Origin of the sequence: Pseudomonas iranensis, assembly GCF_014268585.2 — a bacterium.
Taxonomy (GTDB): Bacteria; Pseudomonadota; Gammaproteobacteria; order Pseudomonadales; family Pseudomonadaceae; genus Aquipseudomonas; species Aquipseudomonas iranensis.
Window position 1 is genome coordinate 5307501 of sequence record NZ_CP077092.1, and the last position, 226884, is coordinate 5534384.

210 protein-coding genes and 4 tRNA genes (2 of these 214 running past the window's edge) are annotated in these 226884 nt (G+C 60.7%); 100 read left to right on the forward strand and 114 right to left on the reverse strand.

Annotated elements, in window-relative coordinates; genetic code table 11:
- The 6 genes from msrQ to HU724_RS23905 all read right to left on the reverse strand — a co-directional run.
- A protein-coding gene (gene msrQ, locus HU724_RS23880) for a protein-methionine-sulfoxide reductase heme-binding subunit MsrQ (RefSeq protein ID WP_186569353.1) crosses the window boundary here: on the reverse strand, positions 1-409 show its 5' portion. 215 nt of this gene lie to the left of the window's left edge; only the first 409 of its 624 coding nucleotides appear in the window; the start codon lies at positions 407-409; its stop codon lies off the left edge, out of view.
- A complete protein-coding gene (gene msrP / locus HU724_RS23885; protein WP_186569354.1) occupies positions 409-1422 on the reverse strand; it encodes a protein-methionine-sulfoxide reductase catalytic subunit MsrP in 1014 nt (337 codons plus the stop codon). The genes msrQ and msrP overlap by 1 nt, the downstream gene beginning before the upstream one ends.
- 63 nt (positions 1423-1485) lie before the next feature.
- Complete coding sequence (gene pssA, locus HU724_RS23890) at positions 1486-2343, reverse strand: CDP-diacylglycerol--serine O-phosphatidyltransferase (RefSeq protein WP_016773182.1); 858 nt, start codon at positions 2341-2343, stop codon at positions 1486-1488.
- A gap of 148 nt (positions 2344-2491) precedes the next feature.
- A complete protein-coding gene (gene ilvC / locus HU724_RS23895) occupies positions 2492-3508 on the reverse strand; it encodes a ketol-acid reductoisomerase (protein WP_003228216.1) in 1017 nt (338 codons plus the stop codon).
- A gap of 46 nt (positions 3509-3554) precedes the next feature.
- The gene (ilvN, locus tag HU724_RS23900; protein WP_003176102.1) at positions 3555-4046 is read right to left on the reverse strand and encodes an acetolactate synthase small subunit; all 492 of its coding nucleotides are present in this window, start codon (positions 4044-4046) and stop codon (positions 3555-3557) included.
- Positions 4047-4048: 2 nt separating this feature from the next.
- Positions 4049-5773 (reverse strand): acetolactate synthase 3 large subunit, encoded by a 1725-nt coding sequence (locus HU724_RS23905; protein WP_065616944.1) that lies wholly within the window; start codon positions 5771-5773, stop codon positions 4049-4051.
- A gap of 399 nt (positions 5774-6172) precedes the next feature.
- Between HU724_RS23905 and HU724_RS23910 the strand changes: the two genes are divergently transcribed.
- Positions 6173-6589 carry a DUF4124 domain-containing protein gene (locus tag HU724_RS23910; RefSeq protein ID WP_122506706.1) on the forward strand — a complete coding sequence of 139 codons (417 nt, stop codon included), beginning with the start codon at positions 6173-6175 and terminating at the stop codon, positions 6587-6589.
- A gap of 117 nt (positions 6590-6706) precedes the next feature.
- On the opposite strand, the gene HU724_RS23915 is transcribed toward HU724_RS23910, so the two are convergent.
- Genes HU724_RS23915 through mrcB form a run of 3 tightly spaced genes read right to left on the reverse strand, consistent with a single transcriptional unit; the run spans position 6707 to position 10132 of the window.
- Positions 6707-7042, reverse strand: a complete 336-nt coding sequence (locus tag HU724_RS23915) for a YqcC family protein (RefSeq protein ID WP_016773180.1) — start codon at positions 7040-7042, stop codon at positions 6707-6709.
- Positions 7042-7791, reverse strand: coding sequence for a tetratricopeptide repeat protein (locus HU724_RS23920; protein ID WP_016773179.1), 750 nt, complete (start codon positions 7789-7791; stop codon positions 7042-7044). The genes HU724_RS23915 and HU724_RS23920 overlap by 1 nt, the downstream gene beginning before the upstream one ends.
- A gap of 16 nt (positions 7792-7807) precedes the next feature.
- A complete protein-coding gene (gene mrcB, locus HU724_RS23925; RefSeq protein WP_186569355.1) occupies positions 7808-10132 on the reverse strand; it encodes a penicillin-binding protein 1B in 2325 nt (774 codons plus the stop codon).
- Between the two features lie 116 nt (positions 10133-10248).
- Between mrcB and HU724_RS23930 the strand changes: the two genes are divergently transcribed.
- From HU724_RS23930 to HU724_RS23945, 4 genes are all read left to right on the forward strand, one after another.
- Positions 10249-11805, forward strand: coding sequence for a bifunctional aminoglycoside phosphotransferase/ATP-binding protein (locus HU724_RS23930; RefSeq protein ID WP_186569356.1), 1557 nt, complete (start codon positions 10249-10251; stop codon positions 11803-11805).
- A gap of 91 nt (positions 11806-11896) precedes the next feature.
- Positions 11897-12241, forward strand: a complete 345-nt coding sequence (locus tag HU724_RS23935; protein ID WP_039761605.1) for a pentapeptide repeat-containing protein — start codon at positions 11897-11899, stop codon at positions 12239-12241.
- A gap of 289 nt (positions 12242-12530) precedes the next feature.
- Entirely contained in the window at positions 12531-12803 is a 273-nt protein-coding gene (locus HU724_RS23940) for a TfoX/Sxy family protein (protein ID WP_016773175.1), read from the forward strand.
- A 15-nt stretch (positions 12804-12818) separates the two neighbouring features.
- Positions 12819-13613 (forward strand): Crp/Fnr family transcriptional regulator, encoded by a 795-nt coding sequence (locus HU724_RS23945; protein ID WP_186569357.1) that lies wholly within the window; start codon positions 12819-12821, stop codon positions 13611-13613.
- A gap of 233 nt (positions 13614-13846) precedes the next feature.
- Here HU724_RS23945 and HU724_RS23950 read toward each other — a convergent pair whose 3' ends face one another.
- From HU724_RS23950 to HU724_RS23965, 4 genes are read right to left on the reverse strand one after another with little or no spacing between them, the layout of a single operon-like run.
- Entirely contained in the window at positions 13847-14695 is an 849-nt protein-coding gene (locus HU724_RS23950; protein WP_186569358.1) for a ChaN family lipoprotein, read from the reverse strand.
- Positions 14696-14714: 19 nt separating this feature from the next.
- Positions 14715-15485: a heme ABC transporter ATP-binding protein gene (locus tag HU724_RS23955; RefSeq protein WP_437180366.1), complete on the reverse strand. Its 771-nt coding sequence runs from the start codon at positions 15483-15485 to the stop codon at positions 14715-14717.
- Positions 15482-16465, reverse strand: coding sequence for a FecCD family ABC transporter permease (locus HU724_RS23960; RefSeq protein ID WP_186569400.1), 984 nt, complete (start codon positions 16463-16465; stop codon positions 15482-15484). The genes HU724_RS23955 and HU724_RS23960 overlap by 4 nt, the downstream gene beginning before the upstream one ends.
- Positions 16466-16515: 50 nt before the next feature.
- Positions 16516-17388: a heme/hemin ABC transporter substrate-binding protein gene (locus tag HU724_RS23965; protein WP_186569360.1), complete on the reverse strand. Its 873-nt coding sequence runs from the start codon at positions 17386-17388 to the stop codon at positions 16516-16518.
- Positions 17389-17552: 164 nt separating this feature from the next.
- Here HU724_RS23965 and HU724_RS23970 point away from each other — a divergent pair, with 164 nt between their 5' ends.
- Positions 17553-17870: a Rieske (2Fe-2S) protein gene (locus tag HU724_RS23970; RefSeq protein WP_073475450.1), complete on the forward strand. Its 318-nt coding sequence runs from the start codon at positions 17553-17555 to the stop codon at positions 17868-17870.
- On the opposite strand, the gene sfsA is transcribed toward HU724_RS23970, so the two are convergent.
- Positions 17867-18580 (reverse strand): DNA/RNA nuclease SfsA, encoded by a 714-nt coding sequence (gene sfsA, locus HU724_RS23975; RefSeq protein ID WP_024014329.1) that lies wholly within the window; start codon positions 18578-18580, stop codon positions 17867-17869. The two genes, HU724_RS23970 and sfsA, sit on opposite strands and share 4 nt — an antisense overlap.
- Positions 18580-19749 (reverse strand): pyridoxal phosphate-dependent aminotransferase, encoded by a 1170-nt coding sequence (locus HU724_RS23980; protein ID WP_071173620.1) that lies wholly within the window; start codon positions 19747-19749, stop codon positions 18580-18582. The genes sfsA and HU724_RS23980 overlap by 1 nt, the downstream gene beginning before the upstream one ends.
- 332 nt (positions 19750-20081) lie before the next feature.
- Here HU724_RS23980 and dksA point away from each other — a divergent pair, with 332 nt between their 5' ends.
- The 14 genes from dksA (at position 20082) to HU724_RS24050 (ending at position 39781) form a co-directional block, all read left to right on the forward strand.
- A complete protein-coding gene (gene dksA, locus HU724_RS23985) occupies positions 20082-20525 on the forward strand; it encodes an RNA polymerase-binding protein DksA (protein WP_016773167.1) in 444 nt (147 codons plus the stop codon).
- A gap of 211 nt (positions 20526-20736) precedes the next feature.
- The gene (gene gluQRS / locus HU724_RS23990; RefSeq protein WP_186569361.1) at positions 20737-21630 is read left to right on the forward strand and encodes a tRNA glutamyl-Q(34) synthetase GluQRS; all 894 of its coding nucleotides are present in this window, start codon (positions 20737-20739) and stop codon (positions 21628-21630) included.
- Positions 21631-21707: 77 nt separating this feature from the next.
- A complete protein-coding gene (locus HU724_RS23995; RefSeq protein WP_003176118.1) occupies positions 21708-21884 on the forward strand; it encodes a hypothetical protein in 177 nt (58 codons plus the stop codon).
- The gene (locus HU724_RS24000) at positions 21868-24822 is read left to right on the forward strand and encodes a sensor histidine kinase (RefSeq protein WP_024014332.1); all 2955 of its coding nucleotides are present in this window, start codon (positions 21868-21870) and stop codon (positions 24820-24822) included. Before HU724_RS23995 ends, HU724_RS24000 begins: the two co-directional genes overlap by 17 nt.
- A gap of 22 nt (positions 24823-24844) precedes the next feature.
- Entirely contained in the window at positions 24845-26281 is a 1437-nt protein-coding gene (locus tag HU724_RS24005) for a sigma-54-dependent transcriptional regulator (protein WP_039761623.1), read from the forward strand.
- A 734-nt stretch (positions 26282-27015) separates the two neighbouring features.
- Complete coding sequence (locus HU724_RS24010) at positions 27016-28416, forward strand: polynucleotide adenylyltransferase PcnB (RefSeq protein ID WP_016773164.1); 1401 nt, start codon at positions 27016-27018, stop codon at positions 28414-28416.
- Between the two features lie 3 nt (positions 28417-28419).
- Positions 28420-28905: a 2-amino-4-hydroxy-6-hydroxymethyldihydropteridine diphosphokinase gene (gene folK, locus HU724_RS24015; RefSeq protein ID WP_186569362.1), complete on the forward strand. Its 486-nt coding sequence runs from the start codon at positions 28420-28422 to the stop codon at positions 28903-28905.
- Between the two features lie 434 nt (positions 28906-29339).
- A complete protein-coding gene (panB, locus tag HU724_RS24020; protein WP_122750964.1) occupies positions 29340-30140 on the forward strand; it encodes a 3-methyl-2-oxobutanoate hydroxymethyltransferase in 801 nt (266 codons plus the stop codon).
- The gene (gene panC, locus HU724_RS24025; RefSeq protein WP_024014335.1) at positions 30137-30997 is read left to right on the forward strand and encodes a pantoate--beta-alanine ligase; all 861 of its coding nucleotides are present in this window, start codon (positions 30137-30139) and stop codon (positions 30995-30997) included. The genes panB and panC overlap by 4 nt, the downstream gene beginning before the upstream one ends.
- A gap of 359 nt (positions 30998-31356) precedes the next feature.
- Positions 31357-33021, forward strand: a complete 1665-nt coding sequence (gene pgi / locus HU724_RS24030) for a glucose-6-phosphate isomerase (protein WP_016773160.1) — start codon at positions 31357-31359, stop codon at positions 33019-33021.
- Positions 33022-33221: 200 nt separating this feature from the next.
- Positions 33222-35159, forward strand: a complete 1938-nt coding sequence (acs, locus tag HU724_RS24035) for an acetate--CoA ligase (protein WP_186569363.1) — start codon at positions 33222-33224, stop codon at positions 35157-35159.
- Positions 35160-35294: 135 nt separating this feature from the next.
- Complete coding sequence (locus HU724_RS24040) at positions 35295-36311, forward strand: class I SAM-dependent rRNA methyltransferase (RefSeq protein WP_186569364.1); 1017 nt, start codon at positions 35295-35297, stop codon at positions 36309-36311.
- A 222-nt stretch (positions 36312-36533) separates the two neighbouring features.
- Positions 36534-39485: a DUF748 domain-containing protein gene (locus tag HU724_RS24045; RefSeq protein ID WP_130902764.1), complete on the forward strand. Its 2952-nt coding sequence runs from the start codon at positions 36534-36536 to the stop codon at positions 39483-39485.
- The gene (locus tag HU724_RS24050; protein ID WP_186569365.1) at positions 39482-39781 is read left to right on the forward strand and encodes a DUF2845 domain-containing protein; all 300 of its coding nucleotides are present in this window, start codon (positions 39482-39484) and stop codon (positions 39779-39781) included. Before HU724_RS24045 ends, HU724_RS24050 begins: the two co-directional genes overlap by 4 nt.
- A 264-nt stretch (positions 39782-40045) precedes the next feature.
- On the opposite strand, the gene HU724_RS24055 is transcribed toward HU724_RS24050, so the two are convergent.
- Positions 40046-40399, reverse strand: coding sequence for a BON domain-containing protein (locus HU724_RS24055; RefSeq protein WP_016773155.1), 354 nt, complete (start codon positions 40397-40399; stop codon positions 40046-40048).
- A gap of 296 nt (positions 40400-40695) precedes the next feature.
- On the reverse strand, positions 40696-41133 hold the full coding sequence (locus HU724_RS24060) for a pilin (RefSeq protein WP_073475464.1): 438 nt from the start codon (positions 41131-41133) through the stop codon (positions 40696-40698).
- Between the two features lie 226 nt (positions 41134-41359).
- On the opposite strand from HU724_RS24060, the gene pilB reads away from it, so the two are divergent.
- From pilB to yacG, 5 genes are read left to right on the forward strand one after another with little or no spacing between them, the layout of a single operon-like run.
- The gene (gene pilB, locus HU724_RS24065; protein WP_110603179.1) at positions 41360-43060 is read left to right on the forward strand and encodes a type IV-A pilus assembly ATPase PilB; all 1701 of its coding nucleotides are present in this window, start codon (positions 41360-41362) and stop codon (positions 43058-43060) included.
- Between the two features lie 2 nt (positions 43061-43062).
- Positions 43063-44280, forward strand: coding sequence for a type II secretion system F family protein (locus HU724_RS24070; RefSeq protein ID WP_095181835.1), 1218 nt, complete (start codon positions 43063-43065; stop codon positions 44278-44280).
- 1 nt (position 44281) lies between these two features.
- On the forward strand, positions 44282-45154 hold the full coding sequence (locus HU724_RS24075) for a prepilin peptidase (RefSeq protein WP_186569366.1): 873 nt from the start codon (positions 44282-44284) through the stop codon (positions 45152-45154).
- Positions 45151-45774: a dephospho-CoA kinase gene (gene coaE, locus HU724_RS24080; protein ID WP_186569367.1), complete on the forward strand. Its 624-nt coding sequence runs from the start codon at positions 45151-45153 to the stop codon at positions 45772-45774. Before HU724_RS24075 ends, coaE begins: the two co-directional genes overlap by 4 nt.
- On the forward strand, positions 45771-45971 hold the full coding sequence (yacG, locus tag HU724_RS24085; protein ID WP_186569368.1) for a DNA gyrase inhibitor YacG: 201 nt from the start codon (positions 45771-45773) through the stop codon (positions 45969-45971). Before coaE ends, yacG begins: the two co-directional genes overlap by 4 nt.
- Positions 45972-45978: 7 nt before the next feature.
- Here the strand turns inward: yacG and HU724_RS24090 are convergent, their stop codons facing one another.
- Together HU724_RS24090 and HU724_RS24095 are read right to left on the reverse strand one after the other, a co-directional pair.
- Positions 45979-46194, reverse strand: coding sequence for a hypothetical protein (locus HU724_RS24090; RefSeq protein WP_186569369.1), 216 nt, complete (start codon positions 46192-46194; stop codon positions 45979-45981).
- Between the two features lie 65 nt (positions 46195-46259).
- The gene (locus tag HU724_RS24095) at positions 46260-46949 is read right to left on the reverse strand and encodes an energy-coupling factor ABC transporter permease (RefSeq protein ID WP_024014345.1); all 690 of its coding nucleotides are present in this window, start codon (positions 46947-46949) and stop codon (positions 46260-46262) included.
- 191 nt (positions 46950-47140) lie between these two features.
- On the opposite strand from HU724_RS24095, the gene HU724_RS24100 reads away from it, so the two are divergent.
- From HU724_RS24100 to HU724_RS24115, 4 genes are all read left to right on the forward strand, one after another.
- Positions 47141-47767: a DUF1780 domain-containing protein gene (locus HU724_RS24100; RefSeq protein ID WP_007909887.1), complete on the forward strand. Its 627-nt coding sequence runs from the start codon at positions 47141-47143 to the stop codon at positions 47765-47767.
- Positions 47764-48291, forward strand: a complete 528-nt coding sequence (locus HU724_RS24105; protein ID WP_056790453.1) for an MOSC domain-containing protein — start codon at positions 47764-47766, stop codon at positions 48289-48291. The genes HU724_RS24100 and HU724_RS24105 overlap by 4 nt, the downstream gene beginning before the upstream one ends.
- 51 nt (positions 48292-48342) lie before the next feature.
- Entirely contained in the window at positions 48343-48516 is a 174-nt protein-coding gene (locus HU724_RS24110) for a DUF3094 domain-containing protein (RefSeq protein ID WP_007909875.1), read from the forward strand.
- A 63-nt stretch (positions 48517-48579) separates the two neighbouring features.
- Positions 48580-49878, forward strand: a complete 1299-nt coding sequence (locus HU724_RS24115) for an NAD(P)/FAD-dependent oxidoreductase (protein WP_016773144.1) — start codon at positions 48580-48582, stop codon at positions 49876-49878.
- A gap of 156 nt (positions 49879-50034) precedes the next feature.
- Here the strand turns inward: HU724_RS24115 and HU724_RS24120 are convergent, their stop codons facing one another.
- From HU724_RS24120 to rluD, 8 genes are all read right to left on the reverse strand, one after another.
- Positions 50035-51660 (reverse strand): methyl-accepting chemotaxis protein, encoded by a 1626-nt coding sequence (locus HU724_RS24120; protein ID WP_186569370.1) that lies wholly within the window; start codon positions 51658-51660, stop codon positions 50035-50037.
- 161 nt (positions 51661-51821) lie between these two features.
- A tRNA-Pro gene (locus tag HU724_RS24125) sits at positions 51822-51898 on the reverse strand.
- A 97-nt stretch (positions 51899-51995) separates the two neighbouring features.
- Positions 51996-52071, reverse strand: a tRNA-Lys gene (locus tag HU724_RS24130).
- Positions 52072-52076: 5 nt separating this feature from the next.
- Positions 52077-52153: transfer RNA gene (locus tag HU724_RS24135), tRNA-Pro, on the reverse strand.
- Between the two features lie 9 nt (positions 52154-52162).
- Positions 52163-52238: transfer RNA gene (locus tag HU724_RS24140), tRNA-Asn, on the reverse strand.
- 297 nt (positions 52239-52535) lie between these two features.
- Positions 52536-55100, reverse strand: coding sequence for an ATP-dependent chaperone ClpB (clpB, locus tag HU724_RS24145; RefSeq protein ID WP_016773142.1), 2565 nt, complete (start codon positions 55098-55100; stop codon positions 52536-52538).
- A 130-nt stretch (positions 55101-55230) separates the two neighbouring features.
- Positions 55231-55953 (reverse strand): peptidoglycan editing factor PgeF, encoded by a 723-nt coding sequence (gene pgeF, locus HU724_RS24150; protein WP_186569371.1) that lies wholly within the window; start codon positions 55951-55953, stop codon positions 55231-55233.
- Entirely contained in the window at positions 55950-56912 is a 963-nt protein-coding gene (gene rluD, locus HU724_RS24155; RefSeq protein ID WP_042610487.1) for a 23S rRNA pseudouridine(1911/1915/1917) synthase RluD, read from the reverse strand. The genes pgeF and rluD overlap by 4 nt, the downstream gene beginning before the upstream one ends.
- 151 nt (positions 56913-57063) lie before the next feature.
- Here rluD and HU724_RS24160 point away from each other — a divergent pair, with 151 nt between their 5' ends.
- The 4 genes from HU724_RS24160 (at position 57064) to HU724_RS24175 (ending at position 61362) form a co-directional block, all read left to right on the forward strand.
- On the forward strand, positions 57064-58080 hold the full coding sequence (locus HU724_RS24160) for an outer membrane protein assembly factor BamD (protein ID WP_016773139.1): 1017 nt from the start codon (positions 57064-57066) through the stop codon (positions 58078-58080).
- Positions 58081-58206: 126 nt separating this feature from the next.
- Positions 58207-58440, forward strand: a complete 234-nt coding sequence (locus HU724_RS24165; protein ID WP_016773138.1) for a PP0621 family protein — start codon at positions 58207-58209, stop codon at positions 58438-58440.
- Positions 58430-60019, forward strand: a complete 1590-nt coding sequence (locus tag HU724_RS24170; protein ID WP_186569372.1) for a sensor histidine kinase — start codon at positions 58430-58432, stop codon at positions 60017-60019. The genes HU724_RS24165 and HU724_RS24170 overlap by 11 nt, the downstream gene beginning before the upstream one ends.
- Positions 60016-61362 (forward strand): sigma-54-dependent transcriptional regulator, encoded by a 1347-nt coding sequence (locus HU724_RS24175; protein ID WP_133339061.1) that lies wholly within the window; start codon positions 60016-60018, stop codon positions 61360-61362. The genes HU724_RS24170 and HU724_RS24175 overlap by 4 nt, the downstream gene beginning before the upstream one ends.
- Before the next feature lie 92 nt (positions 61363-61454).
- Here HU724_RS24175 and thiO read toward each other — a convergent pair whose 3' ends face one another.
- Genes thiO through HU724_RS24210 form a run of 7 tightly spaced genes read right to left on the reverse strand, consistent with a single transcriptional unit; the run spans position 61455 to position 68224 of the window.
- Entirely contained in the window at positions 61455-62555 is a 1101-nt protein-coding gene (thiO, locus tag HU724_RS24180) for a glycine oxidase ThiO (RefSeq protein WP_186569373.1), read from the reverse strand.
- A 56-nt stretch (positions 62556-62611) separates the two neighbouring features.
- On the reverse strand, positions 62612-63013 hold the full coding sequence (locus HU724_RS24185) for a type IV pilin protein (protein ID WP_186569374.1): 402 nt from the start codon (positions 63011-63013) through the stop codon (positions 62612-62614).
- Positions 63014-63028: 15 nt separating this feature from the next.
- Positions 63029-66118 (reverse strand): pilus assembly protein, encoded by a 3090-nt coding sequence (locus tag HU724_RS24190; RefSeq protein WP_186569375.1) that lies wholly within the window; start codon positions 66116-66118, stop codon positions 63029-63031.
- Complete coding sequence (locus tag HU724_RS24195; protein WP_186569376.1) at positions 66105-66584, reverse strand: pilus assembly PilX family protein; 480 nt, start codon at positions 66582-66584, stop codon at positions 66105-66107. The genes HU724_RS24190 and HU724_RS24195 overlap by 14 nt, the downstream gene beginning before the upstream one ends.
- Positions 66585-66594: 10 nt before the next feature.
- Positions 66595-67308, reverse strand: coding sequence for a PilW family protein (locus HU724_RS24200; RefSeq protein ID WP_186569377.1), 714 nt, complete (start codon positions 67306-67308; stop codon positions 66595-66597).
- On the reverse strand, positions 67305-67754 hold the full coding sequence (gene pilV / locus HU724_RS24205) for a type IV pilus modification protein PilV (RefSeq protein WP_016773132.1): 450 nt from the start codon (positions 67752-67754) through the stop codon (positions 67305-67307). Before pilV ends, HU724_RS24200 begins: the two co-directional genes overlap by 4 nt.
- Positions 67751-68224 (reverse strand): GspH/FimT family pseudopilin, encoded by a 474-nt coding sequence (locus HU724_RS24210; protein WP_186569378.1) that lies wholly within the window; start codon positions 68222-68224, stop codon positions 67751-67753. Before HU724_RS24210 ends, pilV begins: the two co-directional genes overlap by 4 nt.
- Positions 68225-68354: 130 nt before the next feature.
- On the opposite strand from HU724_RS24210, the gene HU724_RS24215 reads away from it, so the two are divergent.
- A complete protein-coding gene (locus HU724_RS24215; RefSeq protein WP_186569379.1) occupies positions 68355-68924 on the forward strand; it encodes a GspH/FimT family pseudopilin in 570 nt (189 codons plus the stop codon).
- Here HU724_RS24215 and ispH read toward each other — a convergent pair.
- From ispH to murJ, 6 genes are all read right to left on the reverse strand, one after another.
- On the reverse strand, positions 68881-69825 hold the full coding sequence (gene ispH / locus HU724_RS24220; protein ID WP_130902282.1) for a 4-hydroxy-3-methylbut-2-enyl diphosphate reductase: 945 nt from the start codon (positions 69823-69825) through the stop codon (positions 68881-68883). The genes HU724_RS24215 and ispH overlap by 44 nt on opposite strands.
- Positions 69826-70029: 204 nt before the next feature.
- Positions 70030-70482: an FKBP-type peptidyl-prolyl cis-trans isomerase gene (fkpB, locus tag HU724_RS24225; protein ID WP_186569380.1), complete on the reverse strand. Its 453-nt coding sequence runs from the start codon at positions 70480-70482 to the stop codon at positions 70030-70032.
- Positions 70475-70987, reverse strand: a complete 513-nt coding sequence (gene lspA / locus HU724_RS24230) for a signal peptidase II (RefSeq protein WP_122506674.1) — start codon at positions 70985-70987, stop codon at positions 70475-70477. Before lspA ends, fkpB begins: the two co-directional genes overlap by 8 nt.
- Positions 70980-73811 (reverse strand): isoleucine--tRNA ligase, encoded by a 2832-nt coding sequence (gene ileS, locus HU724_RS24235; protein WP_186569381.1) that lies wholly within the window; start codon positions 73809-73811, stop codon positions 70980-70982. The genes lspA and ileS overlap by 8 nt, the downstream gene beginning before the upstream one ends.
- A 13-nt stretch (positions 73812-73824) precedes the next feature.
- Entirely contained in the window at positions 73825-74763 is a 939-nt protein-coding gene (gene ribF, locus HU724_RS24240) for a bifunctional riboflavin kinase/FAD synthetase (RefSeq protein ID WP_016773125.1), read from the reverse strand.
- A gap of 129 nt (positions 74764-74892) precedes the next feature.
- A complete protein-coding gene (gene murJ, locus HU724_RS24245; protein WP_186569382.1) occupies positions 74893-76431 on the reverse strand; it encodes a murein biosynthesis integral membrane protein MurJ in 1539 nt (512 codons plus the stop codon).
- Positions 76432-76683: 252 nt separating this feature from the next.
- On the opposite strand from murJ, the gene rpsT reads away from it, so the two are divergent.
- Complete coding sequence (gene rpsT / locus HU724_RS24250; protein ID WP_003228351.1) at positions 76684-76956, forward strand: 30S ribosomal protein S20; 273 nt, start codon at positions 76684-76686, stop codon at positions 76954-76956.
- A gap of 184 nt (positions 76957-77140) precedes the next feature.
- Here rpsT and HU724_RS24255 read toward each other — a convergent pair whose 3' ends face one another.
- The 5 genes from HU724_RS24255 to rplU form a co-directional block, all read right to left on the reverse strand.
- The gene (locus HU724_RS24255) at positions 77141-77608 is read right to left on the reverse strand and encodes a CreA family protein (RefSeq protein WP_041477794.1); all 468 of its coding nucleotides are present in this window, start codon (positions 77606-77608) and stop codon (positions 77141-77143) included.
- Positions 77609-77618: 10 nt separating this feature from the next.
- Positions 77619-78737 (reverse strand): glutamate 5-kinase, encoded by a 1119-nt coding sequence (proB, locus tag HU724_RS24260; protein ID WP_039761700.1) that lies wholly within the window; start codon positions 78735-78737, stop codon positions 77619-77621.
- A gap of 137 nt (positions 78738-78874) precedes the next feature.
- Positions 78875-80098, reverse strand: coding sequence for an Obg family GTPase CgtA (gene cgtA, locus HU724_RS24265; RefSeq protein ID WP_016773122.1), 1224 nt, complete (start codon positions 80096-80098; stop codon positions 78875-78877).
- A 193-nt stretch (positions 80099-80291) separates the two neighbouring features.
- Positions 80292-80549: a 50S ribosomal protein L27 gene (rpmA, locus tag HU724_RS24270; RefSeq protein ID WP_016773121.1), complete on the reverse strand. Its 258-nt coding sequence runs from the start codon at positions 80547-80549 to the stop codon at positions 80292-80294.
- 35 nt (positions 80550-80584) lie between these two features.
- On the reverse strand, positions 80585-80896 hold the full coding sequence (rplU, locus tag HU724_RS24275; protein WP_007924746.1) for a 50S ribosomal protein L21: 312 nt from the start codon (positions 80894-80896) through the stop codon (positions 80585-80587).
- 241 nt (positions 80897-81137) lie between these two features.
- Between rplU and HU724_RS24280 the strand changes: the two genes are divergently transcribed.
- The 3 genes from HU724_RS24280 to HU724_RS24290 all read left to right on the forward strand — a co-directional run bounded on the left by HU724_RS24280 (position 81138) and on the right by HU724_RS24290 (position 83106).
- Positions 81138-82106: a polyprenyl synthetase family protein gene (locus HU724_RS24280; protein ID WP_016773120.1), complete on the forward strand. Its 969-nt coding sequence runs from the start codon at positions 81138-81140 to the stop codon at positions 82104-82106.
- Positions 82107-82302: 196 nt separating this feature from the next.
- A complete protein-coding gene (locus HU724_RS24285; protein WP_186569383.1) occupies positions 82303-82644 on the forward strand; it encodes a zinc ribbon domain-containing protein YjdM in 342 nt (113 codons plus the stop codon).
- Between the two features lie 204 nt (positions 82645-82848).
- On the forward strand, positions 82849-83106 hold the full coding sequence (locus tag HU724_RS24290; protein ID WP_016773118.1) for a PA4570 family protein: 258 nt from the start codon (positions 82849-82851) through the stop codon (positions 83104-83106).
- Between the two features lie 137 nt (positions 83107-83243).
- Here HU724_RS24290 and bamJ read toward each other — a convergent pair whose 3' ends face one another.
- The 3 genes from bamJ to HU724_RS24305 form a co-directional block, all read right to left on the reverse strand.
- A complete protein-coding gene (gene bamJ / locus HU724_RS24295) occupies positions 83244-83861 on the reverse strand; it encodes a BamJ family beta-barrel-assembly machinery protein (RefSeq protein WP_186569384.1) in 618 nt (205 codons plus the stop codon).
- Positions 83862-83981: 120 nt separating this feature from the next.
- Positions 83982-84287: a DUF6482 family protein gene (locus HU724_RS24300; RefSeq protein ID WP_024014365.1), complete on the reverse strand. Its 306-nt coding sequence runs from the start codon at positions 84285-84287 to the stop codon at positions 83982-83984.
- Between the two features lie 132 nt (positions 84288-84419).
- Entirely contained in the window at positions 84420-84908 is a 489-nt protein-coding gene (locus HU724_RS24305; protein ID WP_016773116.1) for a TIGR00645 family protein, read from the reverse strand.
- Positions 84909-85068: 160 nt separating this feature from the next.
- Here HU724_RS24305 and HU724_RS24310 point away from each other — a divergent pair, with 160 nt between their 5' ends.
- Positions 85069-86898 (forward strand): hypothetical protein, encoded by a 1830-nt coding sequence (locus HU724_RS24310; RefSeq protein WP_186569385.1) that lies wholly within the window; start codon positions 85069-85071, stop codon positions 86896-86898.
- On the opposite strand, the gene HU724_RS24315 is transcribed toward HU724_RS24310, so the two are convergent.
- Positions 86895-87215 (reverse strand): PA4575 family protein, encoded by a 321-nt coding sequence (locus HU724_RS24315; protein ID WP_016773114.1) that lies wholly within the window; start codon positions 87213-87215, stop codon positions 86895-86897. The two genes, HU724_RS24310 and HU724_RS24315, sit on opposite strands and share 4 nt — an antisense overlap.
- A gap of 324 nt (positions 87216-87539) precedes the next feature.
- Positions 87540-89978, reverse strand: a complete 2439-nt coding sequence (locus HU724_RS24320) for a Lon protease family protein (protein WP_024014367.1) — start codon at positions 89976-89978, stop codon at positions 87540-87542.
- Between the two features lie 302 nt (positions 89979-90280).
- On the opposite strand from HU724_RS24320, the gene HU724_RS24325 reads away from it, so the two are divergent.
- The 4 genes from HU724_RS24325 (at position 90281) to HU724_RS24340 (ending at position 93860) form a co-directional block, all read left to right on the forward strand.
- Positions 90281-90769: a DUF3015 domain-containing protein gene (locus HU724_RS24325; RefSeq protein ID WP_016773112.1), complete on the forward strand. Its 489-nt coding sequence runs from the start codon at positions 90281-90283 to the stop codon at positions 90767-90769.
- Positions 90770-90865: 96 nt separating this feature from the next.
- Positions 90866-92719 (forward strand): Lnb N-terminal periplasmic domain-containing protein, encoded by a 1854-nt coding sequence (locus HU724_RS24330; protein ID WP_186569386.1) that lies wholly within the window; start codon positions 90866-90868, stop codon positions 92717-92719.
- Positions 92720-92938: 219 nt separating this feature from the next.
- Entirely contained in the window at positions 92939-93295 is a 357-nt protein-coding gene (locus tag HU724_RS24335; protein ID WP_186569387.1) for a hypothetical protein, read from the forward strand.
- Between the two features lie 70 nt (positions 93296-93365).
- Positions 93366-93860 (forward strand): GreA/GreB family elongation factor, encoded by a 495-nt coding sequence (locus tag HU724_RS24340; RefSeq protein WP_186569388.1) that lies wholly within the window; start codon positions 93366-93368, stop codon positions 93858-93860.
- Here the strand turns inward: HU724_RS24340 and gdhA are convergent.
- A complete protein-coding gene (gdhA, locus tag HU724_RS24345) occupies positions 93857-95194 on the reverse strand; it encodes an NADP-specific glutamate dehydrogenase (RefSeq protein ID WP_186569389.1) in 1338 nt (445 codons plus the stop codon). The genes HU724_RS24340 and gdhA overlap by 4 nt on opposite strands.
- Positions 95195-95543: 349 nt before the next feature.
- Positions 95544-97208 (reverse strand): energy-dependent translational throttle protein EttA, encoded by a 1665-nt coding sequence (gene ettA, locus HU724_RS24350; protein ID WP_016773108.1) that lies wholly within the window; start codon positions 97206-97208, stop codon positions 95544-95546.
- A 287-nt stretch (positions 97209-97495) separates the two neighbouring features.
- Between ettA and morA the strand changes: the two genes are divergently transcribed.
- Together morA and glyA are read left to right on the forward strand one after the other, a co-directional pair.
- The gene (morA, locus tag HU724_RS24355) at positions 97496-101344 is read left to right on the forward strand and encodes a cyclic di-GMP receptor MorA (RefSeq protein WP_186569390.1); all 3849 of its coding nucleotides are present in this window, start codon (positions 97496-97498) and stop codon (positions 101342-101344) included.
- A gap of 231 nt (positions 101345-101575) precedes the next feature.
- Complete coding sequence (gene glyA, locus HU724_RS24360) at positions 101576-102829, forward strand: serine hydroxymethyltransferase (RefSeq protein ID WP_186569391.1); 1254 nt, start codon at positions 101576-101578, stop codon at positions 102827-102829.
- A 7-nt stretch (positions 102830-102836) separates the two neighbouring features.
- On the opposite strand, the gene HU724_RS24365 is transcribed toward glyA, so the two are convergent.
- Positions 102837-103013 carry a hypothetical protein gene (locus HU724_RS24365; RefSeq protein ID WP_186569401.1) on the reverse strand — a complete coding sequence of 59 codons (177 nt, stop codon included), beginning with the start codon at positions 103011-103013 and terminating at the stop codon, positions 102837-102839.
- Between the two features lie 149 nt (positions 103014-103162).
- Here HU724_RS24365 and HU724_RS24370 point away from each other — a divergent pair, with 149 nt between their 5' ends.
- From HU724_RS24370 to HU724_RS24380, 3 genes are read left to right on the forward strand one after another with little or no spacing between them, the layout of a single operon-like run.
- Positions 103163-104476, forward strand: a complete 1314-nt coding sequence (locus tag HU724_RS24370) for a C4-dicarboxylate transporter DctA (protein ID WP_110603140.1) — start codon at positions 103163-103165, stop codon at positions 104474-104476.
- 49 nt (positions 104477-104525) lie between these two features.
- Positions 104526-105230 (forward strand): FadR/GntR family transcriptional regulator, encoded by a 705-nt coding sequence (locus HU724_RS24375; protein WP_133339103.1) that lies wholly within the window; start codon positions 104526-104528, stop codon positions 105228-105230.
- 18 nt (positions 105231-105248) lie between these two features.
- Positions 105249-105953 (forward strand): GntR family transcriptional regulator, encoded by a 705-nt coding sequence (locus tag HU724_RS24380; protein WP_186569392.1) that lies wholly within the window; start codon positions 105249-105251, stop codon positions 105951-105953.
- Positions 105954-106066: 113 nt separating this feature from the next.
- Here the strand turns inward: HU724_RS24380 and yjiA are convergent, their stop codons facing one another.
- The 3 genes from yjiA to HU724_RS24395 all read right to left on the reverse strand — a co-directional run bounded on the left by yjiA (position 106067) and on the right by HU724_RS24395 (position 109476).
- Positions 106067-107044, reverse strand: coding sequence for a GTPase (gene yjiA, locus HU724_RS24385; protein ID WP_186569393.1), 978 nt, complete (start codon positions 107042-107044; stop codon positions 106067-106069).
- Between the two features lie 152 nt (positions 107045-107196).
- The gene (locus HU724_RS24390) at positions 107197-107394 is read right to left on the reverse strand and encodes a YbdD/YjiX family protein (protein ID WP_003228401.1); all 198 of its coding nucleotides are present in this window, start codon (positions 107392-107394) and stop codon (positions 107197-107199) included.
- A gap of 15 nt (positions 107395-107409) precedes the next feature.
- The gene (locus HU724_RS24395; RefSeq protein ID WP_016773099.1) at positions 107410-109476 is read right to left on the reverse strand and encodes a carbon starvation CstA family protein; all 2067 of its coding nucleotides are present in this window, start codon (positions 109474-109476) and stop codon (positions 107410-107412) included.
- A 159-nt stretch (positions 109477-109635) separates the two neighbouring features.
- Here HU724_RS24395 and HU724_RS24400 point away from each other — a divergent pair, with 159 nt between their 5' ends.
- Positions 109636-110004, forward strand: a complete 369-nt coding sequence (locus HU724_RS24400; protein ID WP_186569394.1) for a PilZ domain-containing protein — start codon at positions 109636-109638, stop codon at positions 110002-110004.
- 155 nt (positions 110005-110159) lie between these two features.
- Here the strand turns inward: HU724_RS24400 and radA are convergent, their stop codons facing one another.
- From radA to katB, 3 genes are read right to left on the reverse strand one after another with little or no spacing between them, the layout of a single operon-like run.
- Positions 110160-111527, reverse strand: a complete 1368-nt coding sequence (gene radA / locus HU724_RS24405) for a DNA repair protein RadA (protein ID WP_095181861.1) — start codon at positions 111525-111527, stop codon at positions 110160-110162.
- Positions 111528-111574: 47 nt separating this feature from the next.
- The gene (locus tag HU724_RS24410) at positions 111575-112120 is read right to left on the reverse strand and encodes an ankyrin repeat domain-containing protein (RefSeq protein WP_076564177.1); all 546 of its coding nucleotides are present in this window, start codon (positions 112118-112120) and stop codon (positions 111575-111577) included.
- Positions 112121-112177: 57 nt separating this feature from the next.
- Positions 112178-113719, reverse strand: a complete 1542-nt coding sequence (gene katB, locus HU724_RS24415) for a catalase KatB (protein ID WP_186569395.1) — start codon at positions 113717-113719, stop codon at positions 112178-112180.
- A gap of 285 nt (positions 113720-114004) precedes the next feature.
- Here katB and mscL point away from each other — a divergent pair, with 285 nt between their 5' ends.
- Positions 114005-114418, forward strand: coding sequence for a large-conductance mechanosensitive channel protein MscL (gene mscL, locus HU724_RS24420; RefSeq protein ID WP_186569396.1), 414 nt, complete (start codon positions 114005-114007; stop codon positions 114416-114418).
- A 45-nt stretch (positions 114419-114463) separates the two neighbouring features.
- On the opposite strand, the gene HU724_RS24425 is transcribed toward mscL, so the two are convergent.
- Positions 114464-115240 (reverse strand): ferredoxin--NADP reductase, encoded by a 777-nt coding sequence (locus HU724_RS24425; protein ID WP_186569397.1) that lies wholly within the window; start codon positions 115238-115240, stop codon positions 114464-114466.
- A gap of 311 nt (positions 115241-115551) precedes the next feature.
- Between HU724_RS24425 and HU724_RS24430 the strand changes: the two genes are divergently transcribed.
- The 3 genes from HU724_RS24430 (at position 115552) to HU724_RS24440 (ending at position 119094) form a co-directional block, all read left to right on the forward strand.
- Entirely contained in the window at positions 115552-116262 is a 711-nt protein-coding gene (locus HU724_RS24430; protein WP_186569398.1) for an autoinducer binding domain-containing protein, read from the forward strand.
- Between the two features lie 174 nt (positions 116263-116436).
- Positions 116437-117561 carry a methyltransferase gene (locus HU724_RS24435; protein ID WP_186569399.1) on the forward strand — a complete coding sequence of 375 codons (1125 nt, stop codon included), beginning with the start codon at positions 116437-116439 and terminating at the stop codon, positions 117559-117561.
- Between the two features lie 108 nt (positions 117562-117669).
- Positions 117670-119094 (forward strand): IS1182 family transposase, encoded by a 1425-nt coding sequence (locus tag HU724_RS24440; RefSeq protein ID WP_186569874.1) that lies wholly within the window; start codon positions 117670-117672, stop codon positions 119092-119094.
- Positions 119095-119239: 145 nt separating this feature from the next.
- Here the strand turns inward: HU724_RS24440 and HU724_RS24445 are convergent, their stop codons facing one another.
- From HU724_RS24445 to HU724_RS24455, 3 genes are all read right to left on the reverse strand, one after another.
- Complete coding sequence (locus HU724_RS24445; RefSeq protein ID WP_016773090.1) at positions 119240-119407, reverse strand: DUF2474 domain-containing protein; 168 nt, start codon at positions 119405-119407, stop codon at positions 119240-119242.
- 85 nt (positions 119408-119492) lie between these two features.
- Complete coding sequence (gene cydB, locus HU724_RS24450) at positions 119493-120500, reverse strand: cytochrome d ubiquinol oxidase subunit II (RefSeq protein ID WP_016773089.1); 1008 nt, start codon at positions 120498-120500, stop codon at positions 119493-119495.
- Positions 120501-120503: 3 nt separating this feature from the next.
- Positions 120504-121949: a cytochrome ubiquinol oxidase subunit I gene (locus tag HU724_RS24455; RefSeq protein WP_024014409.1), complete on the reverse strand. Its 1446-nt coding sequence runs from the start codon at positions 121947-121949 to the stop codon at positions 120504-120506.
- Between the two features lie 471 nt (positions 121950-122420).
- On the opposite strand from HU724_RS24455, the gene HU724_RS24460 reads away from it, so the two are divergent.
- Positions 122421-123656, forward strand: a complete 1236-nt coding sequence (locus HU724_RS24460; RefSeq protein WP_186568873.1) for an MFS transporter — start codon at positions 122421-122423, stop codon at positions 123654-123656.
- 5 nt (positions 123657-123661) lie between these two features.
- Here HU724_RS24460 and HU724_RS24465 read toward each other — a convergent pair whose 3' ends face one another.
- Both HU724_RS24465 and HU724_RS24470 read right to left on the reverse strand, forming a co-directional pair.
- Positions 123662-124213, reverse strand: coding sequence for a DJ-1 family glyoxalase III (locus tag HU724_RS24465; RefSeq protein ID WP_186568872.1), 552 nt, complete (start codon positions 124211-124213; stop codon positions 123662-123664).
- A 67-nt stretch (positions 124214-124280) separates the two neighbouring features.
- Positions 124281-124727, reverse strand: coding sequence for a DUF4879 domain-containing protein (locus tag HU724_RS24470; RefSeq protein ID WP_186568871.1), 447 nt, complete (start codon positions 124725-124727; stop codon positions 124281-124283).
- A gap of 220 nt (positions 124728-124947) precedes the next feature.
- On the opposite strand from HU724_RS24470, the gene HU724_RS24475 reads away from it, so the two are divergent.
- Positions 124948-126243 carry an NCS2 family permease gene (locus tag HU724_RS24475; RefSeq protein ID WP_016773083.1) on the forward strand — a complete coding sequence of 432 codons (1296 nt, stop codon included), beginning with the start codon at positions 124948-124950 and terminating at the stop codon, positions 126241-126243.
- On the forward strand, positions 126240-127319 hold the full coding sequence (trmA, locus tag HU724_RS24480; RefSeq protein ID WP_186568870.1) for a tRNA (uridine(54)-C5)-methyltransferase TrmA: 1080 nt from the start codon (positions 126240-126242) through the stop codon (positions 127317-127319). Before HU724_RS24475 ends, trmA begins: the two co-directional genes overlap by 4 nt.
- Before the next feature lie 54 nt (positions 127320-127373).
- On the opposite strand, the gene HU724_RS24485 is transcribed toward trmA, so the two are convergent.
- Both HU724_RS24485 and HU724_RS24490 read right to left on the reverse strand, forming a co-directional pair.
- A complete protein-coding gene (locus tag HU724_RS24485) occupies positions 127374-127820 on the reverse strand; it encodes a DUF2442 domain-containing protein (RefSeq protein WP_136494059.1) in 447 nt (148 codons plus the stop codon).
- Positions 127817-128245 (reverse strand): DUF4160 domain-containing protein, encoded by a 429-nt coding sequence (locus HU724_RS24490; protein ID WP_136494060.1) that lies wholly within the window; start codon positions 128243-128245, stop codon positions 127817-127819. Before HU724_RS24490 ends, HU724_RS24485 begins: the two co-directional genes overlap by 4 nt.
- 326 nt (positions 128246-128571) lie before the next feature.
- Between HU724_RS24490 and aroQ the strand changes: the two genes are divergently transcribed.
- Complete coding sequence (aroQ, locus tag HU724_RS24495; protein WP_016773081.1) at positions 128572-129012, forward strand: type II 3-dehydroquinate dehydratase; 441 nt, start codon at positions 128572-128574, stop codon at positions 129010-129012.
- A gap of 5 nt (positions 129013-129017) precedes the next feature.
- Complete coding sequence (locus HU724_RS24500) at positions 129018-129872, forward strand: shikimate dehydrogenase (protein ID WP_186568869.1); 855 nt, start codon at positions 129018-129020, stop codon at positions 129870-129872.
- A gap of 118 nt (positions 129873-129990) precedes the next feature.
- Here HU724_RS24500 and HU724_RS24505 read toward each other — a convergent pair whose 3' ends face one another.
- Both HU724_RS24505 and quiC read right to left on the reverse strand, forming a co-directional pair.
- The gene (locus HU724_RS24505; protein WP_024014415.1) at positions 129991-130668 is read right to left on the reverse strand and encodes a TetR/AcrR family transcriptional regulator; all 678 of its coding nucleotides are present in this window, start codon (positions 130666-130668) and stop codon (positions 129991-129993) included.
- A gap of 102 nt (positions 130669-130770) precedes the next feature.
- Positions 130771-132672, reverse strand: a complete 1902-nt coding sequence (quiC, locus tag HU724_RS24510; RefSeq protein WP_186568868.1) for a 3-dehydroshikimate dehydratase QuiC — start codon at positions 132670-132672, stop codon at positions 130771-130773.
- 361 nt (positions 132673-133033) lie between these two features.
- On the opposite strand from quiC, the gene HU724_RS24515 reads away from it, so the two are divergent.
- Entirely contained in the window at positions 133034-134371 is a 1338-nt protein-coding gene (locus HU724_RS24515) for an MFS transporter (RefSeq protein WP_186568867.1), read from the forward strand.
- Between the two features lie 131 nt (positions 134372-134502).
- On the opposite strand, the gene HU724_RS24520 is transcribed toward HU724_RS24515, so the two are convergent.
- On the reverse strand, positions 134503-135381 hold the full coding sequence (locus HU724_RS24520; RefSeq protein ID WP_016773077.1) for a DMT family transporter: 879 nt from the start codon (positions 135379-135381) through the stop codon (positions 134503-134505).
- A 390-nt stretch (positions 135382-135771) separates the two neighbouring features.
- On the opposite strand from HU724_RS24520, the gene ypfJ reads away from it, so the two are divergent.
- A complete protein-coding gene (gene ypfJ / locus HU724_RS24525) occupies positions 135772-136656 on the forward strand; it encodes a KPN_02809 family neutral zinc metallopeptidase (RefSeq protein ID WP_016773076.1) in 885 nt (294 codons plus the stop codon).
- Positions 136657-137610: an alpha/beta fold hydrolase gene (locus HU724_RS24530; protein ID WP_186568866.1), complete on the forward strand. Its 954-nt coding sequence runs from the start codon at positions 136657-136659 to the stop codon at positions 137608-137610.
- Between the two features lie 133 nt (positions 137611-137743).
- On the opposite strand, the gene HU724_RS24535 is transcribed toward HU724_RS24530, so the two are convergent.
- The 3 genes from HU724_RS24535 to HU724_RS24545 form a co-directional block, all read right to left on the reverse strand.
- Complete coding sequence (locus HU724_RS24535; RefSeq protein ID WP_122747545.1) at positions 137744-138337, reverse strand: HAD family hydrolase; 594 nt, start codon at positions 138335-138337, stop codon at positions 137744-137746.
- Complete coding sequence (gene tesB / locus HU724_RS24540) at positions 138334-139203, reverse strand: acyl-CoA thioesterase II (protein ID WP_016773073.1); 870 nt, start codon at positions 139201-139203, stop codon at positions 138334-138336. Before tesB ends, HU724_RS24535 begins: the two co-directional genes overlap by 4 nt.
- A gap of 111 nt (positions 139204-139314) precedes the next feature.
- Positions 139315-139884: a GNAT family N-acetyltransferase gene (locus HU724_RS24545; protein WP_110603105.1), complete on the reverse strand. Its 570-nt coding sequence runs from the start codon at positions 139882-139884 to the stop codon at positions 139315-139317.
- An 82-nt stretch (positions 139885-139966) separates the two neighbouring features.
- Between HU724_RS24545 and HU724_RS24550 the strand changes: the two genes are divergently transcribed.
- Together HU724_RS24550 and HU724_RS24555 are read left to right on the forward strand one after the other, a co-directional pair.
- Positions 139967-140887 (forward strand): histone deacetylase family protein, encoded by a 921-nt coding sequence (locus HU724_RS24550; RefSeq protein ID WP_024014421.1) that lies wholly within the window; start codon positions 139967-139969, stop codon positions 140885-140887.
- A gap of 293 nt (positions 140888-141180) precedes the next feature.
- Complete coding sequence (locus HU724_RS24555; protein ID WP_186568865.1) at positions 141181-142422, forward strand: TIGR03862 family flavoprotein; 1242 nt, start codon at positions 141181-141183, stop codon at positions 142420-142422.
- Positions 142423-142640: 218 nt separating this feature from the next.
- On the opposite strand, the gene rhlE1 is transcribed toward HU724_RS24555, so the two are convergent.
- The 5 genes from rhlE1 to HU724_RS24580 form a co-directional block, all read right to left on the reverse strand.
- Positions 142641-143981, reverse strand: a complete 1341-nt coding sequence (rhlE1, locus tag HU724_RS24560) for an RNA helicase RhlE1 (RefSeq protein ID WP_186568864.1) — start codon at positions 143979-143981, stop codon at positions 142641-142643.
- A gap of 52 nt (positions 143982-144033) precedes the next feature.
- Positions 144034-144969: a drug/metabolite exporter YedA gene (gene yedA, locus HU724_RS24565; RefSeq protein WP_186568863.1), complete on the reverse strand. Its 936-nt coding sequence runs from the start codon at positions 144967-144969 to the stop codon at positions 144034-144036.
- A gap of 310 nt (positions 144970-145279) precedes the next feature.
- A complete protein-coding gene (locus tag HU724_RS24570) occupies positions 145280-145885 on the reverse strand; it encodes a 3'-5' exonuclease (RefSeq protein ID WP_024014425.1) in 606 nt (201 codons plus the stop codon).
- 35 nt (positions 145886-145920) lie between these two features.
- On the reverse strand, positions 145921-146400 hold the full coding sequence (locus HU724_RS24575; RefSeq protein ID WP_056790604.1) for a LabA-like NYN domain-containing protein: 480 nt from the start codon (positions 146398-146400) through the stop codon (positions 145921-145923).
- Positions 146401-146635: 235 nt separating this feature from the next.
- Complete coding sequence (locus HU724_RS24580) at positions 146636-147397, reverse strand: DUF2076 domain-containing protein (protein WP_186568862.1); 762 nt, start codon at positions 147395-147397, stop codon at positions 146636-146638.
- A gap of 177 nt (positions 147398-147574) precedes the next feature.
- Between HU724_RS24580 and HU724_RS24585 the strand changes: the two genes are divergently transcribed.
- Together HU724_RS24585 and HU724_RS24590 are read left to right on the forward strand one after the other, a co-directional pair.
- A complete protein-coding gene (locus HU724_RS24585; protein WP_016773061.1) occupies positions 147575-148249 on the forward strand; it encodes a YciC family protein in 675 nt (224 codons plus the stop codon).
- Between the two features lie 75 nt (positions 148250-148324).
- A complete protein-coding gene (locus HU724_RS24590) occupies positions 148325-149404 on the forward strand; it encodes an endonuclease/exonuclease/phosphatase family protein (protein WP_186568861.1) in 1080 nt (359 codons plus the stop codon).
- Between the two features lie 11 nt (positions 149405-149415).
- Here HU724_RS24590 and HU724_RS24595 read toward each other — a convergent pair whose 3' ends face one another.
- The 3 genes from HU724_RS24595 to hrpB form a co-directional block, all read right to left on the reverse strand.
- A complete protein-coding gene (locus HU724_RS24595; protein WP_024014428.1) occupies positions 149416-149841 on the reverse strand; it encodes a hypothetical protein in 426 nt (141 codons plus the stop codon).
- A gap of 13 nt (positions 149842-149854) precedes the next feature.
- Positions 149855-150427 (reverse strand): hypothetical protein, encoded by a 573-nt coding sequence (locus HU724_RS24600; protein WP_024014429.1) that lies wholly within the window; start codon positions 150425-150427, stop codon positions 149855-149857.
- A gap of 129 nt (positions 150428-150556) precedes the next feature.
- The gene (gene hrpB / locus HU724_RS24605; RefSeq protein WP_186568860.1) at positions 150557-153076 is read right to left on the reverse strand and encodes an ATP-dependent helicase HrpB; all 2520 of its coding nucleotides are present in this window, start codon (positions 153074-153076) and stop codon (positions 150557-150559) included.
- A gap of 110 nt (positions 153077-153186) precedes the next feature.
- On the opposite strand from hrpB, the gene pmcY reads away from it, so the two are divergent.
- Entirely contained in the window at positions 153187-153621 is a 435-nt protein-coding gene (pmcY, locus tag HU724_RS24610; protein WP_186568859.1) for a periplasmic Zn2+ metallochaperone PmcY, read from the forward strand.
- A 13-nt stretch (positions 153622-153634) separates the two neighbouring features.
- Positions 153635-154543, forward strand: coding sequence for a cation diffusion facilitator family transporter (locus HU724_RS24615; protein WP_024014431.1), 909 nt, complete (start codon positions 153635-153637; stop codon positions 154541-154543).
- A 34-nt stretch (positions 154544-154577) separates the two neighbouring features.
- Here HU724_RS24615 and HU724_RS24620 read toward each other — a convergent pair whose 3' ends face one another.
- Complete coding sequence (locus tag HU724_RS24620; protein WP_186568858.1) at positions 154578-155513, reverse strand: DUF6515 family protein; 936 nt, start codon at positions 155511-155513, stop codon at positions 154578-154580.
- 451 nt (positions 155514-155964) lie between these two features.
- Here HU724_RS24620 and HU724_RS24625 point away from each other — a divergent pair, with 451 nt between their 5' ends.
- Positions 155965-156444 (forward strand): Lrp/AsnC family transcriptional regulator, encoded by a 480-nt coding sequence (locus HU724_RS24625; protein WP_007909658.1) that lies wholly within the window; start codon positions 155965-155967, stop codon positions 156442-156444.
- 294 nt (positions 156445-156738) lie between these two features.
- Positions 156739-156948 (forward strand): DUF2788 domain-containing protein, encoded by a 210-nt coding sequence (locus HU724_RS24630; protein ID WP_016773053.1) that lies wholly within the window; start codon positions 156739-156741, stop codon positions 156946-156948.
- Here the strand turns inward: HU724_RS24630 and HU724_RS24635 are convergent.
- The 4 genes from HU724_RS24635 to HU724_RS24650 form a co-directional block, all read right to left on the reverse strand.
- Positions 156943-157539 carry a pseudouridine synthase gene (locus HU724_RS24635; protein WP_186568874.1) on the reverse strand — a complete coding sequence of 199 codons (597 nt, stop codon included), beginning with the start codon at positions 157537-157539 and terminating at the stop codon, positions 156943-156945. The genes HU724_RS24630 and HU724_RS24635 overlap by 6 nt on opposite strands.
- Before the next feature lie 111 nt (positions 157540-157650).
- Positions 157651-159150 carry an AMP nucleosidase gene (amn, locus tag HU724_RS24640; protein ID WP_016773051.1) on the reverse strand — a complete coding sequence of 500 codons (1500 nt, stop codon included), beginning with the start codon at positions 159148-159150 and terminating at the stop codon, positions 157651-157653.
- Positions 159151-159333: 183 nt separating this feature from the next.
- On the reverse strand, positions 159334-160983 hold the full coding sequence (locus HU724_RS24645) for an acyl-CoA dehydrogenase family protein (protein WP_186568857.1): 1650 nt from the start codon (positions 160981-160983) through the stop codon (positions 159334-159336).
- Between the two features lie 95 nt (positions 160984-161078).
- On the reverse strand, positions 161079-163430 hold the full coding sequence (locus HU724_RS24650; RefSeq protein WP_186568856.1) for a hybrid sensor histidine kinase/response regulator: 2352 nt from the start codon (positions 163428-163430) through the stop codon (positions 161079-161081).
- A 301-nt stretch (positions 163431-163731) separates the two neighbouring features.
- Between HU724_RS24650 and HU724_RS24655 the strand changes: the two genes are divergently transcribed.
- From HU724_RS24655 to HU724_RS24670, 4 genes are all read left to right on the forward strand, one after another.
- Complete coding sequence (locus tag HU724_RS24655) at positions 163732-164529, forward strand: hydroxymethylpyrimidine/phosphomethylpyrimidine kinase (protein WP_007909650.1); 798 nt, start codon at positions 163732-163734, stop codon at positions 164527-164529.
- A gap of 18 nt (positions 164530-164547) precedes the next feature.
- Complete coding sequence (thiE, locus tag HU724_RS24660) at positions 164548-165171, forward strand: thiamine phosphate synthase (protein WP_186568855.1); 624 nt, start codon at positions 164548-164550, stop codon at positions 165169-165171.
- Positions 165172-165186: 15 nt separating this feature from the next.
- Positions 165187-166470 (forward strand): glutamate-1-semialdehyde 2,1-aminomutase, encoded by a 1284-nt coding sequence (gene hemL / locus HU724_RS24665; RefSeq protein ID WP_186568854.1) that lies wholly within the window; start codon positions 165187-165189, stop codon positions 166468-166470.
- Between the two features lie 224 nt (positions 166471-166694).
- Positions 166695-167249, forward strand: coding sequence for a tetratricopeptide repeat protein (locus tag HU724_RS24670; RefSeq protein ID WP_016773046.1), 555 nt, complete (start codon positions 166695-166697; stop codon positions 167247-167249).
- A 175-nt stretch (positions 167250-167424) separates the two neighbouring features.
- Here HU724_RS24670 and HU724_RS24675 read toward each other — a convergent pair whose 3' ends face one another.
- A complete protein-coding gene (locus HU724_RS24675; protein WP_016773045.1) occupies positions 167425-167754 on the reverse strand; it encodes a DUF1820 family protein in 330 nt (109 codons plus the stop codon).
- A gap of 132 nt (positions 167755-167886) precedes the next feature.
- Between HU724_RS24675 and miaB the strand changes: the two genes are divergently transcribed.
- From miaB to lnt, 5 genes are all read left to right on the forward strand, one after another.
- A complete protein-coding gene (gene miaB / locus HU724_RS24680; RefSeq protein WP_016773044.1) occupies positions 167887-169215 on the forward strand; it encodes a tRNA (N6-isopentenyl adenosine(37)-C2)-methylthiotransferase MiaB in 1329 nt (442 codons plus the stop codon).
- A gap of 214 nt (positions 169216-169429) precedes the next feature.
- Positions 169430-170422: a PhoH family protein gene (locus tag HU724_RS24685; protein WP_016773043.1), complete on the forward strand. Its 993-nt coding sequence runs from the start codon at positions 169430-169432 to the stop codon at positions 170420-170422.
- Complete coding sequence (gene ybeY / locus HU724_RS24690; RefSeq protein WP_186568853.1) at positions 170415-170909, forward strand: rRNA maturation RNase YbeY; 495 nt, start codon at positions 170415-170417, stop codon at positions 170907-170909. Before HU724_RS24685 ends, ybeY begins: the two co-directional genes overlap by 8 nt.
- Before the next feature lie 5 nt (positions 170910-170914).
- Positions 170915-171754: a CorC family transporter gene (locus tag HU724_RS24695; protein ID WP_007909641.1), complete on the forward strand. Its 840-nt coding sequence runs from the start codon at positions 170915-170917 to the stop codon at positions 171752-171754.
- A 14-nt stretch (positions 171755-171768) separates the two neighbouring features.
- Positions 171769-173292 (forward strand): apolipoprotein N-acyltransferase, encoded by a 1524-nt coding sequence (gene lnt, locus HU724_RS24700; RefSeq protein ID WP_186568852.1) that lies wholly within the window; start codon positions 171769-171771, stop codon positions 173290-173292.
- 115 nt (positions 173293-173407) lie between these two features.
- On the opposite strand, the gene HU724_RS24705 is transcribed toward lnt, so the two are convergent.
- Complete coding sequence (locus HU724_RS24705; RefSeq protein ID WP_186568851.1) at positions 173408-174169, reverse strand: YdcF family protein; 762 nt, start codon at positions 174167-174169, stop codon at positions 173408-173410.
- Positions 174170-174273: 104 nt separating this feature from the next.
- On the reverse strand, positions 174274-174597 hold the full coding sequence (locus HU724_RS24710) for a hypothetical protein (RefSeq protein ID WP_024014441.1): 324 nt from the start codon (positions 174595-174597) through the stop codon (positions 174274-174276).
- 255 nt (positions 174598-174852) lie between these two features.
- Here HU724_RS24710 and leuS point away from each other — a divergent pair, with 255 nt between their 5' ends.
- The 5 genes from leuS to HU724_RS24735 all read left to right on the forward strand — a co-directional run bounded on the left by leuS (position 174853) and on the right by HU724_RS24735 (position 180961).
- Positions 174853-177459, forward strand: a complete 2607-nt coding sequence (leuS, locus tag HU724_RS24715) for a leucine--tRNA ligase (RefSeq protein ID WP_133339176.1) — start codon at positions 174853-174855, stop codon at positions 177457-177459.
- Positions 177460-177547: 88 nt separating this feature from the next.
- Positions 177548-178153: an LPS-assembly lipoprotein LptE gene (locus tag HU724_RS24720; protein ID WP_186568850.1), complete on the forward strand. Its 606-nt coding sequence runs from the start codon at positions 177548-177550 to the stop codon at positions 178151-178153.
- A gap of 39 nt (positions 178154-178192) precedes the next feature.
- Complete coding sequence (holA, locus tag HU724_RS24725; RefSeq protein WP_186568849.1) at positions 178193-179230, forward strand: DNA polymerase III subunit delta; 1038 nt, start codon at positions 178193-178195, stop codon at positions 179228-179230.
- Positions 179231-179412: 182 nt separating this feature from the next.
- Positions 179413-179577, forward strand: a complete 165-nt coding sequence (gene arfA / locus HU724_RS24730; protein ID WP_016773035.1) for an alternative ribosome rescue factor ArfA — start codon at positions 179413-179415, stop codon at positions 179575-179577.
- A gap of 61 nt (positions 179578-179638) precedes the next feature.
- On the forward strand, positions 179639-180961 hold the full coding sequence (locus HU724_RS24735; RefSeq protein ID WP_186568848.1) for a lytic murein transglycosylase: 1323 nt from the start codon (positions 179639-179641) through the stop codon (positions 180959-180961).
- Positions 180962-181078: 117 nt separating this feature from the next.
- Here HU724_RS24735 and HU724_RS24740 read toward each other — a convergent pair whose 3' ends face one another.
- The 13 genes from HU724_RS24740 to HU724_RS24800 all read right to left on the reverse strand — a co-directional run bounded on the left by HU724_RS24740 (position 181079) and on the right by HU724_RS24800 (position 193805).
- Positions 181079-182029: a S66 peptidase family protein gene (locus tag HU724_RS24740; protein ID WP_186568847.1), complete on the reverse strand. Its 951-nt coding sequence runs from the start codon at positions 182027-182029 to the stop codon at positions 181079-181081.
- A gap of 313 nt (positions 182030-182342) precedes the next feature.
- Positions 182343-183341 carry a lipoyl synthase gene (gene lipA / locus HU724_RS24745; RefSeq protein ID WP_160768663.1) on the reverse strand — a complete coding sequence of 333 codons (999 nt, stop codon included), beginning with the start codon at positions 183339-183341 and terminating at the stop codon, positions 182343-182345.
- Positions 183342-183366: 25 nt separating this feature from the next.
- Complete coding sequence (gene lipB, locus HU724_RS24750) at positions 183367-184014, reverse strand: lipoyl(octanoyl) transferase LipB (RefSeq protein ID WP_071173697.1); 648 nt, start codon at positions 184012-184014, stop codon at positions 183367-183369.
- A complete protein-coding gene (locus HU724_RS24755) occupies positions 184014-184289 on the reverse strand; it encodes a DUF493 domain-containing protein (protein ID WP_024014446.1) in 276 nt (91 codons plus the stop codon). Before HU724_RS24755 ends, lipB begins: the two co-directional genes overlap by 1 nt.
- A gap of 86 nt (positions 184290-184375) precedes the next feature.
- Entirely contained in the window at positions 184376-185533 is a 1158-nt protein-coding gene (locus HU724_RS24760) for a D-alanyl-D-alanine carboxypeptidase family protein (RefSeq protein WP_016773028.1), read from the reverse strand.
- Between the two features lie 186 nt (positions 185534-185719).
- Entirely contained in the window at positions 185720-186730 is a 1011-nt protein-coding gene (locus HU724_RS24765) for a septal ring lytic transglycosylase RlpA family protein (protein WP_016773027.1), read from the reverse strand.
- The gene (gene mltB / locus HU724_RS24770) at positions 186730-187740 is read right to left on the reverse strand and encodes a lytic murein transglycosylase B (protein WP_186568846.1); all 1011 of its coding nucleotides are present in this window, start codon (positions 187738-187740) and stop codon (positions 186730-186732) included. Before mltB ends, HU724_RS24765 begins: the two co-directional genes overlap by 1 nt.
- A 17-nt stretch (positions 187741-187757) precedes the next feature.
- Positions 187758-188861, reverse strand: coding sequence for a rod shape-determining protein RodA (rodA, locus tag HU724_RS24775; protein ID WP_051600793.1), 1104 nt, complete (start codon positions 188859-188861; stop codon positions 187758-187760).
- A 31-nt stretch (positions 188862-188892) separates the two neighbouring features.
- Positions 188893-190788: a penicillin-binding protein 2 gene (gene mrdA, locus HU724_RS24780; protein ID WP_071173699.1), complete on the reverse strand. Its 1896-nt coding sequence runs from the start codon at positions 190786-190788 to the stop codon at positions 188893-188895.
- Between the two features lie 10 nt (positions 190789-190798).
- Positions 190799-191266 (reverse strand): 23S rRNA (pseudouridine(1915)-N(3))-methyltransferase RlmH, encoded by a 468-nt coding sequence (rlmH, locus tag HU724_RS24785; RefSeq protein ID WP_011063671.1) that lies wholly within the window; start codon positions 191264-191266, stop codon positions 190799-190801.
- A gap of 9 nt (positions 191267-191275) precedes the next feature.
- A complete protein-coding gene (gene rsfS, locus HU724_RS24790) occupies positions 191276-191770 on the reverse strand; it encodes a ribosome silencing factor (protein WP_016773024.1) in 495 nt (164 codons plus the stop codon).
- A gap of 72 nt (positions 191771-191842) precedes the next feature.
- On the reverse strand, positions 191843-192565 hold the full coding sequence (gene nadD / locus HU724_RS24795; protein ID WP_122506627.1) for a nicotinate-nucleotide adenylyltransferase: 723 nt from the start codon (positions 192563-192565) through the stop codon (positions 191843-191845).
- The gene (locus tag HU724_RS24800) at positions 192534-193805 is read right to left on the reverse strand and encodes a glutamate-5-semialdehyde dehydrogenase (protein ID WP_186568845.1); all 1272 of its coding nucleotides are present in this window, start codon (positions 193803-193805) and stop codon (positions 192534-192536) included. The genes nadD and HU724_RS24800 overlap by 32 nt, the downstream gene beginning before the upstream one ends.
- Before the next feature lie 177 nt (positions 193806-193982).
- On the opposite strand from HU724_RS24800, the gene HU724_RS24805 reads away from it, so the two are divergent.
- The 4 genes from HU724_RS24805 to HU724_RS24820 all read left to right on the forward strand — a co-directional run bounded on the left by HU724_RS24805 (position 193983) and on the right by HU724_RS24820 (position 202014).
- Positions 193983-194708 (forward strand): DNA-3-methyladenine glycosylase, encoded by a 726-nt coding sequence (locus HU724_RS24805; RefSeq protein WP_186568844.1) that lies wholly within the window; start codon positions 193983-193985, stop codon positions 194706-194708.
- Positions 194709-194862: 154 nt separating this feature from the next.
- On the forward strand, positions 194863-196179 hold the full coding sequence (locus HU724_RS24810; protein WP_186568843.1) for a bifunctional DedA family/phosphatase PAP2 family protein: 1317 nt from the start codon (positions 194863-194865) through the stop codon (positions 196177-196179).
- A 323-nt stretch (positions 196180-196502) separates the two neighbouring features.
- Complete coding sequence (locus HU724_RS24815; protein ID WP_186568842.1) at positions 196503-198461, forward strand: hypothetical protein; 1959 nt, start codon at positions 196503-196505, stop codon at positions 198459-198461.
- 67 nt (positions 198462-198528) lie between these two features.
- The gene (locus HU724_RS24820) at positions 198529-202014 is read left to right on the forward strand and encodes a calcium-binding protein (RefSeq protein WP_186568841.1); all 3486 of its coding nucleotides are present in this window, start codon (positions 198529-198531) and stop codon (positions 202012-202014) included.
- 168 nt (positions 202015-202182) lie between these two features.
- Here the strand turns inward: HU724_RS24820 and HU724_RS24825 are convergent, their stop codons facing one another.
- The 5 genes from HU724_RS24825 to HU724_RS24845 all read right to left on the reverse strand — a co-directional run bounded on the left by HU724_RS24825 (position 202183) and on the right by HU724_RS24845 (position 204840).
- Complete coding sequence (locus HU724_RS24825; protein WP_186568840.1) at positions 202183-202743, reverse strand: hypothetical protein; 561 nt, start codon at positions 202741-202743, stop codon at positions 202183-202185.
- Between the two features lie 72 nt (positions 202744-202815).
- A complete protein-coding gene (locus HU724_RS24830) occupies positions 202816-203046 on the reverse strand; it encodes a hypothetical protein (RefSeq protein ID WP_186568875.1) in 231 nt (76 codons plus the stop codon).
- A 114-nt stretch (positions 203047-203160) separates the two neighbouring features.
- The gene (locus tag HU724_RS24835; protein WP_186568839.1) at positions 203161-203751 is read right to left on the reverse strand and encodes an LON peptidase substrate-binding domain-containing protein; all 591 of its coding nucleotides are present in this window, start codon (positions 203749-203751) and stop codon (positions 203161-203163) included.
- A 10-nt stretch (positions 203752-203761) separates the two neighbouring features.
- Positions 203762-204478, reverse strand: a complete 717-nt coding sequence (locus tag HU724_RS24840) for an LrgB family protein (RefSeq protein ID WP_016773013.1) — start codon at positions 204476-204478, stop codon at positions 203762-203764.
- A complete protein-coding gene (locus HU724_RS24845; RefSeq protein ID WP_016773012.1) occupies positions 204478-204840 on the reverse strand; it encodes a CidA/LrgA family protein in 363 nt (120 codons plus the stop codon). Before HU724_RS24845 ends, HU724_RS24840 begins: the two co-directional genes overlap by 1 nt.
- A gap of 194 nt (positions 204841-205034) precedes the next feature.
- Here HU724_RS24845 and HU724_RS24850 point away from each other — a divergent pair, with 194 nt between their 5' ends.
- The 3 genes from HU724_RS24850 (at position 205035) to HU724_RS24860 (ending at position 207989) form a co-directional block, all read left to right on the forward strand.
- Positions 205035-205490 carry a MaoC family dehydratase gene (locus HU724_RS24850; protein ID WP_016773011.1) on the forward strand — a complete coding sequence of 152 codons (456 nt, stop codon included), beginning with the start codon at positions 205035-205037 and terminating at the stop codon, positions 205488-205490.
- A gap of 102 nt (positions 205491-205592) precedes the next feature.
- Positions 205593-207320, forward strand: coding sequence for a C13 family peptidase (locus HU724_RS24855; RefSeq protein ID WP_123443266.1), 1728 nt, complete (start codon positions 205593-205595; stop codon positions 207318-207320).
- Positions 207321-207347: 27 nt separating this feature from the next.
- Entirely contained in the window at positions 207348-207989 is a 642-nt protein-coding gene (locus tag HU724_RS24860) for an oxidoreductase (protein ID WP_016773010.1), read from the forward strand.
- 132 nt (positions 207990-208121) lie between these two features.
- On the opposite strand, the gene HU724_RS24865 is transcribed toward HU724_RS24860, so the two are convergent.
- The 4 genes from HU724_RS24865 to HU724_RS24880 all read right to left on the reverse strand — a co-directional run bounded on the left by HU724_RS24865 (position 208122) and on the right by HU724_RS24880 (position 212574).
- A complete protein-coding gene (locus HU724_RS24865; protein WP_186568838.1) occupies positions 208122-208406 on the reverse strand; it encodes a YceK/YidQ family lipoprotein in 285 nt (94 codons plus the stop codon).
- Positions 208399-209046 (reverse strand): flavin prenyltransferase UbiX, encoded by a 648-nt coding sequence (gene ubiX, locus HU724_RS24870; RefSeq protein WP_024014462.1) that lies wholly within the window; start codon positions 209044-209046, stop codon positions 208399-208401. Before ubiX ends, HU724_RS24865 begins: the two co-directional genes overlap by 8 nt.
- Positions 209043-210392, reverse strand: a complete 1350-nt coding sequence (gene mpl, locus HU724_RS24875; protein WP_016773007.1) for a UDP-N-acetylmuramate:L-alanyl-gamma-D-glutamyl-meso-diaminopimelate ligase — start codon at positions 210390-210392, stop codon at positions 209043-209045. Before mpl ends, ubiX begins: the two co-directional genes overlap by 4 nt.
- A gap of 268 nt (positions 210393-210660) precedes the next feature.
- The gene (locus HU724_RS24880) at positions 210661-212574 is read right to left on the reverse strand and encodes a sigma-54-dependent Fis family transcriptional regulator (RefSeq protein ID WP_186568837.1); all 1914 of its coding nucleotides are present in this window, start codon (positions 212572-212574) and stop codon (positions 210661-210663) included.
- 302 nt (positions 212575-212876) lie between these two features.
- Between HU724_RS24880 and exaC the strand changes: the two genes are divergently transcribed.
- The 10 genes from exaC (at position 212877) to HU724_RS24930 (ending at position 222868) form a co-directional block, all read left to right on the forward strand.
- Positions 212877-214397: an acetaldehyde dehydrogenase ExaC gene (exaC, locus tag HU724_RS24885; protein ID WP_186568836.1), complete on the forward strand. Its 1521-nt coding sequence runs from the start codon at positions 212877-212879 to the stop codon at positions 214395-214397.
- A gap of 172 nt (positions 214398-214569) precedes the next feature.
- A complete protein-coding gene (gene eat, locus HU724_RS24890) occupies positions 214570-216021 on the forward strand; it encodes an ethanolamine permease (RefSeq protein ID WP_024014466.1) in 1452 nt (483 codons plus the stop codon).
- Positions 216022-216073: 52 nt separating this feature from the next.
- Positions 216074-217468, forward strand: a complete 1395-nt coding sequence (locus HU724_RS24895) for an ethanolamine ammonia-lyase subunit EutB (protein ID WP_186568835.1) — start codon at positions 216074-216076, stop codon at positions 217466-217468.
- Positions 217469-217473: 5 nt separating this feature from the next.
- A complete protein-coding gene (gene eutC / locus HU724_RS24900) occupies positions 217474-218298 on the forward strand; it encodes an ethanolamine ammonia-lyase subunit EutC (RefSeq protein WP_016773003.1) in 825 nt (274 codons plus the stop codon).
- Between the two features lie 115 nt (positions 218299-218413).
- Positions 218414-218875 carry a GNAT family N-acetyltransferase gene (locus tag HU724_RS24905; RefSeq protein ID WP_016773002.1) on the forward strand — a complete coding sequence of 154 codons (462 nt, stop codon included), beginning with the start codon at positions 218414-218416 and terminating at the stop codon, positions 218873-218875.
- Between the two features lie 228 nt (positions 218876-219103).
- A complete protein-coding gene (locus HU724_RS24910; protein WP_186568834.1) occupies positions 219104-219754 on the forward strand; it encodes a DedA family protein in 651 nt (216 codons plus the stop codon).
- Between the two features lie 4 nt (positions 219755-219758).
- Entirely contained in the window at positions 219759-220571 is an 813-nt protein-coding gene (locus HU724_RS24915; protein ID WP_186568833.1) for a M90 family metallopeptidase, read from the forward strand.
- Positions 220572-220683: 112 nt separating this feature from the next.
- Positions 220684-221211: an inorganic diphosphatase gene (gene ppa, locus HU724_RS24920; protein WP_003205933.1), complete on the forward strand. Its 528-nt coding sequence runs from the start codon at positions 220684-220686 to the stop codon at positions 221209-221211.
- A 320-nt stretch (positions 221212-221531) separates the two neighbouring features.
- Positions 221532-222278, forward strand: a complete 747-nt coding sequence (locus HU724_RS24925) for a S24 family peptidase (RefSeq protein WP_038860948.1) — start codon at positions 221532-221534, stop codon at positions 222276-222278.
- Between the two features lie 419 nt (positions 222279-222697).
- Positions 222698-222868 (forward strand): hypothetical protein, encoded by a 171-nt coding sequence (locus tag HU724_RS24930; RefSeq protein ID WP_016772997.1) that lies wholly within the window; start codon positions 222698-222700, stop codon positions 222866-222868.
- A gap of 62 nt (positions 222869-222930) precedes the next feature.
- Here HU724_RS24930 and HU724_RS24935 read toward each other — a convergent pair whose 3' ends face one another.
- The 3 genes in view from HU724_RS24935 to HU724_RS24945 are tightly spaced (at most 3 nt apart) and all read right to left on the reverse strand, a layout consistent with a single transcriptional unit that may run on beyond the window.
- Positions 222931-223743, reverse strand: a complete 813-nt coding sequence (locus HU724_RS24935) for a YfaP family protein (RefSeq protein WP_130902611.1) — start codon at positions 223741-223743, stop codon at positions 222931-222933.
- A gap of 3 nt (positions 223744-223746) precedes the next feature.
- Positions 223747-225366, reverse strand: a complete 1620-nt coding sequence (locus HU724_RS24940) for a DUF2300 domain-containing protein (protein ID WP_186568832.1) — start codon at positions 225364-225366, stop codon at positions 223747-223749.
- A gap of 1 nt (position 225367) precedes the next feature.
- Positions 225368-226884 carry the 3' end of an alpha-2-macroglobulin family protein gene (locus HU724_RS24945; protein ID WP_186568831.1) on the reverse strand. It continues 3058 nt past the right edge of the window, so the window shows 1517 of its 4575 coding nt (coding positions 3059-4575); its start codon lies off the right edge, out of view; the stop codon is at positions 225368-225370.

Consider the following 226884-nt stretch of genomic DNA (forward strand, 5'->3'; position numbering starts at 1 on the left):
AACGACGCTGACTATAACGATTGGACGTCACCGCCAGTATCAGCAATCCGAGAAAGCCCAGCGCACCAACAATAATGTAAGGACGCTTGCGTAGCTCAACGCCCAACTGTGACCAATCGAACCCGAGGATAAACGCCATATAGCTGAACAGATGCAGCGTCACATAAGCAAAACACCAAAGCCCTAACTGCCGGCGCACTGCAATCCACCCCGCCCAGCCGCTCAGCTTTTGCAGGGGAGTCATGCTCAGGGTGATCAACAGCAACACCAGCGTGCCAAGCCCGAGACGATCAACCAGCACCTTGCCCGGATCAGGCCCGAGCAGATCGGCGAACGCTTGATAGAACCACAGCAATGGCCAGACCGCCGCAGCAATGAAAACGCCCACTCGCCAGAACGGATAACGCATCAGTAGTTCTTCCGCAGATCGAGCCCTGTATATAAAGAAGCGACTTCATCCGAGTAGCCGTTGAACATCTGGGTATCGCGCACATTCGGTTTGAACAGACTGTTCGGCAGGCGCCGCTCGCGGGCCTGGGTCCAGCGTGGATGGTCGACGGTAGGATTCACATTCGCGTAGAAGCCATATTCATCGGCAGCAATGCTTTGCCAGGTGGTCTTCGGCTGCTCACTGACCAGACTGATGCGCACAATGGACTTCACGCTTTTAAAGCCGTACTTCCATGGCACCACCAGACGCAATGGCGCGCCATTCTGGTTCGGCAGTTCACGGCCATACATGCCCACCGCCAGGATCGCCAAAGGATTCATCGCCTCATCGAGACGCAAACCTTCGACATACGGCCAGTCGATCAAGGCAAAACCGGAACGCTGGCCGGGCATACTCTTGGGATCCTGCAGGGTTTCGAAACGGATGTATTTGGCTTTGGAGGTCGGCTCGACCTGCTTGAGCAAGGCCGAGATGGGAAAGCCGATCCAGGGAATGACCATCGACCACGCCTCGACGCAGCGCAGACGATAGATACGTTCCTCCAGTTGATACGGCTTCATGAAGTCTTCCAGCGCATAACGCCCCGGCTTACCCACCTCCCCGTCAATCACCACGCTCCAGGGTTCGGTTTTCAGGTCGCCAGCGTTCCTCGCTGGATCCGCCTTACCGGTACCGAATTCATAAAAGTTGTTGTAGTTCGTCGCGTCTTTATAAGGCGTGATCGCCTCGTCCTTGACGTTGACCGCCCCCCATTGAGTAGAAGGAAGCTTTTCGGCAAACCAGGCCGGAGCCTTGCCGGATTCGACATCAGAGTAGCGAGGGGCATCAGCGGCACTGGCCCAGCGCGGCAGGCTGCTCACGGCAATACCGGCAGCAGTGGCGCCGAGCAATTGGCGACGGGAGAGATAAATGGCTTCAGGCGTGACATCCGACTCATGGCAGTCGGATGCTTTGGGGATCTTGATCAACATGACAACTCCGCAGCTTTGGAGGACAGGTGCACCCATAGACTGCGGAGTATGCGGGAAATTACATCACTCGGCGTTTTTGTGACGACGAAGACGCAACAGATATTGCACCGGACCGGACGCCGCATAGGCGAGGAACACCAGCAGCAGAATGCGCGGCGGATCACTGAACACGACAGCGAATACCAGCACCACCGCCAGGATCGCCACGAACGGCACGCGACCTTTGAGATCCAGCTCCTTGAAGCTGTTGTACTTGATGTTGCTGACCATCAGCATGCCGGCCGCCGCCACCATCAAGGCCACCAGGAACGACATCTTCGAACCCTGGATGCCGTAATCGCTGAACGCCCAGACAATACCGGCCACCACACCTGCCGCCGCCGGGCTGGCCAGACCGATGAAGTAGCGCTTGTCCGCCGTGCCGACCTGGGTGTTGAAACGCGCCAGACGCAACGCCGCACCCGCTACATATATGAAGGCGACCATCCAGCCGACCTTGCCCATATCACCCAGCGCCCAGCCAAAGGCCAGCAATGCCGGCGCGACGCCGAAGGCGACCATGTCCGACAGCGAGTCGTACTCGGCGCCGAAGGCACTTTGGGTATTGGTCATGCGTGCCACGCGACCATCGAGGCCATCGAGGACCATCGCGACGAAGATCGCGATCGCAGCGAAGGCGAAATACTTGCTCGCATTCACCGAGTCGCCGGCGCTCAACGCGGCCTGGGCGCTCATCGAGTTGATGATGGAATAGAAGCCTGCGAACAGGTTGGCAGTGGTGAACAGGTTCGGCAGCAGATAGATACCACGATGCCGGACTTTACGACCTTCAGCGTCGTGCCCTTCTTCGATGTGCTCATCGATGGGCAGCAGGCTTTCGGCGTCGGAAGCCTTGTTCGGCTCTTCGGGACGTTCGCTCATGGACATTACCTTGCAACGGTTTGGAAAAAATTCGACAGAGGCTTGAGGACGACAGTTCGGCCACAAACGATGCAGCTTTATACCAGAAGCACCGGCCCAAACGAAAAAACGCGGCCGAGGCCGCGTTTTTCGTACAAGGAACGACGACTCAGTTCTTGGCTTTGTCGACGATCTTGTTGGCACCGATCCACGGCATCATGGAGCGCAGTTGCTCGCCGATGATTTCGATGCCGTGAGCGGCGTTGTTACGACGCTTGGCGGTCATCGAAGGGTAGCCGGTTGCGCCTTCGCTGATGAACATTTTGGCGTATTCGCCGTCCTGAATACGTTTCAGGGCGTTGCGCATGGCCTGACGGGATTCGGCGTTGATCACTTCCGGGCCAGTCACGTACTCGCCGTATTCGGCGTTGTTGGAGATCGAGTAGTTCATGTTGGCGATACCGCCTTCGTACATGAGGTCAACGATCAGCTTCAGTTCGTGCAGGCACTCGAAGTAGGCCATTTCCGGCGCGTAGCCAGCTTCAACCAGAGTTTCGAAACCGGCTTTCACCAGTTCAACGGTACCGCCACACAGAACGGCTTGTTCGCCGAACAGGTCGGTTTCGGTCTCGTCCTTGAAGGTGGTTTCGATGATGCCGGTGCGACCGCCACCAACGCCAGCGGCGTAGGACAGCGCAACGTTCTTGGCGTTGCCCGAAGCGTCCTGGTAGATCGCGATCAGGTCAGGGATACCGCCGCCTTTGACGAACTCGGAACGCACGGTGTGGCCCGGGGCTTTCGGCGCGATCATGATCACGTCGAGGTCGGCACGCGGAACAACCTGGTTGTAGTGAATCGCGAAGCCGTGGGAGAAGGCCAGAGTGGCGCCTTTCTTGATGTTCGGCTCGATTTCGTTCTTGTACAGCGAGGACTGGAACTCGTCCGGGGTCAGGATCATGACCAGGTCGGCAGCGGCAACAGCGGAAGCAACGTCGGTCACTTTCAGGCCGTGAGCTTCGGCTTTGGCAACGGTGGCCGAACCTTTACGCAGACCGACGGTAACGTCGACACCGGAGTCTTTCAGGTTGCACGCTTGAGCGTGGCCCTGGGAGCCGTAACCGATGATGGCAACTTTCTTGCCCTGGATGATCGACAGGTCGCAGTCTTTATCGTAGAAAACTTTCATGAATTTCCCCTTATATCCGGCCATTCAGGCCATGCGCTAATTTGGTTTAGATGCTGAGTACTTTGTCGCCGCGAGCAATGCCGGTCACGCCGCTACGGACGGTCTCCAGAATCGATGCGGTGCCGATGGACTGAATGAAGCTGTCGAGCTTGTCGCTGGTACCGGTCAATTGAACGGTATACACGCTGGCGCTGACGTCGACGATCTGTCCACGGTAGATATCGGTGGTGCGTTTGATCTCGGCGCGCTGGGCGCCAGTGGCCTTGACCTTGACCAGCATCAGTTCACGCTCGATGTGAGCGCTTTCCGACAGGTCCACCAGCTTGACCACTTCGATCAGCTTGTTCAGGTTTTTGGTGATCTGCTCGATCACTTCATCGTGGCCCACAGTGGTCAGCGTCAGACGCGACAGGGTCGGGTCTTCGGTCGGGGCCACGGTCAGGCTTTCGATGTTGTAGTTGCGCTGCGAGAACAGGCCGACTACGCGAGACAGAGCGCCGGGTTCGTTTTCCAGAAGCAGGGAAATAATGTGCCGCATGATTAAGTACGCTCCGTCTTGCTCAGCCACATATCGCGCATGGAGCCGTCTTTGATCTGCATCGGGTAGACGTGCTCGCTGGTGTCGACTGCAACGTCGATGATCACCAGGCGATCCTTCATGGCGAAGGCTTCGGCCATCTTCGACTTCAAATCTTTCGATTCGGTGATGCGTACGCCAACGTGGCCGTAGGCTTCAGCCAGCTTGATGAAGTCGGGCAGCGATTCCATGTAGGAGTGCGAGTGACGGCTGCCGTAGCTCATGTCCTGCCACTGGCGAACCATGCCCAGCACACCGTTGTTGAGGATGACGATCTTCACCGGCAAGCCGTATTGCAGGCAGGTCGACAGCTCCTGGATGTTCATCTGGATACTGCCTTCGCCGGTGACGCAGGCAACGTCGTCGTCCGGGAAGCTCAGTTTGATGCCCATCGCGGCTGGCAGACCGAAGCCCATCGTGCCCAGACCACCGGAGTTGATCCAGCGGTTCGGCTTGTTGAACGTGTAGTACTGCGCGGCAAACATCTGGTGCTGACCAACGTCGGAGGTCACAAAGGCGTCGCCCTTGGTCACTTCGCAGAGGGTTTCGATCACGGTCTGCGGCTTGATCTGGCTGCCGTCGCCCTTTTCATAAGGGAACAGGCCGCGATCACCGCGCCATTCATCCACCTGCTTCCACCAGCTGGCTACGGACTCCTTGTTCGGGGTCTCGCCGATTTCCTTGAGAATCGCGACCATTTCGGTCAGGACGCTCTCGACCGGACCCACGATTGGCACGTCGGCCTTGATGGTCTTGGAAATCGACGCCGGGTCGATGTCGATATGGATGATCTTGGCGTTCGGGCAGAATTTCGCCGGGCCGTTGATCACCCGATCGTCGAAGCGTGCGCCCACTGCGAGGATCACGTCGGCATGGTGCATTGCCAGGTTCGCGGTGTAGCTGCCGTGCATGCCGAGCATGCCGATGAACTGACGGTCAGTGCCTGGGAAAGCGCCCAGACCCATCAACGTGTTGGTCACCGGCAGGTTGAGCATTTTCGCCAGTTCGGTCAGTTGCGCGGAGCCATTGCCGAGAATCACGCCGCCGCCGGAGTACAGCACCGGGCGCTTGGCCGCCAACAACATTTCGGCTGCTTTGCGGATCTGCCCGGAGTGACCGCGAACGGCCGGGCTGTAGGAGCGCAGCTTGGCTTTTTTCGGAAAAACGTATTCGAACTTTTCGGCCGGGTTGGTCATGTCTTTCGGGATGTCGACAACGACCGGGCCCGGACGACCGGATTGCGCCAGGTAGAAGGCCTTCTTCATGACTTCCGGGATTTCCGAAGCGTGCTTGATCATGAAGCTGTGCTTCACGATCGGCCGGGAGATACCGATCATGTCGGTTTCCTGGAACGCGTCGGTGCCGACCATGGTGCTTGGCACCTGACCGGAAATGATCACCATCGGAATCGAGTCCATATAGGCGGTGGCGATACCGGTGATGGCGTTTGTGGCGCCTGGACCGGAAGTCACCAATACCACGCCGGCTTTACCGGTGGCACGGGCGTAGCCGTCAGCCATATGGGTCGCCGCTTGTTCGTGACGAACCAGGATGTGGGTCACTTCCGGTTCTTTGAACAGGGCATCGTAAACATGCAGGAGAGCACCACCCGGGTACCCGTAGATATATTTGACGCCTTCGTCACGCAAAAAGCGGACGAGCATCTCACCGCCAGATAAAAGCTCCACGTTGTTCACCTCTAAAACGCCAGAATACCGTCCACAAAAAAGGGGCGGGTCTTAATAGGTTTACTTCTCGGCAGAGCATGAGCGACGGTGGTCGCCGACTACGTCAGCACTGACTGAGCAAGTATTGGGATCGTCCCAAGTGTTGCGGGCCTTTCCCACCCAGCGCGAGGTAACGCGTTGCGGGTGTAACAGGTCGGCGCGGATGTGCGCCTCATGATCTACCGAGTGGGTCTGCTTCTGGCAGTCCCTCTACAGCGGACTTTGGATTCTTCTGTTTCGCCCTCTGCAAGTCAAGTCGTCTGTGTGGTTAATTGTGGGTAAGCACATGAGAACGCAAGAAAAAACCTGAAAAGCGCTACTCTGTTAGCGTCAATTGCGCATTTTTGCCAAGGAATCAGCATGCGAACGCTCCTCCTCACTCTACTGATCGGCCTCAGCCCATGGTGCTCGGCCGCTCAAATCTACAAATGGGTCGATGCCCAAGGCGTCACGCATTTCGATGCGCAGCCTCCGCAGGGCCTACCGTCGACGACCGTACAGACACCCTCCTCGCCCGCGCCGAAAGCTGCGCCGATGCCGGGCGGCGGCGTCCTTGGCGATCAGAAAGCCATTGATGCCAAGGTGAAGAAACAGGTCGCCGAGCAGCAGGCGCAGCTCAAGGCCTTTTGCGAGCAGGCACGCACGAACCTGGCGCAACTGCAGAACAATCCGCGTTTGCGTGAGGAGGTCGAGGGGGATGTGCGCAGGCTCGACGATACACAGCGTCAGGAACGCATCGTCGAAGCGAAGAAGCAGATTAAGGAGAATTGTTCGTAATCGTTTCGAAGGATGTGTAGGAGCTGCCGAAGGCTGCGATCTTTTGACTTGCTGGAAGAGCAAGATCAAAAGATCGCAGCCTTCGGCAGCTCCTACAAAGCTCCTACACAACCGCGTTCAGCGAGATGCAGTGATCAGCAGGTCAAACTCTTTGAGCAGCACCTGCAACTGCCGATCCTTGCCACCGAGGTTGCGCTGGGCAAAGACCATTTCCGCCATTTCCTGAATGCCCGAGGCGTTCGGCAAGGGCAGATCCTGTTCGAGGATCATCTTCATGCGCGGCAGGAAGATCCATTGCAGCCATTGCTCGAAGTCCAGCGTGTCGACCGAAAACGGCTCGACACTGCTTAGCGCTTCGGCGGACGGCTCAACCTCATCCCACCAGCCCTGGGTGCGCAGCTCGCGTTCGATCAGCAATAGCTGATCGGCGATTTTCGGGAAACGCACGTCCATCACAGGGAAACCTTGGCCTTCTGACGGGCCAGCGCAGCACCGGCGGAATCGCCTTGTTTCTCACGGGACTGAGCGATGATTTCCCACAGGCTGGCTTGCAGATCCGGACGACCGTTGGCCATGGTCAGCGCACGACGGGCGAACTGTTCGGCTTGCGGCGCATCGCCCTGGGCCATGCGTACTTGCGCCAAACGGTAAAGCACTTGTGGCTCACGCGGGGCGACACGTTGCGCCCGCTCCAGGCTGGAAGAGGCACCGTTGAGGTCGCCACCGGCCTGTTGCTGTTGCGCGGTGGTCAGCAAGGCGAGTACCGGACCGTCCAGTTGCTCATCCGCCGACAGACCGCCGCCACTGCTGGCCGAAGGAATGCCACTTGGCGTCGACGGCATGCTGTAGCTGCCGGAGTTGATCGGCGCCGACTCAACCGCCGATGGGTTGTACGGCCCCGACGTGATACCGCCGGATGCAGGCCCCGGGACGATCGGCGAAGAGCTGATCGGTGTCGACACCGCCGCACCGCCGCCCGGCACCATCACCACTACGCCGGTATCGCCTTGCGGAATCGCCTGAGTCTGGCCCTGCACCGGGCGCTTGACCGTGGTCTGGCGGAAACCGCCATTGGCACCGATGCGTTCGCTGTTGGACACGGCCGTACCCGAATCCACTACCGGAATCGAACCACGCTGTACGGTGGAGCAGCCGCTGAGCAAAGCCACGGCGGTCACCGCTGGAATCAACCACTTGTTCACTTGAAACCCTCTTTGCTTAATTCATCCAGCCCTTGACCCAGTCCATCACCGATTCCGGCGAGGCAGGTGTTTCGCTTGCACACGCGGCGCCGGGTGGCGGCTCGCTGCCGCGAATATACGGCATCTGTACCGCGCCGGGGCAGTTGGCATCCGAACCCTGGCCGGTGCGCGAATCGACCCAGGCCTGCACGACGTTGTCCGGCTGCGGCATGTCCAGCGGCAGCGGATCGGCCTTGCGCATGAAACTGGTCCAGACCTGCAACGCACCGGTGGCCCCGGTGAACGGCGTCTTGCCGTTGTCATCGCGGCCGAGCCAGACCACCGCCAGCAGATCCTGACTGAAACCGGCGAACCAGCTGTCGCGCGAATCGTTACTGGTACCGGTCTTGCCCGCCAGTGTCAGGGTCTTGGGCAGCACGTTATAAACCGAACTGCCGGTACCTTCACGCATCACCCGCTGCATGGCGTTCTGGATCAGGTAAATCGAGGCCGGGTCGAAACGCTGTTCGATCTGGAACGGATAACGCTTGAGCGGCTCGCCCTCGGCGGTCAACACGCTGCGAATGCCGCGCATCGGCGTATTGAAACCACCGTTGGCCAACGTCTGGTACATGGTCGCCACTTCGATCGGCGTCATGCCGCCAGCACCGAGCAGCATCGACGGGAACGCCGGGAACTCACGAGTAACGCCCAGGCGACCCACGGTCTTGAGCACATTCGGCACACCGACTTCCAGGCCCAGACGCGAGGTCGACAGGTTGTAGGAATGCGCCAGGCCCTGATAGAGGAACACCGTACCGTGGGAGCGGCGATCGTAGTTCTGCGGTTTCCACACCTGACCGTTGGCGCCCTTGACCGACAGCGGATCGTCCGACAGCCAACTGGTCAGCGTGTACTGGCTCGGCTTCTCCAGTGCGGTCAGATACACCGCCGGTTTGATCAAAGAACCAATCGGGCGCACCGCATCCAGTGCACGGTTGAAGCCGGCATAACTGGCCTGACGGCTGCCGATCATCGCCTGGACTTCACCGGTTTCCGGGTTGGTCACGACCATCGCCGCTTCGACGTCATCAGAGCCCTTGCGCCCGGCCAGACGCTTGAAGGTGTCGTTGACCGAGGCTTCGGCTTTCATCTGCAGAATCGGGTCGAAACTGGTGAAGATGCGCAGGCCTTCTTCGGTCAAGTCTTCGTCGCGGTAGTCTTCGCGCAACTGACGTTTGACCAGATCGATAAAGCCCGGGAACGAGCTGTCGGCGAGCTTGCCGCGAGTCGTCACACCGAGCGGCATTTTCTTCGCCGCTTCGACCTGTTCCGAGGTCGCCACGCCTTGCTGCGCCAGCACGTCGAGGACCAGATTACGCCGCTCCAGCGCGCGCTCCGGGTTGCGACGCGGGTTGTAGTAGGACGGCCCCTTGACCATGCCGACCAGCAACGCCACTTGATGCAGTTTCAGCTCGGACAATGGCTGGCCGAAGAAGAACTGGCTGGCCAGACCGAAACCGTGCACCGCGCGCTGCCCGTCCTGGCCGACAAAGACTTCGTTGAGGTAGGCCTCAAGGATTTCCTTCTTGTCGTAATGCAGTTCGAGCAGCAACGCCATCATCGCTTCGGTGAGCTTGCGGGTCAGGCTGCGTTCGCTGGTCAGGTAGAAGTTCTTCACCAACTGCTGGGTCAGCGTACTGCCGCCCTGGGTCATCTTGCCGCCAGAGGTGTTGATCCACACCGCGCGGGCGATCGATTTCGGCGACACGCCCCAGTGACTATAGAAGTCGCGGTCTTCCACGGCGATCAGGGTTTCGAGCAGGTACGGCGGCACCTGATCAAGTTTGATCAGGATGCGGTCTTCGAGATTTTTCGGGTAAATGCCGCCGATCATCAGCGGCTCGAGGCGCACCACCGACAGCTTCGAGCCGTTGGTCGCGGAGAGTTCGGCGACGTAATCGCCGGAGAAGCGCACGCGCACCGGCTGCGGTTTTTCCAGGCCTTCATAGAACTGGAAGCCACGGGTGTTCAGGTCAACCGTATTGCCGCTGACGGCGGCGGCGCCGGGGCCATTGCTCACGGCTTCGCGGCGATAGCCGAGGGCATCGAGTTCGGTGAGGAAATCGTCCTTGCTGAGCTTCTGTCCGACGAACAGCTCGAGCGGGCGCGCGTACACCTTGGCCGGGATGGTCCAGCGCTTGCCGGAGAACTTCTCCTGCACCACGGCATCGAGATAAACGGCAAAGCCGGCCAGCACTACAAGGCCGACCAGGCTGAGTTTAATGGCCCAGCTCAACCATGGGCTGAGGCCCTTGGCTGGTGGTTTTTTCTTGGTACGGGGGGATCGGGATCGAGTCATGGCGGCGGATTATACGCACTTTATCGATCCTCAACAGGCACGCGCGGAGGTTTGCGTCAGGCGGGCAAGCAGCCATAATGGCCGCCTCGAATTCCCCCGTCTCTGAAGGATCGCCCGTGAGCCAGTCCCTGATCGCTGCCCTGCAAAACCCGGCCCTCTACCCGCATCCCGTCGAAGGGTTTCAGGTCATCGAAACCCACATTTCGTGGGTGATTCTCACCGGCCCCTTTGCCTATAAAGTGAAGAAGCCGGTGAATTTCGGCTTCCTCGACTTCACCAGCCTCGACGCACGTGCGCATTTCTGCGCTGAAGAGCTGCGCCTGAACCAGCGTCTGACCGCTGATTTGTATCTGGACGTGTTGCCGGTAACCGGCAGCGTCGAAGCACCACAACTGGGCGGCGAAGGCCCGGCTATCGAATACGTGCTGAAAATGCGCCAGTTCCCGCAGAGCGGCTTGCTCAGCACCCTGCAAGCCAATGGCGAGCTGACCACTCAGCACATCGATGCACTGGCCGAGCAGATCGCCCATTTCCATCTCAACGCCCCGAAAGTCCCGGCTGAACACGATGCTGGTACACCGGACAGCGTGATGGCGCCGGTCGCGCAAAACTTCGAGCAGATCCTGCCGTTCCTCAGCGACAAGAACGATTTGCTGCAACTTGAGGCATTGAAAGCCTGGGCCGAAAGCAGCTTCGAGCGCCTCAAGCCCCTGTTCGCCGAGCGCAAGGCGCAAGGTTTCACCCGTGAATGCCACGGCGACATTCACCTGGGCAACGCCACGGTCATCGACGGCAACGTGGTGATCTTCGACTGCATCGAGTTCAACGAGCCATTCCGTTTCACTGATGTCTGGGCCGACACCGGCTTTCTCGCCATGGACCTGGAAGACCGTGGTCTGAAGTCACTGGCACGTCGCCTCGTCAGCCAGTATCTGGAACTGACTGGCGACTATCAGGGCCTGGAAGTGCTGAACTTCTATAAAGCCTACCGCGCGCTGGTGCGGGCCAAGGTGGCATTGTTCAGCATGCCGGCCGACGCGACTGCGGTGCAGCGCGCCACCACCCTGCGCCAGTACCGCAACTACGCCAACCTGGCGGAAAGCTACAGCACCATTCCTTCGCGCTTCATGGCCATTACCCACGGTGTTTCCGCCGTCGGCAAGAGTCACGTGGCCATGCGTCTGGTCGAAGCGCTGGGCGCGATTCGCCTGCGTTCCGATGTCGAGCGCAAGCGCCTGTTCGGTGAGCAGACTGTTGCCAACGATGTGCAGGCCGGCATTTACAGCGCCGATGCCAGTACCGCGACCTACGCACGCCTGCATGAAATCGCCGAGGTGATCCTGCACGCCGGCTTCCCGGTAGTGATCGACGCGACTTACCTCAAGCGTGAGCAGCGCGACAACGCGGCGAAGATTGCCGAAGCTACTGGCACGCCGTTTTTGATCCTCGACTGCAACGCCCCGCAAGCGGTAATCGAGAGCTGGCTGGCGATGCGTCAGGCCGACCAGAAAGATCCGTCCGACGCCACCCTCGCCGTGATCGAAGCGCAACAGGCCAATCGCGAAGCGTTGACGCCGGAAGAAATCCTGCGCAGCAAACGCGTGCAGACCAATGAATCCGGCACGCTGGACACCGTAGTCGCGCAGATCCGTCAGCGTCTGCCGGGTCTGTAAAAAACTATTTCGGCCGTGAAGCCCTCGCTCGCTTCACGGCCGGCAAATAGTGGCACTATACTGGCGTCATAAAACCAACAGGTGATCTGACATGAGCCAGCCAAAACTGCTCGACACTCCGCTTTACGCCCTGCTGCACAAAGATGACGTCGCAGGCTTCAACAAGGAACGCCCACAAGATGGCCCGATCGACATGGTCGGCGGCGATTTCCGTGGCCTCGACCTGCGCGAGCTGAACGCCGACGGCGTGGATTTCCGCGATGCGTACTTCCGCTCCGCCGATCTGCGCGGCATCGACTTCCGCAAGGCTTCGCTCGAAGGCGCCAGCCTGGCCCATGCGCAGATTTCCGGGGCGTACTTTCCGCCGGAGCTGAGTGCTGACGAGATTCTGATGTCGATGAATTTCGGCACGCGGTTGCGCTATCGCACCCGCTGAAATCTGGAAATCTTCCTGACACCACGCCTTGCCTCTGTGGGAGCGAGCCTGCTCGCGAAGGCGTAGTGTCAGTTGATATCGATTGTGTCTGATACGCCCTCTTCGCGAGCAGGCTCGCTTGTACATTGCTAACCGCCTAACTCGCTTCCCTCTGCGTTCGCAGCCCCTTTACCGCCCTTTCTTAGAAGCTTTTGCGTCGAATCCGACCAAACAACCACGCTTTTCCTACTGATGGCTACACTGCTGAGAAGCTCGCCCACGCACCATTCGGCCGTCGCAAGGAGGCTTGATGAATGATGAACTGCAACACCTGAAAAATCTTGGCAAGACATCAGCGCAATGGCTGCATGCCGTGGGCATCCACAGCGCCTCGGACTTGCGTCGCCTCGGTGCAGTGGATGCCTACCGGGCCGTGCGTACTCGGGGGTTTCGCGCATCGAAGGTGTTGTTGTATGCGATCGAAGGCGCGTTGATGGACGTGCACTGGAACGATATCCCCGCCGAGCGCAAGGACGCCTTGAACAAACAGCTCGAAGCCATTTCCGCGCGCCACAAGAACTGAACAGGCGCTGACGCCATGTATTTACTGGGGGAACAATCGGCCCACGCCGACGCATTGATCAATCGCTTGCAGAGTCTTCCTGGGCAGTGGCTGCAGGATTTGTCGCCGTGCGCGCCGGTCATCGAGCTGGACGCTACGGACGATCTGTTTGCACAGGTGCCGAGCGATCAGTTGTTTCTGCTGAGCGAGGGCGTGGTACATGGCTGCATCGCGGGCCGTGCGCTGTTCTACTGGCAGGAAGGTGATCTGCTCGGCCTGCAACGTGGCGAGCAATGGAGCGACTGCCGCATTTGCAGCGACAGCGCTGTGCGCCTGGTGCCCTATGGGCGCGCTGAGGTTTTGCAGCATTTGTATGCCGACCCTGATCGAGCGGAGCAGTTGCTGAGCTATCTGCTCGGGCAAATGGCGCTGCTCGCCCACGCCGTGGCCGAGCTGAAACCTCGGGAGTTTCGCAGCACCAACGGCTTCAAACGCGTTGAGGCGGGCGCCGTGCTGATTCAACAGGGCGATGCAGCGGATCATGTCTTCGTGATTATCGACGGGCACGCCGAGGCATTTGTTGACGGGCACAAGGTCGGTGACGTGCCGAAGGACGAAATTTTCGGCGCCATGGCGTTGTTTACCGGCGAGCCGCGCAACGCCACGGTAGTCACGTCAGAGCCGAGCACGGTGATGTTGATTCCCGGTGATCAATTTTTGAGCATGACCCGCAGCAATCCGAAGATCGCCCATAGCCTGATTGAGGGCATGGCTCGACGCATCGGCCAGTTGAATCGCCAGATCACGCAGCTGACGACGCAGCGCACCTAGCGCAAAACCCTTTATTCACAGGGCCTGACCACTGCTCGCAAAACTAAATTACAGATTTGCAAAATCAGCGGTTGACGCGGTAATGAGAATCGCTATGATTATCACAACTGGTCGCGAGATCAGTCGATATTCTGAAAAGCCCTTGGTTCGGACTCTCAGATTATCTCCTCATCAGGCTAATCACGGTTATTTGACCCGGTTTTTTACCGGGTCTTTTTTTGCCTGTGGAAAAGTCATTTGGCGAACTGTTGTCGCATCTGCTCGCAGTAATCCGGCTTCGGCGTGGCCGGCGTGTACCAGACGTAATCGGCCATCGCCGCCGATACCGCAGCGCCCTGCTCGGCCAGCATCAATACGATCGGCGCCGTGCCAGCGCCGAGATCCGACAGATGCAGCGGCACGCCGACATCCTTGCGCGCATGCCATTCACCGGCCAGCAGAATCGAAGGCATCGGCGCCGCCAGCATGCGTTCGGCCATGCGTCGATCACGCTGTTGCTGAATTGCCAACATCGCCGGCATCTGTGATTCGGGCAGCAGGCCGCAGTGGGATTCACTGATTTGCCCAAGCAAAGTATTTTTAACCGAAAGCAAATTGCTGCGCGGACCGTTCAGAGTCGGTGCATTGCGGTAAAACGCGCGGATTTCGCTGTCATCGAGATTGGCCGCCAGCAGCGGATACGGCTGCGACAGGGCAAAGCGCACGATCGGCCCGTAAAGGTTCCAGTCCCAGCCCTCTTGCCAGGCCAATGCCGCGGGCAGGTCTGCCGGAACGGATTTCGACTGGCGTGCCGCATCGACTTTCGCTTGTTGAACCGGCGAGAGCATTTCCAGCAGCAGACTGCCTTGCGTTCGCTGCTCGCCGAGCTCCTGCAACAGCCACAATTGCGCAGCATGATGATCGGCGTTGTCGTGCTGCTCACCGATGATCAAACGCTCAGGCTCAGCCAGACGCGTCAGCAATTGCTGCGCCGTAAGTACCTCGCCGCTGCGCAGATCGCGGATATCAGCGCCCACCGGCGGAACCGCCACGTGCTGACACCCCGCGAGCAACACCAGCGCCAACAACCACAATCCACGCATGCGACACCTCGATGATTGATCAGCGGGCGATGATCAGCGGATGCCCACGCTCCGGGTGCGGCTGCACCAATACCTCCAGACCGAACACCGCTTTGAGCGTATCCGGACGCAGCACCTGCTGTGGAGTATCCAGCGCAACCGGGCGCCCCTCCTCCAGCAACAGCACACGATCACAATAGCGTGCCGCCAGATTCAGATCATGCAGGATCACCAGCACCGCCGCGCCACGATTGGCGAACTCGCGCACCGCCTGCAAGGTGGTGTGCTGATGCAGCGGATCGAGCATCGATGTCGGTTCGTCGAGCAATAAGCTTTGCCCGGCCTGGCCCGGCCAGAGTTGCGCCAGCACCCGCGCCAGATGCACGCGCTGACGCTCGCCACCGGACAACGCCAGATAGCTGCGCCCACTCAGGTGCCCGGCATCGGCGGCGGCCAGCGCTGCCGCGACGATTTCGTCATCACGTACGCGCCCGGTCTGGTACGGCAAACGGCCCATGCCGACGACCTCTTCCACGGCGAAGGCAAAGTCCAGCGTTGAAACCTGCGGCAACACCGCCAGTCGTTGTGCCCGCTGCGTTCCGCTCCAGTGGCTCAACGCCTGACCTTCGAGCGAGACATTGCCGTCACTGGCGGGCAACTCACCACACAATGCCCCAAGCAACGTGCTTTTGCCGGCGCCGTTCGGTCCCAGCACGCCAAGCACTTGACCGGGTTCGAGCCTGAGCGTGACTCCACTGAGTACAGCTTTGCGGCCACGGCGGACATGCAGATTGTGCGCAGACAGCATCAGGCACGCCCTCGCAGCAGCAGATAAAGAAAGAACGGCGCGCCGATAAACGCAGTAACAATGCCGATCGGCAACTCCGCCGGCGCCAGCGCCAGACGCGCCACCAGATCGGCGAGCAATAACAGGCTCGCACCGGCCAGCACCGAGGCTGGCAACAGAACTTTGTGATCCGGGCCGGCCAGCAGGCGCACCAGATGCGGCACCACCAGCCCGACAAAACCGATCAGGCCCGCCGCCGCCACCGCCGCGCCGACACCCAGCGCGGTGCAGAACACCAGTTCGCGCTTGAGCCGTTCGACATCGATGCCCAGATGACCGGCCTCGGATTCACCGAGCAACAAGGCATTCAATGCCTTGGCCCGACGCGGCAGCCACAGCGCCACGCCGATGGTGATGATCAGCAGTGGCCACAGCCGCGCGTAACTGGCGCCGTTGAGGCTGCCCAGGTTCCAGAAGGTCAGGGTGCGCAGCGTGGCGTCATCGGCCAGATAGGTGAACAGACCGACCGCCGAACTGGCCAGCGCCGTCAGCGCGATACCGGCCAGCAACATGGTCGCCACATGAGTCTGACCGTTGCGCCGGCCCAGCCGATAGACCAGCGCCGTCACCCCGAGTCCGCCAAGAAACGCACACACCGACAACAGATACGGCCCGAACCACTCCGGCAGGCCGTCAAAGAACGTGCCGCCGACAATCGCAATCGCCGCGCCGAGTGCCGCGCCACTGGACACCCCGACCAGTCCCGGGTCCGCCAGCGGATTACGAAACAGACCTTGCATCGCCACGCCGGACAGCGCCAGCACGCCGCCGACCGCCAAGCCGAGCAAGGTTCGCGGCAGGCGGATCTGGCCGAGAATCAGCTCAGCCTGCTCTAACCCTTGCGGCGCCAACGGCACGCCGATCAGACGCAGCGCCGCGCGCAAGGTATCGAACAGCGGCAGGCTCACCGGCCCCAATGCCAGCGACAGCCAGATCGTCAGCAGACACAGCAAGGTCAGGCCGATAAACAAGCCACGGGGTTTGACCAGTGTGGTCATTGGCCGCCCTTGGCCGGGTAGAAGCCATCAGTCAAGGTTTGCAAAGCAGCCGGCAACCGCGGCCCGAGACCGCCCACCAGCAGCGTCGGATCCAGCTCCATTACCCGCCCGCTCTTGGCAGCACGGCTGGAATTGAGGATCGGGTTTTCCTTTAACAATGCCGCTTTCGCGGTCTCGCCGGTCAGCGCACGGTCAGCGAACACCAGCACTTCGGGATCGAGGCTGGCGAGGGATTCGACAGAAAACGGTTTGTAGCCGCTATGCGTCGCAAGGTTGTGCCCGCCAGCCTGTTGCAGCAACCAATCGGCTGCGGTGTCCTTGCCGGCGATCAACGGCTTGCCGCCAGCGTGCCCGAGCAACAGCAACACGCCCGGAGCTTTCTGCGTGGTCTGCACTTGGGCAACGCGCGCTTTCTGCGCCTGGAGCTGCTGTTGATAACTCTGCAGCAGCTGCGCTGCCTGGCTTTGTGCGCCGAGCAACTGGCCCAGATGGGTGACATTCTTTTCCAGTGTCGGCAGATCAGGCTGGGCTGAAAACAACTCGACCTTGACCTGGGCCGCTTTGACTTGCGCCAGAACCGGCGGCGGGCCCATTTCTTCGGTACCGACCAGAATGTCCGGGCGCAGGCTCAAGATGCCTTCGGCCGACAGGCTGCGCTGATAACCGATACTCGGCAGCGCCTGCAACGATTCGGGATGTTGGCTGGTGGTGTCGACCCCGACCAGCTTCGACTCGCCGCCCAACGCGCTGACCCATTCCGACAGCGCACCGCCGGCGCTGACCCAGCGTTGCGGTAAATCCGCTGCGCTCGCCTGATGGCTGAGAAAAAGGCCGACGCACAGTACGGCAACGCGGGTTTTCAGGCGCATACGCAGCTTCCTTGAACAAGGTTTCCCGGGCATCGGCGCAGCGAGCCAAGTATCCTCGGCAACGGCCAGACTCCCTGTGGGAGAAGGTCGCCATTTGATAATTGTTTGCATTTGAACGTCAAGCTCGGACATATCCAGACACGAGCGGACATTTGAGGATAGCCATGAAGTTTCTCTGCGCCGGCAGTGAGCTGGCTGAAGGTGGCAGTCGCGGTTTCGTTATCGAAGGCAAAAAGCTTTTCGCCGTGCGTCGTGGCGGGCAGGTCTATGCCTATTTCAATCGCTGCCCGCATCGCGGCGTCGGGCTGGAATGGCAGCCCGACCAGTTTCTCGACCCAAGCAACAGCCTGATCCAGTGCGCCACCCATGGTGCACTGTTTTTGATCGAGGACGGCGAATGCGTCGCCGGACCCTGCGCCGGGCAGTCGCTCACGGCAATTGAATGCCGGGAAGATACACAAGGCGTGTGGGTCGACGTTTAACCGTTTAGCCGCACGTCGAGTCGGCGGTCGATGACCATTTCTTCGTGGTCAAGGCGCACACCGTAGGCCAACACCTCAACACCGCAGGCGACCGCTTCACGCAGCGCCTCGGCGTAAGCCCAATCGATTTCCTCGGCCGGGCGCACGGCATCGATGCCGGTGAGGTTCACGCAGTACAACTGCACCGCCCGAATGCCGTCGCGCGCCAGATGCGCCAGCTCGCGCAGATGTTTGGCGCCGCGCTGGGTCACCGCATCGGGAAACGCCGCCACCGCCGTGCCGTCGAAGCCGAGGGTGACGCTTTTGACTTCGACATACGCCGGGCCGCTGGGGTATTCGAGGCGGAAGTCGATGCGACTTTTTTCCTGTCCGTAGGCAACCTCACGCTTCAACGCGGTAAAGCCGTTCAACTCGGTGATCACGCCCGCCTGCAAGGCTTCTTCGACCAAGCCGTTGGCGCGCCCGGTGTTGACGCAAAACAGCCGGCCCTGCGGGGTTTCGCCAATTTCCCAAGTGCCGGGCAGTTTGCGTTTCGGGTCATTGGAGCGACTGAACCAGACCTGCCCGCCCTCGACCTGGCAATTGAGCATCGAACCGGTGTTGGGGCAGTGAATGGTCAGCAATTCGCCGCTAACGGTTTCGATATCGGCGAGAAAACGCTTATATCGGCGAATCAGCCGCGCTTCTTCCAGAGCAGGATAAAAGCGCATCAGCCTTGCCAGCTCTTCAAGCCGCGCGCAATGCGCTCAACCGCTTCCTGCAAACGTGCGAGGTTCTGTGTGTAAGCGAAACGCACGTGATGGCCGGCCTGATAACGACCGAAATCCAGTCCCGGTGTGAAGGCAACGTGCTCGGTTTCGAGGAAATGTCGGCAGAACGCGAAGGCATCACCGCCGAAACGGCTGATATCGGCGTACAGATAAAACGCGCCTTCCGGCTCAACGGCGATGTTGAAACCGAGTTCACGCAGCGCCGGCAGGAGGAAGTCGCGACGGCGCGCAAACTCGGCGCGGCGCTCTTCGAGAATCGCGATGGTGGCTGGCTCGAAACAGGCCAGCGCCGCGTACTGCGCCATGCTCGGCGCACTGATGTAGAGGTTCTGCGCGAGTTTTTCCAGCTCGCTGACCGCCGCGTCCGGCGCGACCAGCCAGCCCAGGCGCCAACCGGTCATGCCGAAATACTTGGAGAAACTGTTGAGGACAAAAGCGCTGTCATCAACTTCCAGCACACTGGCGGCATCAGTGCCGTAGGTCAGGCCGTGGTAGATCTCATCCACCACCAAGTGCCCGTGCCGTGCCTTGATCGCTGTGGATAATCCGCCCAGTTCATCGCGGGTCAGCAAAGTGCCCGTCGGGTTGGCCGGCGAAGCGACAAGGGCGCCGACACTGTCGTGATCCCAATGCCGCTCGACCAGATCCGGGGTCAGTTGGTAACGCACCTCCGGCCCGACCGGCACCAGTTGCGCCGCGCCTTCGACCAGCCGCAAGAAATGCCGATTGCACGGGTAGCCCGGGTCGGCGAGCAGCCAGTGTTTACCCGGATCGACCAACAGGGCACTGGCCAGCAACAGCGCGCCGGAGCCGCCCGGCGTGATCAGAATCCGCCGTGGGTCGATATTCAGGCCGTACCGCGATTGGTAGAAACCGGCGATCGCCTCGCGCAGTTCGGGAATGCCACGGGCGGCGGTGTAACGGGTCTTGCCGGCGCTCAACGCAGCTTGTCCGGCGCGGATGATCGGCTCGGCGGTGGTGAAGTCCGGCTCGCCGATTTCCAGATGGATCACGTCGTGGCCTTCGGCCTGCAATTCATTGGCCCGCGCCAGCAGCGCCATCACATGGAACGGTTCGATCGCACGACTGCGCGCACTGTAGGGGCCCATTGGAATGCCTTTGACGGAAAAAAGAGACGATTCTACCTGTCTGCCGGAACGAGCGAGAACCCGTGAAGGTCACAGCCTCAAGAACGCTGGACTGTAACGATCTGAACGTACGCTCCAGGATTGACTAAAATCAGTGATTGAACAGGTCTCCCTTCCCACAGACACGGCTTGTCAGACATCTGCAAGCGCCACCCGCCGGGGGCTCGACATCCGGGAGTAGCGCAGGCTGATTTGATCTGGTAAGTTCGCCCGCTTGCAGCCGCAGGGCCGGCAGGTGTCGGTGATGGAGCAATCCTGCGCAATGGATTACAAGAGTAGAGGCGGTCTATTTCATGTCCACCCAAGCAAAGCAACAGCAGAAAGACACGATCAGCGGCTTCGAACCTTATGTTTCGAAGGCGGGTGAAGAGTACATGGGCGCTCCAATGCGCGCGCACTTCACCAAGATCCTGAACAAGTGGAAACTGGACTTGATGCAGGAAGTCGACCGCACGGTTGATCACATGAAAGACGAAGCGGCCAATTTCCCTGACCCGGCCGACCGTGCCAGCCAGGAAGAAGAGTTCGCCCTCGAACTGCGCGCCCGCGACCGCGAGCGCAAGCTGATCAAGAAAATCGACAAGACGCTGCAACTGATCGAAGACGAAGAGTACGGCTGGTGCGAGTCCTGCGGCATCGAGATTGGCGTCAAGCGCCTCGAAGCCCGTCCGACAGCGGATCTGTGCATCGACTGCAAGACCCTGGCGGAAATCAAGGAAAAGCAGGTCGGCAAGTAATCTCGACCTGAACGAAAAACGGAGCGTGCGAACGCTCCGTTTTTGTTTCTGTGTTTTGCCCGCGGAACCTGCTTCTGCCTCTGTGGGAGCGAGCCTGCTCGCGAAAGCGTCCCTTCAGACAGCTCATTATTGACTGACACAGCGCTTTCGCGAGCAGGCTCGCTCCCACAGGGGTAACCTGCTTAAATTCTGAATAGCCTTTATCGCCTCCATGACTGCCAAATCCCCCGCCTACATCGGCCGCTTCGCCCCCACCCCCAGTGGCCACCTGCACTTCGGTTCGCTGGTCGCTGCGTTGGCGTCTTACCTCGACGCCCGCTCCGTCGGTGGGCGCTGGCTGGTGCGCATGGAAGATCTCGATCCGCCGCGCGAAGAGCCCGGTGCACAAGCGGCGATTCTCAAGGCGCTGGAAAGCTACGGTTTCGAATGGGACGGCGAAATGGTCCGCCAAAGCGATCGACACGCGGCTTATGCCGAAGTGCTCGATAGCTTGTTCAATCATGGCCTGGCCTACGCCTGCACCTGCTCGCGCAAACAACTGGAGCCCTATCACGGGATTTATCCGGGGTTTTGCCGCAATGCCGGACATGAACAGCACGACGCCGCGATCCGCCTGCGCGTGCCGGAGCTGGAATACCACTTCATTGATCGCGTGCAGGGCGAATACCGCCAGCACCTGGGCCGCGACGTAGGCGACTTCGTCATCCGTCGGCGCGATGGTCTCTACGCCTATCAACTCGCGGTGGTACTCGATGACGCCTGGCAAGGCATTACCGATATTGTGCGTGGCGCCGATCTGCTCGATTCGACGCCGCGTCAGCTGTACCTGCAAGAACTGCTCGGTCTGAAACAGCCGCGTTATCTGCACTTGCCGCTGATCACCCAGCCGGACGGCAACAAACTCGGCAAGTCCTACCGCTCGCCGCCGCTCGAAGCCGATCAGGCCACGCCGTTGCTGCTGCGGGCCTTGCGCGCGCTGGGGCAGAATCCCGGCACCGAACTGGCTCACGCTTCGCCGCGCGAACTGCTGGCCTGGGGCTGCGCGCACTGGGATGCCGAAAGGATCCCGCGCACACTGACCCTGCCCGAAGCGCAACTGCAATGACGACACTTGCAGTCGCGCGCCCATCCGTTACCATCGCCGCACGTTTTCGGGCACGCGCATAAAAAAGAGAGGCCGGGATGTACATCTATCGCTTGGTCCTGCTTCTGGTCGTCGGGATCTACCTGTTCTCCCCCGCCATCATGGATTGGTGGATCGACGCGACGGGCGCCTGGTATCGCCCTTATCTGCTCTGGCTGATCCTGATTGTCGTGACCTTCATCCTGCAGAGCCAAAAAGATGCCGATGAGCTTTAGCCTGACCCAGATGATCCTGATCAGCGCCGCGTACCTGGCGGCGTTGTTCGGCGTTGCCTGGGTCAGCGAACGGGGCATGATCCCGCGCGCGATCATTCGCCACCCGTTGACCTACACCCTGTCGCTGGGGGTTTACGCCAGTGCCTGGGCGTTCTACGGCACGGTGGGCCTGGCCTATCAGTACGGTTACGGCTTTCTGTCCAGTTATCTCGGCGTGTCCGGTGCATTCCTGCTGGCGCCGGTGCTGCTCTATCCGATCCTGAAGATCACCCGCACCTATCAACTGTCGTCGCTGGCCGATCTGTTTGCCTTCCGCTTTCGCAGTACCTGGGCCGGTGCGCTGACCACGATTTTCATGCTGATTGGCGTCTTGCCATTGCTTGCCTTGCAGATTCAGGCCGTGGCCGACTCGATCGGCATTCTCACCGGCGAACGTGTGCAGAGCCGCGTGGCGCTGGCGTTCTGTGCGCTGATCATTCTGTTCACGATTTTCTTCGGTTCCCGGCACATCGCCACGCGCGAGAAACATGAAGGGCTGGTGTTCGCGATTGCCTTCGAATCAATCATCAAACTGATCGCTCTCGGCGGCGTTGGCCTGTACGCGCTGTATGGTGTGTTCGACGGCCCGCAACAGCTCGAACTGTGGCTGCTGCAAAACCAGACCGCCCTCGCCGCCCTGCACACGCCGTTGCAGGAAGGTCCGTGGCGCACGCTGCTGCTGGTGTTCTTTGCCTCGGCGATCGTGATGCCGCACATGTATCACATGACCTTTACGGAAAACCTCAACCCGCGCTCGCTGGTCAGCGCCAGTTGGGGCCTGCCGTTGTTTCTGCTGTTGATGAGTCTTGCCGTACCGCTGATTCTCTGGGCCGGGCTGAAACTCGGCGCCACCACCGACCCGGAATATTTCACCCTCGGCATCGGCATTGCCGCCAACAGCAAACCGCTGGCTTTGCTCGCCTATGTCGGTGGCCTGTCCGCCGCCAGTGGCCTGATCATCGTCACCACCCTGGCCCTGTCGGGCATGGCGCTGAACCATCTGGTGCTGCCGCTTTATCAACCGCCGGCCGAAGGCAATATCTACCGCTGGCTGAAATGGACCCGTCGGGCGCTGATCGTGGCGATCATCATGGCCGGCTTCGGCTTCTACCTGATGCTCGGCGTCGAGCAGGATCTGGCCAACCTCGGCATCGTCGCGTTCGTGGCGACCCTGCAATTTCTGCCCGGGGTGTTGTCGGTGTTGTACTGGCCCACCGCCAACCGCCGCGGCTTCATTGCCGGTCTGCTGGCGGGGATCACGGTCTGGGTGGTGACCATGCTGCTGCCGCTGGTCGGCAATCTGCAGGGCTTCTATATCCCGCTGCTGAACATGATCTACGTGCTCGACGACACCAGTTGGCACATGGCGGCCATCGCCTCGCTGGCGGCCAACGTGCTGATGTTCACCCTGATCTCACTGTTCACCAACGCCAGCCCGGAAGAAGCCAGCGCCGCCGAAGCCTGTGCGGTGGATAACGTGCGGCGCCCGCAACGCCGCGAACTGCACGCCGCCTCGCCGCAGGAATTCGCCACGCAACTGGCCAAACCGCTCGGCGCCAAGGCTGCGCAGAAAGAAGTCGAGCAAGCGCTGCGCGACTTGTATCTGCCCTTCGATGAACGCCGGCCGTATGCCTTGCGCCGGTTGCGCGACCGCATTGAGGCCAACCTGTCCGGCCTGATGGGCCCGAGCGTTGCGCAGGATATGGTGGAAACCTTCCTGCCCTATAAGGCTGGCGGCGAAAACTACGTCACCGAAGACATTCACTTCATTGAAAGCCGTCTCGAGGATTACCACTCGCGCCTCACCGGCCTGGCCGCCGAGCTCGATGCCCTGCGCCGCTACCACCGCCAGACCTTGCAGGAACTGCCGATGGGCGTCTGCTCGCTGGCCAAGGATCAGGAGATCCTGATGTGGAACAAGGCGATGGAAGAGCTGACCGGCATCGCCGCACAGCGAGTGGTCGGTTCTCGCTTGAGCACCATCGCCAACCCGTGGAAAGAACTGCTGCAAGGCTTTATCAACCTGCCCGACGAGCATTTGCACAAACAGCATCTGGCCCTCGATGGTCAGACCCGCTGGCTGAATCTGCACAAAGCGGCAATCGACGAGCCGTTGGCCCCGGGTAACAGTGGCCTGGTGTTACTGGTCGAGGATCTGACCGAAACGCAGATGCTCGAAGATAAACTGGTGCATTCCGAACGGCTGGCCAGCATCGGTCGACTCGCAGCGGGTGTGGCCCACGAAATCGGCAACCCGATCACCGGCATCGCCTGCCTGGCGCAGAACCTGCGCGAAGAGCGCGAAGACGACGGCGAGCTGACGGAAATCAGTGGGCAGATTCTCGAGCAGACCAAACGCGTCTCGCGCATTGTCCAGTCGCTGATGAGCTTCGCCCATGCCGGCAGCCATCAGCACAACGACGAACCGGTGTGTCTGGCCGAAGTCGCGCAGGACGCCATTGGCCTGCTGGCGCTGAACCGGCGCAACTTCGAAGTGCAGTTCTACAACCTGTGTGATCCCGACCATTGGGTCGAAGGCGATCCGCAACGGCTTGCCCAGGTGCTGATCAATCTGCTCTCCAACGCCCGCGACGCCTCGCCGCCGCACAGTGCGGTACGGGTCAAGAGCGAAGCCGGCGAACACACGGTCGATCTGATCGTCGAAGACGAAGGCAGTGGCATTCCGTCGAGCATCATGGACCGATTGTTCGAACCTTTCTTCACCACCAAGGATCCTGGTGAAGGCACCGGTCTGGGCCTTGCACTGGTCTATTCCATCGTTGAAGAGCATTATGGACAAATCACCATCGACAGCCCGGCTGATGTACAAAGCCAACGCGGCACCCGTATCCGGGTGACCTTACCGCGTCATGTCGAAGCGACGTCCGCTGTGAACTGAGACCGTCGAGAGTATCGAATCAATGCCGCACATTTTGATCGTCGAAGACGAAACCATTATCCGCTCCGCCTTGCGCCGCCTGCTGGAACGCAACCAGTACCAGGTCAGCGAAGCCGGATCAGTGCAGGAAGCACAAGAACGCTTCACCATTCCTACGTTCGATCTGATCGTCAGCGACCTGCGCCTGCCGGGCGCTCCGGGCACCGAGCTGATCAAGCTCGGGCAAGGCACACCGGTGCTGATCATGACCAGTTACGCCAGCCTGCGCTCGGCGGTCGACTCGATGAAAATGGGCGCGGTCGATTACATCGCCAAGCCGTTCGACCACGATGAAATGCTCCAGGCGGTTGCGCGGATCCTGCGCGATCGCCAGTCGGCGCCGGCTGCCGGCGAAGCCACGGCGAGCAAGCCTGCCGCCGGCAATGGCAAAGCCGCTGTGGATAACAGCAATGGTGAAATTGGCATCATCGGCTCCTGCCCACCGATGCAGGACCTGTACAGCAAGATCCGCAAAGTCGCGCCAACCGATTCCAACGTGTTGATTCAGGGTGAGTCCGGTACCGGTAAAGAACTGGTGGCCCGTGCCCTGCACAATCTGTCGAAACGCGCCAAGGCGCCAATGATTTCGGTGAACTGTGCGGCGATTCCGGAAAGCCTGATCGAGTCCGAACTGTTCGGCCACGAGAAAGGCGCGTTCACCGGCGCCAGCGCCGGTCGCGCTGGTCTGGTCGAAGCGGCGGACGGCGGCACCTTGTTCCTCGATGAGATCGGCGAACTGCCCCTCGAAGCCCAGGCTCGCTTGCTGCGGGTTCTGCAGGAAGGCGAAATTCGCCGCGTAGGTTCGGTGCAGTCACAGAAAGTCGATGTGCGCCTGATCGCTGCAACTCACCGCGATCTGAAGAGCCTGGCGAAAATCGGTCAGTTCCGTGAAGACCTTTATTACCGTCTGCACGTGATTGCTCTGAAGCTGCCGCCGCTGCGCGAGCGTGGCGCCGACGTCAACGAAATCGCCAATGCCTTCCTCGCTCGCCAGAGCGCGCGGATCAATCGCACCGACCTGAAATTCGCCGCCGATGCCGAACAGGCGATCCGGCACTATTCCTGGCCGGGTAACGTGCGTGAGCTGGAAAACGCTGTCGAGCGCGCGGTGATTCTCAGCGAAAGCCCGGAGATCTCGGCCGACCTGCTGGGCATCGACATCGAGCTGAGCGATCTCGAAGACGACGAGTTCATCGGTCTGCCGCCGCAAACCGGCGGTAACGCCAGCAACAGCAGCCATGAGCCGACCGAGGATCTGTCGCTGGAGGATTACTTCCAGCACTTCGTCCTCGAGCATCAGGACCACATGACCGAGACCGAACTGGCACGCAAACTGGGCGTCAGCCGCAAATGCCTGTGGGAACGCCGCCAGCGTCTGGGCATTCCACGGCGCAAGACCGGAGTCGCCAGCGAGAGCTGAGCGTTACCCACCGCGTGCGCGGGTAACGCATGACAATGTGAAAAAACTGTTACCGCAGTCGATTCACGTAACAGAAGCCGGGGTTATCGGTAACGAAACCCCGGCTTTTTTTCGCCCCTGCAAAACGGTTATATCGACCTAACCCCTTGTTTTACTGGGCTTGGCAAAAGTTGGCACGCACCCTGCTATATGTTTGGTACAAGAACAATAACAAGCAATGCACAAGACAATAAAAATAAGACGAATCGACTCACGCACAATAAAAACAAGACGGCGAGAGGCGCAGCTAACTGATTCTTTTGGAGAGGCGTTGTATTTGGGGCTTGCCCCACGACCAGGCCGAGAACAACAAAAACTGTCCTAAGACAGAGCCTGTACTGGTTGGATCGACAGATCACTGCAATTCAGCGACCAAAGCAATCCGTTTGCTCTTGGCTCCCGATTGGGAGGGTCACGAAGGAAACACTTCGTGGCGAGGGCACTCAACAAAAACAAGAAGCCCGAATCAATAATAAAAAGAGCACGCAACTACTTCTTGGGGAGCTTCGGCTCCCCTTGTAGTTTCTCCCTTCCGTGAAATCCCCCTGCTTTCCCTCCTTCGACCCTTGCAGCTTGCGGCTTGCAGCTCATATCTGCTGCGTCCTACACCATCCCCCGACTAAATGCTAGAATCTGCGCCCATCATGCGGTCATTCATTTGGTATGGCCGAACATTCCTTCAAACAGTGCATCCCATGCTGAAGAAGCTGTTCCAGTCATTCCGAACTCCCGTGCGTCGTACGCAACACATCCGCAGTACCCCTGAAGTGCTCAACAGCGGCCAACATTCGCTGCAGAAAACGCAGTTCAGCCGCTATGCGGTGAATATCGTCGAACGCCTGCAAGGTGCCGGTTACCAGGCTTATCTGGTCGGTGGTTGCGTGCGTGACATGCTGCTGGGCATCACGCCCAAGGACTTCGACGTCGCCACCAGCGCCACCCCCGAGCAGGTGCGTGCCGAATTCCGCAATGCGCGGATCATCGGCCGCCGGTTCAAGCTGGTGCACATCCATTTCGGTCGCGAAATCATTGAAGTCGCGACCTTCCGCGCCAATCACCCGGTCAACGAAGACGACGAAGACAGCAACCAGTCTTCGCGCAACGAGAGCGGGCGCATTCTGCGCGACAACGTCTACGGCACCCTGGAAGAAGACGCGCAACGTCGCGACTTCACCATCAACGCCCTGTATTACGATCCGGTCAGTGAGCGCATTCTCGATTACGCCAATGGCGTGCACGACATCCGCAATCACCTGATCCGCCTGATCGGCGACCCCAAGCAGCGTTACCAGGAAGACCCGGTGCGCATGCTGCGGGCCGTGCGTTTCGCCGCCAAGCTCAACTTCGGCATCGAGAAGCACACCGTGCAGCCTATCCGCGAACTGGCGCCGATGCTGCGCGAGATACCGTCGGCGCGGCTGTTCGAAGAAGTGCTCAAGCTGTTCCTCTCCGGCCACGGCGCGATCACCTTCGAAATGCTGGTCGATCTGCAACTGTTCGCCCCGCTGTTCCCGGCCAGTGCCGAGGCGCTGGAATACAACCCGGAATACACGCACACGCTGATCAGCGAAGCGCTGACCAACACCGACCTGCGCATCAAGCAGAACAAACCGGTAACCCCGGCGTTCCTCTTTGCCGCCCTGCTCTGGCCTGCGCTGCCGGCGCGAGTGTTGCGTCTGCAGGAACGTGGCATGCCGCCGATTCCGGCGATGCAGGAAGCGGCTCATGAGCTGATCGCCGAACAGTGCCAGCGCATCGCGATTCCGAAGCGCTTCACCATGCCGATCCGCGAAATCTGGGACATGCAGGAACGCCTGCCACGGCGCAGTGGCAAACGCGCCGATCTGTTGCTGGACAACCCGCGCTTCCGTGCCGGTTACGATTTCCTCCTGCTGCGTGAAAGCGCCGGCGAGGAGACCGATGGCCTCGGCGAGTGGTGGACCGATTATCAGGACGCCAATGACAGCGAGCGTCGCGACATGATCCGCGACCTCAGCGGCAAGGGCGACGATGCCAGCGGCGCACCGCGCAAACGTCGCCGCAGCGGCGGTTCCAAGCGCAAGCGCGCCGGTGCTTCGAGCGCGACGGGCGAGTAAGCGATGGAACGCATCTACATCGGCCTGGGCAGCAACCTCGCTGACCCGGCCGACCAGTTGCGCAGCGCCATCGCGGCGCTGGGCCAATTGCCGCAGACACGTCTTGCCGGCGTGTCAGCCTTTTATCAAAGCGATTCGCTGCTGCCGGGCCAGCCGCGTTACACCAATGCCGTCGCCGCCCTCGACAGTTCGCTCGCACCGATCGAGCTGCTCGACGCTTTGCAAGCGATCGAAAACGCTCAGGGCCGCGAGCGTCTTGAGCGCTGGGGGCCTCGCACGCTGGATCTGGATATTCTGCTGTTCGGCGATCGCCTGATCGATGAGCCACGGCTGAAAGTGCCGCACTATCACATTCAGGAGCGGGCGTTTGTACTGTATCCGCTGGCTGAACTCGCGCCGCCAGATCTGCGTCTCGCTGATGGCCGCACGCTGACAGACCTGCTGGCCGCCTGCCCGTTCGTCGGCCTCGAACGCCTCTCCCAGTCCTGACAAAAATCTTCTGTGAAATGTGGTTGTGTGGCGAGGGGATTTATCCCCGTTGGGTCGCGGAGCGGCCCCATGTTGTGTACAGCTAGTTCAGATTTGGGCCTGCTTCGCAGTCCAACGGGGATAAATCCCCTCGCCACAGGTCACCTGCCAATCTCCAGTTTTTGTCAGACAAAAATCCCCGAATCAGCCACGCCGCGCCGCTGAATCGCATCAGTAACGCCGGTAACACCGCTCGCGTAACAATGCGGTAACACCCGCAATTGACTTCCTGTTGGCTCATCACGACTATAGGCGTCCCGCTGCCGCCAACCCGGCATGAACGGGCGCAATCCAGGCCTTTCAAAGCACGACACAAGACCGTGCGCCTGAGTAGATGAAGAATCACGCGCGTGACTCGCAGCAGTTTCCAGAGCGCCTGAACGAGGATTTTTTACATGCCAGCCATCACCCTGACCACGCTCCAGAGCCTCAAGCAGAAAGGTGAAAAAATCACCATGCTGACCTGCTATGACGCGACCTTCGCCCACGCCTGCAACGAGGCCGGTGTCGAAGTGCTGCTGGTCGGCGACTCCCTCGGCATGGTTCTGCAGGGTCATGACAGCACCCTGCCGGTGACCACGGCGGAAATGGCCTACCACGTCGCCAGCGTCAAGCGCGGCAATGGCGATGCCCTGATCCTCGCCGACCTGCCGTTCATGGCCAACGCCACCCTCGAACAGACCATGAACAACAGCGCCATGCTGATGCAGGCCGGCGCGCACATGGTCAAGGTCGAAGGTCAGCTGTGGCTGGCGGAGTCGATCCGTCTGCTCGCCGAACGTGGAGTGCCGGTGTGCGCGCACATGGGCCTGACCCCGCAAGCAGTGAACATTCTCGGTGGCTATAAAGTGCAGGGCCGCAATGAGAACCAGGCGCGGCAGATGCGTGCCGATGCGATCGCGCTGGAGCAGGCCGGTGCGGCCATGCTGTTGCTTGAGTGCGTGCCGAGCGAACTGGCGGCAGAAATCAGCCAGGCCGTGAGCATTCCGGTGATCGGTATCGGTGCCGGCAACGCCACCGACGGCCAGGTGCTGGTATTGCACGACATGCTCGGCCTGTCGATCACCGGCCGCGTACCCAAATTCGTCAAGAACTTCATGCAAGGTCAGGACAGCATCCAGTCCGCGCTGAAGGCTTACGTCAGCGAAGTCAAAGCCACCACGTTCCCCGGCATCGAACACGGATTCTCTGCATGAACACCGTCAAAACCGTACGCGAACTGCGCGCCGCCGTCGCCCGCGCGCGCAGTGAAGGCAAGCGCATCGGCTTCGTGCCGACCATGGGCAACCTGCACAGCGGCCACGTCGCACTGATCACCAAAGCTACCCAGCGAGTGGATTTCGTCGTCGCGAGTATTTTCGTCAACCCGCTGCAATTCGGCGCCGGCGAAGACCTCGACAAATACCCGCGCACCCTCGCCGCCGATCAGGAAAAGCTCCTCGAAGCCGGTTGCGACCTGCTGTTTGCGCCGACGGTTGAAGAGATGTACCCGGACGGCATGGCCGGACAAACCCGGGTCAGCGTGCCGCAATTGTCCGAAGGCCTGTGTGGCGCCAGCCGTCCGGGGCACTTCGAAGGTGTGGCGACGGTGGTCAGCAAGCTGTTCAACATGGTCCAGCCGGACCTGGCGATCTTCGGCCAGAAGGATTACCAGCAACTGGCGGTGATCCGCGCACTGGTGCACGACCTGAACATGCCGATCCAGATCATCGGCGAGCCGACCGTGCGTGCAGCGGACGGTCTGGCGCTGTCGTCGCGCAACGGCTTCCTCAATGAAGACCAGCGCGCCGTGGCACCGGTGGTGTATCGCGTGCTGAGCAGCATTGCCGAAGCAATCAAGCAAGGTGAGCGCGATTACCCGGCGCTGATCGCTGCGCAGTTGCAGGTGCTGGAAGCGGCGGGGCTGCGTCCGGATTATCTGGAAATCCGCCATGGCCTGACGTTGCGTCCGGCGACGGCGGAGGATCGCGATCTGGTGATTCTCGCGGCGGCGTTCCTCGGCACCACGCGTTTGATCGACAACCTGCACCTGAATCTCGATAGCCCGATTTAAGCAGCAACGAATTTCCCTGTGGGAGCGAGCCTGCTCGCCAAGGCGGTGTATCAGCGACTTATAAGTTGCCTGACACCACGCCTACGCGAGCAGGCTCGCTCCCACAGGTGTTTTCGGTGCATGCCGGTTGGGCGAAAGTCTTCCGGGCACCTCCGTTTGTCGGCCAGATTCCTCAACGGATGTTAAAAAAGTACAGGGATCTGGTCAGACAAAGTCAAGACAGAACGCAGCGCGAGGTTTACTGTATTCGCCCTGTGTCCAGATCTCGTGTCGACGCAGTTGATCCCATGCGCTAAAAACCCGTGGTTGATCTGTACCGTGTTCAAAAGGCCGTTCAAGTAAAAAGGAAAACCGCAGCGATGGCGTACTACCGCACTCCTCACGACGTTACCGCTCTGCCCGCCTGGCAAGCGTTGAAAGATCACCGCCAAGCCATGCAGGATTTCAGCATGCGCGAGGCCTTCAACGCCGATCCGCAGCGTTTCAATCAGTTCACCCTCAGTAGCTGCGGTCTGTTTCTCGACTATTCGAAGAATTTGATCAACGCCGAGACCCGCAACCTGCTCGTGGGCCTGGCCAATGAAGTCGATCTGAAGGGCGCGATCAAAGCGCTGTTCGACGGCGAAATCGTCAACGCCTCCGAAGGCCGCCCGGCACTGCACACCGCTCTGCGCCGCCCGGTCGGCGACAAGTTGTCGGTCAATGGCGTCAACGTGATGCCGGAAGTACACAAGGTGCTGAACCAGATCACCGATCTGGTCGGCCGCATCCACGATGGCTTGTGGCGTGGCTACACCGAGAAGCCGATCACTGACGTGGTCAATATCGGTATCGGTGGTTCGTTCCTCGGTCCTGAGCTGGTGTCCGAAGCACTGCTGTCCTACGCGCAGAAAGGCGTACGTTGCCACTATCTGGCAAACATCGACGGCAGCGAATTCCACGAGCTGACGCAGAAACTGCGCGCCGAAACCACGCTGTTCATCGTTTCGTCGAAGTCGTTCAACACCCTCGAAACCCTGAAGAACGCTCAGGCCGCACGCGCCTGGTACCTGGCGCAGGGCGGCTCGGAAGCCGAGCTGTATCGCCACTTCATCGCCGTATCGAGCAACAACGCCGCCGCTGTGGCCTTCGGTATCCGCGAAGAAAACATCTTCCCGATGTGGGACTGGGTCGGCGGGCGCTACTCGCTGTGGTCGGCGATCGGTTTGCCGATTGCCCTGGCCATCGGCATGTCCAACTTCAAGGAGCTGCTGTCCGGTGCCTACACCATGGACCAGCATTTCCAGACCGCGCCGTTCGAACAGAACATGCCAGTGCTGCTGGCGCTGCTCGGCGTGTGGTACGGCAACTTCTGGGGTGCGCAGAGCCACGCGATCCTGCCGTACGACCACTACCTGCGCAACATCACCAAGCACTTGCAACAGCTGGACATGGAGTCCAACGGCAAGAGCGTGCGCCAGGACGGCACCTCGGTGTCGACCGATACCGGCCCGGTGATCTGGGGCGGCGTCGGCTGCAACGGTCAGCACGCTTATCACCAGTTGCTGCACCAGGGCACCCAACTGATCCCGGCCGACTTCATCGTGCCGATCGTCAGCTTCAACCCGGTTTCCGACCACCACCAGTGGCTGTACGCCAACTGCCTGTCGCAGAGCCAGGCGCTCATGCTCGGCAAGACCCTGCCGGAAGCCGAAGCCGAACTGCGCGACAAAGGCATGGGCGAAGACGACGTGCGCAAACTTGCGCCGCACAAGGTGATCCCGGGCAATCGTCCGAGCAACACCCTGGTGGTCGAACGCATCAGCCCGCGTCGCCTCGGCGCCCTGGTTGCGATGTATGAGCACAAAGTGTTCGTACAAAGCGTGGTCTGGGGCATCAACGCCTTCGACCAGTGGGGTGTGGAACTGGGCAAGGAATTGGGCAAAGGCGTCTACAACCGTCTGGTCGGCAGCGACGAGACCGTGGCTGACGATGCCTCGACTCAGGGCCTGATCAACTACTTCCGCGGGCGTCATCGCGGCTGATAAAAGCCTTCGGGCACAACGCTGTTCCCCTGTGGGAGCGAGCCTGCTCGCGAAATCGGTGCGTCATTCAACACTGTGTTGACTGATCCGCCGCGTTCGCGAGCAGGCTCGCTCCCACAGTTGTTTTGGCGCATGACTTGAACCTGTGCAGCGCTCGGCGCATCTTTATTCGTGTCGCACCACAAGAATAAGGAACCGTCATGTTCGATATCAGCACGTTCCCCAAAGCCGATGCCGTGCGCCAGGCCGCTCAGTTGAGCCAGGACGAGTATCGGCGCCTGTACCGCGAATCGATTGAGCACCCCAGTGCCTTCTGGGCCGAGCAGGCCACGCGCTTCCTCGATTGGAGCACGCCGTGGCAGACCGTTCAGCGCTATGACCTGAAAACCGGTGAAGCCGCCTGGTTTGCCGGCGGCAAGCTCAACGTCAGTTACAACTGCATCGACCGTCACCTCAAGCTCCGTGGAGAGCAGACCGCCCTGCTCTGGGAAGGCGATGATCCTGCCGAATCGGCGCAGATCACTTACAACAAACTCCATCACCACGTCTGCCGTCTGGCCAACGTGCTGAAAAGCCGTGGCGTAAAGAAAGGCGACCGGGTGTGCATCTACATGCCGATGATCCCCGAAGCCGCCTACGCCATGCTCGCCTGCGCACGAATCGGCGCGATTCATTCGGTGGTGTTCGGCGGATTTTCCCCGGATTCCCTGCGTGATCGAATCCTCGACGCCGACTGCCGTACCGTGATCACGGCCGATGAAGGCGTGCGCGGCGGCCGCTTCGTGCCGCTGAAAAACAACGTCGACAAAGCCCTGCAGAGTTGCCCGAACGTCAGCACCGTGGTGGTGGTCGAGCGCACTCAGGGCCAGGTCGATTGGGTCGAAGGCCGTGACCTCTGGTATCACCAGGCCGTGCGCGAGGTCAGCGACGACTGCCCGCCGGAACCGATGGACGCTGAAGACCCGCTGTTCATCCTCTACACCTCCGGCAGCACCGGCAAACCCAAAGGCGTGCTGCACACCACCGGCGGCTACCTGCTGCAAGCAGCAATGACCTTCAAGTACGTGCTGGATTACCGCGACGGCGAAGTGTTCTGGTGCACCGCCGACGTCGGCTGGGTCACCGGCCACAGTTACATCGTCTACGGGCCGCTGGCCAACGGTGCGACCACACTGATGTTCGAAGGCGTGCCGAGCTACCCGAGCAGTTCGCGCTTCTGGCAGGTCATCGACAAGCACAAGGTGAACATTTTCTACACCGCACCCACCGCCCTGCGCGCGCTGATGCGCGAAGGCGCCGGACCGTTGAAGGAAACGTCGCGCGCCAGCCTCAGATTGCTCGGCAGCGTCGGTGAGCCGATCAATCCGGAAGCGTGGGAATGGTATTTCAATGCTGTCGGTGAACAGCGCTGCCCGATCGTCGACACCTGGTGGCAGACCGAAACCGGCGGCATCATGCTCAGCCCGCTGGTCAGCGCGCAGCGGATCAAACCGGGCTGCGCGACGCAACCGATGTTTGGCGTGCAACCGGTGTTGCTTGACGAAGTCGGCAAGGAAATCAAAGGCGCCGGCAGTGGCGTGCTGGCGATCAAATCCAGCTGGCCGGCGCAGATTCGCAGCGTCTACGGCGATCCGCAGCGGATGATCGACACCTACTTCAAACCCTACCCCGGCTATTACTTCACCGGCGACGGCGCCCGCCGCGACGAGGACGGCGATTACTGGATCACCGGACGCATCGACGACGTGATCAACGTCTCCGGCCACCGCATTGGCACCGCCGAAGTGGAAAGCGCCCTGGTGCTGCACGACAGCATCGCCGAGGCCGCCGTGGTCGGTTATCCCCACGATGTCAAAGGCCAGGGCATCTACGCGTTCGTCACGCCAATGAACGGCACCGAGGCCAACGAAGAGCTGAAGAAAGACCTGCTGGCGCATGTCAGCAAGGAGATCGGCAGCTTCGCCAAACCGGACCTGATCCAGTGGGCGCCGGCGCTGCCAAAGACCCGTTCGGGCAAGATCATGCGGCGGATTCTGCGCAAGATTGCCTGCAATGAGCTCGACAGTCTGGGCGATACTTCGACGCTGGCTGATCCGAGTGTGGTGCAGGACCTCGTTGATAAACGTTTGAATCAATAGATTCAAGAGCAGGCTCGCTGCCACAGGTGATCGCATTGCACATGTGGCAGCGAGCCTGCTCGCGAAGGCCATCACGCGATCACCCGGCAAACTGTTAAACTCCCGCGCCCCAATTCCCCTCAGCAAGGCGCCCGCATGTCTTCCTTGAATCAGGCGCTGCGCGCCGCCCTCGATCAACGCCAGGACCTGCTCGCTGCGCTGCACAGCCAGGGCACCGATTGCTATCGGCTGTTCCATGGCAGCCAGGAAGGTGCGGGCGGCCTGACCATCGACCGCTACGGCCCGCAACTGCTGGTGCAGAGTTTTCACCAGACGCTCGAACGTGATGATCTGCTGCAACTGCACGCCATGGTCAACCAGACGCTGGGCTTCGACAGCCTGCTGGTCTACAACGACCGCTCCCGTGGCAACTCGCGGATCGATCGCGAGGACAGCGTCTATAAAGCCGATGACGCCGCACTGGCCGATCTGGTCGGGCATGAATGGGGTCTGAACTACCGCGTGCGTGGGCGTCATGCCGGGCAGGATCCGCTGCTGTTCCTCGACCTGCGCAACACCCGTGGCTGGGTCAAGGATCACGCGCAAGGCAAAAGCGTGCTCAACCTGTTCGCTTACACCTGTGGCGTTGGCCTCAGTGCGGCGGCGGGCGGTGCGCGCGAGGTGTGCAACCTGGACTTTGCCGAGGGCAATCTGGCGGTCGGTCGGGAGAATGGTTTGCTCAATCCGCATCTGCCGGAGATGCAATTCATTCAGTCCGATTACTTTCCGGCAATCCGCCAGCTCGCTGGCCTGCCGATCAGTCAGCGGCGCGGGCAGAAGTTGCCGAGCTATCAGCGCATCGAACAGCGCCAATACGATCTGGTCCTGCTCGATCCGCCGGCGTGGGCCAAAAGCGCATTCGGCACCGTCGACCTGCTACGCGATTATCAGAGCCTGCTCAAACCGGCGCTGCTGACCACCGCCGACGATGGCGTGCTGATCTGCTGCAACAACCTGGCGAAAGTCAGCATGGACGACTGGCGCGAACAAGTGCTGCGCTGCGCCGAAAAAGCCGGCCGCCCGGTGCGCGAATGGAGCGTGATGACCCCGGGCGCCGACTTCCCCTCGCAGGACCAGCAGCCACCGTTGAAAACGCTGATCTTGCAGCTGTGATCCCTCCGGCATGAGCGATTACATTCCCCTGTGGGAGCGAGCCTGCTCGCGAAAGCGCAGTGTCAGTCGACTTGTTTTTCACTGAACCAGCGCATTCGCGAGCAGGCTCGCTCCCACAAGGGAGATCTGTTCCTACAGAAATTTCTGAACAATCCTGTCCCACATCAAGCACTTCGGAACCAGAATCGCGTGCCATACTCCAAGGCACTCCGATTCAGACAGATGAAGCCGCACATGCCCAAAGGATTGATTCGCGCGATTGGCGCACTGCTGACAGCCCTGGCCCTCTACAGCCTGCTGGGGTTTCTGATCCTGCCGGGCATTGCCTTGCGCGTGGCCAACCAGCAACTGGCCAACTACGCGACGGTGCCGGCGCATCTGCAGCGCATCGAACTCAACCCGTTCAGCCTGGAAGTTTCCCTGTGGGGCCTGGTCATCGGCGAGCCGGGCAAGGAGCAGGTCGGCTTCGATCGCCTCTATGCCAACCTGCAAATCGACAGCCTGTGGACCAAGGCCCTGCACCTGTCCGACATCGAACTGGACAAACCCAAAAGCGAAATCCTCTTCGCCAAGGACGGCAAGCTCAACCTGCTGGGCCTGTTCAACCTGCCGCCGAGCGAGCCGACACCCGCCGATCCCGACGCCAAGCCATTCCCGCTGCGTATCGACAACATCAAACTGGCCGGCGGCGTGGTGCATTTCGAGGATATGCGGCCCAGTGAGCCGATCGAATTTCTTTACGACGACCTCAGTTTCGAGCTGAAAAACCTCAGCACCCTGCCCGAGGACAGCGCCGACATGACCCTCGTCGCCATCGGCCCCGCTGGCGGGCGGATCGACTGGACCGGCAATTTCAGCCTGATCCCGTTCACCTCCGAAGGCACCCTGAAAGTCACCGATGGCCAGATGAAATCCTTCTGGCCCTACGTGCGTGACGCCGTGCCGCTGGTACTGGAAAACGGCGTGGTCAGCCTCAGCACCGAGTACAAACTCAACCTGTCAAAACAGACCGAACTGCTGCTGAACAACGTCGCGGTGAGCATTGCGCCGTTCGCCATCAAGGCTCCGGACGGACGTCCGCTGGCCAGGCTTGAACGCCTCGACGTCAGCGAAACCTCGCTCGACCTGGCCAAGCAGCAAGTGGTGGTCGGCAAGATCCGCAGCAACAAACTGGAAACCTGGGCGGCGCTGGAAGCCGACGGCCAGTTGGACTGGCAGAAGCTGTTCGCCAGCCAACCGTCGAAACCGGCGGCCAAAGCCGCTGCCGAACCTACGGATACACCGGCCGCCGCCGACTCGCCGAAACCTGAGCCAAGCGCCCCGAGCAAGCCATGGCAGGTGCTGGTCAAGGATGTGCAACTGCGCAACTACACGGTCCATCTCGCCGACCGCTCGGCGCAACCGGCGGTGGCGCTGGACATCACCCCGCTGAACGTGGACCTGCAGGATTTCGACAGCCTCAACGGCTCGCCTTTCAAGCTCAAGCTCGACAGCGGTCTGGGCAAGCAAGGCAAGATCAGCGCCGACGGTACGGTCAATCTGGCCCCGGTCAACGCACAGCTCAACGTGAAAACCGAGGACGTCGACCTGCGTGTCGCGCAGTCCTACATCAACCCGTTCATTCGCCTGGAACTGCGCAGCGGCATGCTCGGCAGTGACCTCAAGGTCAACCTGAAGAGCACCGAGCCACTGGCCCTCAGCGTCACCGGCCGCGCGCAGATTGATCAACTGCACACCCTCGATACGCTGAAGACCCGCGACTTCCTCAAATGGCAGCAAGTGGTGGTCGACGGCATCAATTATCAGCACGGCGACAGCCTGTCGATCGACAAGGTCAACCTGTTGCAGCCGTATGTGCGTTTCATGATCAACGACGATCGCACCACCAACGTCGACGACCTGCTGATCCCGCAACCGGCCGACAGCGGAGCAAAAAGCACCGCAGCCAAACCGGCCGGCAAGGACAAACCGCTGGGCATTCACATCGGTGCGATTGCGATCAACGACGGCTCGGCCAACTTTGCCGACTTCAGCCTGACGCCGAATTTCGCCACCGCCGTGCAGCAGCTCAACGGTCAGATCGGCACCATCGACAGCCGTCAGGCAAAACCGGCCAGCGTTGACATCAAAGGCAAGGTCGACCGTTATGCGCCGGTGACCATCAAGGGTGCGGTCAATCCGTTCGACCCGATGGCCAGCCTCGACATCGCCACCAGCTTCAAGCGCGTCGAACTGACGACCCTGACGCCCTACTCCGGCAAGTTCGCCGGCTACCGCATCCGCAAGGGCCGGCTCAACCTCGATCTGCACTACCTGATCACCAAGGGCCAACTGAAAGCCGAGAACAAAGTCGTCGTCGAGCAGCTGCAACTGGGCGAGAAGGTCGACAGCCCTGATGCAGTGAGTCTGCCGCTGAAACTGGCGATCGCCCTGCTCAAGGACGTCGACGGCAAGATCTCCATCGAATTACCGGTGACCGGCGACCTGAATAATCCACAGTTCAGCGTGATGCCGATCGTCTGGCAGACCCTTCGCAACCTGATCGTCAAAGCCGCCGCCGCGCCGTTCAAGATGATCGGCGGGCTGGTCAGTGGCGGCGGCTCCGAAGACCTCGGCACGGTGTCCTTCGCGCCGGGCTCCAGCGATCTGAGCAAAGACGCCGAAGCGGCGCTGGTGAAACTGTCGCAAGCGCTCAAGGAACGTCCGGCGCTGCGCCTGGAAATCGAAGGCACTGCCGCGAAGAGCAGTGATGGGCCACTGCTCGCCGAGCAACGTCTGGAACGCGAATACCAATACAACTACTACAAGATGCTCCAGCGCCGTGGCGACAAAGTCCCGGCCCAGGCCTCGCTGCTGCAAGTACCCGAAGGCGAGAAAGGCGCATTGCTCGAAGGGATTTACCGCACCCGCCTGAAAACCCAGCCACCGGCAGAATGGAAAGACCTGGGCAAGGAAGAACGCACGGCAAAAATGCGCCAAGGCGTGATCGCGTTCTGGAGCGGCAGCGAGGTGCTGTTGCGACAGTTGGGCCAGGATCGCGCCAGCACCATCAAGGATTACCTGGTCGACAAGGGCAAGCTGGAAGATGACCGCGTGTACTTCATCGACGCCAACCTCGGCGAGGCCGAAAGCGATGGCCGCGTGGTCACGCAAATGCACCTGGATGCAGAATGACCGTGCGTAACTGGCTGGCTGTGCTCGCTCTGACCTGCGCCGCCGGCCACGCGTCGGCTTCGGATACATTGCGCTGCGGCAGCCAGTTGATCAGCCTCGGCGACCGCGCCAGCGAGGTGCAGCAAAAATGCGGCGAGCCGGTCAGTCGCGACGTGCTCGGCTACAAGCGCAGTGCCAATCGCCGCGAAGAGTTTCAGGTCGAGGAATGGACCTACGGCCCGAACAACGGCATGTATCAATACCTGCGCTTCGAAGGCAATCGCCTGCGGCAGATCAACAGCAAACGCGGTAACTAAGCCTTACGAAATTCACCCTGTGGGAGCGAGCCTGCTCGCGAATACGGTCTGTCTACTGACGAACTTGTCGGCTGACACTACGCATTCGCGAGCAGGCTCGCTCCCACATTGGTATTGCCCAAAATAGAACAGGCCCCGACACAAGTGCCGGGGCCTGTAATGGTCACATCCGTGTGACCGTTCGCATGAACTCTAAAGTTGCGGCAGACGTATTGCTCGGCCCGTCTGTCGCGTCTTCTCCCGGTTCAGGCGAGAAGTCTTGCCTTACTCGGCTTTCAGGCCGTCAGCGGAGACCGCTTTAACGCCTTTGATTTTCTTGGCAATGCCTACGGCGACTTCTTTCTGCGACTCGGTTACCGCAGTGGTCGACGACAGGGAAACTACACCCTTGTTGGTTTCGACTTTGATGTCGGTGCCTGGAATGCCTTTTTCGGTAACCAGGTCAGCTTTGACCTTGGTGGTGATCCAGGTGTCGCTGGTATCTTGTTTCATTTCGGTAACTTCACCGGCAGCCAGAACCATCGGCGCTTGGGTAGCCTGAGCGGACTGGGCGAAAGCGCCACCAGCCATGGTCAGGGTCAGAGCGGTAGCAGCGGCAGTGATAGCGAACTTCTTCATACGAGTAACTCCTGTTTTTACTGGAAGTCTGCTGTAACGCTTGTCAGCAGGGTTACCGGAGATATTGCGAACGCTGTGCCAACTTTTTCTGGCATGCCAATTCGTTTAAAAACAACGAGTTACGAAAACAGGCTATTTTCGTTTTCATGCAAAATGCATGACTCGCCCAATCTTCGCATGCAAGTTGCGGTTTTCTGGAAAGTTCATAAGCTGCTGAAATTATTGGAGCTTTTGTGAAGTGTCGGGATATGAAAATGCCCCGCAGTGCGGGGCATTCTGATTATTCACCTTTGTGATTACGTACCGCTGGCCGTGCAACCGCGCGGAGAATAATCAGAGTTGACCGTCGTCGCACACGTCCAAACACCGGAGGTATTCCCCGTCGCCGCCCCGGAACGAGAAAGCGTAATGGTTTTACCTAACACCGGACCTGGTGCATTGAGCAGGGTACAGGTAAGCGTGCCTTCGCCAGTCGCGGCTGTGCCTGTAACTGCCAACGTACAGTTGGAGGTAGTAGTCGCACCATTGGCAACGTTGGCCAGAGTTGGAGCTGTGCCTTGATTGATCGTGTCCTCGAACGGCACTTTCAATGCACTAATCTCCGCCAACCCCGCCGTAACCTTCGACCGCGCCTGATACTTCGAATACTGAGGCAGGGCGATAGTCGCCAGAATGCCGATGATCGCCACGACGATCAGCAGCTCGATCAATGTGAAACCTTGTTGTTTTTTCATAGACACGCTCCATGCATGAGTCGAAATCTCATGATCTGAACAAGGCTCAGCACAGCCCATGCCAACGCCTTTCAGGCCCCGCCTGCTGGGCGCGCGCGATTTTCTGCGCCGTTTCCTACAACCCGCAACCGCACTATCTGACACTTTTTGTCACCTGCACCGGCCGTGTTTGGCGCTGTCACTTGACTAGGCTATAAGTCATGAACGGCAAGCGTGCGGAATCCCCATGAATGACATCGCTCTGAGCGGTCTGGCCAAGCAATTGGTCCAGGCCGAACTGCTCACGGAAACAAGTGCCCGGCAATCCTGGGCGCAGGCCCAGCGCAATCGCGTCTCGCTGGTCAATTACCTGGTACACAACAAACTGGTCAATAGCCGGCAAATTGCCGAGATCGCTTCCGAACATTTCGGCATGGCCCTGCTCGATCTCAGCTGCCTCGACAAGGAGACTCAGCCCAAGGGCCTGGTCAGTGAAAAACTGGTTCGTCAGCACTGCGCCCTGCCCTTGTGGCGGCGCGGCAACAAATTGTTCGTGGGCCTTTCCGACCCGAGCAATCAGCAGGCGATCAGCGACATCCAGTTCAGCACCGGCCTGAGCACCGAGGCGATTCTGGTCGAGGACGACAAGCTCAGCGACGCCATCGACAAGTTCTTCGACAGCCACGCCTCGGGTCTGGAAGAAATGGCCGATGTCGATCTCGACGGCCTCGACGTCGAGTCCATCGATGACAACAAACAGGACGTGATCGGCGGCCTCGATGCCGACGACGCCCCGGTCGTACGTTTTGTGCACAAGATGCTGCTCGATGCGATCAAGAGCGGCTCTTCCGACCTGCACTTCGAACCCTACGAAAAAAACTACCGGGTGCGCATGCGCACCGACGGCATGCTGCGCGAGGTGGCCAAGCCGCCGATCCAGTTGGCCGGGCGTATTGCCGCTCGCCTGAAGGTCATGGCCAGTCTGGATATTTCCGAACGACGCAAACCCCAGGACGGGCGGATCAAGATGCGCCTGTCGAAAAGCAAATCCATCGATTTTCGCGTCAACACCTTGCCGACCCTGTGGGGCGAAAAAGTGGTGATCCGGATTCTCGACCCGTCCAGTGCACAAATGGGCATCGACGCCTTGGGTTACGAAGCCGAGCAAAAGGCCTTGTACCTGGCCGCGCTGAAACAGCCGCAAGGGATGATTCTGGTCACTGGCCCCACCGGTTCCGGTAAAACCGTGTCGCTGTACACCGGGCTGAACATCCTCAACACCGTCGACATCAATATTTCCACCGCCGAAGACCCGGTGGAAATCAACATGGAAGGCATCAATCAGGTCAACGTCAATCCCCGCCAAGGGCTGGACTTTGCCCAGGCGCTGCGCTCGTTTCTGCGTCAAGACCCGGATGTGATCATGGTCGGCGAGATCCGCGATCTGGAAACCGCCGAGATCGCGATCAAGGCCGCGCAGACCGGCCACCTGGTGCTGTCGACCCTGCACACCAACAGCGCGGCGGAAACCCTCACGCGCCTGCACAACATGGGCATTCCCGGTTTCAACATTGCCACCTCGGTCAGCCTGATCATCGCCCAGCGTCTGGCGCGCAAATTGTGCGCGCACTGCAAGCGGCCGCTGGAAATCCCGCACGAAACCTTGCTCAAGGAAGGCTTCCCCGAGGAACGCATCGGCCATTTCACGATCTACGAGCCGGTCGGTTGCGATCACTGCAACGGCGGTTACAAAGGACGCGTGGGGATTTATGAAGTGGTAAAGAACACACCGGACCTGCAACGGTTGATCATGGCGGAAGGCAATTCGCTGGAAATCGACATTCAGATGCGCCGCGACGGCTTCGCCGATCTGCGCACTTCCGGGCTGCACAAGGCGATGCAAGGCATCACCAGCCTTGAGGAAATCAACCGGGTCACCAAGGATTGAACATGGCGGTCAAGGCAGCGAAAGTCAGCGTTTACGCCTGGGAAGGCACCGACCGCAAAGGCAGTAAAGTCAGCGGCGAGTTGAGCGGGCAGAACCCCGCACTGATCAAGGCGCAGCTGCGCAAACAGGGGATCAACCCGGGCAAGGTGCGCAAGAAGTCCGCCTCCCTGCTGACCTTGGGCAAACGCATCAAACCGCAGGACATCGCCTTGTTCACCCGGCAGATGGCGACCATGATGAAGGCCGGCGTGCCGCTATTGCAGTCCTTCGACATCATCGGTGAAGGCTTCGAAAACCCGGCCATGCGCAAACTGGTCGACGAGGTCAAACAGGAGGTCGCGGCCGGTAACAGCTTCGCCACGGCCCTGCGCAAGAAACCGCAATACTTCGACGAGTTGTACTGCAACCTGGTCGACGCCGGCGAACAGTCCGGTGCTCTCGACACGTTGCTCGAACGAGTGGCGACCTATAAGGAAAAAAGCGAAGCGCTCAAGGCCAAGATCAAGAAAGCCATGACTTACCCTACTGCAGTGGTGCTGGTGGCGGCGGTGGTGACCGGCATTCTGCTGGTCAAGGTGGTGCCGCAGTTCCAGTCGGTATTCTCCGGGTTCGGCGCCGAACTGCCGGGCTTCACCCTGATGATCATCAGCCTGTCGGAATTCATGCAGCAGTGGTGGTGGGCGATTCTTTTTGCGCTGGTGGCAGCGTTTTTCGGCACTCGCCACGCGTTGAAGACATCGCAGGCCCTGCGCGACCGCCGCGATGCCTGGCTGCTGAAGCTGCCGCTGGTAGGCACTTTGATGTACAAGTCCGCCGTCGCCCGTTTCGCCCGCACCCTGTCGACCACTTTCGCCGCCGGCGTGCCGTTGGTGGAGGCGCTGGATTCGGTGGCGGGCGCCACCGGCAACGTGGTGTTCAAGCGCGCGGTGCTGCGAGTTCGGCAAGACGTCTCGACCGGTATGCAATTGAATTTCTCGATGCGCAGCACCGGTGTGTTTCCCAATATGGCGGTGCAGATGACCGCCATTGGCGAGGAGTCCGGGGCACTGGATGACATGCTCGACAAGGTCGCCGGTTTTTATGAAGCCGAAGTCGATAACATGGTCGACAACCTCACCAGCCTGATGGAGCCGTTCATCATGGTGGTGCTGGGGGTCATCGTCGGTGGACTGGTGGTGGCCATGTACCTGCCGATCTTCCAACTCGGCTCAGCGATCTGACATGCCTATCGACGAACTGTTTGCCGTGTATCCGCTGGCCTTTGTGGTCAGCGCGCTGCTGCTCGGGCTGGTGGTCGGCAGCTTCCTCAATGTTGTGGTGTGGCGCCTGCCGAAAATGCTTGAGCGTGACTGGCGCCAGCAAGCCCATGATGTGCTCGGCCTGCCCAGCGAAACGCCCGTGCCGACCTACAACCTGATGCTGCCGCACTCCGCGTGCCCGCATTGCGGACATCGGATCCGCCCGTGGGAAAACATTCCGCTGCTCAGTTATCTGTGCCTGCTCGGGCGCTGCTCGGCTTGTTCGGCGCCGATCAGTAAACGTTACCCGCTGACCGAACTGGCCTGCGGCCTGCTCTCGGCATTCATCGCATGGCATCTGGGCTTCGGCTGGCCGGCGGGCTTGCTGATTTTGCTGACGTGGGGCTTGCTGGCGATGAGTCTGATCGACTGCGAACATCAGTTGCTGCCCGATGTGCTGGTGCTGCCGCTGCTGTGGCTGGGGCTGATCGTCAACAGCTTCGGCGTGTTCGTGGCGTTGCCCGATGCGTTGTGGGGCGCGGTGGCGGGTTATCTGGCGCTGTGGTCGGTGTTCTGGCTGTTCAAACTGCTCACCGGCAAGGACGGCATCGGTCACGGCGATTTCAAGCTGTTGGCCTTGCTTGGCGCTTGGGGTGGCTGGCAGATTCTGCCGCTGACGATTCTGTTGTCATCCTTGGTGGGAGCGATTTTGGGCGTCGTCATGCTGCGTCTGCGCGCCCAGGCAACCTCGACGCCGATCCCCTTCGGACCCTTTCTGGCAATTGCCGGCTGGATTGCCTTGCTCTGGGGTGGTCAAATAACCGACTTCTATTGGCAGTCTGTCGGTTTGAAATGAATACCCCTGTGGAAAAACCCTGGATCCTCGGCCTGACCGGCGGCATCGGCAGCGGCAAAAGCGCGGCGGCGCAGCACTTCATCGACCTCGGCGTGCACGTGGTGGATGCCGATCATGCGGCGCGCTGGGTAGTCGAACCGGGGCGTCCGGCGCTGGCGAAAATCGCCGAGCATTTCGGTTCCGGCGTGTTGCAGGCCGACGGCACACTGGACCGTGCCGCCCTGCGCAAACTGATTTTTGAAGACCCTGAACAGCGGCGTTGGCTAGAGGCGCTGTTGCATCCGTTGATCGGCGAAGAAATCGCTCATCACCTGGCGCAGGCAAAATCGCCTTACGCGATTCTGGTTTCACCGTTGCTGATCGAGTCCGGGCAATACGCGATGACCCAGCGCATTCTGGTCATCGATGCGCCGCAACCACTGCAGATCGAACGCACCTTGCAGCGTGACCAGACCAGCGAAGCGCAGGTGCAGGCGATCCTCAAGGCGCAATCGAGCCGTGAAGACCGCGTAAGCCGTGCCGACGACGTGATCGTCAACGACCGTGACCTTGCCTGGCTGCACAGCGAAGTCGAGCGTCTGCATCACTTTTATCTGACTTTATCCGGAGGCCAAGCATGAGCCAGATTCCAACCGTTGAATGCCCAACCTGCGGCGCCCCCGTCGAATTCACCCCGGCGAACAAATTCCGTCCGTTCTGCTCCGACCGCTGCAAACTGATCGACCTCGGCGCCTGGGCCTCGGAAGAGCACAAGATTCCGCTCGCCCCGGATGCCGAGGACGAGCTGTTTTCCGGCGATTTCGATCCGCGTCACTGATCGCTGATCAGGGCCGCATAAAGCAGTAGTCCTGACTGTCGTCGAGGTTCTCCGCGAGAAAGCGCAACTCGTCGGCCAGGTCTTCGGCATTGCGCACTGCCTTGCTCTGCTGCACCACGGCGCTGAGCAGGGCGCGCAAACTCAGGCCCGGGTCGAAGCCCACTTCCTGCGCCAGCTCCAGACTCTGCCGGGTTTCCTGCCGCGCCCATTCGTACACGCCCATGCCACTGCTCCTGAAGGGATTTGCGCGAGCATGAAATCTCTGCGGCCTGGCCGGTTTGATGTGGATCAAGACTTCGGATCGTCGTCCTTCCACGGCGCCGAAAGGTAACGGGTGCGGTTGAAGGTCTCCAGCCATTCCGGGCAGAACACCACCAACGCGCTGACAACCATGCCGTTGATAAAGGCCTCGGGAAACAGCAGCAACCACAGGTAACCGACGAAATCTTCCAGCCATTCCGGCATGGCGAAAAGGCCGTCGTACCACAGCAACGTCAGGCTCAGAATCAGGCACAACAGGCCTGACAACGCAGCGGCGAAGAAACCGGAACAGAAGATGTAAACGAATGGATTGCGTGGCTGCGCACGCTCGACCAGAATCGCCACGCATTCGGTGATCAGCACTGGCAGCAGAATCAGCAACGCGCCATTGACGCCGACCGCAGCCAGGTCCTGACGGCCCAAAAGCACCAGGCCAATCTGCGCAACCAGGCCGCCGACGATCGCCAGCGGCCAATCGAGCAGCAGCGTCACCGCGGTCATGCCGATGAAATGATAAGACACGCCGGTGTCGAAATCCCTGCGCACCAGCCACAGCAGAAACAGCGCGAACACCGTGCCGAACAGCAAGTGCTGCCGGCGACTGTCGCTGAACAGCTCGACCCATGGCGCACGCATGATCGCCCAGAGCAGCACCGGCAGATAAATCAGCCAGCCTAGCGTCAGGCTTGCCGAGGACAGCAGTTCGGCACCGATCATGATTCCCTCACCTGCTACTCGACACGCTTTTTTTGTAGGAGCTGCCGAAGGCTGCGATCTTTTGATCTTGTTTATAAAAGCAAAAGATCGCAGCCTTCGGCAGCTCCTACAAGGGCGCAATCGCGCGACGTTTATGTCTGAGCCGATGCAAAGCTATCTGCTTGTCGCATTTGGACGCTAAGCTTGGGCTTATGGATGATTCAGATTATTTACGCCTGCTGACCATCGCGGCCGAGCAGGCCAACGCGTTCCTGTCCAATGCCCGCAAATGGGAGCGTGAGCGTTGGGTCTGCCAGCGCCTGCTGCAAGGTCTGAACATCCCCTACCGCGCCGACGAATTCGCCCCGGCCGGTGAGCCGCCGGACGTACTGTTCCGCGATGCCAACTTCGAAGTTTTTTTCGTCCTCGATGAAGGCCGCCGTCTCAATGACGAGTGGCGCGACGAATTGCAGCGTCGGCGCAGCGCGTTTTCCCTGAGCCAACTGGTGCGCCGCGAAGCCAAGCCCAAACGCATCCCGGCCAATGAATTTCTCCTGCGTCTGGCGCCAACCCTGCGCAAGAAGGCGCACAACTACAAGGAACGCGGCATGGATCTGGGTGAACTGGACATCATCGCCTTCGCCAGCCTCAAGCGCGAAGTGCTCGATCTCAACAGTCATTTCCCGCCACCGACCGAATATCTGCGTCAGGGCTGGCGCTCGCTGTCGCTGGTCGGCCCGACATTCGCCCGCGTGTTGTTCGCCCACCCCGACGCACCGGACTTTCTGCGCAGCAACCTCGGCCGCAGCATTGTGTTCGACGTGGGTATCAGCCTGTGACGCCGCTGCAGCAGTTGATCGCTGAGGTTCCGCAAACCGGTCGTGTGCGCTGGATCGGCGTGCGTCCAGAGTCCCGTGGGCCGATGCTTGAGCTCGAGGCGGTCGAGGCGCGGCTGGAAGCCGGGCTCACCGGCGACCACGCCCGCCCGGGCGTTCGCAATGCGCGACAGGTGACGCTGATTCAGTGGGAGCACTTGGCGGTGATCAATGCATTGATGGGCCGTCCCGATGACGAGCCGGTCCGGCCTGAAGATCTGCGGCGCAATCTCGTTATAAGCGGAATCAATTTGTTTAGCCTGAAGGGGCGGCGCTTTCGCATCGGGCAAGCGATACTCGAAACCACTGGCTGGTGTCAGCCCTGCGCACGCTTGCAGAACAATCTCGGCCCGGGCACGTTTCAAGCCGTGCGCGGGCATGGCGGGATCACTGCCCGGGTGTTACAAAGCGGCATCATTCGCCTCGACGATAGCGTGTGCGTCGAACCGGTTCCGGACAGCGGCTACGCTGCGTTCAATCCGGGCTGAAAACCGCTGTAGCCTGTGCTCATTCAGTAACGTCTACCTGACGAGGCAAATATGACCAGCCGCCTGAACCCCGAAGACCAAAAGCATGTCGAAGAGTACCTGCAACTGTCCCAACACCGTGTCGAGCGCCGGCCTTTCCGGCCGTGGATGCTCCTGGTGCTGGTGCTGGCAGTGACCATTGGTCTGGGCCTGTTGAGCCGATTTATCAGTTACCTGACGTTATGAGCTGCCTTGCGCTCCCTCGGGTAACCGCACCGATTTCCTTTAAAAACCTTGCGAGTTATCCCTATGTCCCATCGTATTGTCATTGTCGGCGGCGGCGCCGGCGGTCTGGAGTTGGCTACCCGCCTGGGTAAGACTCTGGGCAAGCGCGGCACGGCCAGCGTGATGCTGGTCGACGCGAACCTGACCCACATCTGGAAACCGCTGCTGCACGAAGTGGCCGCCGGTTCCCTGAACTCCTCAGAAGACGAACTCAACTACGTCGCCCAAGCGAAATGGAACCACTTCGAGTTCCAGCTCGGGCGCATGAGCGGACTTGATCGCGCGCAGAAGAAAATCCAGTTGGCCGCGACCTATGACGAAAACGGCGTCGAGCTGGTGCCGGCGCGTGAAGTGGCTTATGACTCGCTGGTGATCAGCGTCGGCAGCACCACCAACGATTTCGGCACCCAGGGCGCCGCGCAGCATTGTCTGTTCCTCGATACGCGCAAACAGGCTGAGCGCTTCCACCAGCAATTGCTCAACCATTATCTGCGCGCCCACGCCGGGCAGACCGACGTGGTCGAGCAGATCAGCGTGGCCATCGTCGGCGCTGGCGCCACTGGCGTCGAACTGGCGGCAGAGCTGCACAACGCCGCCCATGAATTGGCCGCGTATGGTCTGGACCGGATCAAACCGGAAAACATGCACATCACGCTGATCGAAGCCGGCCCACGAGTGCTGCCTGCCCTGCCGGAGCGCATCAGCGGGCCGGTGCACAAGACCCTGGAGAAGCTCGGGGTCAATGTGATGACCAACGCAGCAGTCAGCGAAGTGACTGCCGACAGCCTGATCACCGCCGATGGCAACGAGATCAAGGCCAGCCTGAAGGTCTGGGCTGCCGGCATTCGCGCACCGGGTTTCCTCAAGGACATCGACGGTCTGGAGACCAACCGCATCAATCAGCTGCAAGTGCTGCCGACTCTGCAAACCACTCGCGACGAAAACATCTTTGCCTTCGGTGACTGCGCGGCGTGCCCTCAACCGGGCACTGATCGCAACGTGCCGCCGCGCGCACAAGCGGCGCACCAACAGGCGTCGCTGCTGGCCAAGTCGCTGAAACTGCGCATCGAAGGCAAGACCCTGCCGGAGTACAAGTACACCGACTACGGCTCGCTGATCTCGCTGTCGCGTTTTTCTGCTGTGGGTAACTTGATGGGTAACCTGACCGGCAGCGTGATGCTCGAAGGCTGGCTGGCGCGGATGTTCTATGTGTCGCTGTACCGCATGCACCAGATGGCACTGTACGGGCCGTTTCGCACGGCGATGCTGATGCTGGGGAGCAAGATTGGTCGTGGCACCGAACCGCGTCTGAAACTGCACTAAGGCGCCAACCTGTGGGAGCGAGCCTGCTCGCGAAAGCGGTGGGTCTGTCAACACTGTCGTTGAATGATCCGGCCCCTTCGCGAGCAGGCTCGCTCCCACATTTTTTCGTGCTGTTCTCAAATCAGTGGGCGAAGGCCTGCAATGAATCGCTGTTCATCAGAGCTGGAACCGCCGCACCATGCCCTGCAGCGCATTGGCCAGTTGCGACAGCTCATGGCTCGATGCGCTGGTCTGATCAGCCCCCGCAGCCGAACGCACCGACAGGTCGCGAATGTTCACCAGATTGCGATCCACTTCCCGCGCCACCTGCGCCTGCTCCTCGGCAGCGCTGGCGATTACCAGGTTGCGCTCGTGAATCTCGTGCACCGACGCCGTGATCGTCACCAGCGCCTCACCCGCCCGCTCTGCGAGAACCAGCGTGCTCGCCGCACGAGATGCGCTGGCCTGCATTGACTCCAGCGCCTGGCTCGAACCGCTGCGCATGCCTTGCACCATCTGTTCGATTTCCTGCGTCGATTGCTGGGTGCGATACGCCAGTGCGCGCACCTCGTCGGCCACCACCGCAAAGCCGCGACCGCTTTCGCCCGCACGTGCTGCCTCGATGGCAGCGTTGAGCGCCAGCAGATTGGTCTGCTCGGCGATGGCGCGAATCACGTCCAGAACCTTACCGATGTCTTGCGATTGTTTGGCCAGCGACTGCACCAGTTCACCGGTGTTCTGCACATCACTGGCCAGCGCATTGATCGCGCTGGCGGTTTCGCTGACGCGCTCCTGGCCCAATTGCGCCGACTGACTGGACTGGCGCGTGGCATCGGACGTCGACACCGCGTTGCGCGCGACCTCCTCCACCGCAGCGGTCATCTCGTTAACCGCAGTGGCGGCCTGTTCGATTTCGTTGTTCTGCTCTTGCAAGCCTTGGGTGCTGTCGACGGTAACGGCGCTCAGTTCATCCGCGGCGGTTGCCAGTTGCGTAGCTGAGCCGCTGATACCTTGCAGGGTCTCGCGCAGGTTCTGTTGCATCGTCGCCAAGGCCTTGAGCAAGCGGCTGACTTCGTCATTGCCATGGGTTTCGATCGGTCGGGTTAGATCGCCCTTGGCGACACTTTCAGCGGCATCCACGGCGCTGCTCAGCGGGCGCACGATACTGCGCGTGAGCAACATCGCCAGCGCCACCGTGGCCAGCGCTGCCAAGGCAATGAACAGAGTTACGATGGTGCGCGAGGTTTCATAATGCGCGGCGGACTTCTCGCTTTCGGCAGCGACCTGGCGGGCGAACAGATCGGCGAGATCATTGAGCTGTTTGCCGGAGCCGTCGACCACGGTCTTCATGTCCACCAGGAGCAATTTGGTCAGCTCGTCACGCTTGCCTTGCTCGGCAAGGGTGAATGACTGGGCAATGCCAGTGCGATAGGCGGCGAAGGTTTTCTTGAACTGGTCATACAGCTGCTGGCCTTCGGCAGTGTCGACCAGTTTGTCGTAGGCGGCGATCTTCTCGCTCAGCTCCTTGTCGCGGGTGTCCATCTGGCCACGGTAGGTGGCGATGTTGGCCGGATCCTGATCGAGCGCCATGCGCAGGGAGATAGTGCGGATGCGCAGCATCAGTTCACGGATCTCGTCGCCGCCACGGATGCTCGGCAACCAGCGGTTCTCCACCGCCACCTCACTGTCGCGAATGCTCGACATCTGCCCCAGCGCAAACACGCCGAGCAAGGCCACCAACACCGCGATCAGGGCAAAACCCAGGGCAGCCCGGGGAGCAATATTCAACTGACGAAGCAACATGACGAACGCCCTTATTCTTGTAATGGCCAGATCAAGGGGCGAAGCGTTGGCAGTCCCCTCGTGTTAGCGGGCTATCGGCAGGTTGTATGACGACTTGAAGGGATTCAGCTTTCGGCAGGCAAAAAAAATCCCCGTATCTTTCGATACGAGGATTTTCAATATGGTCGGGGTAAGGGGATTCGAACTCCTGACATCCTGCTCCCAAAGCAGGCGCGCTACCGGACTGCGCTATACCCCGGTAAAAAAAAGGCGACCTTTCAAAGATCGCCTTCTTCGATCAGCGCTTTTGGCCTCTGATCTTAAGATTCGATCCCAGCGCAAACTGGTTTCAAAAATGGTGGGTCGTGTGGGATTCGAACCTACGACCAATTGGTTAAAAGCCAACTGCTCTACCAACTGAGCTAACGACCCAAATATGGTCGGGGTAAGGGGATTCGAACTCCTGACATCCTGCTCCCAAAGCAGGCGCGCTACCGGACTGCGCTATACCCCGGTTTGAAATTGGCTCCGTGACCAGGACTCGAACCTGGGACCCAATGATTAACAGTCATTTGCTCTACCGACTGAGCTATCACGGAACTACATATTTCAATTTACAACGGTGAAGCTTTGTTGCATCTCGCCACCCGTTCGCATCGCTGCGTTCGTGTGTCTGAGGCGCGCTATTCTACAACCTAGAACACCTCTGTCAACCCCCTAAATTGCTTTCAAGTTAATGATTTGCAACTTATTTCAGATTCCAACCCGGTGGGTTGAAACGCTGCCGGTGACTGACTGCGGGGCGCACTTTACAAGCCTTTTCCTTTGAGTTCAACAGCCTGGCGAAAAAAAGGCCTCGCAATGCGAGGCCTTCCCGGTTTCATTGCCGCTGAGGCTTAGCCGAAAACGATTTCGTCGTTCTCGACCTTGCCGGTGGCGGTGTCGCCAGGCATGAAATGACCCGACAGGATCAACTGCGCCAGCGGGTTTTCGATCCAGCGCTGGATCGCCCGTTTCAAAGGACGTGCGCCATACACCGGGTCGTAACCAACGGCGATCAGCTTGTCCATCGCTTCCGGGCTCAGTTCCAGCTTCAGCTCGCGCTCGGCCAGACGGCTGCGCAGACGACCCAACTGGATCTCGGTAATCCCGGCGATCTGATCCCGCGCCAGCGGCTCGAAGATCACCACCTCGTCGACCCGGTTGATGAACTCCGGACGGAAGTGCGACGTCAGCGCGTCCATCACAGCAGCGCGCTGCGCCTCGCGATCACCGACCAGTTCCTGGATCTGCATCGACCCGAGGTTGGAGGTCATCACGATCACCGTGTTGCGGAAGTCCACCGTACGCCCGTGACTGTCGGTCAGCCGGCCATCCTCAAGCACTTGCAGAAGGATGTTGAACACATCCGGATGCGCCTTCTCGACTTCGTCCATCAGGATCACCGAGTACGGCTTGCGACGCACCGCTTCGGTCAGGTAACCGCCCTCTTCATAGCCGACGTAGCCCGGTGGCGCGCCGATCAGACGAGCCACGGAATGTTTCTCCATGAACTCGGACATGTCGATCCGAACCATCGCCTCCTCGGTATCGAAAAGGAATTCGGCCAAGGCCTTGCACAGCTCGGTTTTACCGACACCGGTAGGGCCGAGGAACATGAACGAGCCGCTCGGCCGATTCGGGTCGGACAACCCCGCGCGGGACCGCCGCACGGCGTTGGCCACAGCCACAACCGCTTCTTCCTGACCGATTACCCGTTTGTGCAACAGGCTCTCCATCTTCATCAGCTTGTCGCGCTCGCCTTCGAGCATCTTCGACACCGGGATGCCGGTCCACTTCGACACGACTTCGGCAATCTCTTCTTCAGTCACCTTGCTGCGCAGCAACTGGTTTTCGCTCTTGCCGTGCTGGTCGACCATTTGCAGGCTGCGTTCCAGGTCGGGGATCACCCCGTACTGCAACTCGGCCATGCGATTCAGGTCGCCTTTGCGCCGCGCGGCTTCCAGTTCCTGGCGCGACTGTTCGATCTTCTGCTGGATCTGCGCAGAACCCTGCACCTCGGCTTTTTCCGAGTTCCAGATTTCTTCCAGATCCGAGTACTCACGTTCGTGACGCTCGATTTCTTCCTGGAGTTTTTCCAGGCGTTTCTTCGCCGCGTCGTCGCTTTCTTTCTTCAGGGCCTGGGATTCCACCTTCAGCTGAATCAGGCGCCGCTCCAGACGATCGAGTACTTCCGGTTTGGAGTCGATCTCCATGCGGATACGGCTGGCGGCCTCGTCGATCAGGTCGATGGCCTTGTCCGGCAACTGCCGATCCGTGATGTAGCGATGGCTGAGTTTCGCCGCGGCAATGATCGCGCCGTCGGTGATCGCCACCTTGTGGTGAACCTCGTAACGCTCCTTGAGGCCACGCAGAATAGCGATGGTGTCTTCTTCGCTCGGCTCGTCCACCAGGACTTTCTGGAAACGCCGCTCGAGCGCCGCGTCCTTCTCTATATATTGGCGGTACTCGTTGAGCGTGGTCGCGCCGACGCAGTGCAACTCGCCGCGAGCCAGCGCAGGCTTGAGCATGTTGCCGGCGTCCATCGAGCCTTCGCCCTTACCGGCGCCGACCATGGTGTGCAGCTCGTCGATGAACAGAATGATCTGCCCTTCCTGCTTCGACAGTTCGTTGAGCAAGCCTTTGAGGCGCTCTTCGAATTCACCACGATATTTGGCGCCGGCAATCAACGCGCCCATGTCCAGCGACAGCAGGCGTTTGCCTTTGAGGCCGTCCGGCACTTCGCCGTTGATGATGCGCTGCGCCAGCCCTTCGGCGATCGCGGTTTTACCCACGCCAGGCTCACCGATCAGCACCGGGTTGTTCTTGGTGCGGCGTTGCAGAACCTGAATGGTGCGGCGGATCTCGTCGTCACGGCCGATCACGGGATCAAGCTTGCCGTCTTCGGCGCGCTTGGTCAGGTCGACGGTGTACTTGTCCAAGGCTTGACGCGACTCTTCGTGGTTGGCGTCATTTACCGCTTCGCCACCACGCAGGTTGTTGATCGCGTTTTCCAGGGCTTTTTTGCTCACGCCTTGGCCGAGCAGCAACTTGCCGAGCTTGCTGTTCTCGTCCATCGCGGCGAGCAGCACCAGCTCGCTGGAGATGAACTGGTCGCCCTTCTGCTGAGCCAGACGGTCAGCCTGATTGAGCAGGCGCGCCAGATCCTGCGACATGTTGACGTCGCCGGTCGGGTTCTGGATTTTCGGTAGTTGATCGAGCTCTTTGGTCAGCTCTTTACGCAAGCTGTTGACGTCGAAGCCTACCTGCATCAGCAGCGGCTTGATCGAACCGCCCTGCTGTTCAAGCATGGCCTGCATCAAGTGCGCCGGCTCGATGGCCGGATGATCGTGGCCAACCGCCAACGACTGGGCGTCGGACAGGGCCAACTGTAATTTACTGGTTAAACGGTCAATACGCATGGGTCACCTTCCTTTTGAGCAGGCCGGACCTAAGAAACCATCCTGAATAAAGAAACCTGCCAGATACCACTGTAGATGCGGTCGATTCTGGGAGATTCAAGCGTCGGAGAGTTGATGCAGATCAGAGAGTTTAGCGGGTGAGCCAAACAAGAGAGGCGAAACGACCGGTGCGCGACGCACGGCGATAGGAGAAGAAGCGCGGATCGGTCACGGTGCAGAAACCGCCACCATAAACAGCGGTAACACCGCGTTCAGCCAGACGCAGGCGCGCCAGCTGATAGATATCAGCCATGAACTTGCCGGCATTGTTGCTCGGTGCGAAGGCTGTCGCTGCTTCCGGCAACTGCTTGACGAAGACTTCGCGTACTTCCGCGCCGACTTCAAAGGCTTGCGGGCCAATCGCCGGACCGAGCCAGACCAGCACGTCTTCAGGTGCAACATCGAGGCTATCGAGGGTCGCTTCAAGCACACCCGCCGCCAGACCACGCCAACCGGCATGGGCCGCCGCTACGCGAGTGCCCGCACGATCGCAGAACAACGCCGGCAGGCAGTCCGCCGTCATCGCCGTGCAGGCAATGCCCGGCGTTGCCGTCCAACTGGCATCTGCCGTCGCAACGATGCCCGGATCAGCATGCGCAACGGTGATCCCGTGCACTTGCTGCAACCAGGCAGGCTGGATGGAGAAGTGCTCGGTCAGACGCCGACGGTTCTCGGCGACGGCTTCAGGACGATCATCGACGTGATCGCCCAGATTCAGGCTGTCGAACGGCGCCTCGCTGACACCACCCTCGCGGGTGGTGACACAGGCCCTGACGCTGGCCGGCGCAGGCCAGTCCGGCGTCAGCCAGTTCATCCGACGAAGGCCTCGCGATCCTGCTTGAGCAGGGTCAGCAGCCAGACGAAATCCTCCGGCAGCGGCGATTCCCAGCTCATGCGCTCACCGCTCGTCGGATGATCGAGTTCCAGGAAGCGCGCGTGCAGGGCCTGACGCGGGAAGTGCTTGAGCGATTCAACCATGGTCGGGTTGGCCGCTGGCGGAATGCGGAAGCGCCCGCCGTACGCCGGATCGCCGACCAACGGGAAGTTGATGTGCGCCATGTGCACGCGGATCTGGTGGGTCCGACCGGTTTCCAGCTTCACCCGCACATGAGTGTGGGAACGGAAACGCTCGAGCACGCGGTAATGGCTGACGGCAGGCTTGCCGCCTTCCATCACTGCCATGCGCTGGCGTTGCTGGCCGTGACGACCGATCGGCGCATTGATCTTGCCACCGGCGGTGACCACGCCAATGACGATGCACTCGTAGATACGGCTGACGCTGCGGCTCTGCAATTGTGCGACCAGCTTGGTCTGCGCCTGAATGGTCTTGGCCACCACCATCAGACCGGTGGTGTCCTTGTCCAGACGATGCACGATACCGGCGCGCGGGACATTGATGATGTCCGGCACATGGTGCAACAAAGCGTTGAGCAGGGTGCCATCGGCATGGCCGGCAGCCGGGTGCACCACCAGGCCCGCAGGCTTGTTGATCACCAGGATGTCGTCGTCTTCATAGACGATGTCGAGCTCGATGTCCTGGGCGATCCATTCGCCCTGAGCTTCCTGCTCGGCAGTCAGCTCAAGGATGGCACCGCCATGCACAATGTCGCGCGGGCGGATGACCGCCCCGTCCACAGTCAGGCGACCTTCTTTGATCCAGGCGGAAAGGCGCGAGCGTGAGTGCTCAGCGAAGAGTTGGGCGGCGACTTGATCGAGGCGTTGGCCGCCCAATTCGGACGGCACCTCTGCGCGAAGTTCAATTTTATCGGACATGCTCGGACTGGGCGTCGGCACAGCCTTTGGTTTCGGCTGCGCGCTTGTGGTTAAATACGGCGTCTTTTGCCCCGAGGCTTTTCAACGGGGCGCTCATCATAACAGGACGGCCCCGCCCAAGACAGCGGCCGTCATAGGGACGCAAGCCGCCATGCAAGTGAAACACCTGCTGCTGATCGCCATCCTCGCATTGACCGCTGCTTGCTCATCGAAGGAAGTCGTAGACGAAAACCTCAGCGAAGCCGAGCTGTATCAGCAGGCTCAGACTGATCTGGACAACAACAGCTACACCAGCGCCACAGCCAAGCTGAAGGCTCTGGAGTCGCGTTATCCGTTCGGTCGCTACGCCGATCAGGCTCAGCTGGAGTTGATCTACGCCAACTACAAGAACGCCGAGCCGGAAGCTGCAAAGTCTGCCGCCGAGCGTTTCATTCGTTTGCATCCGCAGCATCCGAACGTGGATTACGCGTACTACCTCAAGGGTCTGACTTCGTTCGACCAGGACGTCGGCCTGCTGGCGCGCTTCCTGCCGCTGGACATGACCAAGCGTGACCCGGGCGCCGCCCGCGACTCGTACAACGAGTTCGCGCAGCTGACCAGCCGCTACCCGAACAGCCGCTACGCGCCGGACGCCAAGCAGCGCATGATCTACCTGCGCAACCTGCTGGCGGCCTACGAGATCCACGTCGCTGACTACTACCTGACCCGTCAGGCTTATGTAGCCGCTGCCAACCGTGGCAAGTACGTCGTGGAAAACTTCCAGGAAACCCCATCGGTCGGCGACGGCCTGGCGGTGATGACCGAAGCCTACCAGCGTCTGCACCTCGACGATCTGGCCGCCACCAGCCTGGAAACCCTGAAGCTCAACTACCCGGATCACCCGAGCCTGCAAGATGGCCAGTTCGTGCCACGCGTAGCCGAGGCCGACAACCGTTCGTTCCTGAGCAAGGCAACTTTGGGCCTGATCGAATCGCGTCCACCGCTGCCGCCGGGCGAAACCCGCGCCAACCAGGACGTGCAGAAGCAGTTCCAGGACGCGAAAGATGCGATCCCGAACGAGCTCAAGCCTAAGGACGAAAACGGCGACGTGATCGAAGAGCCAGAGCCGGAATCCAGCGACACCGATCGCTCGTGGTTCAGCTACATGACCTTCGGCGTGTTCGACTGATCACACCGGCGGTACGAAAAAGGGAGATCTGCGGATCTCCCTTTTTTATTGCCGCGCTTTAATAGGCTGTGCGCTGATCGGGTCCTTGGCTAAACTGCCGGATCATCAGTCGAAAAGCCGCTCATCATGCTTCGTTTATTGTTCTGGATTGCCCTGATCTTCGCCGCCATCTGGCTCTGGCGCAAATTCAAGGCCCCCGCCTCGTCCACCCGATCGCCGCGCGAACAGGATGCGCCGCCGATGGTGCGCTGCGCCCACTGCGGCGTGCACCTGCCCCGCGACCGCGCGCTGGGCAACCAGCAACTGTGGTATTGCAGCCAGGCTCATCTGGAGCAAGGCCCGGGCGCCAGTGGTCGCTGAGGCCGCCAACGCCGACCAGAAACAGGCGCAGCGTCTGCTGCGCCTTTATCATCTGTACCGTTTAAGTGTCGGCATCACTCTGGTGCTGCTGATCTCCAGCAACATGGACAACCGCCTGCTGACGTCGGCCAACGACGACCTGCTGCGCGGCGGCAGCTGGCTGTACCTGATCATCAATATGCTGCTGGTGGTGTTCCTCGAAAACACCCGGCGCCCGGCGCAGTTGTTCACCCTGGCCCTTGTCGATGTGCTGCTGTTGTGCGGCCTGTTCTACGCGGCCGGCGGCGTGGCCAGTGCGCTGGGCAATCTGCTGGTGGTCTCGGTGGCGATCAGCAACACCCTGCTGCGCCGACGCATCGGCCTGCTGATTGCCGCCATCGCGGCGATCGGCATTGTCGGCCTGAGCTTTCTGCTGGGGCTCAGCCGCCCCTTGAGCGCCAACGCCTACTTGCAAGCCGGCACCCTCGGCGCGCTGTGCTTTGCCGCCTCGCTGCTGGTGCAAGGGTTGATTCGTCGCCTCGAAGTCAGCGAGACCCTGGCCGAACAGCGCGCCAGCGAGGTGGTCAGCCTGGAGGCGTTGAATGCGTTGATCCTGCAACGCATGCGCACCGGCATTCTGGTACTCGACGAACAACGCCGGGTGCAACTGGCCAATCACAGTGCGCAGAGTCTGCTCGGCCATAGTCACCTGCAAGGTCATTTGATCGATGAATATTCGCCAGCACTGGTCGAGCGCCTGCAACTGTGGCGCAACAACCCGACCCTGCGCCCGCAGAGCCTGAAAATCCCCGGCAATGGCCTTGAGCTGCAACCCAGCTTCATCGCCCTTGAGCAGAGTCCGAACCAGCAGACGCTGGTGTTTCTCGAAGACCTGGCGCAAATCACCCAACAGGCGCAGCAACTCAAGCTCGCTGCGCTCGGGCGTTTGACCGCCGGCATCTCCCATGAAATTCGCAATCCACTGGGCGCGATCAGTCATGCCGCGCAGCTGTTGGCCGAGTCCGAGGAACTCGATAGCGCAGATCGGCGTCTGACGCAGATTATTCAAGACCACTCCCAGCGCATGAACCGAGTCATCGAAAACGTCCTGCAACTGTCCCGCCGCCAGCAAAGCGCGCCGCAACGGCTGGACCTCAAGCCGTGGCTGGAAGACTTCGTCGGCGAAATCCGCGAGCAGGCCAACGAGCGCCAGCACATTCATCTGCGAATCAATTCCGGCGATTTCACCACGCTGATGGACCCCAACCAGTTGCGGCAGATTCTCGACAATCTGATCCGCAACGCCTGGCGTCACAGTGCGCAAATGCACGAGCAGGCCGACGTCTGGCTGGCACTGTTCGTCGACCCGGACAGTCAGTTGGCGGTGCTTGAGGTCCAAGACAACGGCCCCGGCGTGTCGGCCGATGAACAGGCGCATCTCTTTGAACCCTTCTTCACTACCAGCAGCCAGGGCACCGGTCTTGGCCTTTATCTGTCCCGTGAGCTGTGCGAAAGCAACCAGGCACGCCTAGACTTCAAATCACGCCAAGGCGGCGGCTGCTTTTGCATCACTTTTGCTCACGGACGGAAACAAAGTTGAATACAAGCCCACGGCAAAAAATTCTAATCGTCGACGACGAACCGGATATCCGCGAGCTCCTGGAAATCACCCTGGGACGGATGAAACTCGAAACCTTCAGCGCACGCAATCTGGGCGAAGCTCAGGCGCTGTTGCAGCGCGAGCACTTTGACCTGTGCCTGACCGACATGCGCCTGCCCGACGGCACCGGGCTGGAGCTGGTGCAACACATTCAGCAACGCGATCCACACCTGCCGGTGGCGATGATCACGGCGTACGGAAGCCTGGAAACTGCAATCAATGCGCTGAAGGCCGGGGCGTTCGACTTCCTCACCAAACCGGTGGAACTGCCGCGCTTGCGCGAACTGGTCAGCTCGGCGCTGCGCCTGCCGACAGCGGGCGGCTTGAGCACGGCAATCGAGCGACGCTTGCTGGGCGATTCGCCGCCGATGGCCAATCTGCGCAGGCAGATCGACAAGCTCGCACGCAGTCAGGCGCCGGTGTACATCAGTGGTGAATCCGGCAGCGGCAAAGAACTGGTCGCCCGCCTGATCCACGAACAAGGTCCGCGCGCCAGCCAGCCGTTTGTGCCGGTGAACTGCGGGGCGATTCCATCGGAGCTGATGGAAAGCGAGTTCTTCGGTCACCGCAAAGGCAGCTTTACCGGTGCCGTCGAAGACAAGCCGGGGCTGTTTCAAGCGGCCCATGGCGGCACTCTGTTTCTCGATGAAGTCGCCGATTTGCCACTGTCGATGCAAGTGAAACTGCTGCGGGCGATCCAGGAAAAAGCCGTGCGCAGCGTCGGCGGCCAGCAGGAAACTGTGGTCGACGTACGCATCCTTTGCGCCACGCACAAAGACCTTGAAGCCGAAGTTTCGGCCGAGCGTTTCCGCCAGGATCTGTATTACCGGCTCAACGTCATCGAACTGCGCGTGCCGTCCCTGCGCGAACGCCGCGACGACATCGAGGCGCTTGCCATGCACGTGCTCAAGCGCCTGGCCAAAGACACCGGACAACCCGAAGCGCGCCTGCACCCGCAAGCGCTGGAGGCGCTGAAGAACTATCGCTTTCCCGGCAATGTGCGCGAACTGGAGAATGTTCTGGAACGCGCGCACACCTTGTGTGAAAACCGCACGATCGAAGCGCAGGATCTGCGTTTGAGCGAAGGCAATTGCACGGCGGACGGGGCGATGGCCGATCTGACGCAGATCGACAATCTCGAGGATTATCTGGAGAGCGTCGAGCGCAAACTGATTTTGCAGGCGCTGGAGGAAACCCGCTGGAACCGCACGGCGGCGGCGCAGCGGTTGAGTCTGTCGTTTCGGTCGATGCGCTATCGGCTGAAGAAATTGGGCCTGGATTAAAGGCCCCTTCGCGAGCAGGCTCGCTCCCACATTTGGAATGAGTATTCCTGTGGGAGCGAGCCTGCTCGCGAAGGCGGTCTACCCGCCTCTGACTAAATCCGGCCCTCAGGCGCGTACGGCGCCGGATCAATAATCGGCGCCCGCCCCAGCATCACGTCAGCAAACAACTGACACGATGCCGGCGCCAGCACCAGCCCGTTGCGGTAATGCCCGCAGTTCAGCCACAACCCATCGAACCCGGGCACCCGGCCAATAAACGGAATGCCTTCCGGCGACCCCGGCCGCAGCCCCGCCCAGTGCCCGACCACTTCAGCATCCGCCAGCGCCGGCAACAATTCGATCGCCGAGGCCTTGAGGCTTTGCAGCGCTACATCGGTCGGGGTCTTGTCGTAACCTTCGTGCTCCAGCGTGCTGCCGACCAAAATATGACCGTCACGACGCGGGATCGCATATCGCCCCTTGGCCAGCACCATGCTCGGTAAAAAATCAGCCGCGCACTTATAAAGAATCATCTGGCCTTTGACCGGCTCGACCGGCAGCGACAGGTTCAGCGTCTTGAGCAGATCACCGCTCCACGCCCCCGCTGTCAGCACAATCTGGTCGCCGTTGATCACGCCCGTCGGAGCCTGCACGCCGACCACGCGCTCGCCCTCGCGGACGAAGCCACTGACTTCGCATTGTTCATGAATCGTCACGTTCGGCAGCGCCAGCAGCGCGGCTTTCAGCGATTTGACCAGCCGTGGATTGCGCACGTTGGCGACATCGGCCATGTAGATCGCTCGGCTGAAACCGCTGCCGAGCACCGGCACCGCGTCATGTGCCGCCGAGATATCCACAGCCCGCAGCGGCCGATTTTCCCGCTCGGCCCAGGCCAGGGCTGCGGTTTCATCGTCCAGATCCAGCCAATACAGGCCAGTGGTGTGCACCTCAGGATCAACCCCCGTGTCGGCAAACAAGCGCTGGCCGAGCTGTGGATAAAAGTCCTGCGACCAATGCGCCAGCGCGGTGACCGCCGGGCTGTAGCGCCACGGGTACAGCGGCGAAACGATACCGCCGCCGGCCCAGGACGACTCCTGGCCGACATTCGAGCGATCCAGCAGCACCACGCTGCGCACTTCGGAGGCGAGATTGTAGGCGGTGAGCAGGCCAATCACCCCGCCGCCGACAATCACCACTTGCTGTTGCCTGGTCATGTTTGATCCAACCGTAAAAAGACAGTGGGCGCAAAAGGCGCCCGAAAAAGAATGCGTCAGCGGCCCCAGCAATCCTTGGCGGTCACTCCGGTGGCCGCGTTGTTCATGCTTCGCACGCCGGTGTTGGTGAGGGTGAAATCTCCGCACTTGTCGGTGGCCATGGCCGAGCCGGTTTTACGCACCGCGGTCAGCACAAAGGTCTGGTCGGTCAGCGTCGGGGTGATGGTGTAGAAATCATTGCCCGTGCTCAGTCCGGTGACGCCGGTGTAGACATTGTTGCGGGTGTAGAAGCGTTCGAGGGTCTGCGCCTGCTCCGAGAGCAGCGAAACCACTTCGGCGCGACGGCCCTTCTTCACGTATTCGTTGTAGCTGGGAATGCTGATGGTGAGGATGATCCCGATAATCGCGATAACGATCATGATCTCGATCAGGGTAAAACCTCGGCTGGTTCTGCGCATGCCTCAAATTCTCGCTTACTGGATTTGTCGCCACATGATACGACGGCTGCCGCCGCCACCCTTCTCTACAATGGTGGTGATGACGCCACTGGTGTCGGTAACGTACTTTCCCGTACCACCGGCGGAAATGAAGTTCAGGGTCGGATTGCCGCCGGTGAATACCACGCCACTGGATATCGTGTCGTTGCTGTCGACCAAACGGTCGCCAGTGGTGTCGATCACGGCATAGTTGAGCATCTTACCGTTGAACGCATCGAGTTCGACCAACCTGCCCGTACCAAAGCTCGAACAAGGGTCGGTGGTATCGACGCTGGCGGTGGTAAAAACGATTCGCCCCAGCACAATGCTGGCCTGGTTGATCACGCGCTCGCCGGTCAGCACGTTGTTATACACCAGCGGCAGATACCAGCCTTTCTCTGCCGGATAGGTCGTTTCATTCTGGCTGGTGGTCAGAAACTGCCCGGAACTGCCGGAGAACGAGCCGGTAATCGCCTGCGCCTGCAAACTGCTGACGGTGATTTGGCCGGCCCCACCCTCTGCATCCCAGATTGAATAGAACGCCTGCAGATCCTTGTTGGTCTTGTCGGCAGTCTCGTTGAACTTGCCGGTGCCAAAGAACACTTGCTTGCCGCCCTGCGGATTATCCGCCAGCAGCGGTTGCGCAGTAATCGGCTGCGTTGCCCCACCCGGGGCGGTAAACAAAGGCTTGCCGGCAAACGCCACGCCCCAGCTTTCTGCCCCGGGTGCGCTCAAGTCGAATTTCCACATACGCCCCTTCAGGTCACCAGCGTAGGCAGCCTGCACCACGTTCGAGGAATTGACCCTGAGTTTTACCGAAGACAGACCGTTAGTGGTTTCCGTGCTGTCGATGACGATTTTCCTGATCAGCGAACCATCCATTGCATCCAGTACATACAACGCTGCAACCCCCGAATTGCTGCCGTAACCATTGGCGATGAATGTCGCCCAGCGACCATTGGCCAAGCGTGCCACTTCCGGACGCGCGTAGGCGTAACCCAGATCATTGAAAGCATTCGACGCATTTGCCGTAGCCGGCGCACTGACTTCCCACAGTGCCTTGATCACGTTGCCTGCCGAGGCATCGAACAGTTGCAGTCCGTAGAAGGTTTTGCCACCGGCCCCCGTTCCGCCAATGGCCAGCGTTCTCCAGGTGGTGCCGGCCTGCGCATCGAACACTCCGAGTTGACCGTCCACGAGAAACTTGTGGCTGACGCCGTTGACGTAATTGGTATCCGCAATCAGCCGCAACGAAGGCAGCACGCTGGAAGGCATGTAGGCATAACGGCGGGTGCCGTTCGCCGAATTGATCACGTTGACGAAACCGTCGTTGGCGTTCACCACCAGACTGGCATTCATGTTCGCAGCCTTGGTGGTCAGGTAGTTGGTGTAACTGCTGTCACCCGTCAGATCGGATGCGGACTTGTCTGATGGCGACGCGAGCACCAGCGGCGAATTGATGATGTCGCCCAGCAGCGCAGTGCGCACTTTGAGCCCGGTCCTGTTGGTCCCTTTGCTCCACTCCACCAGTTCAGTGCCGCTGATACCGGTGGGCAGGCCCTGATTCAGCGTGTTCTGCTGGGCTGGGGAAAAGCTGCCGAATGCCAGAGCAATGGGCGTATTGCTCAAGGTGTTCCATGACTGGAAAGTCGGCGCTGTAGCAGAGGGCACGATGGTGGTGTCGGTCGACCATTGCGCCGCCGAGGTATTTACCGTGCCGGTCGAGGTAAAGCCGAACGACCTGATCGTGCCGCGCCAATCCTTGGGATCGTAGGTTGTCTGGTAAAAACTGCTGCCACTGGTCAACGTACTGCTGCTGGCAACACCGGCACCACCGGAGCCGGCCTTGGAAGTGATATCGCTGAGTGCCGACGATAACGCCGCATTGAGCCCGGAGCTGTCGGTCGCCTGGTAATACCTGCCCTGCCCGTAACTGGCAGCGTCGGACAACATGTCGTTATCCGCCGCGAAACCCACGGTGTAGGTGTTCATGTCCTGCCGGGGAAAATCCACCGCGTTCCAGCTCTTGCCGGCGGCGTCGGTGCCGGTCGAGCGCATGTCGATGTCGAAGGCGAATTTGGCGATGTCATCCAGATACAGCGTGTCACCTTCGCCGTCACCGTTGAGGTTGTCGCCATCGTTATTCACGCCATCCCAGTTCGGTAAGCGACTGCCTCCCAGCGGATCGTTGGTCGGGAAGGTACGGTCATAGGTCGGCAAGCCATCGGTAATCACCACGCCGTAGTTTTTCTGGCAGCGGTATTGAATCGGACTGGTATAGGTCGCCGGTGTGCCGTTGTAGTAAGGCGCCAAGCCACGCATGTAGCGCGTGACTTCGTAATAGCTCTCGGCCAATGGCGTGTTGGCCACGGCGTTCAAGCCGTTGATCGATGAGATCAGCGCGTTGTAGTTGGTGTCTGCCTGGGCCTGGGTGACGCTGCCCGCGACGGGTGACAAATCGGTGATCGAGCGGGCGATGAAACCGCCGTTGCCCGGGTTGCTGCTGGTCGCCGGATTGAATGTCGACAGGCCCATGCGCAAGCTGCGGTTGCTGCTCACCAGTGCAGTGGAAACGTTGCGCGCGACGTTCATCCGGTAATCGTTGGGGATCGCCCCCGTGGTGAAGTCGCGGGTGCCGTTGCTGTTGGCGAGGCCGACTATGTAGGAAATGTAATCGGCGGAATACCGAGTGTTCTCATTGCCTACGGGGTCGGGCAGCTTGAGGCACAACGGCGCCACGCTGTTGTTGTAGAACGCGTAGGCGCCTCCCGAGCAGCCGGAGGTTGGCAGGCTCGATAGAAACACTGTGTCGCCAGTAATCTGCGGTGCATTGAGTGCAGAGCACAAGCCGAGGAAGGCATTGCACTGCCGGGCGGGAGTGCGGTTGACGTTCGGGTCGAATCCGGCGGCGTAGATGATGCTGTTCATACTGCCGGAGTCGTCGATTAGCAGCATCACGTTTGGCGCTACCGCAGCCGCGCTCAGCAATGGCGAATCGGAAGGCGTGAAAGCCCAGGCCGGTGCCGCCAGGTAACAACTCAGCAGCATGCCGATCAGCAGCGACACGCCGCGCTCAATACTTCGCATAGACACTCTCCACCACGCTACGCGAATTGCCGGCGATGCCGACCGCAGTCACTCGATATAAGGTTGCCGAGGTGTTACTGGGCACGTTCACCGCCGTCAGGGTCGTGCCGATGTTCTGCACGCCATAAAAGCCATTACCGGCGGCGATCCAGGTCACCCCGGAGGTCGAATTGAAGCTGGCCGAGCTGACCGATGACGATTCCGCCGGCGGCAGACATTGGCTCGTGCCGCTGCACACCGCCAACGAATAACTGTCCAGTTGCACTGCGCTCTCGCCGACACGCAATGCCGCTTCGGCCGCCTGAAATGATTGATTGCGCAGGCTTACGCTGCCGGCCATTTTCTCTTGCAGGTTGGCGCTCTGCATCGAGGACAAACCGATCAATGTCAGCAACAGCAGAAACACCAGACTGACCAACAAGACCATGCCGCGCTGGGCCTGACGTTGCTGCAAGGAAATCCTCATCGCCGCCCCCTCATGGCAAGCGATTGCGCAATGCCGCAACCACGTTGAAGGTTTGATTGCGCACCCGATTGTTCGGGTCGGTGAGGGTCAGGCTCAGGCGCACACTGCGGATGCGCGCGGGATCGCCAGGGTTGCTGCTGTAGGTTGAGGCTGCGACGTCGGTCGCCGAGCTGGCCAGGCCGAAGGTGACGTTGAAGGCGCTGACGTTGTTCACCAGCACTTGCTGCGCCGGATTGCCGCTGCCGGTGCCCATGAGGATCTGATTATTGCTGAAGCTGTAGATCAGGCGCCGGATCGGGAACGCGATCTGCCCCGTGGTCGGGCTGCGCAATCCGCTGTAGGCGACCGCGCTGTTGCGACAATCGGAAATCACCGTCCAGGTCGGCGTTCCCCCGCCGCTGCCGACATCGGCGGTGACCAGGGTCAGCTTGAGACTGGCGTTGTCCCAGTTGATCGGGGTAAGTTGCGCGGCGTTGAAATCCCCTGCTGAGCTGGAGTCGACGATGGTGCCGAGACAACCGAACATGCCGACCATGCGGATTTCCTGAATCATTTTGCTGAGGACGAAGCGCGCATCCTCCTGCATCGCTGCGGCGCTGTTCTGGCTGACGTAGGTGTTTTTTGCGGCGATGAAAATCTGCACCACACCGAGTACAACGATCAAACCCAAAGCCAGAGCAATCAGCAACTCGATCAGGCCGAAACCACGGTTGGAACGCGTCATGGCGTGGCCACCGGATCGACCGCCGCCCGGCTGGTCAGGACGAAACTGCGCTGGGCACTGGCAGCGTTCGCCGCGCGCGCATCGCTCCAGGTAATGGTGATGGTGTAGACCCGCTGGTTGAGGGTGATACTGCCCGTCGCGGTCGGGCCGCCGAAGTTGGCGATATTGGTGGTGAAGTCGTAGAGGTCCTGGTCCCGCGCATTACTGAGGTTGCCCGAGGTCGGTGGCGTAACGGTGTAGTTGGCGCCGGAATTGGCGCGGATGCGATCCATCATGTCATAGGCGATGAAGCTGGCCTGACTGGTCATCCGCGAACTGTCGGTGTACTTCAGCGCATTGAGCTGCACCGCCGCTGCGCCCAACAGCCCGACGGTGAGAATCAGCAGCGCGACCAGCACTTCGATCAGCGTCATGCCCTCCTGTGCGTTTTTGCTCCCTGCCCTCATCCGCAATTTCCACCCAGTTGAATGCGTCCGTTCAAACACACGTTCAGCGTCCTGCTTTGCGTGCCCAGCGTGTAACCGATGACTACCGCCGTCGCCGGTGCCGCCAGACCACCAAGATTGTTGAAATCCAGCGCGGTCACTCCTGAGGGTAGCGTCAGAGTCGCGCCGCTGCTCATCGCTGGAACAACCCGCAACACATTGGCCGGATTGCCAGTACTGTCGTAGACCGCCAGCTCACCGGTCCAGACACTGCCGCCAGCGGTCGGACGCAGACGCGTGGTCACGCCGCGATTGATCGCTTCGAGGCGAGCGAAATTGATCGCGCGCTGCAAGTCGCCGACTTCGGTATCCGCCTTGCTGCTCTGGATCGTACGGGTAAAGGCCGGCACCGCCAGCGTGATCAGTATCAGGAACACCGCAATGGCGACCAGCAACTCGACCAGCGTGAAACCTTTTGTACGAAGATCCATCGGTGCCCTCCGTTGCCGTCGGCTATACCTGCTTTTACACGCTAGAACATTCGCTCGGCACGCGCCGACTGATTTGCCCTGCGCGGCGCACGGATTGCGCTGCTCATACCATTCCACGGAGGGATTTTTCATGCCGCAACACGGTTTCAGCCTGATTGAACTGCTTATGGGACTGGCGATTGGCGCAATTGTTCTGCTGCTGGTCAGCCCGGCGTTCGCCGCGCTCAAGCAAGCGACGCAGCGCGACAACGCGGCGCAGTCACTGCTCGAAGGCATCCGCCACGCTCGCACACTGGCGATCACGCACAATCAGAGCGTGGTGATCCATGGCATCGACGGTGACTGGAGTCAGGGTTGGCGGATCATTCTGGATAGAAGCGGCAAGGGGCCGGAGGACAGCAGCAATCCGCTGCTGGTTGAACGCGCCAGCGAGGCGAAGGTGCCGATTGTCGGCAACTGGTGGGTGAGCCGCTATGTGCGGTTCAGTCATCTGGGGCAGCCACTGATGCCGGGGCGGCGATTTCAGGCGGGGACGATACACATCTGCTCGCCGCGCGAACCGGTCAGCCAGCGGCAGATCGTGCTGGCGGCGACCGGTCGCGTGCGCCTGGGCAGTCAGGAAACCGAGCAGGCGCTGTGCGACAAAGGCAGAAGCGTCAGATCGAACGGACGCGCAGCTCTTTCGGCATCGAGAACGTGATGTTCTCCTCACGGCCAGCCAGCTCGTCGGCACCGGTCGCACCCCAGGCCTGCAATTGCTGGATCACGCCCCGGACCAGCACTTCCGGCGCCGAGGCGCCAGCGGTAATGCCGATGCGCTCGACGCCGTCGAACCAGCTCTGTTGCAGGTCCTCGGCACCGTCGATCAGGTACGCCGGAGTCGCCATGCGCTCAGCCAATTCGCGCAGACGGTTGGAGTTGGAACTGTTCGGGCTGCCGACCACCAGCACCACGTCGCACTCGTCGGCCAGTTGCTTGACGGCGTCCTGGCGGTTTTGTGTGGCGTAGCAGATGTCGTCCTTGCGCGGGCCACCGATGGCCGGGAAGCGCGTGCGCAGGGCATCGATCACACGGCTGGTGTCGTCCATCGACAAGGTTGTCTGGGTGACGAAAGCGAGTCTTTCCGAATCGCGTACCTGCAGTGCGGCCACGTCCTTTTCGTCTTCAACGAGGTAGATCGCGCCGCCATTGCTGGCGTCGTACTGACCCATGGTTCCTTCGACTTCCGGGTGACCGGCGTGGCCGATCAGGATGCATTCACGACCGTCGCGGCTGTATTTGGCGACTTCGATGTGCACCTTGGTCACCAGCGGGCAGGTTGCATCGAAGACTTTCAGGCCACGACCTGCAGCTTCATTGCGCACGGCTTGGGAAACACCGTGGGCGCTGAAGATGACGATCACGTCATCGGGCACCTGATCGAGCTCTTCGACGAAAATCGCGCCACGGCTGCGCAGGTCTTCGACGACGAACTTGTTGTGCACCACTTCGTGACGCACATAGATCGGTGGCCCGAAAACTTCCAGGGCGCGGTTGACGATTTCGATCGCCCGGTCCACACCGGCGCAGAAGCCACGGGGGTTGGCGAGTTTGATTTGCATGCTGTGCCTCGTGTCTTGCGCGCGAAAACAATGGAAAACAGACTGTGGAGACCTGCTTGTTGTGGCGAGGGAATTCATCCCGCTCGGCTGCTTAGCAGTCGTGGACCGTCAACGGACTTGTCTCAGAATCCGTTGACTGGTCTGGGGGCGCTTCGCACCCCAGCGGGATAGATCCCCTCGCCACAGAAGCTCACTCCTGCATTTTTAGATCGCTTTGACGGAAATGATTTCCACGTCAAAGGTCAGCGTCTTGCCCGCCAGCGGGTGGTTGAAGTCGACGGTCACTTGCGTGTCGTCGAATTCCTTCACCACACCTGGCAATTCAGTATTGGCCGCATCGTTGAAGATCACCAGCAGACCCGGCGACAACTCCATGTCGGTGAACTGCGAACGCGGGATGGTCTGCACGTTCTGCGGGTTCGGCTGACCAAAAGCGCTTTCCGGCTCGACGGTCAGGGTGCGCTTGTCGCCGGCCTTGAAGCCGAACAGTGCGGCTTCGAAGCCCGGCAGCAGGTTGCCATCGCCGACCTTGAACGTCGCCGGGGCCTTGTCGAAGGTACTGTCGACGGTGTCACCGTTTTCCAGGCGCAAAGCAAAGTGCAGCGTAACTTCGGTGTTCTGGCCGATGCGTTGCTCAGTCGATAGCGGTTCAGTCATGAGCAGCCTCTTCGGTTTTCTTCGATTTGAACATGTCCAGTGCCAGCATGATCGCGCCAACGGTGATCGCGCTGTCGGCAATGTTGAACGCCGGGAAATACCAGCGGTTCTGCCAGTGCACCAGAATGAAGTCGATCACATGGCCCAGGGCAATGCGGTCATACAGGTTGCCCAGCGCGCCACCCAGCACCAACGCCAGGGCGACGGCCAGCCAGGTGTCGTTGCGACCCAGACGCTTGAGCCAGACCACCAGCACGGCACTGACCACAATCGCGATCAGGGCAAACAGCCAGCGCTGCCAGCCGGAGCTGTCGGCGAGGAAGCTGAAGGCAGCGCCAGTGTTGTAGGCCAGGGTCCAGCTGAACAGGTCGGGAATGATCACGATCTGCTGGAACATTTCGAGCTTGGCTTCGAAGTAGAACTTGCTGGCCTGGTCAATGACCAGAACCAGCAAGCTCAACCAAAGCCAGCTCAGCCGTCCGAAACGGCCAACGGCATCAGGCATAGTGACGAACCTCGCCCGCGCCGCTGATGTTGTCGACGCAACGCCCGCAGATTTCCGGATGCTCCGGGTTCACGCCGACGTCTTCGCGGCAATGCCAGCAACGTGCGCATTTCGGGAACGCCGATTTGACGATCTTCAGTTTCAGACCGCTGACTTCGGTGGCCACTGCATCGGCCGGAGCCTGAACGAACGGTGCAACGCTGGCAGTCGAGGTGATCAGGACAAAGCGCAGCTCGTTGCTCAGCTTGGCCAGATCGGCGCTCAGCGCCTCTTCGGCAAACAGCGTCACTTCGGCCTGCAGGTTGCCACCGACGGCTTTCGCCGCACGCTGGATTTCCATCTCTTTGTTGACCGCAACCTTCACTTCCATGATGCGATCCCAGTAGGCGCGACCCAGCTCGAAGCCTTCCGGCAGCTCGGTCAGGCCTTCGTACCAGGTGTTGAGCATGACCGACTCGTTACGCTCGCCCGGCAGGTATTGCCACAGTTCGTCAGCAGTGAAGGCGAGGATCGGCGCGATCCAGCGCACCAGCGCTTCGGAGATGTGGAACAGCGCGGTCTGGCACGAGCGCCGGGCCTTGCTGTCGGCGCCGGTGGTGTACTGGCGGTCCTTGATGATGTCGAGGTAGAAACCACCCAGCTCCTGCACGCAGAAGTTGTGGATCTTCGAGTAGACGTTCCAGAAACGGTATTCGCCGTAGTGCTCTTGCAACTCGCGTTGCAGCAGCAGCGTACGATCCACGGCCCAGCGATCCAGCGCCAGCATGTCTTCGGCCGGCAGCAGGTCGGTGGCCGGGTTGAAACCGGTCAGGTTGGAAAGCAGGAAGCGCGCGGTGTTACGGATACGACGATAGGCATCGGCGCTGCGCTGCAGAATCTGCTCGGACACCGCCATTTCGCCGGAGTAGTCGGTCGAAGCGACCCACAGACGCATGATATCGGCGCCCAGGGTGTCGTTGACCTTCTGCGGCGCGATCACGTTGCCCAGCGATTTGGACATCTTGCGGCCGGACTCGTCGACGGTGAAGCCGTGCGTCAGCAGTTCGCGGTACGGCGCGTGGTTGTCGATGGCGCAACCGGTCAGCAACGAGGAGTGGAACCAGCCACGGTGCTGGTCGGAACCTTCCAGGTACAGGTCGGCACGCGGGCCGCTCTCGTGGCCCATCGGGTGCGAACCGCGCAGAACGTGCCAGTGCGTGGTGCCCGAGTCGAACCAGACGTCGAGGGTGTCGCTGATCTTGTCGTACTGCGGCGCTTCATCACCGAGCAGTTCGGCAGCGTCGAGTTTGAACCAGGCTTCGATACCTTCGACTTCAACGCGTCTGGCGACTTCCTCCATCAGCTCGACGGTACGCGGGTGCAGCTCGCCGCTTTCCTTGTTGAGGAAGAACGGGATCGGCACGCCCCAGTTGCGCTGACGCGAGATGCACCAGTCCGGACGATTGGCGATCATCGAGTGCAGGCGCGCCTGGCCCCAGGCCGGAACGAACTTGGTGTCTTCGATGGCTTTGAGCGAGCGCACGCGCAGGGTGTCGCCGCTGGTTGGCTCCTTGTCCATGCCGATGAACCACTGCGCGGTGGCGCGGTAGATCAGCGGGGTCTTGTGGCGCCAGCAGTGCATGTAGCTGTGTTCGATGACGGTGGTGTGCATCAGCGCACCGACTTCGGTCAGTTTTTCCACGATGGCCGGGTTGGCCTTCCAGATGAACTGGCCACCGAAGAATTCCAGCGACGGCACGTACACGCCGTTGCTCTGTACCGGGTTGAGGATGTCGTCGTTGACCATGCCGTATTTCTTGCAGGTCACGAAGTCGTCCACGCCATAGGCCGGGGCGGAGTGAACCACGCCGGTGCCAGCGCCCAGTTCGACGTAGTCAGCCAGGTACACCGGCGACAGACGATCGTAGAACGGGTGACGGAAGTTGATCAGCTCCAGCTCTTTACCGGTGGTGGTGGCGATGACCGAACCTTGCACGCCATAGCGCGCCAGGCAGGCTTCGACCAGCTCTTCAGCCAGCACCAGCAGCTTGTCGCCGATATCGACCAAGGCGTAGTTGAATTCCGGGTGCACGTTCAACGCCTGGTTGGCCGGGATGGTCCACGGCGTGGTGGTCCAGATCACGATCGCAGCAGGTTTGCTTAGCGACGCCAGACCAAACGCCGCAGCCAGTTTGGCTTCATCAGCGATCGGGAACGCGACGTCGATGGTCGAGGATTTCTTGTTCTCGTACTCGACTTCCGCTTCAGCCAGAGCCGAACCGCAATCGAAGCACCAGTTCACTGGCTTGAGGCCCTTGAAGACGAAACCACCCTTGACGATTTCGGCGAGGGCGCGGATTTCACCGGCCTCGTTCTTGAAATCCATGGTCTTGTACGGATTGGCGAAGTCGCCGAGCACGCCGAGACGGATGAATTCGGACTTCTGCCCTTCGATCTGCTCGGTGGCGTAGGCACGGCACAGCTCGCGGGTTTTATCCGCGCCGAGGTTCTTGCCGTGGGTCACTTCCACCTTGTGCTCGATCGGCAGGCCATGGCAGTCCCAGCCCGGGACGTACGGCGCGTCGAAACCCGACAGGGTTTTCGAGCGGATGATCATGTCCTTGAGAATCTTGTTCAGTGCGTGACCGATGTGGATCGTGCCGTTGGCGTACGGAGGGCCGTCGTGCAGGACGAACTTCGGACGATCCTTGCCAATCTCGCGCAACTTTCCGTACAGGCCAATACTGTCCCAGCGCTGCAGGATCTGCGGTTCGCGCTGTGGCAGGCCGGCCTTCATTGGGAAGGCGGTGTCCGGAAGGTTTAGCGTGGCTTTATAGTCGGTCATTTAAGGCTCTTCATTAGCGATGGGCGCTAGGTGCGGCTAGTGCACGGGCGGTGGCGACATCCGCATTGATCGCCGTTTTCAATGCCTCCAGAGAGGCGAAGCGCTGCTCTTCACGCAGCTTTTGGTGGAAAACCACCGTCAAACGCCGGTCATACAGATCGCCGGCAAAATCTAACAGATGGACCTCGAGGTGGGCTTTGCCATCTCCTTGCACCGTGGGGCGCACGCCGATATTGGCGACGCCGGGCCAGGTCTTGCCGTCGATGTCGACATTCACCAGATAGACCCCGGTAAACGGCACGCGACGACGCTTGAGTTGAATGTTGGCAGTGGGTGTGCCCAGTTGCCGGGCCAGTTTCTGGCCATGCAGCACGCGACCGGCGATGCGGTACGGACGGCCGAGCAAGCGTTCGGCCAGAGCAAAATCGGCGGCGGCCAGAGCGTTGCGCACCTGCGTGCTGCTGACGCGAATGCCGTCCAGCTCGACGGTTTGCGCCGCTTCGACGGTGAAACCGTGAACCTGCCCGGCCTGCATCAGAAAATCGAAATCGCCGAGGCGGTCGCAACCGAAACGGAAATCATCACCGACCTCCAGATGCTGCACACCAAGGCCATCGACCAGAATGGTATCGACGAACTCACTGGCGCTCAGCTTGCTCAGCCGCTGGTTGAACGCCAGGCACAGCACCCGGTCGACGCCTTCAGCGGCCAGCAATTGCAGCTTGTCGCGCAACCGCGCCAAACGTGCCGGTGCGGTGTCGGGAGCAAAGAACTCCCGTGGCTGCGGCTCGAAAATCACCACGCAGCTGGGTACGCCCAACTCGAGCGCACGCTCTCGCAGCCGGGCCAGGATAGCCTGGTGACCACGGTGAACACCGTCAAAGTTGCCAATAGTGGCGACGCAGCCCCGATGCTGGGGGCGCAAGTTGTGGAGGCCTCGAACCAGCTGCATAACGCGCTTCTTGCTCATAAAGTGGTCGATTATAACCACACCCGACGGCCGACGACAGGCAACACCGTAACGCAAAGTGAACGAGCCGACAAAACCGCCGGCCCATGCCTGCTCATGAAGGCTGAAACCTCAGCTCAAGGCCTTGCGATTGAAGTCGCGCAAGCGGAAACCCAGCAACAGCAACATACCGAAATACGCCACCACGCCAGCAACTACCAGCGCGCCCAGACGCAGGAAGCGCTCGAGCATATACCCCTCATCCCACGCGGGCATGAAATGCATGCCGGCCAGCAACACCGCCGACATCACGGTCACCGCAACGACCAGCTTGAAACCGAATTTGCCCCAGCCCGGTTGCGGTTGATACATCTTTTGCTTGCGCAGTTGATAGAACAGCAGCCCGGCGTTCAGGCAAGCACCGGCACTGATCGCCAAGGCAAGGCCGGCATGGGCCAGTGGGCCGATCAACGCCAGGTTGAACAACTGCGTGCAGACAAGCGTGAAAATTGCGATTGTCACCGGGGTGCGAATGTTCTGTTGCGCATAAAAGCCCGGCGCCAGCACTTTGATCACGATAATCCCGAGCAGGCCGACAGAATAGGCAATCAGCGCACGCTGGGTCATCTCGGCATCAAAGCCACTGAACTGGCCGTACTGAAACAATGAAACAGTCAGCGGTTCAGCAAGAATCCCCAGCGCCAATGCGCACGGCAGCACCAGCACAAAGCACAGGCGCAGCCCCCAATCGAGGATTCGCGAATACTCGTGGCGATCCTTGCTGGCGTAGGTCTTGGCCAGTGTCGGCAGCAGAATCGTGCCGAGCGCCACGCCCAATACGCCCGACGGCAATTCCATCAAGCGGTCGGCGTAATACATCCACGACACCGAACCTGCGACCAGAAACGAGGCGAAGATGGTGTTGATGATCAACGAAATCTGACTGACCGACACACCGAGAATCGCCGGCAGCATCTGTTTCATCACCCGCCACACGCCGCTGTCGCGCAGGTTCAGGCGTGGCAGCACGAGCATGCCGATCTTTTTCAGGTGCGGCAGCTGATACAGCAACTGCGCCAGACCGCCGACCAGCACCGCCCAGCCAAGAGCCATGACCGGTGGATCGAAGTACGGCGTGAGGAACAGCGAAAACACGATCATGCTGACGTTGAGCAGAGTCGGTACGAAGGCCGGCACCGAGAAGCGGTTCCAGGTGTTGAGGATCGCGCCGGCCAGCGACGACAGCGAGATCAGCAATATATAAGGAAAGGTCACCCGCAACAGATCGGAGGTGAGCTGGAATTTCTCCGGGGTATCGGTAAAACCGGGCGCTGTGGCCCAGATCACCCAAGGGGCGGCGATCATGCCCAGCGCCGTCACCACCGCCAATACCAGCGTCAGCAGACCCGATACATAGGCAATAAAGGTGCGCGTCGCCTCTTCGCCCTGCTGGCTTTTATATTCGGCAAGGATCGGCACGAACGCCTGGGAAAACGCCCCCTCGGCGAAAATGCGCCGCAGCAGGTTGGGCAGTTTGAACGCAATAAAGAAGGCATCCGTGGCCATCCCGGCGCCGAATGTCCGCGCGATCAGCGTGTCACGAACAAAACCCAGAATCCGGGAAAGCATCGTGATAGAGCTGACGGCGGCCAACGATTTGAGCAGATTCATTGAGAGAGTTTGTGCCTGTCGATAAACAGCAGGCGAACAATGCGCCTACTTGTGCGATACTCCGCGCCGCAACAGCACAGAGCCAAAGCTCGCGAGTTTACAGGTCAAGCGCCGGAAATAAATATCCCGCCTCTTTATACCTACCACTTAGCGGAACGATTCAAGTGCCCTTGACAAGACAAGTCTTCATCGGCATGATTCGCGGCCTATTTTGTTTGCTATTTCCTAAAAAGTCTTTCGAGGAGCTCGACGGTGGCCAACTCACCTTCCGCCAAAAAACGTGCAAAACAGGCTGAGAAGCGTCGCAGCCACAACGCCAGCCTGCGTTCCATGGTTCGTACCTACATCAAGAATGTAGTTAAGGCCATCGACGCAAAAGACGCTGAAAAAGCTCAAGCTGCATACGTTCTGGCTGTGCCAGTTATCGACCGTATGGCCGATAAAGGCATCATCCACAAGAACAAGGCTGCTCGTCATAAGAGCCGTCTGAATGGCCACGTCAAAGCGCTGAAAGAAGCCGCTTAATCGACGTAGTCATTAAAAAACCGACCTCAGGGTCGGTTTTTTATTGCCTGTGATTTAACAAGCTACAGGCAAAAAAATGTGGGAGCGAGCCTGCTCGCGAATGCGATCTGCCAGTTGATATTTCTATCGACCGACATAACCTCTTCGCGAGCAGGCTCGCTCCCACAGTTCGGATTGATGACGCTTATTGCTGGACCGGCACCCACGGCAGGATCGGGATGGCCGTGACCGCATTCTGCGGACTGCCCTCGATCAAGCGATCGCTGTAGACCAGGTACACCAGCGTGTTGCGCTTCTTGTCGAGGAAACGCACCACCTGCATGGTCTTGAACACCAGCGAAGTGCGCTCCTTGAACACCTCATCGCCATCCTTCAGCTCACCCTTGAACTTGATCGGCCCGACCTGGCGACAAGCGATCGACGCCTCAGCACGATCCTCGGCCAGACCGAGACCACCCTTCACTCCACCAGTCTTGGCGCGTGACAGGTAGCAGGTCACGCCTTCGACTTTCGGATCGTCGAAGGCCTCGACCACGATCCGGTCATTCGGCCCGACGAACTTGAACACCGTCGAGACCTGACCGATCTCCTCGGCCGAGACCAGCAATGGCATCGCCATCAGCAGGCCCAACAATCCTTTCGCTACACGCATCGAATTTTCCTTAGACCAGAATCAGGTTGTCACGGTGAACCAGTTCCGGCTCCGCCATGTAACCGAGCAAACCGACAATCGCATCCGACGACTGACCGATGATTTTTTGCGCTTCCAGGGCACTGTAATTGGCCAGACCCCGAGCGATCTCCCGACCATCCGGCGCTACGCAGACGACCATCTCACCGCGACGGAAACTGCCTTGGACCAGTTTCACCCCCACCGGCAGCAGACTTTTGTTGCCCTTGGACAACGCCGACACCGCCCCCTCATCCAGCACCAGGGTGCCACGGGTTTGCAGGTGCCCGGCCAGCCACTGCTTGCGCGCCGCGAGCATGCCGCGCTCCGGCGATAGCAGCGTGCCGATGCGCTCGCCCGCCTTGAGACGATCAAGCACGCGCTCAAGGCGCCCGCCGACGATGATGGTATGCGCACCGGAACGCGCTGCCAGTCGCGCCGCACGCAGCTTGGTCTGCATGCCGCCACGTCCCAGCGCACCGCCGGTACCGCCGGCGACCGCATCCAGAGTCGGATCATCGGCGCGCGCTTCATAAATCAGCTGCGCATCGGGGTTGTTGCGCGGATCGGCGTCGAACATGCCGTCGCGATCGGTAAGGATCACCAGCAGATCGGCCTCGACCAGATTGGCCACCAGCGCCGCCAGCGTGTCGTTGTCGCCGAAACGGATTTCATCGGTGACCACGGTGTCGTTTTCGTTGATCACCGGAATGACTTTCAGCTCGACCAGCGCACGCAAGGTACTGCGGGCGTTGAGGTAGCGCTTGCGGTCGGACAGGTCGTCGTGGGTCAGGAGAATCTGCGCAGTGTGCCGGCCATGCTCGGCGAAGCTCGACTCCCACGCCTGCACCAGCCCCATCTGACCGATTGCAGCGGCCGCCTGGAGCTCGTGCATGGCACTGGGTCGTGCGGTCCAGCCCAAGCGACTCATGCCGGCCGCCACCGCCCCGGAGGACACCAGCACCAGCTCGACGCCCGCCTCATGCAGCGCCACCATCTGCTCGACCCAGACACTCATTGCCGCGCGATCCAGCCCTTTGCCGTCAGCTGTCAGCAAAGCGCTGCCGATCTTCACGACCCAACGCTGCGCACCTGTCACCTTGCTCCGCATCATCTTCAACCTTAGCTTGAGGGCAGCGCGACCTGGCACTGCCCGTGACGTTAATCGTGGCGATTGCTGACCAACGATCGATTTCCGGATACTAAAACGCCGCTCGATTGAGCGGCGTTCAAGTTTATCGCAACGGATCAGTCACGCACGTAAATGATTTCCGGACCGTCTTCGTCATCCACATCTTCTTCGTCCCAGTCATCGTCGCCGATGTCATGGACCGACTTCACGCCACTGCGACGCAGGGCACGCTTGTCGTCCAGCGCCTGCAACTGAGCACGGGCTTCGTCTTCGATGCGCTGATCGAGATCGGCCAGCTCTTCCTTGTACGCAGGATCTGCGGCGAGGCGATCGGCACGGTCTTCCATGTAGCGCATGATGTCATGGCACAGACGCTCGGTACCGATCTTGGCGATGGCCGAGATCACGTAAACCGGACCAGTCCACTCCAGACGATCGACGATTTCCTTGACCCGGGCATCGTGCTCTTCTTCAAGGATCTGGTCGCACTTGTTCAGCACCAGCCAGCGATCACGCTCGGCCAGCGACGGGCTGAATTTGATCAGCTCGTTGACGATCACTTCAGCCGCGTCCGGAGCACTGGAATCATCCAGTGGCGCCATGTCGACGAGGTGCAGCAGCAGACGCGTACGCGCCAGGTGCTTGAGGAAGCGAATGCCCAGGCCGGCACCGTCGGAAGCGCCTTCGATCAGACCCGGAATGTCGGCAATGACGAAGCTCTTCCAGCGATCGACGCTGACCACACCCAGGTTCGGCACCAGCGTGGTGAACGGGTAGTCGGCGACTTTCGGCTTGGCCGCCGAGACCGAACGGATAAAAGTACTTTTACCGGCGTTCGGCAAGCCCAGCAGACCGACGTCGGCCAGCACTTTCATTTCCAGTTTCAGGTCGCGCTGCTCGCCCGGCTTGCCTGGCGTGGTCTGACGCGGTGCACGGTTGGTACTGGATTTGAAACGGGTGTTGCCCAGACCGTGCCAGCCGCCCTGCACTACCATCAGTTTCTGACCGGCCTTGGTCAGGTCGCCGATGACTTCCTGAGTGGCAGAGTCGATCACGGTGGTGCCGACCGGCACGCGCAGGATCAGGTCTTCGCCCTTCTTGCCGGTGCAGTCGGTGCTGCCGCCGTTGGAGCCACGCTCGGCATCGAAGTGACGGGTGTAACGGTAGTCGACCAGGGTGTTGAGGTTTTCGTCGGCCATCATGTAGATGGAACCGCCATCACCGCCATCACCGCCGTTCGGACCGCCGTTTTCAATGAATTTTTCCCGGCGGAAACTCATGGCACCGTTGCCACCGTCACCGGCCTTTACGCGAATCGATACTTCATCAACAAACTTCATAACCAACGCCTCTCGCCGTACGGACGAGCCGAAAAACAATCAAGACATAAGACTCTTGCAAAAATGAGCGCAGCGACCCCAAGACACGACCTGCATCGCACGCCGACAGCCCATACAAACAGCTTTGCAAGAGACTCACCCCACAAACGAAAAAGCCCCGTCGCAAGACAGGGCTTCTCCAGCGATCTCGCGATTAAGCCGCGATTACGCTCACGTAACGACGACCGAAGGCGCCCTTTACTTCGAACTTGATCACGCCTTCGATTTTAGCGAAGAGAGTGTGATCCTTGCCCATGCCAACGCCGTAGCCAGCGTGGAATTGGGTGCCGCGCTGACGCACGATGATGTTGCCGGCCTTGATGACCTGGCCGCCATACATTTTCACGCCAAGGCGTTTGGCTTCTGAGTCGCGACCGTTACGGGTACTACCACCAGCTTTTTTGTGTGCCATGAGTTCAATTCTCCTAGTGAGGAATTAGGCTGTAATTAAGCCTGAATACCGGTGATTTTGATCTCGGTGAACCACTGGCGGTGGCCCATACGCTTCATGTGGTGCTTACGGCGACGGAACTTGATGATGCGGACTTTATCGTGACGACCTTGGGAGATCACTTCAGCCTTGACGGTTGCGCCAGCAACAACTGGTGCGCCGATGTTCACGTCGTCGCCGTTGGCGACCAGCAGAACGCGATCAAAAGTCACGGATTCGCCAGTAGCGATTTCCAGTTTTTCGATCTTCAGGTATTCACCTTCAGCGACCTTGTATTGCTTACCGCCGGTAACGATTACTGCGTACATGGTATTTCTCCGATAATCCTGCTCACCCAGCTCTTTATAAGAAGAGGTATTGGCTGGCATGGCTGCATGGGGCTGGAACGGCCCAAGTGCAATTGCGTAAGGCAGGTGCTGCCCAGGAAGTTCAGGGTGCGCGATTGTACGCAAGCAATCTGCCTCGCGCAAGTGGCCGTCCATCGCGCCTTGACAGGTCTGGACGGGGGTCCTAGCATGCCGCGCAACCCTTCTGGAGCGACTCTCGCTGATGCAACCCCAAGCTTTCTACCGCGCGGTGGCGGACGATTTTAGCGCCGTCGACGGCATCATCAAGAAGCAGCTGACGTCTCGAGTGCCGCTGGTATCGAAAATCGGCGATTACATCACGTCGGCCGGCGGCAAACGCCTGCGTCCTTTATTAGTGTTGCTGTGTGGCAAGGCCCTGGGTCGCGAAGGCGACGACATGCGCCTGCTGGCCGCCACCATCGAATTCCTGCACACCGCGACCTTGCTGCATGACGACGTCGTCGACATGTCCGGCATGCGCCGTGGCCGCTCGACCGCCAACGCCATGTGGGGCAATGCCCCGAGCGTGCTGGTCGGCGACTTCCTGTATTCGCGCTCGTTCGAAATGATGGTCGAACTGGGCTCGATGCCGGTGATGAAGATTTTGTCTCAAGCCACGCGGATCATCGCTGAAGGCGAAGTGTTGCAGCTGTCCAAGGTGCGAGACGCCAGCACCAGCGAAGAAACCTACATGGAAGTCATCCGCGGCAAGACCGCGATGCTCTTCGAAGCCTCGACCCACAGCGCCGCCGCGCTCGCCGGCGCGACCGCCGAGCAGAGCGAAGCCCTGCGCACGTTCGGCGATCACCTGGGTGTGGCGTTCCAGCTGGTTGATGACTTGCTCGACTACAAAGGCGACGCGGAAACCCTGGGCAAGAACGTCGGCGACGATCTGGCCGAAGGCAAACCGACCCTGCCACTGATCTACACCATGCGCGAAGGCACGGCCGAACAGGCGGCACTGGTGCGTCAGGCGATCCAGAAAGGCGGGATCGAAGACCTGGAAAGCATCCGCATCGCCGTCGAAGCGTCCGGCTCGCTGGAGTACACCGCGCAACTGGCCCGCGATTACGTGGCCCGCGCGATCAAGTGCCTCGAGGCGCTGCCGGCCAGCGAATACCGCGATGCGCTGGTGGAACTGAGCGAGTTCGCGGTCGCCCGCACGCACTGATTCATCCCCTGTGGGAGCGACGGTGCGACGATTCGACCTGCTCGCGAAAGCAATCTGCCAATCGACTCAATGTTGACTGACACAGCGCTTTCGCGAGCAGGCTCGCTCCCACAGTTGTTTCTGCGCTATGCCCTCCTCCGCGTAAAACCCTATACAATGTGCGCCCTTTAGTCCTCCTGATACCCAAGGAACCTTAGTGAGCACGTTGCCACCCTGCCCGAAATGCAATTCCGAATACACCTACGAAGACGGCACCCAAATGGTCTGCCCCGAGTGCGCCCACGAGTGGTCTGCCAGCGGCGAAGCCGAAGTGGCGGCCGATGATGCCGTGAAGAAAGATTCGGTCGGCAACGTCCTGCAGGACGGCGACACCATCACCGTGATCAAGGACCTCAAGGTCAAAGGCACGTCGCTGGTGGTCAAGGTCGGCACCAAGGTCAAGAACATCCGCCTGTGCGACGGCGATCATGACATCGACTGTAAGATCGATGGCATCGGCCCGATGAAGCTCAAATCCGAGTTCGTCAGAAAAGTCTGAGCCTTGCGTCATCCATCCTGCGCCAGCCGTGGGATGGAGCTTTGCCCTCCCCACTTCAGCTCAATGAATCCGCGCATGGCCATCAGCCAGCCATGTTGACCTGACACAACCTTTACCCGGAAAACACCACGATCCGCCAATAGGCACTTGCTATTTGATGAATAAGAATTATTCTCATTGAAACCTTTCAAGGAGATGAGACCCATGACTTATTTGATCGACGCCTGGCTGGATCGCCCACACCCGTACCTCAGAATCCTCCATCGGGAAACCGGCGAAGTCTGCGCGGTGCTTGAAGAAGAAGCCTTGCATGAGCTGCAGGATCAAGGCGATCTGGACGTCAGCAGCCTCAATTCCAGCGAGCCGCTGGTACTCAAGGAGCTGGTGCGCAATCTGTTCCTGTTCTGCTATGCCCGGGCCTTGCGCCCGACCAATGAGCTGCACAACAAGATCGAAATATGAGCGGTAGTACAAAACCTGTGGGAGCGAGCCTGCTCGCGAAGGCGGATTTGCAGTCGACGATTGAGTTGACTGACACACCGCCTTCGCAAACAGACTCGCTCCCACAGGGTTAGCCCGCCATCAAGGCAGGCTCGGTATTACAGAACGTCGAGCAACTCGACGTCAAACACCAGAACGCTGTGCGGCGGGATGCTGCCCACGCCTTGCGCGCCGTAAGCCAGTTCGCTCGGCACGTACAGGCGCCATTTGCTGCCGGCATTCATCAGTTGCAGAGCTTCGGTCCAGCCCGGGATCACGCCGCCAACCGGGAATTCTGCAGGCTGGCCGCGCTCGTAGGAGCTGTCGAACACAGTGCCGTCGATCAGGGTGCCGTGGTAGTGCGTGCGCACCTGATCTTCACGGGTCGGCTTGGCGCCTTCGCCCTGAGTCAGCACTTCGAATTGCAGGCCGGAAGCCAGGGTGGTGATGCCGTCACGCTTGGCGTTTTCGGCGAGGAAGGCCAGGCCTTCGCCAGCCGCAGCTTCAGCCTTGGCAGCTGCTTCGGCTTGCATGATTTCGCGGATAACCTTGAAGCTGGCGGACATTTCTTCCTGCCCCACACGGCTTGGTTTGCCGGCGAAAGCGTCGGTCAGACCGGCCAGGATCGCGTCCAGGCTGACACCCGGTGGCGGGTTGTCGCGCAACTGGTCGCCGAGTTGACGGCCGATACCGTAGCTGACGCGGGTTTCGTCGGTGGACAGATTTACTTCGGACATGACACTGCTCCGCTGTGCGGACGGCCACAGGACTTGCCGTGCGTGCACAGCGCGTCCCGGCGCGCCCGGAACCAAAAGGGCGAGCAGACTAGCACAGATACCCCGGACTTGGGGCCGGGCCTACAGGGCCGAGCGCCAGGCGAGCGGCACTTTCAGGCTTTCATCGAGGTCAGCGACCAGCCCGCACATTTCGTCATGGACCGAGGTGTGCACAAGGTTGAAGGGCAGCACCGGGAAAGCATGCAGCAGATCCCGCGCGTGCTCCACTGAGCGCAGCGTCAGCATATTGCCCTTGAGATCGCTCAACGGATACGCCGTCCCATGCATCCTCGCTTCCAACAGGTAAATGCCTCCTTCCATGGAGATCAGGTTCAATTCGTCGACCTTCCTGGCAACAGCAAACGCGTTCAACTCTTGCAGGTTCATGGAAGCACCTCACACCGTGGCGAATCGCACCGTTACAGGCATAGGCCGCTGCGCTTGAAAGCACAAGCCACAAACGAAACCGCCCGTCTGTTTCGCAACAGACGGGCGGTTTTTTTTGCCTTGATCGGCTGATCAGTGCTTGGTGACCTTGTCCAGGTAACCCATGGCAAACGCGGACACCACAAAAGTCATGTGAATGATCACGTACCACATCAGATGCTCGGGATCGACGTTCTTGGCATCCATGAAGATGCGCAGCAAGTGGATCGAAGAAATCGCCACGATCGACGCCGCGACTTTCATCTTCAGCGACGACGAGTCCATGGTACCCAGCCAGCTGAGCTTCTCTTTGCCTTCGTCGATGTCCAGTTGCGAGACGAAGTTCTCGTAGCCGGAAATCATCACCATCACCAGCAGACCGCCCACCAGCGCCATGTCGATCAGCGACAGCAGCACCAGAATCAGATCCGATTCAGCCATGGCGAAGACATTGGGCAGGATATGGATGATTTCCTGGAAGAACTTCAATGCCAGCGCCAGCAGACCGAGGGACAGGCCGATGTAGATCGGCGCCAGCAGCCAGCGGGTGGCGTACATTGCATTTTCGATAAAGCGTTCCATTGACTCTCACACAAGGGGCTGGAAATGGCGGCGAGTATAACAGCCCGCTGTGACAGCCAGAAACCGCCGGAAAATCCGCCACCTGCGTGTGTGTGACAAAGTTTTTCTGCTAGTGTCCAAAGCATTGACAGCCCAATGACAGTGGACAGGACGCGTGGAAATGGATGTGCGATCAGCCTTGACGACTGCCGGAATCTGCCTAGCCTTGCTCATCGGCGGTTGTTCGCCCGGCGATGAAAAGCAAGTCGCCAACCTCGACGAAAAGACCGCCACCTTCGAACAGTCACTGGACACGATCAGCGATCCGAAGCTCAAGGACGCCATCACCGAACTCGGCGGTTCGCTGCTGTTGCTCGAACGCGCCCGACTCAAGCTCGACGACATCACCCCGCACACCGAATACGGCGCCGACGCCCTCGCCGTGCTCAAGCACTACCCTACCCCGCAAGCGCTGGTCGATACCTTTATCAATGGCCTGTTCGTGCTGCACAAGGCCGCCAGCTCGGATTACCTCACCGATCTGCAGCCGGTATTCCCGTTCAACCTGAACATTCCCGGCGGTTTTCTGTTTCCGCACGGCATCGAATGGCATTCGGTGACGCTGAGCAACAAACGCGTGATCGCCTGGCAGCCGGAGTGGTCGGAAACCGATCCGGGCATTCAGCTCAGCCCGTCCAGCTCCAACGTGACCAACCCCGATGACCTGACGGTGACCTACCCGTTCATCGATGGCCTCAACGTCGACAAGAAAAGCCTGCCGCAACCGGTCAGCCTGCAAGGCCAGGTCGAAGTCATCGCGCCGCGTCGCCTGTACAGTTTCGACCTGACGCAGAAAGACGTCGGCCAGACTCGCACGAACGACAACCTCAGCGTCAAACTGCTCAAGCTGGAAAAGAACTATGCCGAGGTCGAAGTCAGCAACAGCCTGCCGCTGGCGGCAGAAGTCGCCGAAACCCGGATCAATCCGCTGATCGTCCAGGCCCGCGACGCCAGTGGCCAATACCTGGTGCGCGCCGGCTCGATCAACGAAAGCCCGGAGCAGGTCGAGTTTTACCAGAAGCAACTGAGGCAGTTACAGAAGCAGAAGAGCTGGAGCGACACCCTGGAAAAACAGCTCAGCGACGACCAGCAAGCCTTCGAGAAAGACCACCCGCGCCGCTACAACAAGGTGTATTTCCACGGCCCGATCGAGACCCTGGAAGTCAGCGTGCTCGACTTCTCCTCGGCGACGGTGACGCGCAACCCCCTGGATCTGCCGGTGCGCACCTTCAATCCGCACACCACGGCCAAAGCCGTGCAGCCGCTGGATCTGCCAGTTGTGGTGTATGACGACCTCGCCGCCAACTGGCTCAAAGGCGCGGACCTGACCGAGGAACAATTGAAGGCCGGCGTGCGCATTCATCAATCGGTGGAAGAGCCGAGCGCGGCGCGTATCGAGTTTTCCCACCGCCGCACCTTCAATGACGAATTGCTTGGCGACGAACTCAACCCCGGCGTCAGCCCGGTGACCTTCTTCACGGAAAAGCGCGGCGGCAAACTCGACGAGCCGATCGAACTGCCGCCCGAGGCGTACCAGGTCGATCCGCTGCAAGCGACGATTACTTATGATCTGAATCTGTTTCCGGAAACCCCGGCGATTGCCGTGGGTTCGATGCCGTTGTTCCTGGCCACGGTGGCCAAGCAATCCTACGACGCGCAGTCATTGCCCAAAGGCCTGGCGATCAAGGACAACACGCTGGTGGTCGACCTGAAAACCTTCCCGGCCAACGAATGGCGTTTCTTCGTCAAGGACGACAGTGGCCATTACCTCAAGCAGATTCTTTCGGTCAGCCACGACGCCAGCACCGAAGGCCCGGCGCTACTCGGCGTGCACTATTTTTACGGTCGCCCGACTCGCGTGGAAACCTATCAGCGCACCGACCTCGCCACCGTGCAATACGGCTTTGAGGTCAAGCTCGACAAGGCGCCGGTGGACCAGACAGCGCCTTAACCGTTGAGACTGCGCCCACGGCCGCCGTTGATCTGCCGTAACTGGGCTTGCAGGTGCAGGCTCCAGATCTGCGGATCATCGGCCAGTTCGTAACCATGCAAGGTCAGGCTTTCAACGATAGTGTCGAGAATCGACTCGGCCGCGACCGGGCCGTGGAACGGGCCCTGGGCTTTGATCGCGGAAGGTTGTTCGCCGGCCATGCCGGCCGCGAAAAGCAGCGTCCACATGCCATTGTCGCCGGCCAGCGGCTTGACGGCGCATTCGATCCGGGTCACCAGACCCAGGCATTGACGGGTGAGACAGAGGTTGCGCGACATGGCGGCGACCCTCGGTAAAGCCGGTATTCAGCCCCCACGGGAGGACTGGCTCGATCCAGTGATACTGTCGATATCCTTGACCTGAGAATAGAAGAAAAGTGTCCCGCGCAAGCCAAATGGAACCAGAAGGCGCCGAATGGTCATTGTGTGAATATTGGCGCCAGAGTAGTGGCACATTCCCCGAAGATCCCCGCAGAGATCAATCTGGAAAAGAATTGTGGGAGCGAGCCTGCTCGCGAAGACGATGGATCAGCCAACTCATTCGTCGACTGATACAGCGCTTCCGCGAGCAGGCTCGCTCCCACAGGGTTTATTGCAAGCCTGTCAGGCGGGTTTGGCTTCGGCGAGAGCCTCCTGCGCCAGTTCCTTCTCGGCCTCTTTCAGGTCCTCTTCGCTGATCATCTCGGCGATATCGCGCAGGCGTTCGACCACTCGGGCATTGATGCTGCCTTCGGGGAATTCGCCATCGGCGTTCGGCTCTCCGGCCGGCTCGCCCACCAGCAGGCTCAACGCCTCATCGGCCTGGCGCACCGCATACACGTGGAACTGGCCGGCGCGCACGGCGGCGAGGACTTTCTCATCGAGCATCAGCGTGGCGACGTTGGCCTGGGGAATGATCGCGCCCTGCTCGCCGGTCAGGCCGCGCGCTTCGCAGAGGCGGAAGAAGCCTTCGATCTTTTCGTTGACCCCGCCGACTGCCTGCACCTCGCCGAACTGGTTGATCGAACCGGTGATGGCAAAACATTGCTTGAGCGGGGTTTTCGACAGCGCCGAAATCAGCGTGCACGCCTCGCCCAGCGATGCGCTGTCGCCGTCGACGTAACCGTACGATTGCTCCAGCGCAATGCTCGCCGAGATCGCCAGCGGGAATTCCTGGGCGTAACGGCTGCCCAGATAACCGGTGAGAATCATCACGCCTTTGGAGTGAATCGGCTGGCCGAGGTTGACCTCACGCTCGATGTCAACGATGCCGCTGCCGCCCGGGTACACCGTGGCGGAAATCCGCGCCGGCACGCCGAACGCCGAGTCGCCGACTTCCAGCACAGTCAGCCCGTTGCATTTGCCGACTGCCGCGCCATCGGTGTCGATGAGGATGATCCCGGCGAGCATGTCGTCGAGAATCCGCGCCGAGACGCGCCCGGTGCGGGTGGCCTTGGCTTTCAGGGCGCGCTCGATATGGCCGGCGTCGGTCATTTCGTCGCCGGCCAGATGGCGAATGAAATCCGCCTCGCTGACCAGTTGGAACAGATCGCCAATGCGCGCCGACAAGCGCCCCTGATGCTCGGCCAGCCGTGCGCTGTAGGTCGCCAGCCGCGCCACCGCATCGGCGGTCAGCGGCGCCATGCCTTCTTCCGAAGTACGGGTTTTCAGGAGCTGGGCGAACTGCTCGAGGCTTTCGTCGACCATCGGGATGTCTTCGTCGAAGTCGACCAGAACGCGGAACATCTCCTGGAAGTCCGGATCGAGATCCTGCAGCGTGTAATACAGCTGCCGCGCACCGATGATGATGACTTTGACCTGCAGCGGAATGTGCTGCGGGTTCAGGGTCATGGTGGCGAAGCGGCCCATCTCGCCCAGCGGCGATTCCATTTTCAGTTTGCGCGATTGCAGGGCGCGTTTGAGCGCATCCCACACGAACGGCTCGCTGAGCATTTTTTCCGCTTCAAGAATCAGGAAACCGCCATTGGCGCGGTGCAGCGCACCCGGACGCAACTGCCGGTAAGTGGTGTAGAGCGCGCCTTGATCGGTGGTGTACTCGATGCGGCCGAACAGGTTTTCGTAGGTCGGATGCGGTTCGAACACCACCGGTGCACCGCCGCTGGCCGGATGCCCGACCACCAGGCTTGGTGCGTATTGTTCTTCCAGCAACTTGCGCGCGACGGCGTCGGTCTTGCTGTCGTCAACCAGTTGCTCGACCACGGTTTTCAGCAGATACACCTGCATCGCTTGCAGGTAACCGCAGACCCCGGCGTTCTCTGCGTACTTCTCCGACAGCGGCGCCAGCAAAGGCTGCAAGGCCAGGGTGATGGTTTCTTCGTTGAGCGAACGCAGTTGATTGTTCGACTCGCGCTTCCACTGCGGCAGGCTGGCGAGTTCTTCGTTCAGGCGCTCTTCGAGGCCGGAAATGTCATCGTGAAAACGCTCGCGCTCGGCTTCCGGCAACTGCGCGAATTCAGCTTCGTCCAGAGCCTTGCCGTCGAGCATCGGGGTGAAAGCGATATTGCTGCTGTCGCGGTACAGCGCGACGTCTTTTTCCAGGGCCAGGCGTTCGATGATGTCCAACGCCTTGTCGTAGCGCTGATTGAAGGCGCGGTCGATGGCGCTTTTTTTCTGCTGGTAGGACGGGTGTTCGAAAACTGCCGGAAAAGTCGCCAGCAGGTTGTCGATCAGGCCGTTGATGTCGCCGATGAAAGAGGCCGCCGTGCCCGATGGCAGCTCCAGTGCACGCGGTTCGCGCGGCTCATCGAAGTTGTTGACGTAGACCCAGTCCGCCGGGGTCTGCAGGCGCTTGCCTTCGGCTTTCAGGTAGCGTTTGACGAACGAGAAACGGCCGGTGCCGGGCTCGCCCATGACGAATACGTTGTAACCGGGGCGTGGCATCGCCACACCGAACTGCAAGGCTTCGACCGCGCGTTCCTGGCCGAGCACACCGCGAAAGGGCTCCAGATCATTGGTGCTAGTGAAGCTGAACTGTTCAGCGGAAAACGGACGAGTCAGCGCTTCGGGCGCAAGACGCAGGCTGGCAGCAACAGGATCAGGCATCGGGCTTCCTTAACAATCAGGCGGGGCAGGTAGCGGCATTCTGGCGCTGCCCGTGCCCCACTGGCAAGGCGCGCCACATGACAAAGCATAGACAAGCGCGCGGCCGGCCGACGCGTCCCGATAAATCAGAGGTTTATTCCAAATATTTTGCAAAAAGTCACGGAACCGCTGGAACGTGCCTAAACTCCAAACTGCGCGGCTGGAACTAATACCGGCCCACTGACACTTTCGGCTTTGTCCTCGGGCAGAGCACGAAGGGCCAGAACCCTGTCCATTGGTATGCACATAAAGAGAACAAAGCTATGAAACGGATTCTTCTCGGTACTCTCTTCACCGCTGTATCCATCAACGCAATGGCGCAAGCCCCGGGCGGCCCGGATTGCGGTTGGGGCAACATGCTGTTCGAAGGTCAGCGTGGCACCCCGGCGCACTTCCTTGCTTCCACCACCAACGGCACTTCCGGTAACGCTACCTTCGGTATGACCTCCGGCACCAACGGCTGCTCGACCAACGCGTCCCTGACTTATGGCGGCAAATCCTGGTTCGCCATGAATGGCATGATGAACGAGCTGTCCGAAGACATGGCCAAAGGCAACGGCGAAGCGCTGACCACTTATGCCGTGGTCCTGGGCGTAGCACCGGAAGATCGCGCGCACTTCGCGCAAGTGACCCACGAGCACTTCCAGCAGATCTTCAGCAAAGCTGACGTGACCGCTGAAGACGTGCATACCAACACCCTGGCAGTACTGAAATCGGACCCACGTCTGGCCAAGTACGCAACTCAGGCTTAAGCTCGACCCCGCCCGCTTCCTTCGGGAAGCGGGTTTTGTTTTTTTGGCCCGCCCCTCTTTGGGTCTTTTATTTCTTTCCTGTTCAAGTTGCCGACTATGCTCAAACGCCTTGCCTGGCTGGCGCTCTGTGTCTGCGCCCCGCTGTCCGCCGCGCCTCACATCGATCCTCAACGTTTGCAGCAACTGGCCAACGACCGCTTCTGGATTTCCCTCGGTCATTACGAAACCGCCAAGCTCGGCGGCTGGCGCAGCTATGTCAGCGACAAGAAGTTTTTTCTCGCCGCCGATGGCAACGAGCATCCGGACCGCGAACTGGCCGCCACCGTGCAGGCGCTGTACGCCCCGGCCAGCCTCGGCGAGCAACACGCACAATGCGTATACCCGGCGCGTACACGCTGGCTGAAAGCGCAGCTCAATCTCGCCGACCTGCCAGCACCCGAATGCGCCGAATACAAGCAATGGTTCAAGGACGTCTCGCCGCACAGCGCGGTGATGATTTTCCCGGCCGCCTACCTCAACAGTCCTTCGTCGATGTTCGGCCACACCCTGTTGCGCATCGATCAGGCCGATGTACAAGCCGACAAGACTTCGCTGCTCAGCTACGCGATCAACTTCGGCGCCTATATCGAAGGCTCCGACAACAGCATTCTCTACGCCTGGAAAGGCTTGATGGGCGGCTATCCGGGGCTGTTTGCGCTGGTGCCGTATCAGGAAAAACTCTCGGAATACCGCAGCCTGGAAAACCGTGACCTGTGGGAATACCGCCTCAACCTGACCCAGGAAGAAACCGCACGCATGGTCGAACATGTGTGGGAGCTCAAGCAGATCCAGTTCGACTATTTCTTCTTCGACGAAAACTGCTCTTATCGCTTGCTGGAATTGCTGCAAGTGGCGCGGCCGAGCCTGCGCCTGACCGAACAATTCCCGCTGACCGCGATCCCGACCGACACCGTCAAAGCGGTGAAAGAGGCCGGGTTGGTCGAGCACATCGAATATCGCCCGTCCCGCGAACGTGAGCTGCTCAGCCGCGCCGAGCCGTTGAGCGATGATGAACAGCAATGGGTGCTGAAAGTCAGCGCCGATCAAAAAGTCCTGCAAGAGCCAACGTTCAAAGCCCTGCCGCGCGCACGTCAGGCGCTGATCGTCGACGCCGCCTATCGTCTGGAGCGCTACCGCGCCAACGGTCAGGAGCGCGACCCGCAACGAGCGCAGCGCAGTTTCGAACTGCTGCGGGCGATCAACAAGAACCCGGCGCCGGAGCTGGAAATTCCGCAACCCGGTCTGCCCGAAGATGGCCACGAGTCCCGCACCTGGCAGGCCGGCCTCGGTACGCGCGGCGATCGCGCGTTCGGCGAATATGGCCTGCGCATGGCTTATCACGACCTCAATGACAACGCCGAAAGCTTCCCCCTCGGCGCGCAGATCGAGATCCTGCAACTGAAGCTGCGCCAGTACGAAGGCAATGACTGGCAGTTGCAGCAACTGGATCTGGCGACCATTCGCTCGCTGACACCGCGCAACGAGCTGCTGCAACCATTGTCGTGGCAAGTCACCGGTGGCCTTGAGCGGGTGCCGGGAAAGCATGACGACGAAACGCTGGTCAGCCATGTCAACGGTGGCGGCGGCGGCACGTGGCAGTTGGGCGAAGACGTGCTCGGCTTCGCGCTGGGCACGGTGCGCGTGGAACACAACAACGACTTCGCCGAGTTTGTTTCCCCGGCCGGTGGCTTCAATACCGGCGTGCTGTGGAAAAACCCGCTGGGCAATCTGAGCCTGGAAGCCAAGGGCGACTACTTCTTCAACGGCGAAGTACGCCGCAGCCTGAGCCTGAATCAGCAGTGGGAGCTGTCGCGCAACCTCGGTTTGCGCCTGAGCGCTCAACGCGAATTCAGCCAACTTGCCAGCCCGGAAACAGAAGTCATGCTTGAAGTGAAGTGGTATCACTACTGATCCCCGCACACAGCACAAACCAATGTGGGAGCGAGCCTGCTCGCGAAAACGGTGGGTCAGACAATAGTAGTGTTGCCTGACACGACGCCTTCGCGAGCAGGCTCGCTCCCACAGGGGCTTTGTGGTGTGCAATGGATTTTTCACAGGCCTTCGACAGCCGCCTCATGAATCCCCTTCTAGACTTTCCTTATGAGCCGAGTATCGGCGCGGGAGAGTGCGATGTGGCGGTGCGTGGGGTTGTTGGGTGTTGTATTGGCGCTGGGCGGTTGCCAGACCACCCATGAAGACTTGGTTGCCAAGGGTTATCCACCGGCCTTCGCCGACGGCTTCGATGACGGTTGCATCAGCGGCCGGCAAGCGGCGGGCTCGATCAGCGGCGAGTTTCGCAAGAACGTGCCGCGCTATCTCAAGGATCAGCAATACGCCGACGGCTGGGTCGACGGCTTCCGCCAATGTCAGGCGATGCTGGAAAACAGGGATCGCGAGCAATATCGTAACGAACATTGGGACGAACGCGAACGCGCCTGGCAGCAGCAGAAGGACCAGGACGTCGGGCGGGCTTATCGCTCGCAATAGGTCGTTTGCAGACATCCGTTGAAACCAAATGCCGGCAACCATGGCCCAAATCCTTTAACAGGAGGACTTCATGAGTCGCGCATTCGTCAACGAAGACAACGCCGCCGCGCAGGCCGATCAGCCGGTCGAACGTCACGTCAGCACGCAGCCCAACTACGTCACCCCGCAAGGTCTGGCGCAATTGCAGGCGAAAGTCACCGAGCTGCAAAGCCTGCACGCTGAGCAAACGGCCAAGGGCGAGCAGGCCGACAAACAACGTCTCGCCGATCTACAACGGGATCTGCGTTATTTCACTCAACGCCTGAGCAGCGCCCAAGTCGCAGTCGCTGCGACTTCCACCGACAAGGTGCAGATCGGTAGCTGGGTGACTTTTGCCGATGAACACGACACTGAACACCGCGTGCAACTGGTCGGCGAGGATCAGGCCGACGCCAGTCAGGGCCTGATCAACTGGGCCTCACCGCTGGGCCGGGCCTTGCTCGGCGCCCGGCTCAACGATGAAGTGCTGTGGCAGCGGCCTGCCGGCGATCAACTGATCGAAGTGATCCGCATCGAACCGGCTTAAACCACGCCTTGCGCCAACATCGCATCGGCGACTTTGACGAAGCCGGCAATGTTCGCGCCTTTGACGTAATTGATCTGACCGTTGTCTTGGCCGTAATGCACGCAGGCGTGGTGGATCGACTGCATGATCGCGTGCAGCTTGCTGTCCACCTCGCCCGCGGTCCACAGCAGGCGCATGGCGTTCTGCGACATTTCCAGACCACTCACGGCAACACCGCCCGCATTCGACGCCTTGCCCGGTGCGAACAGAATGCCGCCCTCGATAAAGATATCCACAGCCTCCAGCGTGGTCGGCATGTTCGCGCCTTCGGCCACACAGACGCAGCCATTGCGCAGTAGAGTGCGCGCAGCCTCGGCGTCGAGTTCGTTCTGTGTCGCGCAGGGCAGAGCGATGTCGCACGCCAACGACCATGGATGCTGGCCAGCGCGGAATTCCAGACCATGGGCGCTCGCCAGTTCGCTGATGCGCCCGCGTTTGATGTTTTTCAGTTCCAGCAGCGCCAGCCACTGTGCTTCGCTCAATCCTGCTTCGCAGTACAGCGTGCCTTCGGAGTCGGACAGGGAAATCACTTTGCCGCCCAGGTCCATCACTTTGCGCGCCGCGTACTGGGCAACGTTGCCGGAACCGGAAATCGCCACGCGCTTGCCTTCCACGCTCTGCCCGCGGCGCTTGAGCATTTCTTCGGCGAAGTACACGCAGCCGAAACCGGTGGCTTCCGGGCGAATCAGGCTGCCGCCGTAGGTCATGCCCTTGCCGGTGAGGACGCTGGTGAACTGGTTGCTCAGGCGCTTGTACTGGCCAAACAGGAAACCGATCTCCCGCGCACCGACGCCGATGTCACCGGCCGGCACGTCGACGTCGGCACCGATGTGGCGATACAGCTCGCTCATGAACGCCTGGCAGAAACGCATGACTTCAGCATCGCTCTTGCCCTTGGGATCGAAGTCCGAACCGCCCTTGCCGCCGCCCATGGGCAGGGACGTCAGCGAGTTCTTGAAGGTCTGCTCGAAGGCAAGAAATTTCAGCACGCCGAGGTTCACCGACGGATGAAAACGCAAGCCACCCTTGTACGGGCCGATGGCGCTGTTCATCTGGATACGGAAGCCGCGATTGACCTGGACCTTGCCCTGATCGTCGACCCACGACACCCGGAACACCAGCGCGCGCTCCGGCTCGCAGATACGCTCGAGAATGCCCGAAGTCAGGTAATGCGGATTAGCTTCGAGAAACGGCCAAAGACTGCGCAGGACTTCTTCGACAGCCTGGTGGAATTCGGGTTGATCCGGGTCGCGTTTTTTCAGGCGCGCAAGGAAGGATTCGACGGATTCGATCATGGGCAAAGTCTCGGCAAATTTATTGTCGTTGGAGGAGATTGGGCCGGACTGTAACAAACGAATTGCGCACAGGAACAGAGCAAAATGTCGCAGTTATGAAATTAAATGGTGCACAGGATATAAATCCGAGGGGGTTTTGATCCGTTTTTGCACCTGAGTGGGGAGCACAGATTCAAGACTTGCACCAACAGTTACACCGTCTTCGCGAGCAGGCTCGCTCCCACATTTGGAATGCGTTACCCCTGTGGGAGCGAGCCTGCTCGCGAATCGCCGCGCCTGGGTTGACTGAAAAACTCAGGCAAAAAAACGGAGCCCGAAGGCTCCGCTCTCTCATGCAACCAACCCGATATCAGGCCAGTTTCTTGTGACGTACCCGGTGTGGCTGGGCCGCTGCTTCGCCGAGGCGTTTTTTGCGGTCGGCTTCGTACTCGGTGTAGTTGCCTTCGAAGAACACCGCTTGCGAGTCGTCTTCGTACGCCAGGATGTGCGTGGCGACACGGTCAAGGAACCACCGATCGTGAGAGATCACAATGGCGGCGCCCGGGAAGTCCAGCAGGGCTTCTTCCAGCGAACGCAGGGTTTCCACGTCGAGGTCGTTGGACGGTTCGTCGAGCAGCAGGACGTTACCGCCCTCCTTCAGGGTCAGCGCCAGGTGCAGACGACCGCGCTCACCGCCGGACAGATCCTTGACGAACTTCTGCTGATCGCCGCCCTTGAAGTTGAAGCGACCGACATAAGTGCGCGACGGGATCTCATAGTTGCCGATGCGGATCTGGTCGGAACCGTCGGAAATCTGCTGGAACACGGTCTTGCTGCCGTCGAGGTCTTCGCGGCTCTGATCGACGCAGGCCAGTTGCACGGTTTCACCGATTTCGATGCTGCCCGAATCCGGGGTTTCCTTGCCCATCAGCATGCGGAACAGCGTCGATTTACCGGCACCGTTACCGCCGATCACGCCGACGATGGCGCCCTTCGGCATGGAGAACGACAGGTTGTCGATCAGCACGCGATCGCCGTAGCCCTTGGTGACGTTCTTGAATTCGATGACCTTGTCGCCCAGGCGTGGACCGGCCGGGATGTAGATCTCGTTGGTCTCGCTGCGCTTCTGGAATTCCTGCGATTGCATTTCTTCGAAGCGTTGCAGACGTGCCTTGGACTTCGACTGGCGGGCCTTGGCGCCTTTGCGCACCCATTCCAGTTCTTCTTTCATGGCTTTTTCATGAGCCGACTGCTGCTTGGATTCCTGGGCCAGACGATCGGACTTGGCTTCGAGCCAGCCCGAATAGTTGCCCTCGTAAGGAATGCCCGCGCCGCGGTCGAGTTCCAGAATCCAGCCGGCGACGTTGTCGAGGAAGTAACGGTCGTGCGTGATCGCGACCACGGTGCCCGGGAAGTCGTGGAGGAAATGCTCCAGCCATGCCACCGAATCGGCGTCCAAGTGGTTGGTCGGTTCGTCGAGCAGCAGCATGTCTGGCGCGGACAGCAGCAGACGGCACAGGGCGACGCGACGTTTTTCACCACCGGACAGGTGTTCGACCTTGGCGTCCCAGGCCGGCAGACGCAGTGCATCGGCGGCGACTTCCAGTTGGCGCTCGAGGTTGTGGCCGTCGCTGGCCTGAAGGATCGCTTCGAGCTTGGCCTGTTCAGCAGCAAGCTTGTCGAAGTCGGCATCCGGGTCGGCGTAGGCCGCGTAGACCTCGTCCAGGCGCGCTTGCGCATCCTTGATCACGCTGACCGCTTCCTCGACCACTTCACGTACGGTCTTGGCTGGGTCGAGCTGCGGCTCTTGCGGCAGGTAACCGATGTTCAGGTCCGGCATCGGACGGGCTTCGCCTTCGAACTCGGTGTCGACGCCGGCCATGATTTTCAGCAGCGTGGATTTACCCGAACCGTTGAGGCCGAGCACGCCGATCTTGGCGCCGGGGAAGAAGGACAGCGAAATGTTCTTGAGGATTTCCCGCTTCGGCGGAACAACTTTGCCCAGCCGATGCATGGTGAAGACGTATTGAGCCATGGAGAACCTTGGGTCAGTGACAGATGAATGATTGGAGCGCAGGCGATGCCTGGCCAGACTGTGCGCGTCGTTCACTTGATCGCGATCAATGCGTGCGCGCTGGAAAAAGTCTGATTGTAGGGGCTGGAACGCCCCCGGTCTAACCGGCAAAGCTACCTTAATGCTGGAAGGCAGTCCAGCCGAGAGGGGCTGGCACTTAGCCACGAGTCAAGGCATGCTAGCCGCCCTTCGGGCGTCCGGCTTATAGTGCACGTCGCGCCAGTCCAGCCAAATCGCAGGATCACAGCTTGACCAATGTCACTCCGCCAGCCTCTGTGAGCAGCACCCCACCGGCGCCCGGCTCGCCCCTGCGCGGGACATTGAAGGGGGCGCTGGCCACCCTCGTGCTGTTATTGCTCGCGTTGCTGTTCTGGCAACTGCTCGATCAATTGCGCGAAACCCAGAAAAATCAGCGCCAATACACCATCGACTACACCGCCGACCTCGCCGCTCAGGTCAGCCTGAACATGGCGCTGAACGCGCAAATCGCCCTCAATCTGCTACCGATCGTCGAACAACCGCAAACCGCCGACGAACAGCAGATGCTCCTGCGCAAGTTGCAGCGTTCGCTGCCCGATCTGCGCAGCATGGCCCTGCTCTCGCCCTCCGGCCGGATCATCAGCGACAGCGCCACCGACAGTTCCGACGCCGATTACCTGACTGAACTGGTGCGCCGCAGCCGTGCCCAGGCGCATTACTTCAGCAATGCCGATGACGGCTCGGTGGTGCATCTACTACTGCATCAGGCCAGCGGCAGCAGTCGCGGTTACTGGGCCTTGCGCCTGACGCCAACCTTCTTCGACTCGCTGACCAAACAGGACGCCACCGCCCTGCGCCCGTTGTGGCTGGTGGAAAACCGCCTCAATCACCAGATCATCAGCCGCGAAGCAGGGCTGCCCTCGACCAAGGCTGGCGGGCTGACGCCCGACGATGTCGCCAACACCGTGCTGACCGTGCCGCTGAGCAGCAGCGATTGGCAACTGCGCGGGCTGTTCGACCGCCAGCGCGTCCTTGAAGAGTTGCTGCCAGCGTTCATCGGCAAATGCCTGCTCGGCCTGGCGTTTTCGATGTTGCCGGTGATCGCGCTGCTGAACATGCGTCGGCGTCAGCGCCAGGTGCATGAAGGCCGGCGGCGTTATCAGGATATTTTCGAAGGCACCGGCGTGGCCTTGTGCGTACTCGACCTGTCCGGCCTCAAGCAGATGTTCGAGAAGGCGCAGATTCAGACCAGCGACCAGCTCAAGGCCTGGCTCGACCAACCGCAGCAGCGCCAGCAGTTGCTCGCGGAAATGCGCGTCACCGAAGTCAACCAGGTCGCCCTGCAACTGCTCGATGTGCACTCCTGCGACGATGCCTGGCAACTGCTGATCGATGGCCAGCGCCGTCCGCAGTGCGCGATCGGTCAGCAGATCCTCGACGCCGTCCTGCAGCAGCAGAAACAGCTGGAACTGGAAATCAAACTGCCCAACAGCAACGGTCGCGACCAGCATCTGTGGATGGTTTTGCGCCTGCCGAGCGAGCAGCACGACTATAAAGCGGTGATCCTCAGCATCAACGACATCACCAGCCGCAAGCTGATCGAACTGTCGCTGCTGGAGCGTGAAGGCTTCTGGTCGGACGTGGTGCGCACCGTGCCCGATCATCTGTATGTGCAGGACGTGATCAGCCAGCGGATGATTTTCAGCAACCACCACCTCGGCCAGACCCTGGGCTACAACCGCACCGAACTGCATCAGATGGGCGAGTACTTCTGGGAAATCCTCCTGCACCCGGAAGATGCCGACTATTACCATCGCTCGCGGCAGTTGCAGCGTCACGCCGGTTACAGCCAGTTGTTGCAATGCCAATTGCGCTTCCGTCATCGCGACGGCAAGTGGCGGCGCTTCGACATCCGTGAACAGGCGCTGGCGCGGGACAAGCATGATCAGGTCACGCGGATCATCGGCGTGGCCAAGGACATCACCGAACAGATCGAGGCCAGTGAATCGCTGCGTGACAGCGAGCAGCGTTACCGCATGCTCGCCGAAAGCATCAGCGACGTGATTTTCTCCACCGACAGCAAGCTCTCGCTGAACTATGTCAGCCCGTCGGTGCAGGCCGTGCTCGGTTACAACGCCGACTGGATTTTCCAGAACGGCTGGCAATCGACCATCGCCAATCCGAGCCAACTGAACGGCATTCATGTGCTGATGGACCGCGTCAGCAAAGCGCTGGACAAGCCCGAGCAACTGGCATTGCTGCGCAGTCAGGTGCAAACGCAGCTGTTCCTCTTCGATTGCCTGCGCGCCGACGGTCGCAAGATTCCGATCGAACTGCGCCTGGTGCTGGTGTGGGACGAACACGGCGCGTTCGAAGGCGTGCTCGGCGTCGGTCGCGATATCAGCCAGCAGCGCCGTGCCGAAAAAGATTTGCGCATGGCCGCCACGGTATTCGAGCACTCGACTTCGGCGATCCTGATCACCGATCCGGCCGGCTACATCGTCCAGGCCAACGAAGCGTTCAGTCGGGTCAGCGGCTACAGCGTCGGCGAAGTGCTCGACCAGTTGCCGAACATGCTCACTGTCGACGAGCAGCAGGACGCGCACTTGCGCTACGTGCTCAAGCAGTTGCACGAGCACAGCACCTGGGAAGGCGAAGTGTGGATGAAGCGCCGTAACGGCGAACATTACCCGGCGTGGGTCGGCATTACTGCCGTGCTCGACGATGAGGGCGATCTGGCCAGTTACGTGTGTTTCTTCAGCGACATCAGCGAGCGTAAGGCCAGCGAGCAGCGCATCCACCGCCTCGCCTATTACGACGCCCTCACCCACCTGCCGAACCGCACGCTGTTCCAGGATCGTCTGCACACCGCGCTGCAAGCGGCCGAACGGCAGAAGTCGTGGGTGGTGCTGATGTTCCTTGACCTCGACCGTTTCAAACCGATCAACGACTCTTTGGGCCACGCCGCCGGCGACCGCATGCTCAAGGACATGGCCACGCGCCTGCTGGCCTGCGTCGATGACGATGACACCGTGGCGCGCATGGGCGGCGACGAATTCACCTTGCTGTTGCAGCATCGCTCCAATCGCGAACTGGCGCTGAACCGGGCAATTCACGTGGCCGAGCAGATTCTCGCCAGCCTGGTGCGGCCGTTCGTGCTCGAGGGGCGCGAGTTTTTCGTCACCGCCAGTATCGGCATCGCCCTGAGTCCGCAGGACGGCAACGAACTCAGCCAGTTGATGAAAAACGCCGACACGGCGATGTATCACGCCAAGGAACGCGGCAAGAACAACTTCCAGTTCTATCAGGCCGACATGAACGCCAGTGCGCTGGAGCGTCTGGAACTGGAAAGCGATCTGCGCCATGCGCTGGAGCAGAACGAATTCGTCCTGTATTACCAGCCGCAGTTCAGTGGCGACGGCAAGCGCCTGACCGGCGCCGAAGCGCTGCTGCGCTGGCGCCATCCGCGTCGCGGGCTGGTGCCGCCGGGGGATTTCATTCCGGTGCTGGAAGAGCTCGGCCTGGTGGTGGACGTTGGCGACTGGGTCATCAGCGAGGCCTGTCGACAGCTGAAAACCTGGCACCAGCAACGGGTGCGGGTGCCGAAGGTGTCGGTGAACATTTCCGCACGGCAGTTCTCCGACGGCCAGTTGGGCACGCGAATCGCGACGATCCTGCGCGAAACCGGCCTGCCGCCGGCGTGTCTGGAGCTGGAACTGACCGAAAGCATCCTGATGCGCGAAGTCAGCGAGGCGATGCAGATTCTTGCCGGGCTGAAAAACCTCGGCCTGAGCATCGCGGTCGACGACTTCGGCACCGGTTATTCATCGCTGAACTACCTCAAGCAATTCCCGATCGACGTGCTGAAGATCGACCGTACTTTCGTCGACGGCCTGCCGTCCGGCGAGCAGGACGCGCAGATCGCCAGGGCGATCATCGCCATGGCTCACAGCCTGAATCTTGCGGTGATTGCCGAGGGTGTGGAGACCCACGAGCAACTGGACTTCCTGCGTGAGCATGGCTGCGATGAGGTGCAGGGATATCTGTTCGGCCGGCCAATGCCGGCGGGGCGGTTTGAAGCGCAGTTCTGTAACGATGCGCTGTTCATGTTCGACTGAAGATCTGCGGCGCGGCCTTCGCGAGCAGGCTCGCTCCCACATTTGAGATGCATTCCCTTGCTGCAATGCATTCTCCTGTGGGAGCGAGCCTGCTCGCGAAGGGGCCGGCAAAAGCACCGCACATCTGTCATGAACGCCACTTGTCTGCGACATGACGTCGTTTCATATGTCATCCAAAAGCGGTTGGGTTAGAATGCCCCCCTTTTCTGCCCCCGATCCTTGAGGACCGCCATGTTCAGCCGTGATTTGACTATTGCCAAGTACGACGCCGACCTTTTTGCCGCCATGGAGCAAGAAGCTCAGCGTCAGGAAGAACACATTGAGCTGATCGCTTCGGAAAACTACACCAGCCCAGCGGTGATGGAAGCTCAAGGCTCGGTCCTGACCAACAAGTACGCCGAAGGCTATCCGGGCAAGCGTTACTACGGTGGTTGCGAATACGTGGACGTGGTTGAACAACTGGCCATCGACCGCGCCAAGGAACTGTTCGGCGCCGATTACGCCAACGTTCAGCCGCACGCCGGTTCCCAGGCCAACGCCGCTGTTTACCTGGCTCTGCTGCAAGGTGGCGACACCATTCTGGGCATGAGCCTGGCCCACGGTGGTCACCTGACCCACGGCGCCAGCGTTTCCTCCTCGGGCAAGCTGTACAACGCCGTTCAATACGGTATCGATGCCAACGGCCTGATCGACTACGACGAAGTCGAGCGCCTGGCGGTCGAGCACAAGCCGAAAATGATCGTTGCCGGTTTCTCGGCCTACTCGCAGATTCTCGACTTCCCGCGCTTCCGCGAAATCGCTGACAAGGTCGGCGCTTACCTGTTCGTCGACATGGCTCACGTCGCTGGTCTGGTTGCCGCTGGTGTCTATCCGAACCCGGTGCCGTTCGCTGACGTCGTGACCACCACCACGCACAAGACCCTGCGCGGTCCACGTGGCGGTCTGATCCTGGCTCGCGCCAACGCCGAGATCGAGAAGAAGCTCAACTCCGCAGTATTCCCGGGCGCCCAGGGTGGTCCGCTGGAGCACGTGATCGCCGCCAAGGCAATCTGCTTCAAGGAAGCGCTGCAGCCAGAGTTCAAGGCTTACCAGGAACAAGTGGTGAAGAATGCTCAGGCCATGGCCGAAGTGTTCATCGCGCGCGGTTTCGACGTAGTATCCGGCGGTACCAAGAACCACCTGTTCCTGCTGTCGCTGATCAAGCAGGACATCTCCGGTAAAGACGCCGACGCCGCTCTGGGCAAAGCGTTCATCACCGTGAACAAGAACTCCGTGCCTAACGATCCACGCTCGCCGTTCGTTACCTCCGGCCTGCGCTTCGGTACTCCGGCTGTGACCACCCGCGGTTTCAAAGAGGCCGAGTGCAAAGAGCTGGCTGGCTGGATCTGCGACATCCTGGCTGACCTGAACAACGAAGCGGTGATCGACGCCGTTCGCGAGAAAGTCAAAGCCATCTGCAAGAAACTGCCGGTGTACGGCGCTTGATGCGACGTTAAACCCGCAGCATGAAAAACCGGCCAGGTAATTGGCCGGTTTTTTTTCGCCTGCAATTCACCTGTAGGAGCTGCCGAAGGCTGCGATCTTTTGATCTGGATTTTAAAAACAAGATCAAAAGATCGCAGCCTTCGGCAGCTCCTACGCGGCTTTGGCCGCTGGTCAGACCGGTCATGCCAATTTCATGCTTCCCCCTTGTATTCAGGAAAAACCCAAGCCTAGACTGCGCCTGCACTGGACATACCGGTAAGACCACAATAATTAAGTCCTGAATCCGCTGCGCCACGCGTACGGCAGCCAGGACACCGACCCAGGATTCCTCCCATGCTCAGATGGTGCTCGCGCTCAATCTTCCTTCAAGTGGTTCTCGGACTGATGCTCGGCATCGTCTGCGGGCTGACCCTTCCTGAATACTCCGCCCAGCTGAAACCGCTCGGCGATGGCTTCATCAAACTGATCAAGATGCTCATTGGCCTGATCGTGTTCTGTGTGGTGGTCAGCGGCATCAGCGGCGCGGGCGATCTGAAGAAGGTCGGACGCATCGGCCTCAAGTCGGTGATCTATTTCGAAGTGCTGACCACCATCGCTCTGGTGATCGGTCTGGTGTTCGCCTTCAGCACCGGCATTGGCAGCGGCGCGAACATTCATCTGGAGCAGCTCTCCAGCGCCGACATGGGCGACCTCGCCGAGCGCGGCCAGCACATGCACACCACCACGCAATTTCTGATGGATCTGATCCCGACCTCGGTGATCGGCGCCTTCGCTGACAACAATATTCTGCAAGTACTGCTGTTCTCGGTGCTGTTCGGCAGTGCACTGAATCTGGTCGGCGAAGCCGCTTCCGGGATTTCGCGGCTGATCAACGAACTCAGTCACGTGATCTTCCGCATCATGGGCATGATCGTCCGGCTGGCGCCGATCGGCGTGTTCGGTGCCATCGCCTTCACTACCAGCAAATACGGCCTGGACTCGCTGCAGCACCTGGGCAGTCTGGTCGGTCTGTTCTACCTGACCTGCGTCGCCTTCGTCGCGCTGATCCTCGGTCTGGTGATGCGCGTTTCCGGCCTGCGCATGTGGCCGCTGCTCAAGTACCTGCGCGAAGAACTGCTGATCGTCATGGGCACTGCCTCTTCCGACGCCGTGCTGCCACAGATCATGCGCAAGCTCGAACACCTCGGTATTGGCAGCTCGACGGTCGGTCTGGTGATCCCGACCGGGTACTCGTTCAACCTCGACGGTTTCTCGATCTACCTGACCCTGGCCATCGTGTTCATCGCCAACGCCACCGGCACGCCACTGGCGATGACCGATTTGCTGACGATTCTGCTGGTGTCGCTGATCACCTCCAAAGGCGCCCACGGCATTCCCGGTTCGGCGCTGGTGATTCTCGCCGCGACGCTGACGGCGATCCCGGCGATTCCTGTAGTCGGTCTGGTGCTGGTGTTGGCCGTGGACTGGTTCATGGGCATCGGCCGCGCGCTGACCAATCTGATCGGCAACTGCGTCGCCACCGTGGCCATCGCCCGCTGGGAAAAGGACATCGATGTACAGCGCGCGAACAAGGTGCTCAACGGCGAACAGGGCTATAACTTTCAACCGCGAAAAACCGTCGCTCAGGCGGCGGCGAAAGAATTCTGAATGAGTGCCGTGCCTGCCAATGCGCAGGCACGGCGCAGGGAGCCAATACGTGATTACAACTTCAACCGTCGTCAACTCAGTGGTGGAAAAACTCCGCGCCGCGTTGGCCCGTGGCCAATGGCGCTCCGGCGACATGCTGCCGGGCCAGCGCGAACTGGCCGAACAGCTGGGCATCAGCCGACCGAGCCTGCGCGAAGCGGTGATTGTCCTCGAAACACTCGGCCTGGTGCGCTCGATGCCGGGCAAAGGCGTAGTCGTCCTTGATGCGCAACTCAGCGACAGCCAGAGCCACGACAGCGCGGTGGCCGGCGCCAGTCTCGAAGACGTGCTGCAACTGCGCTACACCCTTGAGCCGTTCATCGTTGGCCTGGTCGCGCAATCGATCAGCAGCAAGGAAGTCGGCCAGTTGCGCCTGACCCTGATGGACATGCGCGAAGCCCTCGAGGCCGGTGACAGTGAGGCCGGAGTCAGTGCCTACATCGCTTTCCACGAAGAACTGTTCACGCTGACCTCGAATCCGATTTTCCAGAGCGTGGTGCAGCAGACCAGTAACGCGCTCAAGCAAAGCGCCGAAGTGTTGCGCAATTCCCCGGAACATCTGGCCGAACGCCTGGAAGAAAACGAAGCCGTAGTCCGCGCGATCCGCAGCAAGAACAGCGCTCAGGCCAGCGCCGAAATGCGCCGGCACATTCTGCGCGAAGGTCAGCGCATGGGCATCGAGCTGAATATTCCGGATGACAACCTGCCCACCTGATTTGCCAGGAGAACGGCCATGAACAGTTTCGCTTCAGCGACCCACGCGCAATCGACCGCCCTGCCCGTCTCTCGCTTGGGCACGCCGATGGAAGATCTGTATCCGCGAATGTTCGACGCGATTCTCGAACAGCGTATCGATGAAGGCAGCCGGTTCACCGAGGACAGTCTGCAAGCGATGTTCGGCGCCGGCCGCGCCGATGTACGACGGGTGCTGACGCAGTTGTCCCACGAGCAGATCGTGGTATTGCGCGCCAATCATCGACCACGAGTGGCCGCGCCTGATCGGGAGCTGATCCGGCAGACCTTGCATGCGCGCCGGCTGGCTGAAAACACCTTGGTGCGGTTGGCCTGTCAGCGTCCGCAGCCAGACGATCTGAAATGTTTGCGCACGTTGATAGAGCGCGAGAAGGGCGCCATCGAGCAGGCTCGGCGCGGGGCAGCGATTCGGTTATCGGGGGAGTTTCATTTGCAGTTGGCACGGATGGCGGGAAATCTGCCGCTGGCGCATTTTCTGCGCAGCCTTGTGCCGTTGACGTCGCTGGCGATTGCGCGGAGTCAGAGCCCGACGCGCAGTTGTTGCGCATGGCAGGAGCATTTGGCGTTGGTTGAGATTGTGGAGCGAGGTGATGTTTCCAAGGCCGGGAGGCTGATGGATCGGCATCTGGATCGTCTTGAGCAGACGCTGCTCGGTTCTGACCATGGGCATTGTGCTGTCGGCTAGATCGCCTTCGCGAGCAGGCTCGCTCCCACAAAAGACCGCATTCTGTCAGGAGGAATGCAATCCACTGTGGGAGCGAGCCTGCTCGCGAAGAGGCCCTTTGAGCTGTTGAAATATCAGGATTGTTGCGCCGCTACCCTGGCAAACCCCGCCCGAATCTTCTCTTCCGGCAAGTCATCGGAAATAAACACGATCACACTCTCGCGCGCCTCGCCCTCGGCCCATTCGGTGTCCCAGTCGAAGCCATAGAGTCTCAGCACGCCCTGAAATACCAGGCGCCGATCTTCGCCGGCAATGTTCAGCACGCCTTTGTAGCGCAGCAATTGCTTGCCGTGCTCTTCCAGCAACTCGTTCATGAACTCGCTGAGCTGATCGATATCCAGCGCCTGATCGGTGCGCAGCACCAGGCTGAAGATGCGATCGATCGACGGCGCCTTGCTCACCGGGCGCAGGCTCAAACCGCCGCCGAGGTCAGCATTGAGGTTGAAGCCACGCACATCCAGCAATTCGGCCAGATCGATGTTGCCATGCTCGACCACGCGGATCGGCGCGCGGCGGTTGATTCGCGTAAGGCGTTCGCTCAGCGCGGTGAACGTCGCCTCATCGACCAGGTCGGTCTTGCTCACCAGCAAGCGATCGGCGAAACCAATCTGCGCCTGGGCGATGGTCTGCGTCAGGTGCACGTCGGCGTGGGCGGCGTCGACCAGGGTGATGATGCCGTCGAGCAGGTAACGCTCGCGCAGCTCTTCATCGATGAAAAAGGTCTGCGCCACCGGCGCCGGATCGGCAAGGCCAGTGCACTCGATCACCAGACGGTCGAAGGCGATCTCGCCGCTGTCCAGGCGCTCGAGCAGCAAATACAGCGCCTTGGTCAAGTCGGTGTGAATGGTGCAGCAGACGCAGCCGTTGGCCAGAGTCATGACTTGCACCGGCTCGTCACCCAGCAACTGAGTGTCGATGCCGGCGTCGCTGAATTCGTTTTCGATCACGGCGATTTTCAGGCCGTGCTCGGCCTTCAATAAATGACGCAGCAAGGTGGTCTTGCCGGCGCCGAGGAAACCGCTGAGAACCGTTACCGGAATGGGAGAAGACAAAAACCGATCTCCTGAAAAGAGCACAAAAACAAATGTGGGAGCGAGCCTGCTCGCGAAAGCGGTGTGTCAGTCAAATCCTTCATCAACTGACACTCCGTATTCGCGAGCAGGCTCGCTCCCACAGGGGATTACCTCAACCTGATGCTGTCAGCTCAACAGCACTTCGGCCCACCCTTGCCACCGTAACGGGCTTCCTGACGTTCGCGAAAGAACATCTCGTAGCTCATCACCGGTTTGTCCGGGTGTTTGGTTTGCATATGCTCGACGTAGGTGTCGTAGTCGGGCATGCCGACCATCAGGCGCGCGGCCTGACCGAGGTATTTACCGAGGCGACTCAGGTCATTGAACATGCTGCAATCCTCTGGTTACGCATCCGGCAGGGCCTGGAATGGCGATTCTTTATCCGTACGCTCTTTTTTGCCCCAGGCGGCGATGCCGACCTTGAGCGCATAGAACAGGATGCTGAAGACCACGAACAGGAACAGCGCGGTGAGTGTGGCGTTGGTGTACGCGTTGAAGATCACGTGCTGCATCTGCTCGACGCTCTTCGCCGGCGCCAGCACCTGACCGTTGGCCAGCGCATCGCTGTACTTCTTGGCCAGGGACAGGAAGCCGATCGCCGGGTTGGCGTCGAACAGCTTGATGAAGCCAGCAGTGGTGGTGCAGATCAACAGCCAGGTGGCCGGCAACAGGGTGACCCAGATGTAGCGCTGGCGCTTCATCTTGATCAGGACCACGGTGCCAAGCATCAGCGCGATACCGGCGAGCATCTGGTTGGAGATGCCGAACAATGGCCACAGGGTGTTGATGCCGCCCAGTGGATCGATCACGCCCTGATACAGCAACCAGCCCCACATCGCCACACAACCGGCGGTGGCGATCAGGTTGGCGCCCCACGATTCGGTGCGTTTGAGCGCCGGTACGAAGGAGCCGAGCAGGTCCTGCAGCATGAAGCGTCCGGCACGGGTGCCGGCGTCCACAGCGGTGAGGATGAACAGCGCTTCGAACAGGATCGCGAAGTGGTACCAGAACGCCATGGTGTTTTCACCCGGCAGGACACTGTGCAGGATCTGTGCGATACCGACCGCCAGGGTCGGCGCACCACCGGCGCGAGCCAGAATGGTGGTTTCGCCGATGTCATGGGCAACCGCTTGCAGCGCTTCCGGCGTAATCGCAAAGCCCCAACTGGTGACAACCTGCGCCACCGAAGCGACGTCACTGCCGACAACTGCGGCCGGGCTGTTCATGGCGAAGTACACGCCTGGCTCGATCACCGAAGCGGCAACCATGGCCATGATCGCTACGAACGATTCCATCAGCATGCCGCCGTAACCGATGTAGCGGGCGTTGGTTTCGTTATCCAGCAGCTTCGGCGTGGTGCCCGACGAGATCAGCGCGTGGAAACCCGATACCGCGCCGCAGGCGATGGTGATGAACAGGAACGGGAACAGACCGCCCTTCCACACCGGCCCGGTGCCGTCGACGAACTGGGTCAGCGCCGGCATTTTCAGCTCGGGCATGGTGATCAGGATGCCGATCGCCAGGGCGACGATGGTGCCGATCTTGAGGAAGGTCGACAGATAGTCGCGTGGCGCGAGGATCAGCCAAACCGGCAGCGATGCAGCGACGAAACCATAGCCGACCAGCATCCAGGTAATCTGCACACCGGTGAAGGTAAAGGCTTTGGCCCATACCGGATCGGCAGCGATCTGCCCGCCCAGCCAGATCGAGCCGAGCAGCAGCAACACACCGACCACGGAGATTTCGCCGATGCGGCCCGGGCGGATGTAGCGCATGTAGATGCCCATGAACATCGCGATCGGGATGGTCGCCATCACGGTGAAGATGCCCCACGGGCTCTCGGCGAGGGCCTTGACCACGATCAGCGCCAGCACCGCGAGGATGATGATCATGATCAGGAAGCAGCCGAACAGTGCAATGGTTCCGGGAATCCGGCCCATTTCTTCACGCACCATATCTCCCAGGGAACGGCCGTTGCGTCGGGTCGACATGAACAGGACCATGAAGTCCTGCACCGCGCCCGCCAGCACCACACCGGCAATCAGCCAGAGTGTGCCGGGCAGATACCCCATCTGCGCCGCCAGCACCGGACCGACCAGTGGCCCCGCGCCAGCGATGGCCGCGAAGTGGTGACCGAAAAGAATGTGTTTGTTGGTCGGCACATAGTCCAGACCATCGTTGTTGAGCACGGCGGGGGTGGCCCGACGCGGATCCAGTTGCATCACGTTGTTGGCGATGAACAGACTGTAGTAACGGTACGCAACCAGATAAATGGCCACGGCAGCGACCACAATCCACAAGGCGTTGATCGCCTCGCCGCGGCGCAATGCCACTACGCCAAGGGCGCACGCTCCTACGATTGCCAGCACGAGCCAGGGTAAGTGGCGCAGCAGGCTATTATTATTTTTCATTTTATTATTCCAGCCAGGGTGGACAAGAAAGACAGCCACCCCGAGTTTAGCGCTTACGGCGCCAAAGGCCATACCCCGACATAGGTCTAGACGCTTGAGCGATTGGCTGGCGCCCGCATTCGCGGTCTATAGTCAGCGAACCTTCATGAGGATTGCGCCATGAGTGAGCACCCCGCCAATCGACGTCGTTTCAAACGTATTGCGTTCGATGCCCGAACCGAGCTGAAACAGGGCGAGTACATCTGGCCGGTCAAACTGATCGACCTGTCGCTCAAGGGCCTGCTGATCGAGCGACCGGAGCCGTGGCTCGGGGATAAAGAGCAGGACTTCTTCGTCGACATTCATCTGAGCGAAGACGTCGATATCGAAATGGACGTGCATCTGGCCCATGAGGAAAACGGCCACTTGGGGTTCATCTGCCGCCACATCAGCCTGGAATCGATCCAGCGCCTGCGGCGGTTGATCGAGTTCAACCTCGGTGATCCGCAGGAGCTTGAGCGGGAATTGGGTGCGCTGATCGAGATCTAGCGCCACCCCCAATCCCGATTTGGAATGCCCCTGTGGTGATGGGGATTTATGTGGCGAGGGGATTTATCCCCGTTGGGCTGCGCAGCAGACCCGTTTTTTCAGGGCCGCTACGCGCCCCAACGGAGATAAATCCCCTCACCACAGAGGTTCGGCATTCACTCAAACAGTGCGTCGAGGGCTTGTTCGAGACGGGTCACGGCAATGATCTGCAACCCCGCCGGCGATTCCTTCGGAGCATTACCCTTCGGCACGATCGCGCGTTTGAAGCCGTGCTTGGCCGCTTCTTTCAGCCGCTCCTGCCCGCTCGGCACCGGGCGCACTTCGCCGGACAGGCCGACTTCGCCGAACACCAGCAGATCATGCGGCAGCGGCCGGTTGCGCAAACTCGACATCACCGCCGCCATCAACGCCAGATCCGACGCCGTCTCCAGTACCTTCACGCCACCGACCACGTTGAGGAACACGTCCTGATCGTGGGTCGGAATGCCACCATGACGGTGCAACACCGCGAGCAGCATTGCCAGACGGTTCTGATCCAGCCCCAGCGTCACCCGACGCGGGTTGGCCAGATGGCTGTCATCGACCAGCGCCTGCACTTCCACCAGCATCGGCCGGGTGCCCTCCCACGTTGCCATGACCACACTGCCCGGGACTTCTTCCTGAGCGCGAGTGAGAAAAATCGCCGATGGGTTGGAGACTTCTTTCAGGCCCTTGTCGGTCATGCCGAACACGCCCAACTCGTTGACCGCGCCGAAACGGTTTTTCACCGCCCGCAGCAGACGCAGTCGACCATCGGATTCACCTTCGAAATACAGCACGGTGTCGACCATGTGCTCCAGAACACGTGGACCGGCCAGCGCACCTTCTTTAGTGACATGGCCGACGAGGAAGATCGCCGTGCCGCTCTGTTTGGCGTAGCGCACCAGCAACGCCGCACTTTCACGCACCTGCGACACGCCGCCCGGGGCCGATTGCAGTTGTTCGGTGAAAATGGTCTGGATCGAGTCGATCACCATCACCTTGGGCTTTTCCTGGCGGGCGGTGGCAATGATGGTTTCGATGCAGGTTTCGGTCATCACCCGCAGTTGATCCTGCGGCAGGCCGAGACGGCGAGCGCGCATCGCCACCTGCTGCTGGGATTCCTCACCGGTGACGTACAGCGCTGGCATGCTCTTGGCCAGATTGCACAGGGTCTGCAGCAGGATTGTCGATTTGCCGATCCCCGGATCACCGCCAATCAGCACCACCGAGCCATCGACCAGACCACCGCCGAGCACGCGGTCGAGCTCACCGGACGCGGTGGAAAAACGTGGAATCTCTTCGATGCTGACTTCGGCGAGCGTCTTGATCTGCGCCTGCTGGCCAGCCCAACCGGTGCGCCCGGTGGGTGCCGTGGCGCCACCGCTTTCGATCATGGTTTCGGTCAGGGTGTTCCAGGCACCGCACTCGCCGCACTGCCCGGCCCACTTGGGAAAGGTTGCGCCGCACTCGGTGCAGCCGTACATGCGCTTGGCCTTGGCCATCAGAACCCCCGGAACAAAAGACGCGATGATAACGCAGCCATCGCCGATCAGCGCGGCGCAGCGGTACGGATTTCGCCGCTGGCCAGACGCGCGGCACTGTTGCCCAGCGGATCCTCGGCATTGAGGTCGGCGCCCTTGGCTTTCAACGCATCAAGCAATTCCAGACGCTTGAACAGCCCGGCGTACATCGCCGCTGTCTGCCCGGCGCCGTTACGTTGGTCGGGGCTGCAATCGGTGGCCATCAGGCGCCGGGCGATCTGCAACTCGCCTTTGAAAATCGCGCCCATCAGCGCCGTGTTGCCGCGTTGATCCTGAGCACAGGCGTCCGCGCCCGCTGCCAACAGCCGCTCAACCGCCGGCGCCTGACCGTGATAGGCCGCCAGAATCAGCGCGGTGTAACCCTTGCTGTCGCGGGTATCGAGGGAATAGCCGGACTCGATGAAGGTCTCGAGCATCGGCACGTCGCCACGCCGTGCGGCGTCAAAGTAGTAATCCTGCAACTGCGCCTTGATTGCCTCGGGACTTTGCTCGACCGGTGCCGCCCACGCGCTGAACGACAGGCACCCGGCCAGGCATAAAAGAAAAATACGCATAGGGCTCTCCTTGAGCGCACGCGAGGCGGGACAGCCCTCGCGTACGCCGCATCGCTATCAGTCGGTCAGTTTGGCCGCCAGTGCTTTCACACGGCTGAGGTCGCCCTTGGCCACTTCGGTCACACCGCTGCCGTACTCGGGGTCAGCCTTGTACAGGAAGGACAGAATGATGTGCTTGCTCTCGTCATCGGTGCTGGCCAGCGAGCCGCCGAAGCTGTCGATCAAGTCGCGACGTTCCTGCTTGCTGTACGAGCGATACAGATCACCGGCCTGCTTGAAGTTCTGCTCACGCTGGATCTTCGCCTGTTGCGTGCTGCCCGCCAGCGCCGACTGGCTGTAACGCGCCGCTGGCGTCTCTTCACGCGGTTGCAGACGACTCGGCTGGTAGTTGACGCCGGACTGGCTGGCGCCAAAATTCATCGCGCCATCCTGATTGCCATTGTTCACCGCTGTTTTCGGAGCGTTGATCGGCAATTGCAAAGCGTTGGCGCCGAGGCGATACATCTGCGTATCGGCATAAGAGAACACTCGGCCCTGCAACAAACGATCTTCCGAAGGTTCGATACCCGGAACTACGTTGGCCGGTGCCATAGCAACTTGTTCGGTTTCCTGGAAGACATTGGCCGGATTACGGTTCAAGACCATTTGTCCAACTTTGCGCTCGGCAATACCCGGCCAGATCTTGGTTGCATCCAGTGGATCGAAATCAAACTTGGACAAATCCTGTGGCTTGAGAACTTGCACGTACAAGTCCCACTTCGGAAAGTTGCCTTTGTTGATGTTAGTTACCAAGTCATTAGTCATATGACTGTAATCCTGGCCTTGAACTTCGCTGACCTGTTTTGGCGTGAGGTTTTTGATGCCTTGAAGACTCTTCCAGTGAAACTTCACATAGTGAACTTCATTCCTGGCATTGATCAGCTTGTAGGCATGAACACCATTGCCATCCATCTCCCGATAACTGGCCGGAGTGCCGTAGTTGGAATACAACTCGGTCAGTGTGCGGGTGGCTTCCGGTACATGGGAGAAGAAATCGAACCGGCGCGAATCGTCGTCGAGGTTGGTGCGCGGATCGGGCTTGAAGGCGTGGACCATATCCGGGAATTTGATCGCATCGCGGATGAAGAAGGTCGGGAAATTGTTGCCGACCAGATCCCAATTACCGTCAGCGGTGTAGAACTTGGTGGCGAAACCCCGCGGGTCGCGTAGGGTTTCCGGGGAATGGTTGCCATGCACCACCGCCGAGAAACGCACGAATACCGGCGTGCTCTGGCCTGCGGCGAACACCTTGGCCTTGCTCAGGTCGCTGAGGTCATCGGTCACGGTGAAGGTGCCGTGAGCGCCAGTGCCGCGTGCATGTACCACGCGCTCGGGAATGCGCTCACGGTCGAAGCGTTGCAGCTTCTGGATCAGTTGCACGTCCTGCAGCAGCACCGGCCCGGTGGCGCCGGCGGTTTGCGAGTTCTGATTGTCACCGACAGCAGCGCCGTTATCGCGGGTCAGCGGAGCGGCGTTGACCGAGAAGGTCAGCAGGCTGGCGGTGAGAACGCCGAGGGTGCGGCGATGGGGAAAAGCCCCCAGTCCAAGAGCAGAAGTCATATCAGGTTCCTCTGGTTTTATTGAGCGCATCCAGGTGCGCCACAGCAAGGCTAGAGGCCCGTGCCGAGGAACATAAATAGAAAGAACGTAACGCCATGATTGAAGAAATTGGCTTTCCCGTCAGCGGGTTAGCGCGTATTCCGCGCGCGATTGCTGGCATTTTGCAAACTAATCGTCAATTGATGTGTCGATAAAAACGGGCATTGTAAGAAGGTGTTTCGCGCAGGAGGCGTTTCGCTGATTTACACTGCCTACACCAAACTCATCTGTAACAAGGAAATAACTATGGGCGTGCTTAGCGAGTTCAAGGCCTTCGCGGTCAAAGGCAATGTGGTCGACATGGCCGTCGGTATCATCATCGGCGCGGCGTTCGGCAAGATCGTTTCGTCGTTTGTCGGCGACGTGATCATGCCGCCGATTGGCCTGTTGATCGGTGGGGTGGACTTCAGTGATCTGGCTGTCACGCTCAAAGCCGCCCAGGGCGATGCGCCCGCCGTGGTGCTGGCTTACGGCAAATTCCTGCAGACGGTGCTGGATTTCGTGATTGTCGCGTTTGCGATCTTCATGGGCGTCAAAGTCATCAACCGCCTCAAGCGCGAAGAAGCCGTAGCCCCGACCGCGCCGCCGATCCCGAGCAAGGAAGAGCAACTGCTGGGCGAAATCCGCGACCTGCTAAAAGCGCAGAACGAGCGGCCCTGAGGCATTCGCTACACATCAAAACGGCACCCGCGGGTGCCGTTTTCGTTACCAGTAATTCTCCACCGCAACCTGCCCCGGCTTGCGGGTCAGGCTCAGGCGCATGTCGCGCTGTTTCAGCAAGGCGCGGGTGTCGTCGATCATCTGCGGATTGCCGCACAGCATCACTCGCGAATGCTCTGGGGAGAGCTCAACCCCTGCCGCTCGCTCCAGTTCGCCGTTTTCGATCAACGTGGTAATCCGGCCCTGCAACGCGCCTGGGTGGGCTTGGCGGGTCACAGTGGGGATGAATTGCAGCTTGTGGGCGTATTCACTCAGATAGTCACGTTGCGCCAACCCGGCGATCAACTCTTGATAGGCCAGTTCCCGCGCCTCCCTCACGCTGTAAACCAGAATGATCCGCTCGAATTTCTCCCAGACCTCGAAGTCCTGCAGGATCGATAGAAACGGCGCCACCCCGGTGCCGGTCGACAGTAACCACAGGTCTCGGCCGTCGACAAAACGATCCAGCGTCAGGTAGCCGAACGCCTGGCGTTCTACCATCAAGGTGTCGCCGACCTGTAGCCGGCTCAGCTCACTGGTGAATTCGCCGCCCGGCACGACGATAGAAAAGAACTCAAGAAACTCATCGAATGGCGACGACACCATCGAATAGGCGCGCCAGACCGTGCTGCCATCGGCCCTGGTGACGCCCAGCCGGGCGAACTGGCCGGCACGGAAGCGAAAGCCGGGATCACGGCTGGTGCGCAGCGTGAACAGGTTCGGCGTCAACGGTTGCACATCGAGCAAGGTCTGGGTGGTGTACTTTTCGGCAATGGCAGTCATGAGGCACTCCTTGAAACGGTTGCCCACAGTGTCCCGCAAAATCGCGCTGCCAAACACTCCTGATTGGTAATGGTATTGACGGGATCAGCGCTAGACATTCGATTTGCTGGCAATGCTGGATCTAGAGCAATAACTTTAAGATGCCAATTAAAATATAACAGCCTGTATTGCTAAGAACGCTTTATAGAAAACATCAAAGTTTCAATCTCTAAAAAATGTAAGGCGTTTCGCAGGAAAGAGCCTACACTTCGATTCGTGCCGGATTTTTTGGATCCATTTGGCGCCCCTATATCAGGATGGAGGCAAAGTTCATGGAAACGTGGAAGGAATCACAATTGAAACAACTGACATTTGCCAAAGGCATTGAGGTGGCATACCCGATACTGCTGAGATTTGCCGTGAATCTGGGCTTTAACTATTGTGCGATAGCGGTCACCTCCCCCCATCGCGATGTCCACCTGAATGCCTTGCAAATCAATAACTATCCAAAAGAATGGAACAGCCAGTACAACAAAGAGAACTACCGGAATATTGACCCGGTAATAGCGCATTGCAATCACTCAGTATTGCCGATCGTTTGGGAAGAAAGAGTTTTCACTGATGCGCCCGAGTTGTGGCAGGCGTTGAAAAACAACGGATTGCAGCATGGCTGGTCGCAAGCGTTTCATGACGAAGCCAGCGGTTTGTGCAGCATCATCAGTCTGGCTCGAACCCACTGCCCGATCAGCCCGCTCGAGCTGTACGAGCATTACGGTTATATCTTTTTCGCCAATCGACACTTCAGTGATCTGTATGCCCGCACCGTGCCCATCCCGGCAAGACCCAGCAAGCCCAGGCTATCGACACGGGAGCTGGAGATCCTGAAATTGTCCGCCGTGGGCAAGACCGCTCACGACATTTCGCGAATCCTCAACCTGAGTGAACGTACCATCAACTACCACGTGCAGAACGTGATCGAGAAACTCAAAGTCTGCAACAAGATTTCTGCGGTGATGGCGGCTGTCCGGGCCGGGATCATCTGAACAACTGAGGCATCGCGCTTCAATCCCGCGAGTATTCGCGCGCAAAAAAACGTACCATTCAGGCCTTCTTCGAGTGATGACGCACACCGCGTGCATCGCAGTCCACTCGGTCGGATCCCGTCGCACGAGATGCCGGCAACGGGACGTCTGCCGAATATCCTGAGTCCCCGTCCCATGCCTTTGCTCGAAACACCTTTCGCTCAACTCGACCTGATCCGCCAGCCCGAACAGCAGAACGAACCGCTGCAAGCATTCGATGCGGCGGACGAATACCTGCTCAATCATCTCGCCAGCGAACAACCTGCGAGCAACACCCGCGTGCTGGTGCTCAATGACAGCTTTGGCGCCTTGGCAATCAGTCTGTTGGACAAGGTCGAGGTGAGCAGTAGCGGCGATTCGTTCCTGGGTTTCGTCGGGCTGGAAAAGAATCTGCTGCGCAATGGTCAGGCGTTCGATGCGATCCGCCCGATACCGGCCAGTGAGCCTTTGGTCGGGCCGTTTGATCGCGTGCTGATCCGAGTCCCCAAAACCCTGGCGCTATTGGAAGAACAGCTGATCCGCCTGCAAGGGCAACTCGCTCCCGGCGCGCAAGTGATCGCCGCCGCCATGGTCAAGCATCTGCCGCGCGCTGCCGGCGATCTGCTGGAGCGCTACATTGGCCCGGTGCAGGCGTCGCTGGCCGTGAAGAAAGCCCGACTGCTGATCGCCACGCCTGAAAGCAAAGCGCCCGCCACGTCTCCTTACCCGACTCGTTATCGCCTCGACGAACCGGCGATCGAATTGCTCAACCACGCCAACGTGTTCTGCCGCGAAGGCCTCGACATCGGCACCCGCGCATTCCTGCCGCATCTACCGAAAAACCTCGGCAACGCACGGGTTGCCGACCTCGGCTGTGGCAACGGCGTGTTGGCAATCGCCAGCGCCTTGCAGAACCCGGATGCGCATTACACGCTGGTCGATGAATCATTCATGGCGGTGCAATCGGCTGCCGAGAACTGGCGCGCGGCATTGGGCGATCGCGAAGTCATCGTGCGCGCTGGCGATGGTCTGGCCGGGCAGGCACCGCAGTCGCTGGACGTGGTGCTGTGCAACCCACCGTTCCATCAGCAACAGGTGGTCGGCGACTTCCTCGCCTGGCGCATGTTCCAGCAGGCGCGCGAGGCTCTGGTGGTTGGTGGTGCGCTGTATATCGTCGGCAACCGGCATCTGGGCTATCACAGCAAACTGGCGCGCCTGTTTCGTGGTGTCGAGCAAGTGGCGGCCACGCCGAAATTCGTCATCCTCAAGGCGCGCAAATAAATCTGCGGCATAAAAAAACCCTCCGTAACAGACTGTGTGAAAACCTAGCAATCTGCGCAGCGCTCAAAGAAAATGCTCCGTATCGAAAGATACGGAGCATTTTTCGTTATGGCCTACATCCAGGGACAGTCCCGCAGCCAGACCAGCCTGTTTCCGGTCTCGCTGGAAGAGTTGATCCCCGAGGATCACCTCGTTCGCGTTATCGATCTTTACGTCGCCAAGCTGGATCTGGCTCGACTGGGCTTTGATAAAGCACTTCCCAAAAGCACCGGCCGTCCCTCTTACGATCCAGCGGATCAGCTCAAACTCTACCTCTACGGCTATTTCCAGCGGATTCGCTCATCACGACGGCTCGAAGCCGAGTGCCAGCGCAACGTCGAAGTGATGTGGCTGATCAATCGACTCAAGCCTGATTTCAAGACCATCGCCGATTTCCGTAAAGACAACAAAGCCGCTTTCATCGCGACGTGCCGGGCCTTCGTGCAGTTTTGCCGCTCAGCGGGGCTGATAACCGGCGAGTTGGTGGCCATTGATGGCAGCAAATTTCAGGCGGTCGCCTCTTCACGGCGTCATATGAATTTGAAGCGGCTCCAACATCAAGAGCAGAAGCTGGAGAAGCGCATCGCCCACTATTTGGCAGAGCTGGACGAGGCAGATAAAACCGAAGCCGGCGAGAAGATTGACCGCAATGCAATCAAGGCGACTTTGGCGCAACTTAAAGTCAGGCATTCCAATAACTTGACGTGCCAGGCGCTGATGAAATCCATGGAGCTTGAGCAATTCAATACCCACGAAAGCGATGCGCGAATGCTGCGAACGCACAAAGGGCCTCGGGTCGGGTACAACGTGCAGACAGCCGTGGACGCTGAAAACTGCATGATCGTGCATCATGAAGTGACTCAGGACAGCGATGATCGCAAGCAACTTGAACCGATGGCCAAGGCCGCCAAGGAACAACTTTCACAAGATGAACTGACGGTCACCGCGGATGCGGGCTACTCCAATGGCAAGCAGTTCCAGGCATGTGAGGATGAGAACATCACGGCTTATGTGCCTGTGGCGCGATCACTCAACTCCTGCGGCAAGGAGCAGATATTTTTCGATCGAACAGCATTTGCCTACGATGCGTCGCAAGATCGATATCAATGCCCTGCCGGAAAATGGCTGATCTTTAAGCAGATCAGCAACAAAGGCCGGATCTACCAAGCGAAGGTCAGCGACTGCGCAAGCTGCCCGATTAAAGCGAAGTGCACCGACGCCAAACGCCGATACATCTCGCGCCATCTGCACGAACAGGCTTTCGAGCGAATGGAGCAGCGAATGCAGGCACATCCCGAAATGATGGTCAGTCGACGATCCATCGTCGAACATCCCTTCGGCAACCTTAAACAGTGGTTATTTGGTAACGCTCGCTTCTTGCTGCGACAGCTTGAAGGCGCGAGAGCTGAAATGGCCTTGGCGGTGAACGCCTACAACCTGAAAAGAGCAATTAACGTGTTGGGCGTGCGCCAGATGATGGCGCTGATGGGCTGAAACGCCTTTTTTCGTTTGCTGTGAGCACAAAAGCAAACGCCCCGAACAAGTCGGGGCGTTTGCTGGAACCACCATCAGTGCGTTTTCACACAGTCTGGTAAGGAGCGTTGCAAATCCATACCCGAAGGCGCCGCGACGGGATGTTTCAGTGGGTGGTCAAACCTGCGGCATTCATGAACATGCGCATCAGGCTGGCGGCGATGAACAACACGCCGACACTGCCAACCCAGATCAGAGCCAACCAGCCGAGCCGCTGCCACAGCGGCTTTTTTTCGGCTTCTTCAATGTCGTGCAGGGAATGTTTGCCGGTCATTGCATCGATCTCCTTTAAGCCAAGGCGTCACTGCGGACGCCTTCGCGAGCAGGCTCGCTCCCACAGGGCAAGCCCCAGCATGGGATTAGTGGTAACCATCTTCGTGCGTGACCTTGCCGCGGAACACGTAGTAGCTCCAGAAGGTATACCCCAGGATGAACGGAATGATGAACAACGTGCCGACCAGCATGAAGCCCTGACTTTGCGGCGGCGCGGCGGCGTCCCAGATCGATATCGACGGCGGCACGATGTTCGGCCACAGGCTGATGCCCAGACCGCTGTAGCCGAGGAAAATCAGCACCAGGGTCAGCAGGAACGGCGTGTAGTTGGCATTACGTGCCACCGCGCGAATCAGGCCGTACAAGGTGACGAGCACCAGAATCGGCACCGGCATGAACCAGAACAGATTCGGCATGCTGAACCAGCGCGAGGCGATTTCCGGATGCGACAGAGGCGTCCACAGGCTTACGATACCGATCACTGCCAGCAGGACAAACGCCAGCGGCCGCGCCAGATCATGCATTTGTTCCTGCAATTTGCCTTCGGTTTTCATGATCAGCCAGGTGCAGCCGAGCAAGGCATAGGCCACCACCAGCGCCGCGCCGCAGAACAGCGTGAACGGCGTCAGCCAGTCCAGTGAACCACCGGCGAACTGGCGATTGACCACCGGCAGACCATCGATGAACGCTCCCAGCGCCACGCCCTGAAAGAACGTCGCCGCGATCGAACCACCGATGAATGCCTTGTCCCACAGGTGACGTTTTTCATCCTTGGCCTTGAAGCGGAATTCGAAAGCCACGCCACGGAAAATCAAGCCCATGAGCATGAAGATCAGCGGCAGGTACAGCGCCGACAACACCACCGAATAGGCCAGCGGGAAGGCGCCGAACAACGCCGCGCCGCCCAGCACCAGCCAGGTTTCGTTGCCGTCCCACACAGGGGCGACGGTGTTCATCATCACGTCGCGATCGGTCTTGCCGGGCACGAACGGGAAGAGAATGCCGATGCCCAGGTCGAAGCCGTCCATGACCACGTACATCATGATGCCGAAGATGATGATCACGGCCCAGATCAGCGGAAGATCGATACCCATGAGTCAAATCTCCTTGGTCAAGCGAGTGTTGTCTTCGTGCTCGCCCTCGGCCGGATCGTCGGCTGCGGACAACGGACGTGCCGGGGTGCGTTTCTTGCCTGGACCACCGTCCGGTGTTTCGCTGCCTTCGCTGATCTTCGGCCCTTTGCGCACCAGGCGCATCATGTAGCCGAGCCCGGCGCCGAACAGGGCGAAATAGACCACGACGAACATGATCAGGGTGATGCTCATCTGCATGAAGCTGTGGTTGGACGAAGCATCGGCAGTGCGCATCAAACCGTAGACCACCCATGGCTGACGGCCGATTTCCGTGGTGAACCAGCCGGCGAGAATCGCGATCAGACCGGACGGCCCCATCCACAACGCCAGATGCAGGAACGGCCGCGAGGTATACAGCGAGTCACGCTTGCGCAGCCACAGACTCCACAACCCGGTGAAGATCATCAGGAAACCGAGGCCGACCATGATCCGGAACGACCAGAACACGATGGTCGAATTCGGCCGGTCTTCCGGCGGGAACTCCTTCAGCGCCGGTACTTGTTTATCCAGCGAGTGGGTAAGAATCAGGCTGCCGAGGTAAGGAATCTCCACAGCGAACTTGGTGCGCTCTTCTTTCATGTCCGGCCAGCCGAACAGGATCAGCGGCGTTGCTTCGTCGCCATGGTTTTCCCAGTGGCCTTCGATCGCAGCGATTTTTGCCGGCTGATGCTTGAGCGTGTTGAGGCCGTGGAAGTCGCCGATCACAGCTTGAATCGGCGCGACGATCAACGCCATCCACATGGCCATCGACAGCATGGTGCGGATCGCCGGGTTGTCCCTGCCGCGCAGCAGGTGCCAGGCCGCCGACGAGCCGACGAAGAACGCCGTGGCGACGAACGCGGCCGTGGCCATGTGCATCAGCCGGTAAGGGAATGACGGGTTGAAGATGATTGCCAGCCAGTCGGTGGGGATCACCTGACCGTTGACGATTTCAAAGCCTTGCGGGGTCTGCATCCAGCTGTTGGAGGCGAGAATCCAGAAGGTCGAAATCAGCGTGCCGATCGCTACCATCACCGTCGAGAAGAAGTGCAGGCCGCGCCCGACCTTGTTCCAGCCGAACAGCATCACGCCAAGGAAACCGGCCTCAAGGAAGAACGCCGTAAGCACTTCATAGGTCAGCAACGGCCCGGTGACGGCGCCGGCGAAGTCGGAGAACCGACTCCAGTTGGTGCCGAACTGATAAGCCATGACCAGCCCGGAAACCACGCCCATGCCGAAGTTGACGGCAAAAATCTTCGACCAGAAATGGTAGAGATCGCGGTAGGTGTCGTTGCGGGTCTTCAGCCACAAGCCTTCGAGCACTGCCAGGTAACTCGCCAGGCCGATGGTGATGGCCGGGAACAGAATGTGGAACGAGATGGTGAACGCGAACTGAATTCGGGCGAGATCGAGAGCCTCTAAACCGAACATATGGCTTCCTCTGTCAGGTAATACGGGTAGCTGGCCCGGAGGCCTGCACCACTGCCCCCACGGATATGGAGTGCGGCGAATTCGGATTCGTTCTTTTTTTGCACCATCGCAACGCAGGGAGTCTGGCCAAATGGCCGCCAGATCAGTTCCGGTCGGGGTCTTGATCTGGATCAAGCAACGTTGAAAGAGTAGTCCCATTTTTACCAATGAACTGCGTGGTAGTTTGCCGCGTGACAAGTTGCCTCACTCCTGTGGCCAAGGGATTTATCCCCGTCCGGATGCGCAGCAGTCGTCGTCGTTTCGAGATTTTGGGGCCGCTGCGCGACCCAACGGGGATAAAGCCCCTCACCACAGGGCTGATTGTCAGCATGAAAGAACCGATGCCTGGCTAACTGAATTGTTTCTCGTAGCAACTTCCTGTTACAGACTGGTGATAATCTCGCCGTTCACTCGTCCAAGACCTGCCTTCAGATGCCCACACAAGAGCCCCTGCTGTTACGTCACCATCGTCCGTTCATGGCTTTCTGGCTGGCGCGGATCTTTACCGCCAGCGGGTTCCAGATGCTCACCGTGGCAATTGGCTGGAACCTGTATCAGCTGACTGGCAATGTGCTGGATCTGGGCCTGGTCGGGCTGGTCGAGTTCGCCCCGCGGGTGCTGTTCATGCTGCACACCGGCCATGTCGCTGATCGCTACGATCGGCGCAAGGTCGCCGCGCTTTGCCAGTCGTTGCAGGCACTGATTGCCTTGGCGCTGGCCATCGGCAGCGCCACCGATCACGTCACCCGCGAGATGATTTTCATCCTCGCCTTCCTGCTCGGCGCCGCCCGTTCGTTCGAGATGCCGACGACTCAGGCCTTGCTGCCCAGCATCGTCCCCAGTGCGCTTTTCCCCCGCGCAGTCGCCGCCGCGCAATCGGCGCAACAGTCGGCCACTATCGTCGCCCCGGCCCTCGGCGGCTTGCTCTATGCATTCGGCAGCGTCTGGGTCTACGGCCCGACCGTGCTGCTGTACGTGATCGCCTGTTCGCTGATGCTCAACCTGCCGGCACGCCAGACGCCATTGAATAAAGGCAAAGCCACGCTGGACTCGCTGCTGGCGGGGATTCGCTTCATCCGCAGCCGCCCGGACATCCTCGGCGCGATCTCGCTGGACCTGTTTGCCGTATTACTGGGCGGCGCCACGGCGTTGCTGCCGGTATTCGCCAAGGACATTCTGCTGACCGGCCCGTGGGGCCTTGGTCTGTTGCGCTCGGCGCCGGCGGTGGGTGCGTTGCTGATGTCACTGTTTCTGGCGCGATTTGCCGTGGAGCGCAATGTCGGCCGGGTGATGTTCACTGCCGTCGGCATCTTTGGCGTCGCTACCATCGCATTCGGCCTGTCGACCTCGTTCTGGTTCTCCCTGGCGGTGCTGGTGGTACTCGGCGCAGCGGACATGATCAGCATGGTCATCCGCGCCTCGTTCGTACAATTGGAAACCCCGGACGAAATGCGCGGCCGGGTCAGCGCAGTCAACGGCTTGTTCATCGGTGCTTCGAACCAGCTGGGCGAATTCGAATCCGGCCTCACCGCCCACTGGTTCGGCACCGTGCCGGCCGTGGTGATGGGCGGGATCGGCACCCTGGTGGTGACGGGGACGTGGATCAAACTGTTTCCGACGTTGGCGAAGCGGGATCGAATGCATGTGCCGGTGGAAGAGAAGGTCTGAATCTTTCAGGCCATCAACTCCCCCGCCACCCTCGCCCGCAACGCCTTGCCACCAAGCTGCTCAACCAGGGTCAAGGCAAACTCCAGTGCCGCGCCCGAGCCTTGGGCGGTGATGCAGTTGCCGTCGACCACCACCGGTTGATCAACAAACGTACAGCCGGACAACTGATGGCTGGCGCCGGGCAGGCAGGTCATGCGTCGCTGGCGCAGCACGCCTGATGCTTGCAGGGCGACAGCCGGGGCTTCGCCGATGGCGGCGAACAGTCGGCCGGCGCTGGCTTGGTCCTTGAGCAATTGCTGCAAGGGCTGATGCGCCGCCAGATGCCGGGAACCGACGGCACCGCCTGGCAGGACGATCAGGTCAAAAGTCTGTGCCAGCACATCGACCAGCATGCCGTCGGCAGTCAGCCGGGTGCCGCGCGCACAGGTCAGCATGCGCCGACCTTCGATGCTGGCGGCGACCACTTCGATGCCGGCGCGGCGCAGTACGTCGATCAGGGTCACGCTTTGCAAATCGTCGATGCCCTCGGCGAGGGCAATCAGGGCTCTGGAAATCATGGGCGCTTTCCGCTGGGTAGTCAGTCAAGCGTAGTCAGCTTTGTCCCACCTTGTTCGCAGACAGCCGTTACTTGATGTAAAGCTGAGTCGAAAGCGTGTTGCGCGGAGCGTTAATCGAGGTGTTGCTGAAGTTGAAGGTGCCTTGCTGTTTGCCGGCCAGATCGAAGGTATAAAGAGAACCGACGGTTTTGCTGCCAGGGATGCATTCAGTGAGATTGCCATTATCGAAGGCGCACACCGGACCTCGGGTGCCGTTGACCTCGAAGCCATCCAAAGTCACGTGTGGCTGGTTCTGGCCATAGCCGACTTCCAACACGAAGACCTTGATATTCGTCCCGCTGTGATTACATTGGGTTTGCGGCTGGTTATCGGCAATATCTTCCAGTCCGCAGGAAGGTGACTGCACTTTGATCACCTTCACTTCGGTCAACGGCGGCGCCGAGGCCGCGAACGCCTGAGCTGTCGCCAGCAGTGCTGCAATCCATCCGAAAATCCTGATCCCGCCGTTGCGCATGCCTGCCCACTCCAAAAAATCAGCGCGCAGTATGGCGCAGTTGTCGGCTGCGCAAAACTTCGCCGACGATCGACACCAACATCCGCCAAATTCCTCACGCGGCTGGTATGATGCGCGGCTTTTTCCGGCCCACGACAATTTCCCAGGCGCTTGCGACGGTCTGTGCTTTGCTGTTGAGGTCGATACATTCACGGCGCCACGCGCGCCACGGGGAGCAGACATGCTGGAAAGGCTGTTTCAACTCAAGGCACACAACACCAACGTGCGCACCGAAATTCTTGCGGGCGTCACGACTTTCCTGGCCATGGCTTACATTCTGTTCGTCAACCCGAGCATCCTCGGCGAGACCGGCATGGACAAGGGCGCAATTTTCGTCGCCACCTGTCTGGCGGCCGCCATCGGCTCGACCGTGATGGGCCTGATCGCCAACTACCCGATCGCCCTCGCTCCGGGTATGGGCCTGAACGCCTTCTTTACCTACACCGTGGTGCTGCACATGGGCCACACCTGGCAGGTGGCGCTGGGTGCGGTGTTCATTTCCGCCGTGCTGTTTTTCCTGCTGTCGATCTTCCGCATCCGCGAATGGATCATCAACGCCATTCCGCTGCCACTGCGCTCGGCGATTGCCGCCGGTATCGGCCTGTTCCTGGCGCTGATCGCCCTGCACAACGCCGGTATCGTGGTCAGCAACCCGGCGACCATGGTCGGCCTCGGCGATTTGACCAAACCGGCGCCGATTCTGGCCACCGTCGGCTTTGCCGTGATCGTCGCCCTCGAAGCACTGAAAGTGCGCGGCGCAGTGCTGATCGGCATTCTCGCCGTAACCATCGCCTCGATCGTACTGAACGTCACCGAGTTCGGCGGCATCATGTCGATGCCGCCGTCGCTGGCGCCGACCTTCCTGCAACTGGACATCAAAGGCGCACTGGACATCGGTCTGGTCAGCGTGATCTTCGCCTTCCTGTTCGTCGACCTGTTCGACAACTCCGGAACCCTGATCGGCGTCGCCAAGCGCGCCGGCCTGATGGGCAAGGACGGCCACATGCCGAAAATGGGCCGTGCGCTGATCGCCGACAGTACGGCGGCCATGGCCGGTTCACTGCTGGGCACGTCGACCACCACCAGTTACATCGAATCCGCAGCCGGCGTCAGTGCCGGTGGCCGCACGGGCCTGACCGCCATCGTCGTGGCGATCCTGTTCCTGTTGGCGCTGTTCTTCTCGCCCCTGGCGGCCAGCGTTCCGGCCTTCGCCACCGCGCCAGCGCTGCTGTTCGTCGCCGTGCTGATGACTTCGGGCCTGGCGGAAATAGACTGGGACGACATCACCGTGGCGGCGCCGGTTGTGGTCACCGCACTGGCCATGCCGTTCACCTATTCGATCGCCAACGGCATCGCCTTCGGCTTCATCGCCTGGACCGCCATCAAGCTGCTGTCCGGCCGTGCCCGTGAGCTGAACCCGGCACTGGTGATTCTGTCGATTCTGTTTGTGATCAAGCTGGGTTGGTTCAACGCATGACTTTCGATTCTCAAGCCTACGCCGAACAACTCGAAGCCAAGGTCACGCGCTTGCGTGATCTGCTGGCGCCGTTCGATGCACCCGAGCCGTCGGTCTTTGATTCGCCGCTGCAGAACTTCCGCCTGCGCGCCGAATTCCGCCTGTGGCGCGAGGGCGGCGAACGGCATTACGCGATGTTCTCCCAGGACGACAAGCGCACGCCGATCCTCATCGAGGAATTTCCGATTGCCAGCCTGCGCATCAACCAGTTGATGCCGCAGTTGAAGGCCGCGTGGCAAGCCAGTTCGGCGCTGAGCCACAAGCTGTTCCAGGTCGAATTCCTGACCACGCTGGCTGGCGACGCGATGATCACCCTGTGCTATCACCGTCCGCTGGACGAGCATTGGCACGCGGCGGCAACTCAGTTGTCGGCGGATCTGGGCGTGAGCATCATCGGCCGCTCCAAAGGCAAGCGCGAAGTGCTCGGCCAGGACTATGTCGTCGAGAAACTCGAAGTCGGCGGCCGCACCTTCAGCTATCGCCAGCCCGAAGGCGCGTTCACCCAGCCCAACGGCACGGTGAACCAGAAGATGCTCAATTGGGCATACGAAGCCTTGGGCGATCGCAGCGACGATCTGCTCGAGCTGTACTGCGGCAACGGTAACTTCACCCTGCCGCTTGCGACTCGCGTGCGCAAAGTGCTCGCCACCGAGATCAGCAAGACTTCGGTCAACGCGGCCCTGAGCAATCTCAGCGACAACGCTGTGGATAACGTCACGCTGGTGCGTTTGTCCGCCGAGGAGCTGACCGAAGCGCTCAACGAAGTGCGCCCGTTCCGTCGCCTGCACGGCATCGATCTGAAGAGCTACGAATTCGGCAGCGTCTTCGTCGACCCACCGCGCGCCGGCATGGATCCGGACACCTGCGAACTGACCCGGCGCTTCGACAACATCCTCTACATTTCCTGCAACCCGGACACCCTGGCGGCTAACATCGCCCAGTTGCATGACACCCACCGCATTACCAAGTGCGCGATGTTTGACCAGTTCCCGTGGACCCATCACATGGAATCCGGTGTGCTGCTGACCCGGCGTTGATTGCGGGTAGCTGATACGGAAAAGCCGTCGTGATTGACGGCTTTTTTGTGGGTGCTATGGCGCGATATCCGTTTTGCGTGGACGTCCGCCTTTTTTGCCATTGGCTCGCGCTGCCGCAGATTTCGCAGCGCTGCTTTGACGCCCGTTGCGCGAGGCGACGACCGACGCGGCCATCCGCATAAGCGGCGGGCTCGCTGAAATCATTCCGGCAATGGAAATATCCAGATCCTTGCCCTCATGGCACAGCGCAGTGCCGGCGAAGCCGATCGTCAGGCTTGCATAATCGGCCGCTTCAAACCCCGCGAATTCGGGATACAGCTTCACCGGAAGCAACACACCGCTGCCGTCCTCGAAACGAATGACCAAAGAGGATTCTTCGAAGCTCACTGACACGGCCTGCAAACTATTGGCCTGTCGTGCTTCGCCAAGTGTGATGGCGGCATCGAGCATTTCTTCCGTCAGGGGGCGATGCACCGACGGTTTTGCTTTGATGACTTTCATAATTCGATCTCAACTCCTTCCAACTTGCCGATCAAGGACAGCAGCACCTTGTCTTCATCGGGGTCATAGCGCGCCGATCCGATCCTGTAGGTCTCGTCGGTGACTGGTTTCATTACGGGCACTTCGTTTGCCTGGCAGTCCCATATCTGATTATCGAGACAAGCGGTCTTCACGGCCGACCACCAGATCCCTCGTGCTCTACGCAAGTGCGCCGGTTGTCCAAGTGACAGACACAGGCCGTTAAGCACAGTGAGCGGTGGTCGTCGGGACAACGGCACGACATCCCACAGATCAACTTCGTTGTGCCAGAAGCTGAACCGGAAGCGGGCATTCCAGGCACCCGCATCTACATGGGCGTGCGGTGGACAGTGTTCGTCTCTCAACATGATGCGAATCGACATTCCTTTGTAGCTGCATATCTTCATGCTAACCCATCCGTTAGGTTAATGGATTTCCAAATCTCGAATTTCCTTTCGAGTCCGACGACCGGTTAACACAAAGCGATGTGCCGGAGGTCACTGAAGACTAGCGGGCGTGGGGTTGCGGCTCGAGAAATGAGCAGAGAAAAACGTAAGCAAAGCTGTCGTTACGTTTTGAAATTACGCTTGGCATGATCACCCCTGTGCGATCACCGAACGAAAATTACTGCTCTTAAAGTTGTCCGATTGACCGATGTAACCATCTAGTACATTTTATCTCCACAGGCTGAACCCACTCGGCCGATGCCAAAAACAAGAAGTGGAGTTACCCCATGTCCCCTACCGTTCTGGTGCTTAACGGCCCGAACCTGAACCTGCTTGGCACCCGCGAGCCGGCGACTTATGGTCATGAAACGCTGGCGGATATTTCCGCGTTGTGTGGTCGCGCGGCTGACGAGTTCGGCCTGACCGTGGAATTTCGCCAGACCAATCATGAAGGCGAGTTGCTCGACTGGATTCACGCCGCGCGTGGTCGTTGTGCCGGGATCGTGATCAATCCGGCGGCGTGGACGCACACGTCCGTGGCGATTCGCGATGCACTGGTCGCCAGTGAATTGCCGGTGATCGAGGTGCACCTGTCCAATGTCCACGCCCGTGAGCCGTTCCGTCATCATTCATTTGTTTCCGGCATTGCCACGGCGGTGATGTGCGGGTTCGGCAGCCATGGCTATCGCCTGGCGCTGGAGCATTTCAGCCAGCGGTTGCAGAGGTAAGAACCATGTCGCGTTCCAAGGTGATACTCGCCGGGCTGATCGGCGCCGGGATTCAGGCTTCACGTACACCGGCACTGCATGAGCACGAAGGTGATGCGCAGGGCCTGCGCTATCTGTACCAGCTCATCGACCTCGATCAATTGCGCCTCGACAGCACGGCCCTGCCCGACTTGCTGCAAGCGGCGGAGCGGATGAATTACACCGGACTGAACATCACTTTCCCGTGCAAACAGGCGGTCATCCCGCTGCTCGATGAGTTGTCGCCGGAAGCCTTTGGTATCGGCGCGGTGAACACAGTGGTGCTGAAGGACGGCAAGCGTGTCGGCCACAACACCGATTGCCTCGGTTTCGCCGAGGGTTTTCGCCGGGGTCTGACAGACGCTGCCCGTGAACGCGTCGTCCAGATGGGCGCCGGTGGTGCTGGCGCGGCGGTGGCCCACGCGCTGCTCAGCGAAGGCGTACGGCAATTGACGATTTTTGATGTCGACCGCGAGCGTGCCGAGAGCCTGGCAAACAATCTGAATCAACATTTTGGCGCCGGTCGCGCGCAGGCGGGGCGGGATTTGCCCGGGGCGCTGGCGCAGGCCGATGGTCTGGTCAACACCACGCCGATGGGCATGGCCAAGCTGCCGGGTTCACCGGTGCCGGCCGGGTTGCTGCGCACGGAAATGTGGGTCGCGGAGATTGTGTATTTCCCGCTGGAAACCGAACTGCTGCGCGATGCCCGCGCCTTGGGCTGCCGCACCCTGGATGGCGGCAACATGGCGGTGTTTCAGGCGGTGAAGGCGTTTGAATTGTTCAGCGGCGTGGTGCCGGATGCGCAGCGCATGCTCGAGCATTTTCAAAGCATGAATGGCTGAATATCAAAGCGACCCTTGTGGGAGCGAGCCTGCTCGCGAAGGCGTCGATTCAGTCAACGAACAGGGCGACTGACGCACCGCTTTCGCGAGCAGGCTCGCTCCCACAAGGGAGATCGAGTCAGGCCTTCAGGTAGCGCAACACCGATTCGCAGATCATCTCGCGGTGGCGCTGCTTGATGGTTTCGTCCGGCAGGTCGATCTGGAAGATTTCCCCCAGCGTGTGGCGGTTCGACACGCGATAGAAGCAGAACGAACTGATCAGCAGGTGCACGTCCAGCGCATCGATGCCACGCCGGAACAGACCTTCGTCCGCGCCTCGTTGCAGAATCCCGCCCAAGGTATCGAGGATCGTGTTGTTCAGCGCCTTGATCGCATCGGAACGCTTCACGTATTCGGCGTTGTGGATATTTTCGATGCTGACAATGCGCACGAAGTCGACGTTGTGATCGTGGTGATCGAAGGTGAATTCCACCAGTCGGCGGATCGCCAGCTCGGGCGGCAGCTCATCCAGATGCAGGCGGTTTTCCGTGCTGCGGATATCGCCGTATAGCTTCTCCAGCACCTCGACGTACAACTGCTCCTTGCTGCCGAAGTAGTAATAGATCATGCGCTTGGAGGTGTGGATGCGCTCGGCGATCGCGTCGACGCGGGCGCCGGACAATCCCTGCTGGACGAACTCGACGATCGCCTCCTGCAAAATGTTCTCGCGGGTCTTTTCCGGGTTGTTCTTGCGACTCTTGCGCGGCACTGCCTCGGACTCGACAGCAGCGGCGGAAAGTTCTGAATTCATGGTCATCGCGGGCTCACGGCCATCACTGCACAAGCTGGCGATTATGGGCCGCGCGGGACAGTGAAGGAAGCCGCGCAGCCGGTGTTTAATCCCGCGTTTACGAATTCCCTACAACTTCGCCTGACGCACCGCACCGCTGCGGGATTTGGCCATCGCCGCCAGCCGCACCGCAACGTTGGCCGCGCCGTAGCCGGCATAGCCATTCTTGCGCTGAATGATCTCGAAGAAGAACCGCCCCTCGAACGGCTCGGTGTAGACATGAAACAACTCGCCGCCCTGGGCGTCACGGTCGTAGAGCACGTTGTAATAGGCCAGCTCGCTGAGAAACTCATCGTCGAAATCGAAACGCGCCGCAAGGTCGTCGTAGTAATTCAGCGGGATGTCCAGCAGCGGCACGCCGGCCTCTTTGGCGCGACTGACCTGGGCGAAGATGTCGTCACAATCGAAGGCGATGTGGTGCACACCGGAGCCGCGATAACTCGACAGCGCATGCGAAATGGCAGTGTTGCGGTTCTCGGAAATGTTCAGTGGCAGCCGGATCGAGCTGTCGCGGCTGCGCAGTGCGCGGCTCTTCACCAGACCGTACGGATCGGGCAAGACCACCTCATCGTCGGCTTCGAAATCCAGCAGGCTTTTGTAAAACAGCACCCAACTGTCGAGGCTGTCCGCCGGCAGCGCCATGGCCATGTGATCGATACGCTTGAGGCCGCCGCCGGTCTGCGCGTCCGGCAACAGATTGAAATCGGTGCCGTACACGTCGGCGTCCGCATCGACCAGATAAATCAGGCTGCCGTCCGGTGCGCGCACCGCCGCCAGTTCCAGTTCATTCGGCCCGACCAGGCCGCGATAGGGCTGCCCCTTGTAAGCGACGGCGCGGGCGAGCGCACTGGCGCTGTCCTTGACCCGCACGGCCGTGGCGCACAGCGACGGGCCGTGAGCTTCGAAAAAGCTGTGGGCGAACGAATACGGCTCGGAGTTGAGGATCAGGTTGATATCGCCCTGACGCAGCAGGCTGACGCTCTTGGAGCGATGCTGCCCGGCCTTGGCAAAACCGAGGCGTTGCAGCCAGTGACTGAGCTTCGCGCCCAACGCTTCGTCGACGGCAAACTCGAGAAATTCAACCCCGTTGTATTCGCTGGCCGGCGGCGTTTCGAAAAGAATGTCACGGTTGGCCACCGGCGGCGCTTCCTGCTCGAGACGCTGACGGGTCTTCTCTTCCAGATACAGCAGCGAGCGCAATCCGTCGGCGGCGTTAGCTCGCGGGGGCGCGGCGCGGAAGCCGTCGTTGAAGATTTCCAGTGACAACGGCCCGGTATAGCCACTCTTGATGATCGGTGCGAGGAAACCCGGCAGATCGAATTCGCCCTGCCCCGGGAAACAGCGGAAATGCCGGCTCCACTCCAGCACGTCCATGGCCAGGATCGGCGCGTCGGCCATTTGCACGAAGAAGATCTTCTCGCCAGGAATGTCGGCGATCGCGCTGGGATCGCCCTTCAGCGACAGGGTGTGAAAGCTGTCGAGCAGCACGCCGAGGTTGGGGTGATCAGCCTGACGAACGATGTCCCAGACCTGTTGATAAGTATTGACGTGACGGCCCCACGCCAGCGCTTCGTAACCGATGCGCAAGCCACGGGCGCCGGCGCGTTCGGCCAGCAGGCGCAAATCATCGACGAGGATTTGCTGATCGCCGACACTGTCCGGCGACGCGTTGCTGCAGACCAGCACCAGGTCGGTGCCAAGTTCCTGCATCAGATCGAACTTGCGCTCGGCACGCTCGAGGTTGCGCGCCAGGCGATCGCGGCGGCAGCCCTCGAAGTCACGGAACGGCTGAAACAGGGTGATGGCGATCCCCAGATCGGCGCACATCTGTTTAATTTCCCGTGGGCTGCCGTCGTAGTACAGGAGGTCGTTTTCGAAAATTTCCACGCCGTCGAACCCGGCGGCGGCAATGGCTTCGAGTTTTTCCGGCAGGGTGCCGCTCAAGGAAACGGTGGCAATGGAACGCTGCATGTTTCAACTCCCGGACTGCGCCGCTTTATCTTTACTGTAGGAGCTGCCGAAGGCTGCGATCGTTTGATCTTGATTACCAAAACAGCAAAATCAAAAGATCGCAGCCTTCAGCAGCTCCTACCGGGGAATGGGTTTTTATAGTGAGGGAAATTATTGGCTGCATCCCTGCGCGCAGCAATTTAAAGTGTACTACCCGGTTAGTTTTGCGTGCGATTATCGAACACTAAGGCGATTTGGCGAATTGACGATTTTTTGTTCACTGCCCAACATCGGTTGCACATCGAGTCCGGCCACTAACCACCGGGCAAGGTGTTCGACAGAAAAGAACACCAAATAACAAATCCAAAAACGGGTGGAACACATGATTCCTTCACAGACTTCCCGCATGGCTCCGGCCATGAGCACTGCCACGGGTGGCATTGGCGACAAGATCCGCGGCGCCATGGCTGTCGGCAAGACCCGCTGGGGCATGCTGGCGCTGGTGTTTTTCGCCACCACCCTCAACTACATCGACCGCGCCGCCCTCGGCGTCATGCAGCCGATCCTCGCCAAGGAAATGAGCTGGACGGCGATGGACTACGCCAACATCAACTTCTGGTTTCAGGTCGGCTACGCGATCGGGTTTGTCCTGCAGGGACGCCTGATCGACCGGGTCGGCGTCAAGCGCGTGTTCTTCTGCGCCGTGCTGCTCTGGAGCCTGGCCACCGGCGCCCATGGCCTGGCGACCTCGGCAGTCGGCTTCATGGTCTGCCGCTTCATCCTCGGCCTGACGGAAGCGGCCAACTACCCGGCCTGTGTGAAGACCACGCGCCTGTGGTTCCCGGCCGGTGAACGTGCAGTCGCTACCGGCATTTTCAACGCCGGCACCAACGTCGGCGCGATGTTCACGCCGATGCTGCTGCCACTGGTCCTGCATGTGTGGGGCTGGCAAGCGGCGTTCCTGTGCATGGCGGCACTCGGCGGCATCTGGTTGTTGTTCTGGGGCTTGAAGTACTTCAATCCGGAAGATCACCCGACGGTGAAACAGTCGGAGCTCGATTACATCCAGCAGCAAGTCGAACCCGAACAGGCCCGCGTGCCATTCAGCAAGATCCTGCGCATGCGCGGCACCTGGGCCTTCGCCCTCGCCTACTCGCTGACCGCGCCGGTGTTCTGGTTCTATCTGTACTGGCTGCCGCCGTTTCTCAATCAGCAATACAACCTCGGCATCAACGTGACGCAGATGGGTATTCCACTGATCATCATTTATGTCACGGCTGACTTCGGCAGTGTCGGCGGCGGGATTCTGTCCTCGTTCCTGATCGGTCGCGGCATGAACCCGATCAAGGCGCGGCTGCTGTCGATGTTGCTGTTTGCCTGCTGCATCATCGGCGTGGTTATGGCTGCCGGCTCGGCGAACCTGTGGGTGGCGGTGGCGGCGATCTCGCTGGCGATCGGCGCGCATCAGGCCTGGACGGCGAACATCTGGAGCCTGGTGATGGACTACACGCCCAAGCACATGATGAGCACGGTGTTCGGCTTCGGCGGCATGTGCGCGGCGATCGGCGGGATGTTCATGACCCAGATCGTCGGCCACATCCTCACCGTCACCAACAACAACTACACGGTACTGTTCACGCTGATTCCGGCGATGTACTTCCTCGCGCTGACGTGGATGTACTTCATGGCACCGCGCAAGATTCCGACCGTTACCGAATAACCTGCCTGCATACATCCCGTTGTGGGAGCGAGCCTGCTCGCGAAGGCGTCACGTCAGCCACTGAATATGGCGACTGACACAACGCTTTCGCGAGCAGGCTCGCTCCCACAAGTTGTACCGGGGTCCTTTCTTCAGCGCCGGCTCTGCTGCCACGCTGCCGCCAATCCGCTGCAACAGATCACCGCAATACCGATCACCGTCAACCCGCTCGGGGTGTGATTGAACAGCAGCCAGCCCAACAACCCGGCAAAGACGATCTGGCAATAGCCGAACGGCGCCAGCAATGCCGGCGCGGCGTGACGGAAGGCCTGGGTCAGGAACAGATGCGCCGTCATCCCGCAACTGCCCAGCGCGAGCATCAGCGCGGCGTGAGTCCACGTCGGCACCTGCCAGAAGAACGGCACCAGCGCGCTCATCACCAGGGTATTGCACAGCCCGGCAAAGAAGTTGCTGGTGGTCGGGCTGTCCACTTCGGCGAGCTTGCGCGTCAGCAGCTGGTAGAAGCAGAAGAACAGCGCCGAGCAGAACGGCAGCAGGATCGCCGGGGTGAACAGCTCGCCGCCCGGGTGGACGATGATCAGCACGCCGATGAAGCCGCAGATCACCGCGATCCACTGCCCACGCGTCACGCGTTCCTTGAGCAACGGCACCGATAACGCCGTCACCAATACCGGCGCGAGAAAGTTGACCGCCGTGGCTTCGGCCAGCGGGATGTACAGCAGCGCCGTGGTGAAAAACAGGCTGGTGCCGAGCAGGCACAGGGCACGGGCGAGCTGCCATAACGGTTTCTTGGTGCGCAGCACGCGCAAACCGGACTGCGGCAGGAAAATCCCCGCCATCAACAAGGTGTGCACCACATAGCGCGCCCACACCACCATCACGATCGGATAAAAACCGGAGAGGTATTTCGACAGCGCGTCGTGACTGGAAAACAGGAACGTCGCCACGACAATCAGCAGAATCCCCTTGAAGGGCTGGTTGACACCGGAGAGCGGGGTGCTGACGGTCATTGGCAATCTCTGAAAAAAATCCGGGCGAGCGTTCGCGCTGGCGGCAATCGTTGTGGCAATCATAGTCGGCTGAGCTTTCAGCAACCGCACAGGTTGCACTCTTCTTCGCCGGGAAACCGCCGCCAGGCAAAACCTTGAGGCAAGATTCCCGCCACTTCGGCGCCCGGCCAGTGTGCAACATCACAGACTGCCGTCGAAACAGCGGGTTCATGAATTCGACGGAAGAAATTCCACTCGGGATTGAATTCACGGCCCGCTCGACCGTCAATACCAGGCCCGCACCATGTGGGCGCGTGTGCATGGACGGACGACCGGACTGGCGCCACACTCACACAGCGGCAACACTCATCACCAGCAGATTCATCACCGGCAATAAAAGAGGATTCCCATATGCTATGGAAAAAAGGCCGACGCAGTGACAACGTCGTCGACGCCCGGGGTGATGATGCCGGCGGTGGCGGCGGCATGCGCTTCGGCGGCGGCAAGGGCCTGAGCCTGACGGCCATCGTGCTGATTGTCGGCATCGGCTGGCTCACCGGCCAGGACCCGATGCAGATTCTCGGCCAGTTGACCGGGCAGATGGAGCAGCCGGCGCCCACCTCGCAAACCCGCCAGGCGCCACCGGCCAATGATGAACAGGCTGAATTCGTCCGCTCGATCCTCGGCGACACCGAAGACACCTGGGGTCCGATCTTCCAGCAGGCCGGACGCCAATACAAAGACCCGACACTGGTGCTGTTCAGCAATCGGGTGAACTCCGCGTGCGGCATGGCCACTTCTGCCACCGGCCCGTTCTACTGCCCGGCCGACCAGAAGGTCTATCTGGACATGGCCTTCTTTCAGGAAATGTCGCAGCGCTTCAAAGCCGCCGGCGATTTCGCTCAGGCTTACGTGATTGCGCACGAAGTCGGCCACCATGTGCAGACGCTGCTGGGCGTCTCGGCGAAGATGCAGGCGGCGCGTCAGCAAGGCCGGCAGATGGAGGGCGACGGCGGCTTGCTGGTTCGCCAGGAATTGCAGGCCGACTGTCTCGCCGGTGTCTGGGCGTATAACGCGCAGAAACGCTTGAACTGGCTGGAACCCGGCGACATCGAAGAAGCCTTGAACGCCGCCAACGCCATCGGCGATGATCGCTTGCAGCAACAGGGTCAGGGCCGCGTGGTGCCGGACTCGTTTACCCACGGTACGTCAGCGCAAAGGGTGCGCTGGTTCAAAACCGGATTCGCGCAAGGCCAGGTAAGCCAGTGCGACACCTTCGCGGCGAAAACCCTGTAAATGCATAAGTGGCTTGTGGCGTTACTGTTGATCGCCGGCACCGCGCAAGCGGCCGGCGTCGATGCGATCAGCCCCGGTCGCCTGCAACTCAAGGCCGGGGAAATGGCAGTGGGCATCGGCCCGGCACCGGAAAAGATCGAGCGGGTGCTGATCGTCATTCACGGTCGCCTGCGCAACGCCGAGACCTACCGCAAAAGCGCGGAAAGCGCCGCCGAACTCGCCGGGCAGACCGCGCACACGCTGGTGATCGCTCCGCAGTTTCTCAATGAAAGCGACGTCACCCTGTATTCCTTGCCGCCGACAGTGCTGCGCTGGCAGGGCAACGAGTGGATGGGCGGCGGCTTGTCCACCGGGCCGAATCCGCTGAGCTCCTACGCGGCGCTGGATGAAATCGTCGCGCGGGTCAGCGATCGCAAACAGTTTCCGGACGTGAAGCAGATCGTGATCTTCGGCCACTCTGGCGGGGGTCAGGTGGTGCAGCGTTACGCCCTGCTGGCCAAGGATCAGCCGGCGCTCAAGGCCAACGGCATTCGCTTGCGCTATGTGGTGGCCAATCCTTCTTCTTATGCGTACTTCAACGAGCAGCGGCCAGTGGCGTTCGATCACGCGCAATGTCCTGGCTTCAATCGCTGGAAGTACGGCCTGGCGGACATGCCGGTGTATGCCGGCGGGCAAACGCCGTTGCAGGTCGAGAGCGCTTACGTCAAACGCGAGGTGATTTATCTGCTCGGCCAGCAGGATGTCGACCCGGAACATCCGGCGCTGGACAAGAGCTGCGCGGCCGAGGCGCAAGGGGCTTACCGCTTGATGCGCGGGAAGCTGTATTTCGGTTATTTGCTGCGCCGGCATCCCGAGGGGGTCAATCAACGGCTGATTGAAGTGCCGGGGGTCGGGCATGACGGGGATGGCATGCTGACTTCCGCGGAGGGGCAGAAGGCGTTGTTTGATCAGTGAGTTTTCTGATGAATCCGCCGGCCCCTTCGCGAGCAGGCTCGCTCCCACATTTGGAATAAATGCCACAGTTGGAATGCATTCCCCTGTGGGAGCGAGCCTGCTCGCGAAGGCGTCCGGTCAGACAACAACCATCTCAGCCCTGCAGCATCCGCCGCAACTCAACACAATCCTTCGCATGCCAATCCGTCAACTCCGGCCACGGGTTATCCGGCAGATTCACCAACACCGTCCGCGCCCCCGCTGCTCGGCCGCAATCCAGATCAAAGCGGTAATCACCAACCATCACCATGTCACTGGCCGGCACTTGCCAGGCTTCGGCCAGTTTCAGCAAACCGCCGGGATGCGGCTTCGGCGGTGCTTCGTCGCGACCCAGCACATCCTCGACCGCAAAGCAGTCGGCCAGGCCGATCGCCTCCAGCGTGACATGTGCCAGCTCACGCGCATTGCGCGTGAGAATGCCGAGGCGATAACCGCGCGCATGCAGGTCGCGCACCAGCTCAACCGCGCCGGTGGCCGGGGTCGAGCCCAGCGCCAGATCGCGTTCGTGCTCGAGCAACCAGGCATGCTTGGCCGCCGCTTCATCCGCTGGCAATGCAGCGAGATGGGTGAGGATGTCGTCCTCGGGCGGAATCGCCAGCGCCACACGAATCGCCGCGAAATCATGCACGGCGACAGTCAGCGTGCCGTCCATATCGAACACCCAATGACGAACCTCGGTCAGGCTCATGCCCAGTCCTTGCGATGGCGGATCAGGCCTTCCTGAGTCACCGAAGCGACCAGTTGCCCGGCGCGGTTGAACACGCTGCCACGGGAAAAACCACGGGAGTTGCCGGCCCACGGACTGTCCATCGCGTAGAGCAACCAGTCATCGGCGCGCAGGTCGTTGTGGAACCACAGCGCGTGATCGAGGCTGGCGACCTGCATGTCTTTCTGCCAGACCGACTTGCCGTGGGGCAGCATCGACGTGGTCAGCAGGCCGAAATCCGAGGCGTACGCCAGCAGGTATTTGTGCAGCGCAGGAATGTCGGCCAGGGCACCGTCGGCGCGGAACCACACATATTTGATCGGATCGGCCGGTTGCGGGTTGTACGGATCCTTTTCGGTGACCGGGCGTACTTCGATCGGTTTCGGGCACAGCAGTTTTTCACGCATGTGCTCGGGAATCAGGTGCGCACGCTGCTGGATCAGTTCCAGCTCCGAGGGCAGGTTTTCCGGGCCGACCACCGCCGGCATCTGGCCCTGATGCTCGAAGCCTTTTTCGTCGTACTGGAACGAAGCGCTGCACGTGAAGATCGGGTGGCCCTTCTGGATCGCCGTGACACGGCGGGTGCTGAAACTGCCGCCATCACGCACGCGATCAACCGAATAGACCACCGGCAACTTGGCATCGCCCGGGCGCAGGAAATAACCGTGCAGCGAGTGCACATGGCGCGCCTCTTCCACCGTCTGACTGGCCGCCGACAGCGACTGGCCGAGCACCTGACCGCCGAACAACTGGCGGAACCCCAGATCCTGACTACGACCACGGAACAGGTTTTCTTCGATCGGTTCCAGGGTCAGCAGATCGACCAGATCTTCCAGCACTTGGCTCATTCAGACTCTCCTCACACAAAGCAATGGCCGCGCAGTCTTGGCTGCGGCGGACGATTCAGGTTCTGGCACGGGCCAAATACGATGGCGGCCATTGTAAACGTCCGTGTCGGCTTATTCATGCAAGGTTTGCAGCCATTGTTCGCGGCTGATGCGATACAGAACATGACGGCGCAACGGGTGATCGAGCGCAAGCCTGGGGTGATCGAAATCATCCTGCGGATCGTGATGCATGCCGATCGCCTGCATGACCTTCTCCGACTGCGCATTTTGCCCGGCGGTAAACGAGACGATTTCCTCCAGTTTCAACTGGTCGAAACCCGCACGCAGTGCGGTCCACGCCGCTTCGCTGGCGTAACCCAGGCCCCAGTGTTCCTTGGCCAGCCGCCAGCCGATCTCCACCGCCGGGGTAAACGGCGCATCGAAGCCGACCACGCCCAACCCGGTGAAACCGATGAACTCGCCCGTGTCCTTGCGCTCCAGCGCCCACAGGCCAAAGCCATGCTCGGCAAAATGCCCGCGCACGCGGCCGATCAATGCGGCGCTTTCGAGCCGGGTCAACGGCGCCGGAAAGTAGCGCATCACCTGCGGATCGGCGCACATCGCGGCGAATGCCGGCAAATCCTCGTCCTGCCATTGACGCATCAACAAGCGCGCGCTTTGCAGCTCCAGTATCGGCTCCATCGTCCCCTCCATTTCCATGCCGTTGAGTCTACATCGCTGTTAGGATCGTTCATTCTTTCCCTGGTTCTGCGCGAAACAAGCCATGCCCTTGCCGTTGATCTATCACGAAGACTACAGCCCCGAGTTTCCTGCGGATCACCGCTTCCCCATGGACAAGTTTCGGCTGCTGCGCGATCACCTGGTCGACAGCGGCCTGACCCGCGACGCCGACCTGCTGCGCCCGCAGATCTGCCCCAACGACATCCTCGCCCTCGCCCATGACCGCAGCTATATCGAACGCTACATGAGCGGCGAGTTGTCCCGCGAAGACCAACGGCGCCTCGGCCTGCCGTGGAACGAAGCGCTGGCGCGACGCACGGTGCGCGCGGTGGGCGGCTCGATCCTGGCGGCGGAGCAAGCCCTTGAGCATGGCCTGGCCTGTCATCTGGCCGGCGGCACCCATCACGCTCACTACGATTACCCCGCCGGCTTCTGCATCTTCAATGACCTGGCAATCATCAGCCAGTACCTGTTGCAGAGCGGTCGGGTCAATCGCGTGCTGATCTTCGATTGCGACGTGCATCAGGGCGACGGCACCGCGCGGATTCTGCATGACACGCCGGAGGCGATTACCGTTTCCCTGCACTGCGAGAAGAATTTTCCCGCGCGCAAAGCCGAAAGTGACTGGGACATTCCACTGCCCAAAGGCATGGGCGATGCCGACTATCTGCAGGTCGTCGATGACACGCTCAATTACCTGCTGCCGCTGTATCAACCGGATCTGGTGCTCTACGACGCTGGCGTCGATGTGCACAAGGACGATGCCCTCGGTTATCTGCAACTGACCGACGCCGGGGTGGCCGAGCGCGATGAGCGGGTCATGCGCCATTGCCTGGGCCGCGACATCCCGGTGGTCGGGGTGATCGGCGGCGGCTACAGCAAGGACCGCCACGCCCTCGCCCGCCGCCACGGCATCCTCCATCACAGCGCGCAACGAGTGTGGGATTCACACGGCTGTCATTGAAACGTGCGGCGTTACCCACAATCGCTGTGGAACTGCCTGTGGATAACCTGAGCGAAAGGGACTGCAGGCCATGCTGCCCAAGGCGCCCAGCGCACTGTTTATTTTTTAACCAGCCTCGAAATACACCGCAGCCCCGGTGGGAGCGAGCCTGCTCGCGAAAGCTTTAGCACCCACAACATCTAATTGACTGACAGACCGCGTTCGCGAGCAGGCTCGCTCCCACATGGTGTCTCCCACAGGGTTCAGCGCTGTTAGAATGCGCGCCTTGTCCCGCCATACCGCAGCGCACGCCCATGACCCAGAATTCCGCCTCCGCCAATACCCACGTCGCCATCATCGGCGGTGGCCCCGCCGGCCTGATGGCCGCCGAAGTGCTGAGTCAGGCCGGAATCCGCGTCGACGTGTACGACGGCATGCCCTCGGTCGGGCGCAAGTTTCTGCTGGCCGGGGTCGGCGGCATGAACATTACCCACTCCGAAGCGTACCCGGCGTTTCTCTCCCGCTACGCTGAACGCGCACCGCAGATCGCCCCGCTGCTACGCGGATTCGATGCTGATGCCTTGTGCCAGTGGATTCACGAACTGGGCATCGAAACCTTCATCGGCAGCTCCGGCCGCGTGTTCCCCACCGACATGAAAGCCGCCCCGCTGTTACGCGCCTGGCTCAAGCGCCTGCGCGACAGCGGCGTAGTTATCCACACCCGCCATCGCTGGCTCGGCTGGGACGCAAGCGGTGCACTGCGCATCGCCAGTCCGCAAGGCGAAATCAGCGTAAACCCCGACGCCACCCTGCTCGCCCTCGGCGGCGGCAGTTGGTCGCGCCTGGGCTCGGATGGCGCGTGGATGTTGCCGCTGGAGCAGCGCGGCGTGGATCTGGCGCCGTTGCAGCCAAGCAATTGCGGCTTCGAAGTGCAAGCCTGGAGCGAGCTGATGGTGAGCAAATTCGCCGGCGCGCCGCTGAAAAACATCGCCATCGGTTTGAACGACGACATCCCGCGCTTGGGCGAATGCGTGATCACCGCCACCGGCATTGAAGGCAGCCTGATCTATGCGCTGTCGGCGCCGATACGCGAGGAAATCAATCGCTACGGCGCAGCGGTTATCCACATCGACATGCTGCCCGGCCGGCCTGTGGATAAATTGCAGGCGGCGCTGAGCAAACCACGCGGCTCGCGCTCAATGGCCAAGCATCTGCACAGTCAGGTGGGGATTGATGGCGTGAAAGCGGCGTTGTTGCGCGAGCTGACCGATGCCGAAACATTCGCCGATCCGGCGCTCCTGGCGCGAGCGATCAAGGCATTGCCGCTGACTCTGGTGAAAACCCGTCCGCTGGACGAGGCGATCAGCAGCGCTGGTGGAGTGCGGTTCGAAGCGATGGATGAGCGCTTGATGCTCAAGGCGCTGCCGGGGGTGTTTTGTGCGGGCGAGATGCTTGATTGGGAAGCGCCGACGGGAGGGTATTTGCTGACTGGGTGTTTTGCCAGTGGGCGGGCGGCTGGGTTGGGGATGTTGAGCTGGTTAGGGCGCGGGAACTGAGTCGCCCTCGCCCCCTCACCCCAGCCCTCTCCCCTAGGAGAGGGAGCCGACCGAGGTGTCTGACGTCATGCACGACCTGAACGATCGTGTCGATTAGGCATTCACAACTGATATATCACGTCGACGTAACTCTCAAGCATTCCCCAATCAGTCCCCTCTCCCTCCGGGCGGTCCGACGTTTCGGGAGGGTTAGGGTGAGGGGCTTTTGATCTTTGATCTCAAGGCTTGCGCTTGCGCGGTCCAGTATTGAACACCGGCACTTTGCGCACTGGCTTGATCGATGGCTCCGGCGCCGAGGCCTCGCCGCTGTCGACCCACTTGCCCAGATTGCGTTTACCACCGCCACCGCCCGACGCTTTCGGCTTCTTCGGTTTTTTCGGCTTCTTGATCACCTGACCGCTGGCGTCGGTGTCCGGCACGCGGTGCTCGGGTTCGAAATCCGGTTCGTTCTGGCGCTTCAGGTTCTGCCGCGTCAGCATTTCGATCGCCGAGAGCATGTTCACTTCATCGGCACACACCAGCGAAATCGCCTCACCGGTGGCACCCGCGCGGCCAGTGCGGCCGATGCGGTGAATGTAATCCTCGGCGACGATCGGCAGATCGAAGTTGACCACCAGCGGCAGATCTTCGATGTCCAAACCACGGGCGGCAACGTCGGTCGCGACCAGAATCTGCACTTCGCTGAGCTTGAACCGGTCCAGCGCGCGCTGGCGCGTAGCCTGCGGTTTGTCGCCATGGATGCCGTCAGCATTCACACCGAGGCCCTGAAGTTTTTCCACCAGCGCATCGACGCCATTGCGGGTTTTGGCGAACACCAGCACCTGCTTCCATTTGTTCTTGCGCATCAGGTGCACGAACAGTTCAGCCTTGCGCTTCTTGTCCACGGTGACGATCCACTGCTTGACCGTGTTGGCAGCGACGTTGCGCGGGCTGACTTCGACGCTCAAAGGATCATTGAGCATCTGCCCGGCAAGCAGGCGGATGTCATCGGAGAAGGTCGCGGAAAACAGCAGGGTCTGGCGCTTTTTCGGCAGCATGCGGTAAATGTTCGCCAGTTCTTCCGAGAAGCCCAGGTCGAGCATACGATCGGCTTCATCCAGCACCAGCGTTTGCAGCTGATTGAGTTTCAGCGCGTTCTGGCGAAACAGGTCGATCAAGCGACCGGGTGTGGCGACCAGCACATCGACGCCGCCGCGCAGCTTCATCATCTGCGGGTTGATGCTGACACCGCCGTACACCGCATAAGTGCGCAGCGGCAGGTTTTCCGCGTATTGGCGCACGGCTTCGTGGACCTGCTCGGCCAGCTCGCGGGTCGGCACCAGAATCAGCGCACGCGCCGAGTTGGCGGTGACTTTCGGCCCTTCCATGGCCAGCAACTGCAACAGCGGCAAGGCGAAACCGGCAGTTTTACCGGTGCCGGTCTGGGCCGCTGCCATCAGGTCGCGACCGGCCAGCACCGCCGGAATGGCTTGCGCCTGCACCGGCGTTGGGGTCTGGTAGCCGAGCGTCTCAAGGGAGCGCAGCAAGGGGTCGATCAGGCCAAGGGAGGCGAAAGTCATGGGAGTACCGTAGGAAAAAATGACGCGGGGATGCAATGCCGCGCAGTTTACCCTAATTCGTACGCGCTTCCGTCGGAACGGCTTTCGCCTCTTCCACGGGTGGCTGCGCCGGCCGGCGCCACTGCGGCAGGCTGATCAGCAGCACGGCGCTGATGATCACCAGCATCGCCAGCGCTTCTTCGATGCCGATGGTCTCGCCGACAAACACCACGCCGAGCAACACCGCCACCGCCGGGTTGACGTAGGCATAACTGGTCGCTGCCGCCGGGCGCACGTGTTTGAGCAGATACATGTAGGAATTGAAGGCGATGATCGAGCCAAAGAAAATCAGATAGGCCAGCGCCAGCCAGCCTTCGAGCGGCGGCATGGCTTGCAGGTGCTCGCCACTCAGCGCACTGCCGATCAGCAAGACCACGCCGCCAACCAGCATTTCCACCGCGCTGGCCATCGCCCCCGCCGGCAATGGAAGGTATTTGCTCCACACCGAGCCGAACGCCCAGCTCGCCGCCGCGAAGATCAGCAACATCGCACCGAGCGGGCTCGATTGCAGGTTGGAACCCATATTGAGCATGGCGATGCCAATAATCCCCAGCGCCACACCCGCCCACTCCAGCCGCGTATTACGCGCGCCCCAGAAGTAGCCGAACAACAAGGTGAACAGCGGCACCGTCGCCACCGCCAGCGCAGCGACACCTGACGCCACGCCGGTGTGCTCCGCCACGCTCACAGCGCCATTACCAAAACTGAGCAGCAGAATGCCGACCAGCCCGGCCGCTTTCCACTGCGCCCAGGTCGGCGCCGGAGCCCCCCGCCAGCGCAGCCAGGCGTACATCAAGCTGCCGGCAATGACGAAGCGCACCCCGGCCAGCAACAGCGGCGGCCAGTATTCGATACCGATGCGGATCACCAGATAGGTCGACCCCCAAATCACGTACAACGCAAAAAACGCAGCGATCAACGGCAGGGAAAAACGGCGCAAGGCAGGCATGGGCAGCTCGACAGTCAGATTTCTGTGGACCGGTCATTCTAGAAAGGCCGCCGCGCAAAAATAAGTTACAAAACCTGTTTTTCGCGCCGGTACACTTTTGCATGAAAGCAGCTGAGACCGACAAGGTCCTTGTGGGAGCGAGCTTGCTCGCGAAGGCGGTGTATCAGCAGACATCCATCTTGGATCGTTCCCACGCTCCGCGTGGGAATGCCTCAAAGGACGCTCTGCGATCGGCTTTGAAAGGGACGCGGAGCGTCCCGGGCTTCATCCCCACGCAGAGCGTGGGAACGATCAGTCGGAGTACCTGGAATCAGCGATAACGCTGCAAATGCTCGCCCACTTTGGCGGCGGGGACTTTCTGCAATTTGCACAACAGGTCGTGATTCAACTCGCGCACCCCGTGCTTGCCCCGCAACTCTTGCGCCAGATGCGCCATCAGATTGGCCGCCATCTCGGCATCGGCCATGGCCCGGTGAGCCTGGCCGGTATGCGGTAGCTGCGCGAACGTGGTGAGCGTGCCGAGCTTGTGATTCGGCGCCGCCGGCATCAGGCGCCGCGCCAGCAGCAGTGAACAGGCGAAATTCTGCAGGCGTGTGCGCTTGATCCGCCCCAGTTCGAAATCCCAGAATTTCTGGTCGAACGAGGCGTTGTGTGCGAGCAATGGCGTGCAGCCGACGAATTCGTTGACCTCTTCCATCACCCGCTCAGCCGGCGGCGCGGTGCGCAGCATGGCGTTGCTGATGCCGGTCAGTTGTTCGATGAACGCGGGGACGCGCACGCCGGCGTTCATCAGGCTCTGGTAACGCTCGACGATGCGGCCGTTTTCCAGCATGACCACGGCGATTTCCGTGGCGCGGCAGCTGCTGTTCGGCGACAGGCCGGTGGTTTCAAAGTCGATGACTGCAATGCGTTCCAAACCGGGGTGTACTCCGTTCAAATCTGTTGTTCAGCTCAGCTCTTGAGCAGCAGCGCGCCTTCGATCGGCACGTAGCGGCTGGCGGCGCGGATCAGCGAGTTGGCGGTCAGGCCGGGGACGCCGTAGGCCACCGCTTGCACGCCGTGCTTGTTGATGATGCGTTCGAGCAGCATGTCGAAATCGCCGTCACCGGAGGCCAGCACCACTTCGTCGACATGGTCGGCGGCGTCCATGATGTCCAGGGTAATGCCCACGTCCCAGTCGCCCTTGGCCGAGCCGTCGCTGCGCTGGATGTAGGGCTTGAGCTTCACGGTGAAACCAAGGTTGCGCAGGATCTGCTGAAACTGCTGCTGCTTGCTGTCGCCACGGTCGATCGCATAGGCATAGGCCTCGACGATCTGCCCGTTCTTGCTGATGTCGGCCCACAGTGCGGCGTAGTTGAAGTGGCAACCATAGGCCTGACGCACGGTGTAGTAGAGGTTCTGCACATCGGCGAACACTGCGATTTTTTTCACCGGAGTTCCTGTGAGCGCGCAAGCGCACGAAGCGGGGTCAGGCGATCAGGCCTGAAAAAGGCGCTCAGTATGCCAGCCCGAAGGAGGGTTCCGCGAATAATCGGCCACAGGCGCAAAGGTGCTGCTGACGAGTGGTGAGTGTGGCGAGGGGATTTATCCCCTCGCCACAGTGTACATGTCAGCCTTCAGAGGCTATGTCAGCCTTCAAAGGCGATGTCAGTCTTCAAAGGCTATGTCAGACAAAGGAGTCGTCGTCATCGAAAAACGACGAATTGTCGCTGCTGTAATCGGCGTCGCTGAAACCGCCCCGGTCATTGCCAGAGAAGCCGTTGTCCGCCACGCGCTGATCATCGCCCCAGCCGTTGTTGCTTTGATCGGCGACCTGCGCCGGTTCTTCCTTGATGACCTCGACGATTTCTTCCGGTTGCTGATTGTGGTGGAACAGGCTGCTGATGCCCTGCGCCAGCATCACACCGCCGGCCACGCCTGCGGCGGTTTTCAGCGCGCCGCCGAGAAAGCTGTTGCCCGCCGCCGGGGCTGCCTGCTGCGCATAGTTGGGCGGCGCGGCGCCGAAGTTCTGTTGCGGTGCCGGAGTCTGGTAGCTCTGCTGCGGTGCCGGTTCACGCCAGCCGCCGGAGGACGACGGTGCGGCGCTCTGGCTCGGCGCCGGACGTGAATTGCCGCCGCCAAAGATACTCGACAGGAAGCCACCGCCACCGCTGGATGCCGGTGCGCCGCTCTGGGCCTTGGCCGATTGCAGTTCGGCCTGCAGACGCTGGACTTGCTGAGTCAGTTGCTTGTTCTGCTCATCGAGGCTTTTCAGCGCGGCCTCTTGCACCAGAATCGCCTGGGTCATGAAATAGCCTGCCGCCGGTTGGCGCGTCAGGTGTTCCTTGATCCGCGCCTCGGCCTGGGCGTCGCGCGGGGCTGCCTCCGTTTCGGCCTGTTGCAGCCGGGAAAACAGTCCATCGATCAGGGTTTGCTCTTCGCTGTTCATGGCGACCTCGTAGATTGCCGGTAATAACGTGCCCGCGCCCACTCTGAGCGTGGTGCTCTCCTGTAATGGAGACAGTGACAAAACGTTTCAATGACCTTTACCGAATGTTTACGTTTGTGTCGGCCCGCGTTGCATCGGTTAAAGTGAGCCACTGTTTTCGACCTGCGATACCGACTGATGAATGCCCTCGAAGTACTGCGCGACTCTTTGTATTTTTTCAAACGCCATCTGGGCAGCATCGTGCAGTTGTGCCTGCCGCTGGTGATTGTCGAAGCCTTCTTGCAGCAGGCGGTCGATCACGCCACCGGGCCGGACACCTTCGCCGGCGTCAGCATCATCGTCGGCCTGCTGGTGTATCCGCTGTACACCGCCGCGCTGATCCTGTTTCTCGATGCGCGCAGCCGTGGCGAGTCGCCGCGCAACCGTGACCTGCTGGCGATGGCCGCCACCCTGTGGCCGCGCTTCGCGGTGCTCACCGCGCTCAATACCTTGCTGATTCTGCTCGGCCTGTCGCTGTACTTCCTGCCCGGCCTGATGCTGATGGTCATGCTCGCCTTCGCCGAATACCTGCTGGTGCTGCGCGGCCTCGGGCCGTTGCAGGCGATGAAGGAAAGCCTGCGTCTGACGCGCGGGCACTTCTGGCGCATCCTGCTGTGCATTCTCTGCGTGATGACCCCGTTGTGGCTGCTCAAGGGCGCGACGCTGGCGGTGTACCCCGAACCGCAGAATCCGCTGATTGCCGGGCTGATCGACAGCGCCCACAGCTTCCTGCAACTGTTCACCAGCGTGGTGCTGTTCCGCCTGTTCATGCTGATCAGCGAATTGCCTGACAAACGTAACGGCGCAGTCTGACCGCGCCGTGCTTGGGCTTCGTCGCTGCCGTCAGGTATGCTCGGGGCCACTTTCTGTAACGCTATAAGCCGAGCCATGACCCGTCTGCTGCGCTACACCCTGCTCCTCGTCATCCTCGCCGTCGTCCTGTTCGGTGTGCTGCTGTTCAGCCTGACCTGGCGCCCCGATGCCCGCGAAACCCTGCCGGTCAGTTGCGGCATCACCGCGCCGACACTGGTGCCCGGGCAAGCACTGAAAGTCATGACCTGGAACGTGCAGTTCCTCGCCGGCAAGCGCTACGTGTTCTGGAATGATCTGGCCGAAGGCGACGATGAAGCGCCGACCGCCGAAGACATGGCGTTCAGCCTCGACGAAGTAGCGCGGGTGATCCGTGACGAACAACCCGATGTGGTGCTGTTGCAGGAGCTCGACGACGGCGCCAAGGCCAGCGATTACCAGAACCAGCTCAAACTGTTGCAGGAACGCGTCGCCGATCTGTATCCATGCAGCACCAGCGCCTTCGACTGGAAAGCCGATTTCGTCCCTGAGCCCCACATCTACGGCAGCGTCGGCCGCCAGTTGGCCACGCTGAGCCGCTATCGCATCGAACACGCCGAACGCCTGCAACTGCCCGTCGCCCCGAGCAACTTCATCAGCCGCCAGTTCCAGCCCAAAGACGCTTTGCTCGCAGTCAAACTGCCGCTCAGCGATGGCGGACAACTGACCGTGTTCAACACCCACTTGCAGCGCGCCAGCCAGGCGGACGGCAACGTGCCGGCGCAAGTGGCTGCCGTGGCCAAAGTCCTCGACAGGTATGAAAGCCAAGGCCTGCCGTGGCTGATCGGTGGCGATTTCAATCTGCTGCCGCTGGGCCAGTATCGACGCCTGCCGGTCGAGCGGCGCACGCCCTACTCTGCCGACAGCGAACTGCATCTGCTGTGGGACAAGTACCCGATGATCCCGACCAACAACGAGGCCGGCGGTATCGATCGAGCCAAATGGCTTACCCATTACCCCAACGACCCCGGCCTCAACGGCCCGGATCGCACGGTGGATTATCTGTTCTACAGCCCGAAGCTCAAACGCCTGCAAGCGCAGGTGCGGCAGGACGATACCCTGCGCATCTCCGACCACTTGCCGGTGATTGCGCGCTTCTTGCTACCCGCTGCGCCGTAAGCATTTTGCCCTTATAAGCCGGGCGGAACGTAGCCCGGAACATAGCGGACATTGGCGCACTTGCCGTGCAGTATTCGCCCGTCTTCGATCAGGAACTGGGCGATCTTCTTCTGCTGATTGATCTTCGCCTGCAACTTGCAGGTAGAACTGTGGCCGACCTGTTGGTAGTGCTCGGTGTACACCATGCCATTGCCGGTATGGGTCATCGAAGTGCCGGCCGCTTCGGTGGAGGTCCAGCTCGCGGACTTGTGCCAGGTCAGTACGGCCAAGGGTTCGCCGTTCGGGCCGGTTTCCTTTGCCATCGCGTCGGGCGTGCCGAACAGGTCCAGTGCTTCCTGCATATCACGGCCTTCCCAGCGGCTCTGCGCGATAGTGGAACAGCCGCTCAAGAGCAATCCTGCCAGCAGGGTTGCCAGCCATAAACGTGTGTAAGTCATTGGATGCCTCGGCTTATTTCTTCAGTTCGAGCAGGCTGTCGATGTTGTCCATCATCTGGCTCTTTTGCTGGATCGGCGCGAGCTTGAAAAACATCTGCTGCAGCATCTCGATCATCTGCAGGTATTCCATCTTGCCCACGGCGGCCATGTCGTTTTTCGCGCGACTGCCAGGGGCGCAGGCAAACTTCAGCGCTTGCTGGACCCAGAACTCTTTCGGGGTCTGCCATTGGTTGGCAACTTTAAGATGACGCATGGTGTAGGCGAGACGCTCGATGGACTGGCCATTGATGAAACGCACCTTGCCCGTAGAGCATTGGGCTTCGAGGTTGTAGACGTCGATCATCGGTTTGCCGGGTTCTTCATACACCAGCGTCACCGCGACCATGGTCGCGCCTTTGGTTTTCTGCGAAGGCACCACCGACGTCGCATCGGCGACGTACATGATGTTTTTCTGGGGCACGCCGTTGCCGTAGATAATCCACCAGTCGCCAATCGGATTGGGCTCTTCGGCCATGGCCGAACTGGAGGCGGCCAATAGCGCAGCCGACAAGAAGATCAACTTCTTGAGCTTGAAGAAAGAGGTCATGGGCAGTTCCGTTCCTTGGGCGCAAGTTGCCAGGCAACAAGGCTGTTATTGTTCAGGCGGCGATTTTGCGAGCCGGAACAACCAAGGGCAATTAGCACGGATGGGCTAATGGCGCGCAGCCATTGCGGGTCAGGTGCCGCGTGGTTTCGCCCGAGCCGTGGCTTCGGCGACCAAGGGATCGTCCGGCCAATAGTGCTTCGGATAGCGCCCCTTGAGATCCTTCTTCACCTCGGCATAGGTGCTGCGCCAGAAGTTGGCCAGGTCCTGCGTGACCTGCACCGGCCGCCGCGCCGGCGACAGCAGGTGCAGCTTGACCACTTGCCGGCCGCCGGCGATTCGTGGCGTATCGGCCAGACCAAACAGCTCTTGCAAACGCACCGCGAGAATCGGTGGATGTTCGCTGTAATCCAGACGAATCGATGAACCCGACGGCACGCTCAAATGATGCGGCGCCAGTTCGTCGAGTTTCTGTGGCAGCGGCCACGGCAGCAGATTACGCACGATGCTCGACAGGTCGAGGTTGGCGAAATGGCTGAGCCGCGAGACCTTGCCCAGATACGGCATCAGCCAGTCTTCCAGGGTATTCAACAATGCCGCATCGCTGACATCCGGCCATTGGCTGTCGTCCTGAGTGTTCAGATCGAGCTGACGCAACAGCGCCACCCGCGCCTGCCACTGGCGCAGTTCCGGGGTCCACGGCAACAACTCAAGACCCTTGCGCCGCACCAGATTGACCAGCGCCTGACTGCGCGCGTTTTCATCCAGACCGGTCAACGGTTCGCGGCTCAGAATCAGCTCGCCGACCTTGCGCTGGCGCTCGGCACGCAGCACGCCTTCGCGTTCATCCCAATCGAGTTGATCGACGCTGCGCACTTGCTCGGCGAGCACCGAATCGAACAGCGCCGGATCGAAATCCGCCGCCAGATAGATGCGCTCTTCGCGCTGGCCCTGACGGCTGCCGAGGTCGGCGATGACAATCCACTCATGCTTCATCAAGCTGTCGGCCTCAGCGAACAGCGCGGCGCGACCGTTGGCCAACCGGTATTCGGCGCCACCGGCCCGCCGTTGCTGGGCGACGCGATCCGGGTAGGCCAGCGCCAATAGCGCGCCGAGCCAGCGCGGATGCTCGGGATCGTTGACCGGCTCGCTCGGCTTGCCGCGCAAGTAGCCGCGATACTGTCGGGCTAATTGCCGGGCGCGTTGCACCCCGCCTTGCGCCCCACGACCGGCGCGCTCTTCGCCGGAAAGCAGCACCAGCCTGCTGTGCAGATCCGCGCCAGCGCCGCGCAGGATATCGCGCTCGCCGAGCAGCGCCGCCACATCGCAGGCCATCGCCGCCAGCCCCAGCGCCTGACCGCGCAACAGCAAATGCGCAATGCGCGGATGCGCCGGCAGTTCAGCCATGGCCTGGCCGTGGGCCGTCAGCGTGTCACCGTGCAAGGCGCCGAGCCGTTGTAGAAGATCCTGCGCTTGCGCATACGCGGCGGCCGGGGGCACATCCAGCCAGACCAGTTCGCCCGGGGTCACGCCCCAGCGCCCCAGTTGCAAAGCGAGGCTGGCCAGATCCGCCGAGAGAATTTCCGCGCTGCCATAAGCCGCCAGTTGTTCGTGCTGATCCTGCGACCACAGGCGATAACACACGCCCGGCTCCAATCGCCCGGCGCGGCCGGCACGCTGGGTGGCGCTGGCCTTGGAGATGCGTTGGGTGTCGAGGCGGGTCATGCCGCTGCCCGGATCGAAACGCGGCACCCGCGCCAGCCCGGCATCGATGACCACGCGCACGCCGTTGATGGTCAGGCTGGTCTCGGCAATGTTGGTTGCCAGCACTACTTTGCGCTGACCGGGCGGCGCCGGGTCGATTGCCGCGCGTTGCGCATTGAGGTCGAGTTCGCCGTGCAACGGGCACAGCAGAACGTCTTTGCGCTCACCGATGGCGTCGGCCAATTGCTGGTGCACGCGACGGATCTCCGCCTGTCCCGGCAGGAAGACCAACAGGCTGCCGGTCTCGTCGTGCAGCGCTTCGAGCACGGTTTGGGTAACGCGCTGGTCGATGTATTCGCCTGGCTGAAATGGCCGGCCCCAGCGCATCGTCACCGGGTACATGCGCCCTTTGCTGCGCAGAATCGGCGCGTCATCGAGCAAGCCGGCCAGACGCTCGCCTTCGAGGGTCGCCGACATCAGCAGAATCTTCAGCGGCTGTTCAGCGCGAAACAGCTCACGACCGTTCAGACTGAGCGCAAGCGCCAGATCGGCGTCGAGACTGCGTTCATGAAATTCGTCGAAGATCAGCAGGCCCACGCCTTCCAGCGCCGGGTCATCCTGCAAGCGACGAGTGAGAATGCCTTCGGTGACCACCTCGATACGCGTCTTCGGGCCGACCTTGCTGTCGAGGCGGATGCGATAGCCGACGGTTTCACCGACCTGCTCGCCGAGCTCGCTGGCCAAACGCTCCGCCGCCGCCCGCGCAGCCAGACGCCGGGGTTCGAGCATGACGATGGTCTGCCCGGCCAGCCAGGCTTCGTTGAGCAAGGCCAAGGGCACGCGGGTGGTTTTACCGGCGCCGGGCGGTGCTTCGAGCACGGCTTCGTGGCGTGACGCGAGGGCTTCACGCAGGGCGGGTAAAACATCGTCGATCGGCAAAGAAATCATGCTGGCTCCCAAACAGATCGACGAGTATAACGGCGAACTGCTAGCGGTTCGTCAGGGTCTTAACTTCACTCGACGAAGCTTCGTTCTTAGATGAATCAGGAGATTTTCTCATGCGCTTACCTTTTCGCCTGATCGGCGGTGTTCTGGTCGCCACCCTGCTCACGCAGATCACTGCGTGCGGTTCGATTTTCTACCCGGACCGCCGTGGCCAGATCGACGGCAAGATCGACCCGGCGATTGCCGTGCTCGATGCCGTCGGCCTGCTGTTCTACATCATTCCCGGGCTGATCGCGTTTGCCGTCGACTTCGCCACCGGGGCGATCTATTTCGAACCGGGCCACACCGCACAGATCGATCCGGCCAAGCTCAAGCAAGCCATCGGCCCGGATGGACAGGTCGACAATCACAAGTTGCAGGCAATTCTCGAGAGCGAACTGGGCCGAGCTGCCGTTGAAATAAATAAGGCGCTGGATGATCCGCGCCTGATCCAGCACAAGGGCAGCACTCAGCAACTGGCGATGTTCGGCCTGCAACCCGCTGCTTGAATAAGGACGTTCAATGACCTCCAGCCCCGAACACGCACGCCTGCTGCGGCTGGCGACCCGCGCCTCGGTGGCGGTCGCGTGCACGCTGATCGTCGCCAAGGCGATTGCCTGGTGGCTCAGCGGATCGGTGAGCATGCTCGCCGGCCTCACCGACTCGGCGCTGGATGGCGTGACGTCGATGCTCAATCTGCTGGCGGTGCATTACGCCTTGCGCCCGGCGGATGACGATCACCGTTATGGCCACGGCAAAGCCGAATCGCTGGCGGGCATGGCGCAGGCGTTGTTCATCGGTGGCAGCGCGGTGCTGATCGCGTTTCAGGCCTACCAACGCTTGCAGACGCCGGAACCGCTTGGCGCGCCGTGGTTGAGCATTGGTGTGATCGTGTTTTCCCTGCTGCTGACGGCCGCACTGCTGATGTTGCAGCATCGGGTGATCAAGCAGACCGGCTCCAACGCCGTACGCGCCGACTCACTGCATTACCGTTCGGACCTGCTGCTCAACGGCAGCATCCTCATCGCGCTGGTGTTGGCCGGGATGGGTTTTGCGCAACTGGACGCGTGGTTCGGCCTGGGCATCGCCGCGTACATCTTCTGGAGCGCGATCCAGATCGCCCGGGAAAGTTTTTCGGTGCTGATGGACGAGGAACTGCCGACCGATGTCAGCCAGCACATGCTCGAACTGGCGTGCAGCGTGCCGGGGGTGCTCGGTGCACATGACCTGCGCACGCGGATCTCCGGCAACCACTGGTTCGTGCAATTGCACCTGGAACTGCCGGGCGAACTGACCCTGTCAGTCGCCCATGGCATCAGCGATCAAGCAGCGGCGGCAATACACAAGGCTTATCCCAGAGCCGAGGTACTGGTCCACGCCGATCCTGTAAAAGCAGCCACAAGCGACAAGCCTCTAGCTTCAAGCTTGTAGCTTGCAGCTTGCAGCTTGCAGCTTGTAGCTGCCCCTATCTGACCTGATAACCGCGACTGCTCAGGCAGTTGCCCTGCGCCTGGCGATAGGCCTGAACCACCTCGGGCGCGGGTTGATAAGTCGCGGTGCGCGGGTCGAAACCGCTTTGCTGCACAGCGTACTGAGAGCACTGGTAACCGTCCTGCTGCACCTGCTGCGGTGACTGGCCGTTGGCCGGGTAGGCTTCGACGTCATAGCCCTGAGCTTGCGGTTGCGGCGGTTGCTGCAGCGGCGGCTCGACCACCACGTAATCCTGCGTCGCCTCTTGAAAGGCGTAATACGAGCCGGCGGCGAGGAACAGCAGCGAGCCGCCGATCCACACTTCACGGGCGAAATCCGGCAAATACTGGATGCGGATCCCGCGCGGTGGTTGCACGACGATGTAGCGCGGGCCTTGCGGGCGATACCAGTAGCCGCCGGAATAGAAGTAATCCTGACCGCGATACGGCACACGGTAATCACGATCCGGGAAGCGGTCGATCACATGCCCCGGACGATACTGCGGGCCAGGACCCCAGCCATTGCCATGACCGTTCGGCCGTCCCGGCCAGCGGTTGTCATCGGGACGCGGCCGCGTCTGCCATTGCTGATTGTGGTAACCGTTCTGCGGGCGCTCGTCGCGGTAGTAACCCTGACGCGGCTCCTGAGTCTGGTGGACGGCGTCGGGTCGCGGCTGGATCGGCAGGTTGTTGCCCGGCTGGCGAGGCGGTTCTGGACGATCATCGGCACGGTTGCGGTTCTGCCATTGACCGTCATTGTTGTGCGGCTGGCCGTTGTGCTCGAACTGACGGGTGTTGTCGCCACGGATGATCCCGTCGTTCTGCGGCCCGTTGCCCGGCCCGCGATTCTGCGGCTCATCGGCCAGCGCTTGCGCACTGACACCCACACAGAGCAAACCAACACCGGCCAGACGCCAGATGCGCGAATTCATGCTTTTCCTCACTGCGGGAGCCTGTCGTTGGCAGGGCTTGTTGCTGAGACTCGAAACAGCCCCACCGGGTTCTCCAACAGGTTATCAGTCGCACGACTTATTTATTGAGGCGCCAAGATGAAATCGCAGGCAAGAAAAAAGGGAGACCCGTCGGCCTCCCTTCTGGAGATACTTCGTCCTGGCTCGACGCTTTTGACGTCGGCTCACCTCACGCCGTCTTCTGGACAGTGTGCAGCTCGGGGGCCGGCACATCCCCGGTGGGGGTGGCGGCCGCGGCGGGCCTGATTGGGCGGGCCGCGTGGACTGTGTTACCGAGCAGTGATTCTGGTGATAAGAATAGGCCTGAAGCCGCGACAGAGGATTGCGAAAATTGCTCAATTAAACACTGCTTGCGCAATTTTTAACCCTGGATAGATAATCCGCCGCAATAGTTACGACCAAGGACAGATTGATGAGCAAACTCGACCGGTACGACCTGAGTATTTTGGCGGAATTGCAGCGCGACGCCCGTATCTCCAACCAGGAACTGGCCGAACGCATCGGTCTGTCGCCCTCGCCTTGCTCGCGCCGGGTCAAGCAACTGGAAGACGATGGCTATATCTCGCGCCAGGTGGCGCTGCTCGATCGCAAGATGCTCGGCTTGAGCCTGACCGCGTACGTGCTGATCGGCATGGACCGGCACACGCCGGAACGCTTCGAGAATTTCGAAGCGGCAATCCGCACATTGCCGCAAGTGCTGGAGTGCAGTCTGGTGACCGGAGTGGATGCTGACTACCAGTTGAAAGTGGTGGTGCCGGATATGGATCACTACCAGAAATTGCTGCTGGGGCATCTGACCCGGATTGAAGGGGTTACGAGTGTGCGGTCGAGTTTTGTGCTGAATCAGGTGCTCAATAGCACCGAACTGCCGCTGACTCATTTGCGTAGCTGAGCAAAAGCCCCTCATCGGAACGCCGCCCGCCCAGCCCTCTCCCGGAGGGAGAGGGAGCCGACCGAGAGAAGCTCTAGAAGTACGCCGACCTGAAAGTTCTGTTGTGAATCCATAATCGACTCGATATTCAGGTCGATGTAAGACGCCAGACACCTCGGTCAGTCCCCTCTCCCTCCGGGAGAGGGTTAGGGTGAGGGCAACAATTGCGGATCAGACCCAGATCAATGCCACCCCACCGACCATGGCGTATACTCGCCGCCGCCCTTTCAGCCCTGTCCGCGCCGGAGATCGCCAATGGATCCAGCACTGTTCGAAGAGTGGATGATGACCGGTCTGGTCAGCATCCTGATCATTTTCATGGGTTTCATCGTCTGGGATCTCGCAAAGAAGTCCAAGGCCGGGCGGTTCGGCTCGTTCATTCTGTTTTTCGTGCTGGGCCTGGGCGTGGCCGCGTTCATCATCAAGAGTGTGGTGATCGGCCTGATCGAATCCGGCGCCTTATAAGCGCGCCGGCACTTCCCGCCACTGGCCCTGATCCAGCCCTTCAATCGTCCAGTCGCCAATCCTTACCCGCACCAGACGCAAAGTCGGCAGCCCGACCGCCGCCGTCATGCGCCGCACCTGACGGTTGCGCCCTTCGCGAATCACCAGTTCCACCCATGAAGTCGGTATGGTCGCGCGAAAGCGTACCGGCGGATTGCGCGGCCATAACTGCGGCTCAGCCAGTTGCCGCGCTTCGGCGGGCAGGGTCATGCCGTCATTCAACTCGACGCCATCGCGCAGGCGCTGCAACTGCTCGGCCGTCGGCTCGCCCTCCACCTGCACCCAATAGGTCTTCGCCAGTTTGTGTTTCGGATCGGCGATGCGCGCCTGCAACTGGCCGTCGTTGGTCAGCAGCAGCAAACCTTCGCTGTCGCGATCCAGACGTCCGGCCGGGTAAATTCCTGGCACATCGATGTAATCCTTGAGTGTCGCCCGCCCTTCACCGTCGCTGAATTGCGTCAGCACATCGAAGGGTTTGTTGAACAGGATCAGTTTCGGCTCGGCCGGTGGTGCCTTGGCAACACGGCGCGGGGCAGAAGACTGAGGCTTCATGCCGGGACGGCGGGAAGGTGGACGCGGGGGACGGGACATAAGAGACAGAACATTTAGCGATCAGGGCAGACAATGCTAGTGCCCCGACCGCCAAATGACCACGACTAACCGTTAACGGAACGGCGGCTCGTCAAAGCTGCGCAGTTTGCGCGAGTGCAGCGAGTTGAGTTCGGTGCGCAGCAGATCCACCGCTTCGATGCCGATTTTCAAATGCTGGCTGACCGCGCGCTCATAGAAGGCGTTGGCCGAGCCCGGCAGTTTGATTTCGCTGTGCAGCGGCTTGTCCGAAACGCAGAGCAACGTGCCGTAAGGCACACGCAGGCGATAACCTTGCGCTGCAATCGTGCCGCTTTCCATGTCCACCGCCACCGCGCGGGACAAGTTGATGAGTGGCCGTTCCTGAGCCCAACGCAGTTCCCAGTTACGGTCGTCATAGGTCAGAACCGTGCCGGTGCGCAGGCGTTTCTTCAGGTCGTCGCCCTTCTCGCCGGTGACATTCGCCGCTGCCTGTTGCAGCGCCAGTTGCACTTCGGCCAGTGCCGGGATGGGAATATTCGGCGGCACCACACGATCAAGAATGCCGTCGCGGCGCATGTAGGCGTGGGCCAGCACGTAATCGCCGATGGTCTGCGACTGACGCAGGCCGCCGCAGTGGCCGATCATCAGCCAGCAATGCGGGCGCAGCACGGCCAGGTGATCGGTGATGTTCTTGGCGTTGGACGGGCCGACACCGATGTTGACCAGCGTCACGCCGTGGCCATCGCTGGCGATCAGGTGATAGGCCGGCATCTGGTAACGGTGCCAGACCACACCGGCGGCAATCGCCGAGGCTTCGCCGTGGTCCATGCTCTTCTCGATGATCACGTTGCCCGGCAGGACCATGCGCACGAAACGCGGGTCGCGGCGCAACTGCTCCAGACCATGAACGATGAACTGATCGACGTAGCGGTGATAGTTGGTCAGCAGAATCCACGGCTGCACATGGCGCCAGTCACTGCCGGTGTAATGCACCAGACGGCGCAGCGAGAAATCCACGCGCGCGGCGTCGAACAGCGCCAGTGGCAGCGGATCGGTGTTTTCCCAGTCGTAGAGGCCGTCGGCAATGCCATCGGTGGCGGCGGACAGGTCGGTACTCGGGAACACCCGCGCCAGCACCGCCGCAGTGACGCCGGAACCGGCCAGTTCATCGCCCTGCTCGACCACATACGGATACGGAATGTTCTGCTGACTGACGCCGACTTCGACGGTCACGGTGAAGTCGTGCATCAACGGCGTCAGTTGTTCGAGCAGGTATTTGCGAAACGCCGCCGGGTGGGTGACGGTGACGCTGTAAGTGCCCGGCAACTGCACCTTGGCGTAAGCGCGGGTGGTCTGCGGCACTTCGCCCTGGCAGTGGTAGGTCAGACGCAGTTCGGGATAACGAAACAGAGCACGCTGTTCGGCGTCGGGCTCGACGCGGTCCTTGAGGTAACGCTTGAGAGCAGAATTCAGCGCAGTGGTGGCCCGCTCATGCAGCTCGGCCAGACGATCCACGGCTTGTTCAGCGGTTTGAACGACAATAAACGCTTCGGTCACGATCAGCTTCCTGTGTTCTGACTTGCAGAGCTTCATCTTGCCTGCATCGTGGACGCACGGGAACAGTGGCGTTGTGGCGACACTTAAATCTGCAGACCAATGATGTCCCCTGTGGGAGCGAGCCTGCTCGCGAATGCGGTGGATCATCCAATAAAGATGTCGACTGACACACCGCTTTCGCGAGCAGGCTCGCTCCCACAGGGGGAGATTTGAGGTGGGTCAGAAAAGCTGTGGAGTCGAGCGGGCGACGATCGCTTCGACGTCCAGCCCACGCGGTAACGCGCCGTAGACGCGACCGCCACCGCTCAGACGGCTGGCAATGAAAGCATCGCTTACGGCTGAATTCCCCGCCTCCAACAGAAGCTTGGCCTGCAATCCGAGGGCGATGTCTTCGGTCAACTGCCGCGCCCGATACTGAATGTCACTGGTGTCGTTGAACTGCGCCTGCAACTGCTGAATGTGCGCGGCCAGACGCTTGTCGCCATGGCCATCGCCCAATTCGCTGAACAGCACATCCAGCACACCCGGCTCCTTCGACAATGCGCGCAGCACATCCAGACATTGCACATTCCCCGAGCCTTCCCACGTCGAGTTCACCGGCGCTTCGCGGTACAGGCGCGGCAGGATGCTGTCCTCGACGTATCCAGCACCGCCCATGCATTCGGCGGCTTCGTTGATCATTCCTGGCGCGCGCTTGCAGATCCAGTATTTGCCCACTGCCGTCACCAACCGCGCGAATTGCGCTTCGTGGCGATCATCCAGATGATCGAGCGCCTTGCCCATGCGCAGACTCAGGGCCAACGCGGCCTCGCTCTCCAGGGCAAGATCGGCGATTACGTTTTGCATCAGCGGCTGCTCGCTGAGCAATTTGCCGCCGACCTTGCGGTGCGCGCAGTGATGGCTGGCCTGGGTCAGCGCCTGGCGCATCAGCGAGCTGGAGCCGACCATGCAATCGAAACGGGTCATCGCTACCATTTCGATGATGGTCGGCACGCCGCGCCCTTCTTCGCCGATCATCCACGCCAGCGCCCCACGAAATTCCACTTCGCTGGAGGCGTTGGACTGGTTGCCGAGTTTGTTTTTCAGACGCTGGATGTAGAACTGATTGCGCGTGTCATCCGGGCGATGGCGCGGCAGCAGAAAGCAACTCAAGCCCTTGTCGGTTTGCGCCAAGGTAAGGAAGGCGTCGCACATCGGCGCCGAGCAGAACCACTTGTGCCCGACCAGTTCATAGGCCTGACCCGGGCCGCTGGCGCCGACCGGGTAAGCCTTGGTGGTGTTGGCGCGAACGTCGGTGCCGCCCTGCTTCTCGGTCATTGCCATGCCGATGGTCACGCCGGCCTTGTGCGCCATGCCGACGTTGCGCGGATCGTATTCGGTGGCGAGGACTTTCGGCAGCCACTGCTCAGCCAGCTCCGGCTGCAAGCGCAGGGCCGGCACGCTGGCGAAAGTCATGGTCAGCGGGCAACCACTGCCGGCCTCGGCCTGGCTGTGCAGATAGGTCATCGAAGCGCGGGCGACATGCGCGCCGTCCTGCGGGTGTGCCCAAGGCAGCGAGGTCAGGCCATGTTCGATCGCGGTGCGCATCAGCTGGTGGTAAGCCGGGTGAAACTCGACCAGATCGATGCGATGGCCGTAGCGATCATGGCTGGCAAACAGCGGTTTGTTCTGGTTGGCGAGAAACCCCGCCTCCATCAAAGGCCCACCCGCCAGTGCGCCATAGGCATCGATGCGCGACTCGGCCCAACCGGCACCAAAACGCCGCGACCACTCCTGTAACGGCAGGTCGATGCGATACAGGTTGGTGCCGTCCAGCGACGGCGGCTGATTGGTGACTTCGTGGGTTTCGGCGAACTGATGCAGGTTCATGACGGCGCTCCGTGTTCAGCAATGGCACCAGTTAAGCACTGGTGCTTTTTTGAACAAAGTGTCATAGGCGCCGTTTTTGCGGCGCTTTTACCCCATCAGCAACTGAGCACGCGGCGCTGCAAGGCAGCCTGCAGATCCTCGAATTTCACCGGTTTGTGCAGATAGTCGATAGGCGCGCCCGGGGCGCATTGTTCGCGATCCGCACCCAGCGCCAGCATGAACACTGGCAAATGCGCGCAGCCTGGCAATGCATGGATCTGGCAGCACAGCGATGCGCCTTCGTGGTTGGGCAACTGGCAATCGATCAGCACCGCATCGAAGCTTTCCCGTTGCAGGCAGTCCAGCGCCGCGGCGCCGTTATCCGCGCTGCGCACGCGGAAACCGAGCTTGAGCAACATGCCACGCATCACCAGTTGGTTGACGCTGTTGTCATCCACCAGCAGCACCGTGCAGTCCTGCGGCGCACGAATGCAATCGCGGGGCGGCTGATCCGCAGGCGCTTCGATCACCGGCAGTTCGAATTCGACATCGAGCTGGAAGCGGCTGCCGCGTCCCGGCTCGGAGCGATGGGTGAGTTTGCCGCCGAGCAATTCGACCAATTGCCGACAGATCGCCAGACCAACACCGAGGCCGCCGTATTCGCGAGTCATCGAACCGTCGAGCTGGAAGAAACGCTGATACAGGGTCGCCTCGCCCAGATCAGTGAAACCGATACCGGTGTCGATCACCGCAAACGACAGCGCCATGCGCTCATCCGCCGACGGCCGACCGGTAACGCGCAACGCCAGCCCGCCGACGCGGGTGAACTTGATCGCATTGTCCAGCAGGCATTCCAGGCACTGCGCCAGTTTCGCGCTGTCGCCGAGCAAGCGATCCGGCAGGGTCGGCAGCACCTCGACCTTGAAGTCCAGCGACTTGCTCGCTGCATTACCTTCGAACTGCACGCGCAACGCCTCGACCACTGCGCGCAGGCTGAAACTGCCCGGCGTCGCCTTGAGCTTGCCGGCCTGCAATTCAGTGAGCGTGAGGATGCCATTGACCATGCGCATCATGTCGCGGGCGGAACCGGCGGCGGTCTGTTGATATTGCTCAAGCTCGGGATCGAGGTCGACGGTCTGCATCAGCTCCAGCGAACCGATCACCCCATTCATCGGCGTGCGCAATTCGTGGGTCAGCGTCGCGAGGAATTCGTCCTTGAGCTTGTTGCTGTGAGCCAGTTGCTGGTTGAGCACTTCGAGTTTCTGCCCGGCGTCGAACAAGGTCTGCGCCTGTTGTTCGCGCATGGCGTTGATGCGATCAGCCAGCGCCAGCGACAGCAGCGCCACCTCGATGGCCGAGCCGATCTGGCTGGCGTACATGGTCAGGAATACGTTGGGCAGCAGGCCCAGCACCATCAGCGTATTGACGATGCCGCCGAGCAGGAACGCCGACCAGGCGATGATGAAGTAACGCGCCACGCGCAAGCCGCGCCACCAGGCAAGAATCCCGGCGGCAAAGATCACCACGGTGAAGGTCAGCGCCAGTGTGGTCGCCAGGCGCAGGGCCAAGGCGTAACTGGTCATCAGCGACAGACCGATCACCAGTGCACTGAAGGCAATCAGGCCGATCAGCAAACGATCCAGCCAGGGGCTGTGGGTCTTGGTCTGCAGGAAACTGCGGGCGAACTGGCTGCCGAACAGTCCGGCGCAACCGATGAAGAACGGCGTCGCGGCGTTGGCCCACCATGGGTTGTCCGGCCAGAAATACTCGACCGCCGCGCCATTCACCGACAATTGATAGAGGCCGAACGAGCCGATATAGAAGATGTAATAGAGGTAACTGGTGTCGCGCACGCTCAGGTAGATGAACAGGTTGTAGACCAGCATCCCCAGCAGCACGCCATAAATGATGCCGAGCACATACAGGCGCACCGGTTGATCTTCGAGGTACGCGGTGCTCGACCACAACGTCACCGGCGCCTGGATCGAGCCTTCGCTGGCCAGTCGCAGGTACAGCGTCTGCTGTTGATCCGGTTTGAAGGGCAGGTCGAACAGGTAGTTGTTCTGGCGGATCTCGCGACTGGCGAAGGGCAAGGCATCGCCGGTCTGGCGCACCAGTCGGTATTCGCCATTGGCGCCAGGCAAGTAAAGATCGAGGTGATCAAGCGGCGGATACGCCAGCTCCAGCAGCCAGGTGCGCTGGGCGGCCGGGTTGCTCGGGCGGTAATGCAGGTCGATCTTCAGCCAGAACGCCGAACGCGAGTAACCGGCGTTGAGCGTGGCTTTGTCGTGAGCTTTGAACTGGCCGGCGGCGTCTTGCGCACGGACGTCGGCAATCGTCGCCTGACCGCTCGGGTCTTCGAACACTTGCAGCGATCGGCCCAGTGGCAGGCTCTGGATGAATTCGTCGAATTCGACGGCGCTCGCCATAAGGGGCAAGCAGAACAGCAACATCAGCAAATAGCGCATTGAAGCCCCAGCGTGGCTCGTCCGGTTGTGTCAGGAAGCCCCCCATTCCCTTTGAGTAGACGTAAAACCGGTATTACCTGTGATTGTTTGGATCCAGCCTAGCATAGCCGTTGATGGCCATTGAGCACCATGGAAATTTTTCCTACAACGGCTCTAGAACGGGCGTTCCAGGGCAAAGCACCGAGATAGAGCTGTTGGAATGGTCAGGAACGTCAAAGATCGCAGCCTCCGGCAGCTCCTGCATTTATCTTGCTCTGCCACCCACACCCCAAAATCAGCTTTGGTGGTAAGCTCGCGCACCATGAATATCTACAGCTCCCGCCCCGTTGTCCTCTGTCTCTCCGGCCACGACCCCAGTGGTGGCGCCGGCTTGCAGGCAGATATCGAAGCCTTGCTCGCGCAGGGTTGCCATGCGGCTCCGGCCGTCACCGCCCTGACCGTGCAAGACACCGTCAACGTCACTGACTTCCGCGTCCTCGACCGTGAGTGGGTACTGGCCCAGGCCAACGCCGTGCTCAACGACTCCGAAGTCGCCGCAGTGAAACTGGGCATGCTCGGTTCGCTGGAGATGGTCGACACGGTCGTCGAACTGCTCTCGGCGCACCCGCACCTGCCAGTGGTCTGCGACCCGGTGCTGCGTGCCGGCGGCGGCGGACGCCTGGGCAAGGACGAGGTCGGCTACGCGATGCGCGAGCGTCTGCTGCCGCTGTCGATCATTGCCACGCCCAATCTTCCTGAAGCGCGCATCCTCGCCGAACTGCCCGAAGGCACGGCCGACGAGTGCGCGGAAAAACTCCTGCCATTCGTCAAAAACCTGCTGATCACCGGCGGCCATGGCGACGAAACTGAAATCCACAACCGCGTGTACAGCCGCGACGGCCTGCGCGAAACCTTTATCTGCCAGCGTCTGCCGGGCAGCTATCACGGCTCCGGTTGTACGCTGGCCAGCGCCCTCGCCGGTCGCCTGGCTCAGGGCGAACACCTGGCCAGTGCCGTGCGCAGTGCGCTGGATTACACCTGGCGGACTTTGCGCGATGCCGAACAACTGGGCAAAGGCCAGTTCGTGCCGCGTCGCCTGCCGCTGGATTTCTGCTCGTAACGTCGCGAGGTCTGCCCGATGAAACTACGTGGCCTGTATGCCATTACCGACAGCCAGTTGCTGGCCGGCAAGTTTCTGTCTTACGTGGAGGCGGCGCTCGAGGGCGGCGTCACTCTGCTGCAATACCGCGACAAGAGCAGCGACGAGGCCCGCCGTCTGCGCGAGGCCGAGGCGTTGCGCAACCTGTGCGAGCGCTACAAGACGCAACTGATCATCAACGATGACGCCGAGCTGGCCGCACGCCTCAACGTCGGCGTGCACCTCGGGCAGACCGACGGCCCGCTATCGCCGACCCGCGCCCTGCTCGGTTCGAAAGCCATCATCGGTTCTACCTGCCATGGGCAAATCGCTCTGGCCGAACAAGCCGCCAAAGAAGGTGCGAGCTATGTCGCCTTCGGCCGCTTCTTCAATTCCACCACCAAACCCGGTGCGCCGAGTTGCAGCCTCGACTTGCTCGACGAAGCCAAACGCACACTGCACTTGCCGATCTGCGCGATCGGCGGGATCACCCTCGATAACGCCGCGCCACTGGTCGAGCACGGTGTCGATCTGCTCGCCGTGATCCACGGTTTGTTCGGCGCCGAGAGCAGCGCCGAAGTGACCCGCCGCGCCCGCGCCTTCAACGAACTTCTGAAAATCTGATTTGAGAGCCCGATCATGTCTCGTTCCGAAACCCTGTTTGCCAATGCTCAGAAACACATCCCCGGCGGCGTCAACTCGCCGGTGCGCGCGTTCAAGAGCGTCGGCGGCACCCCGCTGTTCTTCAAACACGCCGAAGGCGCTTACGTCACCGACGAAGATGACAAGCGTTATGTCGATTACGTGGGTTCGTGGGGGCCGATGATCCTTGGCCACAGCCATCCGGACGTGCTCGACGCGGTGCGCAATCAGCTGCAACACGGCCTGTCCTACGGTGCACCGACGTCGATGGAAACCGAGATGGCCGATCTGGTCTGCTCGCTGGTGCCGTCGATGGACATGGTGCGCATGGTCAGCTCCGGCACCGAAGCGACCATGAGCGCGATCCGTCTGGCCCGTGGTTACACCGGTCGCGACAGCATCATCAAATTCGAAGGCTGCTACCACGGCCACTCCGACAGCCTGCTGGTCAAGGCCGGTTCCGGCGCTCTGACCCAGGGCGTACCGAGCTCGGCCGGCGTGCCGGCAGCGTTCGCCAAACACACCCTGACCCTGCCGTTCAACGACATCGACGCGGTTGAAACGATGCTGGCTGAAGTGGGTGAGGACGTGGCGTGCATCATCGTCGAACCGGTCGCCGGCAACATGAACTGCGTGCCGCCAGCGCCGGGCTTCCTCGAAGGCCTGCGTTCATTGTGTGACAAGCACGGCGTGGTGCTGATTTTCGACGAAGTGATGACCGGTTTCCGCGTCGCCCTCGGCGGTGCCCAGGCGCACTATGGCGTGACGCCGGACCTGACCACGTTCGGCAAGATCATCGGCGGCGGTATGCCGGTGGGCTGCTTCGGTGGCAAACGCGAGATCATGCAGCGCATCGCCCCACTGGGCCCGGTGTATCAGGCCGGTACGTTGTCGGGTAATCCGCTGGCGATGGCTGCCGGCCTGACGACCCTGCGTCTGATCAGCCGCCCGGGCTTCCACGCCGAACTGACCGACTACACCGCGCGCATGCTCGACGGTCTGCAGCAGCGTGCCGATGCTGCGGGCATCCCGTTCGTGACCACTCAGGCCGGCGGCATGTTCGGTCTGTACTTCAGCGGCGCCGACGACATCGTCACCTTCGACGACGTGATGGCCAGCGACGCAGCAATGTTCGGTCGCTTCTTCCACCTGATGCTCGAAGGTGGCGTGTACCTGGCGCCGAGCGCTTTCGAAGCCGGTTTCACCTCGATCGCCCATGGCGAAGCCGAGTTGCAACTGACGCTGGACGCTGCCGAGCGCGCCTTCGCCGCATTGAAATAATCGCCGTACCGCTGACGTTGGCTATGGCCAGCGTCAGCTTTCGCCTACATCCGCCCGGTTTTTCCGACGTGCCTGCGAAAATCCTGCCCGAATCGGGCGATATATTCCCCACGCAGCAGAAAAACGAGTAAAGACTTTGTAAGGTTGGCCCTGCTTATTTCATAATGCGCGCTTATTGGATCCCTCGACGGGTCCGCGTGCCCTTCAGAGGTAAGTCGATTCCCATGAACCGCACCGGCCGCACCCTTGCATTGGGCTGCCTGTTGCTCCTTCAGCCCCTGCTCGCGCATGCACAAGCAGGCGGCAACTCGTTGTTGATCCCGGCGATGGGTCGTTGCACCCTCAATACTCAGCCGCAAGACGTCACGCAGGCACTGGCCGCCTGCCAGAAAGCGGCGGACGAAGGGGACGCGCAAGCGCAATACGAGTTGGGTGAGTTCTACTACGACGGCAAGAACGCGCCGCGCGACCTCAATCAAGCCCTGAGCTATTTCGAAAAGGCCTCATTGCAAGGCCACGCCCAGGCGCAATTCAAGCTCGGCAGCATGTTCTTCCACGGTGAAGGCGTGCAGGCCAACAATATCCAGGCCTACATCGTGCTGAAGATGGCAGCGGTCAACGGTGCCGAAGAGGCATTGGACACGGCTGACGAAGTCTCGGAAAAGATGTCCCGCGAAGATCTCGAAACCGCTACTCAGGTGCTCGGGCAGATTTTCCGCAAGTACCTGATGGAACTGCAGAACGCCGACGGGCGCACGCCATTCTCCCCACTGCCCTAAAGGCTGTGGAGATGACCTGTGGCGAGGGGATTCATCCCCGTTGGGCTGCGAAGCAGCCCCAAACCCTGCAACCCGGTTCTGTCTGACACATATTGCTGGATGGATTGCGACTGCTTCGCAGCCCAGCGGGGATAAATCCCCTCACCACAAACTCATTCCAATCCAGAATCCGCTGTTACTTTTCAGGCATCGGCATCGGAAACGGCATGACATTGCCGACCGCGCCCCGGGCCTCGCTGATTTTCGGCGTGCCCAGACGTTCCACTTCGTCGATGCGCACGATCGAATGCATCGGCACAAAACTGCGCACCACGCCTTCGAATTGCGCCTTGAGCTTTTCTTCGCTCGGATCGACGACCATTTGCGTGCGCTCGCCAAAGACGAATTCTTCAACTTCCAGGAAACCCCACAGATCACTTTGATAGATCTGCTTGGCGTACATTTCGAACACCTGGCCCTGGTTGAGGAAAATCACCTTGTAGATTGGAGCTTCGCGTTTGGTCATGGCGGGCGGATAACATCGGGGTAAAAATGAGGGCGCGAACTATAGCATAGCCACCGGACGCACAGCGGTAGGAACCTGACGGCTTGTTCCCTATAATGCGCGGTTCTTTGAATCACGTGACGACCCGAATCCATGGCCAAGAAGCTTTACATCGAAACCCACGGTTGCCAGATGAACGAGTACGACAGCTCGCGCATGGTCGATCTGCTGGGCGAACATCAGGCCCTGGAAGTCACCGCTCGCGCGGAAGACGCCGACGTGATTCTGCTCAACACCTGCTCGATCCGCGAGCGCGCGCAAGACCGCGTGTATTCGCAGCTCGGCCGCTGGCGCGAACTGAAGCTGGCCAATCCGGACATGGTCATCGCCGTCGGCGGTTGCGTGGCCAGTCAGGAAGGCGCAGCGATCCGTGATCGCGCCCCGTACGTCGACGTGGTATTCGGCCCGCAGACCCTGCACCGTCTGCCGGAAATGATCGACGCCGCGCGCAGCAGCAAGCTGCCGCAAGTCGACGTCTCCTTCCCGGAAATCGAAAAATTCGACCACCTGCCGGAGCCGCGTATCGACGGCCCGAGCGCTTATGTGTCAGTGATGGAAGGTTGCAGCAAGTACTGCACGTTCTGCGTGGTGCCGTACACCCGTGGCGAAGAAGTCAGCCGGCCGTTCGACGACGTGATCGCGGAAATCATTCACCTGGCCGAACACGGCGTGCGTGAAGTGACCTTGCTCGGGCAGAACGTCAACGGCTATCGCGGCCAGACCCATGACGGTCGTCTGGCCGATCTGGCCGAGCTGATTCGCGTGGTCGCCGCTGTCGATGGCATCGACCGCATCCGCTACACCACCTCGCACCCGCTGGAGTTTTCCGACAGCCTGATCCAGGCCCACGCCGAAGTGCCGGAACTGGTCAAGCACCTGCACTTGCCGGTGCAGTCGGGCTCGGACCGGATTCTCGCGGCGATGAAGCGTAACCACACGGCGCTGGAGTACAAATCCAAGCTGCGCAAATTGCGCGCTGCGGTGCCAGGAATCTGCATCAGTTCGGACTTCATCGTCGGCTTCCCCGGCGAGACCGAGAAAGACTTCGAGCAGACCATGAAGCTGATTGCCGATGTCGGCTTCGATTTCTCCTATTCGTTCGTTTACAGCCAGCGCCCGGGCACGCCCGCCGCCGATCTGGCCGACGACACCCCGGAAGAATTGAAGAAAGAACGTCTGAACGCGCTGCAACATCGTTTGAATCAGCAGGGCTTCGAAATCAGCCGACAAATGGTCGGCTCGATCCAGCGCATTCTGGTCACTGATTATTCGAAGAAAGACCCGGGCGAACTCCAGGGCCGTACCGAGAATAACCGTATCGTCAACTTCCGCTGCGACAATCCCACCCTGATCGGCCAGTTCGCCGACGTGCACATCGACGCCGCACAACCGCACTCGCTGCGTGGTTCTTTAATTCAATAACGCCGCATTTCTCCTGTGGGAGCGAGCCTGCTCGCGAAGGCGGTCTGTCAGACACATCAATTTTGAATGTGTCGCCGCCTTCGCGAGCAGGCTCGCTCCCACAGGCAAAGCGCAGCGGCGCTGATCGGCTGAGATATTTAAGAGCTTTCGCACCCACGCCACTGGCGTTATCCTTGATTTCATCCTAATTGCCCCAGGGCGGCTAAATACGACCTTGAACGCACCCATCGAACCACATCGTTTTCTCCTCGAGCCTTTTGAGGCTCGCCGCTTCGCCAATCTGTGCGGGCAATTCGACGAGCATTTGCGCTTGATCGAACAGCGCCTGGCCATCGAGATCCGCAACCGCGGAAACCAGTTCGAGCTGATTGGCGATCCAAAACTCACCACGTCCGCGGAAAACCTGCTGCGCCGCCTGTACCGGGAAACCAAGGGTACCGAGCTGTCGCCAGACCTGGTGCACCTGTTCATTCAGGAATCAGCAGATATCGACAACCCGGCCCCTGCCGAAGCGACCGTCGCCCTGCGCACCAAGAAAGGCATGATTCGCCCGCGCGGCTTGAATCAGCAGCGCTACGTGAAGGAAATCCTCGGTAACGACATCAACTTCGGCATCGGCCCGGCCGGTACCGGCAAGACCTATCTGGCCGTGGCCTGCGCGGTGGATGCGCTGGAGCGCGAGCAGATCCGCCGCATCCTGCTGGTGCGTCCGGCAGTCGAAGCGGGAGAAAAGCTCGGTTTCCTGCCCGGCGACCTGTCGCAGAAGATCGACCCGTACCTGCGCCCGCTCTACGACGCGCTGTACGAAATGCTCGGTTTCGAATACGTCGCCAAGCTGATCGAGAAACAGGTGATCGAAGTCGCGCCGCTGGCCTACATGCGCGGTCGTACGCTGAACAACAGCTTCATCATTCTCGACGAAAGCCAGAACACCACGGTCGAGCAGATGAAGATGTTCCTCACCCGCATCGGCTTCGGCTCCACCGCCGTGATCACCGGCGACATCACCCAGGTCGACCTGCCGCGCGGCACCAAGTCCGGCTTGCACCATGTGATCGAAGTGCTCAAAGACGTGCCGGGCATCAGCTTCACCCATTTCCAGCCCAAAGACGTCGTGCGCCACCCGTTGGTGCAGCGGATTGTCGAGGCCTACGAGCGCTTCGAGACCCGTGCCGAAGCTGCGAAGGAAGCCTCGCGCGATGCTTGAGCTGGATCTGCAAATCGCCACCGAGGCCAGCGCGCCGAGTGAAGCCGAGTTCCGCCAGTGGTGCGAACTGGCCCTGCGCCAGCGCAGCGCTGATTCGGAAATGACCATGCGTCTGGTCGACGAGGAAGAAGGCCGCGAGCTCAATCGCACCTGGCGCCACAAGGACTACGCGACCAATGTGTTGTCGTTCCCGGCGGAAGTGCCTGACGAGTTTCTCGATATCCCGCTGCTCGGCGATCTGGTGATCTGCGTGGCCGTGGTCGAACGCGAAGCCGCCGAGCAGGGCAAGGAACTAAAGGCCCACTGGGCACATCTGGTCATTCACGGCTGCTTGCATCTGCTCGGTTACGACCATATAGATGACGACGAAGCCGAAGAAATGGAAGCACTGGAACGCGAGTTGCTTGCTGAACTGGGCTATCCCGATCCGTACGCGGACGACGAAACCGAACACTCCCCCATCGTTACAACAAAGGATTCAGAGTAATCGCTATGAGCGAAGATCGATCGAGCAACGGGCAGAAGTCATGGCTGGGTAAACTGACCCAGGCTTTTGCCCACGAGCCGAAGAACCGTCAGGAGCTCCTCGAGCTGCTGCGTGATGCACATCAGAACAAACTGCTGGACAGCGAAGCGCTGGCCATCGTCGAAGGCGCCATCCAGGTGGCTGACCTGCAAGTGCGCGACATCATGGTGCCGCGCTCGCAGATGATCAGCATCAAGGCGACCCAGACACCCCGTGAATTCCTCCCTGCCGTGGTCGACTCGGCCCACTCGCGCTACCCGGTCATCGGCGAAAGCCATGACGACGTGATGGGCGTGCTGCTGGCCAAGGACCTGCTGCCGCTGATCCTCAAGGAGAACGGTGACAGCTTCAACATCAAGGACCTGCTGCGCCCGGCCACCTTCGTGCCGGAGTCCAAGCGCCTGAACGTGCTGCTGCGTGAATTCCGCGCCAACCACAACCACATGGCCATCGTCATCGACGAATACGGCGGCGTGGCCGGTCTGGTGACCATCGAAGACGTGCTCGAGCAGATCGTCGGCGACATCGAGGACGAGCACGACGTCGAAGAAGACAGCTACATCAAGCCGCTGCCCAGCGGTGATTTCCTGATCAAGGCGCTGACGCCGATCGAGAACTTCAACGAGTTCTTCGACAGTGAATTCTCCGACGACGAGTTCGACACCGTCGGCGGTCTGGTGATGAGCGCGTTCGGCCATTTGCCAAAACGCAACGAAATCACTGAAATCGGCGCCTATCGTTTCCGCATCCTGAACGCCGACAGCCGCCGGATTCACTTGCTGCGACTGACGCCTATCGCTCGTTAATTCTAAGGACTGAAATGCGCTGGACAACCCGCCCCGGCTGGCCCGGTAACCTGCTGGCCGTGGCGGCCGGTGCAATCACCACATTCGCTCTCGCACCGTTCGACATCTGGCCGCTGGCATTGCTGGCGGTTGGTCTGTTCTATGCCGGTTTGCGTGAGCTGAGCCCGCGTCAGGCGCTCGGCCGTGGCTGGTGCTTCGGCTTCGGTCTGTTCGGTGCCGGCACCAGTTGGATCTATTACAGCATTCATCATTTCGGTGGCGCTTCGGTGTTGCTCGCCGGGTTCCTGATGCTGCTGTTCACGGCGGCGATTGCCTGGTTCTTCGCCCTGCCCGCCTGGTTGTGGGCGCGCTGGTTGCGGCGTAACGAAGCACCGCTGGCGGATGCCTTGGCGTTTGCGGCGTTGTGGGTCGGCCAGGAAGCCTTTCGCGGCTGGTTCCTCACCGGTTTCCCATGGCTTTATTCCGGTTACAGCCAGCTCGACGGCCCGCTGGCCGGGCTCGCGCCGGTGGGCGGGATGTGGCTGGTCTCGTTTGTTCTGGCACTGACCGCAGCGCTGATCTACAACGCGCCGCGCTTGTTGCACGCTCGTCGCAAGGTTTTCATTGCGGCCGGTCTGATACTTCTGGCGGGGCCTTGGGTGGCGGGTATCGCGCTCAAGGGCCACGCGTGGACCAGCCCGTCCGGCGCACCGCTGACCGTGGCCGCAATTCAGGGCAACGTCGCGCAGAGCATGAAATGGGACCCGGCCGAGCTCAACGCGCAACTGGCGCTGTACCGTGATCTGAGCTTCCGCTCCAAACCGGTCGATCTGCTGATCTGGCCGGAGACCGCCGTGCCGGTGTTGAAGGAGTCCGCCGAGGGCTACCTGACGATGATGGGCAACTTCGCCGCCGAGCGTAAATCAGCGCTGATCACCGGTGTGCCGATCCGCCAGACCGTGCATCACGAACGGCGCTTCTTCAACGGCATCACCGTCGTCGGCGAAGGCGACGGCACTTACCTGAAGCAGAAACTGGTGCCGTTCGGCGAATACGTGCCGTTGCAGGATGTGTTGCGCGGTTTGATCGCGTTCTTCGACCTGCCGATGTCGGACTTCGCGCGCGGCCCGTCGGATCAAGCGCTCTTGCAAGCCAAGGGTTACCAGATCGCACCGTTTATCTGCTACGAAGTGGTCTATCCGGAATTCGCCGCCGGCCTGTCGGCACGCAGTGATCTGCTGCTGACGATCAGCAACGACACCTGGTTCGGCACGTCCATCGGGCCGCTGCAGCATTTACAGATGGCGCAGATGCGCGCGCTGGAGGCCGGACGCTGGATGATCCGCGCCACCAACAACGGCGTCACCGGCCTGATCAACCCGTTCGGGCAGATCACCGAACAGATTCCGCAGTTCGAACAAGGTGTGCTGTACGGCGAAGTGGTACCGATGCACGATCTGACGCCGTACTTGCAATGGCGCTCGTGGCCGTTGATCGTGTTGTGCCTGCTGCTGTTTGGCTGGGCGCTGATGGCCAGCCGCATGTCGAAGACCCTCTGAGAAATGTGGCGAGGGGATTTATCCCCGCTGGAGTGCGCAGCAGTCCCCTCTTCTGAAGGCAAGAGAGGGGCCGCTACGCGCCCCCACGGAGATAAATCCCCTCGCCACAATGACTTCAGCGGTAAAACAACGAATACCCCACCTGCCCCACCGCTTCATTGAGCAATTGCCCGCTCTGCCAGATCGACTTGAATTCCGGCAGCCAGCCGCCAAATGGCCGGGCGTTATCGGTACCGAGGAAACCCACCGGTGCCGGCACCACTTCGAATCCGGCCTGCTCAAAGCTCCACACTGCACGCGGCATGTGCCACGCCTGCGTCACCACGACGACCCGCTTGATCCCTTGCGGCAAGAGGATATCTGCCGTCATCTTCGCGTTCTCCCATGTGGTGCGGCTCTCGCCTTCCTGCCAGCGCACCGTTACGTCGAAATCATCACGCAACGAATCTGCCATCAATTTCGCTTCGGTAGGCGGCGTGCCGTAGTGCAGGCCGCCGCTGGTCAGAATCGGCAGGCCCGAGGCCTTGGCCAGGCGTGCGGCGTAACGCTGACGCTCAAGGCCGACGCCGGTCGGCTGGTCTTCGCCCCAGGCCAGATCACCGCGCTCACGCCCCGAGCCCAGCACCACAATCGCATCGGCGCGTTGCGCCAGCGTTGCCCATTCCTGCCGCGCCAGCGGCGGCTCTCGTTCCAGCGCCTTGGCGCTCCACTGCACTACCACCGGCAGGCTCATCAGCCACAGGCCGCCAAAGCCGAGGGCAAAACACACGCCCGCCAGACGCGGCCGCGAGCGGCGCAGCCACCAGGCGGCCAGCAACAGCAGCAAAAGAATGCCGGGCGGCAGTAAAAGTTGTTTGATGAAATAGCGAAAGGGCATCGGGCATCTCCAAAGATGCCCGAAGCCTAAGAGTGTTGATTACGCGTTACAACCAGTAGGCCGGATCCGGTTGCAAAAGATCCGTTTCATGACCTGCCATGCGCTTACTTGGCCTGCACAGAACGCACCTTGCCGGTGTCTCTGCGCGGCGCCTTGTCCTTGAGCCAGATGACCTTGGCCGAATGTGCTGCATCGAGTTGCTTCACTGCTTGAGACAGGCATCCCTGCGTTTCACGTTCACTGCGATCCAGATAGGCCTTGACCAGTTTGAACTCGGCGGGACTCAAGCCACGCAATTCCAGTTCCAGGGGGCGCTCGTCGCGCAGCCGGTCGGCGGTTTTAACGGCGTCCAGCGCCATGCCCAGACGATCGATCAACCTTTCGTACAACTCGGGTTTCGTTACGTTCTTTTTCCGTTGCTCCACCATCCCTCACCTCATTGAAGATAAGACTCACTCCCCAATTAGAGCTTAGCTTCGCTGCACGAACCGGCTACACGCCGCGACCAACGGCCCTCGTCGTCCAAAAGCTCTGGCAAACAGCTGTAATCAGGGTTTCCCTCGGCCAAGCGCGGTCATGTATGCTACGGCGCTTCCTGTCATTCCACTTCCAGCGCACCCGGGCCATCCCGGATGCCGCCGTCGAAGAGGATTAGGCCACCCCTATCCAGTACAAAAGTAGCCATGCACGAACAATATCAGCCACGTGAGATCGAAGCCGCCGCCCAGTCGTTCTGGGATGAGCAAAAGTCCTTTGAAGTCAGTGAACAGCCAGGCAAGGAAACCTACTACTGCCTGTCGATGTTCCCTTACCCCAGCGGCAAGCTGCACATGGGCCACGTGCGCAACTACACCATTGGCGACGTGATCTCGCGCTACCAGCGCATGCAGGGCAAGAATGTCCTGCAGCCAATGGGTTGGGATGCGTTCGGCATGCCGGCGGAAAACGCCGCGATGAAGAACAACGTCGCTCCCGCCAAGTGGACCTACGAAAACATCGCTTACATGAAGTCGCAGCTGCGCAGTCTTGGCCTCGCGGTGGACTGGTCCCGTGAAGTGACCACCTGCAAGCCGGACTACTACCGCTGGGAACAATGGCTGTTCACCCGCCTGTTCGAAAAAGGCGTGATCTACCGTAAAAACGGCACCGTGAACTGGGACCCGGTCGACCAGACCGTACTGGCCAACGAGCAAGTCATCGACGGCCGTGGCTGGCGCTCCGGCGCGCTGATCGAAAAGCGCGAAATCCCGATGTACTACTTCAAGATCACCGCTTACGCCGACGAGCTGCTGGAAAGCCTCGACGAACTGACTGGCTGGCCGGAACAGGTCAAGACCATGCAGCGCAACTGGATCGGCAAGTCCCGTGGCATGGAAGTGCAGTTCCCGTACAACGTCGATTCGATCGGCGAAGCCGGCACCCTGAAAGTCTTCACCACCCGTCCGGACACCCTGATGGGCGCGACCTACGTCGCCGTCGCTGCCGAGCACCCGCTGGCCACCCTGGCCGCGCAGAACAATGCCGAGCTGCAAGCGTTCATCGCTGAATGCAAGGGCGGCAGCGTCGCTGAAGCCGATGTCGCCACCCAGGAAAAGAAAGGCCTGCCGACCGGCCTGTTCGTCGAGCACCCGCTGACCGGCGAGAAGCTGCCGGTGTGGGTCGCCAACTACGTGCTGATGCACTACGGCGACGGCGCGGTCATGGCGGTTCCGGCGCACGACGAGCGCGATTTCGAATTCGCTCACAAGTACAACCTGCCGGTGAAATCGGTGGTGCGCACCAGCTCCGGTGACAGCAACCCGGCGCCGTGGCAGGACGCCTATGGCGAGCACGGCACGCTGATCAACTCCGGTGAGTTCGACGGCCTCGACTTCGCCGGCGCGTTCGACGCCATGGAAGTGGCGCTGATCAAGAAACAACTCGGCGCCTCGCGCACCCAGTTCCGTCTGCGCGACTGGGGCATCAGCCGCCAGCGCTACTGGGGCTGCCCGATCCCGATCATCCATTGCGCCACCTGCGGCGACGTGCCGGTGCCGGAAGATCAACTGCCGGTCGTATTGCCGGAAGACGTGGTGCCGGACGGCGCCGGTTCGCCGCTGGCGCGCATGCCCGAGTTCTACGAATGCAGCTGCCCGAAATGCGGCGCGCCGGCCAAGCGCGAAACCGACACCATGGACACCTTCGTCGAGTCGTCGTGGTACTACGCCCGCTACGCCTCGCCGCACTTTGAAGGTGGCCTGGTGGAGAAATCCGCAGCCGATCACTGGCTGCCGGTGGATCAGTACATCGGTGGTATCGAGCACGCCATTCTTCACCTGCTGTATGCCCGTTTCTTCCACAAACTGATGCGTGACGAAGGTCTGGTCAGCTCCAATGAGCCGTTCAAGAACCTGCTGACCCAGGGCATGGTGATCGCCGAGACTTACTATCGTCGCGAAGCCAACGGTGCCTACACCTGGTTCAACCCGGCAGACGTGGAACTTGAGCGTGACAGCAAAGCCAAGGTGATCAGCGCCAAGCTGAAATCCGACGGCCTGCCGGTGGAAATCGGCGGTACCGAGAAGATGGCCAAGTCGAAGAACAATGGCGTCGACCCGCAGTCCATGATCGACCAGTTCGGTGCCGACACCTGCCGGCTGTTCATGATGTTCGCTTCGCCGCCTGACATGAGCGCGGAATGGTCCGACTCCGGCGTTGAAGGTTCGCACCGTTTTCTCAAGCGCGTCTGGCGTCTGGCGCAAGCCCACGTCACCCAGGGCTTGCCGGGCAAGCTGGATATCGCCGCGCTGAGCGACGAGCAGAAAACCGTGCGTCGTGCGATTCACCTGGCGATCAAGCAGGCCAGTCATGACGTCGGCCAGAACCACAAATTCAACACCGCCATCGCTCAGGTGATGACGCTGATGAACGTGCTGGAAAAAGCCGTCCAAGGCACCGAACAGGACCGCGCGCTGCTGCACGAAGGTCTGGAAGCGGTGACCCTGCTGCTGGCACCGATCACCCCGCACATCAGCCACGAACTGTGGAAGCAGCTGGGTCACGCCGATGCGGTGATCGATGCAGGCTGGCCGGCCGTGGACGAAAGTGCCTTGGTGCAGGACAACCTGACCCTGGTCATTCAGGTCAACGGCAAGCTGCGCGGGCAGATCGAAATGCCGGCCAGCGCCACCCGCGAAGAGATCGAAGCCGCCGCGCGCATCAACGAAAACGTGCTGCGTTTCGTCGACGGCCTGACCATTCGCAAAGTGATCGTGGTGCCGGGCAAACTGGTCAACATCGTCGCCAGCTAAATTGGATCGGCTGCCAGGCTCGCCTGGCAGCCAGTAAAACCTTTCGGGCCGCAGAGTCGGCTCACCTGGTTTCAAGGGGAGCAACACAATGATCAAACGCAATCTGCTGGTGATGGGCCTCGCCGTTCTGCTGAGCGCCTGCGGTTTCCAGTTGCGTGGTACCGGCACCAACGAACTGTCGATCAAGGAAATCGACCTGAGCGCGCGTAACGCTTATGGCGAAACCGTAAGACAGCTGCGTCAGACGCTGGAGTCCAGCGGCGTCAAGGTCTACACAGGCGCGCCGTACAAGCTGTATCTGGCTGACGAACAGGAAAGCCAGCGCATTCTCAGCTATGCCGGTGCCGGGCGCACAGGCGAGTATCAGGTCAACACTGTGCTGAGCTATGAGCTCCGCGGCGACAAAGACCTGTCCCTGCTTAGCGACAAGCTCGAAGTGCAGAAGGTGTTCATTCACGACGGCAACAACCTCGTCGGCTCCGATCAGGAAGCCAACGACGCTCGTCATGAAATCCGTCGCGAGCTGGTGCAACGCATGATGCTGCGCCTGTCACAGCTGACCCCGGGCCAGTTGCAGCAACTGCAGCAAACCGCCAACGACCGCGCCAAGGCTGAAGCCGATGCACTGGAAGCGGCGCAGAAGGCTGAGGCGGAAACTCCGCGTCAGTCGCCGCTCGAAATCCCGCAGCAGTAAGACGGTCGGGGCGCTCAGGCGCCCCGCTCGCCCTTCTTTATGAAGCTCGCTCCCGCACAACTCGGCAAACACCTGCAAGGCGCACTCGCGCCGGTCTACGTTATCAGCGGCGATGACCCCTTGCTGTGTCAGGAAGCCGCCGACGCCATCCGCAGTGCTGCTCGCCAGCAAGGTTTCGACGAACGTCAGGTATTCGCCGCCGACGCCAATTTCGATTGGGGCACGTTGTTGCAGGCCGGCGCAAGCATGTCGCTGTTCGCCGAAAAACGCCTGCTGGAACTGCGCCTGCCCTCGGGCAAGCCTGGCGACAAAGGTGCTGCGGCGCTGATCGAATACTGCTCGCGCCCCGCTGAAGACACTGTCCTGCTGATCAGCTTGCCGAAGCTCGATGGCAGCGCGCAGAAAACCAAGTGGGGCAAGGCGCTGGTCGAAGGTCAGCAGGTCCAGTTTGTGCAGATCTGGCCGGTGGATGCCAATCAGCTGCCCAGCTGGATTCGTCAGCGCTTGTCACAGGCAGGCCTGTCGGCGAGTCAGGACGCGGTCGAATTGATTGCCGCGCGTGTCGAAGGCAACCTGCTCGCCGCCGCCCAGGAAATCGAAAAGCTCAAACTGATGGCCGAAGGTGGGCAGATCACCGTCGAAACCGTGCAGGCCGCCGTGGCCGACAGTGCCCGGTTTGACGTGTTCGGCCTGACCGACGCGGTGCTCAACGGCGAACCGGCCCACGCCTTGCGCATGCTTGAGGGCCTGCGCGGCGAAGGCGTCGAACCGCCGGTGATCCTCTGGGCACTGGCGCGGGAGTTGCGCCTGTTGGCCAACATTTCCCTGCAATACAGCCAGGGCACGCCACTGGACAAGTGTTTCAGCCAGTCGAAACCGCCGGTCTGGGACAAGCGCAAGCCGCTGATGAGCAAGGCTTTGCAACGCTACTCGGCGCAACGCTGGGCGCAATTGCTGCTCGAAGCACAGCGTATCGATGCGCAGATCAAGGGCCAGGCGGCGGGTTCGCCGTGGATGAGCTTGAGTCGTCTGGCGTTGTTGATGGCTGGCCAGCGCCTGACACTTCCTGCCGAATAACCTGTTTCCCGCATAACGGCCATTCGCGAGCAAGCTCGCTCCCACATTGAAATGCATTCCAAATGTGGGAGCGAGCTTGCTCGCGAAAGCGCCAGAACATTCCTACACAACAGGCACTGGACAGACGCCCAACATCGGCAGATTATTTGCCGCGCCAAACCCACTCAATCCAGAGAACCCTCATGAGCAAAAAGCCAGCAAAGCATGGCCCCAACAAGGCCAAATCCATCGTCGCCCAGCCCTTGTTCCGCAGCCGCCAGGAACGACCAGCCAAGGGCAAAGGCAGCTACCGTCGCGAAGCCTTCCGGTCTGATAACCGGGAGGCTTTTTACTTTCTGGCTGCCTGAAGCGCACCACCCCCCGCTCATGTTAAGGTCTGCACCTGATTCGTTTCCCCTGGAACTGTGCATGCCCCCAAGTCTTTCCCGTCGTTGGCCCGTGCGCCAATTGATCGCTGCCTCCAGCTTCATCCTGCTTGTCGCCTGCGCGGAAAAACCCACCGCCGCCGATGCACAACCGCTTCAAGCTGCCCCGGTCACCACGGCCCCAGCGATCATTCCGCCGGTAGTGCCGTCCACCGATCCGCTCGATATTCAACCGACCCAGACCTTTGCCGAATGGCAGGCGGGCTTCCGCAAGGACGCCCTCGCCGCCGGGATTCGTCCAGAGCTGTTCGACCAGGCATTTGCCAATGTCAGCTTCGACGCCAGCGTGATCCGTGCCGATCGCAGTCAGCCGGAGTTTTCCCGCCCGGTGTGGGAATACCTCGATGGTGCGCTGTCGCCATTGCGCGTCCGCAAGGGCCAGGCGTTGATCAATCAGTACACCGACATTCTGCAAAGCATCGAGCAGCGTTATGGCGTTGATCGCCAGGCGCTGGTGTCGGTGTGGGGCATGGAAAGCAATTTCGGCCAGTTTCAGGGCAGCAAGTCGGTGATCAACTCGTTGGCCACTCTCGCCTACGAGGGGCGTCGTCCGGGCTTTGCTCACGCGCAACTGATCGCCGCCCTGCAGATTCTGCAACAGGGCGATATCACCCCGGAGAAGATGCTCGGTTCCTGGGCCGGCGCGATGGGCCAGACCCAGTTCATTCCGACCACGTACAACACTCACGCCGTGGACTTTGACGGCGACGGCCGCCGCGACATCTGGGGCAGCCCGGCCGATGCGCTGGCCTCGACCGCGCATTACCTGCAAAGCTCGGGCTGGCAACGCGGCCAGCCGTGGGGTTTCGAAGTGCAACTGCCGAGCGGTTTCAACTACACCCTGGCGGACGGCGCGATCCGTAAAAGCGTCGCTGAATGGCGGCAACTGGGCGTGAGCCTGCCCAATGGCGCGCAGGTTCCAGCCGGTTCCGAACAACTGTCCGCCGCCCTGCTGCTGCCGGCCGGTTATCGCGGCCCGGCGTTCCTGATCCTCGACAACTTCCGGGCGATTCTCAAGTACAACAATTCGTCGTCGTATGCGCTGGCGGTGAGCCTGTTGTCCGAGCGCTTTGAAGGCGCGGGCCTGATCAATGGCGACTGGCCGAAAGATGATCTGCCGCTGAGCCGCACCGAGCGTATCGAATTGCAGACGCTATTGAGCGCGCGTAATTACGACGCCGGCACGGCGGACGGGATTATCGGCGCCAATACGCGCAAGGCCATTCGCAGTGCCCAGCAGGCGCTGGGCTGGCCGGCGGATGGCTATCCGACGCACAAGTTGCTTGAGAGCCTGCGCGCCCAATAAAAGCATCGCGGGCAAGCCCGCTCCCACAGGGTTCTGGTTGAAACACGATTGTGTATCCGACTCATAACCTGTGGGAGCGGGCTTGCCCGCGATGACTGAATGTCAGGCGACCAATTTCTAGACTTTGATCACCACATCCTGCTCCAGCACCAATTCCTGCTTCCCCGCATCCAGGCGCACCAGCGCGCCCAACGGCAGTGTCAGGTTCGGGTCGCAATGGCCACTGCGCCAGCCCGACAGCACCGGAATCCGTAACGGCTCAAAGGTTTGCTTGAGCAGCCGATTCAGCGCATCGACCTCCACACCGGCAATATCACCGACCAGCACACCGCGCAGTCGGGCCAGCTTGCCGGCCAGACGCATCTGGGTCAGCAGGCGATCAATGCGATACAGCGGCTCGTTGATGTCCTCGATGAACAGAACTGCGCCTTCGACATCAATCTCGTAGGGCGTGCCGAGGGTTGCAGCAATCATCGCCAGATTGCCGCCGAGCAAACGCCCGTGAGCGATGCCCGGTTCGACGGTTGATAACGGATAAGCCGCCGGATGGCTCAGTACACTCCCTGACTTCAGTTGCCCGCGCAGCATGGCGAAGAATGACGTGACGGTCGGCGGCTCCTTGTCGCCGAGCAGGTCGGCATTGAGCAGCGGGCCGTGAAAGGTCACAAACCCGGCGTAGCGACTGATGGCCAGGTGCAGCGCGGTGATGTCGCTATAGCCGACAAACGGCTTGGCATGCCGGCTGAGCAGGTCGTAATCGATTCGGTCCAGCAGACGCGGGGTGCCGTAGCCGCCGCGCAGGCAAATGATCGCGTCGACTTCGGGGTCAGCGAACGCCGCGTGCAGATCGCGCAGGCGTACGTCGTCACTGCCGGCCAGGTAGCCGTCCTTCTCATAGACACCCGGAAACACCTTCAGCCCATAGCCGCGCGCGCGCATCCATTGCAGCGCTTTTTCAGTGTCTAGGGCGCCGGGGCCGGCAGGCGCGATGACGCCAATCGTCCCTTCGGAGGGCAGTGCCGGTACGGGTCGGTGGGCAATCAGGGTGTGGCTCGGTCGAACGGTCATCCTTGGGCTCCAGCGGTAAAGTCATGCACACACAGTAGTCAGCTGAAGAGACAAACAAAAGCCCCCTCACCCTAACCCTCTCCCAGAGGGAGAGGGAACTGATCGAGATGATCGCGACCAATGCGTTCATATGAGCGATCGGGTTGAGTGAAATCTTGAGAAGCCAGGAAATCGGCTCCCTCTCCTTCGGGAGAGGGCCGGGGTGAGGGGCGAATCCAGCACTGATGCAAAGCCATACGCGATGGCTTCCCTCAGTCAAAAAAATGCCCGCCGAGGGACAGTCCTCGGCGGGCATTTTTACATCAGCAGTGAATCAGGAACCCAACAGCTCGGCCTTGACCAGCTTCGCCTGCTCGTCGGCGTGGTACGAGGAACGTACCAGCGGGCCCGAAGCGACGTTCTTGAAGCCCATCTTGTAACCTTCTTCGGCGAACCAGGCGAAGGTGTCCGGGTGCACGAAACGCTGCACCGGCAAGTGACTGCGCGACGGTTGCAGGTATTGACCGAGGGTCAGCATGTCGATGTCGTGTTCGCGCATGCGCTTCATGACTTCGATGACTTCCTCGTCGGTCTCGCCCAGACCCAGCATCAGGCCGGACTTGGTCGGAATGTGCGGCATCATCTGCTTGAAGCGTTGCAGCAGGGTCAGCGACCACTGGTAGTCCGAGCCCGGACGCGCAGCCTTGTACAGGCGCGGCACGGTTTCCAGGTTGTGGTTGAACACATCCGGCGGCTCGGCAGCGGTGATTTCCAGGGCGATGTCCATGCGCCCACGGTAGTCCGGGACCAGGGTCTCGAGCTGAACGTTCGGCGACAGTTTGCGGATTTCGCGGATGCAGTCGGCAAAGTGCTGGGCACCGCCGTCACGCAGGTCGTCACGGTCAACCGAGGTGATCACCACGTATTTGAGCTTGAGGTCGGCGATGGCGATGGCCAGGCTTTCCGGCTCGTTGACGTCCAGTGGCTTCGGACGACCGTGGCCAACGTCGCAGAACGGGCAGCGACGGGTGCAGATGTCGCCCATGATCATGAAGGTTGCGGTGCCGCCGGAGAAGCATTCGCCGAGGTTCGGGCAGGACGCTTCTTCGCAGACACTGTGCAGCTTGTGCTTGCGCAGCAGGCTCTTGATGCGATCGACTTCCGGCGAAACCGGGATGCGCACGCGGATCCAGTCGGGTTTCTTCGGCAGTTCGGTGGTCGGAATGATCTTGACCGGGATGCGTGCAACCTTCTCGGCGCCGCGCAGCTTGACGCCGGCTTCAACCTTGGGACGCGGGGCCGGGCGCTCGGTCACGTCGAGCGTCGGGATCATGGTTTGCACTGCATCAGTAGTCATATCAGTCGATTCCGCCCGTGAGGGTCGTCTGCTCAGCATAGTCGAGGTGTTTGACGAGCTGCGCGCGCAGCCGGGCACTTACCTCGGCAAATTCAATCGATCCTGCGTGATCGCTCAGCTGGGTCATGGCCAGCCCGGCGTAGCCGCAGGGATTAATCCGTCGAAACGGTTCCAGGTTCATATCCACGTTCAGGGCCAGGCCATGAAAGGAACAACCGTGGCGAATGCGCAAACCCAGAGAAGCGATTTTCGCTCCATCGACGTATACGCCGGGAGCATCTGGCTTGGCGGCGGCGGTGACGCCGTAGCTGGCCAGCAGTTCGATCAGGCAGGCTTCCATGCGGCTGACCAGATCACGCACGCCGAAACCCAGCTTGCGTACATCCAGTAACAGATAAGCCACCAGTTGCCCGGGGCCATGATAAGTCACTTGGCCGCCACGATCGACCTGCACCACCGGAATATCTCCCGGCAGCAACAGGTGTTCAGCCTTGCCGGCCTGGCCCTGGGTGAACACCGGCGGGTGTTCGACGAGCCAGATTTCGTCGGCGGCAGTATTGCCGCGTTCGTTGGTAAAGCGTTGCATGGCATGCCAGACCGGCTCGTAAGCCATCTGGCCCAGCTCGCGAAAGCCCAGCGTGCCGTGCATCACAACACCATGTGCACGATGCCGGAAGCCCGCAGTTCGCTGTTGATGTTGTACAGCTGATCCTGGTCGGTGGCGACGATGTGCAACTGGATGGTGGTGTATTTGCCGTTGCTGCTTTGACGCTCGTCGATGCGCTCATCATTGATGGTCGCGTGTTTCAGGACGATCGCGATGATCTTGTCCTTGTTGCCAACACCCGTATCACTGATCACCTTGATCGGATAATCGGTCTGGGGAAATTCGATCTTTGGCGCCTTTACTTCGGTATCGGTCATGGCGTAACGGCCTCTAGAGTGCAAGCCGTGGTAACGCACATGGCCCCGCACCGGATCGGGGCGGGGCCATGCAGGTCAACACAAAATCAGTTGAACAAGCCGTAGAAGAATAGACGGATGCTATCCCACATGCGGCGGAAGATACCACCCTCCTCGACGCCATCCAGAGCGATCAGGTCGGCGCTGTGCACTACCTTGTCTTCCAGTTTGACTTCGACTTTACCGATCACGTCGCCCTTGGCGATTGGCGCAACCAGTTGCGGGTTCATGGTCATGCTGGCAGCGAGCTTCTTCAGCTGGCCTTTTGGCAGAGTCATGGTCAGGTCTTGCGCCAGGCCGGCCTTGACCTGGCTGGTGGTGCCTTTCCATACCGGCGCCTGCGCCAGTTCGGTGCCCTTCTGGTAGAAGGTCTGGGTTTCGAAGAAGCGGAAACCGTAGGTCAGCAGCTTCTGGGTTTCAGCCGCGCGGGCCACTTCGCTGTTGGTGCCGAACACCACGGCGATCAGGCGCTGGCCATCACGTACAGCCGAAGACACCATGCAGTAGCCGGCTTCATCGGTGTGGCCGGTTTTCAGACCGTCAACGGTCTTGTCGCGCCACAGCAGCAGGTTGCGGTTAGGCTGTTTGATGCCGTTCCAGAAGAACTCTTTCTGCGAGTAGATCGCATAGTGAGCCGGGTCTTCGTGAATGATCGCACGGGCCAGAATCGCCATGTCGTGCGCCGACGAGTAGTGTTCAGGGTTTGGCAGACCGGTCGGGTTCATGAAGTGGGTATTGGTCATGCCCAGTTCGGTGACGGTCTTGTTCATCAGGTCGGCGAAGGCGTCTTCGCTGCCGGCGATGTGCTCGGCCAGGGCGACGCTGGCGTCGTTACCGGACTGGATGATGATGCCGTGCAGCAGGTCGCTGACAGTGACCTGCGAACCGACCTTGATGAACATCCGCGAACCGCCGGTGCGCCAGGCGTTTTCGCTGACGGTCACCGGATCGTTTTCACCGATCTGACCGCGACGGATTTCCAGGGTCGCGATGTACGCGGTCATCAGCTTGGTCAGGCTGGCCGGTGGCAGACGCTGGTCGCCGTTGTTTTCGACCAGCACGTTACCGCTGCTGGCGTCCATCAGAACATAGGCCTTGGCGGCCAGTTGTGGTGGCGACGGCATCATCTCGGCCGCGAAGGCGGCTGGCGAGAGGAGCAGCGGGACTAGCAGACACAGGCGTTTGGCAAAGGTGGTGATGTTCATCCGTCTCTCGAAATCGCTAATGGAAACTTGCCCGAAGGCAAAACTTATTCAGACAGCCTTCTAACGGGCCATCGCGTGTTCAGTTGCTCACTCCAGTCACCCTGCCGGGCTTTTGTTCTTCGACGAGCCAACAACCTGGTTCACCCCCCGAATACCGCAAGTGAACCGTCAATCAAGGTCTACGTGTTACTCGGTGACCACGCTGGGCGAACCCAGATTGGCCAGCCGCACACTGTTCTGCACCTGGGCGATCTCACCCGGCGAGCCGATCGGCCCCAGGCGTACCCGGTGCAGGGTCTGCTGATTGCGCACGATCGAGCTGATGAACACCGGCGCGCTCACCATCCCGCTGAGCTTCGACCTCAGCAGTTCGGCAGCGTCCGGGTTGGCGAACGCGCCCACCTGCAGATACTGGCCAGACGCTGGTGCAGAAGCGTTTTTTTTTGCATCGATCTGCACGGGCACCACGGCCGCGGCGTGTTGCTGCGGCGGCGGTGTCCATTGCTCGACGGTGCCGGCCGACGCCGTAATCACTGGCGCGCTATTCTGCGCCACTTGCGGCTCATTGAGCATCAGCGGCGCCGGACGGCCCTTGGCCGCCCACCACTGCTGCGGATCGATGCCTTCGACCTTGACCCGCGCGGTGCCGGTTTCGGCATAGCCGAGTTTCTTCGCCGCTGCGTAGGACAAGTCGATGATGCGATCGGAGTAGAACGGCCCACGGTCGTTGACGCGCAGGATCACCGTCTTGTTGTTGTCCAGGTTGGTCACCCGAACGTAACTTGGCAGCGGCAAGGTCTTGTGTGCGGCACTCATGCCGTACAGGTCATACACTTCGCCGTTGGCGGTGTTCTGGCCATGGAACTTGGTGCCGTACCAGGACGCCGTGCCCGAAGCCACGTAGGTCTTGGATTCCTGCAACGGAAAATAGGTCTTGCCCAGCACGGTGTACGGGTTGGCCTTGTACGGGCCGGTGTGCAGGGTCGGTGTCGCATCCGGGATGCGCGAAACATCGACATCCCACCACGGCGCGCCGTCTTTGTGCGCGCGGTTGATGTCCAGGCCCGGTTGGGCGCGGACAGCGGTGGACGGGGTTTTCTGCGTCGGCGTACGGCTGGTCGTGCAACTGGCGACCAGGACTGCCAACGCAGCGAAAGCCACCAGCTTCAGGGGTTTATTGTTAGGCAATGCCTGCATTACTTGACGCCCCGTGCTTGTACCAGCTGTTCAGACAGTTGATGTACGGCCATGGCGTACATCACGCTGCGGTTATAACGCGTGATCGCGTAGAAATTCTGCAGGCCCATCCAGTATTCAGGGCCGTTGTCGCCTTCGAGGCGAAATGCGGTAACCGGCATATCATCGCGCAGCGCATCATGACTTGACCAGCCCAGCGCCCGCAACTCTGCGACCGTCTTCACTGGTTCGATACCGGTGGTCAGCCCTTCATCGGCCTGCTCGCCGCGCACATCGGCGCGGCTGACCACCGGCTCGCCGGCGACCCAGCCGTGACGCTTGAAGTAACTGGCGACGCTGCCAATGGCATCGTCCGGGTTGTTCCAGATATTGATGTGGCCATCACCGTCGAAGTCCACCGCGTAGGCGCGAAAGCTGCTCGGCATGAACTGCGGCAGGCCCATGGCCCCGGCGTACGAGCCTTTCAGGGTCAGCGGGTCGACCTGCTCTTCACGGGCCAGCAGGAGGAACTCACGCAATTCCTTGCGGAAAAATTCGGCACGGGGAGGATAGTCGAAACCGAGGGTCGATAAGGCATCAATCACGCGGAAATTACCGGTATTACGCCCGAAAAAGGTCTCGACGCCGATGATCGACACGATCACTTGTGCCGGCACGCCGTATTCCTGCTCGGCACGGGCCAGGGTCGCCTCGTGCTGACGCCAGAAGTCGACACCCCGGGCGATGCGCGCGTCAGTGATGAACATCGGGCGATATTCATTCCACTGCTTGACCCGTTCGGCGGGTTTGGAGATGGCGTCGAGAATCGACTGCTTGCGTTGCGCCTCGCGGAACACACCCATCAGTTGTTCACCGGCGAAACCGTAGTCGCGGGTCATTTCGCCGACGAATTCGGCCACCTGCGGCGAGCCTTCATAGTCGCCAGCCAGCGCTTCCTGCACGCTCCCCAGCAGGCCCAACAGGCCAACCAGCGGCGCGCATCGAGTCGCCCAGCCACGCATTACTTGCATTGCACTCTTCACCTTATTCAAACCTGTGCGATCCACTTGCGATGGGTATGGATCGACATCAAAACCCCAAACGCTGACAGCAGCGTCACCAGCGAAGTTCCTCCGTAGCTAATGAACGGCAACGGCACCCCCACGACCGGCAACAGGCCACTGACCATACCGATGTTGACGAAAACGTAAACAAAAAAAGTCATGGTCAACGCGCCGGCGAGCAATTTGCCGAACAGCGTTTGCGCCTGAGCGGTGATCACCAGCCCGCGACCGATCAACAACAGATAGATCAGCAGCAGCGCGCAAATCCCCACCAGACCGAACTCTTCGCCAAGCACGGCAATGATGAAGTCGGTGTGGCTTTCCGGGAGAAAGTCCAGGTGTGACTGGGTGCCGAGCAGCCAGCCTTTGCCGAATACGCCACCGGAACCGATCGCGGCTTTGGACTGAATGATGTTCCAGCCGGTGCCGAGCGGATCGCTTTCCGGGTCGAGGAAAGTCAGGACACGCTGCTTCTGATAGTCGTGCATGACGAAAAACCACATCGCCACCGATACCGGCACCGCCGCCGCCAGCACGCTGAGAATCCAGCGCCAGCGCAGGCCGCCCATGAACAGGACGAAGGCGCCACCGGCGAGAATCAGCAGCGAAGTCCCCAGATCCGGCTGGCGCACGATCAGAATGAACGGCACACCAATCAGCATCAGGCTGATGCCGACGTGCTTGAGCTGCGGCGGCAAGGTGCGTTTGGATAGGTACCAGGCGATGGTCGCTGGCATCAGGATTTTCATGAATTCCGAGGGCTGGAAGCGGATCACCCCGGGGATGTTGATCCAGCGCGTGGCGCCCATGGCGTTGTGGCCCATGATGTCGACGACGATTAGCAAGACCACGCCGATCACGTAACCGAGCGGCACCCAACGCGCCATGAAACGCGGCTCGAACTGGGCGATGACAATCATTGCCACCAGACCGATGCCGAAGGATGTGGCCTGCTTGCCGAGCAGATCCCAGCTCTTGCCGCTGGCCGAATACAGCACGAACAGGCTGCCGGCGGCGAGGATCAGCAACAGGATCAACAGCGGGCCATCGATATGCAGTCTTTGCAGCAACGTCGCGCGGCGACGCATCACATCCTCGCTGGAGAGCATGCGATCGAAATTATTCATCACGGGCCGGGGCCTCCGCAGTGATAGGGCTGGCGTACTCGGCTTTCAGGTGGCCGTCCTGGTCGAGCAACCAGGCGTCCATGACCTGGCGCACCACTGGCGCGGCAACGCCGGAACCGGACTCACCGTTCTCGACCATCACCGACACGACGATTTTCGGATCATCGGCCGGGGCGAAGCCGACGAACAGGGCGTGGTCGCGGTGGCGTTCCTGGACCTTGGAGCGGTCGTATTTCTCGCCCTGCTTGATCGCCACCACCTGCGCGGTACCGGACTTGCCGGCGATGCGGTATTGCGCGCCGATCGCCGCTTTGCGCGCGGTGCCACGGGCACCGTGCATCACCTGCTGCATGCCGTGGTTGACCTTGTTCCAGTCGGACGGGTCGCGCAGGACGATGTTTGGCATCGGGTTTTCATCCACTGGTTTCACCCCGTCGAGGGACTTGGCCAGGTGCGGACGATTCCAGATGCCCTTGTTGGCCACCAGCGCCGTGGCCTGGGCCAGTTGCAGCGGCGTCGACTGCATGTAGCCCTGGCCGATCCCGAGAATCAGGGTTTCGCCGGGGAACCATGCCTGTTTGCGCGTCGCGCGTTTCCATTCGCGCGACGGCATCAGGCCCGGGGATTCTTCGAACATGTCCAGCGAGACCTTCTGGCCGATGCCGAACTTGTTCATATAGGTCGACAGCCGATCGATGCCGAGCTTGTGCGCCAGGTCATAGAAGTAGGTGTCGTTGGACCGCATGATCGCCGTGTCGAGGTCGACGAAGCCGTCACCGGTGCGGTTCCAGTTGCGGTACTTGTGGTCGTAGTTGGGCAGCATGTAATAGCCCGGGTCGAACACCCGGCTCGAAGCCGTGACCACGCCGGCGTCGAGACCGGCAATCGCCACCGCCGGTTTGATCGTCGAGCCCGGCGGGTACAGACCGCGCAGCACGCGATTGAACAGCGGCCGGTCGATCGAATCACGCAACTCGGCGTAGGCCTTGAAGCTGATGCCGGTGACGAACAGGTTCGGGTCGAAACTCGGCTGACTGACCATCGCCAGCACTTCGCCGGTTTTCGGATCGAGCGCCACCACCGCGCCACGTCGCCCGCCCAGCGCGGCCTCGGCGGCTTCCTGCAACTTGATGTCGAGGCTCAGGACGATGTCCTTGCCGGGAATCGGATCGGTGCGCTTGAGCACGCGCAATACGCGGCCACGGGCGTTGGTCTCGACTTCCTCGTAACCGACCTGACCGTGCAATTCCGGCTCGTAGAAACGCTCGATGCCGGTCTTGCCGATGTGGTGGGTGCCGCTGTAGTTCACCGGATCCAGCGACTTCAGCTCTTTCTCGTTGATCCGCCCCATGTAGCCCACCGAGTGCGCAAAGTGCGCGCCCTGCGGGTAATGCCGGACCAGCTGCGCGACCACTTCCACCCCGGGCAGGCGGAACTGGTTCACCGCGATGCGGGCGATCTGCTCTTCGGTCAGCTCGAACAGTATTGGCACCGGCTCGAACGGCCGGCGCCCCTGACGCATGCGTTTCTCGAAGATCACCCGGTCCTCGGGCGTCAGTTCCAGCACCTCGACGATGACGTCGAGCACCTGCTGCCAGTCGCCGGAGCGCTCGCGGGTCATGCTCAGGCTGAAGCTCGGCCGGTTGTCGGCCACGACCACGCCGTTGCGGTCGAAAATCAGCCCGCGCGTCGGCGGAATCGGCTGCACATGGACGCGGTTGTTTTCCGAGAGGGTCGAGTGGTACTCGTACTGGATCACCTGCAGGTAATACAGACGCGCGATCAGCACACAGATCAGCGCCACGATCACGATCGCACCGAACACGACACGGCTGCGCACCAGACGGGCGTCCTTTTCGTGGTCCTTGATGCGGATCGGCTGAGACATGAGGGCAGGCTTACTTGTGGTAAGGGTGGCCGGACAACACGGTCCAGGCACGGTACAACTGTTCGCCGATCAGGATCCGCACCAGCGGGTGCGGCAAGGTCAGCGGCGACAACGACCAGCGCTGGTCAGCGCGGGCACAGACTTCCGGTGCCAGCCCTTCCGGGCCGCCGACCATGAAGTTGACCGTGCGCGAATCCAGGCGCCAGCGATCGAGTTCGACCGCCAGTTGCTCGGTGCTCCATGGCTTGCCGTGAACCTCCAGCGTGACGATCCGCTCGTTGTGCCCGACCTTGGCCAGCATGGCTTCGCCTTCCTGGCGGATGAAACGGGCCACGTCGGCATTCTTGCCACGGGTATTGAGCGGAATTTCCACCAGTTCCAGCGCCAGCTCGGACGGAAGACGCTTGGCATATTCATGCCAGCCTTCTTCCACCCATTTGGGCATGCGTGAACCGACGGCGATCAGGCGCAGTCGCACAGCAATCCCTTAGAACTGGTCTTTGTTGAGCTTGGTGAAATGCTCGTGGGTGTTTTCCGGGCTGTGGTGCTTGGCATCGGCCGCACGGCTTTGCTCGGCACCGGCCCACAGGCGCTCCAGGTCGTAGAACTGACGCGCCGAGGCGGTCATCATGTGCACGATCACCAGATCGAGGTCGAGCAGAACCCAGTCGCTGTCGCCCTTGCCTTCTTCGCCCAGCGGCTTGGCGCCCTGCTTTTTCACTTCCTCACGGACCTTGTCCAGCATCGCGTTGATCTGGCGATTGGAGGTACCGGTGGCGATGATCATGTAGTCAGTGATGCTCTGCTTGTCGCGCACATCGATGATCTGGATGTCCTGGGCCTTCACGTCTTCCAGCGCAGCGACGGCAATCTTGACCAGTTCGTCGCCCTTGAGCGGCTCGTTGGTGTTGACGGCTTCCGGCAGTGGCGCGCTCTTGAACGTGCCTTTGCGCTTTACTTTCGGTAGATCTTTATCAGTCATATGTAACTCGTTTTGCTCATGTATTCGGCGGCTTGGGGATACGGTGATCCGTATCGGTGAAGCGCGCCTTGTTCAGTTCGACGCACGGTACAGACCGTGCGCATCGATGTAGGCCAGGACCGCGTCGGGCACCAGGAAACGTACCGACTTACCGCTGGCCAGCAGTTGACGGATCTGGGTGGCGGAAACCGCGAGCGGTGTCTGCCAGACGAATGCAATCTGTCCGCTCGGCCCTTTCAGGGCCAGCGGGTCGCTCACCGAACGCGCTGCCAGCAGGTTGCGCAAGGCATCCGGCGGTTCGCTGTCGGCGTCCGGGCGCTGTAGCACCAGGATGTGGCAATGCTGGAGCAACTCTTCCCAGCGGTGCCAAGTGGGCAGGCCGCAAAATGCGTCCCAGCCCAAAAGCAGAAAAACCTGGGTCTCGGCGGGCATCTCTGCGCGCAGCGACTCCAGGGTATCGATGGTCCAGGACGGTTTGTCCCGCTGCAATTCGCGGGCGTCCACCACCAGCGGCGGCAATCCGGCCACCGCGCACTCGACCATCGCCAGCCGCTCCTGCGCCGACACCTGCGGCGTCCCGCGATGTGGCGGGCGCGCGTTCGGCATCAGGCGCAACTCGTCCAGCGCCAGCGCTTCGACAACTTCCAGCGCGCCACGCAAATGGCCGATGTGCACCGGGTCGAACGTACCGCCCAGCACTCCAATGCGTTGCGGGCGCGACTCGCTGCCGGTGTGCGGCGCTGTCAGGTCGAGGTCGGTCAAGTCAGACCGTCGCCTGGCCGCGCAACTGGCCATCGCCGACCACGATGTACTTCTCGCAGGTCAGCCCCTCGAGCCCGACCGGGCCGCGGGCGTGCAGCTTATCAGTAGAAATGCCGATCTCGGCACCCAATCCGTATTCAAATCCATCGGCAAAGCAGGTCGGCGTGTTGATCATCACCGAGGCCGAGTCGACTTCCGCCACGAACCGCCGGGTGTCGGCGAGGTTTTCGCTGACGATCGAGTCGGTGTGATGGGAGCCGTAATGGTTGATGTGTTCAATCGCCTGCTCCAGACCGTCGACCACGCGGATCGACAGAATCGGCGCCAGGTACTCGGTGTGCCAGTCGTCTTCGCTGGCCGCGACCGCTTCGATGATCGCCCGGGTGCGCTCGCAACCACGCAGTTCGACGCCTTTGTCGCGGAACTGCGCGGCCATCGAAGGCAGGAAATCCTTGGCAACAGCCTGATCGACCAGCAGGGTTTCCATCGCGCCGCAGATACCATAACGGTAAGTCTTGGCGTTGAAAGCGATGCGCTGCGCTTTGGCCAGATCGGCGTGTTCGCTGACGTAAACGTGGCAGATGCCGTCCAGGTGCTTGATCACCGGCACGCGGGCATCGCGGCTGATGCGTTCGATCAGGCCACGGCCACCACGGGGCACGATGACGTCGACGTATTCAGGCATGCTGATCAGCGCGCCTACGGCGGCACGGTCAGTGGTTTCGACCACTTGCACCACGGCGGCGGGCAGTTCGGCTTCGGCCAGACCGCGCTGGATGCACGCGGCAATCGCCCGATTGGAATGAATCGCCTCGGAGCCGCCGCGCAGGATGGTCGCGTTGCCGGACTTCAGGCACAGGCTGGCGGCATCGATGGTCACGTTCGGACGGGATTCGTAGATGATCCCGATCACGCCCAGCGGTACACGCATCTTGCCGACCTGAATGCCCGACGGACGGAAGCTCATGTCGCGGATCGCGCCGACCGGATCCGCCAGTGCAGCGACCTGACGCAAACCGACGATCATGCCGTCGATGCGTGCAGGGGTCAGTTCCAGACGCTCCAGCAGCGCCGGCTCCAGACCGCTGGCGCGACCGGCAGCCAGATCCAGCTCATTGGCTGCGGCCAGCTCGGCGCGTGCAGCATCCAGAGCGTTGGCGGCAGCCTGCAAGGCGCGGTTTTTCTGCGCGGTGCTGGCGCGACCGATGACCTTGGAGGCAGCGCGGGCGGCGCGACCCAATCGGGTCATGTAGTCAAGAACGGACTCAGTCATGGTCTGCTGGGGTCTTGGCAAAGAGGAAAGCGCCAGATTATAGCTGTCGCGTCCCGGGACTAACAGCGGTGACGGGCGGATGGTCGAAATGAGCTGCGTTTGCCCGTCGTTCAGACGTAATTAAGCTCAGCGTTGTTATCATCACGACCTCTTGAGCCTGGATAAACCTTGCCCATCATGACCAACGTGCCCCTTTGCCCCGAGTCCCCGCGCCTGCCCGTGGGCCTGCCGGACAGTTTTTTCGACCGCGACGCCCAGGTTCTGGCGCAGGCGCTGCTCGGCAAAGTCATCCGCCATCGCGTCGGGGCCCTGTGGCTGAGTGCGCGAATCATCGAGACTGAAGCCTATTACTTCGCGGAAAAAGGCAGTCATGCCTCGCTCGGTTACACAGAAAAGCGTAAGGCTTTGTTTCTGGATGGCGGCCACATCTATATGTACTACGCCCGCGGCGGTGATTCGCTGAACTTCAGTGCGCAAGGTCCGGGCAACGCGGTGCTGATCAAATCCGCCTATCCGTGGGTCGACGAAGTCAGCGGCCCGGCGAGTCTGGCGCAGATGCTGCTGAACAATCCCGATGCCCAGGGCCGACCGCGTCCGATGCAGAAGCTGTGCGCCGGGCAGACCCTGCTGTGCAAAGCGCTGGGTTTGAAAGTGCCGATGTGGGACGCCAAGCGTTTCGACCATGAATTGTTGCTGGTCGAAGACACCGGGCCGCCGCCCTCGCAGATCATTCAAACCACCCGGCTGGGAATTCCGCTGGGCCGTGACGAACACCTGATGTATCGCTTCGTTGACGCTGCGTATGCGCAATGGTGCACGCGGAACCCGCTGCGACGGGGTCAGGTCGAAGGCCGGGATTATATTTTGCTTCCCGTAACCGACGCCGAATCCGTCAATGAATGATGTCCCCCCGTGTGGGAGCGAGCCTGCTCGCGAAGGGGTCGTGCCAGCCAACGTTTCTATCGTCTGACACAGCGTATTCGCGAGCAGGCTCGCTCCCACGGGCCAGCAGTGAAACGCGTAACAATTACTTAAAGAATGAATGGAGTTTTTCTGTATGGGCCCATGGCTCGATAGCATCACCGGATGGCTCGGCGCCAATCCGCAGTGGCTGGCCGCAGCGGTGTTCATCGTGGCGTGCGTGGAATGTCTGGCGATCGCCGGGCTGATCGTGCCGGGCACGGTGTTGCTGTTTGCCGTGGCGGTGCTGGCCGGCAGCGGCGCGCTGTCATTGAGCGAAACGCTGCTGCTGGGCTTTCTTGGCGGCATTCTTGGCGACCTGATTTCCTACTTCCTTGGGCGCCATTTCCACCAGAACATCCGTCGCCTCCCCGGGCTGCGCCACCACCCGGAATGGATGGCCGGCGCCGAGTCGTACTTCCAGCGCTATGGCATCGCCAGCCTGCTGGTCGGGCGTTTCATCGGCCCGCTGCGGCCGATGCTGCCGATGGTCGCCGGGATGTGCGACATGCCCTTCCCGCGTTTCTTCGCCGTCAGCCTGCTGGCCGCTGCCGGCTGGAGCCTGGCTTATCTGTTGCCGGGCTGGGCCACGGGCGCGGCGTTCCGCCTGCCCTTGCCTGAAGGTTTCTGGCTGCAAGCCGGGATTGTCGCCGCGAGCATTGCGGTGATGGTCGGCCTGAGCGTTAACAGCAGCGTACGTCGCCATCGGCGTGCGACGATCTGGATCGGCAGCATGAGCCTGTTGATTCTGATCGGCCTGTTCATCGGCTATCCGTACCTGACCGCGCTCGACAACGGTGTGATGACTCTGGTGCAGGAACATCGCCAGCCAGCGCTGGATGAAATCGCCGTGACGCTGACCCTGATCGGCGAATTCCGCAACATGCTGCTGTTCAGCGCCCTGCTCGTCATATTGCTGTTGCTGTGCAAGCAGTGGCGCCAGGCAGTGTTCGCTGGCGCCACCATGCTGATCACCGCCATGGCCAACACCGGCACCAAGTATTTTTTCGCCCGAGTACGCCCGGAAGTGCTCAGCGATCCATTGACCACCTACAGCATGCCCAGCGGTCACGCCTCGGGCGCATTCGCCCTGTTCCTGACGCTGGGTGTACTGGCCGGTCGCGGTCAGCCGCCACGCATGCGTCTGACCTGGCTGCTGATCGCGTGCATTCCGGCACTGGCAATCGCTCTGTCGCGGGTCTATCTGGGCGCGCACTGGCCGACTGACATCCTCGCCGGTGCCATGCTCGCCAGTTGCGTCTGTGCCGCCATGCTGTGGCTGAGCCAGCGGCAGACGTCGCTCAATCCGATGCCGTTCAAGATCTGGTGGCTGATCCTGCCGTCCATGATTGCCCTGTTCGGCTTCTTCGTGCTGCGCCACTTGCCCCATACGCTATTGCGTTACGCCTACTGAAAAAGGTAACTTTCAAGCCCTGTTTATCCCCCGCCGCTCTTTAGGAAGTTTCCGACAAGAGCGGCGTTATTTACCTACACCTAATTACTCCCGCCCGGTTAACTTTCTCAGTTAAAACCAGACAAATCTCTGCCCGAAACAAATACAAAACTGACGTTACATAATCCCCTCCGTTTTTGCTCAGACGGACTTTCCTATTAATGAAAAGCAGTTAGATTGGCCAACCGCAGCTATAACGAGATTGGCACTTTCATAAATCCAAACAACGAAACATTGAAACTTCCAGTCACTGCTTTTTTACATAATCAAGTTCCGAGTAATTCATGAGCCCCAAACTACCTCGCAAGCCGCCAACAACCACTTCACATCAGCCTGATTCAGCCATTGTTCGCACGGATCGATCCGACACGCCGTTCGATCTGGGCATTCCCCACGTTTTTCGCACACCCGGTCTGGATGATCTGGCAGCGATGAACGCTATCGACCTCCACCTCGCCGGTCAGCAATCACGCACACCTGCCGTAGCAACCTTCCAGATGTCGACACAAGGGGCCGATGCCGCCCGGCCTCACAGTTCAGTGCCTGAATACTGGTTGTCCGATGCATTTGTGCGCGGCATGCATCCAGCGGACGCTGACGGCCTTCGCTGGATCGTCGGCAGAAGGTTTGTCGATGTCGAGTATGAAGGCGCGGTGAAAACCACTCACGTCGCGCTGGATCAGTCCGGTGTCTGGCGCTGCAAATTGTTGACCGAGCGAGTGCCCTCCGGCCCGCGGCTGTATAAAAATGCCGATAGCTCGACCTGGCGTCTCACCGAACAGCCCGCCGCCAAGCGCCCGCGCACATCGCCGGTGGCGACGCCCATCGATCAAAGCCGCTACCGCCAGTCCTGGCGTTCGCCGGACACTCAGGGCTATTACGAAATGCAGCCGCTTCTGGCGTCGAACGAGGCCGACACGCAATTTGCCTTCAGAGACGCGTACGGCAATCTGCTGCGGGTCGATCCTCCGGCAGGTGGTTTCGACGCACAACCCGCTCATCTCAAGCAGTGGACCGACCATGAAATCTGGCAGCTGTACGGCTTGCAGGGACAGGACATTGCACGTTTTCGCGGCGAAGCCGAAACCAGCGGCAAAGCACCGCGATGGGCCGAACCCGCGAGTACGGATAACCCGCTCACGGACTTGCTCCGTGATTCCCTGCGCTGGCTGCGTCCGGCCATGACTTTGAGAGAACGTGAGACGTTTCTGCAATCCTACAACCTGCTGCCCGATCAACTGAGGCGCCTGCAGCAGGACATGAAAAACCAGCTGGCAATACCGGCATGGGCGCAAGCACACAAGCGCCTGCTCGCCGACGTCGCCAACCCGCAACGCCTTGAGCAGTTCGCCAGGGATGCGCTCGAACAGCTCAATCTCAAGCGCAATGCCCGCCACGACTGGTATCACGCCGAAAACAGTCTGACCCCCGAGGTACGTGAAGCCTTGTTGAAGAAGCTCGGTTACTTGCGCAACAAGAACAACTGCCTGTACCGCACCGACGTCCCTGCGCTGTTTCGCGGTGACGAGCGCACCCCGTTCGAACTGGCAAACGACGGCACCATGCTGCCGCGCTACCACCATGAACGCGGCGCCACCACGCACAAACCGATCAGCGCAACGTTCAGCCTCAAGGAAGGCCAGATGTATGCCCGCGAGCCCGATCCCGAATACCTGCGCTTCAATAGCCAGACGCATAAATATCCGGGGCGTGATGCCGCTGACAGTGACTCTGAAAGTGTTGCCAGCGACGCCAGCGATTCGCCGAGCAGTTCGTCTTCCGACTGGTCTGACCCGGCCAGCCCCGTGGCGTGGGATCACGAGCGCGGTTACCGGTCCAGGCGCACCCGGCAGACGGAAATGTTCGTCTACGCCCTCGACACTCGGAACCTCGAAGTCGTCCCCCACGAAGAAAACATGATGTTCAACGCCAGCGCCCGTGACACGCCGCCGACGTGGTTCCCCTCCGATGATTTCGAGGGGCTGATTTCAGTCACTCGCAGCGGGCTGAGTGCCGAGCGCATCTGGCTGTTGAATAGCGACCAGACCAAAGGCGCGAGGGTGGCAGACATCAACGACATGGCGGGAGGCAACGCTGAACGCATCGAAGCGGCAACCCATGCCGGGCACTCCAACCATTTCGAATATGACCGACTGATCGACCGGGTCGAGGCAGCGGCCCTGCCCATCGTCAGGCTTTCGGGCAACAAGAGCGAATTCGGCCACGACATCGTCTGGCCCTGACACATAGAGCTGAAAGCCCACCGGTAAGGAAACCGGCTCTTCATACACACCATTAAAGGACTAAGACGTGTCGAAACTCATCGTACCTTCCGCGCATATTTCCAATGTGCGCCTGCTCCAGGTCACGCTCATTGATGCCTCGGCCAATGCCCACGCACCCGCAACGGGCAATCTCGCCGATCTGCCTTCTCCTGCAGTCGGGAAACCTGCTGACACCTCGCAACAGCAGACATTGAAATCTCTCGACAAATACTACGGTCCGTTGCGCATCGGCGAGTATGTGGCCAGTCGAGTCGAACTGCAGGCACTGGGCGCATCGATCAACGGTCAACCGATCGGCCCGGCGAATACCGACATGAAAGTCCCGGATCAGGATTTTCTCGACGGACTCACATTTGAATCGGCGAAAGTCCAATCGCGTTTGCAGTCCGCCGACGTCCCGGACAGCGGCGTGGCGGCGATGCTGTTCTATGAGATCGCCTGCAAACGCTCCATCGGTGCCGGGCCGATGTTCGTCAGCGACACGCCGATTGATGCCGGCAGTAGCACCGATCGCCTCAATCAACTGGGCAAGGCTGCGCAGAAGCTCCATATCCATCGCGTCGATGCCTTCGAAAATTCGCCAGGCTGGGTCAACAAGAACAAGAGTTACTTGCTCAGTGGCGCCGGCGTGGGTCTGCAGGCCTTCGGTATTTACAGCGGTTACATGGCCATGACCGACGCAATCAAGAAGGGCGACAAGCTAGAGGCGATTTTCCAGGGCAGCTCGATTGCCGCCGAACTCGGCTCACTGGTTATCGAGCAAGGACTGACCAAGACAGGTCAGGCGATGCTCACCCACGGCGGCACAGTCTTCAAATATTTCCCGCTGACGTCGGTGGGCAAATACATGAGCCGCGGTGCGGGGATGTTCGCCAGCGCAATTACCTTGCCGTTCGACATTGCCGATGCCGTGAAATCGTTCAACGCTGCCGCCGCCACCTCAGGCAAAGAGGCTCAGGATCATTACGTCAGTGGCGGCTTGAGTGTCGCCGGTGCGACCATCAGCCTGGTGCTGGGCGTCGCCGCACTGGCCGGTTTCGGCAGTGTCGCCGGCCCCGTCGGTCTCGCCGCAGCAGCGTTGCTGATCGCCGGCTCGATGATTTATCAGGCCGCGCGAGTCGTTGACGATATTGATGATTACATCGAGCTGACCGCGCTCGAACGCCTGCGCTCCGGCTGGTTCGCCTTCACCGGCAAGGAGCTGGACACGGAGGTCATGGATCGCTTCAAGCTTTCCAAAGGCTATCGCGATCACGAAAAACAGCTCGAGCTGTCGGCGAAAGACATGCTCGAAGGCGCCTACAAAAACTCCATCGAACACGTGGTCAACGGTGCCTTCCGCACCGAATTGCAGCCCGTCAAACTTTGGCGTTATGTGTGGGACGAAAGCACCGGGCAGAAACCCTTCAAAATGGACAGCCAGGCAGTAATCGTCGGCGCAGACGATCTGATCGATGCGGCTCATGGCTTGCCCGCCGATCTCAAAGGCAAGGTCAGCGGCAGCGCGGGTGAAGGCAAAGGTGTTTTCTGGCAGCTTGGCGATGGCAATGATCGCGTCACGGGTGTCAAGGCGCAGCCCAATCTGTTCACCTATCGCGACGACCATAAAGCGCTGACCGGCGGCGACCACAACGACGCCTTCTATCACCAAGTCACCAATCAGGAATTGGATCGTTCGGACAAACCGGCCCATATCAACGTGCTGGATGGCGGAGCCGGCGCCGACCTCGTGACCTTCGAAGGCCAACGGCCAACGACCGACACACGGCACATCGGCCATGACATCAACCTGCAGACCGGCAAAGTCACCCTGCGTGGTCTGGACCCGACGGCCGAAGGCATCGAAGTTGCGCACCTCACTTCATTCGAGAACGTCTCGACCCTGCGCAAAGGCAGCAGCCATGTCACCGGCACCGCCGGCGCCAATCAGATTTCCGCCAACGGATACGACCGCATAAGCGCTGGCGACGGCAACGACACCATTGCCATTTTCGGCACTCAGTGTCAGGTGGAGGGCGGCAGTGGCGAGGATCGCTATTACATCGCCAACACCAACGCGCGCGCGACGATCATCGAGGACGGCGAACACTCGAGCGTGATCGAGTTCGGCTGGCCAAGGGCGGTCATCCAGCGCTGGCAGATCATTGGTACGTCGCTGGTGGTCAGCTCGTTGCGTGGCAAGGATGGCACCGAGCCCGAGCATGTGCTGACGCTGGCGGACGTCTACGAAGAAGTGGACGGCCAGCGCCAACTGAAAAACGCCCGCTGGCTGTTCCGCACCCAGGATGAATATGAATTGCTGGCGCTGTTACCTGCTCAGCCAGGCGAAGCTATAAGTCAGGACATCGAAGTCGCCGTCACCATCAATGGTCGGCCGGCACCCGCCCCGGCCATCGTCAACGACGGCACGGTGAAGATTGACAGTCAGGGGCTGGGGCGATATTTCGTGGCACGCACTGATCGCCGGGTCGAATTCGTTGCCGCATCCAATGCCGCTGCGACGAACAGCACCATTTATCTGGATTTCAAGAACAGCGAAATCGTCGACGCGGTGCTCAGCTATGACGTCGAAATGCGCACAGGCGTTTGGGGCAATACCCACCTGATCTACACCAATATATGCCTGTCGATTCTGCTGCCCTCCAAAGTCGTCGCCTTCAAGGGAGTGATACAGACCATCGCGGCGGCCACGGGTTACAGCGGCCGCAACAGTCTGAAAGTCACCACGCCATTACTGGCGCAAGACATCGTGGTGGTCATGCAGGATGAAGTCTCGTACCGCCTGCAACTGCCGAGTCTGGACTACGAAGAGGATGCGAAAAATCCCGGTACGCGGCTGGTCAGCACGCGCAGCTGGTTGAAAAGGCGCAACGGCAACTACCTGTTCACCCGGCCATTGGTCAGTGAGAAACCGGCACTGACTGCACGGGCGAGCAAAGTGGTGATCGAGCCGCGCACGCATACCGGCATCTATCTGCTTGAGGGCCAAAGCGCGACCTACGATGTCTATCTGGCCAGCAACTGCATCGTGCGCCTGGGCACTCCGGGCGCTGCAGCGAAAAAATCCAATGCGTCAACGTGGAATCTGTTCACCCGCAGACTGAGCGAAACCGTCACCCGCGACCATATCCAGCTCGACGGCAATCGCCTGCGCATTGCCAGCGTCACCATTGAACTGCCGGATATCGACGATGACACGCCTGTGGAATCCGTCAGCGTGGTGACGTCCGCGGGCAATATTTACGAAGTCTCGCTGCTGTTTGAGGTGTTGCAGCTGTACGTTATCGATGCGCGTGGCTACGCCAGCATCGATGCGTTGCTGGCGGACATTGAGCAGCACAAACAACGCAACGAACTGGCTGCTCGGGTTTACGTGACCCACATCGGTTACAAGCCCGGCACACTGGGCACGCTGGTTTACAACTCGGTACGCAACTACTGGAATTTGGGGGCTGATCCGCAGACGCGCTTGAGCCGCGAAAGTTTGTTCATCGCCAGCCAGGAAATCTGACCAAGCGCTGCGCGGTACAACAACGTGCCAGTGTGGATCTGCCTTCCCACTGGCACCTGATTTGTTCCAATGATGTGACTTGGCCTGTGGCCGAACACTACCGCCCATGAAAAAAGGCGCCAATCATTGAAAATGAATGGCGCCTTTTTATGAATCTGCCGCTCTACGTTATTTGACGACTTTGATCACGAATCGTGCAGGTTTGCTGTTAAAGGCATTATGCCCTGTAACATTGGGGTCTGTGTCCAGAAACGAACTCATGCCATCGCTCGACTGCCGATACAGCGGCTTGTCCTTCGGCTCGCTGTTCAACTCGATAAGTGCCGGACCGGAAGCGATATCGTTGAGGGAAGCCTTCGGCGCACCGTAGGTACTGACCGAAAAGTACTGCACCGGAGCACTGGTGCTTGCCAAGAGGTTATGGGTCTTGTCCTCAATGAACATTCGCGCACCGTCAAACGCGCCCGGATGCATCAGGTGGACTGCGTAATAGTCACCCTGAGGAACAAATTTCAATACCAGCGGATCATCTTCTTCATGGTCAGCCAGCGTGATGAAGCTGGATGCCCGCAGGCTCGCCAGCCCTACTTCGGCCTCCAGTTTTTCGCCCAGGGTTATCCGCTTGTCTTGCAACACCCGTTGCAGACGTTGTTGATTGAGGACTATCGGGCGGCCATCCAGATAAAGATTCGCCGTGAAAGCTTTATTATTTATTTTCGCTAGAGACATACAGTTACCCACTGATAAACGCCCTGCCGTGACTCAGTTGCAACGGCAGATAAATACTGAAAAAGAAAATAATCAAACAATGGTTGCGTCCGCGACGATTGTGGCTGTTGCCGACATCCGCGAAACTTCGCCGTCAGGAACCTTTTCAGATTTCCGTTTACGCCGGGCTATTATCATACGATCGGCATAATTTGCTGCCGCCTCGATAACGAGGCCGGCGTTATGATCAGTACCGGCATTTTTCAAAATATACTTGCCAGCAATATCGTCCCAGAACTCCCATTCATCTTCATATACAGTCATGCTTTCATCCTTATTCTTGCTCAAATCGCCCGCCTCCTGCGGACAACCTGAAACTAAGATAAAGACCAAAGCAAAACAATGCTGGCAAGTGCCCTGAGTTGATTCAGAGTGCAACTAGGCAAACAACTCGCCCTGCAACTCGTCCAGCAACGCCTGGATTGCATCGAGCCGTTGTTGAGGGTCGTCGAGTTGCAGCAGTTCGATCTTGTCCTCTTCGGCAAAAGGCAACAGATAGGCAAGCTGATTGGCCAGCGCCTGTTGCCCGGCGGCTTCGGTGCCCATGTTCAACGCCTCGACCATCGGGTGTTCGGCCAGCGCCTTGAGCAGCGCGACCAGGTCGGCGTCCTCGTCCTGCAAGGGTTGCTCGGGCTCATCGTCCAGCCACTCGACGTCGGCCAGAATCAGTTGATCGCGCTGCACTTCGGTGCGCAGCACAGTGAAGCGCCGTCCGCCTTGCACGCGAATGCCGAGCAGGCCGTTGTCCTGTTGCTCGAAATCGGTGATCCGCGCCTCGCAACCGACCATTGCGAAACCTTCTGGTGCCACACCGACTTCGCTGCCCTCAAGGATGCACACCACACCGAAGCCGACGCCCTGCTTCATGCAGCGGCCGATCATGTCGAGATAGCGCGCCTCGAAGATCTGCAGATCGAGGTTGCAGCCGGGGAACAGCACCGTGTTCAGCGGAAAAAGCGGCAGACTCATAGACATTTCCTTACACCACCATCGACACCGCCAACGGCAGGAACACCGCCGTGGCCACGCCCATCAGACTCATTGCCAGCGCGGCGAACGCGCCGCACTCGTCGTTTTCCTGCATCGCCACCGCCGTGCCGACCGCATGCGCGGTCATGCCCAGCGCCATGCCGCGCGCTTCGGGGCTGTGCACGCCGAGGCGGGTCAGCAGCGCCGGGCCGAAGATCGCGCCAATCACCCCGGTGATCAGCACGAACACCGCGGCCAGCGCCGCCACGCCGCCGATCTGCTCGGCGACCAGCATGGCGATTGGCGAGGTCACCGATTTCGGCGCCATGGTCATCAGGATCATGTGATCGGCACCGAACCACCAGCCCAGCGCCACACCCATGCCCGTTGCGACCACCCCGCCTATCACCAGCGTAGTAAAAATCGGCCAGAACAATTGGCGAATGCGCCGCAGATTCAAATACAGCGGTACCGCCAGCGCCACCGTGGCCGGCCCCAGCAGAATGCTGAGGATCTCGGTGCTCTTGCGGTACTCCGCGTAAGTCAGGCCGCAGCCGACGAGCACACCGATCACCAACAACATGGAGACCAGCACCGGTTGCAGAAAGATCCAGCGGGTTTTCTCGAACGCCGCCAGCACCAGTTGATAGGCGCCGAGGGTGATGCCGATGCCGAACAGCGGATGATGAATCACCGACGCCCACGCGCCTTGCCAGTCAAACAGCATCAGGACTCCTCCGCCGGCGGCGCGTGACGTTTGACCAGCCGCTGCATGAGCACGCCGGCAAACGCCATCGACAGGATCAGCGAGACCACTAGCGCGCCGACAATCGCCCAGAAATCCGCAGCAATCGCCGTGGCATACACCATCACGCCCACTGCCGGCGGCACCAGCAGCAACGGCAGATAACGCAGCAGACTGCCCGCTGCCTGATTCAACGGCTCGCCGACTTCACCGCGAATGATCAGGAACACCAGCAACAGCAGCAGCCCGATGATCGGCCCCGGCAATATCGGCAACAGCAAATGATTGAGCGCGGTGCCGAGCAATTGGAACAGCACCAGCAGGGTCAGGCCACGTAACAACATCTGACATCTCCGTCTTCCATTTTCAGCCAGCAGGGGCTCGGCATTATAAGCATGCCGGCGCTATGGACCGGCATTCGCCAAAAGCATGGTCGGTTGACCTGAGCAAATCGCCATGATGATCTACAGTGGTTCGCAGGCCGGTCAAATCCGCCCCCTGAAAAACTATAAAACCGATGAACCCAAGGAGAGTCTCAATGCCCTATGTTCCCGTTGCAGAGCTCAAAGATTATGTCGGCAAGGAACTTGGACGTTCCGAATGGCTCACCATCGATCAGGAGCGCATCAACCTGTTCGCCGAAGCCACCGGTGATTTTCAGTTCATTCACGTCGATCCGGTCAAGGCTGCGCAAACGCCGTTTGGCAGCACGATTGCCCATGGTTTCCTGTCGCTGTCGCTGATGCCGAAACTGATGGAAGACATCCTCGTGCTGCCCGAAGGCGTGAAGATGGTCGTCAACTATGGCCTGGACAGCGTGCGTTTCATCCAGCCGGTCAAGGTCAACTCGAAAGTCCGACTGAAGGTCGACATGGTCGAAGTCACCGAGAAAAAACCCGGCCAGTGGTTGCTCAAGGCTACCGCGACACTGGAGATAGAAGGCTCGGACAAACCGGCCTACATCGCCGAGCCGCTGTCACTCTGCTTCGTCTGATCATCCCGGATGCGAAGCAGCGCACGCTGTTTCGCGTCACGTCTGTATATATGCGACGCATAGCTGCGGCATACTCGGTCGCCTAATTGCCCGGATCCTGCTATGCGCTCAATCGCTCGACTTGCACCCCTTGCCCTGACCCTGATGCTCACCGCTTGCGGCGACGGCGAATCGCTGTTGCCGCCGGATGCGCGCCTGCCCGATGGCGGTCGCTATCGCGGTGAACTGGTCGACGGCTTGCTGCAAGGTCAGGGCCGCGTCGACTACCCCAACGGCAGCTGGTACGCCGGGGAGTTCGACAAGGGTCAGTGGCACGGGCAGGGCGAATGGCATGGCAGCAACGGCGAGGTCTATCGCGGCCAGTTCCAGCAAGGGCTGTTCGATGGTCAGGGCAGCCTGAGCACCAATGCCAGCAGTTATACCGGTGGTTTCAAGCAGGGCCGGCGCGATGGCGAAGGCACGCTGAAAGAAAACGGCATGACCTATCGCGGCGAGTTCAAGGCTGACCAGTATTCCGGCCTCGGCCGCCTGGAAATGGACGACGGCAGCTCCTATCAAGGCCAGTTCGCCCACGGCAAACCCAACGGCGAAGGCCAGCGCGGCGATGCCAGCGGCAATTCGTTCAGCGGGCATTTCGTCAACGGTCAACTGGAAGGCAACGGCACCTACAACAGCGCCGACGGCGATATCTACGCCGGCGGCTTCAAGAACAATCAACTGCACGGCAAGGGCCGCTACGAGAACGCCGACGGCGACGTCTGGCTCGGCCAGTTCAAGGAAGGCGCGCTGACCGGCAAGGGCGAATTGATCGGCGCGGATGGCAGCCATTACATCGGTGTGTTCAATGACTGGCGCTTCACCGGTCAGGGCCGCTTGAACCTGGCCGATGGCAGCTTCTACATCGGCGGCTTCGACAACGACAGCTATTCAGGACGCGGCACGCTGGTGCTGACCGATGGCAGCGTGCTCAGCGGCACCTGGATCAACGGCCAACGCGTGCGCGACGCCGACGGCAAGTTGCTGCCCGACACTCTCGAACTCGGTTTGCTCGCCCAGGGTCGGTTGCTGGACGACGCACTGGCGGCGATTCCCGCTTCGACTCCGGCAGTCGAGTTGTACACCCTGACCCTCGGCGGCGACGGCAAGCAAAGCGTGTTCCTGCGTGAATCCGACTACGTCGCCAACATGCTCAACACGCGCTTCGGCGCTTTCGGCCAGATTCGTCTGGTCAATCATCGCGATCATCTCGGCGACCGACCGATGGCCACCCGGGAAAACCTGCGCCGCGCCGCGCAAGCCCTTGCCGAACGCAGCGGGCCGGAAGATCTGCTGTTCATTTATCTGACCAGCCACGGCACCGCCGAGCACGAACTGGTGCTCGATCAGCCGCGCATGGAACTGGCCGACCTGCCCGCCGATGAGCTCGCCGCCGTGCTCGCGCCGCTGAAGCATCGCGACAAGGTCATCGTGATTTCTTCGTGCTATTCCGGCGGCTTCATCCCGGCGCTGAAAGACGAACGCACGCTGATCATGACCGCCTCACGCGCGGATCGGGTGTCGTTCGGTTGCTCGGAAGAAGCCAACTTCACCTACTTCGGCGATGCGCTGTTCGCCCAGGCGCTGAACCAGACTGATGATCTGGAGCAGGCATTCAAACTGGCCAAGGCCACCGTCGCCGAGCGCGAACTGGCCGACGGTTTTGAAGCCTCGGAGCCGCAGATCTGGGCGCCGAAAACCGTGCTGTCGCACTGGCAACTGCTACGAAAACAGCAAGCACGCAAAGCTTTGCAAAGCAGCGCATTGAACGACGCGGCGAAAAAAGGCAACTAAGCTGAACAGTATCAAGGGAGAGACACTATGTACTTGACGCCTCAGCACGTATTGCTTGCCGGAGCCACCGGACTGACCGGTGAACATCTGCTCGACCGTTTGCTCAACGAGCCAACCATTACCCGTGTCCTCGCCCCTTCACGCCGGCCGCTGGCCGAGCATCCGCACCTGGAAAATCCGGTCGGCGACCCGCAGGCGTTTCTGCCGCAGCTCAGTGGCCGGGTCGATATCGCCTACTGCTGCCTCGGCACCACGATCAAACAGGCCGGCTCCGAAGAAGCCTTTCGCGCAGTGGATCTGGACATGGTTGTGGCGTTCGCCAAGCGCGCGCGGGAGATGGGCGCGCGGCACCTGATCGTGATCAGCGCAATCGGCGCCGATCCGAACTCCTCGGTGTTCTACAACCGGGTCAAGGGTGAAATGGAACAGGCCCTGCGCGCGCAGAACTGGCCGCAGCTGACCATTTGCCGACCTTCGCTGTTACTCGGCGAACGCACCGAACCGCGTCTGGTCGAGCAACTCGCCGGGCCGTTGTCGAAGCTGATTCCGGGCAAATACCACGGCATCGAAGCGTGCCAGTTGGCCCGAGCGATGTGGCGCCTGGCGCTGGAAGAACAGGATGGAGTGCGGGTGATCGAGTCGGATGAGCTGCGCAAGTTAGGCAAATAATGCCGGGACTTTGTGGTGAGGGGGTTTATCCCCGTTCGGCTGCGCAGCAGTCGTCGCTTTTACAATTTTTTGGGGGGGCGCTTCGCACCCCAGCGGGGATAAATCCCCTCGCCACAGAGGTTGTGCGACCCCCTACAATCCACCAGTCGCTTGAAAACCTACGCCAATCACGGTGAGCAACGACAACGGCAACAACAGCGTGTCGAGCAACGCGCTGGCCGGCAGGTCCACGCCCGGGTGACTCGGCGCCTCGGCACCGAACCGATCCATCGCGCAACATCCACCATTCATTGCGTACAAATCCAGCCGCGTGCCGGCGTACACCACCGGTGCGCCGGGTTTGGCTGCATCCAGCGTGCGCACGGTAGCGCATCCAGCCAATTGCAGCGCCAGCACAAGCACCAGCAGCTTATTCATCGCTGCTCAGGTGATGCTCGCCCCAACGCGGCAGCATGTCCTGCGGGATGCCGAGCAGATTGAGGATCCGCGCCACAACGAAGTCGATCAGGTCATCGATGGTCTGCGGCTGGTGATAGAAGCCCGGCGAGGCCGGCAGAATCGTCACGCCCAGATTCGACAGCTTGAGCATGTGCTCCAGATGAATGCTTGAGTACGGCGCCTCGCGCGGCACCAGAATCAACTGACGGCGCTCTTTCAGGGTGACGTCCGCCGCGCGTTCGATCAGGTTGTTGCAGGCGCCGGTGGCAATCGCCGACAGCGTGCCGGTCGAACACGGCACCACCACCATGGCTGCCGGCGCGCCGGAGCCGGAGGCTACCGGCGACATCCAGTCTTCCTTGCCGTACACGCGAATCTGCCCGGCTGCGGCGCCGGTGTATTCGGTGAGAAACGCTTGCATCATCTGCGGTTTGTTCGGCAACGACACGTCGGTCTCGGTGGCCATCACCAATTGCGCAGCCTTGGAGATCAGGAAGTGCACTTCGCGATCTTCGCGCACCAGGCAATCGAGCAGGCGCAAACCGTACTGCGCGCCCGAGGCGCCGGTCATCGCCAGGGTGATGCGTTCCGGACCGCCGGCCTGGGAAAAAGTATTCATTGCAGCGCCTCGGCAAGCTTGCCGTGCAGGCCGCCGAAGCCGCCGTTGCTCATGATCACCACGTGAGTACCGGGCTGCGCCTGGCTCTTCACACGCTCGATGATGCCTTCCAGGGAATCGCTGACGATGGACGGCACGGTGCACAACGCTGCGGTGGCGCCGAGGTCCCAGCCGAGGTTGGCCGGGGCATACCAGATCACCTGATCGGCATCGACCACACTGTCCGGCAAACCGTCACGGTGGGCGCCGAGCTTCATCGAATTGGAGCGCGGCTCGATGATCGCAATCAGTGGCGCGTCGCCGATGCGTTTGCGCAGGCCGTCGAGGGTGGTAGCGATGGCGGTCGGGTGATGAGCGAAGTCGTCGTAAATGGTGATGCCGCGCACCTCGGCGACTTTCTCCATACGCCGTTTGACGTTCTTGAACGCGCTCAACCCGGCGATGCCCATCGATGGCACCACGCCAACGTGACGCGCGGCGGCCAGAGCAGCCAAGGCGTTGGCGACGTTGTGTTGACCGGTCAATTCCCACTCGACTGTGCCCTGGGACACGCCTTCGAACATTACTTCGAACGCCGAGCCGTCCTCGCTCAGTAGTTTGACCTGCCACTGACCGCCGGCGCCGGTGGTTTGCACCGGGGTCCAGCAACCCATCTCGATCACGCGCTGCAACGCTGGCTCGGTGGTCGGGTGGATGACCAGACCTTCGCTCGGAATGGTGCGCACCAAGTGGTGGAACTGACGTTCGATGGCCGGCAGATCAGGGAAGATGTCGGCGTGATCGAACTCAAGGTTATTCAGGATCGCGGTGCGCGGACGGTAGTGGACGAACTTCGAGCGCTTGTCGAAGAAGGCGCTGTCGTATTCGTCAGCCTCAATCACAAAAAACGGCGTACCGCCCAGGCGCGCCGATACCGAGAAATTCTGCGGCACGCCGCCGATGAGGAAACCCGGGCTCATGCCGGCATGCTCCAGCACCCAGGCGAGCATGCTGCTGGTGGTGGTCTTGCCGTGCGTACCGGCCACGGCCAGCACCCAGCGCCCTTGCAGCACGTGGTCAGCCAGCCACTGGGGGCCGGAGACGTACGGCAGGCCTTTGTTCAGCACATATTCCACCGCCGGGTTGCCACGGGACATGGCATTGCCGATCACCACCAGATCCGGCGCCGGATCGAGCTGTGCCGGGTCATAACCCTGCGTCAGCTGAATGCCCTGGGCCTCGAGCTGCGTGCTCATCGGCGGATAGACGTTGGCGTCGGAGCCGGTGACGTGATGGCCCAGCTCTTTGGCCAACACCGCCATCGAGCCCATGAAAGTCCCGCAGATACCCAGAATATGAATGTGCATAGTCGACCTCGTAAAACATGGCCGCAGGTTAGCGTAGGGAGGGGGAAATGGCACTCTTTAGCTGAAGTCTGCGCACGGGTAGGCCGCTACATCTCGGGTTCGTTTTTCGACCGCAGCCCCTCACCCCAGCCCTCTCCCAAGGGAGAGGGCGCCGATCTGCGCTGCGTTCAAATTGTGAGTTCGCCTCAATATTTCAGACTGGCGACTTACGCTCATTCAACGCGGTCGGTCCCCTCTCCCTCTGGGAGAGGGCCAGGGTGAGGGCCTTCTAGCTGACACGCCGTTCAATTCCATGCTTGCGCAGCTTCCTGTACAGCGTATTGCGGCTGATGCCCAGTTGCTCAGCGGTACGGGTCATATGCCAGTGCGTTAGCTCCAGCGCACTGAGCAAGGCCAGTCGTTCGGCATCTTCCAGTGGCTGCGCGCAAGGCTCCGCCGCCACCACCACCGGCCGCGCCTGTCGAATCATCCCCGGCAAATCCCCAACCGCGACCCGCCCGCCATCACACAACGCCGCCAGGGTGCGCAGGACATTGCGCAACTGCCGCACATTGCCCGGCCAGTTGAATGCGAGCAACGCCTGCCGCGCCGGTTCGTCGATCAGAATAGTTTCGCCCCCTGCCTCCTCGGCCAAGAGAAAATCCAGCAACTGCGATTTATCACTGCGCTCGCGCAACGCCGGCAACGCCACTTCCAGCCCGTTCAAGCGGTAATACAGGTCTTCACGGAAACTGCCGTCCTCGACCCGCTCGAGCAAATTGCGGTGCGTCGCACTGATGATGCGCACGTCTACCGCTTGCGGCTCGCCGCCAATCGGCACCACTTGTCGATCTTCCAGCACACGCAGCAAGCGCGTCTGCAACGCCAAGGGCATGTCGCCGATTTCGTCGAGGAACAAGGTGCCGCCATCGGCCTGTTGCAGCTTGCCGCGCATGCCGTCCTTGCGCGCGCCGGTGAAGCTGCCGCCGCGATAGCCGAACAGTTCGCTCTCGATCAGGCTTTCCGGAATGGCCGCGCAATTGAGGGCGACGAAAGCATTGCCGCAGCGCTGGCTGGCCTGGTGCACAGCCTTGGCGAACGCCTCCTTGCCCGAGCCGGTTTCGCCGTTGATCAACAGCGGCACGTCGCGCTCGAACACGCGCAGGGCTTTGCGAAATTCCGCCTGCAAAGCTTCATCGCCGAGACAGATACCGGACAGGCCTGGGGCGGGCGCAGCGATTGGCGTTGGAACAACGGCTGTCGGTTTGCGCGATTCGCCGCGCAACACCGCGAACAGATGCCGGCCATCACGGGTGCGCAGCGGCCAACTGGCGCTGGCGTTGGCACTCGCCCGCCCTAGCAGGTCATCCAGCGAACAATCGAAAAACGCTTCCACCGGTTTACCGAGCAAACCACCGCGAATATGCCCGAGCAGGTTCAGCGCACTCTGGTTGACTGCGCTGATCCGCCCTTCGCCGTCAAACGCCAGCAGCCCTTCGCTGAACAGGCCGACGGACTCGGCCTGCAGATGGAAACGCAGCAACCACTGATTGTCGAAACAGCGCAGGAAGTAGCAGCTCTCGATCATCTTCGCCGACAGATTGACCAGCGCCATGGTGTGGAACTGGCTCTGCCGCGAGACGTCCGGCCGCGCCGAAGACACATCGAGTACCGCCAGCAATTCACCATGGGGATCGAACACCGGGCTCGCCGAGCAGGTCAGCCCGGTGTGGCGGCCGCGGAAATGCTCGTCCTGGTGAATGGTCAGCGCCTGACGCTCCACCAGGCAGGTACCGATGCCGTTGGTGCCTTCGCAGGCTTCGCTCCAGTCAGCGCCGAGCCAGAGACCGGCGCGCTCGAAAATCTTGCGTTCGGCCGGCGCGGTGACGCAATTGAGGATCACACCGCGCGCATCGGTCAGCAGCACCGCGTGGCCGGCGCCGGAGAGTTGCTGATGCAGGCTGCTCATCTCGGTGCCGGCGATTTGCAGCACTTGTTGCAGACGTTCGCGACTTTCCAGCACCCGGCCATGCTCGAGCACGGTCGGCGCCATGGTCACAGAAGGATCGAGGTGATAGTCCTCAAGGCATCGCAGCCACGAACGGGCGATCGATGGATCGGCGCCGGGGCCGTGCAGATACGGTTTGCCCTGGGTGACGGTGAGAACCTGGCGGGCATGGCGACTCAAATGGTTGTCGTGCATTTCTTATTGTTCTCCCCGGGGCGCGATGGCCCAAAGCATGAGGTGACGCCCAGCATCCTCCAGCGGCTCCGGCAATGCAATGCTGGCAAGACCGTCCGGTCACGGGCTGTGCCGCAACCGGTACAAACTGTCACCCGCGCTGTACCGATACCGTCACAGCGCCACTCCATTCGTCCGAGACAAACCGGCCAAGCCCTTGATTTGCCTGCTCTGCGCGGCAGTGGCCCGAGCCTTGCTCTACGCTTATAGCAAGCGCACTTGCGCGTTTCTCTAATAAGTACAAAGCCAAGGAGAACATCATCATGCGTTACGCCCACCCCGGTACTGACGGCGCCAAAGTCTCGTTCAAGAGCAAGTACGGTAACTACATCGGCGGCGAATTCGTCGCGCCGGTCAAAGGTCAGTACTTCACCAATACCTCGCCAGTCAATGGCCAGCCAATTGCCGAATTCCCTCGCTCCACCGCCGAAGACATCGACAAGGCGCTGGACGCTGCCCACGCCGCTGCCGATGCGTGGGGCGCCACTTCCGTGCAGGCGCGCTCACTGATCCTGTTGAAAATCGCCGACCGCATCGAAGAAAACCTCGAACTGCTGGCGATCACCGAAACCTGGGACAACGGCAAAGCCATCCGCGAAACCCTCAACGCCGACATCCCCCTGGCCGCTGACCATTTCCGTTATTTCGCCGGTTGCCTGCGCGCTCAGGAAGGCAGCGCTGCGGAAATCGACGGCAACACCGTGGCTTACCACATTCATGAACCGCTGGGCGTGGTCGGCCAGATCATTCCGTGGAACTTCCCGCTGCTGATGGCCGCGTGGAAACTCGCGCCAGCACTGGCCGCCGGTAACTGCGTGGTACTCAAGCCTGCCGAGCAAACCCCGCTGGGCATCTGCGTGCTGATGGAACTGATCGGCGACCTGCTGCCGCCGGGCGTGCTCAACGTCGTGCAAGGCTTCGGTAAAGAGGCCGGCGAAGCCTTGGCGACCAGCAAGCGCATCGCCAAGATCGCCTTCACCGGCTCGACCCCGGTCGGCTCGCACATCATGAAATGCGCGGCGGAAAACATCATCCCATCCACCGTGGAACTGGGCGGCAAGTCGCCGAATATCTTCTTCGAAGACATCATGCAGGCCGAGCCGAGCTTCATCGAGAAAGCCGCCGAAGGTCTGGTGCTGGCGTTCTTCAACCAGGGCGAAGTGTGCACCTGCCCTTCCCGCGCACTGGTGCAGGAATCGATCTATTACGAATTCATGCAGGCAGTGATGAAGAAAGTCAGCCAGATCAAACGCGGCGACCCGCTGGACACCGACACCATGGTCGGCGCTCAGGCATCCGAGCAGCAATTCGACAAGATCCTCTCGTACCTGGAAATCGCCAAGGGCGAAGGCGCGGAACTGTTGACCGGCGGCAAGGTGGAAAAACTCGAGGGCAGCCTGGCCACTGGTTATTACATCCAGCCGACCCTGCTCAAGGGCACCAACAAGATGCGCGTGTTCCAGGAAGAAATCTTCGGCCCGGTGGTGAGCATCACCACTTTCAAGGACGAAGCCGAAGCCCTGGCGATTGCCAACGACACCGAGTTCGGCCTCGGCGCCGGCCTGTGGACCCGCGACATCAACCGCGCCTACCGCATGGGCCGGGCGATCAAGGCCGGTCGCGTATGGACCAACTGCTACCACCTGTACCCGGCGCATGCCGCGTTCGGCGGTTACAAGAAGTCCGGCGTCGGGCGTGAAACCCACAAAATGATGCTCGACCATTACCAACAGACCAAGAACCTGCTGGTGAGCTACGACATCAATCCGTTGGGATTCTTCTGATCCTGCGATGCTGATCGTTCCCACGCGCAGCAAAGGAATGCCTCAACGGACGCTCCGCGTTCGGTTTCGAAGGGACGCGGAGCGTCCCGGGCTGCATTCCCACGCAGAGCGTGGGAACGATCCGGTTCCTGGCTGTAGCCGGGCCAATAAAACAATAAAAATGGTGAACCCTATGCCAAGCGAATCCCCGGCCGGCGCTCCGGCGACCGGCTCCTCCGTCGACTTCGAAAAAGTCGGCACCGATTATTTCCAACAACGCGAACTGAAAAAAGGCGCCGCCGGCTGGGTCCTGCTGGTCGGCCTCGGCGTCGCCTATGTGATTTCCGGAGATTACGCCGGCTGGAACTTCGGCCTCGCCCAAGGTGGCTGGGGCGGCATGTTTCTGGCCACGCTGCTGATGGCGACCATGTACCTGTGCATGTGCTTTTCCCTGGCCGAACTGTCCTCAATGATCCCCACCGCCGGCGGAGGCTACGGATTCGCCCGCAGTGCTTTCGGACCGTGGGGCGGGTTCCTCACCGGCACCGCGATCCTCATCGAATACGCCATCGCCCCCGCTGCCATCGCAGTCTTCATCGGTGCCTATTGCGAGTCGCTGTTCGGCATTGGCGGCTGGATGATCTATCTGGCGTTCTACATCATCTTCATCGCCATTCACATTTTCGGGGTCGGCGAAGCGCTCAAGCTGATGTTCATCATTACCGCCGTCGCCGCCCTGGCGTTGGGGGTGTTTCTGGTGGCGATGGTGCCGCACTTCGACGTCGCCAACCTGCTCGACATCCCGGTGACCACTGCGGTCGGCGCCAGTCCGTTTCTGCCGTTCGGCTATGTCGGCGTATGGGCGGCGATTCCCTATGCGATCTGGTTTTTCCTTGCCGTTGAAGGCGTGCCGCTGGCCGCCGAAGAAACCAAAAACCCCAAGCGAGACCTGCCGCGCGGGCTGATCGGGGCGATGCTGGTGCTGCTGATGTTCGCCCTGCTGATCCTGATCGTCGGTCCCGGCGGCGCTGGTGCGAATTCGCTGCTGACCTCGGGTAATCCACTGGTCGAAGCACTGAGCAAGGCCTACGGTGGCTCGACCTGGATGGGCAGCTTCGTCAATCTCGTCGGTCTGGCCGGACTGATCGCCAGCTTCTTCTCGATCATCTACGCCTACTCGCGGCAGATCTTCGCGCTGTCGCGGGCCGGTTACCTGCCGCGCAAACTGTCGCAGACCAACAAAAGCAAGGCGCCGGTGCTGGCCCTGGTGATTCCCGGCATCATCGGCTTCGGTCTGTCGCTGACCGGCCAGGGCGACCTGCTGATTCTGGTCGCGGTGTTCGGCGCTACCATTTCCTATGTGCTGATGATGGCCGCGCACATCACCCTGCGCATCCGTCGCCCCAAAATGGACCGGCCGTACCGCACGCCGGGTGGCATTTTCACCTCGGGTGTGGCGCTGGTATTGGCGTGCATCGCCGTGGTGGCGGGCTTCCTCGTCGATCCACGGGTGGTGATCGGCGCGGCGATCATCTATGGAGTGTTAATTGCTTACTTTGCTTTCTACAGTCGGCATCACTTGGTAGCGGGCACGCCGGAAGAAGAATTCGCGGCGATTCAAAAAGCTGAACAAGCCTTGCACTGATTGTCGAAAACCACGGCGCAGACGCATTCTGCGCCGTCACGGAGAACGCTGAATGGCCAGTTTTGCTCACACGGTCGGCGCGCAGACTTACCGCTTCGACAGCCTCAAAGACGTCATGGCCAAGGCCAGCCCCGCCCGCTCGGGGGATTTTCTCGCCGAGATCGCCGCGCTCAACGACGGCGAACGGGTGGCCGCGCAAATGGCCCTGGCGGACATCCCGCTCACCCACTTCCTGCAAGAAGCGCTGATTCCCTACGAAGCCGATGAAGTCACCCGGCTGATCATCGACACCCACGACAAACCAGCCTTCGCCGTGGTCAGCCACCTCACCGTTGGCGGCTTTCGCGACTGGCTGCTCAGTGATGCGGCGGACGAAACCAGCCTGCGCGCCCTCGCCCCCGGTTTGACCCCGGAAATGGTCGCTGCCGTATCGAAAATCATGCGCTTGCAGGACTTGGTGCTGGTCGCGCAGAAAATCCGCGTGGTCACCCAATTTCGCGGCACCCTCGGTTTACGCGGGCGCCTGTCGACCCGCCTGCAACCCAACCACCCGACTGACGAGCCGTCCGGCATTGCCGCGAGCATTCTCGACGGCCTGCTCTACGGCAACGGCGATGCGATGATCGGGGTCAACCCGGCCACCGACAGCATCGCTTCGATCTGCGCGATGCTGGAAATGCTCGATGCGATCATTCAGCGCTACGACATCCCGACCCAGGCCTGCGTGCTGACCCACGTCACCACTTCGATCGAGGCGATCAACCGTGGCGTGCCGCTGGATCTGGTGTTCCAGTCGATTGCCGGCACTGAGGCAGCCAATGCCAGTTTCGGCATCAACCTCAATGTCTTGCAGGAAGGCTACGACGCCGGGCTCAGTCTCAAGCGCGGCACCCTCGGGCAGAACCTGATGTATTTCGAAACCGGTCAGGGCAGCGCGCTGTCGGCCAACGCCCACCACGGCGTCGATCAACAGACTTGCGAGACAAGGGCCTACGCCGTGGCGCGACATTTCAAGCCGTTCCTGGTGAACACCGTCGTAGGATTTATCGGCCCGGAGTACCTGTACAACGGCAAGCAGATCATCCGCGCCGGCCTTGAAGATCACTTCTGCGGCAAGTTGCTCGGCGTGCCGATGGGCTGCGACATCTGCTACACCAACCACGCCGAAGCCGACCAGGACGACATGGATACCCTGCTGACGTTGCTCGGCGTCGCCGGGATCAATTTCATCATGGGCATCCCCGGCTCCGACGACATCATGCTCAATTACCAGACCACTTCGTTTCACGACGCCTTGTACGCCCGCCAGACCCTGGGCCTGAAACCGGCGCCGGAGTTCGAGCAATGGCTGGCCAACATGGGCATCTTCACTCAGGCGGACGGCAAGGTTCGCTTCGGCAACAACCTGCCGCCGGCTTTCCGCCAGGCCTTGGCGCACTTGGGATGACTCTTATGGAAAAACCTCCGGTCGATCCGCAAAACCCGTGGCTGGAACTGCGCCGCCTGACCCCGGCGCGCATTGCCCTGGGCCGCACCGGCACCAGTCTGCCGACGCGGGCGCAGCTGGATTTCCAGTTTGCCCACGCCCAGGCCCGCGATGCCGTGCACCTGGCCTTCGATCACAGCGAAATCAGCGCACAACTGAGCGAGCGCGGGCGGGAAACCCTGGCGCTGCAAAGCGCCGCGCCGGACCGACACACCTATCTGCAACGCCCGGACCTGGGGCGCAAGCTCAGCGATGAATCGGCGCAGACCTTGCGCGACTACGCCAGCCAACATCCGGGCGGCGTCGATCTGGTGATGGTCGTCGCTGATGGCCTGTCGGCGCTGGCGGTGCACCGCCACACCCTGCCGTTCCTGACGCGCCTGGAAGAACAGATGAGCGGCGACGGCTGGTCCGTGGCGCCGGTGGTGCTGGTCGAGCAGGGCCGCGTCGCCATCGGTGACGAGATCGGCCAACTGCTCGGGGCGAAAATGGTGGTGATGCTGATCGGCGAGCGCCCGGGCCTGAGTTCGCCGGACAGCCTCGGGCTGTATTTCACCTACGCGCCGAAGGTCGGCCTCACCGACGCCTATCGCAATTGCATTTCCAATGTCCGGCTTGAAGGTTTGAGCTACGGCATGGCGGCGCATCGCTTGCTGTATCTGATGCGCGAGGCCTGTCGGCGCCAGCTGTCGGGGGTCAACCTGAAGGATGAAGCTCAGCTGCACACATTGGAGGCGGACGACGCTGTCGACATGAAAGGCAACTTCCTGCTCGATCCACCGCCAGCCTGAACCGTTTCCGCATTGCCTTTCTGCGCTGCTTTCAGGCAGGATCGACGCACGGCCGCCCGGGTTTCCCATCGCCGTCAGAGCAGTTGAAGACAGCCACTTGAAGACGAGACCTATCATGCGGATTATTCAAGCGACCCTCGAACATCTGGATTTGCTGACTCCTTTGTTCGTCAAATATCGCGAGTTCTACGGCTCCCTGCCTTACCCGGATTCCTCCCGCGCGTTCCTCGAAAAACGCCTGCGCCGCAAAGAGTCAGTGATCTATCTGGCCCTGGCCGACGATGACGACAAGAAACTCATGGGCTTCTGCCAGCTCTATCCCAGCTTTTCGTCGCTGTCGCTCAAACGCGTGTGGATTCTCAACGACATCTACGTTGCTGAAGACGCGCGCCGGCAACTGGTGGCCGACAACCTGATCCGCACTGCGAAGAAAATGGCCAAGGAAACCCAGGCCGTGCGCATGCGCGTCTCGACCAGCGCGAACAACGAAGTGGCGCAGAAAACCTACGAATCGATCGGCTTCAAGGAAGACACCGAGTTCAAGAACTACGTACTGCCGATCAGCGACGAGCTCTGACTCCAACGGCTTCGGTGATGAGGGAGTTCGCTCCCTCGCCACGGCCGCCCCTTCCCTGACAATTGCTCACTTCGCGACACTCCCCGCTACAAAACCGGCGCGCTTTTCAGCGGTCAGACCGTATAATCCCGATCTTTCCGGCTTGTAAGAAAAACTACACCCCGCTGTAGGCTTACACGAAGTCATCCGCACAGGCCTGCCGAGTCGGGCCGTCATACAGGTGCCCCCATGGATTTCAACCCGCTCGACCTTATCCTGCATCTCGATGTGTATCTCGATTTGCTGGTGAACAACTATGGGCCATGGATCTACGCCATCCTGTTTCTGGTGATCTTCTGTGAAACCGGTCTGGTGGTGATGCCGTTCCTGCCGGGTGACTCGCTGCTATTCATCGCAGGCGCAGTGTCGGCCGGCGGCGGCATGGATCCGGTGCTGCTCGGTGGCCTGCTGATGCTGGCGGCGATCATGGGCGACAGTACCAACTACGTGATCGGACGCACGGCCGGGGAGAAGCTGTTCAGCAACCCGAACTCGAAAATCTTCCGTCGCGACTACCTGCAAAAAACCCACGACTTCTACGACAAGCACGGCGGCAAGACCGTGACCATGGCGCGTTTCCTGCCGATCATCCGCACCTTCGCGCCGTTCGTCGCGGGCGTGGCGCGGATGCCGTACCCGCGGTTCTTCGGCTTCAGCGTGCTTGGCACCATCCTTTGGGTCGGCGGCCTGGTCACTCTGGGTTACTTCTTCGGCAACGTGCCGTTCATCAAGAAAAACCTCTCGCTGCTGGTGGTGGCAATCATCCTGCTGTCGCTGGTGCCGATGATCATCGGCGTGGTGCGCAGCCGGTTCGGCGGCACCAAAGTGCAATCGCACTGAACCGATGTGGTCACTGAGCGCCTGGCGACGCCGGCGCCTCCTGGCCAGGCACCCGATTGCCGACGACCTGTGGCAACGGGTGCGCCATCAACTCTCCTTCCTCGATGGCATCAGCGCGACTGAAGACCAGTGGCTGCGCGAAGCCTGCGTGCTGTTTCTCGACGACAAACACCTGACCGCCCTGCCCGGCGTCGAACTGCATCAGGAACAGCGCCTGCTGCTCGCCGCCCAAGCGCAGTTGCCGTTGCTGCATCTCGGTGATCTGAATTGGTACCAGGGTTTCCACGAGATCGTGCTGTACCCGGATGACTTCCTCAGCCCACAACGCCATCGCGATGCCAGCGGCGTCGAGCATGAGTGGGACGGCGAACACAGCGGCGAAGCCTGGCAGCAGGGGCCGGTGATTCTCGCCTGGCCCGGCGTCCAGGCCAGCGGTGGCTGGGAAGGCTACAACCTGGTGATTCACGAACTGGCGCACAAGCTCGACATGCTCAACGGCGACGCCAACGGCCTGCCACCGCTGCACGCCGACATGCGCGTCAGCGACTGGGCCACGGTGATGCAGGCCGCCTACGACGACCTCAATCGCCAGCTCGACCACGATCCAGACGCCGAAACCGCCATTGATCCCTACGCCGCCGAGAACCCGGCGGAGTTCTTCGCCGTCACCAGCGAATACTTCTTCAGCGCCCCGGATCTGCTCCACGAGGCTTATCCACAGCTCTACTTGCAACTGCAGCTTTTCTACCGGCAGGATCCGTTGGGCAGACTGCGGCAACTTCAGGCCACAGACCCGGTCTATCAGGCGCACGAGTAAGCTCTGCACGACTTCTGGTACGTGGCGTCGGCGTAGGAATGTGCCTATAATCGCCGCCACTTTTTGGTCAATCCGGCCAAGTGTTTTTGGTCAACTACGGGGGCAACGCCCAATGAGCTACAGCAAGATTCCGGCTGGCAAAGACCTGCCGAACGACATCTACGTCGCGATCGAGATCCCGGCCAACCACGCGCCGATCAAATACGAAATCGACAAAGACAGCGATTGCCTGTTCGTTGACCGTTTCATGGCCACCCCAATGTTCTACCCGGCCAACTACGGTTACATCCCGAACACCCTGGCTGACGACGGTGATCCCCTCGACGTGCTGGTCGTGACCCCTTACCCGGTAGCGCCAGGCTCGGTAATCCGCGCCCGTCCAGTCGGCATCCTGAACATGACCGACGACGGCGGCGGCGATGCCAAAGTCATCGCAGTGCCACACGACAAGCTGTCGCAGCTGTACGTCGATGTGAAGGAATACACCGACCTGCCACCCCTGCTGATCCAGCAGATCGAGCACTTCTTCGCGAACTACAAGGATCTCGAGAAGGGCAAGTGGGTCAAGATCGAAGGCTGGGCCGGCGCAGACGCCGCCCGCGAAGCGATCACCAAGTCGGTTGCCGCCTACAAGGGCTAAGCCATTGCGCTTTGCGTGACGCTTGAAAAAAACCCCGGATTTCCGGGGTTTTTTGTTATTGGCGTCTGCATAATCGACTCGGTTGTTCAGGTCGATGTAACTCGAAATACACCCTGGTCGGCCCCCTCTCCCTCCGGGAGAGGGTTGGGGTGGGGGACTCTTGAAAAAGCCCGACTAAACAAACCGTTTAAATTCCTACATGCAGTTTTAATCTGTTTAATTTCCCACAAGTACGTCTTACATCCCGTCGCAAAATACAGGCTTTTTTTGAACGCCCGGTTTATTCAAACCGCTCTAGTCCGGCCGTAGACTCCGTGTTTATGAGAAAGAACACTAGCGGTCCACGATTCAAGGCACTCCTGGAAGCAGCGAACATCAGCACCACGGATTTCGCAAGGTTCTGGGGCACGGAAGCCCAAAACGTTCATAACTGGTACACCCGGGGCGTCCCGGCGTATCGCATGGAAGAAGTCTCACGCCTGTTGTCGGTCAATAGTGAATGGCTGAAAACCGGGGAAGGCGTCAAGGAGGTCGCGCGCCTGCACCCACCCGCCAGCAACGGCGACACGTTCGATGCCCAGTCCATCTACGGCGTCTACACCGTCATCAACCCCAGCGACATTGACTTGGCATTTTTCAAGGAAACCCCGATCGCCAACGGCGACGGCAAAACCCACGTCATCCTCGACCCCGACCAATCCCTGCGCCTGCCCCGCGCCCACCTCGATCAACTCGACATCCAGCACGCCAACGCCATCTGCGCGCACATGATCGGCAACAGCATGGCCGATCGCATCGAAGACGGCTCCATCGTCGCCATCGACCGCGGTCTGACCCAGGTCGTCGACGGCGAAATCTACGCCGTAGAGCACGACGGCATGCTGCGCATCAAATACCTGCACCGCATGCCCGGCAACGGCCTGCGCATGCGCAGCCACAACAGCGCCGAATACCCCGACGAGGTCTTCCGGCCGGCCCAGATCGAAGAGCAGCGGATTCACATTCTTGGCTGGGTGTTCTGGTGGTCGACACTGGGCAAGCGCCGGCCGGTGGTGCCGTTTCTATGACTGTTTGCCAGAACCTGTGGGAGCGAGCCTGCTCGCGAAGAGGGCCCTGATAACCGGTACAAATCCAGGATTTGTACTGCTTCAGTCGCTCTAAACCGCACTTGAGGCTGGGAATCCAGAGCAAAACTCAGTATCCTGCGCCCCACATTCGCGCATCGACCCGCCCAGCGGCTCGGATGACGCCCGACGCGGCAGACCAACGTCTGACCAAGTCCCACAGCCGGACGCAGATCCGGATGTACGTTTTGAAGGCTGGCGCGGTTTACCAAAAATAAACCAAGCCAGTCCCCGAGAAGCCGGCCACAAGCCGGCTTTTTAATGCCTGCAACAAACCATATCCATTGCTGAAATTGCATTCCAGCTTGTATAGCGCCCAATGCACTGGTTACCGTCCCGCCAAATATCGCAGGAAACACCAAATGCCCAAAACCTCATTCCCCATTGAGGACGCGCTGAAGCGCGCCGCCGAACGAGGCGAGCCGCCTGCCGAAGATAAGTTGGCCAGTGAAGAAGATGACGAACTTGCCGCCATCGTTCACGAGCGCCTCGCCGCTCCTCAGCGAATGCAGGTCAGTCTGGCTGATCTGTAAGCTGTTCGAGCGCCCAGCTACAGTTGCTGAATTTGTCCAACAACCTGTTGGACAAATGCCCCTCACGGATAACTGAACGACTTCACCAACGTCAGCTCCCCCGCCGTCCGCATCGGCACTACAAACGTCTCCATCTTCTCGCTCGGCGTGCCTTCTTCAGTAATCACCGTCACCTGCGCCGTGGTCAGCGCCTGAACCGCTTCATCCCCACCTTCGTCATCCCCGCGATATCCGCCGCCGTAATAATTCACGTACACCAGATACTGCCCTTTGATCGGCGCGGGCATGGCGGCGATTTCCGGGCCGTAGCCGGTGGTGACGTCGACATCGAGGGCGGCGCCGTTGGGTGCGACGCGGTTGCCGTACCAGATGTGGGCGCCGTCGGGCGTGATCAGGTGCAGGTCGAGGTCGGTGCCGTCGCTGTCCCAGGCCAGCAGGACGCGCAGTTTGGCCGGGGTGGCGCCGCCGCGGGCGTTGAGGAATTGCGTGCGGTGGCGTTGCTGGCCGTCGGCGCTGCGCACTTCGACGCTGTTGCTGCCGTTGGGGAAGGAGAACGGGCGATCGAAGCCGCCGGCGGGGTCGATTTTCAGCGGCATGCTGACGCCGTTGACGATCAGGCGGCCGGGTTCGTTGTTCTTCGGCACGGCTTTGATCTGGCCGCTGATTCTGGCGGTATTGGCCTGGCCAAGCGGTGTGTTGACCGACGAGGCCGGGTAGTTGACGGTCTGGCGAAAGCTCTCGCCCTCGCCTTGCGGTGCGCCGCTGCGCCAGCCGCCGACCGGGGTGTCGAGTTTGACGCCATCGGCGGCGAACGCTTGCGGCAGTACGTTGAGGGCACAGAGCAGCAGCAAGACCTGTGGATAACGGAGTGTCATGGTCTATTCCAGCAAAAGGTGACGGGCGAGCCCTTCGATGTAGGTTTCATCCTGGCCGTTGGGGTGTGCTTCGAAGGCCAAGTGCAGATATTCGTGGGTCAGGTCGAGGCGATCCTGCAGGGTCAGCACGCCGCGCACGTAAATCCGCTGGCGTTCGCGGTCAACGAAGGGCCGGCCGAAGGCGAGTTTGCATACGGCGAAAGTGCTGACTTCGTTGTAGCCGGTTTCGCTTTCCAGCGTCGGACGCCAGCCGCGTCGCTGCTTTTGCAGCCAGTCTTGCGCGGCGGGCAATGCTTCGCAGGAGGCGACAGGGTTGTCCCAGCGGCTGAGGCTGGCGCGTGGATAGGCGTGCAGCAGAATCGCGTCGTAGCGCTGGCCGGCGTTCGCTTGCTCGACGGCTTGCTGCCAGGCGAGTTTGTCCGGGCCGGGCTGGTCGGAGTGATAGGTGACGGTGCTGCCGGCCAGTACCAGATCCGCCGTCCACGCCGCGATGTTGCGTGACTCGGCCGAGGCTGGACGCGGGGCGACGCGCTGGCGATTGCTGCTGTCGTCGATGCTCAGGCAATCGCCGTTGCGCGTGGCGTTTTGCAGCAGATAAGTGCGGATCGCTACGGCCAGCGCCTTGGCGGCTTCGGCGGGTTGCGGTTTGGCTTCGCGTTCGAGAACGCGAGCGACATATTCTTCGCGATCAAGTCTTGCGACGAGTTTGTCGTTGAGCAGAAACAATTCGCCATCGCTGTGGATGTCCAGCGCATTGCCGTTGGCGAATTCGACGCGGTAGTCGCCGCGCAATGGCCCGGACGTGGCTACACGATCCCCGGCCAGAACTTTCGAAACCGGGTATTTCGAGAACAGCCCGACTTCCACACAACGCCCCGCGTCCGCTGGCCACGCCGTCGGCAACACACTGGCCAGCGCCTGAGCGTAATGACGCAGAACCATTTGACTGGTACCGCGTCCACCCGCCCAGACCGGTGCGCCGTCGGCGCTCCAGCCGGCGAATCCACCCTGGCGCGATTGTGCATCCTGGTCGTCGAGCCAGCTCCAGGTTTTCACCCGCAGGCGCCCGCCCAACTCGCCGACGACATTGCCATCCGCCGCATTCAGCACGACATCGAGCAGCACGCGGCGCATCTGTTCCTGCGCTGGCAGCAACGCCAGAACGCTCAATAACTCGGCAACCGAAACCCTTGTTTCCGGTTGCACGGCTGGCAAATCCAGCAACCACGACGGCGCTTGCCGCGCCTGCCAATACGCTCGCCAATCCGTCGCTGCAATGCCCAACCGCGCCGGTTCGAAATACAGACCGCAGGATTTCACCAGCGCCTGATCCCGCTCTATCCTGCCGCCCGCCGAGCAGCAATAAACTTCTTCTCTGGACTGCCCGCGACATTCATACGCCGGCTCCTGTGCACTGGTATCCACCAGCCACGCGTAGACGAACAACTTCCACAGACTGCCCAGCGGCGCATCCAGCGACGCTGGCAACGGTTCGCGCTTGATCAGTTGCGTCTGACTCAACGACAACAACTCGCCCTGATAGGCCACGCGCAACGGCTCGTCCTGCGCTGTCGCCAGCGCAGGCATCACACCCATCAGCAGCCACAACAGCGGCCGGCGCATGTCAGTTGACCGTGACCTGACCGAGGGCGGCTTTCGCCTCCTGGGCCTGATGCTGCGGTGCATACACTTGCTTGAAGCGTACCGGCGGCAGGTTGAACTGACCCTTCTGCGAGAAGCGCACCAGATGACGCAGGCGCAACTCGCCACTCAGCGCGTCGACCGGCACCGCGTATGCCAGTTGTCCCGGTTCAAAACGCGCCTTCTCCAGCGCGGTCGGTTCGGTGCCGTCCTTGCCCTGCAACTTGATGCCCCACGTCGTGCGCTCGACATCCGCGCCCGGTGGCAGCGGCACTTCAAGCATGCCGTAGCGCAGCGGTTTCGCTGCCTTGCTGGTGAGGATCACCTCGTCCAGGTACAGGCTGTCGCTGGACAACGGTTTAGTGCCGACCGGCTCGAGTTTGAAGGTGAACGCTTCGTCGCCCGGCACCAGACGCGACAGGCGCCGGGTGATGGTCACGGCCATCGGATCGACCTGCGGCTGTTGAGTCTGGAAGCTCAGCGCTGCACGCAGCGGTCGCTCTTGAGTGCCGGACACGCTCAGTACGTTCGGCAACGGCGTCGCGCCCTGCCATGTCCAGTACATCTCGCCGCTGGCCCCGTAGTTTTTCTTCCAGCCTTCACCCGGCATCAGCGCGATGGTCGGCGAGGCCTGAGCGATGCTGCGTTGCAGCCAGGTCAGCGCCAGTGCACGTTCCAGTGTCGATTGCTGCGGCAGTAACCGTTGCAGCAACGCCGTGGCGCGAGCCTGATCAAACGGTTGCAGCGACAGGTTCAGCGCTTCGACGAAGGGCTGCGAGCTGACCGCCAGACGTAGTTGCGCTGCGCCCAGTTGACGATTGAATGCCTCCGGCAAAGCAACTTTCGCCTGCGAGGCCAACGATGCAGTGAGTGCCCGTGCCGTCGCCAGACCAAGTGCCGAATCCGGGTCGTTCATCACCAGACTGTCCTGGCCGTCGTCGAGCAAGGTTTCGGCAGCGCCTTCACCGGCCTTGGCCAGATCGTCGATCAAACCGCTGAGCAGCGTGTTCACTGGCAGCTGCATCTGTTTGGCGAACGACAGAATCAGAGCCCGTTGCAGCAATGGCGTATTCGGCGCTTGCTTGGCATAAACCTCCAGCACCCGCTGCCAGTGCTCCGGCGGCAGGGTCAGCTCGAGTACGCGGCTGGCGTTCCAGTCGGCGTAATAGGCATAGGCGGTGAGAAATGCATCCGGCTCGCCGTCGTAGCCCCACCAGGTGAAGCTCGCCGACGGCCCGGCCATTTGCACCAGGCGCAGGCGGTTGTTCTGCATGATCAGGCGCAAGCGATCGCGAATCTGCGGGTTCGAAGCCAGCGATGGATAGGCGATGCTCAACGGCAGCAAGCGACTGGCGGTCTGCTCGACGCCGCCGTACGGGTAGCTCAGCAGATCATCGAGGGCGGAACGGAACAGCGCTTGCGGACTGTCATCCAGACGCAGGCGGATATCCGTGGCATCCGCCGGCAAACTCAACGGCGTATCGCCGCTGACCACCTCGA

What these genes read in the sequence shown, in the direction of transcription:
- HU724_RS24160 (WP_016773139.1), top strand. Translation starts at nt 57,064, where the DNA reads ATGCAAGTGAAACACCTGCTGCTGATCGCCATCCTCGCATTGACCGCT.
- yacG (WP_186569368.1), top strand. Translation starts at nt 45,771, where the DNA reads ATGAGCCAGATTCCAACCGTTGAATGCCCAACCTGCGGCGCCCCCGTC.
- HU724_RS24860 (WP_016773010.1), top strand. Translation starts at nt 207,348, where the DNA reads ATGTACTTGACGCCTCAGCACGTATTGCTTGCCGGAGCCACCGGACTG.
- mrcB (WP_186569355.1), bottom strand. Translation starts at nt 10,132, where the DNA reads ATGACTCGATCCCGATCCCCCCGTACCAAGAAAAAACCACCAGCCAAG.
- HU724_RS24380 (WP_186569392.1), top strand. Translation starts at nt 105,249, where the DNA reads ATGAACAGTTTCGCTTCAGCGACCCACGCGCAATCGACCGCCCTGCCC.
- ribF (WP_016773125.1), bottom strand. Translation starts at nt 74,763, where the DNA reads ATGCAGCTGGTTCGAGGCCTCCACAACTTGCGCCCCCAGCATCGGGGC.
- HU724_RS24190 (WP_186569375.1), bottom strand. Translation starts at nt 66,118, where the DNA reads ATGCGAAGTATTGAGCGCGGCGTGTCGCTGCTGATCGGCATGCTGCTG.
- HU724_RS24315 (WP_016773114.1), bottom strand. Translation starts at nt 87,215, where the DNA reads ATGTCGCGCAACCTCTGTCTCACCCGTCAATGCCTGGGTCTGGTGACC.
- hrpB (WP_186568860.1), bottom strand. Translation starts at nt 153,076, where the DNA reads ATGATTTCTTTGCCGATCGACGATGTTTTACCCGCCCTGCGTGAAGCC.
- HU724_RS24485 (WP_136494059.1), bottom strand. Translation starts at nt 127,820, where the DNA reads ATGAAAGTCATCAAAGCAAAACCGTCGGTGCATCGCCCCCTGACGGAA.
- HU724_RS24855 (WP_123443266.1), top strand. Translation starts at nt 205,593, where the DNA reads ATGCGCTCAATCGCTCGACTTGCACCCCTTGCCCTGACCCTGATGCTC.
- HU724_RS24895 (WP_186568835.1), top strand. Translation starts at nt 216,074, where the DNA reads ATGGCCAGTTTTGCTCACACGGTCGGCGCGCAGACTTACCGCTTCGAC.
- HU724_RS24100 (WP_007909887.1), top strand. Translation starts at nt 47,141, where the DNA reads ATGGATGATTCAGATTATTTACGCCTGCTGACCATCGCGGCCGAGCAG.
- HU724_RS24580 (WP_186568862.1), bottom strand. Translation starts at nt 147,397, where the DNA reads ATGAACAGCGAAGAGCAAACCCTGATCGATGGACTGTTTTCCCGGCTG.
- ilvC (WP_003228216.1), bottom strand. Translation starts at nt 3,508, where the DNA reads ATGAAAGTTTTCTACGATAAAGACTGCGACCTGTCGATCATCCAGGGC.
- HU724_RS24475 (WP_016773083.1), top strand. Translation starts at nt 124,948, where the DNA reads ATGCTGGAAAGGCTGTTTCAACTCAAGGCACACAACACCAACGTGCGC.
- HU724_RS24850 (WP_016773011.1), top strand. Translation starts at nt 205,035, where the DNA reads ATGCCCTATGTTCCCGTTGCAGAGCTCAAAGATTATGTCGGCAAGGAA.
- HU724_RS24845 (WP_016773012.1), bottom strand. Translation starts at nt 204,840, where the DNA reads ATGTTGTTACGTGGCCTGACCCTGCTGGTGCTGTTCCAATTGCTCGGC.
- lipA (WP_160768663.1), bottom strand. Translation starts at nt 183,341, where the DNA reads ATGATCCCGACGCTCGACGTGACCGAGCGCCCGGCCCCGCGTCCCAAG.
- coaE (WP_186569367.1), top strand. Translation starts at nt 45,151, where the DNA reads ATGAATACCCCTGTGGAAAAACCCTGGATCCTCGGCCTGACCGGCGGC.
- HU724_RS24165 (WP_016773138.1), top strand. Translation starts at nt 58,207, where the DNA reads ATGCTTCGTTTATTGTTCTGGATTGCCCTGATCTTCGCCGCCATCTGG.
- HU724_RS24915 (WP_186568833.1), top strand. Translation starts at nt 219,759, where the DNA reads ATGTGGTCACTGAGCGCCTGGCGACGCCGGCGCCTCCTGGCCAGGCAC.
- HU724_RS24095 (WP_024014345.1), bottom strand. Translation starts at nt 46,949, where the DNA reads ATGATCGGTGCCGAACTGCTGTCCTCGGCAAGCCTGACGCTAGGCTGG.
- cgtA (WP_016773122.1), bottom strand. Translation starts at nt 80,098, where the DNA reads ATGAAGTTTGTTGATGAAGTATCGATTCGCGTAAAGGCCGGTGACGGT.
- HU724_RS24005 (WP_039761623.1), top strand. Translation starts at nt 24,845, where the DNA reads ATGCCGCACATTTTGATCGTCGAAGACGAAACCATTATCCGCTCCGCC.
- HU724_RS24040 (WP_186569364.1), top strand. Translation starts at nt 35,295, where the DNA reads ATGTCTTCCTTGAATCAGGCGCTGCGCGCCGCCCTCGATCAACGCCAG.
- HU724_RS24460 (WP_186568873.1), top strand. Translation starts at nt 122,421, where the DNA reads ATGCCCACACAAGAGCCCCTGCTGTTACGTCACCATCGTCCGTTCATG.
- rpmA (WP_016773121.1), bottom strand. Translation starts at nt 80,549, where the DNA reads ATGGCACACAAAAAAGCTGGTGGTAGTACCCGTAACGGTCGCGACTCA.
- rodA (WP_051600793.1), bottom strand. Translation starts at nt 188,861, where the DNA reads ATGCGTCGCCGCGCGACGTTGCTGCAAAGACTGCATATCGATGGCCCG.
- HU724_RS23950 (WP_186569358.1), bottom strand. Translation starts at nt 14,695, where the DNA reads ATGCGTGGATTGTGGTTGTTGGCGCTGGTGTTGCTCGCGGGGTGTCAG.
- HU724_RS24120 (WP_186569370.1), bottom strand. Translation starts at nt 51,660, where the DNA reads ATGTTGCTTCGTCAGTTGAATATTGCTCCCCGGGCTGCCCTGGGTTTT.
- pilB (WP_110603179.1), top strand. Translation starts at nt 41,360, where the DNA reads ATGAATGACATCGCTCTGAGCGGTCTGGCCAAGCAATTGGTCCAGGCC.
- HU724_RS24390 (WP_003228401.1), bottom strand. Translation starts at nt 107,394, where the DNA reads ATGTTCAATGACCTGAGTCGCCTCGGTAAATACCTCGGTCAGGCCGCG.
- HU724_RS24840 (WP_016773013.1), bottom strand. Translation starts at nt 204,478, where the DNA reads ATGCTGTTTGACTGGCAAGGCGCGTGGGCGTCGGTGATTCATCATCCG.
- ypfJ (WP_016773076.1), top strand. Translation starts at nt 135,772, where the DNA reads ATGCTATGGAAAAAAGGCCGACGCAGTGACAACGTCGTCGACGCCCGG.
- HU724_RS24300 (WP_024014365.1), bottom strand. Translation starts at nt 84,287, where the DNA reads ATGAACCTGCAAGAGTTGAACGCGTTTGCTGTTGCCAGGAAGGTCGAC.
- HU724_RS24050 (WP_186569365.1), top strand. Translation starts at nt 39,482, where the DNA reads ATGACCGTGCGTAACTGGCTGGCTGTGCTCGCTCTGACCTGCGCCGCC.
- proB (WP_039761700.1), bottom strand. Translation starts at nt 78,737, where the DNA reads ATGCGGAGCAAGGTGACAGGTGCGCAGCGTTGGGTCGTGAAGATCGGC.
- HU724_RS24305 (WP_016773116.1), bottom strand. Translation starts at nt 84,908, where the DNA reads ATGGAACGCTTTATCGAAAATGCAATGTACGCCACCCGCTGGCTGCTG.
- ileS (WP_186569381.1), bottom strand. Translation starts at nt 73,811, where the DNA reads ATGACCGACTATAAAGCCACGCTAAACCTTCCGGACACCGCCTTCCCA.
- nadD (WP_122506627.1), bottom strand. Translation starts at nt 192,565, where the DNA reads ATGGCCAGTTGCGCGGCCAGGCGACGGTCTGACTTGACCGACCTCGAC.
- mltB (WP_186568846.1), bottom strand. Translation starts at nt 187,740, where the DNA reads ATGCAAGTAATGCGTGGCTGGGCGACTCGATGCGCGCCGCTGGTTGGC.
- HU724_RS24600 (WP_024014429.1), bottom strand. Translation starts at nt 150,427, where the DNA reads ATGACCTCTTTCTTCAAGCTCAAGAAGTTGATCTTCTTGTCGGCTGCG.
- HU724_RS24435 (WP_186569399.1), top strand. Translation starts at nt 116,437, where the DNA reads ATGCCTTTGCTCGAAACACCTTTCGCTCAACTCGACCTGATCCGCCAG.
- HU724_RS24215 (WP_186569379.1), top strand. Translation starts at nt 68,355, where the DNA reads ATGCCGCAACACGGTTTCAGCCTGATTGAACTGCTTATGGGACTGGCG.
- holA (WP_186568849.1), top strand. Translation starts at nt 178,193, where the DNA reads ATGAAGCTCGCTCCCGCACAACTCGGCAAACACCTGCAAGGCGCACTC.
- HU724_RS24670 (WP_016773046.1), top strand. Translation starts at nt 166,695, where the DNA reads ATGAACCGCACCGGCCGCACCCTTGCATTGGGCTGCCTGTTGCTCCTT.
- HU724_RS24635 (WP_186568874.1), bottom strand. Translation starts at nt 157,539, where the DNA reads ATGAAGCCTCAGTCTTCTGCCCCGCGCCGTGTTGCCAAGGCACCACCG.
- pilV (WP_016773132.1), bottom strand. Translation starts at nt 67,754, where the DNA reads ATGAGGGCAGGGAGCAAAAACGCACAGGAGGGCATGACGCTGATCGAA.
- HU724_RS24695 (WP_007909641.1), top strand. Translation starts at nt 170,915, where the DNA reads ATGAGCGAAGATCGATCGAGCAACGGGCAGAAGTCATGGCTGGGTAAA.
- HU724_RS24195 (WP_186569376.1), bottom strand. Translation starts at nt 66,584, where the DNA reads ATGAGGATTTCCTTGCAGCAACGTCAGGCCCAGCGCGGCATGGTCTTG.
- HU724_RS24500 (WP_186568869.1), top strand. Translation starts at nt 129,018, where the DNA reads ATGTCGCGTTCCAAGGTGATACTCGCCGGGCTGATCGGCGCCGGGATT.
- HU724_RS24115 (WP_016773144.1), top strand. Translation starts at nt 48,580, where the DNA reads ATGTCCCATCGTATTGTCATTGTCGGCGGCGGCGCCGGCGGTCTGGAG.
- thiE (WP_186568855.1), top strand. Translation starts at nt 164,548, where the DNA reads ATGAAACTACGTGGCCTGTATGCCATTACCGACAGCCAGTTGCTGGCC.
- HU724_RS24430 (WP_186569398.1), top strand. Translation starts at nt 115,552, where the DNA reads ATGGAAACGTGGAAGGAATCACAATTGAAACAACTGACATTTGCCAAA.
- HU724_RS24650 (WP_186568856.1), bottom strand. Translation starts at nt 163,430, where the DNA reads ATGCGCTATTTGCTGATGTTGCTGTTCTGCTTGCCCCTTATGGCGAGC.
- rhlE1 (WP_186568864.1), bottom strand. Translation starts at nt 143,981, where the DNA reads ATGACTTTCGCCTCCCTTGGCCTGATCGACCCCTTGCTGCGCTCCCTT.
- sfsA (WP_024014329.1), bottom strand. Translation starts at nt 18,580, where the DNA reads ATGCGCTTTTATCCTGCTCTGGAAGAAGCGCGGCTGATTCGCCGATAT.
- HU724_RS24310 (WP_186569385.1), top strand. Translation starts at nt 85,069, where the DNA reads ATGGATGTGCGATCAGCCTTGACGACTGCCGGAATCTGCCTAGCCTTG.
- thiO (WP_186569373.1), bottom strand. Translation starts at nt 62,555, where the DNA reads ATGACCAGGCAACAGCAAGTGGTGATTGTCGGCGGCGGGGTGATTGGC.
- mrdA (WP_071173699.1), bottom strand. Translation starts at nt 190,788, where the DNA reads ATGTCTCAGCCGATCCGCATCAAGGACCACGAAAAGGACGCCCGTCTG.
- HU724_RS24325 (WP_016773112.1), top strand. Translation starts at nt 90,281, where the DNA reads ATGAAACGGATTCTTCTCGGTACTCTCTTCACCGCTGTATCCATCAAC.
- HU724_RS24825 (WP_186568840.1), bottom strand. Translation starts at nt 202,743, where the DNA reads ATGTCTCTAGCGAAAATAAATAATAAAGCTTTCACGGCGAATCTTTAT.
- HU724_RS24395 (WP_016773099.1), bottom strand. Translation starts at nt 109,476, where the DNA reads ATGAAAAATAATAATAGCCTGCTGCGCCACTTACCCTGGCTCGTGCTG.
- HU724_RS24445 (WP_016773090.1), bottom strand. Translation starts at nt 119,407, where the DNA reads ATGACCGGCAAACATTCCCTGCACGACATTGAAGAAGCCGAAAAAAAG.
- HU724_RS24805 (WP_186568844.1), top strand. Translation starts at nt 193,983, where the DNA reads ATGACCAACGTGCCCCTTTGCCCCGAGTCCCCGCGCCTGCCCGTGGGC.
- HU724_RS24720 (WP_186568850.1), top strand. Translation starts at nt 177,548, where the DNA reads ATGATCAAACGCAATCTGCTGGTGATGGGCCTCGCCGTTCTGCTGAGC.
- HU724_RS24330 (WP_186569386.1), top strand. Translation starts at nt 90,866, where the DNA reads ATGCTCAAACGCCTTGCCTGGCTGGCGCTCTGTGTCTGCGCCCCGCTG.
- ettA (WP_016773108.1), bottom strand. Translation starts at nt 97,208, where the DNA reads ATGGCTCAATACGTCTTCACCATGCATCGGCTGGGCAAAGTTGTTCCG.
- HU724_RS24835 (WP_186568839.1), bottom strand. Translation starts at nt 203,751, where the DNA reads ATGAGTCTGCCGCTTTTTCCGCTGAACACGGTGCTGTTCCCCGGCTGC.
- pgi (WP_016773160.1), top strand. Translation starts at nt 31,357, where the DNA reads ATGGCGTACTACCGCACTCCTCACGACGTTACCGCTCTGCCCGCCTGG.
- HU724_RS24710 (WP_024014441.1), bottom strand. Translation starts at nt 174,597, where the DNA reads ATGGTGGAGCAACGGAAAAAGAACGTAACGAAACCCGAGTTGTACGAA.
- HU724_RS24490 (WP_136494060.1), bottom strand. Translation starts at nt 128,245, where the DNA reads ATGAAGATATGCAGCTACAAAGGAATGTCGATTCGCATCATGTTGAGA.
- HU724_RS24290 (WP_016773118.1), top strand. Translation starts at nt 82,849, where the DNA reads ATGACTTATTTGATCGACGCCTGGCTGGATCGCCCACACCCGTACCTC.
- HU724_RS24625 (WP_007909658.1), top strand. Translation starts at nt 155,965, where the DNA reads ATGAGCAAACTCGACCGGTACGACCTGAGTATTTTGGCGGAATTGCAG.
- HU724_RS24070 (WP_095181835.1), top strand. Translation starts at nt 43,063, where the DNA reads ATGGCGGTCAAGGCAGCGAAAGTCAGCGTTTACGCCTGGGAAGGCACC.
- HU724_RS24515 (WP_186568867.1), top strand. Translation starts at nt 133,034, where the DNA reads ATGATTCCTTCACAGACTTCCCGCATGGCTCCGGCCATGAGCACTGCC.
- HU724_RS23970 (WP_073475450.1), top strand. Translation starts at nt 17,553, where the DNA reads ATGAAGTTTCTCTGCGCCGGCAGTGAGCTGGCTGAAGGTGGCAGTCGC.
- gdhA (WP_186569389.1), bottom strand. Translation starts at nt 95,194, where the DNA reads ATGATCGAATCCGTCGAATCCTTCCTTGCGCGCCTGAAAAAACGCGAC.
- ubiX (WP_024014462.1), bottom strand. Translation starts at nt 209,046, where the DNA reads ATGAATACTTTTTCCCAGGCCGGCGGTCCGGAACGCATCACCCTGGCG.
- rplU (WP_007924746.1), bottom strand. Translation starts at nt 80,896, where the DNA reads ATGTACGCAGTAATCGTTACCGGCGGTAAGCAATACAAGGTCGCTGAA.
- tesB (WP_016773073.1), bottom strand. Translation starts at nt 139,203, where the DNA reads ATGAGCCAAGTGCTGGAAGATCTGGTCGATCTGCTGACCCTGGAACCG.
- HU724_RS24905 (WP_016773002.1), top strand. Translation starts at nt 218,414, where the DNA reads ATGCGGATTATTCAAGCGACCCTCGAACATCTGGATTTGCTGACTCCT.
- HU724_RS23940 (WP_016773175.1), top strand. Translation starts at nt 12,531, where the DNA reads ATGAATGATGAACTGCAACACCTGAAAAATCTTGGCAAGACATCAGCG.
- ispH (WP_130902282.1), bottom strand. Translation starts at nt 69,825, where the DNA reads ATGCAAATCAAACTCGCCAACCCCCGTGGCTTCTGCGCCGGTGTGGAC.
- HU724_RS24110 (WP_007909875.1), top strand. Translation starts at nt 48,343, where the DNA reads ATGACCAGCCGCCTGAACCCCGAAGACCAAAAGCATGTCGAAGAGTAC.
- HU724_RS24365 (WP_186569401.1), bottom strand. Translation starts at nt 103,013, where the DNA reads ATGACCGGTCTGACCAGCGGCCAAAGCCGCGTAGGAGCTGCCGAAGGC.
- HU724_RS24060 (WP_073475464.1), bottom strand. Translation starts at nt 41,133, where the DNA reads ATGAAAAAACAACAAGGTTTCACATTGATCGAGCTGCTGATCGTCGTG.
- eat (WP_024014466.1), top strand. Translation starts at nt 214,570, where the DNA reads ATGCCAAGCGAATCCCCGGCCGGCGCTCCGGCGACCGGCTCCTCCGTC.
- arfA (WP_016773035.1), top strand. Translation starts at nt 179,413, where the DNA reads ATGAGCAAAAAGCCAGCAAAGCATGGCCCCAACAAGGCCAAATCCATC.
- HU724_RS24880 (WP_186568837.1), bottom strand. Translation starts at nt 212,574, where the DNA reads ATGCACGACAACCATTTGAGTCGCCATGCCCGCCAGGTTCTCACCGTC.
- HU724_RS23995 (WP_003176118.1), top strand. Translation starts at nt 21,708, where the DNA reads ATGTACATCTATCGCTTGGTCCTGCTTCTGGTCGTCGGGATCTACCTG.
- HU724_RS24645 (WP_186568857.1), bottom strand. Translation starts at nt 160,983, where the DNA reads ATGAACCTGCATCAGTTCGCCGAAACCCACGAAGTCACCAATCAGCCG.
- HU724_RS24765 (WP_016773027.1), bottom strand. Translation starts at nt 186,730, where the DNA reads ATGCAGGCATTGCCTAACAATAAACCCCTGAAGCTGGTGGCTTTCGCT.
- HU724_RS23965 (WP_186569360.1), bottom strand. Translation starts at nt 17,388, where the DNA reads ATGCGCCTGAAAACCCGCGTTGCCGTACTGTGCGTCGGCCTTTTTCTC.
- HU724_RS24910 (WP_186568834.1), top strand. Translation starts at nt 219,104, where the DNA reads ATGGATTTCAACCCGCTCGACCTTATCCTGCATCTCGATGTGTATCTC.
- HU724_RS24585 (WP_016773061.1), top strand. Translation starts at nt 147,575, where the DNA reads ATGAATGCCCTCGAAGTACTGCGCGACTCTTTGTATTTTTTCAAACGC.
- panB (WP_122750964.1), top strand. Translation starts at nt 29,340, where the DNA reads ATGCCAGCCATCACCCTGACCACGCTCCAGAGCCTCAAGCAGAAAGGT.
- eutC (WP_016773003.1), top strand. Translation starts at nt 217,474, where the DNA reads ATGGAAAAACCTCCGGTCGATCCGCAAAACCCGTGGCTGGAACTGCGC.
- HU724_RS24800 (WP_186568845.1), bottom strand. Translation starts at nt 193,805, where the DNA reads ATGACTGAGTCCGTTCTTGACTACATGACCCGATTGGGTCGCGCCGCC.
- HU724_RS24925 (WP_038860948.1), top strand. Translation starts at nt 221,532, where the DNA reads ATGAGAAAGAACACTAGCGGTCCACGATTCAAGGCACTCCTGGAAGCA.
- HU724_RS24400 (WP_186569394.1), top strand. Translation starts at nt 109,636, where the DNA reads ATGAGTGAGCACCCCGCCAATCGACGTCGTTTCAAACGTATTGCGTTC.
- HU724_RS24940 (WP_186568832.1), bottom strand. Translation starts at nt 225,366, where the DNA reads ATGCGCCGGCCGCTGTTGTGGCTGCTGATGGGTGTGATGCCTGCGCTG.
- HU724_RS24545 (WP_110603105.1), bottom strand. Translation starts at nt 139,884, where the DNA reads ATGGAGCCGATACTGGAGCTGCAAAGCGCGCGCTTGTTGATGCGTCAA.
- HU724_RS24735 (WP_186568848.1), top strand. Translation starts at nt 179,639, where the DNA reads ATGCCCCCAAGTCTTTCCCGTCGTTGGCCCGTGCGCCAATTGATCGCT.
- HU724_RS24465 (WP_186568872.1), bottom strand. Translation starts at nt 124,213, where the DNA reads ATGATTTCCAGAGCCCTGATTGCCCTCGCCGAGGGCATCGACGATTTG.
- HU724_RS24410 (WP_076564177.1), bottom strand. Translation starts at nt 112,120, where the DNA reads ATGCGTATTTTTCTTTTATGCCTGGCCGGGTGCCTGTCGTTCAGCGCG.
- miaB (WP_016773044.1), top strand. Translation starts at nt 167,887, where the DNA reads ATGGCCAAGAAGCTTTACATCGAAACCCACGGTTGCCAGATGAACGAG.
- mpl (WP_016773007.1), bottom strand. Translation starts at nt 210,392, where the DNA reads ATGCACATTCATATTCTGGGTATCTGCGGGACTTTCATGGGCTCGATG.
- HU724_RS24675 (WP_016773045.1), bottom strand. Translation starts at nt 167,754, where the DNA reads ATGACCAAACGCGAAGCTCCAATCTACAAGGTGATTTTCCTCAACCAG.
- HU724_RS24320 (WP_024014367.1), bottom strand. Translation starts at nt 89,978, where the DNA reads ATGCCTGATCCTGTTGCTGCCAGCCTGCGTCTTGCGCCCGAAGCGCTG.
- ilvN (WP_003176102.1), bottom strand. Translation starts at nt 4,046, where the DNA reads ATGCGGCACATTATTTCCCTGCTTCTGGAAAACGAACCCGGCGCTCTG.
- HU724_RS23980 (WP_071173620.1), bottom strand. Translation starts at nt 19,749, where the DNA reads ATGGGCCCCTACAGTGCGCGCAGTCGTGCGATCGAACCGTTCCATGTG.
- HU724_RS24280 (WP_016773120.1), top strand. Translation starts at nt 81,138, where the DNA reads ATGCAACCCCAAGCTTTCTACCGCGCGGTGGCGGACGATTTTAGCGCC.
- HU724_RS24555 (WP_186568865.1), top strand. Translation starts at nt 141,181, where the DNA reads ATGACCCAGAATTCCGCCTCCGCCAATACCCACGTCGCCATCATCGGC.
- amn (WP_016773051.1), bottom strand. Translation starts at nt 159,150, where the DNA reads ATGAAGCTCTGCAAGTCAGAACACAGGAAGCTGATCGTGACCGAAGCG.
- panC (WP_024014335.1), top strand. Translation starts at nt 30,137, where the DNA reads ATGAACACCGTCAAAACCGTACGCGAACTGCGCGCCGCCGTCGCCCGC.
- HU724_RS24935 (WP_130902611.1), bottom strand. Translation starts at nt 223,743, where the DNA reads ATGACACTCCGTTATCCACAGGTCTTGCTGCTGCTCTGTGCCCTCAAC.
- katB (WP_186569395.1), bottom strand. Translation starts at nt 113,719, where the DNA reads ATGACTTCTGCTCTTGGACTGGGGGCTTTTCCCCATCGCCGCACCCTC.
- HU724_RS24810 (WP_186568843.1), top strand. Translation starts at nt 194,863, where the DNA reads ATGGGCCCATGGCTCGATAGCATCACCGGATGGCTCGGCGCCAATCCG.
- HU724_RS24090 (WP_186569369.1), bottom strand. Translation starts at nt 46,194, where the DNA reads ATGGGCGTGTACGAATGGGCGCGGCAGGAAACCCGGCAGAGTCTGGAG.
- HU724_RS24815 (WP_186568842.1), top strand. Translation starts at nt 196,503, where the DNA reads ATGAGCCCCAAACTACCTCGCAAGCCGCCAACAACCACTTCACATCAG.
- HU724_RS24505 (WP_024014415.1), bottom strand. Translation starts at nt 130,668, where the DNA reads ATGACCATGAATTCAGAACTTTCCGCCGCTGCTGTCGAGTCCGAGGCA.
- HU724_RS24930 (WP_016772997.1), top strand. Translation starts at nt 222,698, where the DNA reads ATGCCCAAAACCTCATTCCCCATTGAGGACGCGCTGAAGCGCGCCGCC.
- HU724_RS24705 (WP_186568851.1), bottom strand. Translation starts at nt 174,169, where the DNA reads ATGCCCTTTCGCTATTTCATCAAACAACTTTTACTGCCGCCCGGCATT.
- mscL (WP_186569396.1), top strand. Translation starts at nt 114,005, where the DNA reads ATGGGCGTGCTTAGCGAGTTCAAGGCCTTCGCGGTCAAAGGCAATGTG.
- acs (WP_186569363.1), top strand. Translation starts at nt 33,222, where the DNA reads ATGTTCGATATCAGCACGTTCCCCAAAGCCGATGCCGTGCGCCAGGCC.
- lnt (WP_186568852.1), top strand. Translation starts at nt 171,769, where the DNA reads ATGCGCTGGACAACCCGCCCCGGCTGGCCCGGTAACCTGCTGGCCGTG.
- HU724_RS24630 (WP_016773053.1), top strand. Translation starts at nt 156,739, where the DNA reads ATGGATCCAGCACTGTTCGAAGAGTGGATGATGACCGGTCTGGTCAGC.
- rsfS (WP_016773024.1), bottom strand. Translation starts at nt 191,770, where the DNA reads ATGACTGATAAAGATCTACCGAAAGTAAAGCGCAAAGGCACGTTCAAG.
- HU724_RS23910 (WP_122506706.1), top strand. Translation starts at nt 6,173, where the DNA reads ATGCGAACGCTCCTCCTCACTCTACTGATCGGCCTCAGCCCATGGTGC.
- HU724_RS23945 (WP_186569357.1), top strand. Translation starts at nt 12,819, where the DNA reads ATGTATTTACTGGGGGAACAATCGGCCCACGCCGACGCATTGATCAAT.
- gluQRS (WP_186569361.1), top strand. Translation starts at nt 20,737, where the DNA reads ATGACTGCCAAATCCCCCGCCTACATCGGCCGCTTCGCCCCCACCCCC.
- HU724_RS24655 (WP_007909650.1), top strand. Translation starts at nt 163,732, where the DNA reads ATGAATATCTACAGCTCCCGCCCCGTTGTCCTCTGTCTCTCCGGCCAC.
- leuS (WP_133339176.1), top strand. Translation starts at nt 174,853, where the DNA reads ATGCACGAACAATATCAGCCACGTGAGATCGAAGCCGCCGCCCAGTCG.
- trmA (WP_186568870.1), top strand. Translation starts at nt 126,240, where the DNA reads ATGACTTTCGATTCTCAAGCCTACGCCGAACAACTCGAAGCCAAGGTC.
- hemL (WP_186568854.1), top strand. Translation starts at nt 165,187, where the DNA reads ATGTCTCGTTCCGAAACCCTGTTTGCCAATGCTCAGAAACACATCCCC.
- HU724_RS24455 (WP_024014409.1), bottom strand. Translation starts at nt 121,949, where the DNA reads ATGTTCGGTTTAGAGGCTCTCGATCTCGCCCGAATTCAGTTCGCGTTC.
- lspA (WP_122506674.1), bottom strand. Translation starts at nt 70,987, where the DNA reads ATGCCTGATGCCGTTGGCCGTTTCGGACGGCTGAGCTGGCTTTGGTTG.
- HU724_RS24340 (WP_186569388.1), top strand. Translation starts at nt 93,366, where the DNA reads ATGAGTCGCGCATTCGTCAACGAAGACAACGCCGCCGCGCAGGCCGAT.
- HU724_RS24740 (WP_186568847.1), bottom strand. Translation starts at nt 182,029, where the DNA reads ATGACCGTTCGACCGAGCCACACCCTGATTGCCCACCGACCCGTACCG.
- HU724_RS24010 (WP_016773164.1), top strand. Translation starts at nt 27,016, where the DNA reads ATGCTGAAGAAGCTGTTCCAGTCATTCCGAACTCCCGTGCGTCGTACG.
- exaC (WP_186568836.1), top strand. Translation starts at nt 212,877, where the DNA reads ATGCGTTACGCCCACCCCGGTACTGACGGCGCCAAAGTCTCGTTCAAG.
- fkpB (WP_186569380.1), bottom strand. Translation starts at nt 70,482, where the DNA reads ATGACTGAACCGCTATCGACTGAGCAACGCATCGGCCAGAACACCGAA.
- ybeY (WP_186568853.1), top strand. Translation starts at nt 170,415, where the DNA reads ATGCTTGAGCTGGATCTGCAAATCGCCACCGAGGCCAGCGCGCCGAGT.
- cydB (WP_016773089.1), bottom strand. Translation starts at nt 120,500, where the DNA reads ATGGGTATCGATCTTCCGCTGATCTGGGCCGTGATCATCATCTTCGGC.
- HU724_RS24755 (WP_024014446.1), bottom strand. Translation starts at nt 184,289, where the DNA reads ATGACCGATACCGAAGTAAAGGCGCCAAAGATCGAATTTCCCCAGACC.
- HU724_RS24830 (WP_186568875.1), bottom strand. Translation starts at nt 203,046, where the DNA reads ATGACTGTATATGAAGATGAATGGGAGTTCTGGGACGATATTGCTGGC.
- HU724_RS24530 (WP_186568866.1), top strand. Translation starts at nt 136,657, where the DNA reads ATGCATAAGTGGCTTGTGGCGTTACTGTTGATCGCCGGCACCGCGCAA.
- HU724_RS24520 (WP_016773077.1), bottom strand. Translation starts at nt 135,381, where the DNA reads ATGACCGTCAGCACCCCGCTCTCCGGTGTCAACCAGCCCTTCAAGGGG.
- HU724_RS24210 (WP_186569378.1), bottom strand. Translation starts at nt 68,224, where the DNA reads ATGGATCTTCGTACAAAAGGTTTCACGCTGGTCGAGTTGCTGGTCGCC.
- aroQ (WP_016773081.1), top strand. Translation starts at nt 128,572, where the DNA reads ATGTCCCCTACCGTTCTGGTGCTTAACGGCCCGAACCTGAACCTGCTT.
- pssA (WP_016773182.1), bottom strand. Translation starts at nt 2,343, where the DNA reads ATGAGCGAACGTCCCGAAGAGCCGAACAAGGCTTCCGACGCCGAAAGC.
- yedA (WP_186568863.1), bottom strand. Translation starts at nt 144,969, where the DNA reads ATGCCTGCCTTGCGCCGTTTTTCCCTGCCGTTGATCGCTGCGTTTTTT.
- HU724_RS24185 (WP_186569374.1), bottom strand. Translation starts at nt 63,013, where the DNA reads ATGCGCAGAACCAGCCGAGGTTTTACCCTGATCGAGATCATGATCGTT.
- dksA (WP_016773167.1), top strand. Translation starts at nt 20,082, where the DNA reads ATGTCCACCCAAGCAAAGCAACAGCAGAAAGACACGATCAGCGGCTTC.
- HU724_RS23915 (WP_016773180.1), bottom strand. Translation starts at nt 7,042, where the DNA reads ATGGACGTGCGTTTCCCGAAAATCGCCGATCAGCTATTGCTGATCGAA.
- lipB (WP_071173697.1), bottom strand. Translation starts at nt 184,014, where the DNA reads ATGCACGGCACGCTGGGCTTTCGCGAGCTGGGCCAGATGGCTTACGAG.
- HU724_RS24550 (WP_024014421.1), top strand. Translation starts at nt 139,967, where the DNA reads ATGCCCTTGCCGTTGATCTATCACGAAGACTACAGCCCCGAGTTTCCT.
- HU724_RS24055 (WP_016773155.1), bottom strand. Translation starts at nt 40,399, where the DNA reads ATGAAGAAGTTCGCTATCACTGCCGCTGCTACCGCTCTGACCCTGACC.
- HU724_RS24590 (WP_186568861.1), top strand. Translation starts at nt 148,325, where the DNA reads ATGACCCGTCTGCTGCGCTACACCCTGCTCCTCGTCATCCTCGCCGTC.
- HU724_RS24615 (WP_024014431.1), top strand. Translation starts at nt 153,635, where the DNA reads ATGACCTCCAGCCCCGAACACGCACGCCTGCTGCGGCTGGCGACCCGC.
- bamJ (WP_186569384.1), bottom strand. Translation starts at nt 83,861, where the DNA reads ATGTCCGAAGTAAATCTGTCCACCGACGAAACCCGCGTCAGCTACGGT.
- HU724_RS24425 (WP_186569397.1), bottom strand. Translation starts at nt 115,240, where the DNA reads ATGACTGCCATTGCCGAAAAGTACACCACCCAGACCTTGCTCGATGTG.
- glyA (WP_186569391.1), top strand. Translation starts at nt 101,576, where the DNA reads ATGTTCAGCCGTGATTTGACTATTGCCAAGTACGACGCCGACCTTTTT.
- HU724_RS24760 (WP_016773028.1), bottom strand. Translation starts at nt 185,533, where the DNA reads ATGAACATCACCACCTTTGCCAAACGCCTGTGTCTGCTAGTCCCGCTG.
- pgeF (WP_186569371.1), bottom strand. Translation starts at nt 55,953, where the DNA reads ATGAACTGGCTGACGCCGGACTGGCCTGCGCCGGCCAGCGTCAGGGCC.
- pmcY (WP_186568859.1), top strand. Translation starts at nt 153,187, where the DNA reads ATGCGCTTACCTTTTCGCCTGATCGGCGGTGTTCTGGTCGCCACCCTG.
- HU724_RS24595 (WP_024014428.1), bottom strand. Translation starts at nt 149,841, where the DNA reads ATGACTTACACACGTTTATGGCTGGCAACCCTGCTGGCAGGATTGCTC.
- HU724_RS24335 (WP_186569387.1), top strand. Translation starts at nt 92,939, where the DNA reads ATGTGGCGGTGCGTGGGGTTGTTGGGTGTTGTATTGGCGCTGGGCGGT.
- clpB (WP_016773142.1), bottom strand. Translation starts at nt 55,100, where the DNA reads ATGCGTATTGACCGTTTAACCAGTAAATTACAGTTGGCCCTGTCCGAC.
- HU724_RS24470 (WP_186568871.1), bottom strand. Translation starts at nt 124,727, where the DNA reads ATGCGCAACGGCGGGATCAGGATTTTCGGATGGATTGCAGCACTGCTG.
- ppa (WP_003205933.1), top strand. Translation starts at nt 220,684, where the DNA reads ATGAGCTACAGCAAGATTCCGGCTGGCAAAGACCTGCCGAACGACATC.
- HU724_RS24075 (WP_186569366.1), top strand. Translation starts at nt 44,282, where the DNA reads ATGCCTATCGACGAACTGTTTGCCGTGTATCCGCTGGCCTTTGTGGTC.
- quiC (WP_186568868.1), bottom strand. Translation starts at nt 132,672, where the DNA reads ATGCAGCGTTCCATTGCCACCGTTTCCTTGAGCGGCACCCTGCCGGAA.
- folK (WP_186569362.1), top strand. Translation starts at nt 28,420, where the DNA reads ATGGAACGCATCTACATCGGCCTGGGCAGCAACCTCGCTGACCCGGCC.
- HU724_RS24620 (WP_186568858.1), bottom strand. Translation starts at nt 155,513, where the DNA reads ATGAATTCGCGCATCTGGCGTCTGGCCGGTGTTGGTTTGCTCTGTGTG.
- rluD (WP_042610487.1), bottom strand. Translation starts at nt 56,912, where the DNA reads ATGTCCGATAAAATTGAACTTCGCGCAGAGGTGCCGTCCGAATTGGGC.
- msrP (WP_186569354.1), bottom strand. Translation starts at nt 1,422, where the DNA reads ATGTTGATCAAGATCCCCAAAGCATCCGACTGCCATGAGTCGGATGTC.
- HU724_RS24045 (WP_130902764.1), top strand. Translation starts at nt 36,534, where the DNA reads ATGAAGCCGCACATGCCCAAAGGATTGATTCGCGCGATTGGCGCACTG.
- radA (WP_095181861.1), bottom strand. Translation starts at nt 111,527, where the DNA reads ATGGCCAAGGCCAAGCGCATGTACGGCTGCACCGAGTGCGGCGCAACC.
- murJ (WP_186569382.1), bottom strand. Translation starts at nt 76,431, where the DNA reads ATGAATCTGCTCAAATCGTTGGCCGCCGTCAGCTCTATCACGATGCTT.
- HU724_RS24535 (WP_122747545.1), bottom strand. Translation starts at nt 138,337, where the DNA reads ATGAGCCTGACCGAGGTTCGTCATTGGGTGTTCGATATGGACGGCACG.
- HU724_RS24255 (WP_041477794.1), bottom strand. Translation starts at nt 77,608, where the DNA reads ATGCGTGTAGCGAAAGGATTGTTGGGCCTGCTGATGGCGATGCCATTG.
- HU724_RS24440 (WP_186569874.1), top strand. Translation starts at nt 117,670, where the DNA reads ATGGCCTACATCCAGGGACAGTCCCGCAGCCAGACCAGCCTGTTTCCG.
- HU724_RS24200 (WP_186569377.1), bottom strand. Translation starts at nt 67,308, where the DNA reads ATGACGCGTTCCAACCGTGGTTTCGGCCTGATCGAGTTGCTGATTGCT.
- HU724_RS23935 (WP_039761605.1), top strand. Translation starts at nt 11,897, where the DNA reads ATGAGCCAGCCAAAACTGCTCGACACTCCGCTTTACGCCCTGCTGCAC.
- HU724_RS24865 (WP_186568838.1), bottom strand. Translation starts at nt 208,406, where the DNA reads ATGAATAAGCTGCTGGTGCTTGTGCTGGCGCTGCAATTGGCTGGATGC.
- HU724_RS24370 (WP_110603140.1), top strand. Translation starts at nt 103,163, where the DNA reads ATGCTCAGATGGTGCTCGCGCTCAATCTTCCTTCAAGTGGTTCTCGGA.
- HU724_RS24000 (WP_024014332.1), top strand. Translation starts at nt 21,868, where the DNA reads ATGCCGATGAGCTTTAGCCTGACCCAGATGATCCTGATCAGCGCCGCG.